Origin of the sequence: Paenibacillus sp. UNC451MF, assembly GCF_000686845.1 — a bacterium.
Lineage (GTDB): Bacteria > Bacillota > Bacilli > Paenibacillales > NBRC-103111 > Paenibacillus_S.
This window is the reverse complement of record NZ_JMLS01000019.1, coordinates 1-189,664: the sequence shown is the minus strand read 5'-3', so window position 1 is coordinate 189,664 and position 189,664 is coordinate 1. Positions and strand designations below refer to the sequence as shown.

173 protein-coding genes, 1 tRNA gene, 1 rRNA gene, 4 pseudogenes and 2 riboswitches are annotated in these 189,664 nt (G+C 47.5%); of the genes and pseudogenes, 127 read left to right on the top strand and 52 right to left on the bottom strand.

The genetic code is table 11. The features are described 5' to 3' along the window. From BP97_RS0119800 to dnaA, 10 genes are all read right to left on the bottom strand, one after another. Positions 1-172: ribosomal RNA gene (locus tag BP97_RS0119800) — 16S ribosomal RNA — on the bottom strand; the annotation flags it as partial. Positions 173-504: 332 nt separating this feature from the next. Continuing rightward, positions 505-1,563, bottom strand: coding sequence for an HD-GYP domain-containing protein (locus tag BP97_RS0119795; protein WP_028550670.1), 1,059 nt, complete (start codon positions 1,561-1,563; stop codon positions 505-507). Between the two features lie 148 nt (positions 1,564-1,711). Further along, positions 1,712-4,207, bottom strand: coding sequence for a DNA gyrase subunit A (gene gyrA / locus BP97_RS0119790; protein WP_028550669.1), 2,496 nt, complete (start codon positions 4,205-4,207; stop codon positions 1,712-1,714). Between the two features lie 73 nt (positions 4,208-4,280). Further along, a complete protein-coding gene (locus BP97_RS0119785; RefSeq protein WP_028550668.1) occupies positions 4,281-5,123 on the bottom strand; it encodes a polysaccharide deacetylase family protein in 843 nt (280 codons plus the stop codon). 25 nt (positions 5,124-5,148) lie between these two features. Continuing rightward, positions 5,149-7,056: a DNA topoisomerase (ATP-hydrolyzing) subunit B gene (gene gyrB / locus BP97_RS0119780; RefSeq protein ID WP_028550667.1), complete on the bottom strand. Its 1,908-nt coding sequence runs from the start codon at positions 7,054-7,056 to the stop codon at positions 5,149-5,151. 28 nt (positions 7,057-7,084) lie between these two features. Then, positions 7,085-7,333 carry an extracellular matrix regulator RemB gene (gene remB, locus BP97_RS0119775; RefSeq protein ID WP_028550666.1) on the bottom strand — a complete coding sequence of 83 codons (249 nt, stop codon included), beginning with the start codon at positions 7,331-7,333 and terminating at the stop codon, positions 7,085-7,087. Positions 7,334-7,365: 32 nt separating this feature from the next. Continuing rightward, positions 7,366-8,475 (bottom strand): DNA replication/repair protein RecF, encoded by a 1,110-nt coding sequence (recF, locus tag BP97_RS0119770; protein ID WP_028550665.1) that lies wholly within the window; start codon positions 8,473-8,475, stop codon positions 7,366-7,368. Positions 8,476-8,528: 53 nt separating this feature from the next. After that, positions 8,529-8,744 (bottom strand): S4 domain-containing protein YaaA, encoded by a 216-nt coding sequence (yaaA, locus tag BP97_RS0119765; protein ID WP_028550664.1) that lies wholly within the window; start codon positions 8,742-8,744, stop codon positions 8,529-8,531. A gap of 58 nt (positions 8,745-8,802) precedes the next feature. Continuing rightward, positions 8,803-9,945: a DNA polymerase III subunit beta gene (gene dnaN, locus BP97_RS0119760; protein ID WP_028550663.1), complete on the bottom strand. Its 1,143-nt coding sequence runs from the start codon at positions 9,943-9,945 to the stop codon at positions 8,803-8,805. A 281-nt stretch (positions 9,946-10,226) separates the two neighbouring features. Further along, positions 10,227-11,591, bottom strand: a complete 1,365-nt coding sequence (dnaA, locus tag BP97_RS0119755; RefSeq protein WP_028550662.1) for a chromosomal replication initiator protein DnaA — start codon at positions 11,589-11,591, stop codon at positions 10,227-10,229. Positions 11,592-12,223: 632 nt separating this feature from the next. Here dnaA and rpmH point away from each other — a divergent pair. The 12 genes from rpmH (at position 12,224) to BP97_RS0119695 (ending at position 23,411) form a co-directional block, all read left to right on the top strand. After that, positions 12,224-12,358: a 50S ribosomal protein L34 gene (gene rpmH / locus BP97_RS0119750; protein WP_028550661.1), complete on the top strand. Its 135-nt coding sequence runs from the start codon at positions 12,224-12,226 to the stop codon at positions 12,356-12,358. 180 nt (positions 12,359-12,538) lie between these two features. Further along, the gene (gene rnpA / locus BP97_RS0119745; protein ID WP_028550660.1) at positions 12,539-12,883 is read left to right on the top strand and encodes a ribonuclease P protein component; all 345 of its coding nucleotides are present in this window, start codon (positions 12,539-12,541) and stop codon (positions 12,881-12,883) included. Positions 12,884-12,960: 77 nt separating this feature from the next. After that, positions 12,961-13,698, top strand: coding sequence for a membrane protein insertase YidC (gene yidC, locus BP97_RS0119740; protein ID WP_028550659.1), 738 nt, complete (start codon positions 12,961-12,963; stop codon positions 13,696-13,698). Beyond that, entirely contained in the window at positions 13,695-14,312 is a 618-nt protein-coding gene (jag, locus tag BP97_RS0119735) for an RNA-binding cell elongation regulator Jag/EloR (RefSeq protein ID WP_028550658.1), read from the top strand. The genes yidC and jag overlap by 4 nt, the downstream gene beginning before the upstream one ends. A gap of 101 nt (positions 14,313-14,413) precedes the next feature. After that, positions 14,414-15,790 carry a tRNA uridine-5-carboxymethylaminomethyl(34) synthesis GTPase MnmE gene (gene mnmE, locus BP97_RS0119730; RefSeq protein ID WP_028550657.1) on the top strand — a complete coding sequence of 459 codons (1,377 nt, stop codon included), beginning with the start codon at positions 14,414-14,416 and terminating at the stop codon, positions 15,788-15,790. Between the two features lie 30 nt (positions 15,791-15,820). After that, positions 15,821-17,707 (top strand): tRNA uridine-5-carboxymethylaminomethyl(34) synthesis enzyme MnmG, encoded by a 1,887-nt coding sequence (gene mnmG, locus BP97_RS0119725; protein WP_028550656.1) that lies wholly within the window; start codon positions 15,821-15,823, stop codon positions 17,705-17,707. Between the two features lies 1 nt (position 17,708). Continuing rightward, positions 17,709-18,437, top strand: coding sequence for a 16S rRNA (guanine(527)-N(7))-methyltransferase RsmG (gene rsmG, locus BP97_RS0119720; protein WP_028550655.1), 729 nt, complete (start codon positions 17,709-17,711; stop codon positions 18,435-18,437). Positions 18,438-18,678: 241 nt separating this feature from the next. Next, on the top strand, positions 18,679-19,494 hold the full coding sequence (gene noc / locus BP97_RS0119715; protein WP_028550654.1) for a nucleoid occlusion protein: 816 nt from the start codon (positions 18,679-18,681) through the stop codon (positions 19,492-19,494). 500 nt (positions 19,495-19,994) lie between these two features. Beyond that, positions 19,995-20,753: a ParA family protein gene (locus BP97_RS0119710; RefSeq protein ID WP_028550653.1), complete on the top strand. Its 759-nt coding sequence runs from the start codon at positions 19,995-19,997 to the stop codon at positions 20,751-20,753. Further along, the gene (locus tag BP97_RS0119705; RefSeq protein WP_028550652.1) at positions 20,750-21,604 is read left to right on the top strand and encodes a ParB/RepB/Spo0J family partition protein; all 855 of its coding nucleotides are present in this window, start codon (positions 20,750-20,752) and stop codon (positions 21,602-21,604) included. Before BP97_RS0119710 ends, BP97_RS0119705 begins: the two co-directional genes overlap by 4 nt. A 108-nt stretch (positions 21,605-21,712) precedes the next feature. Beyond that, complete coding sequence (locus BP97_RS0119700) at positions 21,713-22,867, top strand: aminotransferase class V-fold PLP-dependent enzyme (RefSeq protein WP_028550651.1); 1,155 nt, start codon at positions 21,713-21,715, stop codon at positions 22,865-22,867. A 49-nt stretch (positions 22,868-22,916) separates the two neighbouring features. Continuing rightward, positions 22,917-23,411 (top strand): DUF4446 family protein, encoded by a 495-nt coding sequence (locus BP97_RS0119695; RefSeq protein WP_028550650.1) that lies wholly within the window; start codon positions 22,917-22,919, stop codon positions 23,409-23,411. On the opposite strand, the gene yyaC is transcribed toward BP97_RS0119695, so the two are convergent. Next, complete coding sequence (gene yyaC / locus BP97_RS0119690) at positions 23,383-24,021, bottom strand: spore protease YyaC (protein WP_028550649.1); 639 nt, start codon at positions 24,019-24,021, stop codon at positions 23,383-23,385. The two genes, BP97_RS0119695 and yyaC, sit on opposite strands and share 29 nt — an antisense overlap. A 107-nt stretch (positions 24,022-24,128) precedes the next feature. On the opposite strand from yyaC, the gene BP97_RS0119685 reads away from it, so the two are divergent. The 4 genes from BP97_RS0119685 to BP97_RS0119670 all read left to right on the top strand — a co-directional run bounded on the left by BP97_RS0119685 (position 24,129) and on the right by BP97_RS0119670 (position 25,665). Continuing rightward, positions 24,129-24,371 (top strand): putative Se/S carrier protein, encoded by a 243-nt coding sequence (locus tag BP97_RS0119685; protein WP_028550648.1) that lies wholly within the window; start codon positions 24,129-24,131, stop codon positions 24,369-24,371. A 13-nt stretch (positions 24,372-24,384) separates the two neighbouring features. After that, positions 24,385-25,305 (top strand): mechanosensitive ion channel family protein, encoded by a 921-nt coding sequence (locus tag BP97_RS0119680; protein ID WP_028550647.1) that lies wholly within the window; start codon positions 24,385-24,387, stop codon positions 25,303-25,305. Between the two features lie 3 nt (positions 25,306-25,308). Further along, positions 25,309-25,518, top strand: a complete 210-nt coding sequence (locus BP97_RS0119675) for a DUF951 domain-containing protein (protein WP_028550646.1) — start codon at positions 25,309-25,311, stop codon at positions 25,516-25,518. Positions 25,519-25,574: 56 nt separating this feature from the next. Next, positions 25,575-25,665 (top strand) — tRNA-Ser (locus BP97_RS0119670). A 474-nt stretch (positions 25,666-26,139) separates the two neighbouring features. Here BP97_RS0119670 and BP97_RS0119665 read toward each other — a convergent pair. Both BP97_RS0119665 and BP97_RS0119660 read right to left on the bottom strand, forming a co-directional pair. Next, on the bottom strand, positions 26,140-26,388 hold the full coding sequence (locus BP97_RS0119665; protein ID WP_028550645.1) for a hypothetical protein: 249 nt from the start codon (positions 26,386-26,388) through the stop codon (positions 26,140-26,142). 69 nt (positions 26,389-26,457) lie between these two features. After that, a complete protein-coding gene (locus BP97_RS0119660; RefSeq protein ID WP_028550644.1) occupies positions 26,458-26,637 on the bottom strand; it encodes a YjzC family protein in 180 nt (59 codons plus the stop codon). A 247-nt stretch (positions 26,638-26,884) separates the two neighbouring features. Here BP97_RS0119660 and rpsF point away from each other — a divergent pair, with 247 nt between their 5' ends. From rpsF to BP97_RS0119610, 11 genes and pseudogenes are all read left to right on the top strand, one after another. After that, positions 26,885-27,169, top strand: a complete 285-nt coding sequence (gene rpsF / locus BP97_RS0119655) for a 30S ribosomal protein S6 (protein WP_028550643.1) — start codon at positions 26,885-26,887, stop codon at positions 27,167-27,169. 45 nt (positions 27,170-27,214) lie between these two features. After that, positions 27,215-27,706, top strand: coding sequence for a single-stranded DNA-binding protein (gene ssb / locus BP97_RS0119650; protein WP_028550642.1), 492 nt, complete (start codon positions 27,215-27,217; stop codon positions 27,704-27,706). Between the two features lie 20 nt (positions 27,707-27,726). Further along, positions 27,727-28,014 (top strand): 30S ribosomal protein S18, encoded by a 288-nt coding sequence (rpsR, locus tag BP97_RS0119645; RefSeq protein WP_028550641.1) that lies wholly within the window; start codon positions 27,727-27,729, stop codon positions 28,012-28,014. 228 nt (positions 28,015-28,242) lie between these two features. Then, positions 28,243-28,659 (top strand): CBS domain-containing protein, encoded by a 417-nt coding sequence (locus BP97_RS0119640; RefSeq protein ID WP_028550640.1) that lies wholly within the window; start codon positions 28,243-28,245, stop codon positions 28,657-28,659. A 64-nt stretch (positions 28,660-28,723) separates the two neighbouring features. Then, positions 28,724-28,821 (top strand): annotated as a pseudogene (locus BP97_RS41730) (MazG-like family protein); the annotation flags it as partial. A gap of 53 nt (positions 28,822-28,874) precedes the next feature. Continuing rightward, entirely contained in the window at positions 28,875-29,801 is a 927-nt protein-coding gene (locus BP97_RS0119635) for a DUF2232 domain-containing protein (protein WP_051620778.1), read from the top strand. Between the two features lie 22 nt (positions 29,802-29,823). Beyond that, positions 29,824-31,785 carry a DHH family phosphoesterase gene (locus tag BP97_RS0119630; protein WP_028550638.1) on the top strand — a complete coding sequence of 654 codons (1,962 nt, stop codon included), beginning with the start codon at positions 29,824-29,826 and terminating at the stop codon, positions 31,783-31,785. After that, positions 31,782-32,228, top strand: coding sequence for a 50S ribosomal protein L9 (gene rplI / locus BP97_RS0119625; RefSeq protein WP_028550637.1), 447 nt, complete (start codon positions 31,782-31,784; stop codon positions 32,226-32,228). Before BP97_RS0119630 ends, rplI begins: the two co-directional genes overlap by 4 nt. 113 nt (positions 32,229-32,341) lie before the next feature. Beyond that, a complete protein-coding gene (gene dnaB / locus BP97_RS0119620) occupies positions 32,342-33,682 on the top strand; it encodes a replicative DNA helicase (RefSeq protein ID WP_197035498.1) in 1,341 nt (446 codons plus the stop codon). 192 nt (positions 33,683-33,874) lie between these two features. Next, positions 33,875-35,158, top strand: coding sequence for an adenylosuccinate synthase (locus BP97_RS0119615; RefSeq protein WP_028550635.1), 1,284 nt, complete (start codon positions 33,875-33,877; stop codon positions 35,156-35,158). A 167-nt stretch (positions 35,159-35,325) separates the two neighbouring features. Then, complete coding sequence (locus tag BP97_RS0119610; protein WP_028550634.1) at positions 35,326-36,081, top strand: hypothetical protein; 756 nt, start codon at positions 35,326-35,328, stop codon at positions 36,079-36,081. A gap of 84 nt (positions 36,082-36,165) precedes the next feature. Here BP97_RS0119610 and BP97_RS0119605 read toward each other — a convergent pair whose 3' ends face one another. Next, entirely contained in the window at positions 36,166-36,429 is a 264-nt protein-coding gene (locus tag BP97_RS0119605) for a hypothetical protein (RefSeq protein WP_028550633.1), read from the bottom strand. Between the two features lie 180 nt (positions 36,430-36,609). Here BP97_RS0119605 and BP97_RS0119600 point away from each other — a divergent pair, with 180 nt between their 5' ends. From BP97_RS0119600 to BP97_RS0119575, 6 genes are all read left to right on the top strand, one after another. Continuing rightward, the gene (locus BP97_RS0119600; RefSeq protein WP_028550632.1) at positions 36,610-38,169 is read left to right on the top strand and encodes a M23 family metallopeptidase; all 1,560 of its coding nucleotides are present in this window, start codon (positions 36,610-36,612) and stop codon (positions 38,167-38,169) included. A 180-nt stretch (positions 38,170-38,349) separates the two neighbouring features. Then, a complete protein-coding gene (yycF, locus tag BP97_RS0119595) occupies positions 38,350-39,066 on the top strand; it encodes a response regulator YycF (protein WP_028550631.1) in 717 nt (238 codons plus the stop codon). Positions 39,067-39,070: 4 nt separating this feature from the next. Beyond that, positions 39,071-40,900 (top strand): cell wall metabolism sensor histidine kinase WalK, encoded by a 1,830-nt coding sequence (walK, locus tag BP97_RS0119590; RefSeq protein WP_028550630.1) that lies wholly within the window; start codon positions 39,071-39,073, stop codon positions 40,898-40,900. Next, on the top strand, positions 40,897-42,174 hold the full coding sequence (locus BP97_RS0119585; protein WP_028550629.1) for a YycH family regulatory protein: 1,278 nt from the start codon (positions 40,897-40,899) through the stop codon (positions 42,172-42,174). Before walK ends, BP97_RS0119585 begins: the two co-directional genes overlap by 4 nt. Before the next feature lie 73 nt (positions 42,175-42,247). Continuing rightward, on the top strand, positions 42,248-42,985 hold the full coding sequence (gene yycI / locus BP97_RS0119580; protein ID WP_028550628.1) for a two-component system regulatory protein YycI: 738 nt from the start codon (positions 42,248-42,250) through the stop codon (positions 42,983-42,985). Positions 42,986-43,019: 34 nt separating this feature from the next. Beyond that, positions 43,020-43,823, top strand: a complete 804-nt coding sequence (locus BP97_RS0119575; RefSeq protein ID WP_028550627.1) for an MBL fold metallo-hydrolase — start codon at positions 43,020-43,022, stop codon at positions 43,821-43,823. Here BP97_RS0119575 and BP97_RS0119570 read toward each other — a convergent pair. Further along, positions 43,792-44,019 (bottom strand): hypothetical protein, encoded by a 228-nt coding sequence (locus BP97_RS0119570; protein WP_028550626.1) that lies wholly within the window; start codon positions 44,017-44,019, stop codon positions 43,792-43,794. The two genes, BP97_RS0119575 and BP97_RS0119570, sit on opposite strands and share 32 nt — an antisense overlap. Positions 44,020-44,229: 210 nt before the next feature. Between BP97_RS0119570 and BP97_RS0119565 the strand changes: the two genes are divergently transcribed. The 6 genes from BP97_RS0119565 (at position 44,230) to BP97_RS39760 (ending at position 47,791) form a co-directional block, all read left to right on the top strand. Then, the gene (locus BP97_RS0119565; protein WP_028550625.1) at positions 44,230-45,465 is read left to right on the top strand and encodes a S1C family serine protease; all 1,236 of its coding nucleotides are present in this window, start codon (positions 44,230-44,232) and stop codon (positions 45,463-45,465) included. Between the two features lie 34 nt (positions 45,466-45,499). Next, the gene (locus tag BP97_RS39410; RefSeq protein ID WP_064745721.1) at positions 45,500-45,667 is read left to right on the top strand and encodes a CxxH/CxxC protein; all 168 of its coding nucleotides are present in this window, start codon (positions 45,500-45,502) and stop codon (positions 45,665-45,667) included. A gap of 135 nt (positions 45,668-45,802) precedes the next feature. Further along, positions 45,803-46,282 carry a 23S rRNA (pseudouridine(1915)-N(3))-methyltransferase RlmH gene (rlmH, locus tag BP97_RS0119555; RefSeq protein WP_028550624.1) on the top strand — a complete coding sequence of 160 codons (480 nt, stop codon included), beginning with the start codon at positions 45,803-45,805 and terminating at the stop codon, positions 46,280-46,282. 213 nt (positions 46,283-46,495) lie between these two features. Further along, on the top strand, positions 46,496-47,341 hold the full coding sequence (locus BP97_RS0119550; RefSeq protein ID WP_028550623.1) for a hypothetical protein: 846 nt from the start codon (positions 46,496-46,498) through the stop codon (positions 47,339-47,341). A gap of 38 nt (positions 47,342-47,379) precedes the next feature. Continuing rightward, complete coding sequence (locus tag BP97_RS41725) at positions 47,380-47,559, top strand: ImmA/IrrE family metallo-endopeptidase (protein ID WP_442952380.1); 180 nt, start codon at positions 47,380-47,382, stop codon at positions 47,557-47,559. Beyond that, positions 47,534-47,791, top strand: a complete 258-nt coding sequence (locus BP97_RS39760) for an ImmA/IrrE family metallo-endopeptidase (protein WP_331281313.1) — start codon at positions 47,534-47,536, stop codon at positions 47,789-47,791. Before BP97_RS41725 ends, BP97_RS39760 begins: the two co-directional genes overlap by 26 nt. Before the next feature lie 273 nt (positions 47,792-48,064). Here BP97_RS39760 and BP97_RS0119540 read toward each other — a convergent pair whose 3' ends face one another. Further along, positions 48,065-48,670: a TetR/AcrR family transcriptional regulator gene (locus tag BP97_RS0119540; protein WP_028550622.1), complete on the bottom strand. Its 606-nt coding sequence runs from the start codon at positions 48,668-48,670 to the stop codon at positions 48,065-48,067. A gap of 194 nt (positions 48,671-48,864) precedes the next feature. Here BP97_RS0119540 and BP97_RS0119535 point away from each other — a divergent pair, with 194 nt between their 5' ends. Next, positions 48,865-49,644 carry a nuclear transport factor 2 family protein gene (locus BP97_RS0119535; RefSeq protein ID WP_028550621.1) on the top strand — a complete coding sequence of 260 codons (780 nt, stop codon included), beginning with the start codon at positions 48,865-48,867 and terminating at the stop codon, positions 49,642-49,644. A gap of 41 nt (positions 49,645-49,685) precedes the next feature. Then, complete coding sequence (locus BP97_RS0119530) at positions 49,686-50,879, top strand: YhgE/Pip domain-containing protein (protein WP_028550620.1); 1,194 nt, start codon at positions 49,686-49,688, stop codon at positions 50,877-50,879. A gap of 604 nt (positions 50,880-51,483) precedes the next feature. Here BP97_RS0119530 and BP97_RS0119525 read toward each other — a convergent pair. Further along, on the bottom strand, positions 51,484-52,656 hold the full coding sequence (locus tag BP97_RS0119525) for an MFS transporter (protein ID WP_028550619.1): 1,173 nt from the start codon (positions 52,654-52,656) through the stop codon (positions 51,484-51,486). 421 nt (positions 52,657-53,077) lie between these two features. Between BP97_RS0119525 and BP97_RS0119520 the strand changes: the two genes are divergently transcribed. The 14 genes and pseudogenes from BP97_RS0119520 to BP97_RS39755 all read left to right on the top strand — a co-directional run. Next, the gene (locus BP97_RS0119520; protein WP_028550618.1) at positions 53,078-53,668 is read left to right on the top strand and encodes a TetR/AcrR family transcriptional regulator; all 591 of its coding nucleotides are present in this window, start codon (positions 53,078-53,080) and stop codon (positions 53,666-53,668) included. Between the two features lie 82 nt (positions 53,669-53,750). Continuing rightward, positions 53,751-54,101: a hypothetical protein gene (locus BP97_RS0119515; protein ID WP_028550617.1), complete on the top strand. Its 351-nt coding sequence runs from the start codon at positions 53,751-53,753 to the stop codon at positions 54,099-54,101. Between the two features lie 377 nt (positions 54,102-54,478). Continuing rightward, entirely contained in the window at positions 54,479-54,853 is a 375-nt protein-coding gene (gene blaI / locus BP97_RS0119510; protein WP_028550616.1) for a penicillinase repressor BlaI, read from the top strand. A 63-nt stretch (positions 54,854-54,916) separates the two neighbouring features. Further along, positions 54,917-56,509 (top strand): M56 family metallopeptidase, encoded by a 1,593-nt coding sequence (locus BP97_RS0119505; protein WP_081824276.1) that lies wholly within the window; start codon positions 54,917-54,919, stop codon positions 56,507-56,509. 143 nt (positions 56,510-56,652) lie between these two features. Next, a complete protein-coding gene (locus tag BP97_RS0119500; RefSeq protein WP_028550614.1) occupies positions 56,653-57,009 on the top strand; it encodes a nucleotide excision repair endonuclease in 357 nt (118 codons plus the stop codon). Positions 57,010-57,104: 95 nt separating this feature from the next. Continuing rightward, complete coding sequence (locus BP97_RS0119495) at positions 57,105-57,842, top strand: uracil-DNA glycosylase family protein (protein WP_028550613.1); 738 nt, start codon at positions 57,105-57,107, stop codon at positions 57,840-57,842. A gap of 143 nt (positions 57,843-57,985) precedes the next feature. After that, entirely contained in the window at positions 57,986-60,370 is a 2,385-nt protein-coding gene (locus BP97_RS0119490) for a helix-turn-helix domain-containing protein (protein ID WP_028550612.1), read from the top strand. Positions 60,371-60,372: 2 nt separating this feature from the next. Beyond that, positions 60,373-61,923, top strand: coding sequence for an extracellular solute-binding protein (locus BP97_RS0119485; RefSeq protein ID WP_051620777.1), 1,551 nt, complete (start codon positions 60,373-60,375; stop codon positions 61,921-61,923). Between the two features lie 363 nt (positions 61,924-62,286). Further along, positions 62,287-66,549, top strand: a pseudogene (locus tag BP97_RS41600) (pectinesterase family protein); the annotation flags it as partial. Further along, positions 66,544-67,815 (top strand): annotated as a pseudogene (locus BP97_RS41595) (pectate lyase family protein); the annotation flags it as partial. The pseudogenes BP97_RS41600 and BP97_RS41595, both read left to right, overlap by 6 nt. 684 nt (positions 67,816-68,499) lie before the next feature. After that, positions 68,500-69,714, top strand: a complete 1,215-nt coding sequence (locus BP97_RS41590) for an S-layer homology domain-containing protein (RefSeq protein ID WP_331281312.1) — start codon at positions 68,500-68,502, stop codon at positions 69,712-69,714. 141 nt (positions 69,715-69,855) lie between these two features. Continuing rightward, complete coding sequence (locus BP97_RS0119475; protein WP_156043253.1) at positions 69,856-71,070, top strand: chromate transporter; 1,215 nt, start codon at positions 69,856-69,858, stop codon at positions 71,068-71,070. A 116-nt stretch (positions 71,071-71,186) separates the two neighbouring features. Next, positions 71,187-71,831, top strand: a complete 645-nt coding sequence (locus BP97_RS0119470; RefSeq protein ID WP_081824275.1) for a histidine phosphatase family protein — start codon at positions 71,187-71,189, stop codon at positions 71,829-71,831. Positions 71,832-71,934: 103 nt separating this feature from the next. Continuing rightward, a pseudogene (locus tag BP97_RS39755) lies at positions 71,935-72,066 on the top strand (thioredoxin reductase); the annotation flags it as partial. Positions 72,067-72,263: 197 nt separating this feature from the next. Here the strand turns inward: BP97_RS39755 and BP97_RS0119460 are convergent. From BP97_RS0119460 to BP97_RS0119440, 5 genes are all read right to left on the bottom strand, one after another. Next, positions 72,264-73,241 (bottom strand): FecCD family ABC transporter permease, encoded by a 978-nt coding sequence (locus BP97_RS0119460; RefSeq protein WP_028550608.1) that lies wholly within the window; start codon positions 73,239-73,241, stop codon positions 72,264-72,266. Continuing rightward, the gene (locus BP97_RS0119455; RefSeq protein ID WP_028550607.1) at positions 73,238-74,260 is read right to left on the bottom strand and encodes a FecCD family ABC transporter permease; all 1,023 of its coding nucleotides are present in this window, start codon (positions 74,258-74,260) and stop codon (positions 73,238-73,240) included. The genes BP97_RS0119460 and BP97_RS0119455 overlap by 4 nt, the downstream gene beginning before the upstream one ends. Positions 74,261-74,265: 5 nt before the next feature. After that, positions 74,266-75,237 carry an ABC transporter substrate-binding protein gene (locus BP97_RS0119450; RefSeq protein WP_028550606.1) on the bottom strand — a complete coding sequence of 324 codons (972 nt, stop codon included), beginning with the start codon at positions 75,235-75,237 and terminating at the stop codon, positions 74,266-74,268. A 98-nt stretch (positions 75,238-75,335) separates the two neighbouring features. Further along, positions 75,336-76,139, bottom strand: a complete 804-nt coding sequence (locus tag BP97_RS0119445) for a helix-turn-helix transcriptional regulator (RefSeq protein ID WP_028550605.1) — start codon at positions 76,137-76,139, stop codon at positions 75,336-75,338. Between the two features lie 59 nt (positions 76,140-76,198). Beyond that, on the bottom strand, positions 76,199-76,567 hold the full coding sequence (locus tag BP97_RS0119440) for a winged helix-turn-helix transcriptional regulator (protein ID WP_028550604.1): 369 nt from the start codon (positions 76,565-76,567) through the stop codon (positions 76,199-76,201). A gap of 245 nt (positions 76,568-76,812) precedes the next feature. Here BP97_RS0119440 and BP97_RS0119435 point away from each other — a divergent pair, with 245 nt between their 5' ends. Then, on the top strand, positions 76,813-77,352 hold the full coding sequence (locus BP97_RS0119435) for an NAD(P)H-dependent oxidoreductase (RefSeq protein ID WP_028550603.1): 540 nt from the start codon (positions 76,813-76,815) through the stop codon (positions 77,350-77,352). A gap of 828 nt (positions 77,353-78,180) precedes the next feature. Beyond that, the gene (gene rlmN / locus BP97_RS0119430) at positions 78,181-79,245 is read left to right on the top strand and encodes a dual-specificity RNA methyltransferase RlmN (RefSeq protein WP_028550602.1); all 1,065 of its coding nucleotides are present in this window, start codon (positions 78,181-78,183) and stop codon (positions 79,243-79,245) included. Between the two features lie 60 nt (positions 79,246-79,305). On the opposite strand, the gene BP97_RS0119425 is transcribed toward rlmN, so the two are convergent. Further along, positions 79,306-80,556 carry a purple acid phosphatase family protein gene (locus BP97_RS0119425; RefSeq protein WP_028550601.1) on the bottom strand — a complete coding sequence of 417 codons (1,251 nt, stop codon included), beginning with the start codon at positions 80,554-80,556 and terminating at the stop codon, positions 79,306-79,308. 202 nt (positions 80,557-80,758) lie between these two features. Here BP97_RS0119425 and BP97_RS0119415 point away from each other — a divergent pair, with 202 nt between their 5' ends. From BP97_RS0119415 to BP97_RS0119355, 13 genes are all read left to right on the top strand, one after another. After that, positions 80,759-81,472, top strand: coding sequence for a polyphosphate polymerase domain-containing protein (locus BP97_RS0119415; RefSeq protein ID WP_028550600.1), 714 nt, complete (start codon positions 80,759-80,761; stop codon positions 81,470-81,472). A 3-nt stretch (positions 81,473-81,475) separates the two neighbouring features. Next, positions 81,476-82,180 carry a DUF4956 domain-containing protein gene (locus BP97_RS0119410; RefSeq protein ID WP_028550599.1) on the top strand — a complete coding sequence of 235 codons (705 nt, stop codon included), beginning with the start codon at positions 81,476-81,478 and terminating at the stop codon, positions 82,178-82,180. Positions 82,181-82,198: 18 nt separating this feature from the next. Continuing rightward, positions 82,199-84,085, top strand: a complete 1,887-nt coding sequence (locus BP97_RS0119405; protein ID WP_028550598.1) for a CotH kinase family protein — start codon at positions 82,199-82,201, stop codon at positions 84,083-84,085. Positions 84,086-84,207: 122 nt separating this feature from the next. Next, a riboswitch (purine riboswitch) is annotated at positions 84,208-84,311 on the top strand. A gap of 171 nt (positions 84,312-84,482) precedes the next feature. Beyond that, positions 84,483-85,079: a xanthine phosphoribosyltransferase gene (locus BP97_RS0119400; RefSeq protein WP_028550597.1), complete on the top strand. Its 597-nt coding sequence runs from the start codon at positions 84,483-84,485 to the stop codon at positions 85,077-85,079. A 14-nt stretch (positions 85,080-85,093) separates the two neighbouring features. Continuing rightward, positions 85,094-86,389 (top strand): nucleobase:cation symporter-2 family protein, encoded by a 1,296-nt coding sequence (locus BP97_RS0119395; protein ID WP_028550596.1) that lies wholly within the window; start codon positions 85,094-85,096, stop codon positions 86,387-86,389. Between the two features lie 153 nt (positions 86,390-86,542). Next, positions 86,543-86,806: a hypothetical protein gene (locus tag BP97_RS0119390; protein WP_028550595.1), complete on the top strand. Its 264-nt coding sequence runs from the start codon at positions 86,543-86,545 to the stop codon at positions 86,804-86,806. A gap of 183 nt (positions 86,807-86,989) precedes the next feature. Next, positions 86,990-88,567 carry a copper amine oxidase N-terminal domain-containing protein gene (locus tag BP97_RS0119385; RefSeq protein ID WP_028550594.1) on the top strand — a complete coding sequence of 526 codons (1,578 nt, stop codon included), beginning with the start codon at positions 86,990-86,992 and terminating at the stop codon, positions 88,565-88,567. A gap of 130 nt (positions 88,568-88,697) precedes the next feature. Then, positions 88,698-89,141, top strand: coding sequence for a MarR family winged helix-turn-helix transcriptional regulator (locus BP97_RS0119380; RefSeq protein WP_028550593.1), 444 nt, complete (start codon positions 88,698-88,700; stop codon positions 89,139-89,141). A gap of 108 nt (positions 89,142-89,249) precedes the next feature. After that, entirely contained in the window at positions 89,250-89,651 is a 402-nt protein-coding gene (locus BP97_RS0119375; RefSeq protein WP_028550592.1) for a DoxX family protein, read from the top strand. Positions 89,652-89,682: 31 nt separating this feature from the next. Then, a complete protein-coding gene (locus BP97_RS0119370) occupies positions 89,683-90,309 on the top strand; it encodes a nitroreductase family protein (protein ID WP_028550591.1) in 627 nt (208 codons plus the stop codon). A 45-nt stretch (positions 90,310-90,354) separates the two neighbouring features. Continuing rightward, a complete protein-coding gene (locus tag BP97_RS0119365) occupies positions 90,355-91,299 on the top strand; it encodes a ring-cleaving dioxygenase (RefSeq protein ID WP_028550590.1) in 945 nt (314 codons plus the stop codon). Then, positions 91,299-91,907, top strand: a complete 609-nt coding sequence (locus BP97_RS0119360; RefSeq protein ID WP_028550589.1) for an alpha/beta hydrolase — start codon at positions 91,299-91,301, stop codon at positions 91,905-91,907. Before BP97_RS0119365 ends, BP97_RS0119360 begins: the two co-directional genes overlap by 1 nt. 39 nt (positions 91,908-91,946) lie before the next feature. Next, positions 91,947-92,558, top strand: a complete 612-nt coding sequence (locus BP97_RS0119355) for a flavin reductase family protein (RefSeq protein ID WP_028550588.1) — start codon at positions 91,947-91,949, stop codon at positions 92,556-92,558. Between the two features lie 99 nt (positions 92,559-92,657). Here BP97_RS0119355 and BP97_RS0119350 read toward each other — a convergent pair whose 3' ends face one another. The 3 genes from BP97_RS0119350 to BP97_RS0119340 all read right to left on the bottom strand — a co-directional run bounded on the left by BP97_RS0119350 (position 92,658) and on the right by BP97_RS0119340 (position 95,251). Then, positions 92,658-93,689: an LLM class flavin-dependent oxidoreductase gene (locus BP97_RS0119350; protein ID WP_028550587.1), complete on the bottom strand. Its 1,032-nt coding sequence runs from the start codon at positions 93,687-93,689 to the stop codon at positions 92,658-92,660. 110 nt (positions 93,690-93,799) lie between these two features. Continuing rightward, entirely contained in the window at positions 93,800-94,519 is a 720-nt protein-coding gene (locus BP97_RS0119345) for a 3-ketoacyl-ACP reductase (protein ID WP_028550586.1), read from the bottom strand. A gap of 285 nt (positions 94,520-94,804) precedes the next feature. Beyond that, positions 94,805-95,251: a hypothetical protein gene (locus BP97_RS0119340; RefSeq protein WP_028550585.1), complete on the bottom strand. Its 447-nt coding sequence runs from the start codon at positions 95,249-95,251 to the stop codon at positions 94,805-94,807. A 218-nt stretch (positions 95,252-95,469) separates the two neighbouring features. Here BP97_RS0119340 and BP97_RS0119335 point away from each other — a divergent pair, with 218 nt between their 5' ends. From BP97_RS0119335 to BP97_RS0119310, 6 genes are all read left to right on the top strand, one after another. Next, positions 95,470-95,841, top strand: a complete 372-nt coding sequence (locus BP97_RS0119335) for a GntR family transcriptional regulator (RefSeq protein WP_051620775.1) — start codon at positions 95,470-95,472, stop codon at positions 95,839-95,841. Further along, positions 95,838-96,539, top strand: a complete 702-nt coding sequence (locus BP97_RS0119330) for an ABC transporter ATP-binding protein (RefSeq protein WP_028550583.1) — start codon at positions 95,838-95,840, stop codon at positions 96,537-96,539. Before BP97_RS0119335 ends, BP97_RS0119330 begins: the two co-directional genes overlap by 4 nt. Further along, positions 96,526-97,197 (top strand): hypothetical protein, encoded by a 672-nt coding sequence (locus BP97_RS0119325; RefSeq protein WP_028550582.1) that lies wholly within the window; start codon positions 96,526-96,528, stop codon positions 97,195-97,197. Before BP97_RS0119330 ends, BP97_RS0119325 begins: the two co-directional genes overlap by 14 nt. Then, positions 97,194-97,772, top strand: a complete 579-nt coding sequence (locus BP97_RS0119320) for a class I SAM-dependent methyltransferase (RefSeq protein WP_028550581.1) — start codon at positions 97,194-97,196, stop codon at positions 97,770-97,772. Before BP97_RS0119325 ends, BP97_RS0119320 begins: the two co-directional genes overlap by 4 nt. Positions 97,773-98,002: 230 nt before the next feature. Beyond that, positions 98,003-99,073, top strand: coding sequence for a YeeE/YedE family protein (locus BP97_RS0119315; RefSeq protein ID WP_028550580.1), 1,071 nt, complete (start codon positions 98,003-98,005; stop codon positions 99,071-99,073). Positions 99,074-99,085: 12 nt separating this feature from the next. Next, on the top strand, positions 99,086-99,310 hold the full coding sequence (locus BP97_RS0119310) for a sulfurtransferase TusA family protein (RefSeq protein ID WP_028550579.1): 225 nt from the start codon (positions 99,086-99,088) through the stop codon (positions 99,308-99,310). Positions 99,311-99,415: 105 nt separating this feature from the next. Here BP97_RS0119310 and BP97_RS36870 read toward each other — a convergent pair whose 3' ends face one another. Further along, on the bottom strand, positions 99,416-101,116 hold the full coding sequence (locus BP97_RS36870; protein WP_028550578.1) for a hypothetical protein: 1,701 nt from the start codon (positions 101,114-101,116) through the stop codon (positions 99,416-99,418). A gap of 316 nt (positions 101,117-101,432) precedes the next feature. Here BP97_RS36870 and BP97_RS0119300 point away from each other — a divergent pair, with 316 nt between their 5' ends. Together BP97_RS0119300 and BP97_RS0119295 are read left to right on the top strand one after the other, a co-directional pair. Then, positions 101,433-102,083, top strand: coding sequence for a DsbA family oxidoreductase (locus BP97_RS0119300; RefSeq protein WP_028550577.1), 651 nt, complete (start codon positions 101,433-101,435; stop codon positions 102,081-102,083). A 40-nt stretch (positions 102,084-102,123) separates the two neighbouring features. Beyond that, positions 102,124-102,762 (top strand): NAD(P)-dependent oxidoreductase, encoded by a 639-nt coding sequence (locus BP97_RS0119295; RefSeq protein ID WP_028550576.1) that lies wholly within the window; start codon positions 102,124-102,126, stop codon positions 102,760-102,762. 58 nt (positions 102,763-102,820) lie between these two features. Here BP97_RS0119295 and BP97_RS0119290 read toward each other — a convergent pair whose 3' ends face one another. Further along, positions 102,821-103,642 carry a class I SAM-dependent methyltransferase gene (locus BP97_RS0119290; RefSeq protein WP_028550575.1) on the bottom strand — a complete coding sequence of 274 codons (822 nt, stop codon included), beginning with the start codon at positions 103,640-103,642 and terminating at the stop codon, positions 102,821-102,823. A gap of 206 nt (positions 103,643-103,848) precedes the next feature. Between BP97_RS0119290 and BP97_RS38975 the strand changes: the two genes are divergently transcribed. The 18 genes from BP97_RS38975 (at position 103,849) to add (ending at position 128,225) form a co-directional block, all read left to right on the top strand. Further along, a complete protein-coding gene (locus tag BP97_RS38975; RefSeq protein ID WP_051620773.1) occupies positions 103,849-104,424 on the top strand; it encodes a TetR/AcrR family transcriptional regulator in 576 nt (191 codons plus the stop codon). Between the two features lie 15 nt (positions 104,425-104,439). Then, on the top strand, positions 104,440-107,127 hold the full coding sequence (locus tag BP97_RS0119280; RefSeq protein ID WP_028550574.1) for a phosphoenolpyruvate synthase: 2,688 nt from the start codon (positions 104,440-104,442) through the stop codon (positions 107,125-107,127). A 305-nt stretch (positions 107,128-107,432) separates the two neighbouring features. Beyond that, positions 107,433-109,304, top strand: coding sequence for a rhamnogalacturonan lyase (locus tag BP97_RS0119275; RefSeq protein WP_231506342.1), 1,872 nt, complete (start codon positions 107,433-107,435; stop codon positions 109,302-109,304). 454 nt (positions 109,305-109,758) lie between these two features. Next, on the top strand, positions 109,759-111,102 hold the full coding sequence (locus BP97_RS0119265) for an ABC transporter substrate-binding protein (RefSeq protein WP_028550571.1): 1,344 nt from the start codon (positions 109,759-109,761) through the stop codon (positions 111,100-111,102). Positions 111,103-111,150: 48 nt separating this feature from the next. Next, complete coding sequence (locus tag BP97_RS0119260; protein ID WP_028550570.1) at positions 111,151-111,882, top strand: glycerophosphodiester phosphodiesterase; 732 nt, start codon at positions 111,151-111,153, stop codon at positions 111,880-111,882. Positions 111,883-112,167: 285 nt separating this feature from the next. Then, positions 112,168-112,734, top strand: a complete 567-nt coding sequence (locus BP97_RS0119255) for a nitroreductase family protein (RefSeq protein WP_028550569.1) — start codon at positions 112,168-112,170, stop codon at positions 112,732-112,734. A gap of 13 nt (positions 112,735-112,747) precedes the next feature. Then, on the top strand, positions 112,748-113,701 hold the full coding sequence (locus tag BP97_RS0119250; protein ID WP_028550568.1) for an ABC transporter permease: 954 nt from the start codon (positions 112,748-112,750) through the stop codon (positions 113,699-113,701). Beyond that, positions 113,691-114,641, top strand: coding sequence for an iron chelate uptake ABC transporter family permease subunit (locus BP97_RS0119245; RefSeq protein ID WP_028550567.1), 951 nt, complete (start codon positions 113,691-113,693; stop codon positions 114,639-114,641). The genes BP97_RS0119250 and BP97_RS0119245 overlap by 11 nt, the downstream gene beginning before the upstream one ends. Further along, complete coding sequence (locus tag BP97_RS0119240) at positions 114,638-115,396, top strand: iron ABC transporter ATP-binding protein (RefSeq protein ID WP_028550566.1); 759 nt, start codon at positions 114,638-114,640, stop codon at positions 115,394-115,396. Before BP97_RS0119245 ends, BP97_RS0119240 begins: the two co-directional genes overlap by 4 nt. Before the next feature lie 79 nt (positions 115,397-115,475). Continuing rightward, positions 115,476-116,459 carry a siderophore ABC transporter substrate-binding protein gene (locus BP97_RS0119235; protein WP_028550565.1) on the top strand — a complete coding sequence of 328 codons (984 nt, stop codon included), beginning with the start codon at positions 115,476-115,478 and terminating at the stop codon, positions 116,457-116,459. Positions 116,460-116,685: 226 nt separating this feature from the next. After that, positions 116,686-117,363 carry an N-acetylmannosamine-6-phosphate 2-epimerase gene (locus tag BP97_RS0119230; RefSeq protein ID WP_028550564.1) on the top strand — a complete coding sequence of 226 codons (678 nt, stop codon included), beginning with the start codon at positions 116,686-116,688 and terminating at the stop codon, positions 117,361-117,363. Between the two features lie 15 nt (positions 117,364-117,378). Then, positions 117,379-118,278 (top strand): ROK family protein, encoded by a 900-nt coding sequence (locus BP97_RS0119225; RefSeq protein WP_028550563.1) that lies wholly within the window; start codon positions 117,379-117,381, stop codon positions 118,276-118,278. Between the two features lie 79 nt (positions 118,279-118,357). Next, positions 118,358-119,170 carry an MBL fold metallo-hydrolase gene (locus tag BP97_RS0119220; protein ID WP_028550562.1) on the top strand — a complete coding sequence of 271 codons (813 nt, stop codon included), beginning with the start codon at positions 118,358-118,360 and terminating at the stop codon, positions 119,168-119,170. An 86-nt stretch (positions 119,171-119,256) separates the two neighbouring features. Continuing rightward, on the top strand, positions 119,257-123,306 hold the full coding sequence (locus BP97_RS0119215; RefSeq protein WP_036746187.1) for an FIMAH domain-containing protein: 4,050 nt from the start codon (positions 119,257-119,259) through the stop codon (positions 123,304-123,306). A 183-nt stretch (positions 123,307-123,489) separates the two neighbouring features. Next, a complete protein-coding gene (locus BP97_RS0119210) occupies positions 123,490-124,824 on the top strand; it encodes an extracellular solute-binding protein (RefSeq protein ID WP_028550560.1) in 1,335 nt (444 codons plus the stop codon). A 9-nt stretch (positions 124,825-124,833) separates the two neighbouring features. Continuing rightward, positions 124,834-125,664, top strand: a complete 831-nt coding sequence (locus BP97_RS0119205; protein ID WP_028550559.1) for a hypothetical protein — start codon at positions 124,834-124,836, stop codon at positions 125,662-125,664. A gap of 383 nt (positions 125,665-126,047) precedes the next feature. Further along, positions 126,048-126,971, top strand: a complete 924-nt coding sequence (locus BP97_RS0119200; RefSeq protein WP_028550558.1) for a bile acid:sodium symporter family protein — start codon at positions 126,048-126,050, stop codon at positions 126,969-126,971. Between the two features lie 204 nt (positions 126,972-127,175). Beyond that, complete coding sequence (gene add / locus BP97_RS0119195; RefSeq protein ID WP_028550557.1) at positions 127,176-128,225, top strand: adenosine deaminase; 1,050 nt, start codon at positions 127,176-127,178, stop codon at positions 128,223-128,225. Between the two features lie 37 nt (positions 128,226-128,262). On the opposite strand, the gene BP97_RS0119190 is transcribed toward add, so the two are convergent. From BP97_RS0119190 to BP97_RS0119180, 3 genes are read right to left on the bottom strand one after another with little or no spacing between them, the layout of a single operon-like run. Continuing rightward, positions 128,263-128,490 (bottom strand): twin-arginine translocase TatA/TatE family subunit, encoded by a 228-nt coding sequence (locus BP97_RS0119190; RefSeq protein WP_028550556.1) that lies wholly within the window; start codon positions 128,488-128,490, stop codon positions 128,263-128,265. Positions 128,491-128,546: 56 nt separating this feature from the next. Continuing rightward, positions 128,547-129,101: a RidA family protein gene (locus BP97_RS0119185; protein ID WP_036746201.1), complete on the bottom strand. Its 555-nt coding sequence runs from the start codon at positions 129,099-129,101 to the stop codon at positions 128,547-128,549. 21 nt (positions 129,102-129,122) lie between these two features. Next, positions 129,123-130,733 carry a flavin monoamine oxidase family protein gene (locus BP97_RS0119180; protein ID WP_028550554.1) on the bottom strand — a complete coding sequence of 537 codons (1,611 nt, stop codon included), beginning with the start codon at positions 130,731-130,733 and terminating at the stop codon, positions 129,123-129,125. A 237-nt stretch (positions 130,734-130,970) separates the two neighbouring features. Between BP97_RS0119180 and BP97_RS0119175 the strand changes: the two genes are divergently transcribed. The 5 genes from BP97_RS0119175 (at position 130,971) to BP97_RS0119155 (ending at position 135,934) form a co-directional block, all read left to right on the top strand. Further along, positions 130,971-131,201 carry a MerR family transcriptional regulator gene (locus BP97_RS0119175; protein WP_028550553.1) on the top strand — a complete coding sequence of 77 codons (231 nt, stop codon included), beginning with the start codon at positions 130,971-130,973 and terminating at the stop codon, positions 131,199-131,201. A 73-nt stretch (positions 131,202-131,274) separates the two neighbouring features. Then, the gene (gene tatC, locus BP97_RS0119170) at positions 131,275-132,027 is read left to right on the top strand and encodes a twin-arginine translocase subunit TatC (protein ID WP_028550552.1); all 753 of its coding nucleotides are present in this window, start codon (positions 131,275-131,277) and stop codon (positions 132,025-132,027) included. A gap of 38 nt (positions 132,028-132,065) precedes the next feature. Next, on the top strand, positions 132,066-132,956 hold the full coding sequence (locus BP97_RS0119165; RefSeq protein WP_028550551.1) for a LysR family transcriptional regulator: 891 nt from the start codon (positions 132,066-132,068) through the stop codon (positions 132,954-132,956). A gap of 361 nt (positions 132,957-133,317) precedes the next feature. Further along, positions 133,318-134,526: a M20 family metallopeptidase gene (locus BP97_RS0119160; RefSeq protein WP_028550550.1), complete on the top strand. Its 1,209-nt coding sequence runs from the start codon at positions 133,318-133,320 to the stop codon at positions 134,524-134,526. After that, positions 134,519-135,934 carry a YfcC family protein gene (locus tag BP97_RS0119155; RefSeq protein ID WP_028550549.1) on the top strand — a complete coding sequence of 472 codons (1,416 nt, stop codon included), beginning with the start codon at positions 134,519-134,521 and terminating at the stop codon, positions 135,932-135,934. The genes BP97_RS0119160 and BP97_RS0119155 overlap by 8 nt, the downstream gene beginning before the upstream one ends. 71 nt (positions 135,935-136,005) lie before the next feature. Here BP97_RS0119155 and BP97_RS0119150 read toward each other — a convergent pair whose 3' ends face one another. The 3 genes from BP97_RS0119150 to BP97_RS41080 form a co-directional block, all read right to left on the bottom strand. Beyond that, positions 136,006-136,614, bottom strand: a complete 609-nt coding sequence (locus BP97_RS0119150; protein WP_231506344.1) for a cell wall hydrolase — start codon at positions 136,612-136,614, stop codon at positions 136,006-136,008. A 205-nt stretch (positions 136,615-136,819) separates the two neighbouring features. Next, positions 136,820-137,257, bottom strand: coding sequence for a TipAS antibiotic-recognition domain-containing protein (locus BP97_RS41085; RefSeq protein ID WP_231506341.1), 438 nt, complete (start codon positions 137,255-137,257; stop codon positions 136,820-136,822). Positions 137,258-137,278: 21 nt separating this feature from the next. Further along, positions 137,279-137,596, bottom strand: a complete 318-nt coding sequence (locus tag BP97_RS41080; RefSeq protein WP_231506340.1) for a MerR family transcriptional regulator — start codon at positions 137,594-137,596, stop codon at positions 137,279-137,281. 280 nt (positions 137,597-137,876) lie between these two features. On the opposite strand from BP97_RS41080, the gene BP97_RS0119140 reads away from it, so the two are divergent. From BP97_RS0119140 to BP97_RS36855, 6 genes are all read left to right on the top strand, one after another. Continuing rightward, positions 137,877-139,337 (top strand): circularly permuted type 2 ATP-grasp protein, encoded by a 1,461-nt coding sequence (locus BP97_RS0119140; protein WP_028550547.1) that lies wholly within the window; start codon positions 137,877-137,879, stop codon positions 139,335-139,337. A gap of 47 nt (positions 139,338-139,384) precedes the next feature. Next, entirely contained in the window at positions 139,385-140,338 is a 954-nt protein-coding gene (locus BP97_RS0119135) for an alpha-E domain-containing protein (RefSeq protein WP_028550546.1), read from the top strand. After that, positions 140,335-141,204 (top strand): transglutaminase family protein, encoded by an 870-nt coding sequence (locus tag BP97_RS0119130; protein WP_028550545.1) that lies wholly within the window; start codon positions 140,335-140,337, stop codon positions 141,202-141,204. Before BP97_RS0119135 ends, BP97_RS0119130 begins: the two co-directional genes overlap by 4 nt. A gap of 256 nt (positions 141,205-141,460) precedes the next feature. After that, positions 141,461-143,179, top strand: a complete 1,719-nt coding sequence (locus BP97_RS0119125) for an ABC transporter ATP-binding protein (RefSeq protein ID WP_442952379.1) — start codon at positions 141,461-141,463, stop codon at positions 143,177-143,179. Continuing rightward, positions 143,176-145,050, top strand: a complete 1,875-nt coding sequence (locus BP97_RS0119120; RefSeq protein WP_028550543.1) for an ABC transporter ATP-binding protein — start codon at positions 143,176-143,178, stop codon at positions 145,048-145,050. Before BP97_RS0119125 ends, BP97_RS0119120 begins: the two co-directional genes overlap by 4 nt. Before the next feature lie 63 nt (positions 145,051-145,113). Beyond that, positions 145,114-146,697 (top strand): catalase, encoded by a 1,584-nt coding sequence (locus BP97_RS36855; protein WP_036746186.1) that lies wholly within the window; start codon positions 145,114-145,116, stop codon positions 146,695-146,697. A 148-nt stretch (positions 146,698-146,845) separates the two neighbouring features. Here BP97_RS36855 and BP97_RS0119110 read toward each other — a convergent pair whose 3' ends face one another. The 4 genes from BP97_RS0119110 to BP97_RS41585 all read right to left on the bottom strand — a co-directional run bounded on the left by BP97_RS0119110 (position 146,846) and on the right by BP97_RS41585 (position 151,230). Beyond that, positions 146,846-148,300: an aldehyde dehydrogenase gene (locus BP97_RS0119110; RefSeq protein WP_028550542.1), complete on the bottom strand. Its 1,455-nt coding sequence runs from the start codon at positions 148,298-148,300 to the stop codon at positions 146,846-146,848. A gap of 93 nt (positions 148,301-148,393) precedes the next feature. Next, positions 148,394-149,176: an AraC family transcriptional regulator gene (locus tag BP97_RS0119105; RefSeq protein ID WP_036746183.1), complete on the bottom strand. Its 783-nt coding sequence runs from the start codon at positions 149,174-149,176 to the stop codon at positions 148,394-148,396. 78 nt (positions 149,177-149,254) lie between these two features. Continuing rightward, positions 149,255-149,668 (bottom strand): gluconate 2-dehydrogenase subunit 3 family protein, encoded by a 414-nt coding sequence (locus BP97_RS0119100; RefSeq protein ID WP_028550540.1) that lies wholly within the window; start codon positions 149,666-149,668, stop codon positions 149,255-149,257. Positions 149,669-149,685: 17 nt separating this feature from the next. Then, positions 149,686-151,230, bottom strand: a complete 1,545-nt coding sequence (locus BP97_RS41585) for a GMC family oxidoreductase (RefSeq protein ID WP_051620771.1) — start codon at positions 151,228-151,230, stop codon at positions 149,686-149,688. 116 nt (positions 151,231-151,346) lie between these two features. Here BP97_RS41585 and BP97_RS0119090 point away from each other — a divergent pair, with 116 nt between their 5' ends. Then, the gene (locus BP97_RS0119090; RefSeq protein ID WP_028550538.1) at positions 151,347-152,180 is read left to right on the top strand and encodes a helix-turn-helix domain-containing protein; all 834 of its coding nucleotides are present in this window, start codon (positions 151,347-151,349) and stop codon (positions 152,178-152,180) included. A gap of 275 nt (positions 152,181-152,455) precedes the next feature. On the opposite strand, the gene BP97_RS0119085 is transcribed toward BP97_RS0119090, so the two are convergent. Further along, positions 152,456-153,133, bottom strand: a complete 678-nt coding sequence (locus BP97_RS0119085) for an LrgB family protein (RefSeq protein ID WP_036746182.1) — start codon at positions 153,131-153,133, stop codon at positions 152,456-152,458. Continuing rightward, positions 153,130-153,501, bottom strand: coding sequence for a CidA/LrgA family protein (locus tag BP97_RS0119080; protein ID WP_028550536.1), 372 nt, complete (start codon positions 153,499-153,501; stop codon positions 153,130-153,132). Before BP97_RS0119080 ends, BP97_RS0119085 begins: the two co-directional genes overlap by 4 nt. Before the next feature lie 108 nt (positions 153,502-153,609). Between BP97_RS0119080 and cidR the strand changes: the two genes are divergently transcribed. Beyond that, a complete protein-coding gene (cidR, locus tag BP97_RS0119075; RefSeq protein ID WP_028550535.1) occupies positions 153,610-154,503 on the top strand; it encodes a cidABC operon transcriptional activator CidR in 894 nt (297 codons plus the stop codon). Positions 154,504-154,577: 74 nt separating this feature from the next. Here the strand turns inward: cidR and BP97_RS40725 are convergent, their stop codons facing one another. After that, entirely contained in the window at positions 154,578-154,742 is a 165-nt protein-coding gene (locus BP97_RS40725; protein ID WP_197035495.1) for a hypothetical protein, read from the bottom strand. Positions 154,743-154,921: 179 nt separating this feature from the next. Next, the gene (locus BP97_RS38970) at positions 154,922-155,569 is read right to left on the bottom strand and encodes a copper amine oxidase N-terminal domain-containing protein (protein WP_028550534.1); all 648 of its coding nucleotides are present in this window, start codon (positions 155,567-155,569) and stop codon (positions 154,922-154,924) included. A gap of 223 nt (positions 155,570-155,792) precedes the next feature. Between BP97_RS38970 and BP97_RS0119060 the strand changes: the two genes are divergently transcribed. The 7 genes from BP97_RS0119060 (at position 155,793) to BP97_RS36830 (ending at position 165,550) form a co-directional block, all read left to right on the top strand. Continuing rightward, the gene (locus tag BP97_RS0119060; protein ID WP_028550533.1) at positions 155,793-157,361 is read left to right on the top strand and encodes an AraC family transcriptional regulator; all 1,569 of its coding nucleotides are present in this window, start codon (positions 155,793-155,795) and stop codon (positions 157,359-157,361) included. A gap of 372 nt (positions 157,362-157,733) precedes the next feature. Then, the gene (locus BP97_RS36845; RefSeq protein WP_051620769.1) at positions 157,734-158,870 is read left to right on the top strand and encodes an MGDG synthase family glycosyltransferase; all 1,137 of its coding nucleotides are present in this window, start codon (positions 157,734-157,736) and stop codon (positions 158,868-158,870) included. Positions 158,871-158,936: 66 nt separating this feature from the next. Then, positions 158,937-160,124: an MFS transporter gene (locus BP97_RS36840; protein WP_231506337.1), complete on the top strand. Its 1,188-nt coding sequence runs from the start codon at positions 158,937-158,939 to the stop codon at positions 160,122-160,124. A 14-nt stretch (positions 160,125-160,138) separates the two neighbouring features. Further along, complete coding sequence (locus BP97_RS36835) at positions 160,139-161,431, top strand: polysaccharide deacetylase family protein (RefSeq protein ID WP_051620765.1); 1,293 nt, start codon at positions 160,139-160,141, stop codon at positions 161,429-161,431. Between the two features lie 57 nt (positions 161,432-161,488). After that, a complete protein-coding gene (gene pdaA, locus BP97_RS0119040) occupies positions 161,489-162,286 on the top strand; it encodes a delta-lactam-biosynthetic de-N-acetylase (RefSeq protein ID WP_081824267.1) in 798 nt (265 codons plus the stop codon). 517 nt (positions 162,287-162,803) lie between these two features. Beyond that, on the top strand, positions 162,804-164,273 hold the full coding sequence (locus BP97_RS0119035) for an S-layer homology domain-containing protein (RefSeq protein WP_051620764.1): 1,470 nt from the start codon (positions 162,804-162,806) through the stop codon (positions 164,271-164,273). 113 nt (positions 164,274-164,386) lie between these two features. Then, positions 164,387-165,550 carry a YncE family protein gene (locus BP97_RS36830; RefSeq protein WP_036746181.1) on the top strand — a complete coding sequence of 388 codons (1,164 nt, stop codon included), beginning with the start codon at positions 164,387-164,389 and terminating at the stop codon, positions 165,548-165,550. Between the two features lie 200 nt (positions 165,551-165,750). Here BP97_RS36830 and aroA read toward each other — a convergent pair whose 3' ends face one another. Then, complete coding sequence (aroA, locus tag BP97_RS0119025) at positions 165,751-167,106, bottom strand: 3-phosphoshikimate 1-carboxyvinyltransferase (protein WP_036746180.1); 1,356 nt, start codon at positions 167,104-167,106, stop codon at positions 165,751-165,753. A gap of 108 nt (positions 167,107-167,214) precedes the next feature. Between aroA and BP97_RS0119020 the strand changes: the two genes are divergently transcribed. Then, positions 167,215-168,120 carry a LysR family transcriptional regulator gene (locus BP97_RS0119020; RefSeq protein ID WP_028550529.1) on the top strand — a complete coding sequence of 302 codons (906 nt, stop codon included), beginning with the start codon at positions 167,215-167,217 and terminating at the stop codon, positions 168,118-168,120. A gap of 59 nt (positions 168,121-168,179) precedes the next feature. On the opposite strand, the gene BP97_RS0119015 is transcribed toward BP97_RS0119020, so the two are convergent. After that, positions 168,180-168,881: a response regulator transcription factor gene (locus tag BP97_RS0119015; RefSeq protein WP_036746195.1), complete on the bottom strand. Its 702-nt coding sequence runs from the start codon at positions 168,879-168,881 to the stop codon at positions 168,180-168,182. Further along, the gene (locus BP97_RS0119010; RefSeq protein ID WP_028550527.1) at positions 168,868-171,510 is read right to left on the bottom strand and encodes a sensor histidine kinase; all 2,643 of its coding nucleotides are present in this window, start codon (positions 171,508-171,510) and stop codon (positions 168,868-168,870) included. The genes BP97_RS0119015 and BP97_RS0119010 overlap by 14 nt, the downstream gene beginning before the upstream one ends. A gap of 220 nt (positions 171,511-171,730) precedes the next feature. Here BP97_RS0119010 and BP97_RS0119005 point away from each other — a divergent pair, with 220 nt between their 5' ends. The 6 genes from BP97_RS0119005 to BP97_RS40720 all read left to right on the top strand — a co-directional run bounded on the left by BP97_RS0119005 (position 171,731) and on the right by BP97_RS40720 (position 176,978). Next, positions 171,731-172,993: a Glu/Leu/Phe/Val family dehydrogenase gene (locus BP97_RS0119005; RefSeq protein WP_028550526.1), complete on the top strand. Its 1,263-nt coding sequence runs from the start codon at positions 171,731-171,733 to the stop codon at positions 172,991-172,993. A 393-nt stretch (positions 172,994-173,386) separates the two neighbouring features. Beyond that, positions 173,387-174,217, top strand: a complete 831-nt coding sequence (locus tag BP97_RS0119000) for an electron transfer flavoprotein subunit beta/FixA family protein (RefSeq protein ID WP_028550525.1) — start codon at positions 173,387-173,389, stop codon at positions 174,215-174,217. Next, positions 174,214-175,248, top strand: a complete 1,035-nt coding sequence (locus tag BP97_RS0118995; protein ID WP_028550524.1) for an electron transfer flavoprotein subunit alpha/FixB family protein — start codon at positions 174,214-174,216, stop codon at positions 175,246-175,248. Before BP97_RS0119000 ends, BP97_RS0118995 begins: the two co-directional genes overlap by 4 nt. Continuing rightward, entirely contained in the window at positions 175,232-176,527 is a 1,296-nt protein-coding gene (locus tag BP97_RS0118990) for an FAD-dependent oxidoreductase (RefSeq protein WP_028550523.1), read from the top strand. Before BP97_RS0118995 ends, BP97_RS0118990 begins: the two co-directional genes overlap by 17 nt. Continuing rightward, positions 176,527-176,823 (top strand): ferredoxin family protein, encoded by a 297-nt coding sequence (locus BP97_RS0118985; RefSeq protein WP_442952377.1) that lies wholly within the window; start codon positions 176,527-176,529, stop codon positions 176,821-176,823. Before BP97_RS0118990 ends, BP97_RS0118985 begins: the two co-directional genes overlap by 1 nt. 5 nt (positions 176,824-176,828) lie before the next feature. After that, complete coding sequence (locus BP97_RS40720) at positions 176,829-176,978, top strand: hypothetical protein (protein WP_197035494.1); 150 nt, start codon at positions 176,829-176,831, stop codon at positions 176,976-176,978. Positions 176,979-177,080: 102 nt separating this feature from the next. Here BP97_RS40720 and BP97_RS36825 read toward each other — a convergent pair whose 3' ends face one another. From BP97_RS36825 to BP97_RS0118965, 3 genes are read right to left on the bottom strand one after another with little or no spacing between them, the layout of a single operon-like run. Further along, positions 177,081-177,584, bottom strand: a complete 504-nt coding sequence (locus tag BP97_RS36825; protein WP_064745719.1) for a GNAT family N-acetyltransferase — start codon at positions 177,582-177,584, stop codon at positions 177,081-177,083. Positions 177,585-177,597: 13 nt separating this feature from the next. Continuing rightward, the gene (locus tag BP97_RS0118970) at positions 177,598-178,044 is read right to left on the bottom strand and encodes an aminoacyl-tRNA deacylase (RefSeq protein WP_028550521.1); all 447 of its coding nucleotides are present in this window, start codon (positions 178,042-178,044) and stop codon (positions 177,598-177,600) included. Positions 178,045-178,072: 28 nt separating this feature from the next. Further along, positions 178,073-178,267, bottom strand: a complete 195-nt coding sequence (locus BP97_RS0118965) for a DUF6199 family natural product biosynthesis protein (protein ID WP_028550520.1) — start codon at positions 178,265-178,267, stop codon at positions 178,073-178,075. Positions 178,268-178,686: 419 nt separating this feature from the next. Further along, positions 178,687-178,786: riboswitch (purine riboswitch) on the top strand. Between the two features lie 180 nt (positions 178,787-178,966). Between BP97_RS0118965 and BP97_RS0118960 the strand changes: the two genes are divergently transcribed. The 4 genes from BP97_RS0118960 to BP97_RS0118945 all read left to right on the top strand — a co-directional run bounded on the left by BP97_RS0118960 (position 178,967) and on the right by BP97_RS0118945 (position 183,561). After that, positions 178,967-180,406, top strand: coding sequence for an NAD(P)/FAD-dependent oxidoreductase (locus BP97_RS0118960; RefSeq protein ID WP_028550519.1), 1,440 nt, complete (start codon positions 178,967-178,969; stop codon positions 180,404-180,406). A 260-nt stretch (positions 180,407-180,666) separates the two neighbouring features. After that, positions 180,667-181,722: a hypothetical protein gene (locus BP97_RS0118955; protein ID WP_156043250.1), complete on the top strand. Its 1,056-nt coding sequence runs from the start codon at positions 180,667-180,669 to the stop codon at positions 181,720-181,722. Next, the gene (locus BP97_RS0118950) at positions 181,715-182,470 is read left to right on the top strand and encodes a glycosyltransferase family 2 protein (RefSeq protein WP_028550517.1); all 756 of its coding nucleotides are present in this window, start codon (positions 181,715-181,717) and stop codon (positions 182,468-182,470) included. Before BP97_RS0118955 ends, BP97_RS0118950 begins: the two co-directional genes overlap by 8 nt. Then, positions 182,446-183,561: a glycosyltransferase family 4 protein gene (locus BP97_RS0118945; RefSeq protein ID WP_028550516.1), complete on the top strand. Its 1,116-nt coding sequence runs from the start codon at positions 182,446-182,448 to the stop codon at positions 183,559-183,561. Before BP97_RS0118950 ends, BP97_RS0118945 begins: the two co-directional genes overlap by 25 nt. 7 nt (positions 183,562-183,568) lie before the next feature. On the opposite strand, the gene BP97_RS38965 is transcribed toward BP97_RS0118945, so the two are convergent. The 4 genes from BP97_RS38965 to BP97_RS40715 form a co-directional block, all read right to left on the bottom strand. Then, entirely contained in the window at positions 183,569-185,482 is a 1,914-nt protein-coding gene (locus BP97_RS38965; RefSeq protein WP_051620759.1) for a tetratricopeptide repeat-containing glycosyltransferase family 2 protein, read from the bottom strand. An 8-nt stretch (positions 185,483-185,490) separates the two neighbouring features. Further along, positions 185,491-187,062: a glycosyltransferase gene (locus BP97_RS36815; protein ID WP_081824263.1), complete on the bottom strand. Its 1,572-nt coding sequence runs from the start codon at positions 187,060-187,062 to the stop codon at positions 185,491-185,493. After that, positions 187,019-189,040 carry a glycosyltransferase family 2 protein gene (locus tag BP97_RS0118930; protein WP_028550515.1) on the bottom strand — a complete coding sequence of 674 codons (2,022 nt, stop codon included), beginning with the start codon at positions 189,038-189,040 and terminating at the stop codon, positions 187,019-187,021. Before BP97_RS0118930 ends, BP97_RS36815 begins: the two co-directional genes overlap by 44 nt. Positions 189,041-189,118: 78 nt before the next feature. Beyond that, the coding region (locus BP97_RS40715; RefSeq protein WP_028550514.1) for a DUF6385 domain-containing protein at positions 189,119-189,664 on the bottom strand (546 nt) is incomplete at its 5' end.

The following is a 189,664-nucleotide window of genomic DNA, read 5'->3' as shown; positions in this document are numbered from 1 at the left end:
GAACCAGCTATCCGGTCTTAGCTATCGTTTCCGATAGTTATCCCAGTCTTACAGGCAGGTTGCCTACGTGTTACTCACCCGTCCGCCGCTATCCCCGAAGGGACCGCTCGACTTGCATGTATTAGGCACGCCGCCAGCGTTCGTCCTGAGCCAGGATCAAACTCTCCATTAAAGTGATCACCGAAGCGATCGTATAATAGAGCTTGTCTTAAGCTCAAAATTCAATGCTAGCGAGAATTTTCATTCTCTTTAAAACATTCACTCGTTGTTCAGTTTTCAAAGGACAATTCCTCGACAAAACCTTATTACTTCCGTAATGTTCGCTTTGTCATTTTGTGTCGTCTTGTTTAGCGGCGACTTTTATAATATAACACATTCGCCTACTCAATTGCAAGTGTTTTTTTATTTTGTTTTAAAAACTTTCAAATAAAAAACCTTCGCCTTAAGCAGCGAAGATTAATTTATCATATATGTATATAGAGAGTCAAGTCTATATTGCTTATTTTATTTTTGAATAACATCTTGGATATATAGACTGCGTTCCATCGACAAATTAATAATCTGACCATTAATATTGATCCACGGTCTCGTTGGATGGGTCCTATCAGTAAAAACAATTTCTCCGATTCGGTTATCGTTCAATTTGACTAAGACACCATTGTGAAACTCCGTTACTTTTTGAATAAATACTTGGACAAGGGCAGGTTCCAATTTTCCGAACGATTCATTGAAAAGCTGATCAAGTACCAAATAACGTGACACAGCTTTTTTATGGTACCTTGCTGATGTCATTGCATGGTAAATATCTGCAATAGCAACAATTTTAGAGTACTGATGGATCTTATCCCCTTTATTGCCCGTTGGATAGCCTGAGCCGTCTTCTCGTTCATGATGCTGCAGCGCGCACAGTTTGACGCCCTCGTTGATGGCTGTCACATTCTTCAGAAGATTATAGCCTATGACAGTGTGCTGCTTCATTTCCTCGATTTCATCAACTGTCAGCTTGTTAGGCTTAGACAAAATGGCCTGATCGACCTTAGCATTTCCTATATCGTGAAGAAGACCTCCCAGAGCGACAGGCATAAGATCTTTTTGAGGTAACCCGCTCCACTTGGCTAAACAATAGGAGGTTAAGCTAACCATAATGCTATTATGATAAATAAAGTCCTGAAGTTGGAACACTTTAGGTTCAAATGTCAAAATTCTGTACTGATCGATATGTTGAATCAGAGCCTCCAACTGAGTTCTAATTTCTAGTATAGGAGGATTTTGCCCACCAACAGAGGTGAATACTTTTCTAAGCAAAGCAAGCATCTTATCGTATTCCACATAAAAAGGATGTACGGTTCGGACTGGCTCTTCGCTTGGAGTCTCCTTTACATTCTCTTGCTCATTGGTTTTGGATTCTATCGAGATGCTAGGAATGAGGAACGCTCTTAGTATCTCAATATCTTTATCAGTAACTACTCTACCTTTATAGAATAATACGCTTCCGCGCTTGGTTTGCACGTTGTCTAATATTTTTTCTCCGGGTTTTAGCTGGGATACAGGAACCGTCGCCATTGGATCGTCCTCACCTTACTTTCTATCGTATCAATCTTATTTTAAACGAAAAAGAATGGGGATGTAACCCCCCATTCTTTTTCAAATGCCAAAAATTTCAATGTTTTTTGTCGAAACAATACGTTTGGTTATTCAAGCAAAGAAAGGATTATTCCTCTCCTTCACCTGCATCATTCGTTTCCGCAACGTTTTCTTCGCCTTCTTGATCTTCAGCCGACTCTTCACTTTTCTCTACACGAGCAACCGTTGATACTTCGTCCTCGTCACGGATGTTAATCAACTTAACCCCTTGAGTATAGCGACCCATCATCGATATGCCGGACATGCTTGTTCGAATGATCGTTCCAAGCGCCGTAATAATCATCAGATCCTCATCGTCTTGAACGATTTTGAGGCCTACGACAGGGCCATTCTTCGGCGTAACGTTAAGCGTTTTGATCCCTTTACCTCCACGCGACTGCAGACGGTATTCCGATACCGGCGTACGTTTACCGAAGCCCTTGGAAGTTACGATCAAGACACTGTTATCTTCTTTGACAACGTCCATATCAATAACCGCATCATCATCGCCAATGTTAATCCCTTTTACCCCGGTAGCCGAACGTCCCATGGAACGCACTTCGTTTTCAGGGAAATGAATGGATATCCCTTGTTTGGTCCCCATAATGATCGTTTGGTTACCATCTGTCAGCTTAACACCGATCAAATCGTCATCCTCACGAAGCGTAATAGCAATCAAACCGCCTTTGCGGATGTTGCTGTAGTCGTTCAACGGGGTCTTTTTCACCAAACCATTTTTGGTTGCAAAGAACAAGTACTGTTCGGACTCAAAGCCCTCAACCGGTATAACCGCGTTGATGGTTTCCCCTTGCTCGATCTGAAGCAGGTTAATGATTGGTGTTCCTCGAGCTGTACGACTGAGATCAGGGATCTCGTAAGCCTTCAGCTTGTATACTTTACCTTTGTTAGTGAAGAACATCAGGAAATGATGCGTATTCGTCACGAACAGATGTTCTACGAAGTCTTTATCTTTCGTATCCATACCTATGACGCCTTTACCACCCCGTTTTTGACTGCGATAAGTGGATACAGGCAATCTCTTAATATAGCCAGTATGGGAAATGGTGATGATAACTTCTTCACGTGGAATAAGATCCTCATCCTCGATGCTTTCTTCACCTATTGTAATCTCGGACCGGCGATCATCGCCGAATTTCTCCTTGATTTCGTTAAGCTCCTCGCTGATGATGGCCAGAACCAACTGTTCATCTGCCAAAATCGCTTTGTATTCCGCGATTTTAGCCAGCAGCTCTGCATACTCCTCTTCGATCTTCTCACGTTCTAAGCCCGTCAAACGTTGTAGACGCATGTCCAGAATAGCTTGAGCTTGATCGTAGCTTAGTTCAAATTGAGTCATTAAACCATCACGAGCTTCTTCTGTCGTCCGCGAAGAACGGATGAGGGCAATAACTCGATCTAGGTGGTCAAGGGCAATTCGTAAACCTTCAAGAATATGGGCTCTAGCTTCTGCTTTGCGCAATTCATACTCTGTACGGCGGCGAATAACGACCTTTTGATGCTCCAGGTAATGGTAAAGCATTTCCTTCAGGTTCATAACCTTCGGCTCGCCGTTAACCAATGCCAGCATGATAATACCGAAATTGGATTGCAAAGCCGTATGCTTGTAAAGGTTGTTCAATACGACGTTAGGATTCACATCACGACGCAGCTCGATAACTATCCGCATACCATTGCGGTCGGACTCATCTCGTAAATCAGTAATGCCTTCGATTTTTTTCTCGCGTACCAGCTCAGCAATTTTTTCAATCAACCGCGCTTTAATAACCTGGTATGGCAGCTCATGAACAATAATGCGCGCCTTGTTATTATTTTCTTCTATCGTTGCTCTAGCTCTCATCGTAACGGAGCCTCGGCCAGTATTGTAAGCTTGACGTATGCCTTCGCGACCTAAGATAAAGCCAGCGGTAGGGAAATCCGGACCTTTGATCGATTGCATCAACTCCATTGGAGTGACGTCGGGATTCTCTATCATTTGTTGAATTCCATCGATAACTTCTCTTAAGTTATGAGGAGGGATATTCGTTGCCATCCCTACGGCAATACCCGAACTACCGTTTACCAATAAGTTAGGAAAACGAGCAGGGAGGACTACTGGTTCCTGTTCCTCTCCATCATAGTTGGGAGCAAAATCGACCGTTTCTTTGTTAATATCACGCAAAAGCTCCATTGCGATCTTGGACAACCGAGCCTCGGTGTAACGCATAGCCGCAGCAAAATCGCCATCAATGGAACCAAAGTTACCGTGACCATCTACGAGCATGTAACGGAGTGAGAAATCTTGTGCCATCCGCACCATCGTCTCATAAACTGGAGCATCACCATGGGGGTGATACTTACCAATAACTTCACCGACGATTCTCGCCGATTTCTTATGGGGTTTGTCCGAATACATTCCTAGCTCAGACATGGCGAACAAAATACGGCGATGTACCGGCTTAAGCCCGTCCCTAACGTCTGGCAGGGCACGGCTTACGATAATGCTCATTGCGTAATCCAAAAAGGATGTGCGCATCTCCGAGCTGATATCGATTTCTTTAACTTGTGAGCGCTGTTCGTCGGACATTGTTTACCTCCTGCAAGTTTGCCTTGGCAAAGCCACTTTGTAACCCTAAAAAATTACGCTGTGGCCACTGCCATTAAAGACCGTGTAATCTTTGTATAATTAAATTATTCAATGAGTTCGCTTTAACAAAAGGACTGCCTGCATTGATCCGCGGAATTTGCATCGGATCGGTATCACGTGATGTGACCCCGCTAACGGTAGTATAAGCGTACTGTATTCCCGATCTGTTCAATAATTCAGCTGATTTGGCATCGTATATCCCAAACGGATAGGCGAAGGAGTCAATCGGCCGGTTGTACAATTCTCCAAGCCTTTTGCGGCATAGCTGTGTATCATCTATGATTCGCTGCTCGAACTGCCGTTCTGTTTCTACTACACCTTGATCATTAGGCAGCTTAGTCGTGAATAATGCGCCGCCATTTGGTGCTCGGTCATGCAAGCTGTCCGTATGGCATTGAACGTCTATCCCCGCCATTTCTTGCGTCATTTGTCGGATTTGATCTTTCGATAGGGACGGTAGAAGACTCCTCAACGGCTGATCAATATCCTTCGTAATGACAAAATTAACGGCGGGAATGTTCAATTCCTTCAAAACAGGGTAAGCACGAGTATAAAAGCTCTGATAGCCGTCATCAAAAGTGACTAGAACAGCATTAGGAGGGACGGGCCCTCCTGCCAAATAGGCTTTAAATTGTGACAAGCTAATAAATTGATACCCTCGTTGCAGCATATCTGTCAGCTGCTCTCGGAATAATTCCGTCTTGATCGTTACGTCCCCAACAATTTGATCATCTATATGATGATACGCGATTACGGATACCCGATCTTTATATACAATCAGCGGGGCTTGCTGGAATATGCCTGGAGTAAGCCACAGCAAAACGACTACCAGCAGCCATAATCCGGCTCTCTGCATCCAACTCAAAGCTCCTTCAGACTTGCTAAATATCAAGGTTCTTAACGAACTTGGCATGCTGATGAATAAAGTCTCTGCGCGGCTCGACATTCTCGCCCATCAGTGCGTCGAAAATGGAATCTGCATCAATCGCATCTTGAATGTTTACTTGCAATAGGGTACGGCTATCCGGATCCATCGTAGTCTCCCACAATTGAACCGGGTCCATTTCACCAAGACCTTTGTAGCGCTGCACGTTTACTTTGACGCCTTCACCAAATTCCTGCATGATGGCATCCTTCTGCTTGTCATTATAGGCATAACGCACCGTCTTACCGCGTTCCAGCTTGTACAGCGGCGGCTGGGCAATATAAATATAGCCAGCTTCGACAACCTTGCGCATGTAACGGTAAAAGAACGTAAGAAGCAGAGTACGAATATGTGCTCCGTCAACATCCGCATCCGTCATAATAATCACCTTATGGTAACGAGCCTTAGCAATATCGAAATCTTCCCCAATTCCCGTACCAAGTGCAGTAATAATCGCGCGAATTTCCAAACTGGACAAAATTTTATCCAATCTGGCTTTTTCCACGTTCAAAATTTTCCCCCGTATAGGCAGGATCGCTTGGAAGTGACGGTCACGTCCCTGTTTGGCGGAACCGCCAGCAGAGTCACCCTCAACAATATATACTTCACTGATCGAGGCGTCTTTGGAGGAGCAGTCAGCCAGCTTACCCGGCAAGGAACTAACCTCGAGGGCGCTTTTGCGCCGCGTCAATTCCCGTGCTTTACGGGCAGCTTCCCGTGCTCTAGCAGCTTGAACGCCCTTTTCAACTATTTTCTTAGCCACTGCTGGATTTTCGTCCAAAAATTCCATCAGCTTTTCAGAGAACAATGACTCAACAATGCCTCGGACTTCGCTGTTACCGAGCTTTGTCTTCGTTTGTCCCTCGAACTGTGGCTCTGGAATTTTAACGGAAATAATCGCAATCAAGCCTTCACGAACATCATCCCCGGATAAGTTGGAATCACTGTCCTTAATTGCGTTATATTTACGGGCGTAATCGTTCAAAATCCGTGTAAGAGCACTCTTAAAGCCGGATTCATGCGTACCGCCCTCATGGGTATTGATATTATTAGCGAACGAATAGATGTTCTCGGTATAGCTGTCATTGTACTGAAGCGCAATTTCAACCTGGATAAAATCTTTCGAACCTTCCGTATAAATCGGAGGATGCAACGCTTCACGATTCCGGTTCAAATACTCGACAAAGGAGATAATTCCGCCTTCGTACATGAAGGTATGCGTGACATCCGTGCGTTCGTCGGTCAAGCAAATTTCAATACCTTTATTCAGAAACGCCAGCTCTCTTATACGAGCTTGCAGCGTATCATAATCAAATTCCGTCGTTTCTTTAAAAATTTCCTCATCCGGCCAAAAGGTAATGATAGTTCCGGTTTCTTCCGAATCTCCCACCACTTGCAGGTCATACTGAGCGGCTCCACGTTGATACTCCTGTTGGTGAATTTTGCCCTCACGTTTGACTTGAACAACCAGTTTTTTGGAAAGAGCATTTACTACAGACACACCGACCCCGTGAAGACCGCCGGACACCTTATAGCCTTCGCCGCCGAATTTCCCCCCGGCATGAAGCACTGTAAGGACGACTTCAAGTGTCGATTTTTTCAATTTGGTGTTTTCACCGACTGGAATGCCTCGACCATTGTCAATGACCGTAACACTGTTATCCTTATGCACGATCACTTCAATTTTGGTACAAAAACCGGCCAAAGCTTCGTCAATACTGTTATCGACGACTTCCCACACAAGGTGATGAAGGCCTTTGCCACTGGTTGAACCGATATACATCCCCGGACGTTTCCGAACGGCTTCAAGACCTTCCAGTACCTGTATCTGACTTTCATCGTACGTGTTTTGATTCACAGACATGTTGACACCCACTTTTCCAAGGTAATATCTAGTTTGTTAAAAGATGATGCGCCCGTTTCTTCAAAGTCATGGAGGAGATGGGAGAGTAGTATACCTTCGATTGCGTCACCACAAGTGACTTGCTTTCTTCCTCCCCGATAACCTCAACCTTCTTCTCTTTGAGTGCGTAGCTGATGAACTGCTTTGATATTTTTGAAGATTTCTCAATGGATAGATCAAATATAGCAACGAGCTCGGATGCGCGAATAATTTTTTCTCCGCCTAAATGGATGAACATTGTCGGCCATCTCCTTATAACGTGAGACTTTTCTATGTTAAGCTTCCGTTCCGTACATGAATGACAGAAGCACTTTCCAGCTTGCCAAGATCCACACTCTCGATTCCGGTCGTTGTTATGAAAGTCTGAACCTTATTTTGAAACGTCTCAATGAGCTGCGTTTGCCTAGAACGGTCAAGCTCGGATAAGACATCATCCAACAGCAGGATAGGATATTCGCCTACTTCCTCCCGAATCAGTTCAATCTCAGCCAGCTTCAAAGAGAGTGCGGTTGTTCTTTGCTGGCCTTGCGAGCCGAACGTCTGCACTTCCTTATCGTTAATATAAAACAATAAATCATCCCGATGAGGGCCTACCATAGTCACACCGCGCCGCAATTCCTGTTCTTTCACCTGTGATAACTTTATCATAAATTGGTCAAATAAAACAGTTTCATCTTCCAAAACCGCCGAATCGAACGAAGTAGAATAGGCAATTCGCACTTGTTCGTTGCCTCCGGTAATGCCCAGATGAATCTTTTCCGCCCAGGATTGCAGCTTCTTTATAAAGCTTTGACGTTTTTTAATAATTTTAACACCAAAAGTAGCCAATTGTTCATTCCAAACTTCCAGCATGCTGGCTTTGCTATCTCGGGATGTGAACAGCTGCTTTAAATAATTGTTCCGCTGCACCAATATTTTTTGATATTGTGACAAATCGTACAAATAGGCGGGATGAACCTGCCCGATCTCCATGTCCAAGAAACGGCGGCGCACCGAAGGAGAGCCTTTGACAATTTCCAGGTCCTCGGGAGCAAACATAACCACGTTCAGAGAACCTATGAAATTACTGAGCTTTTTCTGCTCTAGGCCATTGATTTTCGCTTTTTTCCCTTGCTGCGAAATGGTTAGATCCAGTTGGCATGTGCCGTACTTTTTATCTACCTCAGCGTGAAGCAGGGTATGGGGTGAATCCCATTGTATGAGTTCCTTATCCTGGTGCGTCCGATGCGATTTGGTTAAAGCCAGCACAAAAATGGACTCTAACAAATTCGTCTTCCCTTGTGCATTAGGGCCTACGATGATATTGACCATATGCCCGGTTTCAAAATAAACCTCGTCATAGTTACGGTAATGCTGTAAAGACAGCTTTTTCAATTGCAACGCATTTCCTCCTACAGGCTCATGCGCGAAAGGCATGGCCGCTTCGAAACCTCTTAGCTGCGAACCACCTGGAATTCGCCGCACCCCTCAACTCGAACCTGGTCTTGATGTACCAGTTTTTTGCCGCGGCGGTTTTCCGGCTCTCCGTTAACGTAAATCTCCGTTTCCTGAAGAAAGCTCTTGGCTTGTCCACCTGTGGATATGCAGTCAGCCAGCTTCAGAAACTGCCCTAACGTAATATAGTCCGTATGAATTTGGATCATTTTCATGTTGTTAAGTGGCTCCTTTTTCCATGCTGAGCATATCGGTCCTACAGTTCACGGAACGTTAGTTCGTAGTCCGGTAAGGCAGGATCAGCTGCAGCAAGCTTGAAGTTTCTTCCGGTCGAAAGATGATAGGCTGCATAGCACCGGTAAATCCTATACGGATTAATTCCCCGTCCATCACCTTTAAAGCATCCAGCATATATTTGGAGTTGAACGAAATTCTAAGCAGCTCACCGGTTAAGCTGGAAACCTCCAACTGCTCCGTTACTTTTCCTAGCTCGGAGGAGCTGGAAGAAATTTCGATCGTATGGTCTTCCCTCATAATGAGCTTAACAATATTCGTTTTCTCTTCCCTGGACAGCAAATAGGCCCGATCAATCGCTTCAGCAAGCTGTTGAGCATTGATGACAAGCTCAGTCTGAAAGGATTGAGGAATCAACTTAGACGTATCCGGGTACGTTCCATCCAAAATACGGGTATAGAACAAAATGGAGCTTAATTTAAAGAGCACTTGATTCTCGGCAAAAATGATATCGATCAACGTATTCTGATCAGGCAAAATTTTGGATAGTTCGTTGAGCGTTTTACCAGATATAGAAACGTTGTTCAACTGAAAATCCGCATCTACCTCGATGTTCGTCTCCCGACTTCCCAAACGATGACGGTCACAGGCGGTAAATTTGAGCTTGCGATCCGCAATCGTCCACAAGACTCCAGTCAAAATAGGAGTGGACTCATTAGTCGAAACGGCAAATGAAGTCTGTTTGATCATCGTTTTTAACAGATCACTCGGCATTTGAATGCGTCTGTTTTCTTCAATGCTTGGAAGGGTAGGGTACTCCTCCGGATCTAGACCAACCAATTGGATCTCTGAAGAACCGGAGCGAATGGTCGTTTGAAAATGGTCCTTTACCTCAATTTCAACAACTTGCGCAGGCAGCTTACGTACGATTTCCACAAAAAACTTGGAAGAAAGGACTACGCTACCCGGGCGTTCCAATTCTATAATGCTAAGTTCATTTTTCTCAATAGGTATAAAGCTTTGAATAGAAATATCCGTATCACTTGCCGTCAATGTCATGCCCGTAGCATCGGCGTCTATTTTAATCCCGGTCAAAATGGGAATCGTCGTTTTGTTAGAAATCGCTTTGGATACGTGTTGAATGGACTCGTTCAAGTGTTCTTTTAAGATTGTTAACTTCATTTTGTCACTCCTATGGTTACGAAAATGATGGAGATGCCATATACATCTATAATACCTTTTTTTTATTAGTAATAGTAGTAGGGCCTCTGGATATGTGGATATGTGGAGAAAAGTAGCAAAGCAAAAGCCTATCCACATGTGAATAGTTTGTGCATAGGCTTATAGTTATACAGATGCGAAAAGCCAACTCCAAGGACGAAAAAAGTTCGCAGGAGCTGCTCTTCATACCACAATGGATATATAGTTTTGCAAAAACAACAGGTTGGGGCGTTAAAAACCGCTTATGCCGTTATGTTTTTTACTTTCTCCATAAGATTTTGAATAATTTTAGATAACTCGTGATCGTTTTTCAGTGCTTCCGAAATTTTCTCATGGGCATGGATGACAGTCGTATGGTCCCGTCCGCCAAACGCTTCACCAATCTTAGGCAATGAAAAATCGGTCATCTCCCTAGCCAGATACATGGCGATTTGCCGTGGATATGCGACCATTTTCGTACGTTTCCTCGCCTTGAAATCCTCCATTTTAAGACCGTAAAACTCTCCGACTTTTTGTTGAATATCTTGAATCGTAATAACCTTTGGCCGGCTGCTCGGGATAATATCCTTCAGCGCTTCAGCGGCAAGGTGGGATGTAATGTCCTCGTTAATCAGCGAAGAATAGGCAACGACACGAATTAAGGCGCCCTCGAGCTCCCGGATGTTCGTATCGATTTGATTGGCTATGTAAACCATGGCCTCATTAGGTATTTCTAGGTTTTCCGCTTTTGCCTTTTTGCGCAAAATCGCAATCCGCGTTTCGAGATCCGGCGGCTGGATATCGGTTATCAAGCCCCATTCGAAGCGCGAGCGCAGACGTTCCTCCAAGGTAGGGATCTCCTTAGGCGGGCGGTCACTCGAAATAATGATTTGTTTGCGTTCTTCGTGAAGTGCATTAAACGTATGAAAAAATTCTTCCTGCGTCTGTTCTTTTCCCGCAAGAAACTGAATATCATCTATGAGCAGCACATCGATGTTGCGGTATTTATTGCGGAAGCTTTCGCCGCGGTTATCGCGGATCGCGTTAATAAATTCATTCGTAAATTTCTCAGAAGAAATATAAAGAACCTTGGCACTTGGATTATGTTCAAGCACGTAATGCCCGATAGCGTGCATCAAGTGAGTTTTTCCAAGTCCAACGCCTCCGTACAAAAACAGCGGATTATAAGCCTTTGCCGGCGCTTCGGCCACAGCAAGAGAAGCCGCATGAGCAAAACGATTCCCAGAACCGATGACAAAAGTGTCAAACGTGTATTTTGGGTTCATCATATGGCTGAACGTTTCTTCTGGGACAGCGGTTGGGGCTTTCACCGGGATGTTCGGATTGGAGGAGGGAGTGCCTGCAGCTTTCTCTTCTTCGGATTCGATAATGAATTTCACTTCCGTTGGCTTTCCAATGTAATCGAAAATCGTATCCTTAATCAGCTTGGTGTACCGGTTCTCCAGCCATTCTCTGGCGAAGTTGTTCGGTGCACAGATCACGACTTTGGATTCGTTGAAAATGACGGCTCTTGTGGATGTAAACCAGGTTTCGTAGCTTGGTTTACTCAGCCTTGTTTGAATAATGGAAAGGACTTGCTGCCATTGCTCGTTTGGATGGCTTTCCACAATGTATTCACTCCTTCAAAAAAATAAGCGGTGTGGCATAAGCCATACGGGTGTAGAAAAAAAGCGGGTTGTGTCGCAAAATATCCACAGCATCCAGAGAGTGCGGGAAAATATTATACAGAGGGGTTGTAAATTGTTCACAAAGATATCCACAGGCTGTTGATAAAATAGTTGATAACCGTTCTATATCCACAGGATAAGCATAACCATAATATCAAAATATGTTCGGTTTATCAATGAATTGTTTCCGTTTATCCACATCTTCTATAGCTTGTGTGTAACTTTTATCAACAACACAAGATATTGTTTATAAAATGTTATTAGTTCGACAAAACCTGCGCATAAGCGCTCTTTTTTTATGCACAGGCTATTTTTTTGCGGCGAAATTTAGAGAAATAGCGTTGTGGATATATTTTTTTGACGAAAAGTTGACGGCAGCTTTCAACTCGATTGTCGATAATGAGATAAGAAAGATATCCACATCGAATTGCGCAGAGGGTATGGAAGGGGATTACCTATAATGGGGATGCCAAAAGTTTGCAAGGGCGGTAAGTTGACTTTTTGATGATAAAGTGTTTTAATGTTGTAAGGTATTTTTGGGAATGGATTTTCCTCAAGGAGGTGCTAGAATAATGAGACCGACATACAAACCGAACGTTAGAAAGCATAAGAAAGTACACGGCTTCCGTAAGAGAATGAGTACGAAGAATGGTCGTAAAGTACTCGCTGCTCGTCGTTTAAAAGGAAGAAAAGTATTGAGCGCATAATACAAAAGGCCACTGTTAGGTGGTCTTTTTTGTTTTTATAGGAATTAAGCCAGTTACGGAAGGTCCATTTGCTCGGTATTGTAACCGTACTTATAAGAGTGATGTTATAAAATGACCGGATTTGGCGCAGGATAGTATTGTTTTGGCGTTTCTGATCGGGGCGAAGATGGAGAGTTCATAGTGGAAAAGAAAAATCGGTTGACGAAAAGAGAATATTTCGACAAGGTGTATCGCGGCGGCAAATCGATGGCGAATCATCAGTTTGTACTATATTATTATCCACGGCCGCAGCTGGAGTCGTTTCGCTTAGGGATTTCGGTCAGCAAGAAGCTTGGTAATGCCGTCGTCCGCAACCGGATCCGCCGAGTCGTTAAGGAAATTGTCCGATTGAACAAGCAGCGTTTTGCATGCGGTTACGATTTTATTTTGATCGCCCGCAAACCTGTTGTGGGATTATCTTATCAAGAAACGGAAAAGAGTATCCTCCACGTCTTTAAAAGGGCCTCGCTTTTAACGCGAAAATAACCCAAATTCATTTCTTTTTTATTAAGAGATATGATATAGTTTATTATTGGAAAAGATAAATCTAGGAGGATATTATTTTGACTCGTCGACTTGCTATCTATTTGCCGCTTTCATTCCTGTTTCTTCTGCTTGCAGGGTGTACTCCGGCGACAACTCCAATCGACCCTAATAACGGCGTTTGGGACAAGTATTTTGTCGGACCCTTGGCACAAGTATTGGACTGGTTTGCGACAGTGCTTTGGGGACAATACGGTTTGTCCATTTTGGTCGTAACGGTTATTATCCGATTAATTATATTACCGCTTACGCTGAAGCAATATAAGAGCTCGAAGCGGATGCAAGAATTACAGCCTGAAATGAAAAAGATCAAAGAAAAATACAAGGATGATGCCAAGAAGCAACAGGAAGAAACGATGAAGCTGTTTCAATCCAATGGCGTCAACCCACTGGCAGGCTGCTTGCCTTTGATCGTTCAGATGCCGATTTTGATCGCTTTGTATAATGCTATCATGCGTAATCACCATATTAATGAACATTCGTTCTTATGGATGCAGCTCGGAGCGAAAGATCCGTTTTATATTTTACCGCTATGTGCCGCATTGACCACTTACCTGCAACAAAAAATGATGAAGACTCAGATGAACCCGCAAATGCAGAGTTTGATGTTCATCTTCCCAGTTATGATTTTCGTTATGGCGATGAACTTCGCTTCCGCACTTCCACTTTACTGGATTTACAGTAACATCTTCACGATCATTCAGTCATACTTTATTTATGGTGGATCATCTCAAAATAAGGTGGGCCCTTCAAAATGAAAAAAATAGTGGTTACGGGTAAATCGATTGAGGAAGCCGTTAGAAATGGCCTTCAGCAATGGAATACCACGGAGGATCGGGTCAAAATACAGGTGTTGGAGCAGCCCTCAAAAGGGCTGTTCGGCATAATTGGCACTAGAGATGCGAAAGTTGAGCTGGAGCTGATTCCCGATGCTGTTGAAGAAGCCATTCATTTTTTACAAGAAGTTTTCCAAACGATGAGCGTACAAGTACGCATTGAACAAAAGTCTACGAGAGACGGCTTGGAGTTCCATTTATACGGATCCGAACTCGGCATGCTGATTGGCAGACGAGGGCAAACCTTGGATGCTCTTCAATACCTGGTCAACATTGTAGCCAATCGCTACTCCACTTCGCATATGCGAATAGTGTTGGATGCAGAGCAGTTCCGTGAACGACGGAAAAAAACGCTCGAGGATTTGGCAGCCAGGCTGGCGGATAAAGTCATTCGTTCGAAAAAAGAAGTAGTGCTTGAGCCCATGTCTCCACAAGAGAGAAAAGTGATTCATGCGAAGCTGCAGGATCATGCTAAGGTTCGCACGTTCAGCAGAGGCGAGGAGCCGAATCGAAGAGTCGTTATTGTTACTAGATAAACCATTGCTGCAATGATGTCATTGTTATGACTCATTGCTTTTTTTCAATAGAAGATCCATTTTGGTAATAGACACGAAAAGATAAGAGGTTGAATACAGCTATGATTCAGGATACTATTGCGGCTATTTCCACTCCGCTAGGAGAAGGCGGAATAGCCATCATACGGGTTAGCGGAGAAGGAGCAGTTGCTGCGGCAGATCGTGTATTTTTCGGAAAAAGCAAGCTTTCCGAAGTGGCTACGCATACGGTTCATTACGGCTTTATTAAAGATCCGGCAACGATGGAGCGAATCGATGAAGTGCTCGTTACCGTTATGCGGGCGCCGCGTTCTTTTACAACGGAAGATGTTGTGGAAATTAGTTGTCACGGTGGATTCATTTCCGTGAAAAAAGTACTCGACCTGCTGTTGGAGCATGACGTTCGATTAGCAGAACCAGGTGAGTTCACTAAGCGTGCTTTTCTTAATGGACGAATTGATCTATCCCAAGCTGAAGCGGTTATCGATTTGATCCGGGCCAAGTCGGACCGGGCGTATAGTGTGGCGATGAAGCAATCGGAGGGAAGTCTCTCCAAAAGAATTAAGGCGCTTCGTCACGATCTCGTTGAATTGATGGCTCACATTGAAGTCAATATCGATTATCCGGAACATGATGTTGAAGAGATGACGAATGCTTTTATAAAAGAGAAGTGTTCGAATGCGATGGTCCAAATCGATGATCTGCTCAATACGGCGCAGCAAGGGAAGATTTTAAGAGAAGGTATTGTGACGGCAATTGTCGGAAAACCGAATGTAGGCAAATCGTCGTTACTGAATACATTGGCGCAGGATAATCGGGCGATTGTTACCGATATCCCAGGTACGACGCGGGATGTCATCGAGGAATATGTCAATGTGAACGGAATTCCCCTCAAGCTGCTAGATACAGCAGGTATTCGGGAAACGTCGGATATTGTCGAGCAGATCGGTGTGGAGAAATCGCGCAGCGCACTGGCAGATGCTGATTTGATCCTTCTTGTGTTCAACGGTGCCGAGTCTCTTCAAGTGGATGAGTTCGCTCTAATTGAGCAGCTGAAGGAGAAGCAGACGATTATTATCGTGAATAAGCTGGATTTGGCACAGAGGATTGAACTGGATGTGCTGACACAGCATTTTCCGCCGGAGCGGGTTGTGAAGATGTCACTGCTAGAGCAGCAGGGCATTACGGATTTGGAAAAAGCTATCGCTAGTATTTTCTTTAGCGGTCAGGTAGAATCAAGTGACCTGACTTATGTGAGCAATGTGCGACACATTTCTTTGCTGAAAAAGGCAAAAGGTTCTTTAGATGAAGCATTTAGCGCTACAGAGGCGTTCGTTCCTATAGATATGGTTCAAATCGATATTCGCAATGCCTGGGAGCATCTAGGCGAGATTATAGGTGATTCCGTTGGAGATTCATTGATAGATCAAATTTTCTCTCAATTTTGTTTGGGTAAATAATAGGTTGTTAGCGAGGAGGTATTGTATATTATGAGTTATGTAGCTGGTGAATATGATGTTATTGTAGTCGGTGCCGGACATGCAGGCTGCGAAGCAGCTCTTGCAGCAGCGCGTATGGGCTGTGAAACGCTGATGATTACAATCAATTTGGATATGGTTGCTTTTATGCCGTGCAACCCTTCGATCGGTGGACCTGCTAAAGGGCATGTGGTGCGTGAGATTGACGCGTTGGGCGGAGAAATGGGCCGGAATATCGATAAAACCTACATCCAAATGCGGATGCTGAATACAGGTAAGGGTCCAGCGGTGCATGCTCTTCGTGCACAAGCGGATAAATTTTTGTACCAGCATATGATGAAGCAAACGATGGAGAATGAGAAAAAGCTGACACTTCGCCAAGGCTTGGTAGAAGAGCTGATCGTGGAAGATGGAGTATGCAAAGGGGTTATCACCAAAACCGGAGCCCGTTATATGGGGAAAGCGGTTGTTATTACGACAGGAACTTATCTGCGCGGCAAAATTATTATGGGTGAGCTGATGTACGAAAGTGGACCTAACAATCAGCAGCCGGCTGTTAAGTTATCTCAATCATTGAAAGATCACGGGCTGGAGCTCGTTCGTTTCAAAACAGGAACGCCACCGCGGGTTCATAAGGATACCATCGATTTCAGCAAAACCGTCATTCAACCCGGTGATGAGAAGCCTAAGTTTTTCTCGTTCGAGACGACGGAGGAAGTGCCGAATCAGCTTCCTTGCTGGCTCACATATACTTCGGAAGATACACATCAAATTATTAATGATAACCTTCACCGTGCGCCTATGTTTTCCGGTGCAATTGAAGGAACAGGGCCGCGTTATTGCCCATCGATTGAAGATAAAATTGTTCGGTTTAGCGATAAGCCGAAGCATCAGATCTTCCTAGAGCCTGAAGGGCGCCATACGTCAGAGTACTATGTCCAAGGATTATCTACCAGTATGCCTGAGGATGTACAGTTAAGTATTCTTCGTTCCATTCCAGGCTTGGAAAAAGTCGAAATGATGCGTACCGGTTATGCGATTGAATACGATGCCGTTATTCCAACACAATTGAAACCATCGCTAGAGACGAAAGTAGTATCCGGATTGTTTACAGCTGGTCAAATTAATGGAACATCCGGTTACGAGGAAGCTGCTGGCCAAGGCGTGATGGCGGGAATTAACGCTGCACGCAAAGTCCAAGGACAAGAAGCTGTTGTATTGGATCGTTCCGAAGGATACATTGGCGTGTTGATCGACGATTTGGTTACCAAAGGAACGAACGAACCTTATCGCTTGTTAACTTCGCGTGCCGAATACCGTTTGCTACTGAGACATGACAATGCGGACCAACGCTTGACCCCGATCGGACACGATATCGGATTAATTAGCGAGGAACGTTATCAACGATTCCAACTCAAGCAGCAGCTTATTGCTGAAGAGATGGAGCGGTTGAAAACGACGAAGGTTAAGCCGGTCGAAGCTCAAGCAATGCTTAATTCGCTTGGTAGTGCTGAGTTGGTGAACTCCGTGGATCTGCTTACATTGCTTCGCCGTCCGGAAGTGACGTATGCTCATATTCATTCGATCTCTCCTTCTCCAATTGAGCTTTCAGAGGAAGTGATGGAGCAAGTTGAGATTCAAGTGAAGTATACGGGCTATATCGAGAAACAGCTGGCTCAAGTAGATCGGTTGAAAAAGATGGAGAAAAAGAAAATTCCAGATGATATTGTTTATGAGGATATTCACGGAATTGCAACGGAAGCAAAACAAAAACTTGCAAAAATCCGCCCTATTTCCATAGGTCAAGCATCTCGTATAGCGGGGGTAACACCTGCTGATATTTCGATTTTGCTAGTGCATTTGGAACATTACAATAAAGTGGTAGCTGCCAGAGGTTAATATGGATCCTATACAAACACAGTTTCATAAATGGCTCGAGGAAAAAGAGGTTCATCTAACTGAGTATCAGATTTCTCAGTTTGAAATCTACTATAAGGTATTGGTAGAGTGGAATGAGAAGATGAACCTAACGGGCATTACGGAAAGAGAGCAAGTTTATATTAAGCATTTTTATGACTCGCTCTCCGTTTCCTTTTTTATCGATATGAAGGGAAAACGCAACATAGCTGATATTGGCTCCGGGGCTGGTTTCCCAAGTATTCCTTTGAAGATTGCTTTTCCTCATTTAGAGGTCACAATCGTTGATTCGTTGAATAAGCGGATTCAGTTTTTAAACCATCTCACATCAGAATTGAAACTAGCTGGAGTTAAATGCATTCATGGTAGAGCAGAGGATATAGCTCGTCAGAAAGAGCACCGCGATCTATACGATATGGTTACGGCTCGGGCTGTTGCTAGGCTAGCGGTATTAAATGAGTTTTGTTTACCGTTCACGAAGGTCCACGGCAATTTCATTGCAATGAAGGGCAGCGAAGTTGGGGAGGAACTGGAGGAAGCGGCGTTTAGCCTAAAGGAACTGAAAGGCAAGTATATACATACGCATCGATTGGATTTACCAGATCAAGAGACTTCAAAAAGACATCTGATTGTGATTGAAAAAACAGCAGCAACGCAGGCAAAGTATCCGAGGAAAGCGGGCACGCCCTTAAAAACACCTCTTGTACGTTAAATATCTCCAGTATAAATTTGGCATGCGTGTTTCACGTGGAACATAGTAAAGTGATAAACAGATATTAAGTCTACGGCTTATAGTTGACCTCTTACAGAGGTTTTCTTTTTTTGTTCACTAATTTCATACAGTTGGACATCCATTCTTGCAGGAAATTTCATATTTTTGGAGAATTATATCATTATAGCAACTATTTAATGTATCGGTCCATATTTATGGCAAAAGATCGGGTGGTAAATTAATGAAAGAACAGATCTCAAAATTGTTTGGATTTACGGAAAAAACTTCGACAGATGAAGTTAAAAATATTCCTGTGCGCGATATTGTTCCGAGTCCGTATCAGCCTAGAACGATTTTTGATGATGAACGAATTGATGAACTGTGTCAAACCATTAAAACTCATGGCATCATACAGCCGATCGTTGTACGGATTAGGGATAATATATATGAATTAATTGCCGGAGAGAGAAGATGGAGAGCGGTTAAGAAGCTGGGTATGGAAACGATACCTGCAATTATTCGCGATTTCAATGACTCTCAAGCAGCGTCTATCGCGCTGATTGAAAATTTGCAGCGTGAGGGTTTGACTGCAATAGAGGAAGCCTTGGCGTATCAGCAATTGATTGATATTCATTCGCTTACTCAAGAAAGTCTTGCTCAACGTCTTGGTAAAAGCCAGTCTACAATTGCTAATAAAATCAGATTGTTGAATTTGAGCGAGCCTGTGAAGTTAGCGCTAATGGAGAGAAAAATTACAGAACGGCACGCACGTGCTCTGCTTTCTCTCGATCAGGAAGAGCTCCAGATTAAAGTTCTGGAAGATATTCTAACTAAAGAGCTGAATGTTAAGCAGACGGAAGCGAGAATTCAACTGCTGAAAGAAGCGGTAAAGCTGAAGAAATCAAAGCGCATATCCTTTTCAAAGGATGTTCGTTTAGCATTGAATACGATCCGTCAATCCGTTGATATGGTTACATCTTCAGGACTGCAGATCAATACGACAGAGCAAGATTACGAGGATCACTATGAAATCGTAATCAAGATACCAAAACGGTAAAAAATATAGTATGATAGAAAAGTAGACAGTTTTATATGTAGTTTAGATAAAAAGCTCCGTTACGGGGCTTTTGTTTCCATCCAATAATGGGTATTATGCGCATGAACCGCAAAAAACTCAACAGCCTACGAATACTTTAATGAAAAGCTTCTTTTCAAACGATAGGCCGTCTTTCGTTATGGTTTTAAGAGATTCAGACAGTCGTATGTGTCAGAGTGAATTGCATGGATAACGATCATTTGCTGAAAAGACGTCGCCAGACGTTTTTTTTCAACGGTACCTTTTTGTGCTGTGAAGCATAACTCTAAACGGGTTATTTGCAATAGCTCAACAAAGGTAGCTTACATCAATCAAATGAAAGACTTAGCTCGAAGAGGCTGGCCTAATCGTTATTCTTTGTTGCTCAGAACTTAGCCTATTGTCCCGATGATCTGAAGCGTTTGTTGAGTATAATGACCTGGTTATACTCGTACTTAGTATTTTATTGAGGTGAAATGATTTTGTCTAAGATTATTGCAATAACGAATCAAAAGGGCGGTGTCGGAAAAACGACAACATCCGTGAATTTGGGAGCATCATTAGCAGCCTTAGGTAAAAAAGTACTTCTAGTAGATATTGATCCCCAGGGGAATACAACAAGCGGTATCGGGATTAATAAGGCGGACGTTGTGTATTGCATTTATGATGTCATTATTAATGATATTCATCCCAAAGAAGCGATGGTGGATACGGCAATTCCCAATTTAAAGATTATTCCTGCCACTATTCAACTAGCAGGTGCCGAGATCGAGCTTGTTCCAACGATTTCCCGTGAGGTACGTCTGAAAAAATCACTGCATTTGGTAAAGCATTTATTCGATTACATTTTAATCGATTGCCCTCCATCTCTAGGTATTTTAACGGTCAATTCTTTGACGGCTTCCGATTCGGTCATCATTCCTATTCAATGCGAGTATTACGCTCTGGAAGGCTTGAGTCAACTGCTGAATACAGTTCGATTAGTCCAGAAGCATCTGAATACGACCCTACAAATCGAGGGCGTTTTATTGACGATGTTTGACGCTAGAACAAATCTTGGAATGCAAGTTATTGAAGAAGTGAAAAAGTATTTCCAACAAAAAGTATATCAAACTATCATTCCGCGAAATGTTAGATTGAGTGAGGCACCTAGCCATGGTCAATCGATTATAACCTATGATCCGCGATCAAAGGGAGCCGAAGTCTACATGGAGCTCGCAAAGGAAGTGATCGCACTTTGAGTAAACGTTTAGGAAAAGGACTGGATGCACTGCTGCCTGCATTAAGCATTAATGATGATGATAAGGTTGTAGAAATTCCGCTTCCACAGCTGCGTGCGAATCCATATCAGCCTAGAAGAACATTTAATGATGAGTCTATTAATGAACTAGCTGCATCGATTAAAGAACATGGCGTCATTCAACCGATTATCGTAAGGACTGTATTGAAAGGCTATGAAATTATTGCTGGTGAACGACGTTACCGTGCATCGCAGGTTTGTGGACTAGCGACGATTCCAGCTGTCGTTAAGAAGTTTACGGACCAGCAGGTTATGGAAATCGCGTTAATTGAAAACGTTCAGCGGGAAGACTTGAATGCAATGGAAATTGCCGTAGCCTATCAGGCGCTTATTGACCAGTTTTCTTTGACGCAAGAAGAGCTTTCAGCGAAAGTAGGCAAGAGTAGATCTCATATTGCTAACTTTCTTCGTTTGATTCATTTACCGGAGGAAGTAAAACAGCATGTTTCACGTGGAACATTAACAATGGGCCATGCTAAAGCGATTGTTGGTCTAAAGGACGCCAAGCTGATCAAAGCTTTGGCTGAACAAGCGATCAAAGAGCAGTGGAGTGTTCGCGAGCTGGAAGAAGAAGTGAAGCGAATTGAAGAGAAGAACAATACTAAAAAGCCTACAGCGAAATCCAAACGGAAAGATCCGTATATCAATCAGCTGGAAGAAAGCTTGCGAGAGGTTTATCGGACAACTGTAAAAATTAAGCATAACAACAACAAAGGGAAAATTGAACTTCTATATTTTTCCAAGGATGATTTAGATCGTATTTTGGATCTGCTTCAAGGCAAGATTTCCTGATCAACAATGGATGTTGAATAAATGGACCGTAGCATACCCTGTTAGTGCCCTTGGATATAGGGCAAACTAGGTATGCTACTTTTTGTGAAGGAAGGGAAGGTGGATTTTGTGGAAGTAGCTTATTTTGATCATGCAGCGTCATCCTGGCCCAAACCTCCTGAGGTGTTGGAGGCCATGCAGCAATGTATGCTGCATTATGCTGCGAACCCGGGGCGAGGCAGTCACCAGATGGCGGTCAAGGCAAGTCGGACCCTATTTGAAACAAGAAAAAATCTAGCCAAGCTGTTCGCGGTTAAAAATCCTAACGACATTTCTTTTGCACAAAATACAACAATGGCTTTGAACCAGGCAATCAAAGGGTTTGTGAAGGATGGAGATCATGTTGTATGCACTTCAGTAGAGCATAATTCGGTTCGTAGACCGTTGGAGTTTTTAAAACGCACAAAAAATGTTACGATTACTTATGTATTGACCAATGAGAAGGGCGAATTGAATATCGATGATGTAGCCTCGGCTATCACTGATAAAACAACGCTTCTTGTATGCAGTCATAGCTCTAACCTGCTAGGAAGCATTCTTCCCGTGGAGCAAATAGGGCAGCTGTGTAAACAGAACAATATCGTGTTCTTAGTAGATGCTGCGCAATCAGCCGGAACTTTGCACATTGATGTGGAACAAATGGGCATCCATATGCTCGCATTCCCGGGGCATAAGGGGTTATTAGGACCGCAAGGAACGGGAGGCTTATATATTCATCCGGACCTTGATTTGGAGCCGCTCATTCATGGGGGGACGGGAAGCCAATCCGAGGCGATTGACCAACCTGCAGTAAGGCCGGACCGTTATGAGTCAGGTACGCAAAATACGCCAGGCATTGCTGGACTGAATGAAGGCGTGAAATTCGTGCTTAAGGAAACGGTGGAGAAAATACATAAAAAAGAGTGGGATCTGACGCAATACATAATGTCTTCCCTGATGGGAATTGATGGCGTGAAGGTGTTGGGACCTGATTTGGGGCAAAATAAAACCGGCATAATTCCTTTCACTGTTCATGAAGCCGATTCATCTGAAGTTGCTTTCATTCTTGATCATTCATTTCAAATTGCTGTCCGGTCCGGCTTCCATTGCTCACCGCTAGCGCATGAAAGTGCAGGTACACTGGAACGTGGGGCTGTTAGAGCCAGTGTAGGCTATTTTACGACAAACGAAGAAGCGGATAGGCTGATTCAAGCCGTTAAAGAAATAGCGACACATCTGAAATGATCTGTTGAGAGAAATAGACAGCATGTATATTACACAGGGGGATAGGAGTATGGGGGAACTGCTTGATTTGCTTGACATGAGGGTAATGGTCATCATTATGACTGCCGTCATTGTGATTTTTTTAATTATGGTTATTGTGTTGTGGAGCAAGCTAAACAAGCTTCGCAAAACCTATATGAGCATGATGAATGGGGACAGCAGTTTAAATGTGGAGCAAGCGTTCATAGATTTGCAAAATCGGACGCAAGAGCTGCACGACCAAACGAAACAATCCCAGCAGCAAATTGCCGGGATTGCGCAGCAGATGAGAAAAATGAAATCCAATTTAGGTGTATACCGCTATAATGCTTTTGCTCAAAACGGGAGTGATTTAAGCTTTTCAGTCGCATTGCTCGATGAAGATTTGGATGGAGTCGTCATAACGGGAATCCATAACCGGGAAGAAACCTATGTGTATGCAAAGCCTGTAAACCAAGGCCAATCCCAATATGTTCTATCACCGGAGGAAAAGGAAGCTATCCATCGAGTCGGGCAAAAGAAGTAGAAGCGGTAAGGCGAGTTAAGTTGCTAATAGCGACATCGAACGATTTGGCAATAACCTCAGACATACTCATAACAATGCTTAATCGGGTATTTTGCAGGACGAAATATTCCATAAATCCGCCAACATTTACGATACCCGTTATATGCATGTTCCCAACGGGAGGCAAATCTTTATTGACGCCTGCACCTGGCTTAACCGGTCCGTTACCTACTTGAATGCAGCCAACGCTTGTAAGCTGGCCAAGACATGCATCAATAGCAATAATGTATGGATTGTTAAAGTGATCTTGGATAGATGAGAGCGTGTCCTTCAGGTTCATGGCATGTACCGGCTGGTCCAATGTTCCGTAAAGATGAATTCCGCTTAGATGATATTTTTTAAGCTGAGTCCCAACAAGAGGACCTAATGAATCTCCTGTCGAGCGATCGGTTCCAACGCAAATAATAATGATAGGCTGATGGGATGGGATTTGACCTAAAATAGAAAGTAGCTTATCAGACAGAAGCTCGATAATATTGCTTTCCGTATGCTGCACCTTAAACGTCTCGACGATTTCGGTTTTCTCAGGTTCTAAAGCATTGACCTTGTCTCTATGAAAAGGCAGTTTCATATAATAACCCTCCATTTACTAGGAGTATATAAACATTTTTACTAGTATACGGAAAGAGATTGCGAATTATACGTAACCCTGGAAATAAAATAGAGGAGGCTTAAGCCTTGCTGTTAATGGCGTTCGATTCAACCCAGCAGGCTCTGCGTGCGGAAATGCTGCTGGAATATGCCGACATTGAAAACGATATGTGTCCTACACCTAAGCAGATTACGGCAGGCTGTGCGCTGTCGCTTGAATTTCCCAAGGAATCGTTCGAAGAAGTGAAGCGTATTGTTAAAGAGGAACGTGTGGAGATTCGCGGCATCTATTCCAAAATAGGCGATCAGTATGTTAACATGGAATTATAAGGTGGTGTAAAGCATGGATCAGTGGCTTCATCTGTTCCTTGCTGACGAGAAGGCAGGAGCTGTCATGACAACCTGGGAGCAATTTCAGGAGCAGATAATTGGATACATCTCGAATCCTGCAGTTTGGACTAATTTCTTATTTACAACAATAAAAATTGTGCTGATCTACGTTATTGGACGAGTCATTATTAAGGTCGCCAATAAGGCATTGGAGCACATGCTGGTTGAACGTGAAAAAAGTCCTTTGAAATTTGACGCTAGAAGGACGCGGACGATCGGCAAGCTTATGGGCAACATTATTAAATACGCCGTTAATTTTACGATGGTGCTCATGATACTGAATCAATTTGGCATACGACTCGAGCCGCTGCTGGCGGGAGCTGGAGTGGTTGGCTTAGCGGTAGGCTTTGGAGCGCAAAGCTTGGTTAAGGATGTCATCACTGGATTTTTCATTATATTCGAAGATCAATTCGCTGTAGGAGACGTTATTCAGACAGGGAACTTCAAGGGAACGGTCGAGGAAATCGGCATGAGGGTCACTCGCATTAAAAGCTGGACGGGCGAAGTACATATTATTCCGAACGGAACGATTACTCAGGTTACGAATTTCTCAGTAAATAACTCCATTGCTGTTGTCGATGTATCTATTGCATATGAGGAAGATACGGACAAAGCGATAGAGATCATGAGGCAAACCGTCAATAAAAACTACGAAACGAATGTCAATATGGTTAAAGAACCGGAAGTTTTAGGCGTCCAAGCGTTGGTCGGAGCCAATGTGACGCTGCGCGTGACGGTTGAATGCAAGCCGAATATGCAATTTGCTGTAGCTAGAGAGCTTTATGCAGATATTAAAAAAGCATTTGATACCCGGGGCATTGAAATTCCATACCCTAGGGTTGTCAATTATCATAAGAATGAAAAGGGGGAGTGAGCCATGGAACGCAAGCAGTATGAATTGGGCGATATCGTTGAAATGAAAAAGCCTCACCCCTGTGGCGTTAACGAAATGGAAATAATCCGGCTTGGCATGGATATCCGAATTAAGTGTGTAGGCTGTAAGCACAGCGTACTAGTGCCTAGAGCCAAATTCGAAAGCAAGCTGAAAAAAGTACTGCGTTCGAACCCGAATTTTAAAGTAGAATAAAGGCTTGCCATACTGGTATTTGTTGTGGTAGAATAACACTTGTCCCTTTTTAATGCGGAAAGGTACCCAAGAGGCCCAAGGGGGCTGACTCGAAATCAGCTAGGCGGCGCAAGCCGTGCGTGGGTTCGAATCCCACTCTTTCCGCCACATAGTACACAAGCGACAACGACTCTGTAAAGAGTCGTTTTTTTGTTGCTTTTACTCCCTTGGAATCACTCGCCGTACAGCGCTGCTCTTCCCATAAGAACGTTTGGCATTAGAGCTTTCCAGCTGTTTGAAACTGGCTTGTCATATTAATCTGTTCGCCAGTTAGTTTGGCAGGAAGCCATTCATAAGGAATGGATCATGAACCATAGCACGGATTCAAAGATTCAACAGGATATCGTCTGATAGCGAAGATAATGAGCATGGATTGGGATGGAAGGAAGCTGTTCGGAAGGATAATAGATAATAGAAGGATATGAGAATACAGTTGTGGATAAATGTAAGTAAGGGCTTGAAGGGATAATGTGAATAAAAACAGGAAATACAGTGGATAAGTCTGAAGAAAGAGTTATTCACATGTGGATGAAAAATGAAAAACCTCCTTTGCATAAGAATGTGCATAAGGAGGCTTCCAGACTAGTAGTGGCTTTTTCTACGAACGGAGTAGAGATCGACGAAATATCCGATCACCGCCCACGATAAAATAGTTAGTGAATAGAGCAGCACAGGGTTCACATTGGTGGTACCTGCTATAGGATAAAACCAGGCAGGAACACTTAGGCAGTAAAATAAAATGTAAATGGGCTCCGAGTCATGACCGAAGTAATGCACCAGACTAAGTGCGGCACCGATGGCAGCGAAAAGCAGGGTAACAGTATATTTCATGGATAGAGCTCCTTTAATGAATTTTGACCCCCTCTGAACATTGAACGAACCAATTCAGAGGGAGGAGGGCTAATACTTACGTTTCCATTTACGGTTATGGTTGCTTGTTTCCGGGAACGTGTCTCCTTTTTTTAACGTGATGATTTTGGGATTGTTAATGCCCATATGAAAGGCGTTTTCCCCAATCTCCAAATAATCGCCGTCATTGGGAGCAGTATCTCCAGGACTGAATTGGCTCCATTCGCCCATAGCTGGTCAGTCACCTCCTGTGCGAAGTGTAATGCTAGGTTTTCCAAGAAAGCCACATTGCATGAGCTTAAAATTTTACCAAGCCGATAAATCGCATTAGATGAAGGGATACGATGAAAAACGAAAATAAACTTGTCATTGATCGGTGATTTTGCTATAGTATTATGGTGCGAGTTTTGATAGTAATTGAAATTCTCGCTCCTTGCTCCTCATCAGAGGGGCCGTTAGTCCAAAAGGAGGTGAAAACATGCGCAAATATGAAGTAATGTACATCATTCGTCCGGACATCGAGCAAGAAGCTGTTCAATCTGCGGTTGAGAAGTTCCAAAACATCATCAACAACGGTGGCGAAGTTACGAAACACGATGTAATGGGCAAACGCCGTCTTGCGTATGAGATCAACAAGTTCCGTGATGGTCACTACGTGTTAGTTCATTTCAATGCTAACAACGAAGTAATTGCTGAGCTTGACCGTGTGATGAAGATTTCTGATGAAGTCATTCGTTACCTGATCACTAAAGACGTAGCGTAAGACAAGGCATCCGTGCCGTAATTGACATGCTGGGAGGGTTTTAGGTTGCTAAATCGTGTGATTCTGATCGGAAGGCTGACTCGTGACCCCGAATTGCGCTATACCCCGTCAGGCGTTGCTGTAACGACATTTACGCTGGCTGTGGATCGTCCTTTTACGAACCAGCAACGTGAGCGTGAAGCGGACTTTATCAGTATTGTGACATGGCGTCAGCTTGCTGAAACATGTGCCAATTACTTGCGTAAAGGCCGACTAGCAGCAGTGGAAGGCCGACTTCAAGTGCGTAACTACGATAATAACGAAGGCCGCCGCGTATACGTGACGGAAGTTATTGCCGATAACGTTCGTTTCTTGGAATCTTCCAACAGTGGTGCAAATCGTGAAGAAGGTATGGGTGGCGGCGGAGGCTACAATCAAGGTCAAGGCCAAGGGCAGAGCCAAAGTCAACAGCGCTACGGCGGACCACGTGATAATCAAGATCCGTTCCAGGATGATGGAAAACCGATTGATATTTCTGATGATGATTTGCCATTCTAACGTAGAAAGGACTGAATTCGATGAGTTTCCAAAGAAGAGACAACGGTGGCGAAGAGCGCGGCGAGCGTAAATTCGGCGGTCGTGGTGGAAAAAAAGGCGGCAAACGCCGTAAAGTGTGTTACTTTACAGTAAACAAAATTAAACACATTGACTATAAAGACATCGAAACGCTGAAGAAGTTTATCAGCGAGCGCGGTAAAATTCTTCCGCGTCGTGTCACTGGTACTTCCGCTAAGTATCAACGTATGCTGACGATTGCGATCAAACGCTCCCGTCAAGTAGCGTTGCTTCCATACACAACGGAGTAGGCAATATTTCGAAGAAGACAGTTGGGAAACCAACTGTCTTTTTTGCTATTTATACAAGCTCTGACTGATGCAACCGTTAGGTTATAAGGGTAAAAGATGAAGGCAATCCATTCTTTTGGTAAAATAAGAGGGGATATCCAGATGATCGTTGTATATCTTCCTTCTGAATCATAGTGTATGATAAAGAGGATCGCACCAAGGAAGTTTAGATTGGAAAGGGTGGCTTGGGTGAACATCGCTTTTTTTCTACTGCCGAAAGATGACGTCATTTATTTATCCCCTAATTCTACGATGCGTCAGGCATTGGAACGAATGGAATACCACCGCTATTCAGCGGTTCCGCTGGTTGATGAGGGCGGAAAATATGTTGGTAACATTACAGAGGGTGATTTGCTGTGGAAGCTGAAGCATTCACCGGAGATCGGTTTTGAAAATACACACAAAGTCCAACTCAAGGACGTCCCGCAGCATATGAACATTAAACCGGTTCGGATTGACCAGCAAATGCAGGATTTGATAACTCTTGCAACCAACCAAAACTACGTCCCCGTCATAGATGACAATGAGGTATTTATCGGCATCATACGTAGAAGAGAGATTATCGATTATTGCTTCAAACTATGGCAGGCCGAACAAAAGGTATAGAATTGTGGTATAATTAACTAAAGTGCCATGTTAATTGAGAGGCGGTTGTCTGGTAGCCTTCTGCTGTATTCTCGGAAGACGTTTGGGTACTCATTGCGCAGTTTAGACGAAGCGGTTTTGGAGAAAATGAAGAAGCATAGGCAAGATGGACATCAGTTGTAGGAACGGCTTGGCGATATATCCGCTTTGGAAGAACATTTGCGTAAGAGGTGAAGGTGTTGGGGAAAGGTTCCGTACGAATGCTCGGCTGGAGCGCTGCGACGATCTTATTGCTCCTTTCGGTGATTACACCGCTTAGTATCATTACATTTTGTTTATTGATGATCCCCGTGATCGTACAGTTCGTTAAGCTGGATACGAAGCGGTTTCTGCTGCATTACGGCGTGAGCCTCGCCATTGTGTATGTGTTGACCTCCTTGGTTCTAGGAGGATGGGCAGGTATTCTTTTGGTATCTATGTCGCTGTTCTTTTTACCTCCCGTTATTCAAATGGGGAATTTGTATAAAAAGAGGGCGCCTGCGCGCACCGTGTTGACCGTAGGTACCGTGACCTTGCTGGCAGAGTTTCTCTTAAGCCTGGTCGTCAGCTACATGTTCGGACTTAATTTGATTGATAAAATCAAGCAATTTATGCAGGAAAGCATCAATACGCTGCCAGAGCAGCTTAAAGGTATGATCGCGTTGGATCAAGATGTGTTGATCCAATTGATGAGCCAAATGCTGCCACTCTATATGATCGGCATTTCATTAGTGCTTGTTGTGATTGCGCATTGGCTGTCCAGAAAAATATTGAACCGTTCCGGCGAGGGCATTCCGGCCTTTAAACCGATGCGGGAGTGGATGCTGCCGCGTTCTTTTGTCTGGTACTATATGATTGCCTTGTTTATGGAGTTTTTTGTTAAGGACACGAACTCGATTTTTTTCACTATATTGATTAATTTGCTTCCCTTGCTGACGGCAGCTTTTGCAATTCAAGCTCTAGCGTTTTTGTTTTTCGTGGCTCATACGAATCGCTGGAATCGGACTTTGCCTATAGCCGGCATTGTGCTGCTGCTTTTTTTTCCGCCAGCTTATTTTATTTTCAGCATGCTCGGGGTTTTTGACGTAGCGTTTCCGATCCGTGAACGTATGACGCGAAAATAATGATGGATTAGGGGCGAGTGGAATGCCAAAGTTCCTGTTAAAGCGATGGCACGGCTTGCATATCGTATGGATTTTTGCTCTTTTGATCGTATTGATTTTTACTTTGATGATTTACCAATGGGTGATCGGTGTGATCGCCTTGTTTCTATGTGGTATATTGGCTTACTATACTTTGCAGGCTGAACAGGCTTTTCGCAAAGATTTCAACCATTATGTAACCACGCTGTCCCACCGGATTAAAAAGGCGGGCAATGAGGTAGTTCACGAGCTTCCTATAGGGATTCTGCTCTATAACGAAGAGAAGATCGTGGAATGGCATAATCCGTTCGTAGCGAAGATGGTTAATAAAGAGACTTTGATCGGTGAATCGGTCAATGAATTGTTTCCTGCTTTAAAGACACGTAAGGATAAGGATCTGAAGCTGGAAATAACGGTCGGTAAGTGCATCTACCTGGTGCAGGTCAAGCCGGATGAAAGACTGCTTTATTTCACCGATATAACCAATTACAAGACGTTGTCCGCCAGATACGAGGAAGAGCGGCTTGCTATAGGGATTGTCATGATGGACAATCTGGACGAAGCGACGCAGGGAATGGACGATCAGACGCGAAGTATTATGATGGCAAGAGTCACTGGTGAAATTACGGAATGGGCGCAAAAGAACAATGTTCATCTCCGTCGTACTGCATCGGACCGCTATTTGATTCTAATGAATCAAAAGGGATTAAAATCGTTGGAGCAATCCCGGTTTGAAATATTGGACGAGGTTCGGGATTTAACGATCGAGAACAAGCTGCCTTTAACGCTTAGCATAGGGATCGCCTCCGGAATAGATTCGCTTACAGAGCTTGGACAGCTGGCTCAGACGAGCTTAGACATGGCATTGGGGCGTGGTGGCGATCAGGTGGCCGTTAAGGTAGGGGAGAGGTTGTCCTTCTACGGAGGGCGCTCCAATGCTATTGAGAAGCGTACTCGCGTAAGAGCCCGAGTCATTTCTCACGCGCTGCGGGATTTGATCAAGGAATGCGATAAGGTCATTATCATGGGCCATCGTTATCCGGATATGGATGCCATTGGCGCGGCGATAGGGGTGCTTAAGGCCGTTCATGTAAGCAACAAAGAAGGCTACATCGTACTAGAAGGCGTTAATCCATCGATTCAAAAGCTTATGGATACGATCTATGAGGATGAAAAGCTGAACCGTTGGTTTATTACACCAGAGCAGGCGATGCAAATTACGAATGGCCGTACATTGGCCGTCGTCGTAGATACGCATAAGGCATCTATGGTTGCGGAGCCAAAGCTTTTGCAGCAGACACAGCGCAAGTTCGTCGTCGATCATCACCGCCGCGGAGAGGAGTTCATCCAGGATGCGACACTGGTGTATATGGAGCCTTACGCATCATCGACATGCGAATTAGTGACGGAGCTGCTCCAGTACTTTAATGATCGGTTGACGATGGGCGTACTGGAAGCAACTGCACTCCTCGCAGGGATTGTCGTAGATACGAAGAGCTTCAGTCTTCGCACGGGTGCCAGGACGTTCGAGGCAGCTTCTTTCTTAAGACGGAATGGAGCGGATTCTTCTCTGATCCAGCGGCTGCTTAAGGAAGATTTGGACGCCTTTATTCAGCGTTCTGAGGTTATTAAGAATGCGGTCATCCTGTATGACCACATCGCCTTGGCGGTGACGGAGCCAAATCGCAAATATTCTCAGTTGCTCATTGCGCAAGCAGCTGATACATTGTTAACTATGACGGGTGTAATGGCTTCTTTTGTCATAAGTGAACGTCCGGACGGATTAATTGGTATCAGTGCGAGATCTCTTGGACAAATGAACGTTCAGGTTGTCATGGAACGAATGGGTGGTGGTGGTCATTTGACTAACGCGGCGACCCAATTAGAAAGCACCATCGGTGAAGCGAAAGAAAGATTAAAACAAATTTTAAGTGACATAGAAGCAGAGGAGGGGCTTTTCGAATGAAAGTGATATTGCTGAAGGACGTAAAAGGCCAAGGAAAAAAAGGGGAAGTTAAAAACGTATCCGAAGGGTATGCCAATAACTTTTTGTTTCCGCAGCAGTTAGCTGCACCTGCAAACGACTCATCCATGAAAGTATTGGAGACTCAGAAAAAAGCAGAGCAGCGCAAGAAGGATCAGGAGAAAGCCGACGCTGTCGAGCTTGGTAAAAAGCTGGAGTCCCTGACAGTAGAGCTAAAAGCCAAATCCGGTAAGGACGGCCGTTTGTTCGGAGCTATTACAAGCAAGCAAGTAGCCGAAGAGATGGAAAAGCAGCACAAAATCAAGCTGGACAAGCGTAAAATCATTATGGAAGAGCCTATCCGTACTTTGGGTGTAACCGAGGTAGCCGTGAAGCTTCATCCGGAAGTCACTTCGAAGCTGAAGGTTCATGCAGCGGAAGAATAAGTCGTTAATCAGTCAATTAGTTGGATAGAAGCGCTGACCCCTTGTGGTTCAGCGCTTGTGAGGTAAGTTTTCCCCAAGGAAATGTTTAGGAGGAGACGAACTTGAACGAAGGTATGTTTATGGATCGAATCCCTCCGCAAAATTTGGAAGCCGAGCAGGCCGTGCTCGGCGCTATTTTGCTTGACAGTGATTCGTTAGTCACCGCGATGGAACGTATTACGAACGATGACTTCTATCGTACATCGCATCAACGCATCTTTGAGTCCATGATCGAGCTGGCGGAGGGGAATGAGCCGATAGACTTGATCACGCTCACCGCGCTGCTGCAAAACAAACAGCAGCTCGAGGAGATTGGCGGAATCAAGTATTTGTCGGAGCTCGCGAATGCAGTACCGACGGCAGCGAACATAGATTACTATGCGCAGATCGTAGAAGAGAAGTCGATGCTGCGGCGGTTGATTCGCGCCGCGACGAACATCGTAACCGAAGGCTATGCAGCCACGGACGACGTGGGCGACCTGCTAAGCGATGCGGAGAAGCGGATTCTAGAGATTTCGCAGCGCCGCTCCAGTACAGGCTTCATCGCGATACGAGATGTCCTGATGGAAGTGTTTGATAAGGTCGAATTCCTTTATAACAATAAAGGGGGAACGACCGGGGTCAAATCCGGCTTCCAGGACTTGGACAAAATGACGTCCGGCTTTCAACGGTCGGACTTAATTATTGTAGCGGCCCGTCCTTCCGTAGGTAAGACGGCGTTTGCTTTGAATATCGCGCAAAACGTAGGTGTGCGCGAGAAGGAGACCGTCGCTATCTTCAGTCTGGAGATGGGGGCGGCCCAGCTTGTACAGCGTATGATTTGTGCAGAGGCAAATGTGGATGCCGGGCGGATGCGGACAGGTTTCCTCGAGTCGGACGACTGGGAAAAACTGACGATGGCGATTGGCGCCTTGTCGGAAGCCAATATTTATATCGACGATTCCCCGTCAGTTACGGTTGCCGATATTCGAGCCAAGTGCCGCCGGCTGAAGCAGGAGAAGGGGCTCGGCATGATCCTCATAGACTATCTCCAGCTTATTCATGGCCGGGGTAAAGGCGATAACCGTCAGCAGGAAGTATCGGAAATTTCACGTACGCTTAAGCAAATTGCCCGTGAGCTTGACGTTCCTGTTATTGCCTTGTCGCAGCTGAGCCGGGGCGTAGAGCAGCGTCAGGATAAGCGTCCGATGATGTCTGACTTGCGGGAATCCGGTTCAATTGAGCAAGATGCCGATATCGTCGCTTTCTTGTATCGTGACGATTACTATGATAAAGAATCCGAGAAGAAAAATATTATCGAGATTATTATCGCCAAACAGCGGAATGGTCCGGTCGGAACGGTAGAGTTAGCCTTCTTGAAAAACTTCAATAAGTTCGTCGGATTGGATCGAACCCATCAGGAGTCAGCCAGCTAATGGTTCTATGTTGCACGGGGAACATCCTGGTTGTATATGTATGAATGATTTCCGAACAATGCTACAGGCCCCTGTAGCATTGTTCGTTTTTTATTGACTTTGCCATAGCAGACTGATAAAATATTCATGGTGCTTAAGGCCTTTTGGCCAATTATAGGTGAAGGTGAAACTCACCTGATGGGGGTTATGTGCATGTCTACGGTAGTGGTTGTAGGAACCCAATGGGGCGATGAAGGAAAAGGGAAGATTACCGATTTCCTTGCTGAATCTGCTGAAGTGGTAGCACGTTACCAAGGCGGTAACAATGCTGGCCATACGATTTTAATTGATGAAAAGAAATATAAATTGACGATGATTCCATCGGGCATTTTCTACAATGATAAAGTATGCGTTATTGGCAACGGCATGGTTATTAATCCAGGCGCTTTGCTCGAAGAAATCGCATATATTCACGAGAATGGCTTTACGACCGATAATCTGAAAATCAGTGATCGTGCGCATGTTATCATGCCGTATCATTTGCTGTTGGACGGATTGGAAGAAGAGCGTAAAGGCGATAATAAAATCGGAACAACACGCAAAGGGATTGGTCCTTGCTACATGGATAAAGCGGCAAGAAACGGTATCCGTATTGCCGATCTGATGGATGCTAAAGAATTTGAACGCAAAGTACGTCATCTTGTTGCCGAGAAGAATGTATTGATTCAACAAGTATACAATGGCGAAGGCTTGGATGCTGATGCTATTATCACCGAATATCTTGGTTATGCTGAACGTATTCGCCATTATGTTACCGATACTTCCGTTGTATTGAACGATCTGATCGATGACGGGAAAAAAGTGCTGTTCGAAGGCGCTCAAGGCGTTATGTTGGATATCGACCAAGGAACGTATCCGTACGTTACATCGTCGAACCCTTCTGCGGGCGGCGTTTGTATCGGTTCTGGCGTAGGTCCGACTAAGATTCAGCAAATCATCGGTGTAGCTAAGTCCTATACCACTCGTGTCGGCGATGGTCCTTTCCCTACGGAGCTGCATAATGAGACAGGGAACTGGATTCGTGAAAAAGGCCACGAGTATGGTACGGTTACAGGCAGACCGCGTCGTGTAGGCTGGTTTGACAGTGTTGTTGTACGCCATGCCCGCCGCGTGAGCGGGATTACAGGATTGTCCCTGAACTCACTGGACGTTCTGGCAGGCCTGGAAACGGTAAAAATCTGTACCGCTTATAAATACCGCGGTGAAGTGATCGAGCATTATCCTGCAAGCTTGAATATGCTCGCTGAATGTGAAGCTGTATATGAAGAGCTTCCAGGCTGGAGCGAAGATATTACAGGTGTTCGCAAGCTGGAGGATTTGCCGGCTAATGCAAGACGCTATGTAGAGCGCGTATCTGAGCTGACTGGTATTCCGATCGCAATCTTCTCTGTAGGTCGTAACCGTGAGCAAACGAATCTGGTAAGACCTATCTACTAATAAATGATTTGACCCAATAGAATCTCGTAAGCCTTGAAAGTAAGGCCTGCGAGGTTCTTTTTTATGCTGCGTAAAAGTAAAGATTCTCCATCCAGATGGATGTTTTTCCCTAATGTCGTCAATACTGATTGAGAGAGAAGCATACCAGACTGACGGGAGAAGTGGACATGAAAGGGTTACAATGGTTGATAAGATTGGTTTTGAGTGCTTTGATTACATCTGCGGTTTGTATCGCCTCGACCTTTTGGGCTGTAAGCACTTATGCGGATATGTTGTTGGAGCAGTACAATTTAAAATCGGCTGTAAGCGCAGCACCCAATTGGTCGCAGTTCGTCGGACAAATGAGTAAGCAGATGACGGGATTCCTCGGTCAAAGTACGGTCGCGCCCTCTCAACGTAAAGTGGCCTCTACTACTCCGCAAAGTGGAACTCCGGCGGATGTTCCTACAGCAGGGTCAATTGACTCAAGTACGTCGACAAGCCCCATTATTCCTAACAGTACAGGAACGACGGAGCAAACAGACGGGAATTCCTCTGGCAACTCCTCTTCCACGACAAACGGAAGCGGGACAACGACCAAAAAACCACCAGAAGATGCGATTGCCGTATTCGGTCATCAGAGCAGCCAAACCCAAAACGATAAATCGAACAGTGGAGTATCCGGAGTAGAGGACAATAAAAAGATCGTTGTGTCGGGTGAGGAATTTACCAAGAAGAAAGAGCAGTTATCCAATGACGAGAAAAACAAAATATTTAATATGCTTGTCACACGTGTACCTCAAAATGAAATGCAGACCATCTCTTCATTAATGGAAGATGGGATTACGGCCGGTGAATTGAAGCAAATCGAGAAGATCCTGCAGCAATATTTGAAGCCGGATGAATATGCGCAGCTTCTTGCTATGATTAAAGTAGACAATTAACCTAGCATATAGATCCTGCTTGAGTATAAAAGCAGAAAAAGCCCTGGCACAATCGTGCTGGGGCTTCCTTGTGTTGTCTATCCTTTACTGCTGTCCTCCAAATTGGGCTAACGTATCCACCGCTTGCCGATATCGGGACGATTCGACGACAACCTGCAGGATGTAGCTATGCTCGTTTCCTTGATATTCCTCCATCATGCTGGAGTGGAGAAGGGATGGTGCCACTAATGAAGTCGCTGAATTATCATCCGTATGCAATTGAATATCAATAGCTCCTTGCTCACGCAGTGCCGCTGCTGCTTGATTCATATCCGAGCTATTTTTGAAAAATGCCGTAATGTTTTCCATAGTTTTACTTCACACCCCTGCCACGAAACTGCGGAATTGGCTCCCAGACCCGTGAATATTGTTGAAAAAAGAAGAGCAATTGTGGTAAATTGATAAAAGGAGTCATCTTATATGGTTAGTGTCCCTATTTTAGGTGTTTTTATGTATTTTTCGTAGAAAACGGCTTAAAAGGAGTAGAACATGACAGTTTTCAAGGGAATGAGTTGGATCAAAGAGAAGTTGGACAAGTCCAAACAGAAGCTCTCTTCCATTCAATTGAGCAACTTGACTGCCAAGACGAGGGTCGAGCCGACAGTGGAAGAGCAAAAGGAACCATCTGAACATAAAGCTAAGAATAATCCTTTTTTACATAAATGGACGCTGGTAAAAGCTGTATCTGTATTGGGCGTAGTTTCCGCAGTGGTTTGGGGCGGCAATGTTTTTGTGCATGCAGGATTGAAAAACGTATACCACGTGTCTATTGATGGGCAAGATGTCGGAACCGTCGAAAATACGACAGAGGTAGAAGAAATTAAGCAAGCGAAGGCGCAGGAGTTGACGAATAATTCGTTTGTTCGCATGAAGGTTAAGGAGCCCGAGGTCACATTCCAGGTTGAAAAGGCTTTCATGCCAGACACAAATGATCAAAAGGTGTTGGAAAAGGTAGCCGAATCGGTTACTGCCTATCCGGTTGGAACCGAGATTGTTGTCGATGGAAATCCGATGGGTGTTCTGAAGGATGAACAGACAGCAGATCAGCTGTTGGAGGATATCAAGAATACGGCGTTGGAAAAGAAGAAGGACTCAGGGAAAGTTAAAGTGCTCTCGGCTTCTCCTTCCGTGCCTGCATCTGAAGTAGAATTGCAAAAGGTAGAGTTCGTACAAAAGGTAGAGCTGAAAGAAATCAAGATACAACCGCAGGATGTTATGAGTCCTGAAGAGCTTAAGAAGAAGCTTGAGACCGGTGATGTGCAACCGACCAAGTATACGGTGGAAAAGGGCGATTGCGTGTCTTGCATAGCTAAGAAGCTCGATATTCCGAAGCAGGTTATCTATCAGAATAATCCTACCATCAGCGATGATATGATTAAAGTTGGACAGCAGCTAGACTTGACCGTACTGCAGCCGAAGCTTGCCGTACGTACGGTAGAGAAATTCGCCGAGTCCCAAGAGATTCAGTATGACACGGAGTATCAGACGGACGACAGTATGCGTGAGGGAACTACACAAGTTATTAAACAAGGCAAGAACGGAATGAAACAGGTCATGATCCAGGTTACGAAAGTAAACGGATTGATGACAGATGAGACGGTGCTGAGCGAGCAAGTCGTTCAAGAACCGATCAAAGCCGTTGTCCGTAAAGGAACAAAAGTTATTAAAGGCGAGGGAACAGGGAAGTTCGCTTGGCCGGTCGTATCTTCAACCATTACAAGTACGTTCGGAACACGTTGGGGTGTATTCCACAAAGGAATTGACTTAACTTCTCCTAATAAAAACATTATGTCATCGGATAACGGTAAAGTTATCTTTGCCGGAGTAAAAAGCGGATACGGGAATTGCATCATTATTGACCATATGAACGGATATAAGACGCTGTATGGACATTTAAGCCAAATCTATACGAGTGTCGGTAAAATCGTCGAGAAGGGCGAAAAAATCGGTTATATGGGCAGTACTGGCGACTCCACTGGAGTACATTTGCACTTTGAAGTTCAGCAAAGCGATTCACCGCAAAATCCTTTGAAATATTTGAATCGATAAGCACTCATTTAGATTTATTAAAGAGAGATTATATATAGAAAAAGGGGCATGGAAAAAGCAGGGAAACCTGCTTGACCATGTCTCTTTTTGTTTCAAGGTGTGGTAAGATAGGGATACGGTTTATTTGGGTAAAGCAAGGAATTAAGGTTAAAGTTTGCTCATAGGCGGTGATCGAAAAGGATGGCGAAAATACTCGTTGTCGATGATGAACAACCGATTGCGGATATATTGAAGTTTAACTTGGAGAAGGAAGGGCACGAGGTCATTTGTGCTTATGACGGTGGGACAGCGGTTGAGCTTGCGTTCAAGGAAGAGCCCGATTTAATATTGCTCGATCTCATGCTTCCTGTGAAGGATGGAATGGATGTGTGCCGTGAAGTGCGTGTGCGGCTTAATACACCCATCATTATGCTGACGGCCAAAGATAATGAAATCGATAAAGTGCTTGGTTTGGAGCTTGGGGCTGACGATTATGTGACCAAGCCCTTTGGAACCAGGGAGCTGCTGGCGCGCGTGAAAGCGCATTTGCGGCGGCAAACGAAGGCACAGAATGCCCCTCAGGCAGAAGCAGAACCACGGCAAGGCATGCGGATTCAGGGCTTATTTATTGATACCGATATGTATGTCGTGTACAAGGACGACGTCGCTCTGGATCTTACGCATCGGGAGTTCGAGCTGGTTCAGTATTTGGCCAAAAACAGCGGTAAGGTAATGACCCGGGAGCACTTGCTGCAGGCGGTCTGGGGCTTCGAATATTATGGCGATGTCAGAACGGTTGATGTGACGATTCGTCGGCTCAGGGAAAAAATCGAGGATGATCCGAGTCGCCCTGAGTATATACTGACCCGCAGAGGGCTGGGCTATATGATGCGCAACCCGAAAAGCGGAGGCTTCTGATCCCATGAAAGGAATTCGCTTCTTTCAATCGATTCAAGCGAAGATCATCATCATTTATGTGCTGTTGATCCTGATTGCAATGCAGCTGATCGGGGTTTACTTTGTCCGGACGCTCGAGAGTTACTTTAAGAACGATTTCATTGAATCACATAATATTCAAGCGGCATTGCTGACCCAATGGGTGGAAAAGTACTTAAATGAAGAGACCCGGCAAGGGGATATGAAGAAAACGTACGCTGAAATGAACGATGTGGTGAACAAGCTGTTCGCTAACAGTGGGTCAGAGATTCAGGTCATCGATCAGAATGGGTTTGTTCTGACTACTTCGATGGCAACGCATCAGGCTATTATCGGACAGAAGAACACACAGCCTGAGGTGAGCCGGGCGCTGCAGGGGATTAAGGATAATCAGCGGATGTTCACGGATTTTGACGGGGTCCGTAAAATGATTATCACGAAGCCAGTTGCATCTGGAGTTAAAGTCAACGGAGCGGTCTATATCATTGCTTCGATGGAAGAGCTGTACAATACGATCAATCGAATTAATCAATTTCTTATTACGGGGACAATTATTGCGCTAGGTTTAACGGCTGCCCTTGGTATCATGCTTTCCGCTACGATTACGAGTCCGATTAAGGCGATCACTCGACAAGCTACAGCTGTGGCCGAGGGACGCTTTAATGATAAGGTCCCTGTATTGGGGAAGGACGAGATCGGTCAGCTCGGACAAACATTCAACTATATGATGGAGCGGTTAAAGGATGCCTTGTCGTTGAATGAAGAGGAGAAGGAGAAGCTCGCATCCATTCTGACGAATATGAATGATGGGCTTATCGCAACGGATGATGACGGAAGAGTTATGGTTATCAACCGGAGAGCTAAGCAAATTCTTCAATTGAACGAGGATACGACATTGGGACGGCCGCTCCCTGAAGTGTTGGGCATTACCAAGGAGACGATGAAAGAGCTTCAAACCACCGAGGATTCGACGATGATGATGCAGTTTTATCACGAAGTCGAGGAGGAGCATTTGTCCGTCCGGGTGAGTTTTACAACCGTGTACAGCAAGGAAAAGGGCTCTGCAAGCACCATCGCGATGTTGCAGGACGTTACAGATCAAGAGAAGCTGGAGGAATCCAGGCGGGAATTCGTAGCTAATGTATCTCACGAGCTCAGGACCCCGTTAACAACGATTAAGAGCTACCTGGAGGCATTGGAGGATGGTGCCCTAGAAGAGCCTAAGCTGGCAGGGAAATTCGTCAGTGTGACGCGCAATGAAACCGAACGAATGATCCGGCTCGTAACAGATTTATTGCAGCTGTCTCGCCTCGATTCGAAGCAAGCTATTATAAGCCGTGAAATTACGGATGTAGCAGAGATGCTGGAAGAAGTGGTAGACCGCTTCTCGTTCCAATTAGATCATAGAGGCATCAAAATTGACATGGATGTAGAGTCTTCTGTAGATGAGATTATGCTGGACAGGGATCGTATTGATCAAGTGCTCGACAATCTGGTTTCCAATGCGATTAAGTATACGCCGGATGGCGGTCATATCTCGATTCGTGCTCATCGTCCCGATCCAAAGCTGTTAGAAATCAATGTTCAGGATAACGGTATTGGGATTCCTAAGAAGGATTTGAACCGTATTTTTGAACGGTTTTACAGGGTCGACAAGGCAAGATCACGCAGTATGGGAGGCACGGGACTTGGCTTATCGATTGCCCGGGAAATAGTAAGGGCGCACGGAGGAGCGATTTTGCTGGAGTCCGATTTGGAGCAAGGAACGAAGGTCACCTTCACGATTCCTTATACGTTGGAGGAGGCTGCGATATGATCGATAAGCTGAAAACATGGCTGTTGGTGCTGCTGGTCGGACTTAGCTTGGTGCAGACGTACTACCTTTCCTACAGTTCTCCTAAGTTCGATCCACTCGTTCAGCAGGACTACGTTAAGACCGATCCTATTGGAACGCAGGCAAAATTAGAAGATCTGTTGTTTGCAGATCAAGTGATCCTTCATATGGGCAATCAGGTGCATACAGTGCTGTACCCGAATACGGCTGCTTACAATCAGGTGCTGGATAGTGTGAAGCAGAGGACGCTTTCAGGATTTCGTAAAACAACCGTATCTGCCTTAAACATGAATCTGGATGAGGTTCGTGGCAAACAACAGGGGATTGAACTGACATTTCGCGATGGAGTTCCGATAAATATTTTACAACGCATTATGCAGCTAAAAGGCGACTTGCCACCGGACAACGATATCATTACGCGGATTTGGATTATCGCCAGGGAAGCAAAGGACGAGGTTCGTACGATATTATTCACGGATACGGCCAGTACGGTATATGAGGTGCAGAAGGCGGACATTTCCGCTAAGGATATCGAGCGGCTAATGGTGGTGGAAGGCACGGTACCGTACAAAGTCGACGGTGATTACTATTTGCCGACCAAGCCGGTTGCGTTCCCTAGTTATAAATTCTCGTACACGCAATTTACAGGCGATCAGCTGAAACGAACGTTCTTCGTAGATCCAGCCATTACAAGAAACTTGTCGGAATGGGATGGGACGGAAATATATACGGACGCCAAACGGGGATTGCAGCTGAAAAACGATCAGCATTGGCTTATTTACTCGGACCCAGTTGCACCTGCCGACAGCAAGATCGATGTGCAGGAAAACTTAATTTCAGCTGTGCAGTTTGTCAATCAGCATGGCGGCTGGAATGGCCAGTATGGGGTGCAAAAGGTACCGCAGCGGCTGCTTCCGGTGAATCAAGCCTTTATATTCCGACAGTATTACGGTTCACTTCCGATCATAAATCAGCGCAGTGAAAATATCGGATTTATTAAGATGGTGCTGCAAAAGGGCATCGTTTCAAGCTATGAGCGCTCGACAATCATACCGGATTCGCAAGGGGTTACGAGTAAGGAAGTACCGCTAAGCTATGGCGAAGTGCTCGATGCCAAGCTGAACCAATACCCGAAGAAAAACGCGGTGATCTCCGTATTTCCGGGATATCGCCCGATCGTAGGGGAACAGAAGATGGAATTAGTGCCGGCATGGACCGTAGAGCTGCGGGACGGCACTTATGAGTTTTTGGAGTAAAGGCCGATTATACCATTAGATCCAAAATAGTAATGAATCGAGCATTGCTGAGTAAGCTTTAAGGAGGGAACCCATGGACTGGAGTCGAGCCAAAACTATATTAATTCTATCGTTTTTTCTGCTGAATTTGGTGCTCGGCTACCAGTTATGGACGACCCGTTCCGATCTTCTGGAGTTCGACCCGAGTACGGCAAGCGCGACAGAAGAGATCCAACGGCTGATGAAGAGCAAAAATATTCAGATTACCGCAGAGATGCCTAAAGAAGTACCGCGGATGAAGGAAATTGTTGTTCAGTACGATGAAAAGCTGACGATGGAAAAATCGGTTCCTTTGGAGACACCGTTTAAATACAGTCCGTTGTTAAGTAAGGGGACGTCAAGGGATACCGCTGCACGGGCCGTGATACCGAATATGGATAAATATTTATATGACCCGGTGCTTAGCACTAACGGTACCTACGTATTTCATGAGCTGTATGGGGCGTATCCGATGTTCGAGGTTAAGCTGGAGCTCACCGAGCAAAACGGGATGATCGTAGCCTATCGCCAAGAGTATGCGGACGTTAAGCCGGAGGGAGAGCAAAAGGATCAGAAGGTTATTTCCCCTTACACAGTACTGGGCAGTCTGATCGAAAATTATTTCCCGAGCGGCACGGTCGTCAGCAGCATCAAGCTTGGGTATCATGGACAGACGTTTAATTCTCAAACGATGTTTTTGGTGCCATACTGGCGGGTTGTCGGCAATGGAGATATCTATTACGTTCATGCGTTGAACGGGGCGGTCGATCCGCCGCAAAAAAACAAAAAGTAGCTTTGGCAAGTTGTCAGGATGGGAGTTTAGAGGCATGGGGATGCGCTTTACAGTATTGTCCAGCGGTTCTACAGGGAATGCGCTGGTTGTTGCGACGGACGAAGGCAAAGTATTAATCGATGCGGGCCTAAGCGCCAAGAAGATAGATCAGCTGCTGAAGGAGAAAGATATGGCCGCCTCGGAGCTGGATGCGATTCTGGTGACACATGAACATGCGGACCATATTAAAGGGTTGGGTGCCGTAGCACGGAAATACGATTTGCCGGTATATGCCAATGAAAAAACATGGGAAGAGCTGAACAAGCATATCGGGGAAATTGCTGAGGATAAGCGTTGTGTGATGGAGACCGGTGAAGTGCGCAATTTCGGGTCGCTTCAGGTAGAATCCTATGGAATCTCTCATGACGCGGCGGAGCCAGTAGGGTACTGTTTCTACCATGAGGACCAAAAGCTGAGCTTGGCAACCGATTTAGGATATATGAGCTCCAAGGTAAAAGAGAAGATTCAGGACAGCGACGTGCTGATCCTTGAATCTAATCATGATATCGAGATGCTGCGAATGGGGAGATACCCCTGGAATATTAAAAGGCGTATCTTAAGCGATTTGGGGCATTTATCCAATGAAGCCGCCGGAACAGGCCTCGTCGATATCATGACTTCCAGAACGAAGCGGGTCTATTTGGCTCACTTGAGCCGGGATCATAACATGATGGATTTGGCCAGGCTAACGGTGAATAATGTAGTAGAAGAGCGACTCGCTCCCGATGACCACCGCGCCCGGCTGATGGATACATATTATGATCGCGCTACGGAGTGGGATCGCTTGGATGAGGAGTAAGCTCTGGTTCCGGAGTGAAGGCGGCGTCTAACTGAGCGGACATCGCTGCAATGTCTTGTGCGGTAATAATTCCTTTTTCAACAAGGACCTCGATAAGGGCGCTGACCAGCAAAGAGTTCTGGTAGTGAGCGTTCTTCAAGTCGGCTACCTTAGCAATCAAATCTACTTGTTCTAAATGGTTGGAAATACGATTCATAGGGTTCGGCATCCTTTCCGTATAACGAGTTTTGGGGGCTCCCCTTGAAGCAACAGAGTTTACTGCCGGGAGTGCTTCTCTTGGATTACTACCGGGTTCATACTCTTATTCTAGTCTTACGATGGGTAAAACATTCCTTTTTTTTCGTAAAAGTTTGAAAGATTACTAGAATGGTGGCTCTGCATGAGGCAGAGAAGGGAGCGGGTAGTGATGAGTCTGTTCGATGATGATTTTTATTCCACCAAGGTTTCGCGATGGAATGGGTGGACACCTCCAGGAAAGCCAACCGGAAGCCGGTTAAAAGGGCTCAAAGCTCCCTGGCTGCTGCCTGCGTTTGGTGGAGCGGCTGTAACACTGGCACTGGTGCTCTTATTCGGAGCAGGGGGCCAGTCTGCCGATCAGGCACTGCCTGCTGCTGCTTCTGCAGAAGCCGGTAAGGCGGGCGCTCCGGTAGGTGCTGCAGATGAGCAGCAGTTATCCAGCGATTCCGTTGTTCGCGCCGCGGCCAAGGTTAGCCCGACTGTCATAAGTGTTGTTGCCTTTAACAAGGAAGGCGATAAAGGAGTCACTCCGGGAGCTGTAGGACTCGGTTCCGGCATTCTTTTTCAAAAGGCGGGAGACAAAGTCCGTATCGTGACCAACAATCACGTAGTGGAGGGCTTCAGTCAGCTAGAGGTTGTGACATCCACCGGCGAACGGAAAAAAGCAACGATCCTCGGCCGTGACCAGATGACCGATTTAGCGGTGCTGGAGATGGACGGGAGCGGAATTAAGCAGGTTGCGGAGTTCGGGGATTCCGATGCATTGAAGGCCGGTGAGACGGCTATTGCGGTAGGCAATCCACTGGGTCTGGGCTACGCGCCAACGGTGACGAAGGGAATTATCAGTTGGCCCAAACGGACGATACCCGTTTCCCTGGGGCAGCAAGGAGATTATGATTGGGAAATGGATGTCATCCAGACCGATGCGGCCATTAATCAGGGAAATAGCGGCGGAGCCTTAGTGAATTTGGAAGGCAAGGTCGTCGGCATCAATACCTTAAAGGTAGCGGACACAGGAGTCGAAGGACTCGGCTTCGCAATTCCTATTAATTCGGTTAAGCCGATCGTGGATACGTTAATTAAGGATCATAAGATTAAAAGGCCATATATTGGTGTTGTGACGCAAAATTTGCAATCTTTTAAAGGGACGGAAGTATTAAAGCTGCCTGCGAATGTGAAAACTGGTATTATCATTATTGAAGCGACCGGACCGGCGAAGGATGCCGGCTTAAAAACCAATGATGTTATCGTCGAACTGGACGGTAAGCCGGTAGACAGTACGCTTGCGCTGAGGAAGTACATTTACAGCCAGAAGAAAATTGGCGACAAAATTAGCATTACCTATTACCGTGCCGGTAAAAAAGCAACGGCTACGGTAACAATGGCAGAGCTGACGGACCGGTAATAAGGGAGTATACAGAGCAGAATGGGGTCTTATTATGTATGTAGTGTGTAAAGATCATTTGGAGCTGGCTATCGATCAATTCGTCGATGAATATGAGGATGCTCCAGACATTGTTGACTTGGAAGAAACGCGCTTCCCGGCATGGGAGCCGCCCGCGCATTGTGAACGCTGCATGGAGCGTGCAAGATTCTTGGTCGTATAGCGGCAGGATAAACAAGCATGTTGGAGGAGGCCCTACGTTCGGATGTAGACGGGGCCTTCTTTTTATTTTAGAGAAGTTCTTGATGGATCCAAGAGATCCACAAAAGCATAAAGAGAGAAAAGGATGTTGTCGGTTATGCAAATACAGATTGTTGCTGTAGGTAAGCTGAAGGAATCGTACTTGGTACAGGGGATTGCGGAGTATGTCAAACGCCTTGGACCCTATGCCAAAGTGCAGATCAGTGAGGTGCCTGACGAGAAGGCACCGGAGAACATGAGCGCCGCAGAGGAGGCGCTCGTACGTCAACGCGAGGGCGAACGCATCCTCGCGCAGATCAAGAGCGACGCCTACGTCGTGGCGCTCGCTCTTGACGGCAAGCCGCTATCGAGCGATGAGCTCGCGCGGCATGTGGAGGGCTTGGCCACGTACGGGCGCAGCCACGTGGCCTTCGTCATCGGGGGCTCGCTAGGGCTAGCCCCCGCGGTGCTGGCACGCGCCGAACTGAAGCTGTCGTTCGGCCGCATGACCTTGCCGCATCAGCTGATGCGGCTGGTGCTGGTGGAGCAGATTTATAGGGCGTTTAAGATTATGCGGGGGGAACCATACCATAAATGACGGCGAAAAAAATTGTTGTAGAAAGTTCGGTTCGTCATATATTTGCCCTGCTCCCAAGTAACTAGTTCACGATACTTAAAAAGACATCGCTTTGGGCTTAGGAAAATAATTGTAACCATAAGAAGATAACGTGTTTGTTTCTTCTAAGTTTTGAGGTAGTGGGGTGTTCTGAATCCAAGATGTTATGAAAATCAAAATAAAGGATGTGGTGTAGTGGAAGAAATCAAATCAGCAAAGGGACTATGGAAGACATGTTATAAGATGGAGATATCGGCTGCGTTAACTCTAAATGAAGTTCTTAAAGTATTCGAAGAACCGATAGAAAAATTGTATGAATGCGGTATAGGGGTTGCGATGTTAAAGAACAACGCCCAAGAAGGTAGTAATAGCACGAAAATTGGAGGGATATTTCTTAAAAGGTGTCTAACTGATTTAAGGGCCATTTGGAGCTTATTACAGACAGGTTACACATCGCAAGCAGGATGCGTTGCTGCGGCGGCGTTTGAAAATGCCTTAATAGTTGAAGCGATATCCAACAATGATGAGCGGGCAAGTCTTATCATGAATAATAAATCAGGTGATTCTCCTTGGTCGGTTGTTAATTTATGCAAGTTTCATGCCGATCAAGCAAAAGAAGAAGCTCAGGTTCTTGAAAATGAGTTTTCTGAACAGGAATATGAGATGACTTGGGTACAATTGTATGGCGCATATAGATGGTTGTGTAAAATTAAACATCCAACAATGCCATCTGCAATACATGATACTGGAGCATCAACGCATCGTGAAGGGGAATATGTCATAATGGCAGTACCTGATATTAGAGAGGAAGATACTCCAAATAAATATGTAATACTAACAATTGTGATAAGTAGAATAAGATCGGCAATTCGTAATTTTGCTTTTGGTGCTCAGATTGATTTTGAAGATGATGGAGTTAAATCTTGGTTGCAGAGATTTAATTCCATCATTACAGACACCCTTACAGCAAACAATAATATACATATGGAATTTCCTTTCGTTGTAGCAGACGAGAAATTAAGGAATAGATTCAAAAATTAAGGGGATGTAAATTATTTTGTGTAAATGAATTTTAACGAATCAAAGTAACTCAGAAAGGCTTTACATGGAGTGGCGGGCATGATAGGCTAAACTGCCTTGGCGATACGAGTCTATTAGGTGAAGATAAAAAATCAGCTGCAAGAAGGCATTTTGATGCAGCGCACGAATTAGGGCATTTATTAATGCATTTGAATTCACAATCAAGAGAACTTATCTAAAGAAGAATTTAAAATTAGGGGACAACAGGCTAACCATTTCGCCTCTGCGTTTTTACTTCCTGAAGAGGCATTCGCATCAATGGTGTCAAGCGATACTACACTGGATGGATACAAAGAGCTTAAGAAGTATTGGCGGGTCTCCATTGCCGCTATGATTCATCGTGCAAAAGACTTAGGGTTGATTTCACTCAGTCGGTACACCTCTCTTCAGAAACAGATTTCGATGCGATAATTCAATCGGGCATGGATGCTTTTGAACTGGTGCAGAAACAGATACGTTTAAATCCCAAGGATGTTGAGACTCTCTGTGAACTTAGCCCTGGTGTATTGTCAATTCAGAACAATGACTCTGTTATAAAGTTGAGAAATATAGGTGGGAGATCATTCGTGTAATTGAATTACAGCGTCTACGTTCTATATTAAAGCAACGAAAGGAGCATGCCGCGGCAGCTCCTTTCGTTTCGCTTGCGACGCAACTCCCTCTTTTCAATGTTGCTATGCAGTTTCATTCCCCGACGGCGATGCCGGCAGCTTTCAAGTGCCCGTAGGCAACGATCCTGCTAAATTGAGATGCAGCTTCACCCGCAGGAAGAGGAAGATCGTTCTTAATCCACCACATGACAATCCCCATGAAAGACGATACGAGGTATTCAAGCAGTAATTCCTTGGATAGCGCTAAAGGGGAATTTCCCTGAGCAAGAATCCAGCCTTCATTCAGTTTATCTTTAATGATATTCTCCATTTTCGCCCGAAACTGGTAGATTCTATTCTCTTCAATTAACATGGCATAGTAAAAGGTGGTGTTCCGCGAAATATGCTCCAGTACAGTTTGCATGACTGTCTCAAGTGTAGAAATATGGAAAGGACTCATATTGAATGGACATAGTACGACTGCATTCTTTAGTTCGCTCAACAACTCATCCATACATGTGTCCAATAAATCGGGTTTATTTTGGTGATGAAGATAAAATGTGTTTCGATTGATCATTGCCCGATCTGCAATATCCTGGATCGTTATCGCTTCATATCCTTTTTCCTCAATAAGCTCATAAAACGCCATTCGAATCGATTGTCTAGTGCGCAGTACTCTTAGATCCGTTTTTCCATTCATGATTTTCGTTCCTCCCCAAATTAATTTAGACCGTTAAGCGACAAAGTTCTATGAATTGTATCTTATCCTGCAAAAACAAAAATATTAAATATTGAGCGTTGTATTCGTCTCTATTATAATGAGCGAAAGATAAATAAACAACATTATGTTCATTATTTATCTAATGACTATAAATTCTAAGGAGGATATTTACAATGACATTCAACCATCAAAATGAGCTTGTCCTTAAAGCAACCGCTGTGCTGGAAAGTTTAGAGAGCGGCAACCCCGAAGCGATTACGGCTTACGTTCATCCGGACAAATACATTCAGCACAACCGGGCCTTACTTGATGGTCGTGAAGCCATGCTTGGTGCACTTGATCATTTGAAGAAAGTTGGTACAAAGGTAAGCATTAAGCGTACTTTAGTCGACGGAGATTATGTGGCTCTTCATTCCGTATATGATTTTCACGGCCCTAAAATCGCCTTTGATATTTTCCGTTTTGAGAATGGATTCATCGTCGAGCATTGGGACAATTTGCAAGAAATGGCGGACAAGACGCCAAGTAATCATACGATGATCGACGGACCGGTCACGATTAAGGATATCTACAAGACGGATGCCAACAAAGTATTGGTCAAAAGCTATGTGGAGAACATTTTGCTTGGGATGAAGCCTGAGCTGCTTGCCTCTTACTTTGATGGCGATAACTACATTCAGCATAGTCCGCATATTGCAGACGGGCTTTCCGGTCTTCATGCTGCTTTGCAGGCGCTGAAGGAGAAAAATATTGAATTTCAATATACTCATGTTCATCAGGTAATCGGACAAGGCGATTTTGTGCTTACGGCGAGTGAAGGTTCCTTCGATGGCCAGCCTACCGCTTTCTACGATTTGTTCCGCGTGGAGAATGGAAAGATCGCCGAACATTGGGACGTCATCGAGGCCATACTGCCGGCAGAAAAAAGAAAGAATTCGAACAGTAGATTTTGAGGTTGGTGTAGCTGAATCGCAAGAAAGACAGAGGAAAACGTATGGGCTTATTTAAAAACAGATTGATTGTGGCATTACCCCTTATCGTTATTGCAGTCATCTTCATCTTTAGCCTTGCCATGATTCCTAGCATCAATCCTGTTTCCCATCACTTACCAATTGCCATTGTGAATGAGGATCAAGGCTTGACGGCTTCAAACGTAAATATGGCCGATACGGTTGTGTCTAACATTCAGTCGGTAACCTCTGCGAATTCGGATGGAGAGCCGGCGATGAAATGGATCGAAGTTGGCAGCGAAGAAGAAGTAAAAGCAGGACTCGATAACCAGGAATATTATGCAGCATTGGTGATTCCCGAGGATTTTAGCGAGAAGCAAGCATCGCTGATGACACCGGATCCGTCTTCATCCCGGGTGCGGATTTATATCAACCAAGGCATGAATGCATCGGCACCTAGTATGGCTGAACAAATGCTAGATCAAGCGATTAGAGGCATGAATGAGGAGATGCGTGCCGAACTGTTAGCGATTTTCGATCAGCAAGGCGCTGCGATTACGACGAAACAAGCCGCCGCGTTCGCTTCGCCTATCGTTAGCGAAGTCATCCATGCGAATGCAATCGGTACGCATAGTGCGAACGGGAATTCACCGGTTTTGATGTTCCAACCTTTGTGGATGGCCAGTCTAATCGCAAATGTAATATTCTTGCTTGTAAAAAACAAATCAAATTCCGCGAATCGCAATGAACGGCTTCGGGCGAATATCGTCCAAGTCTTTTGGGGAGCGGTTATTGCTTTGATAGCTGGATTTAGCTTCACTTGGTTCGCCGAGAGCTGGGGCTTACACATTTCTCATTTCATGGATACGGCTTTATTTTTGGCCATTGCTTATTTAGCGTTTTTCCTCATGATAGCTGCTGTTTTCTCTTGGATTGGGTTAAAAGGCATGGTTATTTTTGTACTGTTCCTATTTTTCGGTGCGCCACTCCTTAGTTTCGCTCCTGAGTTGTTGTCTCCGTTTTACCGTGATTGGATACTGTCATGGTTGCCGATGCGCTTCTTGGTTGATGGGCTGCGTGAGTTGTTCTTCTTTAGGCAAGGGCTGAGCATGAACCATTCGACGATCGTCTTAATCTGGATCGGCGCCTGCGGCCTCTTGGTCTTACTTGCATCTGCCTTTAAACATTCCCGTCAACCGGAACAGAAACAAGAGGTTGAAATTGCGCATAACCTCTAATAAAATCATCTCTTTGGGCAACCATTAGGGTGCCTTTGCATATCTGCCTCCATTTTCGCACTATAGATGATATGGAGAGCCGTACCACAAATAGTGGTAAAGCAGAAATCGAATTAAAGGTTGAGGCTGCGATGCTAAATTTGCAAAAGGGAGCGTAAATAATAGGTATTCCACAAATGATGCCATTGTTGTTTTGAGAATGCAGAAATGTTTGCGCCGCGGGAATCGGGTTGTCGCTTATAATGGCATACAGAATGGGGTAATACCACCGTAGCTGACACCACCCGCAAACGCATGGATAAAAACGAGAACTCTCCATGTCTGGAGAGTTCTCGTTTTATAAGGCAGTAATAAATGTTAAAATTGTAGCCTCCGATACAAATCCGTTTCTTCCGTAAAAGACAATGACATCATAGGAAGACCAAATCAATCCATAAGCGACACTGCACTTCCTTTGCTTAAAAAGAATTTTCTTTTCTACGCTCTTCAGTTTATTAGTGAATCAAACTTGAACGAGATCCAACAATTGAGGTGCAGTTCGTTTGCGGTTTGCTCAACTTAGTGATCAGAGTCCTTTATCAAATATTCAATGTTTACTATACCCTTAATTCGCTGACTGCACCGCCGAATACCGTGATGACATGCTGGACAATACAAACGCGGTAATGATGGCGATGAGTACGCCGAGTATCCCGAACCAAGTAATGGATGCAAGAGAAACATGGTTAACGATCAACCCGCCGATTCCTGCGCCGAATGCCATGGCAAGCTGCATCATGGAACTGTTCAAGCTCAGCATGACGCCCGAGGATTCAGGAACGAGTGTAACCAGGTTGAATTGCTGTGCCGGAGCAGATGACCAGGCGGCAAAAGACCAGAGGATCAAAATGGCGAATACGACAATGACCGACTGTCCGACGAAGGATAGCAAAATCAACGAAATGACGTGAAGTACCATCCCTGAAACGAGCGTGAATAGAATGCCACGTTTATCTGCGCTGTAGCCGCCGACTTTCGACCCTATCAAGCTAGCAATGCCGAACATGAGCAGGGCTGTGCTAATCAATGATTCATTTAAATGAGTCACCTCTAGCAGAAATGGGGAGATGTAGGTATAAGCGAGAGAATATCCTCCTAACCAGAAAAAAGTAATCGCCAATGCAACCAAAACCTGAGGTTTTTTTAACAAAGCTAATTGCTTGATTAAACGAACAGGCTTGTCGCCCTCAATACGTGGAAAAACTGCAGCAATGACAAACATGGCCATGCCCCCGACAATTGCGATGGCCAGAAATACAGCTTTCCAGCCAAAAGACGAGGCTATCATTCTGCCGAGCGGGACTCCGATGATGAGCGATGCGGTTAAGCCCATGGTGACGTTGGCGATGGCGCTGGCCTGCTTGCCTGGCGGAGCGATTTTGGCGGCGATGCTGAGTGCGTTAACAGTAACCACCCCGGCGCCTAATGCCGTAATGATTCTCGCCGCAATGAAGAAACCAAAGCCGGACAATATAAATGTCAGCAGATTTGCAGCAATAAAGAAGCCCAGCGAATAAAGGAGGAGCTTACGACGGTCCATTTTAGCCGTTAACGCCATTAGAATAGGCGTGCCGACCGCATAGGCCAGAGAATAGACCGTAATGAGCTGGCCTGCTGCCGCAACGCTTGTTCCTAATGCCTCTGCGATCCGGTCCAAAATCCCGGAGATGACATAATTAGATGTTCCTACCAAAAAAGTGATCAAGACTAGAACGTAAACTTTCCAGGTGCTCTTCATAATTCACACTCCTGATGTGTTTTAAAAAAAATTATATTTTAGTCGATAACGAGAAACTGCCACGCCTTTATGTTAGCGGCTGAAGGAGGTAGCGCGGGGCTGCCGAAATGTTTTGGTCAATTCCTTCCGAGAAATCTTAATCTCGGGAACATCGCTACTAACCGACAGACGTTCTCGAATAATAACAAAAAAAGTCGGTGCTCCCTCGTTTGAGACTGTTATGAAACCGACATGGTGTTCTCCCCCTTTTGTAAAAAATGGCGTTTAGTATTATTCAATACAACATTAGTCGTTTGAACAACACTTGTTGTATTTTTTATGTTATAATAACAATCGATTGGTACGCAATCATCAATATCCATGAACCGTTGTATTAACAACACCCTTTCTATAATGTCGTTTTACTGGGGAGATTTTAACTATGACAATAAAAAAAAGTGAAGCTGATCCTCGTGTGATACGTACACGGAGACTCCTTCAAGACGCTTTTGCTTCATTAATTCAAGAAAAAGACTTTGAATTGATAACCGTTAGGGATATTGCAGAGCGGGCTACTGTTAACAGGGCGACTTTTTATGCGCACTTTGTAGATAAGTTCGAAATTCTTGAGGTCAGACTAATGGAATCATTTATGACAATCATGAATCCTAGAATAAACGGTCATGAAGTGTTAAATGAAGAAACAATCAAAAGTATTTTTCTGGGGATATGCGAATTTCACAAGAGTCTAAACACAATATGCAAAAGAAGAAGTACATCACTTGTACCTGTATTCGAAATTCAAATAAAGGAAAAAATTCAAACGATCCTTCTTTCCTTTATAGACAAAGACAAGATGCTATCGAATTCAAACGAGCAATTTTTAATAAATACAGCATCTATCATGTTAAGTTGGGGGATGTATGGGGCGGCTTACACTTGGAACAAAGAGGGGTGTCTAATAAGTGCGGAATCATTCGTTAAACAGTCCTTGCCCTTAGTGATGAAAGGAGCCAAAGAACTGCTGGGATAGGTTCTTTCGCTATTGCTCTGCCCTTGAACGGTTAGCCGAGAACGAGTTTGCATCAGGGGAGAGGTACACAGGTGATTTGCTTTTGTCTAGAAGTATTGAAACCATACGCTTACTGGAAGAAGCACTAGGAATAGCTGAGCACGGCGGGGTTGATCCCACCGCAGCGGTCAATATGCTTACGAGCACACTGTTTACCGCCCCCAGCTATCAAAGCTATGGCAAAATGATTGCCGAAAATTCAGCATCTATATCGCAAGCAAAATTCCGCAGAAAGATGTCGGCCTCTTGCTGTCGGCGTCGCAAAATGCACAAGTTCCAGCCCCGCTTTCCAGTCTGCTGCTTGATATGCTGGAGAACGGAGATCGGAGCAGAACATAAGGCTAAAGTACACTTTAAGGAAAACGGGATTTTAATACAATCGCTTGTTGCGTAACGTCGACGCATTGCTGGCCAGCACCGGTATTAATTGAATGAGTCTGCCAAAGTGAGTAGGCACAGCGAAGTCTGGCGGCCTCAGGGCCGCCATTGTTTTCGCCGTTAGCCCCGTTAAGCTGAACCATACCATAAATGACGGCGAAAAATAGAGTGCTGAGGAGGATATGAGACTGTAGTAGTGGAGAATGACTGCTCATTTACTTGGATAAATACAAATTGCATAAAAGTGCATAAAAGGCCAAGCCGCTGGTCCCTGTGATTAATGTGGAGAGCGGCTTTTTTGTGATGTAAATATGAATTTGACAATCCAAGATTACACATGTAATATCAATATTGTATTACATGTGTAATCAATTAATATCAGGAGGTAGAAGGATGAATAATATTCCCCAAATTTCGGACGCGGAATGGGAAGTCATGAAAGTCCTCTGGTCTAAGTCACCTAGTTCAGCGAATGAGGTGATTGAGGCGTTGGAAGATCAAACAGATTGGAAACCGAAAACAATAAGAACACTTTTAAACAGATTAGTGCAAAAACAAGCCATTTCCTATTCGCAGGAAGGCAAGGTATATGCCTATTTCCCTTTAGTTTCCGAAGACGAATGTGTAAGGTCGGAAACGGCATCCTTCCTGAAGAGAATTTATGGAGGAGCATTTAAGCCTCTGCTGGTGAACTTTTTAAAAGAGGAAAAGCTATCTCCAGAAGAGATAAAAGAATTGAAAAATATTCTTGATGACAAGTCGAAATGAAAGATTTGCGATATTGTTTTACACTGGCCATTATCTCACAGACTCGTGTAAGGAAAGGGTAGGGTGAATGTGAATCAATTAATAGAACACCTTGTGAGTCTCTTCTATTGGGTTTGCTCCGTCTCTACCATGGCGAGTGTTTTGGTATTGCTCATTCTGGTAATGAAGCTGGTGCTAAGGAATCGTTTGAAACCAAGATGGCATTACTTAATGTGGCTTTTGGTGATTTTACGCTTAATTCTGCCATGGGGGCCGGAGAGTGAACTCAGTATTTATAACTGGATCGGTTATACCAATTCGATTCATTCCGCTCCGCAACTGAATCACGAGGCTATTCCTACAGGAGTTGCTGTATCGGAAAGTGCTGCTCACTTCATTTACCGAAATTTATTTATTTTATGGCTGGTTGGCGTATGCGTATTGGGAACCTATACAATCTGGGTTAACAGGAAATTTGCCCAAAAGATAAAGAGAGGGACAGTTGCGATAACGGACGCAAGAGTGTTGGAGATTTTTGCTGAATGTAAAGCAAGAATGTCAGTCAATAAACCCATCGTTCTTGTTGAATCCCGGCATTTGGCGACTCCGACCCTTTTTGGTCTTGTGAAGCCCCAGTTGATCATGCCCCAACAGATTTCAAGCAGCTTGAATAACGATCAATTGAGGCATGTGTTCTTACATGAACTGGCGCACAGCAAGCGCAATGACATAGGAGTGAATTGGTTCATGCATGTTTTGTTGATTATTCATTGGTTTAATCCGGTTCTTTGGTATGCTTATCGCCGAATGCGGGAGGATCAGGAGATCGCAAGTGACGCGCTGGCGCTTAGCTGCCTCGCTGCTGACCAGCGTCAAGATTATGGATACACACTTATAAAATTGTTAGAAAGCTTCTCGCAGCCTGTCCGAGTTATAGGAAACGTAAATCTTACAGGAAGCAGAACACAATTGCAAAGGAGAATCAAAATGATCAAACAATATAAATCAAACTCATACCGTTGGTCGTTTCTTGGCATAGCGACTATCGTCTTCATAAGCGGCTGTACATTAACGAGCCCTAAGGTTAGTTCAACATCGACACAATGGGCTAGTTCAACCGTCTCCGAAGGGAAAGCACCGGCAGGGTCCACATCCGAAGAACAGCAGTCAACGGCCACGGATGAGGCGTCGAAGCAGGCGGCTTTAGGAGAACAGCAATCGACAGTATCGGATGACACATCGAAACAGGAGGCTTCGTCTGGAGCACAGCCGACACAGTCGGATGACATGCTTAAACAATCGACTTCCGTAGAGCCACAACCGATGGCCTCGAATGATAAGCCCAAACAGGCACAGAGCGAGGGGGCGGGGGTTGCAGGTACGAAGGGTACGTCAAGACAGTCGGAGGCCGCAAGACCATTACCGGCGGCTTCAAGTGATAAACCTAGACTGGTACCGACCGAAGGGGCACAAGAATCAGGTACGAATAGTACTTCAAGACAGCCAGAAGCCGTAAGCCCACTACCGACAGCATCGAATGATACGCCAAGACCAGCACCTTCCGTAAGGGCGGGAGCAAAAGGCAGTGAAGATACACCAAGAGTGGTGCCTTCTGCAGAGGCTCCGGCAACGGAAGCGGCACCGAGACCGCTGCCTTCCGCAAGAGTCAGCAATTAGGTTTCTCAACTGGATATACTCACGGTATACCGAAAGTAAATGGAACTTATATTCCGCTGGTTAATCCCAATATAGAACATGGTTTTAGCTCAAGTTATATGATAAGATTTACTTCTAAATAGAAGAAAGAAGTGAACTATACCTTGATAAATATAACTATTCCAGCAACGGATGTTTCCATTGACAAACAGATTAACCCCGAGTTAAGCAACATTTACGGATTTACGGATTTTCACCTGATTTCTAGAGAAAAAGGCGGCATTTTTATGTTTTATAATGCCAAGGATGAGCTGCTGTTTGTTGGAAAGGCCAGAAAATTAAGACCAAGAATTAAGAAACATTTTGAAGATACGGTGTCCCCAATGAAAGACCATAGAAACGAAGTAACTAAAATTGATGTTTGTATTGTTGAGGACGCTGTCGATAGAGAGATTTACGAGACCTATATCATCAATAAATTAAAAGCAAAATACAATGTAGATAAAGTGTTGTACAAATAAATGAAGTAGAACAAGCAATAAATGTAGTCACACAAAGACTATGCTTATTGCTTTTTTTTCATAGCCTGATAATAGCGTGTAGAGAAGAGGGTCGTATGTACATTTCCAATCATTTCAAAAAGTATAAACAAGCGATACTTCGGCTCCCCAAAGATACAGTATTAACCAAAGAAGTGCTGCTGGTAGACGATTTTTTAATGGAGCGCAGCGGGCAACTAGAAATGTACTACGCGCCGCACAATGAGTACAGCAATCCTTCAGCCAAGGTGGTCATAGTCGGGTTAACACCTGGTTGGAACCAAATGAGAATAGCCATGCAAGAGGCCAGATTCGGCTTGGAAGAAGGAATTTCAGATGAGGAAGTATGCAGAAAAGCGAAAGAAGCTGCAAGATTCGCGGGGACAATGAGGAACGAGCTAATCCGAATGCTGGATGCTCTGGAGCTTCATCGGTATTTGACTATACTGTCCTGCGGAGCATTGTTCCATGAGCAGCAAAGGCTGCTTCATTCTACTTCTTTGCTGCGATATCCGGTTTTCGTTAGTAAGAATAATTATAGCGGCACACACCCCAACCTACTATCCAGCGAATTCCTTTTGAAGACTGCGTTATCTTTTATGCTGGAAGAGCTCAAACCTATGAAACAAGCACTCATTATTCCGTTAGGAAAAAGAGTGGAAGATGTTCTTCAGCTTCTCGTAAGGGAAGGTAGACTGGATGCGGAGCAATGCTTATGGGGGTTCCCGCATCCATCAGGAGCCAACGGGCATAGGCACAAGCAATTCGCCTACCACCAGGAAGCTATGCGAAATAGGATAAAGGCGCTTTTCTAGCGTCTGCCGCGCAGAGGGCTATAGCCTGAGATCGATCCTCTTTTTTATCTTCTTGACGGTTCGGGCTTATGTTACAATGTTATAAATGAGAGCCAGAATGCGCTTCCACCGGTTGAACAGGACAAAGGGTGAATACACAATAGATGAAAAAGCAGCCGAACCGTTATTATGTGAGATGGGTAATATTATGTTTTATTATCACCACGCTGCCCGTTGTGCTGCTTGGTTTATTTTCCTATGCGAAGTCTTCCGGTGTCGTGCTGGAGAAAATGAAGAAAGAAACAGCGCTCAGTCTTCAGCAGACGCAGATGAATGTGGAGCATTCCTTAAAGGTAGTCGATCAAGCCACAACTCATTTTCTGGGCTCCAAAATCATTCAAACTGCACTCAATGAACCTTTAAATCCGGATCAGTTCCAGCTGTATACCCAGGTGAAAACGGAGCTCAGCAGTCTGCAGCGCCTCGATACTGGGATAGATGATATTCAAATATGGAGTACAGCCGGCAATTGGCTCATTAAAAACGACGGTCTGTACAGGCTGGATGCCTGGATAAAAGGAAACGCTTCAGCCATGCCTGACCCGGAGGCGCCTTCCGTATGGGAGATCAGCGGATCCAAAGCGCCATCTGGATCAAAGGATGCCGTCATCCCTGCTATCCAACCAAGCAGTCCTCAGAATGAAAGCGCTATCCAGCTAGCTGCAGTAAATAGCTGCCAAATAAATGTTAATTTGCTGAAAAAGCTTCCGCTTACTGCTTATCGGAGTACAGGAACCGCAATGATTCAAATTCCCGCTTGCAGCATTAGCCAGCTGATTTCCGTCAATGCGGACCACGAAGCTGTGCTTTTGTTTGATCAAGATGGACGTTTAATTGTACATAAAGGGGTGACTCTGGACGGTCTGGACGAATCGCTGCAGCAATCTGTGAAGCAGCTACCCGAGGAGCGCACAGGGCAGTATAACCTGAACATAGACAGTCAATCCCTCATGGTCACGTACCGTAAATCGGACTATAACAGCTGGACGTATGTGTCTGTTGTTACGTTGGATCAATTAACCCGTTCATCGCGAGAGATCGGTTGGTTCACCTTGTACATTTGCATTGGATTGTTATTGTTGTCCATTATTGCAATCTTGCTGTGGACGAAGCGGCTGTACCGACCGATTGCCCAAATATATAAAGAAGTTTTGTCCCAGATAGGTAGGGCAGCCTCCACGAAACCTTTAGATGAAATTCAAATGATTGGGGAACAGGTTCATTCATTGTTCGATACGAAAAGACGGCTGGAAAGCAGGCTGGAAGGACAAACCGAGCTTCTGCGTACTTTTTTGATGGTCAAGCTCTTCCTGTTCGGTATGAGGGAAGGGGAAATTGTCGAACGGATGGAAAGCCTCGGCATGCGCCAGGATTTCTCACGCTTCTGTGTGCTGGCCCTGCAGATCGGCAGTCTGGAGAATACCCGGTTTACGGAAAAGGATATCGATTTGCTGCTGTTTGCCGTGAATAATATGGTCGGGGAGCTCATAGCTGCTGATCGAAGACTGCATCCCATCGTGCTTGGCAGAACGCAAACGACAGTCCTGACCAGCGGAGCGGATTCCGAGGAGTTATTTTTATCTGAAGTATACGCAGCTGCCAGGCTTGTTCAGCAAACAGCGGCCGAGGTGCTGGACTTGAGGGTGAATATCGGTATCAGTGTTCCGTATCAGCGTCTGCCGGATATTCCCCGGGCCTACGAAGAAGCGGTTGAGGCGGCCAAAAGGCATGCTTTCTTCGGAGATGAAGGGATCGGTTACTTCGGTGACCTGGGCGAAAACCATATTTTGCACTATTCCTACCCGTTTGCACTCCAATCAGAGCTGTTCGATTCGATCAAACTGGTGGATAGGGAGCGGGTCAGACCGCTGCTTAGCGAGCTGCTGCACGAAATAGAACAAAACAATTCCAATCCCTATGATATGCAGTTTAATGCCGTACGTCTGCTGATGAATACGCTGGGTCTTGCCAATGGAGTCACAGGGCAGGCGATCCCGATGCAGCGGCAGCAGGCGCTGTTCGACGAATTGTATCAGTTGAGCTTACCAGAGTCTGGTGAGACATGGTTCATGGACCAAATCATCGACCCCATCATGACAGGGATTGAGGGACACACCGAAGTGAGACATCTTGCTTTGTCAAAGCAAATGGTACAGATGATTCATGAGGAGTTCGATACCGATATTACGATCGATACATGTGCAGATCGTCTGCATTATAATTCAAGCTATTTGGCGACCATTTTCCGAAAAAGCATGGAATTATCCTTCAGCGCCTATCTGGCTCAGCACCGCCATCAGATTGCTATCAAATGGCTCTTGGAAACGGATATGCCCATAAAAGACATCGCTGAGCGGCTGCGATACAATAATTCTCAAAACTTCATACGGTCTTTCCGTAAAACAGAAGGCCACAGTCCGGGCAAATTCCGTGAATTAGGGCGGCAGGATGACGGTAATTCGAATGGTTCAGCATCCATGGAGGGATAGTCATGCGGAACAATTGGAGCATCAGAGGATACATTTCTAATGTTAGTATGGCTCTGCTCCTTACCGTTTTAACGGTAGGCTGCTCACTGCAGCCTTCATTGAAGAACGAGGGAAAGCAGGAAGCCGTTAAGACAACGGCATCCCCAGAAATAAGCTTTATGCTTGTCTTGAATCAAGACGATCCGCCTAAGGATACGCTCCTTCATAAGCTGGAGTCCAAGACGAACACGAGGCTTACTATTGCATGGGTACCGGATACGATTTACTCGGACAAGATGGTGGCTGCCATAGCCGCAGGCACACTGCCTAAGGTGCTGCAAGTCAAGGCGGTCGATGTGAAGCAGCCTTCGATTGTTAACGGAATACGATCCGGCTTATTCTGGGAAATTGGGCCTTATCTGAAGGACTATCCGTTAATCAGCAAGTTTATGAACCCGACTATTATGAATAATGCATCTTATTTCGGAAAATCGTACGGAATTTATTGGGAGCGCCCGCAATCAAGACAGGGGATTCAATTCCGCAAGGATTGGATGAATCGGCTGGGCCTGCAAGAACCTAGGAGTATTGAGGATCTCTACGAGGTGCTTAAAGCTTTTACTTATGGGGACCCGGACGGAAACGGCAAGCAGGATACGTACGGCTTAATCGATCGCAATGATCTTGTATACGGTGCCTTCAAAAATATTGCTGCTTACTTAGGCGCTCCAAACAGCTGGGGGCTTGTGGACGGGAAGCTAACCCCTGACTTCATGACGCCGGAGTATAATGCTGCGATGAAGTTTATGAAGAGGCTGTATGAAGAAAGGCTGATCAACCCTGACTTTACTGTGACCAGCAAGGTACAGCAGGAGGATCGCTTCATCCGGGGAGAAGCCGGGATGATGATTAGCAATGTGCTGGCTTCTTCCGTGCAGTACCGTATTCAAAAGGTAAATAAGGATGCCGATGTAGATATCGTAAACCGTATTAATGGGCCAAGAGGGGAACGGATATGGGGAGGAAGCGGGTTTGGCGGGCTGTTCTTATTCCCCAAATCGAGTATTAAAAATGAGGCCGAGCTCCGCGACGTTCTTGCTTTTTTTAACAATCTGTTATCCGAAGACATCAACAACCTGCTTACCTACGGCATAGAGGACCGTCATTATAAATTGAACGACGATCAGCTGACGATCAAAATCTTCCCTGATACGCAAAACTTGCGGGAACAGGAGGTAGAGCCTTACGCCAATGCGCTGCGAACGTTCGACATTAGGTACTTGCAGCTTGAAGAAACAAGCGACATGCAGAACAAGATCCAGAGCATGATTGAAGACAATGCCAAGATGGCGATCAATGATCCGACAACCTCTTTATTTTCACAGACACAGGCGGAAAAAGGAGCGGAACTTCAAACGATCATCACGGATGCCACCTATCAGTTTATTTTGGGAAAAAGAGATGAACGGGGATTCGCGACAGAAGTCGAAAGATGGCGTAAAAGCGGTGGCGATAGGATTATTGACGAACTAAATAGCGAATATGCTGAAATTAAACAAATGAATGTTAAATAAGTACGATAGCTCCTTGGAGGTGATGAGCCTCTGAGGGGCTATTTTTCATGCTTCGATAAGGAATCATCCACCATATGGACCATTTAAATCTGTCTCCTAGATTGCCTCTATATCTGGTTGAAAACAGCATATGGCTGTAACGCCGGTTCACCTGGATAATCATCTACCTTCAGACAAGATGATTATAGTCGGGAAATATTCCGGGATGCATAATGGGGGAGCAGCGGGCAAGGTTGTTTGCTTCGTAGAAAGGAGCATGGATAGGTGCAGCTTTGTCGCGTTGTTCAGACCGTGTAAAGGAGTGGGAAATCTCAAGGTGCATTTGCAGTAAGACCAATAGAGTTAAGGAGGTTCATAGACAACATGAAAAAAGGCAATATGGTCAAATCATTACGCATCATGCTGTGCTTTTTACTGCTCGCATCGTATATCCCGATCCTTGGTATACCTGATGCGGAGGCAGCTGCGCTTCCTACGGGCTGGAGCAGCTTAAGCTATAACGGTTCCACGGGGACAACCTCATATGACAAAACGACGGGTAAGCTTACGGTGACTAGCAGTTCATCGAATGGCATTACGAATCAGAACTCAACAGCGGAGCAGTTTCAATATGCTTATACTCCTGTAAGCGGAGACTTCACCCTAATATCTAGACTGACCAATTATCCGTATGTCAGCGGAGCCCAGGCGGGCGTATTGGTTCGCAGCACTCTGGATCAAGGCAGCTCCTTTGTTTATAGCTACCATTATGGTACGGGGAGCAAATTCCAGCCATATGTTACTACTAAATCTGCTGCTGGAAGCGGTTCGGCAAGTAATTCAGGATATAAGGTTTCAGGTGCGGATGTAACCTATGATACGCCTCCAAGCTACATGCGTGTCCGCAAGCAATGGAATGGGGGCACAAGTAAAGCGGATGTGTATTTTGATATCGGCACCTCTGACGGAACTACGATTACATGGACCAATATAAATGGAAAAAATATTACGGATGTAACATCCAATCAAACCATGTATGTCGGCTATGCTGTGGGTAAAGCGGCTAGTGCATCGTTCGATAGTATAACGCTGCTCAATTCCTATAACAGTGCCACAACCACAGCGGTATCTAGTTTGACCACGACGCTGCCGGTATCCTTGGAAGTTCCAGCACTTAGCGGTACGGCTGGTGATGCTAAGGTTACTCTCAACTGGGACGCAGTAACGGACGCCGTTTATTACAATGTAGGACGCAGTACAGCTAGCGGCGGGCCGTATACCAAATTAAACAGCGGTCCGGTAAACGGATTAAGCTATACGGATAGTGCAGTAACGAATGGACAGACGTATAAATATGTCGTCACAGCTGCCAATTCGGTATCCTCAAGTGTATATTCCAACGAGGTATCCGTTACACCGACAGTAACGACTGCACCTGCAGTACCTGGTGCGCCAACGAATGCTTCTGCTTCGGCAGGAAATAAGCAAATGACGCTTACCTGGAATAGCGTATCCGGAGCGACGTCTTATAACGTCAAGCAGAGCGCGACAGCTGGAGGACCTTACACTCTTGTAACTAACGTTGTCAACGATACTAGCTTCATTCACACGGGATTAACGAACGGTTCCACTTATTACTATGTGATTAGTGCCGTGAATGCGGTCGGTGAAGGTGCAAATTCCGGTGAAGTATCGGGTAAACCTGGTGTATTTTTCATCAATGATAATTTTGAAGCCAGCGCACTGGGTGATACACCAGAAGGTTATGTTTCCATTGCTAATGCTGGGGATGAAACGATCAACAATGTGACCGTCATCAACAACAATCATTTGACGAATAAATATTATTCGCCATCCGAGGTTGCCCCAGCCAATAACAAGTCGGCGACGATAACAGGCAACTCGACCAATGTGATGTGGATCAACGATAATGCCAATTCGGGTCGAAGAGGCGGCTTCACGAATGCTTTTACACCGGTCTCCGGCAAAAACGGTCTGACGGCAGAGTTGAGCTTTATGCAGCCCAAGGTCATCGGTGATTCCTATCCTTTGGAGCTGATCGATAGCTCGGGTAAAACGGTGCTTTCTTTTAGCGTGACAAATTTGAACGTATTTGAAACGGTCAATCCTAGTAATACTGTGAACTGGTACCAACTGAAGTTTGTTGCCGATACAGGAACGAATTCTGCAGATGTATATTTCAATGGAGTCTACAGAGGCAACTTCAAGTTTAGTACGCAGGACACGAACATCGCCAAAATTCAGGCAAGAACAGCAGGCTCCTCCACAGGAAGCATGTACGTGGATAACGTGAAGGTTTACCAACAAGGCGCGGTAACTCCGCAAAATCTAACCTCGGCAGGAGCCGACCAGACGGTCGTGCTGAACTGGAATGCAGCTAGCGGGGTGGATTCCTATAACGTCTATCGGAGTGCGGCAGCCGGAGGTCCCTATACTCGTGTAGCGAACGAAGTAAAGTCGCCTACGTACACGGATACGGGTCTTGCAAATAAGGAAAAATATTACTATATCGTGACGGGTGTCAATGCGAATGGGGAGAGCGACAGGTCAAATGAGGTTGTCGGTTCTCCAGACAATGTTAAACCACCCGCTACTGCACCTGCATTCGGGCAAATCGATATTCGGGACAGTCAAATTACTTTGAACTGGAGCTCAGTCCAGGGCATTGATGGGGACAGAAAACCGGTGGCTTCCACTTACACGCTTCTCAGAAGCACCCATCCGGAAGGTCCGTTTGTAACTGTGGTGCAGAAGCTTGCCGATACCACCTATCTGGATAAAAATTTAACGAATGGTACGCAATACTATTACCAGGTTACGGCAGCAAATATGGGCGGCTCGAGTCCAAGCTCCGCGCTTCTTAAGGTCACTCCTGCGGCACCGTTAGAAACGCCGACCCTGTTAAGCGCCGTGCCCGCAAATAATAAGGTGGGTCTAAGCTGGACTTCGGTTACGGACGCAACGTATTACAGTGTTAAGAGAAGCACAGTTAACGGTGGACCTTATACAACGGTAGAATCCGATGTGAGGGGAGTTAGCTTTACAGATGAGAAAGTAACTAACGACACAACCTACTACTATGTCGTTGTTGCAAGCCGTGTGGTGGACAAACAGCTAGCTCAGGAAAGTATGATCTCCAACCAGCTGAAGGTTACGCCTTATGCAGCTGTGGCTGGTGCCCCTGCTGCACCGACAGGCTTCAAAGCGGTTGCTGCTGAAGGCAGTGACAGTCTTACGTGGGATAAAGTAGACGGAGTAACCGGTTATACCGTGAAAAGAGCAACTACGAGTGGCGGACCTTATACGACCCTTACTTCAATAAATCAAACCTCGTATGAAGATAAGAGCGTAACCAACGGAACGACGTACTACTATGTTATATCTGCTTCCAATGCTAACGGGGCAGGCCCAATAACGGATGAAATTGCCGTTCTGCCAGCAAAAGTGCTTACCGTGGACCAGGCTGCCACAGCGGCTAGCACTGGGTTTGGTACAACGCTTTTCAATACGGTTCAAAGCGCTGTAAATGCCATTCCGACATCAAATACGGAAAGAACCGTGATTTACATCAAGGCAGGAACCTATACTGAGAAGCTTACCGTGGATAGACCTTACGTAAGCCTTGTTGGGGACGGCATAGACAAAACTATTATTGTCTATGGTGATTATGCGGGTACATCTGCAACGACAGGGAAGCCGGGTCACACGGGCAACACCTTCTTAAGTCAAACCGTGAAGGTTACGGGAGACAACTTTACCGCTGCCCAATTGACCATTGAGAACAGTTCCGGCCCGCGTTCAGCAGTTGCTCAAGCGGTGGCATTATCTCTGTATAGCGACAAAGCGTCATTCGAATCGGTTAAATTGAAAGGCTATCAGGATACACTGTATAACGGTTTAAATGGGAGCAACAAAGGACGCCATTACTTCCACAACAGTATCATCCAGGGCGATGTGGACTTCATATTCGGGGAAGCCCCAGCCGTTGTTATGGATAATGTGAAAATGGTCCTCGTCAGCAACTCTGGCGGTGGTGGACATATCACAGCAGGCGCACAAAAAAATGTCACAGACAAAGGCTATGTATTCTTTAACTCCCAAATCGTAGACGATACCTCTGCATCCGGTACTTATGATTTAGGACGGGGATGGAAGGATTATGCGAGAGTCAGCTTTATCAATACGTTGATCGACTCCAAGAAGTTCCTTAACGAGGGCTGGGTGGCCTCTTGCGCGGGAAGCTGCATCACTAACTATTTCTCGGAGTATAACAGCTATGGCATTGGATCGAACCCATCGGCCCGAAAAATTTCGACGCAGCTGACAGGACAGGAAGCTAGCTTGACGATCCCGCAAATTTTTACGGATTGGGATCCTTCCATCCTGGTTATGATGCCAAATGTTAATTACATGCCGACGGTGTCCGTCACCTCGTCTAATTTTGACAAAAACATCACTAATCAAGCGGACATTCATGCAGCGCTGCAGTTGAATGGGGAGGTTTTGAAGAGCATCACGAACGGCACTACGGCTCTTACCGAGTCAGATTACACCGTTAAAGGCAATGTGGTTACGATTAATAAGGCTTATCTTGCAGGGCTTCAAGAAGGAACTACGACGCTGAGCTTCAACTTTGGCACGATCTCAGTTCCTATTACCATCAATATTATCAACACGGATGCCTCTGATATTGGAAAACAGGTATTGGCTGTCAATGATGGCTGGGGCTCCTTCACCACAGGAACGACCGGAGGTTCCAAGGCATCTGCAGCAAATATTTTCACGGTAACCAAACGCAGTGAGCTCATTAAAGCCCTTGGCGGAAATAACAGCTCGAATGTATCGAATTCCACACCGAAAATTATCTACGTTAAGGGAACTATCGACATGAATGTGGATGATAACGATAATCCGGTAGGAATGGATTACTACAAAGATCCGGCTTATGACCTGCAAGCTTATTTGGCTGCTTATGATCCTGCGGTTTGGGGAGTGCGTGTACCATCTGGACCACTAGAGACGGCGCGCGCGGTTTCAGAAGCAAATCAAGGAAGCAAAATCAAAATTAACGTGGGTGCGAATACGACGATTGTAGGCTTGCCAGGCTCCAACGCCAAGATTCTCGGCGGCAATCTGATGATTCAAAACGTAGACAACGTCATTGTCCGCAATATTGACTTCCAAAACGCGTTCGATTATTTCCCGCAATGGGATCCGACGGATGGAAGCACAGGCAACTGGAACTCTGCTTTTGACAACATTACAGTGAAAAACGCTCAGCATGTGTGGATTGACCATAATACGTTCAGTGACGGAGACAATCGTGACGATTACAACGTCAAATATTTTGGACGCCAATATCAGCAGCACGACGGCTCACTGGATATTACGAACGCTTCCGATTTGATCACGGTTTCTTATAACTACTTCCATGATCATGATAAAACGACTCTTGTCGGGGGAAGCGATAGCGCTACAGAGGACCGCGGCAAGGAGAGAATCACGTTCCACCATAATTATTATCAAAATGTGACGCAGCGCGCACCTCGTGTTCGCTTTGGTCAAGTTCATATTTATAACAACTACTATGAAGGAACGCTAAATAATGAGAACTATCCATTCCTATACACTATTGGCGTAGGGTTTGAGTCACACATTGTTACGCAGAACAACTATTTTGTGCAAGATGAAGGAACAACTGCGGCGTCTTTGATTCAAGTATCCCCAGGCGGTACCGAATTTACGGATACAGGCTCGGTACTGAACGGAACCGCCGTGAATATCGCGGCAAGCAAAGGTGGTTTGAGCCCGGCTAACTGGACCCCGACGCTGTTCACTTCAGTGGATGTTACAGCGGATGTGCCTAGTATCGTCAAATCACAAGCAGGTGCAGAAAATACGCTGCCAAGAGAAGAGGCACCGGCCGCACCGGCAAGCCTGACTGCAACAGCGGGCGACGCCCAAGTGAATTTGCAATGGAGCAGCGTATCAGGAGCAGAATCCTACAATGTGAAACGCAGCACAACGAAGGGCGGCACGTATATAACGATAGCAGCGAGCGTGACAAGTACAGGTTACACAGATAAAGATCTAACGAACGGAACGACATACTATTACATAGTTAGCGCAGCAAATGCAGTTGGAGAAGGCGTGAATTCTGTGGAAGTAAGCGCAACCCCGACAGCGCCGGTCACTCCAGTACAACCACCTGCAGCGCCGAGCGGTTTGATCGCTACAGCTGCAATCAGTCAGGTCGGTCTGCAGTGGAGCAGCGTAACAGATGCAGCCTCCTACAATGTGAAACGCAGCACGACGAAGGGCGGCACGTACACGACTATAGCTACTAACGTGACAGATACAGCCTTTACAGATACTGGATTAACGAATTTCATCACCTATTACTATGTAGTCACTGCTGTTAAACAGGGAGGGGAAAGCTCTAATTCCTCGGAAGTGAGCGCGACTCCTTACTACAGCCGTAATGGTTCGAGTGGTGGTGGCGGTTCAGCAGCTACGACACCAACTGGAACCGTAGAAACGGCGAAGGACGGTACCAAAGTTATCAACTTGCAGTCGATGAGTGAGAAGACAGCAGACGGTAAGACAACGGCAAAGGCTGTCCTGGAAGGCACAGCATTGACCCAAGCGTTGGATATGCTCAAAGCTTCGGGTGGAGCCGCAGAGCAGCGGATCTCCATTGAAGTGAAGGGAAATAACGAGCCTATCGGTAAACTGGAGATTCCATCTCCATCCGTTGCCGACCTTCTCTCCCAAGCACCGAACACGATCATTTCCCTGAAATATGGCGGGGCTTCATATGATCTGCCTTTGAAAGAAATCGATGTTGCGGCTCTTGCAAACAGGGTTGGCACAGCCTCCAAAGATGTCAAAATTATTATTTCGATTGAGAAAGTAAGCGGAACGACATTATCCTCCATCGAAGCGAAGGCGAAACAGCAAGGCTTGAATCCCTTAGTTCCAGCGGTAGACTTTACTGTAACGGCTGAGGCTGGCGGCGGTAAGCAAGTCCAAATTAACGACTTTGGAACTCTTTACGTCACTCGCACGTTGGATCTGGCCAAGGAGCCTGATCCGAAGAAAACGACAGCCGTATTGTTCAATCCGGTAACAGGTACGTTCAGCTTCGTACCGGCGACGTTCTCTACAACGGGTGGAGTTTCCAAGGCTACGGTAAGACGTCCAGGCAACAGCATCTATACGGTTGTAGAGTATTTCAAATCGTTCGAAGACCTAAAAGGTCATTGGTCACAGGCCGATGTCGAATTGCTCGCCTCCAAGCTGGTTGTAAACGGAATAACAGACAGCAGCTTTGCACCGCAGCACGAGATTACGCGCGCAGAATTCGCGACACTTCTCGTACGCGCTCTAGGCTTGACGGAGATGACTTTGACAAAATTCAGCGATGTCAAGGCAAACGACTGGTTCGCCGGAGCGATCGGCGCGGCAAGCCAGGCAGGCTTGGTAGATGGCTTCGAGAATGGAACCTTCCAGCCAGCTGCCAACATTACTCGTGAGCAAATGGCTGTCATGATGACACGAGCCATGAGCGTTGCAGGGAAGAAAGCAGACGGCAGCTTACTAGGCTTGTCCAAGTTCTCTGATGCAGCATCTGTTAGTGGTTGGGCTAAGGATGCAGTGGCTCAAGCCGTGAACGCCGGCATTATCAACGGTGTGACTAACGACACATTCGTGCCTAATGCCAAGGCGAGCCGTGCCGAAGCCGCCGTTATGTTGAAACGGTTGCTGCAATATGAGCAGCTGATGAACTAAAATCAAGAAGAGACTTCCCTTAAGTCTATTGACGGAGGGGAAGCCTTTTTTTTGTAAAATTAACAAAAACAACATAAGAGCACATGGTATAATTAACATATAACGAATAATAACGTGATAGGAAAAGGAGAACGCGGACTTATGGATCCTAGTCGGCAGCGTATATCAACGGGCAGGCAGGAAGGGAGGATTGCTGCGCTTCTCGAAGTGCTGAGTGTATCTGCAAAGCTGGGACTCACCTCCTTTGGGGGGCCGATAGCGCATCTCGGTTATTTTCATAATGAATATGTAAATCGAAGAAAATGGATAGATGAGCGGAGTTATGCCGATCTAGTTGCACTTTGTCAGTTTCTCCCGGGTCCAGCGAGTAGTCAGGTTGGTATTGGGATCGGCATAGTAAGAGCCGGATTACTTGGGGGATTTGTTGCGTGGTTAGGTTTCACACTGCCATCTGTCATTGCACTAGTAGCGTTTGCTTTTTTGCTTAAAGGCTTTAATCTAGCGAATGCAGGATGGATTCATGGACTAAAAATCGTAGCAGTCGCGATTGTAGCTCACGCTGTTCTGGGGATGGGGCAAAAGCTTACTCCAGACAAGGAAAGGGCTACCATAGCGGTAATTGCAGCAGTGGTTACATTAGCTTGGCAAACGGCATACAGTCAAATACTTATCCTTCTTGGAGCGGGCATTGTCGGACTATGGCTTTATCGAAGGAAATCGGATGCTAGAGTATCGGATCTTCATGTTACAGTAAGTCGAACTTTTGCTTTGATCTGCCTGAGTTTATTTTTCGTTCTTCTTTTTGTGCTTCCTTTTGCCAGGCAGTGGGGAGAAGTCGAATGGATCGCTATGTTCGATAGCTTCTATCGTTCAGGGTCGTTAGTGTTTGGCGGAGGTCATGTCGTTCTTCCGCTCCTGGAGCAGGAAGTAGTTCCTATGGGGTGGGTTAGTGAGCCAGATTTCTTGGCGGGATATGGAGCGGCCCAGGCGGTACCAGGACCGTTGTTCACATTCGCTGCCTATCTCGGGGCAATGGCAGGGAGCATACCAGGAGTGGTCGTTGCTACAGTCGCTATTTTCCTTCCGGCATTTCTTCTTGTTGTCGGTGCAGTACCTTTTTGGAATGGGCTGAGAAGCAGTCCTAAAGTCCAAGGAGCGTTGGCTGGCATCAATGCAGCTGTGGTGGGCTTATTGTTAGCCGCTCTGTACGATCCTTTGTGGACTACAGCGATCCTGAAACCGATGGATTTTGCTTTGGTGGTTATTTTATTTATCATGCTGGTCTTCTGGAGGCTTCCACCATGGGCAGTTGTGCTTTCTGGTGCTGCAGGTGGAATACTGCTAAGCCTTATATAGTAAATTCATATTACCGGATAACGGACGTATAGGCGTTCATTATCCGTTTTTAATTTTTACTATAATGAGCAAACTACCTTTAGGTTACATCTATTCTTAGTGAAAGGTAGTGAGAAATGAAAAGGATATTTTGCAAAGGTCTGCTCACTCTCCTTCTGCTTTTTCCCTTACTAATGGGTGGGCCTATAGAAGATGCCGTGAAAGCAGCACCTATAAGTCCAACGTTGCTCGACTCCCTTCGTCAAGGCGGGTATATTTTGTATGTCAGGCACGGAGAAGCGACGACAGGAGAAGATCAACCGGATCTTGTTTTCAACGATTGCTCAACCCAAAGAAATTTATCTAGGGTTGGGGAACGTCAAGCCGCCGATTTTGGGAGAACGATTCGATATTTACAAATTCCTGTGCAAATTCCGATACTGGCAAGTCCGTTTTGCCGAACAAAGGAGACGGCGCAGCTTGCTTTTGGGCAGGGCTATGTTCAAGTTGATCCATTCTGGATCAACATCTACAACCTGGGCGGTCATCTGAGCCCAGAAGAACAGAATCGTATATTAAATGCGCTGACTAAGGTGTTAGAGAAGGAACCTCCGGTTGGAGCCAATCAAGTCATTGTTTCACACAGCTTCCCTCAAGGCGTTGGTTTGGGAGATATTCCTAACTTGAGTACAGTTATTATAAAACCAAAAGGACCTGGCAAAGGTTATGAGGTTGTAGGTAGAGTGGATTTAGCAGAGCTTATGAACATAAGGATTCCATAAGGGGACACCCTTATCCATTCATGATAACATAACAAAAACCAGCCTAGCACTTTGGTGTTAAAGACTGGTTTTTTTGCCATGTAAGAAGTTACCTTTTCAATAGGATGCGGCCAATGCAGTGAACAAGGCCAAGCAATTCATTCCGCCTGATGCGAGCAAAATAGCCATGGTGTCGTCGCATAACGAGGTGTTTAAAACTCGCAATCGGGATCTAGTGAAGCGTATGATGGAGTAAGAGGATTAAGGCTAGCGCTTCTTCTTCGCCAAAGATAATGAGGCTGGTCTTGAGGCTCTACATAGCGTTAGTTAAGCAACAAGAGTCTAGCACGGAGACCACAATGTCTCCCTATCGGAAAAAAACAATCGGACAAAGCCGGAGGGCTTGAACCGATTGTTTCTTATTACCTACTGTTCAGTTAGAAACTCTTCCACTTAACGCCTGATTCTCTCTCTGCGCAGCAAGTAGATGAAATAAGGAGCGCCGATGATGGCGGTCATAATGCCCACAGGCACTTCTCGTGGAATGATAATGACGCGTCCTAGGCAATCGCCCAAAAGCATCAGGTCTGCTCCTATGACCGCCGCCAATGGCAGGAGCCATTGATTGAGGCTTCCGACAAGGCTGCGTGCCATATGCGGAGCTAGAAGACCGATGAAGCCGATGGCGCCCACCGCTGATACCGAAATACCGGATAAGGCTACCGCCAATAAAAACAGCCAGAAGCGTTCACGAATAATTTGCAGTCCAAGAGAGACGCTGATCTCGTCGCCTAGCTGGAACACATTTAACTTTTTAAAGCTTCCATAAGCAAAAGCAAGCAGCACTGCCATTGCGGGCAGTAGGTACTGCACCTGACTCCATCCGCGGCCCCACAAACTGCCGGACATCCACAGCAGCGCCATGTTCACATTAGTGGGGTTCGTCACGATCAAGTATTGTATCCCCGCTTGAAAAACGGCGCCTATCGCAACGCCGACAAGCGCTAGCGATGCCGGAGTCAAGGTGAGCCTTTTACTTAAAGCCAGCAAGATAAGGAATGCGGCTACAGCCCCAACAAAAGCTGCGAGAGGCAGCACATAGATGGGGGATTTGGGAAACAGGAAAATAACAGCGGCCGCTGTGAAGCCAGCTCCCTTTGTAATCCCTATGACATCAGGACTGGCCAATGGATTGCGAACCAGGCTTTGCAGAATACCCCCTGCAACAGCTAACCCGAATCCCGCTAAAATAGCTACGATGACCCGGGGCAGCCGTAGTTCATGAACGATAAAATACGATGAGCTGGCATTATTAAATAGGCTGCTGGCTACATCGGATATTGGAATGGAGACGGCCCCTACACTAATAGAAATGACACTTAAAAGGAGCATTACCAGGCAAGCCAAGAGGAGAATAAGGGTGTTTTTCACTTTGTATTTCCCCCTTGCCGTCGTGACAAATAAATAAAGAATGGTGCTCCGATGGCGGACGTCACGATACCTACCGGCGATTCGAACGGAAAAGCAATGAAACGGCTGAGCAGATCGGCATATACGAGCATCAAACCGCCAAGTAATCCTGTAAGCGGTACGAGAACGTTCAGATTAGGGCCAACCAGTGCACGGGCTATATGGGGGACAATGAGGCATACGAAGCCGATCGGGCCGCAAACGGCAACGGCAGAGCCCGCAAATAGGATGACTAGCAGCATCCCTATTGCTCTAACAAGAGCGACCCGTTGACCTAATCCAGACGCGATGTCGTCGTCCAGTGGCAGTAGTCGGAAGGAAGGCACCATGAAGCCGAGCAATAAAAGGCCGCCGATCAAGAAGGGGAGCAGCGTCGTCACTTCGTTCCATCCTGCACGGTTCACAGAGCCGACAAGCCAGAATATCATGCTCTCTGTCGAATACTGGTTCAATATCATGGCGCCTTCAGTGAGCGAAGACAGCAGGAAATGAACGGTAATGCCTGCAAGCGCCATACGGACATACTGCTTGTGTCCGATCCCCGCTAAAGACCACACGAGGAAAGCCCCTGTGAGGGCTCCTATGAAGGCAAGCGCCATTGATGCCATAAGTCCTAATCCCGCAGACAGCACTAATCCAAGAACAACCGCCAAAGAAGCTCCTGCATTAATACCGAATATATGCGGAGATGCGAGAGGGTTCTTGGTTGTAAGCTGAGTCAGCAGACCGGCAATAGCGAGTTGAATACCCACCATGCAGGCAGTTAAAGTGCGCGGCAGACGCAGGGTTTGGATGTACAGGTGAAGCTTATCATGTCCCTGATAGGCTAGAGCTTCAAATAAAGTGCCCCAGGACAATTGCGCTTGACCCCATTTGAGGCTGAAGAGCATGCCGCCGACTAGTAAGAGAGAGCAAATACAAAAAAGGAAGAGCAGAAACCGTGAGCGGTTCTGCTTCTCCATTCGAATTGAGGTATCCATTGCGGTTACTCTCCCAGCTGTTTCAAAATATCTTCGGCAATTTTCTCTGATCCGAGCATGCCGCGGGATAAGGACCAATCCCGGCGTTCAACCGTATACACTTTGTTTTTGGCTACCGCATCAATTTTTTTCCACAATGGATTGGTTTCCCACTGGTTTACGATAGTTACTTTATCTGTAGGCATAAGGAATAATGCTTGCGGGTTTGTTTCTACCAGCTGCTCCAATGTTAACTGAGGATAAGCGGTATCGCTTTTTAAAGGGTCGTTAAAGCCCAACATTTTCAACATCGAACCAGAGTAAGAGTGGTCGGAATGGCCGAAGAAACCGGTCGGATTGACCACAGCAGGAAGAATGCTCAAATTGGCGTTCTTGATTTTCTTTTTGGCTGCGTCCATCTTGGCTTGGTGCTCTTCAAGACGTTTCTTTCCTTCAGCTTCTTTACCGACGGCTTTAGCGGTAATCATGTAATTCTTCAGCATTTGGTCGTAATCCGCTTGGAAATCGTTCAGTACAAGAATCGGTGCAATAGCTTTCAGCTGTGGCAATGCGTTCTTATGCTTGTTGATATCAACGATAATAAGATCAGGCTTGAGAGAGCTTATCAGTTCAATGTTCGGCTCATAACGGGAGCCAACGGAGGTATAAGACTTTAACTGACTTTTCACGGCATCCATGAACAAATCCTTGCTGCCATCATCGGCAATCCCTACAGGTTGAACACCCAGCGTCACGAGCATGTCTGTGAAGCTGAAGTCCATAGTAACGATTCGTTCCGGTTTCTTAGGAAGCGTGACAGTTCCTTGTGCATCTTCTACTGTAATTTTGCTGTCGCTTGGGGCTGTTGTAGGAGAGCCGCCTTGGTTGGGCTGACTTCCCTGGCTGGAGTTACTGGTTGTTTGCCCGCAAGCGGCAAGGCTTATGGCAAGTACCAACAATAAAGTAAAGGTAAGGATACGGCTAAATCGATGTTGCATGAAGGTTCCTCCTGATAATAATAATTATTCTCAATTGATTTTAGCCGCATATTCATGGTTAGACCATATCTAATTTGAAGATTGAACATGTTATATTTTTAGATTTTATCCAGGCCTTTAAGAAATTCCGTAGGGGAACTACCGGTTTCTTGCTTAAAGGTCCGACTGAAATGAAAATAATCCGTGAAGCCGACAAGCTGGGCGACCTCTTTGGCAGGCAGATGCGTTTGCTGAAACATTTGTTTTGCTTTTTGAATCCGGAGTTGGCGTAAATAGTGGCTCATGGTCGTTCCCGTGAGGTTTTTGAATAGAACGGTATAATGCCCGACACTCATTCCGGCGCGTTCTGCGAGCATAGGCAGCGTGAGCTTCAGCATATAGTGTTCATTCATATAGGAAAGAGACTCCTCCATGCTGGCCGCGGAAGACTTGTCCTCTTGTGTCCATTGCGTCTCATATAAATAAATGAACAAGATCCGTTCGAGAATAAGACGCTTGCGGACCTGCTCCACGAGATGCTGCTCATTAGTAGGGGAGTCGATATCCTCGGTCCTCCGAATGAGCTCGTCCAGCATGTATTTAATTTTTACTTCACTATAGGTACGGAGCGGACCATGTAAGGTCCAAGGACTATTCTCAGGGAATATACGGTATGAGATGATGACATATTCTGCGGATTTGGTCTTCGGAACTTGAATTGTAAAAGGACTGTGTTCGGGGTGGCAGGCGAAGCCTTGAGCAACCATGACAGGCTCTTGATTGCTCCCTGAGATCAAGAGATGTCCGTTCAGAACGACAAGAATCATATGGCGGTCAGGAGGGTTAACGATGGTTTGGGCCGTAGTGAAGGACTCCACTTGTTCAAATACAGGAATCATGGATACGAGCTGTTGAAAACTCATGGCGGTTAGTCCCTTCTCTTCATGTCTTAGCTAGTTTCTATAAGAACACCCCGATGGGGTCAATCAGATGCATTGCGGATTTTTTCATGCTCATTCTTCATAAACTCTATATGCTTAAATCCCCACCCGCACATATCGGTCAAAACCGAACTTAACGTTCTTCCATGGTCGGATAAAAAGTATTCGACTTTGGGCGGAATCTCTTGATACACCCGACGTACAATGAGTCCATCCCGTTCCATCTCTCGAAGCTGATTGGTGAGCATTCCTTGGGTGACCTTGGGAAGCAGACGTCTTAATTCACCGAAGCGCTTCGTGCCTTCATACAGCAAAATAAACAAAATGAGCGGCTTCCATTTTCCTCCGATAACCTGCAGAGTGGCCAATATCCCCTGTGTCGTATTCGAATCGCGAATTTCCTCCCGCATCTTCCCAACCCCCGACCGATTTATTTTCTTAGCTATTACTTTATCAAAGTATCGGGAATTAAAACAGTACGATGCTTTAGCATACTTAGTACGGTATTGTGTACTATCTCTCGTTACCAGGCCGCGTCTATGGTACGGTCCAGAGGACTTAGTATGAAAGAAAAGCGTACTTTGCAAAAATGAAATTGTACTCAATAATGGGGATGTAAATCTTGATACTAGAAAGACGAGAAAGGATGATCGTCATGAAAATCATGGTTATCATAGCACATCCCCATATGAATTCGTCCCGGGCCAATCGAGCTATGGCACTTGAGTTGAAGCAATACGCTGACGTTTATTGTCGTGACCTTTATCAAGAGTATCCTGATTGGAATATCGATGTGGAAAGGGAACAGCAATTGCTGCTTCAATACGACCGGATTGTGCTGCAATTCCCTTTTTATTGGTATAGCTGTCCGCCGCTCTTAAAAAAATGGTTTGATGATGTATTAACGTTCGGATGGGCTTACGGCCCTGACGGAGACAAACTGCAGGGTAAAGAATTTATAGTTGCGACTACAACCGGCGGCTCAGAGAAGGCTTACCGTTCGGGTGGAGATAACTGGTTTACGATTAGTGAGTTAATAAGGCCCATACAAAGAACAATCACGAAATGTAACGGAACCTTCCTCCCGGCATTTGTTACTTATAACGTATCTCAAGGTTCGGATGCGTATATTACACAAGAAGCTAAAAGGTATGCGGAACATATTCATACTTCCATGAGTGTGCTCGCCCACTAATACTTCGTGATGTATATGTCTGAATGGACCGAACGTGATTCAGTAACTAAAGGCTATCCTTTAACAGTTGAATGGTAACTGTGAGGATAGTCTTATTTTCGTTGGAGATTGTTACTCGGGTGAAAGCTTTGTCAGTGGTACACCGCTGATTGTGGGTGAGGGGAAAGTCCAATGTTCCTCGTGAAACACAATCGTTAATTGAAGGGATTGTTTATCTTGTTACGAGTGATGAAAGTTTCAGCATGAAGTACGGCGGAGGAAGAGCGCTTTAAGTCGAGTACTGGCAAGGTAGGACTATGTACAAAATGCAAGACGCCAGTTCTTTCAATAGGGAAAGGACCGGCATCTTTTTTGACGTGATAGGATTTATAAAAAATTCGGTGGGAGCAATCTGAAGAAAATCTTATTCTTCTTCATCCCATTTACGCGAGTAGGCTTTCTTGGTAATCCAAAAGGTTAAGCCTAAAATGATAACCAAGCAAACAACCGACCAAAAGATGATGACACCCATTGTTAACACGATCCTTTGTCATATAGTTAATGCCGAACCATTCAACATCTGTAATAATGTGTAGTCTGCCCATATTCAGGTTGAACTAAGTGGGGCTGGATACTGATTTTAATGGACGCTTGTACCCAACCCTATTGTATCATGATGTCTCCTCTGGCAGAATGTTGGAATATGGCGATATTATAAAACAATAGGAGAGGTCTTCGCAGCTTAGACATATTTGGATAAGAAATAACTGCCCGTTACCCCTTGTTTTAGTAAACTAATTTTGGGACAATAATAGGACTGAATTTATAGATTTGAAAAGAGGATATTATATGAATAAAGAATCCATTTATGGATTGACGCTAGACCAGCTGATAGCATGGCTGAATGAGCATGGGCATAAAAAATTCCGCGCAACGCAGGTGTGGGATTGGCTCTATAGAAAGCGGGTAACGGACTTCTCCGACATGACCGATGTTCGTCCGGAGTGTATTCAATTATTGAAAGATCATTTTGTTATTTCGACGTTGAATGAGCACCTGAGACAGGAATCGGCAGATGGAACCATTAAGTTCTTGTTCAAGCTTCAGGATGGTAATTTGATCGAAACGGTACTCATGAGACATAAATTCGGCTTATCGGTGTGCGTTACAACGCAGGTCGGCTGTAACATCGGGTGCAGCTTCTGCGCGAGCGGTTTGTTAGCCAAGAGCCGCGATTTGTCCGGCGGAGAAATTGTGGAGCAAATCATGAAGGTTCAACTGCATCTCGACCAAGCGCAAAATAATGAAAAAGTGAGTCATATCGTAGTGATGGGGATCGGCGAGCCATTCGATAATTTCACTAACTTGTCGAACTTCATCAATGTCGTCAAGGACCATAAAGGTCTGGCTATTGGAGCGAGACACATTACCGTATCGACCAGCGGCCTCGCCAATAAGATTATTGAATTCACCGATTCGGACCTGCAGGTGAATCTGGCCATCTCGCTGCATGCGCCCAATGACGAGCTTCGTACACGGATTATGAAAATTAACCGCGCCATTCCGATAAACAAATTAATGGAGGCGATTGATTATTACTTGGATAAAACCAAACGGAGAATTACGTTGGAATATATATTGCTCAAGGACGTTAATGACGGCAAGGAGCATGCCCTTGAGCTGGCGGAGTTGGTCGGTCATCGACGTCAGCTAGCTAACGTGAACTTGATTCCTTATAATCCCGTCGATGAGCACAGCCAGTATCAGCGGAGCGAGCAGGAATCCATTACAGCTTTCTATGACACTCTGAAAAAGCAAGGGATCAGCTGCAGCGTGAGGCTGGAGCACGGCACTGATATCGATGCTGCTTGCGGACAACTAAGAAGCAAGCAGATCAAGCAATCAATCGGGTAAAAAGACTTCAAGCACACCTATCCAAGGTGTGCTTTGTTGTTGTTGCCACTATTAATGGATTTAGTGCTGGATGACGAACTCATCCCATTTCTTGCCCTCCACATCATAGGCTTGGTAAGTTAAAGAATTGCCATTGATCGTTATCCCCGCAAACATCGGCTTCTCATTTTGAAAATGGACCTTATGGTAGAACTGATCCTTCTTCTTCTCATTGAATTTCGCCCCGGATGCATTGGTCACGACGTATACCGTTCCTTCATGGTTTACAACCGGGCCATCCCCGCTGCCGGCTACTTTGCCGTTGCGAAGAGGATAGGACCTTGAATATTCGTGATTATGCCCTTGCAGCACGAGGTCTACTTTGTACTCGTCAAAGAGAGCAGTCCATTTCTCGATCTTCGTGTATGAATTTCCGCCATAAGCTCCTCTATGCACAGCCACGATCTTCCATGGTTTATCACTATGAGCGAGGTCATCCCGCAGCCATTTGCTTTGCTCGTTGATATTCGACTCCGTATTTAATACGACAATATGGGCATTGCCATAGTCGTACGAATAGTTTGTTCCCGGGACAGAGCCTTCCGCTCCATTAACCGGCAGATTAAAGTGGGCGACGTAGCGGTCTGCATTTTTGTCCATTTCATCATGATTCCCGGTAACCGGCATGAAGGGGATCTGCTTCAACCAGCTCTTCGTTTTCCCGAAGAAGTGATCCCAACCCGTTTCATCCTCGGGGTCCTCCGTCAAATCACCATTATGCACAATAAACCTTGCTTCCGGAAACATCTGGAATGCTTTGTCCACCGTACGGCCCCATATTTCAAAATCCTTCTCGGTCACACCTTGCGAATCGGTAACGTTAATGAAGGAGAAGGCGCTTGTTCCCTCCGCCTCTGTCACGAATGAGGAGGGCTCACTCCATCCCGTCTCCTTGCCGCTGCCGACTCTATATGAATAAACGGTTCCTGGCTCTAAACCTGTAATCTCGACTTTGTGAACCCCTTGGGTATGCTTCTTGTCTGTCTTAATTGTCGTTGTGCTTCCTGTGAGCGTCTGAACGCCACTTCCGCTATAATCGTTGACTCCACTGCCTTTTATCCATTGAATAACGGCAGCTTCATCAGGACTTTTGGTATACCAGGTGAACGCGCGGCTCGTCTTGGGATCTCCCTTGATCGTGGTAACCAACGATTTGGGTGTACTGGAGGCTCCGCCGACCCCTTCTTGCTTCTGCGATTCTAGCCATAGGGCGGCTCCAACTACAACAATGGCCAAAGCTATCAGCCATAGGGCGCTTTGATATCGGACCATTATCGACAGCTCCTTCCTTGTCGTTTTGTTAAGCCAGTGTAAACCAATTGTAAAGGGATTGTAAACTTTCAGTTGTCACTCAGGGGGCGCTAAGCGTGAGTTCAGTTAAGGACGATACAATACTTTTTGTAACGAGGAAACAACATGAAGGACAGATGAATTCAGACATAGATCGGTGGCTTCATACAGAAAGAGGTGTGACATGAACAAGAGCTTGAAGTATCGCCATGAACTTAAATTTTTCATCAATCAGCATCAGTTTTATATTATTCGCCAGAGACTCAAAAGCTTGATGGGCCAAGACAAAAACGTCGGTCCTTCAGGAGAATATCATATTCGAAGCTTGTATTTCGATGATATGAACAACAAAGCGCTTCACGAGAAGCTGGGCGGCATTCGAGATCGGGTCAAGTACCGCATCCGCATATATAACGTTCAGGATAACGTCATTCATTTTGAGAAAAAAATCAAGTTCAATGACTACATTGCGAAAGTCAAAGAGCCGCTTACTCGAGATATGTACGATCAGATCGTTGCCGGGCAATTCGAAGTATTGAATAATCCGGATAAGCCGCTGTTGCTTGAATTGTATCACGAGATGAAGCACAATCTGCTCCGACCCAAGGTCATAGTGGATTATGTCCGGGAACCGTACGTATGCCATAACGGAAACGTCCGGATTACCTTTGACAAGGAATTAAGAACCGGCCTTCATTCAATGGATATATTCAACAAGCAATTGAATCCGGTCCGGGCAATCGATGAGAATCTGATCATTCTTGAGGTGAAGTACGATGAGTACATTCCTGACTATATCAAGATTGCGCTGCAGCTCGAAGGGCTGAACAGACAGTCGGCATCCAAATATGTGATTTGCAGAAAATTTTTGAAATATAATTCTTGGGAGGATTATTGATCTATGGATACTAACACTACTGCGGCTACGGCCACGAATTTCACGGATATATTAAAAAAGTCAGTCGTCAACAACTTTGTCTCAGACATTAATATCTCGAAAATATTGCTATCTCTGGCAGTTGCCTTTTTTATCGGCTTCTTTATTTACTTACTGTATAAACGGGTTTTCAGTGGCGTCTTGTATTCCAAAAGCTTCAACATTTCGCTCATCGGCATGTCTATGGTTACGGCTATGGTCATTATCGCAGTTAACTCGAATCTGGTGTTATCACTCGGTATGGTTGGCGCCCTGTCTATCGTTCGTTTCAGAACGCCGATCAAAGATCCTACCGATCTGATCTTCTTGTTCTGGGCTGCTGCAGCGGGGATCGTTTCCGGAGCTGGTTTCTACACGCTAGCTATTATTGGTTCCGTCATTATCGGTTTGGTAATGTTCTTCTTTATTAAAAAGTCTTCCTTTGAAACACCTTATCTACTTGTCATCAATTGCGAGGGAGATTCCGCTGAAAAAGAAGTTCACACTATGGTAAGCAAGTTAGTTAAAAGATATAACGTCAAGCAAAAAACAGTTACTCATGGCAATATCGAAACGACATTGGAAATTCGTCTTCGCGATAACGAAGGTACCTTCGTTAACCAGATTAATGAGCTTCAAGGCGTGAAAAATGCCGTGCTTATCAGCTACAGCGGGGATTATGTATCTTAAGAATGGAGGGTGTTCAGAATGAAAGCGAAAGCGATAACGCTTCTTCTATGCATCTGCCTGATCTTAGGATTGACCGGATGTGGGGTGACAAATAGCGGCAGCAAGGCAAATGTTGGAAGAACTGCTAGTACTGGAAGCACAGTGGCTGCTGCCGCTAACTCAGAGAAGGAAAAGAGCATAGATGAGAACGTATTTCCTAAGGATAAAGTCATTGATGTGAAAATCACGCTGGACCCGAATGATTTTCAGGATATGCTGGACAATGCCAGTGCGGAGGAATTCAAAACCGCATCCGTTGATTATAACGGAAAGCATATAGACAATGTTGCCGTCAGGACCAAGGGCAACCTAAGCCTGCGGAGCGTGGTCAATTCGGATTCCGACCGGTACAGCTTCAAAATTGCGTTTGATGAATACATTTCCAGCCAAAATCTAGAAGGGATCACCAAAATCAATCTGAACAACAACTACAGTGATCCGACCTATATGCGTGAGTTTTTATCTTATGAGCTCGCGGAGCAGATGGGTTTGCCAACACCTAAATACTCCTATGTTAACTTGTATGTGAACAACGAGCTTAAAGGGCTCTACCTGGCGATAGAACAAATCGGAGATTCGTATCTGGAACGTAATTTCGGGAATACCAACGGGGCCTTGTACAAGGCTAACGGCGGTAACGGCAGCGAATTAAACTGGCAGGAGAAGATCAGCGCCTACACAGGCCTTGACTTGAAATCAGGCTCTACTAAAGGAGAAGAGCTCCTCGCCATGGTCAATGAGCTGAATAACGGAACCGATTATGAAAAGGTATTGGATGTCGAAGAGGCTCTGAAGTTTATCGCTCTCAATATGGCTACCGCCAATATGGACAGTTACTTGGGAGGCAATAAACATAATTATTATTTATATGAGAACAAAGGAATATTCTCCGTACTTCCATGGGATTACAATATGGCCTTCGGAGGTCTCGGGGGATCGGGAATTCTCATGGATGAGCCTACACAAGGGACTTTGTCAGAGCGGCCCCTGATTGATAAGCTGCTCAAGGTCGACAAGTATAAGGAGCAATATCACCAGATAGTTAAAGAGATGGTTGAGGGCTATTTATCGGAAGCGAAGCTAGGGGCTCGTGTCCAAGAGCTGAACGATATGATTTCCTCGTATGTGGAAAAAGACCCGACAGCCTTCTATACCTATGACCAGTATCAGCAAGGTATTACCCAGCTCAAGTCCTTCAATTCACAAATGGTTACGAGCCTTGCGAAGCAGCTGGACGGCACAAGTCCTTCCGCAGGCGATGGTTCCGGAAGCGGAGGCGGTATGGGCGGAGGTATGCCAGGCGGTGGAATGCCGGGTGGCGGCATGGGACAATTGGGGGGAGGCAATAATAACGGGAAAAAAGGCCAACAGGTCCAGGCCCAAGCGGTGGCAGCCAATGGTCAAGTACAGAACGGCCAAGCGGGTCAGCAGGCGCAAAATGGCCAAGCGGGTCAGCAGGCGCGGAACGGCCAAGGAGGCCAGCAGGCGCAGAACGGCCAAGCGGGTCAGCAGGCGCAGAACGGCCAAGCGGGTCAGCAGGCGCAGAACGGCCAAGCGGGTCAGCAGGCGCAGAACGGCCAAGCGGGTCAGCAGGCGCAGAACGGCCAAGCGGGCCAGCAGGCGCAGAACGGCCAAGCGGGTCAGCAGATGCAGAACGGTCAAGGAGGCCAGATGGGCCGCCAGGGTGGACCAGGTGGTGGTCAAGGAGGCGGTTTTGGAGGCCCAGGAGGTGGCGGCCCCGGTGGGCCAGGCGGTCAGCAGCAGCCGCAGGGCAGCGTAAGTGAAGCTGTTACAGCAGGTGTAGCCTTTGTAGTGCTGCTCGTGGCTTGCTGCATAGTCGTGATGTATAAACGCAAACGCTTATAGAAATAGAAAGTCTGGGAGTTACTGGCTCCCAGGCTTTTTTGCTGTGCAAGGCACCCGCGAATCTTGTCGTTTTATGAGAAATTTCCTCTTGAAACGATAGGTCGTAGCGTGTACTATATACAAAGTAAAACTTCATATGAACTCGTATAATTATGGGAATATGGCCCATTAGTTTCTACCGGACGACCGTATGAATCGACCGACTATGAGTGAAAAGCGCATCTAGGGTTCCGTTACTTTTCTTCTATTGGAAAAGAAAGGCTGGTCCGAGCGATGCGGGCACCTCGCGTGCTACACCACAAGGGACAAAAACCCAGAAGGACAGGCTTCACTTGAGAAGAGAAGAGCTCAAGGAACCTGTCCTTTTTTTAATTGTTGAAAAGGGGCGAGACACACTATGAAATTACTTCAAGAACGCATACGTCAAGAGGGATTGATCCTGTCCGATACTGTACTAAAGGTGGACTCGTTTTTGAATCACCAGGTGGATACTCAGCTCGCGCTGGAGATCGGCCGGGAGTTCGCGCGAATTTTCGGAGACAAGCCCATTACCAAAGTACTCACTATCGAGGCTAGCGGTATTCAATTTGCCATGGCTGCAGGTATTGCACTGGGTGTTCCGTTCGTTTACGCCAAGAAGAAGAAAGCTGTCACTCTTGCAGAAAACGTATATTCGGCACCGGTACATTCGTTTACCCGGCAAGAAACGTATCAAGTCAGCGTTTCCCAGAAATACTTGAATTCAAACGATAAAGTGTTGATCGTGGATGATTTCCTAGCTACAGGCGCGGCGTTGGTTGGGCTTGTTGATATTGTAAAGGAATCGGGCGCTGAGTTGGTGGGCGTTGGATGCGTCATTGAAAAGAGCTTTCAGGAAGGCCGCGGTTTGCTTGAAGCAAGAGGCTTGGAGGTTCACTCTTTGGCTCGGATTGCATCGATGTCGCCAGGCGTGGTGAATTTTGTGGAGGATAATCATTTAATCCAAAAGGTCTAGGGGAGAAAAGAAGAATGTTAAGTAAACAAAAGGTTGTGACCTTGGGCTTCCAGCACGTCCTGGCCATGTACGCCGGGGCCGTTGTCGTGCCGCTGATCGTGGGGGGAGCGCTCAAGCTGACTCCTGCCCAAATGGCTTATTTGATCGCAGCCGATTTATTTACGTGCGGACTCGCTACGATTTTGCAAGTTATGGGAACCCGGTTCTTCGGCAGTCGATTGCCTGTCGTATTGGGATGTACCTTTACGGCGGTTGGCCCGATCATTGCTATTGCCTCAACCTCGAATTTGGCGACAACGTACGGGGCCATTATCATATCCGGCTTGTTCGTCGTTCTGGCCGCACCGTTGTACGGCAAAATGCTGAAGTTTTTCCCTACCATCGTGACCGGCTCGGTCGTTACCATCATCGGACTATCTTTGATTCCGGTCGCAATGAACAATGTAGCAGGCGGTCAGGGTGCACCGGATTTCGGACAGCCTAGCAACTTGCTGCTAGCTCTTGTTACGCTGCTCGTTATTCTTGTTGTGAATCGTTTGGCTACTGGATTTCTTCGTGCCATCTCCGTGCTAATCGGCTTGTTAGTCGGAACGGTCATCGGGTATTTCATGGGTATAGTCCATTTCTCATCGGTTGCGGAAGCATCCTGGTTCAGCATCGCACAGCCTTTTTACTTTGGCATTCCTCAAATTAGCATCACCGCTATCATTACGATGATCATAGTCAATATCGTCAGTATGGTGGAGTCTACAGGCGTTTATTTTGCTGTAGGGAAAGCAACCGATCAAAAGGTCGAGCAAAAGCAGATCGTCAACGGACTGCGTTCCGAAGGCTTGGCTATCATGCTGGGTGGTATTTTCAACGCGTTCCCTTATACAGCCTTCTCCCAAAATGTTGGCCTGATCTCTTTGACTCGTGTGAAAACGAGAGATGTTATTTTCGCCGCGGGCGGTATTATGGTAGTGCTAGGCCTGCTTCCTAAGCTTGCTGCTTTGACGACGGTTATTCCGAATGCCGTGCTTGGCGGAGCTATGGTAGTCATGTTCGGCTCGGTTGCTGCTTCGGGGATTTCGATCTTGTCCGAGGTGGATTTGCGCAAAGAGCGCAACTTGCTGATTGCGGCTTGCAGTATCGCTATCGGCTTGGGTTCGGCTACGCTTCCCCAAATGTTCGACCAGCTGCCTGACTTTGCCAAAATGCTGCTGCAAAACGGGATTGTATCCGGCTCATTGACCGCTATTATTTTGAACTTATGTTTGTCCAATTCAAAAGACGACGCTTCGTCCGCAAAGGACACCAAAGCAGCGTAATACCATATCTCCATTTGGAGCCTCTATTGGTCGAAGGAAGCTTGACTTTCTTGATCGAATGGAGGCTTTTTTCTGCAATTGCAGCATCTCCTTAGGTCGTCAATAGATTTTGTGTTACAATGGCACTAAAGAGACCATAAGGGGATGACTACTATGAGCGATGCGATTAACGAGCAAGAGCTTATCCAGTTTATCGTTGGCAAAACGAAAGTGGATGCCGAGAGCATTAAGCTGGTTTTAAAGCATGAACAGACTTTTATTAATAACGCAAAGGAAGATGATATCGATAGCGATGAGATCGTCGATTATGTGATGAGCCGCAAGGATGTCAAATTGGACGAGCTGACAGTCGAAACGATTTTGGAGCTAGAGATGGATTATTTAATGGAAAAAGGCATTGTTACCTACATCGATTAATCGATGCCTATATAGAGAGGCTCATGTCCCGTTGGGGCGTGAGTCTTTTTTTTGTGTCGAGCAGCTGTCCGAAAAGTATTTAACATTCGCCCTCCATTGGTCGATATAACGAGTAGGAGTTTCGACACCTGCTGTAAATGATTGTAAAATAAATGGAAGATAAAGTAGGAGGGATAGCTGGGGATGAAAAAACGATACGCCATGCTATCGGCTTGTTTGCTCTGGGGCGCGCTGTCGCTTCCTTATTCCGTGAATGCCGCGGCGGAACGGCCGATACGTGTATATTTGGACAATAAGCTGATCAAGTTTGAAGTGCAGCCGATCCTGGAAAATGGGACGACGCTGGTTCCTTTCCGGGCTATATTTGAAAAGCTGGGCCTCGCTGTGAGCTGGGACGCGGATACGGAGACAGTCACAGGTACCAAGGATGGTTTGACAATAGAGTTAGCGATTGATGACACGGACGCCTATGTCAATGACCAGCTTAATGAGCTGGAGCTTGCGCCGCGCTTAGTGGAGGGCAATACGCTCGTTCCACTCCGATTCGTTAGTGAAGCCTCAGGCAAAGATGTGAAATGGGTTCAAAATACATCCACGATTCATCTAACAACGCCAAAAGGTACAGCTTCTACCGGAAACACAGGTTCAGGAGGGACCTCAAATCCGTCAAAGCCAACAGACACAACGACGGACAGCTCCAAGCCAGTTAAAGGGGAGTATGTCTATCCAAACGGAGACAAATATACGGGGATGCTGTTGGATGGATATCCAGAGGGGAAAGGGAAGCTTGTGAATTCGATCGGCAAGCCGCTGTTCGATGGAACTATGGCTGATGGTGTTCCTAAGGACGGACGCGCCAAAACTTATTACGACAACGGTCAGCTGGAGACGGATGCCGCTATGAAGGATGGCGTGTTCAGCGGGGCGGGTAAGCAGTATTCTGCCGGAGGAAGCCTGATGTTTGACGGAAACTTCGGGGACGGAGAGCGCTATAATGGAACGCTCTATTATGAAAATGGAGATAAATATACAGGTCCATTTGATAACGGACAGCCGAATGGTAAAGGTAAGCTGGTTTACAAAAACGGCGATGTCTATGAAGGTGATTTTGTTGACGGCAACCGTGACGGCAAAGGAACCTATACCACCTCCAAAGGCGAGAAAATCGTCGGTGATTTTAGAAACAATACCATGGATGGGATGATTTCCTACTACGATAAAAAGGGCAATCTGCTGTCTGTAAGCGAGTATTCCAACGATGTCCTGGTGCGTAAAGTCGATATGGGCAACGAGACGACTACGCTTCCTAATACGAATCCATCTTCGCAGTCGGATCCGCTAAGGATTGAGAATGATCGTCACGAAACCGCGTTGAACGAGATTAAGGAACGCTACAATCAGAATCGGAAGCAGCTGGAGGAGAAGCTTGCACAAGTTCGTAAGGACAGTCCTGGCGCCTATTCTAGCCAAACCTCCTATGATAAAGCACTAGAGGAAGCGAAAACGAAGCATAAGGATCTTTTGGACAAAATCAACTCGTTATCCAGCGATACTTCCAAAACAGCGGAAACGGCAAGGGGCGAACTGGAAAAGCAGCTCACCGATGCTCAGACGCTGATTGACCAAATATTTAAAAAAGGGGCGGCCCAGCAGCAGATTGAGTCATTGAAAGGGCAGCTGACCGAGCTGAGAGACGACTACAGCGCAGAGTTGAAAAAAGAAAACGATCGCCATTCCTATGCGATTAAACAGCTGAAATAGGAGAGCAAAGCCTGTGTTAATTACAGGCTTTTTTATTTTAAAAAAAATGATAATCCGGCTGTTGACAAATAGATCAAAATAAAGTATCTTAAATTTAAGATATTTAGCAGCGACATTGGAGGTGAGCGAAATGGCGAATAACCGAGAAGATTCTTTGGACCTGTATATTGCACTATCCAGAGCTAGCCAATGGGTGAATGCACACGCAGATCGTGATATTCGGCGAAACGGTTTAAATCGAACGGAATTCGGGGTTCTGGAATTGTTATACCACAAAGGCGCACAGCCTATACAGCAAATTGGTGGTAAAGTGTTGATGAGCAGCGGCAATATTACGTATGTGGTTGATAAGCTGGAGAAGAAGCAGTTCGTACAGCGGAAAGCCTCGACAGAGGATCGACGTCTTATTTACGCAGAGATTACGGATAAAGGAAAGCAGTTCATAGATGATGTATTTCCTCAACATGCCGAGGTCATAGGTAAAGCGGTAGAGGGACTCACGCCAGAAGAAAAGCGAGTAGCCAGCCAATTGCTCAAAAAGCTAGGCAAACACGCACAGGACCATTACAAGTAGTTATGTTCAGAAACGCTGCATATAACTGCTTACATTTTTATCATATATCTTAAATTTAAGATTCTTTAAATCAATTAACTTAAAAACAATATAATGGAGGAATTTCAAATGAGTATTGCATTAGGGTTGTTAATCGTACGATTGGTTGTAGGCTTGACCTTTATGGGTCATGGAGCACAGAAGCTGTTTGGATGGTTCGGAGGCTACGGGCCGAAAGGAACCGGTGGCTGGATGGAATCGGTTGGAATTAAGCCAGGCGTACAGATGGCGGTTTTATCCGGTTTGATGGAGCTTATAGGAGGATTGTTGTTCGCTGCCGGTCTATTTACCACTGTAGGGGCTGCGCTGATTGTTATCACAATGCTGGGCGCTATTGTTAAGGTTCATGGTAAAAACGGGTATTGGGCTACTGGTAACGGGTATGAATACAACCTGATGTTAATTGCCGTAGCTGTAGGGGTGGCTTTGATAGGTGCCGGTTCGTATTCTTTGGATGCATTGATGAACTAATTCACAAAAAAGATGGATGGAGAGACTTGCCATGAACGATTTCACTACTCTACTGAAGGCGCGCAGATCGGCTAATAACTTTATTCCCGGTGTGGAAATACTGGATAAAGAGCTGGAGGAGCTATTCCAGCTTGTGAAGTTCGCTCCGTCCGCCTTTAATTTGCAGCATACCCACTATGTGGTCGTCAAAGATCCGGAGCTCAAAGACAAAGTATACGAGGCTGCCAATAAACAATATAAGGTTAAAACCGCATCAGCTGCGATTGTGGTTCTTGGCAATAAGGATGCCTACAAGGATGTAGCTTCTATTAACGAAGGCTTACTTCAGTTAGGGGTCATGAGCAAGCAGGAATATGATATGACCGTTGAATCTGTTCTTGGTTTTTATGAGAAACGAGGTGAAGCGTTCAAGCATGAGGAGGCAGTTCGCAATGCAAGCTTGTCTGCTATGCTGCTTATGCTGATCGCCAAGGATAAGGGCTGGGATACATGTCCGATGATTGGGTTTGACCCGGAGGCGCTCCGCAAAGAGCTGCATATTCCCGACAACTATGTTCCAGCAATGCTAATTACGATAGGAAAAGAAGCCGTCACAAGTCAAAGGCCGCGCGGCTACCGCAAGCCGACAGGCGAGTTTGTAAGCTATAACCTGTTTTGATTCTAATGAACCTTATATTTATTTATAAAAAGGAGAGATATTAAAATGACTAAAACAGCAGGAATTCATCATATTACAGCTTTTGTACGCAATGCACAGGAAACCGTTGACTTTTATTCTGGAGTGCTTGGTTTAAGACTTGTCAAAAAAACGATCAACTTCGATGCTCCGGAAGTATATCACTTATATTTCGGAGACCAAATCGGAAGCCCGGGTACCATTATTACTTTCTTCCCGTGGGCAGGATCACGTAAAGGCCGCATCGGCGGGGGACAGGTAGGGATCACTTCTTATGTCGTTCCTGTGGGCTCGTTGGATTTTTGGGAGGCCCGCTTGAAAAAATTAGGGGTTTCCGTAATGAAATCGGATCGATTCGGTGAGCATTACCTTCAATTCTCAGACAAAGATGGGCTGCGTCTTGAAATTGTGGAGAGAGAAGAAGGCACTCCAAGTCAATGGTCATTCGGGGGAGTTCCAGCGGATAAGGCGATTAAAGGATTCGGAGGTGCGGTTCTGTTCAGTACGGCCCCTGTTCAAACGGGCAATTTACTGGAACAAGTGATGGGTCTTCAAAAGATCGGTCAGGAGGGCTCCTATGCGCGCTACAAAGCTACAGGAGACTTGGGTAATGTTATTGATGTGAACGTAACTCCAATGCCTTATGGGGCAGGCGGAGCCGGAACGGTACACCATATTGCATGGCGGGCCAAAGATCATGAAGAGCATGAGCTGTGGAGAAAACATGTTGAGAGCAGCGGATTCCGTCCTACTCCGATTATTGACCGTCAATATTTCAATGCCATCTATTTCCGCGAGGAAGGCGGTATTTTGTTCGAGATCGCAACAGATCCTCCAGGCTTTGCACGCGACGAGAAACCGGAGGAACTGGGTGATAAGCTGATGCTTCCTGAATGGTTCGAGGCCAATCGTCCTCAGATCGAAGCCAATTTGGATCCTATCGAGGTACGTGTATTGGAGGGGGATAAATAATGAAACATGTATTTATAAAAGGAATGGATAGCGAGGCGCCGGTTATCGTTCTATTCCATGGCACAGGAGGTACGGAGCGCGATTTGCTTCCGTTAGCTCGGGAAATTTCACCGGGTTCCCCGGTACTGAGTCTTCGAGGCAACGTACTGGAAAATGGGATGCCGCGTTTCTTCCGGCGATTGGCTGAAGGCGTGTTCGATGAAGAGGACTTGATCTTTCGTACGAAGGAAGTGAATGATTTTCTAGACCAGGCTGCTGTAGAGCATGGGCTGGACCGCCACAACTTCGTAGCGATAGGTTACTCTAACGGTGCTAACATCGCGGGCAGTCTCTTATTCCATTATCCCGATGCATTAAGGGGAGCTATTCTTCACCATCCGATGGTTCCGCGGCGTGGAATTGGACTTCCTGACTTAACCGATGTACCGGTATTTATTGGAGCTGGAATGAACGATCCGATTTGTTCCCCGGAGGAAACCGAAGAGCTGTCGACGCTGCTAAAAGAAGCAGGGGCATCGGTTACGATCCATTGGGAGCGTGCCGGGCACCAGTTAACCCGTACCGAAGTGGATGCTGCAGCAGATTGGTATCATGAAACCTTTGAATGAGCTTAATGTAGAAAGCTTTGAAGAAAACGAGGTGCTTCAGTGATTACAATGGATCCAAAGGACATTAGTGAACGGGAGAGCTACAAGCTGCTCATAGGGAGCGTTATTCCAAGGCCCATGGCACTTGTAACGACGATATCCGCCCAAGGGGTAGTGAATGCCGCTCCATTCAGCTACTTTAATATCGTCACTGCCGATCCGCCAATGGTATCGGTCTCGGTGCAAAGAAAACAGGGGCGAATGAAAGATACGGCTCGAAATGCAGTAGATGCAGGCGCATTTGTCGTTCATATATCGGACGAAACGTATATCCGAGAGATTAATCAGACCGCTGCCGCGCTGCCTCCAGATGAGAGTGAGGTAGCCCTCGCAGGGCTCTCCACGGTTAAGAGCGAGAAGATTTCGGTGCCAGGTATCGCCGAAGCACGTATCCGAATGGAATGTGTTCTTGAGCAGGCGATTGCTCTCGGTGGGACGCACGATGCACCTGCCGCCGATCTATTAATCGGCAAGGTTGTATGCTTTCATCTCGATGAAGCGGTTTATGATCGTGGTCATATTGATCCAAAAGCGCTTCGGCCGGTTAGCCGGCTTGCTGGCGCCAGCTACTCGAAGTTGGGAGAACAGTTCGTACTGGACCGACCGGAATAATGAAGTGGTAGGCGTAGGTAAAAACAAAGAAGGAGCTGCCCGGGGCATGCTCCTTTTTGTGCTGATATTTAAACGATTGTAGGTCTCCACAAAATCTGTTTACAAGCTTCCCTTAACATCCTCAGCTATAATCTGATAAGAGCGGAGGCGTGCTTGATGGTCGTAGATTTGTCCGGTAATGATGAACTCATCAGCCTGCGTCTGCTGCAGGAAGTACTCCAGCTTGTCCCGGACGGTATCTTTATTTCCAGCAATCGAATAGCTTAGCTGTTTTCGGACAATCGCTTTTTCCTGTTCCGTCCAGAGAGAGTCCATGCTATCTACTGGAGGCTTTAATTGGCCTGTTCTGCCGCGAATAATATTCAGGAACTGCTGCTCGTGAGACGTTGCCAATTTACGCGCTTCCTCGTCGGTATCCGCCGCAACGATGTTAACGCCGACCATCACATAAGGCTCATCCAATACTTCTGAAGGACGGAAGCTGCTGCGGTATAGCTGTAAGGCGGCAAGCAAGTAATCAGGTGCAAAGTGACTTGCAAATGCAAACGGCAGTCCAAGATGCCCTGCGAGCTGGGCGCTGAAGCCGCTGGAGCCCAGAAGCCAGATCGGAATATCCAAGCCTTCTCCTGGAACGGCTCTCACGCCCATAGGACGAGAGTCGATAGCCGTAGGATTCAAATAAGCGCGCAGCTCGGCCAGCTGCTCGGGGAAATCATTGTTGTCGCTGCCGAGGCCGCGGCGCAAAGCACGCATGGCGGGCTGGTCGGAGCCCGGCGCTCTGCCAAGCCCAAGATCGATACGGCCCGGATACATGGATTCCAGCGTTCCGAACTGTTCTGCAATCATTAGGGGAGCATGGTTCGGTAACATAATGCCGCCCGAGCCGACGCGGATCTTTGTGGTACCTGCGGCTACGTAGCCAATGACGAGAGATGTCGCCGAACTTGCGATTCCTGGCATATTATGATGCTCTGCAAGCCAGTAGCGATTGTAACCCCATTGTTCCGCATGCTGCGCCAGATCCAGCGTATTATGGAAGGAATCAGCGGGTGTATTGCCCTCTCTTACCGGGGCTAGATCAAGAATAGATAACGGAATGTCCTGTATTCGTTTCGTTGCTGTTTCGTTCATTAGAATCACCCTCCTAGAATCGTTTACGAGATACGTATGACTTTCAACTGGTGACTTCATTAACAAGGAACCCCAGCATCTTGGTTCAAGGTAGGGGTCCCGGCATACCTTTATTGGGGATTCGTCGTCCAAATCCCCGCGGTTTTAATAAATACCCGCTGCGGCAGCTGTAACGTAGCGAGGATGAGCTCGGCTACATCCTCAGGCTGCATCATGCGGTCCTCGTCTCCTATTTTGAGCCCTGCATTGAGAGCCAAATCGGTGTTAACCGTACTTGGCGTCAGGGCGGTTACGCGAATATTGGATTTGCGCACTTCTTGCAGCAATGACTCGGTTAATCCGAGTACGGCGAATTTGGAGGCGCAGTAAGCAGATCCTGTAGCGAATCCACGTTCTCCAGCGGTGGAGGCGATATTAATAATAGTCCCGTTCTGCCGCTCCAGCATAGTCGGCAGAGCGGCACGGGTTACATAGTAGGTCCCCATTAGATTGGTCTGGATGATGCGTTCCCACTGCTCGGACTCCATGTCAAGCAAGGTGCCGAATTGCGCTATGCCGGCATTATTGATCAATATATCGATAGAACCAAGTTGAGTGATCAGATTTCCGATAGCTTGATCCACTTCCGTTTTATTCGTAATGTCAACCGCAGCAACATAAGCACGGATTCCATAGGTGCTGCTGAGCGAAGATTGAAGGGCTTCTAGTTCAGCCCGATTTCTCGCCACCAATCCAAGGTGAACACCTTCCTTAGCTAGAGCTAAGGCTGCTGCTTTACCTATTCCCTTGCCTGCGCCGGTAATAATGGCTGTTTTGTTGCGTAACTCCATTGCAATCTCTCCCACTCATCTATTTTTTGAAGAAATCAGGTATTGTTAACATGTTTCCCTATGGTACCTTTAGCATGAGAGCCAATAATTTGCATAATAGCTACTCATAATAATTATTATATATTATATACACTTATACAAGTACCCACCTTTTTGTTAGATAGTATACTAAGTATACTATTGGTCTACAATGCCGCATCTTCACTAGCTGTGAATGACAAAAAGACCGTGAAAACACACGGTCAGGTGTAGAAAATCATCATATTAACTAAAATTCTAGGCACTTTAAATTTTTAGACTTACCACTAGCATAATACCTAAAGTCATAACAATAACGGCGCTCATCGATATCAAGTAGCCTTTTAAAGGTGGTTGTTGAGTGGTCCCCGCCGCGGCACCCAGTCGTTTTCTAACCTTACTGCCCAAGATGCCGGTCAAAATAAGTGCGAGCAGAATGATCGTACCTCCGCCTTTTTCCATAACCTGCAACCAGAACGGCTTCTCCGTTCCCATACCCATTTGCACGATCATAAAAACGCCGCTGATTAACACCAGCACAGCTCCCGGATGAGCAAACATGCTGAAGGTTCGGATAATTCGTTTTGCTAAAGTGCTGGCTTCCGGAGACCCGAGTTCGGTTTTGAGCATTCCGAGCATAATGACAATGGCTAATAGTGCGCCTAACCAAGCAATTAAACCTGCAAAATGAGCAAACAGCATAAAATTAAACATAAGGTAATCCCCCCATTATTGTTATTTTCAAGCACTTATAGAGATTGTGCCTCGCAAGCGTTCTTCTTACTGACAACACAAATATTAGGCCGCGAATATGAACGTGCGATGAACGGGAGGTTACAAGATAAATACCGGATTGACAATAAACAATCTTGCTGTTACTGTATTAATTAATTAATACAGTAACACTGTTTTTACATCTACGGAGGCTGGCTATGATGGAATTCAATCAAAAAGAACCAATTTATACTCAAATTATAGAAGACATCAAAATTAAGTTCATCAATGGCACCTATCAACTTGGTCAAGAGATTCCCTCAAGACGAGAGCTTGCGAAGAGACTCGGGGTCAATCCCAACACGATTCAAAGAGCTTACCGAGAAATGGAGGATATGAAATTGATTATGACTGCTAGGGGGCAAGGGAGCTTCATGACGACCGACGCCCAGATACTAGAATCACTTCGCGAGGAGGCGTTGGATGCCGCGGTATCTCAAAGCATCGAAATGCTTCGCTCTTTTGGGAAGTCGGATGAAGAAATATTGGATACAATGAAAAAATATTTGGGAAGGGGAGCAGCTCGATGATTAAGGTGGAGCATGCTGTCAAGATGTTCGGAAATAAAAAGGCGTTGAACGATATATCCTTTACAGTAGGGGAAGGCCGAATTGTTGGATTGCTTGGGACGAACGGAGCGGGCAAATCTACAGCCCTTAAAGCAATAGCCGGGCTTACGCGATTGGATCGCGGCCAAATCACGATAGATGGAAAATCTCCCTGCTTGGATACGAGAGGTAAGTTGACCTACCTACCCGATGTAGATGTATGGTATCCGTGGATGACTCTATCCGATGCGATGCAATACATGAAGGATATGTACTGGGACTGGGACGATGATAAGGCTCGTCACTTATTGGATTTCTTTGAATTAACACCGGATTTACCGATTCGGCAGGCGTCCAAAGGGATTCTGGCCAAGATGAAGCTGCTGCTGGCGTTAAGCCGGCAAGCGAAATATTTGCTTATGGATGAACCCTTCTCCGGGATCGATCCTTTCGCAAGAAAGCAGATCGCTCAAGCGATTGTAGAGGATTTTTTGGAGGAAGGGCAGACCATTCTCATTACGACCCACGAGCTTTCCGAGGTTGAGGTTATGCTGGATGAGGTTCTATTTATACACGATGGCAAGCTTCTGCTTAGCGGCCACGTGGAGACGTTAAAACAGGAAAGAAGCCAGTCGTTAATGGAAATTCTGAAAGAGGTGTATGATCATGCACGCGTTTAGAAGACTATTATTAACCGACCTGCGTAATAGGAGAAATACATTGCTGGTTGCTCTCGGGGCAACGGTTCTCCTCAATGCAGTAGTTATTGTCTTGATGATTCAAATGTTTCTTACTGAAGGGTTAGATATCGTCACGCTTCTGGACATAACCGTGTTTTCCGTCATGCTGCTCATTCCGTTTCTGCGCTGTTTTTCTTCCTGGAGAGATGAGTGGAGGCAGCACGGCATATATCATTTGTTGTCTCTTCCTATCCCTAGAACCTATCTGCTCCTGTCCAAATATATTTCGATAGTGTGGGAAGTGCTCCTTATAACGGCGATTATGATTATCGGCCTATGGGTGCAATATGGGGTTAGTGGCGGAAAGCTGTTTAGAGCAGAGCCTTTGATTACTTTCGAATGGGCAAAGGTTGGATTTGTGGCTGAGTGGTTTCTCTTACTAACGAATGGGGTATTTCTAAGCTTCATGAGCGCTCTTGTAGGAAAATGGTGCGGTAAATGGTCTCATTTGGCTGCCTTTATAAGCTTTGTTGTAGGTGCGCTCATATGGGGCATAGCCTATATAAATCTTCCTTCCATGTACACTTTGATCGTCTTGGCGCTGCTGTTCTTCGGGATGAGCGTATATTTGCTAGAAAAGAAAGTAGGGGTCGAATGAAAAAGCCGTCTTTTCTCGGAGAGTTCCTCGTAAACTCGGGGCAAGTGGGCAGCGTGATTCCGAGCTCGGGGTTTTTAATCCGCAAAATGCTGCCGGTAACTTTGCCTTGGCATAAAATGAATCAGATCGCTGAACTCGGCCCTGGTACTGGTGTGTTTACTGAGTATATTCAGCGACATAGAAATGCTTCAAGCCAATTGGTTTTGTTTGAACAAAACGAAGCGTTCCGAAGCGATCTGGCGAGACGATATCCAGAGTTGACCCTAATGGATGATGCGCTTAGGTTGGGTGAAATTGTAAAGGAAACCGGCAAACCGTTCGACCTGATCGTTTCGGGGCTGCCCTTTGCGAACTTTTCTTACGAGCTGAAGGAACAGCTGTTTGATGCGATACAGGATGCTTTAGCGGAAAAAGGAACTTTTGTCGCATTTCAATATACTTTGCTGCTAAAGGAGCATTTTCGGATGCGTTTCCCAAGGATGGATACAGGATACACTTGGATGAATATTCCTCCGGCATGGGTGTTTAAGTGTAAAAAGAGAAGTTCCAGAACACTAGCTGCGGACACAATATGACGCAGACCCAATAAGGTCTAAAATGTTCCACATGAAACAATTCCTTTCTTCTTAGCGTTAAAAGTTCTTTTTAGCATAGGGGTTAGTGGGCTATAGAGCTATCTAAAGCCTTGTTGAAAATATAGGATAACAAGGAAATATTGTTCATTGACTCTCGTTCTTGATGTGCTAAAATAAATCATATCGATTTAGTCGGATATAGGAACGAGAGGAGAATGATTGTGGGACAAATGATATTAACCGGTCTATTGTGCGGGGCGCTGCTGGGCTTTATTATGCAGCGGGGACGGTTTTGCTTGACCGGCGGTTTCCGGGATATGTACTTGACCAAGGACAACCGGATGTTCTACGCGCTGCTGATTGCGATAACCATTCAAAGTGTCGGCGTGTTTGCATTGATTCAAATGGGACTCATTCAGTTTAAAGCAGGAACGTTCCCTTGGATGGCAACGATTATCGGTTCATTCGTATTCGGGATCGGTATCGTACTGGCAGGAGGATGTGCAACAGGAACCTGGTATAGAGCAGGGGAAGGCTTGATCGGCAGCTGGATCAGCTTGTTCGGCTACATGGTTACCAGCGCAGTGATGAAAACTGGCGTATTGGTTCCGGTAAATGACAGCTTTAAGGTATTCGCAGCACCGACCAACTCCATTCCAGCAACATTCGGCATGAGTGTGTGGCCATTTATCGCTTTATTGACCCTGGTCACGATATTCCTTGTAGTGAAACAATTACGCAAGCCTAAAGTTTTCATTCCTTCGATGAAGGCTAAAAGAACCGGGCTTAACCATTTGCTGTTCGAGAAGCGTTGGCATCCGTTTTTTACGGCTGTTCTCGTTGGACTTGTTGCTCTTATTGCATGGCCTTTAAGCGAAGCGACAGGCAGAATGTCGGGGCTAGGCATTACGACTCCGACGGCAAATATTTTGCAGTACCTGATTACAGGCGATAGCAAAAAATATTTGAACTGGGGCGTTTTCTTGGTACTCGGTATTTTCGTTGGTTCGTTCATCGCGGCCAAAGCAAGCCGGGAGTTCCGTTTCCGGGCTCCGGATGCCAAAGTGGCTGTACGCAGTATGGTTGGCGGCGTGCTGATGGGCTTCGGGGCAAGCCTGGCTGGAGGCTGCTCTATTGGTAACGGTCTTGTCATGACCGCTATGATGACTTGGCAGGGTTGGATTTCCTTGTTGTTTATGATTCTCGGAACATGGACGGCATCGTACTTTATCTTCGTTCGTCCTCGCACGAAATCGAGCAAGCAGCCAGCGTCAGCAAACCTTAAAACAACAACAGCCTAGGAGGATGATCCGATGAAACATAAACTAGAAGTACTCGGCATGGTGTGTCCGTTTCCGTTAATTGAAGCTAAGGAAGCTATCCAGTCATTGAATAGTGGAGACGAGCTGGTGATCGATTTTGATTGTACTCAAGCGACAGAAAGTATCCCCCGTTGGGCAGCTGAAGAAGGCCACACGATTACGGAGTATGAACAAATCGATGACGCTTCATGGACGATTACCGTTAAGAAGAAATAAGATTATCTCATACCAAAAAGGCATCCCGTCGTTAAGACGAGGTGCCTTTTTAATTTCCTGAGCACCGACTAGGGTTATTTTTCCCTGGGTGCCGTTCTTATCCGATCAAGTATTTTGCAAAGCCGGAATATCGGGATTCGATTTAATTCCAGAGCCGTAATCCCAAGCGATTTTAGCAAGGCATCCACACCAAACGATGTTCAGCAGCGAAGTGACGAACAAGGTAGCGTTATAAGCCCCACTGCCATGAGACGAGTGGTAAAAGATATCGTAGGTGTTCACAAATATCGTCAAGCTGAACCCGACGGATAGCCACAGCAGCCGTCTGTCTTGTAGATAGGCGAACGCTAAGAGAGCTAGGGCCGCGGCAGGGAATAAATATCTCTCGTGCATGCTCGTAGAGAGGGTAAACACACCCGCGATTTGAATCAGCGCTGCTGCCGCTGCAAAACGGACATTCCCGCCCTTGGCGTACATCCACCAGGAGAACAAAGTCACGGCGACAATGAAGGCCATTCCCCAGGTATGGTAATCGAACAGGAGCAGGGTGACGGTGTCCTTAGTATAGTTAGCTCCGAGAAGCGCGAACAAATTATAAGCATTGACCGAAGCGTAAGGATATTCGTTGACGGTGCCTGTATACAGCTTCAATAGCCATGTGGGCTCTTGGCCGAGTGAGAACGGGATGACCACAATCAGTGTGGTTACTATCGCCGAGCCTGCTGCAATGAGCCAAGGCTTCAATTGCCTCATTCGGATCAGCTCGAAGAACAGGACGGGCAGGTAAATGATCCCTTGCGGTTTCATCAGTACGGCTGCAGTCAAGAGTACAGTGACCCAGCCTATCTTTTTGCTGAAAAGGAGCATGAGCGCTCCAACTACGAACAACGTGAAGAAGGAATCCACCTGTCCCCAAAAGGTAGAATTGATAAAAATAGCCGGGTTCCCGATATAGAGACCGGCAATCAGCAGGCTGACTTCAAACGAGATGAACTTGCGTGCGGCCCGGTAAAGCAGATAAGCGGTTGCCGCATCCGCAGCCATCGACGGCAGCTTGAGCAATAGCGAATAGTAAGGGCTCAAGGCAGGATTAGCAGCAAGCTTGCCGGTTACGTACAAAATATATACATAGAACGGCGGATAGTCGCTCGAGCCGTTCAAGTAAAAGCCCGTCAAATTGTTGGAGGCGAAGGTGGCCCAGTTCATGAACAGGTTCAAATCCGTATGTCCGGGAATCCACGGTGCTGCGGCGATCCGCAGGAACAGTCCCGTCCCTAATATGGACCCTATCCATACTCGCTGATCGCTCTTTTGGATCTGCAGCGTTCCCCGGTTTCTTCGATTCAGATACAGAGCAGCAGCTGCTGCGCCGAAGAATAGAACGGCGTAGGCAGCAAGCGGGACTGCGTATTTAGAGGCAGTACCCGAACCACCCGTCGTAGCGCCGCCGAATCTTCCGCCGCCTTGTCCAGGCATGCCGCGTCCGTTGGCGCTATTTCCATGATTGCCTTGAGAGCCGTCTATTGAACCTGCATTTGCAGTAGGGGGCTGCTGCCGCTCGGTCGTACTCCTCGGGCTATCAGAGGAAGGGGAGGACGATCCCCCTTCACGCACGCCTTCCTTACCGGGAGAGAAGCTTCCTCTTTGCTGTCCGAAGCCTCCCTGCGGCGTATCTTGCTGCCATGCTGCGCTGCCTGCTGTCGAAGTGCTGCCGTAACTCCATAAGGAATAGGCACACAATCCAATAGATAAAAGAAGGGCTAGGAGCAGGGCTGAACTCATTTTATGATTTTTCAAAAGGGACATTTGGTGATTCCCTCCTTGGTCGCTTTCTAGATTCTAGTTAAAGCCTATTATGGCTAGGCAAACTGAAACACAGCTTAAGGCCAGCTGATGGTTAGCTTAATGTTGCGTGCGGGGTTAAATAAACAGGGTTGACAAGGAACATGAATTGTAACTATAATAGTTACAGGTGATGGCCGCTGAGGTTAACTAGCGATAGAGGAGTGACTGCAGTAGGCTGCATTTTTTTAAATTAACATGTAACTAACTTGGTTACAAAATAGAATATCAGGCTTACAAAGCCTTTGTATAATCTGTGAAAGGAGATGAATACTACGTTATGACTTTAAGGATTCAAGCCTATTCCGATTTTATATGCCCATTTTGTTTTTTGGCCAAAGCACCTCTTGAAGAGGCGATACGAGATAAGGACGTAGAGATCGAATGGATGCCGTTTGAATTACGTCCTAATCCTGCACCTCCTATCGACCCATGGCAGGACCCGTCGAAGCTGAAGGGCTGGGAATCTTACATTACCCCGACTGCGCAAAAGTGGGGAATAGACATGAAGCTTCCTCGCGTATCGCCGCATCCTTATACCGGATTAGCCTTTGAAGGCTTCCATTATGCAAGCGAGCAGGGCAAGGGTAATGAATATATTAACAAGGTTTTTCGTGCATTTTTCCAAGATGAGCAGGATATTGGCAGTACGGAGGTACTTACTAAGCTTGCGGCCGAAATAGGGTTGGATGAAGCAGAGTTTCGAGAGGCTTTGGCAACAAGGCGATATAAGCAAGCTCAAGAGTTAGCCCTTCAGCATGCCTATGATGAGGCTGGCATAACGGCAGTACCTACCTTCATTATTGGAGATGAGCGTCTTCAGGGAGCCGTAGGAAAAGAAGTTATTGAACAGGTGATTGAGCGGCAGCTTGCACAGGGGAAATCCGGTGCAACCGATGGGTTGAGCTGCAAGCTGGATGAATCTTGCTAATCACTTTTTATGAACAATACACATTTGGGAGGAATTATAAATGAAAATCGCAGTTATCGGAGCAACGGGAAAAGCAGGCAGTCTGATCGTGAAGGAAGCGGCAAGCCGAGGTCATCAAGTAACGGCTATCGTAAGAAACGCTTCTAAAGTACAAGATAAAGGGATCTCTGTATTGGAAAAAGACGTATTCAAGCTTACTTCAGAGGACCTCAAAGCGTTTGACGCTGTAGTGAATGCGTTTGGAGCGCCTGCAGGGCAAGAGCATTTGCATGTGGAAGCGGGAAAAGTGTTGATCGAAGCACTCAAAGGTGCGCCGGAAACAAGATTGATCGTGGTAGGCGGAGCAGGAAGCCTGTTCGTTGATGAGCAAAAAACGGTGCGCTTGGTTAATACGCCAGAGTTCCCTAAAGAGTACTTTGCAACCGCGTCGAATCAAGGTAAAAACCTTGAAGACCTGCAGCAATCGACGGGTATCAAGTGGACGTTCCTCAGTCCTTCTGCTTTTTTTAACCCTGAAGGAAGAAGAACAGGAGCGTATCAAAAAGGGAAAGACAACCTGCTCGTGAACTCCCAAGGAAACAGCCATGTCAGCTATGCGGATTACGCTATTGCCTTGGTGGATGAAATTGAAAAGCCTCAGCATATTAATGAACGCTTTACTGTAGTCGGCGAAGCTTAATATAAAAGGAAAGCATCAAAGACTGTGAATGTCTTTGATGCTTTTTGTATTTATAGCTCTATTTCACACCAAGACGCATCCGGTAGCTGAACATGACCTCTAGTGTCCTTCCTTGGAAATACTCCTCTACATCCGCTTTGAACGCGGCGATATCGGCATCCAAGTCCGGCACGCCCAGCTTGAACACGGTCTGCAGCCCGCCCTGACTAAGAGTCAGCCCGATATAACGCTCGGCATTGCATATCTCCGTGTTGTGAAAGACGATTTCCTTCGTAAACCGAAACTTGCCGCTTTTGCGGATACGATGCAAATGCTTATCTTTGCTCCATCTGTGTGCTTGCTCCGGTTCTTGTACGAGACGTGCAATCGTGTCATCCGCTTTCTGAATCAGATTGTTGTATTTTTCCTCGATGGTCCATGTAAGAGTAGGCGGCCAATCGCAATCATAGGCAGCGAACACACCGCCAGGAATTAATACGCGGGATATCTCATTCAATGTGCTTACAGGCTCCATCCAGTGAAAGGATTGGGAGCAGGTAATAATATCGACGGATTCAGAGTCCATACTCAACTCATTAGAGTATCCCTTCATGAAGGTGATATGGCTCGCATCCTTCAAGGCAGAGGCTTTCTCTACCGCTTTACCTCTCATGTCGTCATTGGGCTCGACCCCTATGACACGCTGGGCATGGTCCTTCCAAATAAAAGAGGACAGCCCCGTTCCGCAGCCGATATCAGCAACGAGCGACGGCTTCTTACCTAGGTAGGTTGTAACAATCTCAATCACTTTGAGAGGTGCCTCGGGGCGATTACTATCGTAGCAATCTTCAAAGCCCGAGAACCGATCCACATTACTTTTCAAATTACCTTCCGGAATCACAGGGTACCCTCCGTCCATTCGTCTACTTGAAGTTATTATCGATCAGTGCAAATGCATAGGATGTGCCTATATTGTACCAAGTTCAGTAAAAAAGGTTCAAGTGCGGAGCCTGTTCTCCGTTGACGGGAATAGCGTAGAATTATACAATGGAAACCAAGGGAGTGTATTGTGGTTTCCTTGGTTTCTGCAATTTGGAGGTCAGAGTAATGGATGAATTGATTCGCGTACGCATCTTGCAAACGGCGGCAGAGCTGTTCAAAGCGAAGGGCTACCGCAATGCGACCTTAAGCGAGCTCGCTTCGCAGCTAGGTATGAGCAAGAAAACTTTATATATGTACTTCACTGGCAAGGAGCAAATTGCTGAAGCGGTTATGGAGCTTACGCTGAGTGCAATCGAAGGCAAGGTTGCAGCGGCCAAACAGGGGAAAGGCACCCCTTTGGAGGTATTCCGCGCCGTCTTTACAAGCATTAAGCGGGAGATCCTGCAGTTGAATCCTTTATTCCTGGAGGATGTGCAGAAGTTTGCTCCCGGATTATGGGGACGAATTGAGCTGTTTCGGTCCCGTCAGTTGTCTTTTATGGAAGGCCTGCTTGTGCAGGCACAGCAGGAAGGCTTGATCCGCGACCTGAATCCGAAGCTGGCTTCCGTCATGTTAATGGATAGCATTCAGCGGTATGTGCGGCCGGATTTTGCAGCTAAGCACGGGGTTGCGATGATGGATGTCGCAGACACATTATTCACGTTGTTATTCGAAGGGATCCGAACCAACGACAAGGAATAAGGAGCGTGTGTGAGGATGGACGGATACGTGTTGGGCTTTCAACAGATCGATAAGTCCAGTTTACCGCTTGTAGGAGGCAAGGGAGCCAACCTGGGGGAGATGACTCGCGCTGGCTTTGCCGTTCCGCCTGGTTTTTGCGTGACTACGGAGGCTTACAAGGCATTTATAGAGCAGAACGACCGGATGGAGGATTACTTCGAGAGGCTGGAAAAGGTGAAAGCCGACCAATTGGAGGAAATTACAGCGCTTGGAAACGATATTCGCGACTACTTGGTCACTGTGGCGATCCCCGATGAAATTAAGGCCAGCGTTCTCGAGCACTGGCGTCAATCAGGTGCAAACAGGGCGTATGCCGTTCGTTCCAGCGCGACTGCGGAGGATTTGCCATCGGCTTCATTTGCGGGGCAGCAGGACACCTATTTGAATGTGCAGGGAAAGGAGCAGCTGCTTCAAGCGGTCCGCAAATGCTGGGCCTCTTTGTTCACTGCTAGGGCGATATCGTATCGTGCTAAGAACGGCTTTGATCACCGATCGGTGCTGCTGTCCGTTGTTGTGCAGCAGATGATATTCCCCGAAGTGTCGGGCATTATGTTCACTGCCGACCCGATCAGCGGCCATAGAGGGACAATTTCTATAGATGCCAGCTTCGGGCTGGGAGAAGCTCTCGTTTCCGGGATCGTTTCGGCTGATCTGTATCAAGTTAGATCTGGCGAGATTAGTTCGAAGAAGATCGCGAAGAAGAAAGTAGCCGTCTTCTCCTTACCAGAAGGAGGGACGGAGACTCGCGATCTGCCGATTGAGAAGCAGGAGAAGCAGGCGCTGAGCGACAAGGAAATTTATGAGCTTGCATCGCTGGGGGAGCAGATTAAGAATCATTACGGCAGCGATCAGGATATCGAGTGGTGCTATGCCGAAGGCAAACTCTATATTGTACAGAGCCGACCGATTACGTCGCTCTATCCACTTCCTCATGTGCCTGTGGGACCAGGCGAATCCCCTCATATTCTCGTTTCCTTCGGCCATCAGCAAATGATGACCGATGCGATGAAGCCGATGGGGATGTCGGTATTACGTACAATGGTGCCCTTCGGCAAGCCATCGCTTCGGGCCGAGAGCCAATTGGCTTATACGGCAGGGGGAAGAATATTTCTCGACATTACGAAGCTGTTCAACTTGAAGCCTGCACGGCAGTTATTCCCCAAGCTGCTGAGCGGAATCGATGAGCTGATGGCGAGCGGCGTAGCCGAGTATGTGCAAAGAGAATCCTTCGTGCGCGGCTTGGCGCGTGAGCCGGGGCTTAAGCTGCATATTCTGAAATTTGCCGGACCTGTCGCCGGCAGAGCCGCCCGTAATCTCCTGTTTGCTTCTCCTCCTCAAGCGGCGCAAGAAGTGAAGGAGTGGACCGAAGCCTACGTATTGCAGGGAGAGGCCCAAATGGCAGGCGTAACCGGTGAGGAGCGAGTCCTTCGAGCCCAGGAGCTGGCGGGATCGATACTGCGCACCCTGTTCCCACGCGTGATGCCATTCCCGTTATCCGGCATCATTTCTTCGAGATTGATTAAGACACTAGCCGAGAGATGGCTCGGGGATACAGAAGCAATCAACGTGCTGAATAAATCACTGCCCGGCAACGTAACCAGCGAGCTCGGGCTGATGATAGGTGATTTGGCGGACACCGCGAGACGGTATCCGGAGGTTGCTGAGATCATTCGGCAAGGTGACGCCGATCACTTCCAGAGTCGGCTGCAGAAGGCTGAGGGCGGAGAGGAATTCATGCGGCAATGGGACCGCTTTATGCAGCTGTACGGCATGCGCTGTCCAGGCGAGATCGATCTTACGCGCCGGAGATGGCGTGATGATCCGGGAGCGCTGCTGCCGGCGGTAGAGAACCATATGCGCACGATGCAGCCGGGCGAGCATAGAGAGCGGTTTGCGCAGGGCGCGGAGGAAGCTGAGGCAGCAGCCCGAGAGCTCGTGAGCCGTGTACGGGCTCTGCCGTTCGGATGGTTCAAAGCCAAGCTGTTGTCCCGCTTGATTCAAGTGTTTCGTCATATGATGGGTGTACGAGAGCATCCGAAATACGTGATGATTCGCTTGTTCGGCTTCATTCGTCAAGCGCTGTTAGAAGAAGCGAGGTCCTTGGTCGCGCAAGGCATGCTTCAGATGGAGGAGGATATCTTCTATCTGACACTGGATGAGATGCTCCAGCTGACCCGAGGTGGGGCCGCAGCCCACCTGCAGGAGCAGATTGAAGAGAGGAAGCGCGACTATGCGCGCTTCCAAGCTCTTACCCCTCCGCGGCTCATGACGAGTGAGGGCGAGATCATTACGGGCAGCCGCCAACGGAAGGACGCGCCGGAAGGCGCTCTACTCGGCACTCCGGTCTCGGCCGGTGTGGTGGAGGGCATCGCCCGCGTCGTGATGCGTCCGGACGAAGCCAAGCTGAACAAGGGCGAGATCATGATCGCCCCGTTCACCGACCCGGGCTGGACGCCGCTGTTTCATTCTGCCATCGGCCTCGTGATGGAGGTCGGCGGGCTTATGACTCACGGTGCCGTAGTAGCCCGCGAGTATGGAATTCCAGCCGTCGTCGGTATCGAAGGAGCGACCAGCCGGATCAAGGATGGCGATACGATTCGCCTGGATGGGAGCCGCGGCTATGTGCTTATTTTAGAGCCGAACGAGGATAGCCGCAAAGAATAGGCCAGATGCATGCGTGAAGACGTCTTTATAGCGACACATCGACATAGGAGCGATGGAAGTCAGCTTGGGGCGTCTTTTTTGCTGTGCGGAGCTGTTCATATAGGTTGAACAGTTTTCACTGTTTTTTTATTCATTCAGTCAACGAGTGAAAGAAAGTGCAATACTTCAATAAGATTCTTATCCGTTTGCAAAAAAGTGCAATTGATTGCAAAGCACGTAGGGCGTATGAATAAAGTAAGCCATTCTACCAGCAAGCATGCCACTCATATAGAATGATGAACTCTACGACTCAAGGAGATGATGAAATGTCCAGCAATGTGTCAGCTTCAAGCGGGCAACCCAATACCCTTCTGCCAAGGCAGATGGAGGATATAGGCCGCGGTTTAGTGGCCATTAAAGTAGAGAAGGGAGTCTATGTCGGCTGGCGCCTCCTCGGAACCGAGCCGGCGAATATCGCCTACAATTTATACCGGGACGGGGAGAAAGTGAATGCCGAACCGATAGGTTCGAGTACTAACTATGTGGACGAGCAGGGGAGCCTCGATTCCAGCTATACCGTTCGTGTCGTAATAGAGGGAGTAGAGCTGGCCGGTTCCGAATCGCAGCCGACCCCCGTATGGAGCAAGGACTACATGTCCATCCCTCTGCGCAAGCCTGAAGGCGGGACAACTCCTGATGGAATCGAGTATACCTACAGCGCCAACGATGCCAGTGTGGGCGATTTGGATGGAGACGGTGAATACGAGATTATTCTCAAATGGGACCCTTCCAACTCACATGATAACGCTCATGGTGGGTACACAGGCAATGTTTATTTGGATGCTTATAAAATGGACGGCCGATTCCTATGGCGGATTGATCTGGGCCGCAACATTCGAGCGGGGGCTCATTACACCCAGTTTCTAGTCTATGATTTCGACGGAGACGGCAAGGCGGAAATCGCCTGTAAGACGGCGGATGGAACGGTGGACGGTCAAGGTAACGTCATCGGAGACGCTAACGCCGACTATCGTAACAAACGCGGCTTTATTATCGAGGGGCCTGAGTTTCTTACCGTTTTTGACGGGGGGACAGGAAAGGCGCTGGCAACAACCGACTACGATCCGCCCCGCGGCGACGTATCCGCTTGGGGTGATTCTGTTGGCAATCGCGTAGACCGTTTTCTTGCCTGCGTGGCTTATCTGGACGGTGTAAGACCGAGTCTGGTTATGTGCCGCGGCTACTATACGAGAACGGTGCTGGCCGCATTCAACTGGCGTGACGGCGAGTTGACGAAGGTATGGACATTCGACAGCAATAATGAGGGCTACGCTAGTTATGCAGGGCAAGGAAACCATAGTGTCGCTGTAGCGGATGTTGATGGTGACGGCAAGGACGAGATCGTCTATGGCTCCTGTGTTATCGATCATGACGGGTCGGGGCTCTATGTAACCGGCTTGGGACATGGGGATGCGATGCACGTGGGCAGCCTCAATCCGAACCGACCGGGTTTGGAGGTGTACCAGGTGCACGAGAATCCTTCGGACAACGGCATTGAAGTTCACGATGCCAAGACTGGCGAGATTTTGTGGGGCTTGCCCTCGACCTCTGACATCGGCCGCGGCTTGGCTGCCGATATTGATCCTCGCTATGACGGAGCGGAAGTGTGGTCATCGGATCATTGGAAAACGGGCGGTTTCGGACTATACAGTATCACAGGCGAAAAAATAACGAATACGACGCCGCAATCGTTTAATTTTGCCATTTGGTGGGATGGTGACTTGCTGCGGGAGCTGCTCGATCATGAATACGACCGCTCTACAGGAATAGGTGAAGGCCGCATTTACAAGTGGGATTATGAGAATGAACGTTTGATAACGATCATGACGCCGGAAGGTACTCGTTCAAATAACGGGACCAAGGGCAACCCTTGCCTGCAGGCCGATCTGTTCGGCGACTGGAGGGAGGAAGTCATTTGGCGGTCCGCAGACAGCACAGAGCTTAGAATTTACTCGACAACCGAGGTTACGGAGCATCGCATTCATACACTCATGCATGATCCGGTATACCGGCTGAGCGTCGCTTGGCAGAACGTCTGCTATAATCAGCCTCCCCATCCGGGTTTCTATTTGGGTCACGGAATGGAGCTGCCGCCGGCTCCGGCTATTTATGTAACAAAGAATAATCAAGCTAAATAAGCGTGATGCAAGTCGGGGGCGGAAGGGCTCCTGGCTTGTTTTTTACTTTCCTTTATGGTGGAGGACTCTCCATCCTCAAAAAGCAATTGTCAGCTTCGAAGGGATGTAGTATACTTTCCGAGAAAGCGCTTTCCCTACATTTAGAGGATATGAAATTCAGCTGCTGCGGATGGCGAGTGGATTTCATGGGCTGGGGGTGTTTCGAGGATCTTCCGATCCTTTTCCACGTTGTAATCCGACCTGTCTACTCGTTTCAGATTATTCTTCACGGTAAACTTCACTACAGCTCACCCCAACACGAACCTACTCAAAATGTTAATCTCCACATGAACATAAGACTGCTTTGATACGAACGCGAGCCATGATCGAAATCTCATCTTAAGAGAGCACATGAGCAATGATTCAATGTGAACGTATTCATCTGCAAAGGAAATTCATCTTATGGAGGGATATCATGAAAAAGAGATGGGGCGTATGGCTGTTGGCCATATCCTTCGTGCTGCTATCGATGTCAGCCTGTACCAATGACCAAGCCGGACAAGGAACGACCAGAGAGAAGGAACCTGCGAACAAAGAAGAACCCAAAGCTACCCCAGCCCCTCAACCCGTAACGCTAACCATAACCAACCACAAAAGCGTAGGGTTCACGGAGAAGGATTTTCAGACGTATTTCGTCGAGCCGGTAAAGAAGAAATACCCGCATATAACATTGGAATACATAAAGCCGGAGAAAGGCTCTGAGCTCGAGGATCTCATTGCAGCAGGGAAGACGCCGGATCTTATATTTGCCAGTAACGGATATTTTGCTCTGTTGAAATCGTTGGATCTTATGCAGGACTTGAACGAATACGTCAAAAAATACAAAGTCGATCTATCTATCTACGACCAGTCCATTATGGACAAGATTAAATCGGTCGGAGATAAAGGCGAGCTGTATTCAATTCCTTTTTCATTAAATTATGGGATGATGCTCTACAATAAAGATATTTTTGATAAATTCGGCATTCCTTACCCTACAGATTTAATGAGCTTTGAAGAGATTCTCCCCTTGGCTCGCAAGATAAACCGTACCGAGGATGGAATCCAATATATCGGTTTTGAACCCAACTATTCAGATACGATAGTAGGACAGTTAGGAGTTCTCGCCATAGGGAGTAATGACACGCCAAATTTCGAATCGCCTGAGTATAAAAGAGTGTTCAGCTTCTTAAAGCAGGTGTACGATATTCCGGGTCAAATTGGCCCGAACGGCAAATTCAATTGGGGGAGGAACGGCTTGATCAAGGATAGGAATGTGGCGATGTTTTTGGAATGGATTAATGATGCGGCAGCTCCGCTGGAGGAAGCGGCTAAAGCCGGATTTACGAATTGGGATATTGCCGGGCTGCCTAACTTCCAAGATCACCTTGGCCAGGGCCGGACCGTCGACTCCCATATGACGTTCATTTCCAAAACGAGCAAGCATAAAGAAGAGGCATTCCAGGTGCTGCTCGAGTCGGTCTCCAAAGAAACGCAAATGTTGGTTAGTGCTAACGCACGCATCAGCTCTATACCGGACAAAGCCATTCAAGCCAACTATGCGAAAAATATGCCAAGCTATAACGGCAAGAAGGTGCAAAATATTTTTTTAACGAAAATGACCCCTTCTCCCAAATCGTCGACCTACGGTTCGAAGGCATCCAGTATCGTCCGGGACGAGCAAAAGAATATGGCTCTCGGGAATAAAGATGTGAATACCGCTTTAAAGGATGCTCAGGAAAGAGCGGTCAAGAACGTCGAAGAGGAGAAAATGAAGTAAGCTCGCAGAGCATGAAGATAACCATCTTAACGAACGGAGGGGACTAGGATGACCCAACGACCATTTCCAAGGATCGGTGCGCATACCGGCTGCGACAACACGCCATATAACACCGTGGAATCATTCAGGGAAGGCATTCGGCTTGGAGCGGATATCGTCGAAGTGGATATAAGAATAACACGGGAAGGCACTCTTGTTTTATTGCATGACGATTCCTCCTATCTTCATGAGTATACCTACGAGCAGCTGAACCAACAGTCTGTCCGCTCCCGAATCAGTCCTTTGTATGAGCGGCTCGAGATCGTAAAGCTAACGGACATCCTGGATATTGCCAAGGAACATTCGATCAAGCTGAATCTGGATATTAAAACGTCTGCTGCCATTGAGCCGGTTGTTGAGCTGATACAAAGACGTCATTGTGTAGAGCAGGTGTTTATAACAGGATGCAGCGAGAATATAACCAGCCGTCATAAGGACATAAAGGTCGTTCTCAACACTCCCACAAAACTCACAGAGGAAGAGAAATCGAACTATGCATTGTATATCGATAAGGTGTGCAGAGATGGCGAAGAAGGGCATTACTACGGACTGAACATGCATCATGAGACATGCAGGCCCGAGCTGGTAGAGGCAGCCCACAAGAGGGGGCTCGCGGTTTGGGTTTATACCGTGAACGACCCTGACAGGATGCGAAGGTGTATACAATCCGGAGTCGATGCTATTACTACAAAGGAAGTCGCTATATTGTCCGAGCTAAGAAGGCGTAGTCTACTTCCATAAGCTGTAGCGGAATAACAATTTAATGTGTACTCCGAAAGGGAGTAAGACAAGGGAGCCGGGAGGGCTCTCTTTTTTATGCTCTATTCCAGCTACTTCAAAATGCAACGTTAATTGAACAGCGCTCAACTGGATATTTTATGAACGCAAACGAAAAGTCCAACCCGAAAAACGAAAAGTCCATTCCAGTGGCAAGTAATTCATGTAAAATGTATCTGAGTGATAATGATTATCAATTTCGCTAAATTGGATTTATATAGAAGGAACTTAAATAGGGAGGTTACATTTATGGAATTGGCTCAATTGATTCGAGATCGGCGTTCCGTTCATCAATTCGAAGATCGTCCTGTCTCTATTGATTTAGTGAAGGAGCTGCTGGATACAGCGGTGTGGGTTCCTAATCACAAAATGACGCAGCCGTGGCGCTTCGTTATCGTACAAGGCGAAGGTCGTGAAAGACTCGCTAATATCGCTCGCACCGGGGCTGAGAAGAGGGAGAAGGATCCTGAGAAAAGCCAAGAGCTCGGACAAAAATTTTATAACCGCTTCATGTCGGTACCGATGTTTGTAGCCGTGGTGATGACTGAGAACACGCATCCGGTCGTATGGGAAGAGGATTACGCATCGACCAGTTGTATCATTCACAATTTTAGCCTACTCGCGTGGGAGCAGGGGCTAGGACTTGTTTGGGAAACTTATCCGCTGCTGCACTCTCCTGAATTCCGGGAAGCGCTTGGAGTAAAGCCCGGCGAGAAGCTTATCGGAAGCCTTCATCTTGGATACCCGGCTAAAGTGCCGACTGCCCAATCGAGAATACCGGCAGCAGAGCTTCTGACCATTATTGACCGGGCATAGGTGAGACATTCGTATGAAACTTAGATATTTGGTCATTCTGCTTATTGTTTTATCTATAGCTTCAGTCTTCATTGGAGTCAAAGATATTAAGCCTTGGGATCTGTTCAATCTGAACGATGACCAGCTGCAAGTACTGTTCATCAGCCGCTTTCCCCGTTTGATCAGCATTATTATCGCTGGGGTCAGCATGGGCGTCGTTGGCTTGATCATGCAGCAGCTTAGCCGTAACAAATTTGTATCGCCAACGACTGGTGGAACGGATGATTCAGCAAGGCTCGGGATACTCGTTTCCTTGCTGCTGTTCACCTCTGCGACGCCGATGCAGAAAATGCTCGTAGCTTTCGTATTCGCACTGCTTGGAACGTTCGTATTTATGAAAATACTCGATAAGGTGAAATACAAAGACGCTATTTTCATCCCGTTGGTCGGTTTGATGTTCGGGAATATTATTACGTCCTTTTCTACCTTTTTTGCGTACAAGTATGATCTCATTCAAAATATTTCTTCTTGGCTGCAAGGAAATTTCGCTCTGACGATGAAAGGCCGCTACGAGCTGCTGTATATCAGCATCCCGGTTGTTATTATCGCTTATCTGTACGCCAACAAATTTACGATTGCAGGAATGGGAGAAGAATTCTCTATCAATTTGGGGCTGAATTATAAACGCGTAGTCAATCTGGGTCTGGTTATTGTTGCTCTCGTATCCTCCGTCGTAATGCTTACGGTTGGGACTATCCCTTTCCTGGGACTGATCATTCCCAATATCGTGACGCTGTATCACGGCGATAATCTGAAGAAAAATCTACCCCATACCGCCATACTGGGGGCCGTATTCGTTATGTTCTGCGATATTTTGGGGCGGGTTATCATTTACCCGTTCGAAATTCCAATCGGCTTGATGGTCGGGGTGTTGGGAAGCGCTATTTTTCTTTATTTACTGTTGAGGAGAAAGGCATATGACTTATAGGGCAAAGCTCGGTTCTTTATCCATATTCGCAATACTGCTGATTGCTATTTTTTTGTTTATCGATGTCGGTGATAACTGGGGGTACGTTCTGCCGAGAAGGGGCTGGAAAATCGCAGCCATGGTACTTACCGGAGGCTGTATAGCTTTTTCAACCGTCATTTTCCAAACCATAACGAACAACCGGATCTTAACGCCCAACATTATCGGCTTGGATTCGATGTATATGCTTTCCCAAACCGCTGTAGTGTACCTATTTGGCTCTACAACGAAGCTGCTTGTCGATAATAATGTGAACTTTGCCATGACGTTGGCTGTGATGATGCTGTTTGCAGGCCTGCTGTACAAGATGATGTTCAAGAGGGAAGGGAGTCACCTGTACTTCCTGCTGCTCATTGGAATTATTCTGGGCACTCTGCTCGGCAGTCTAACGACCTTCATGCAGGTACTGATTGATCCAAACGAATTTCTCGTACTGCAGGGCAAAATGTTCGCGAGCTACAACAAGGTGCAGGGGAAATTAACGGTTATATGCAGTGTGGTTATCGTCTTAGCTGCAGTCTACTATTCCCGATTAGCGAAGTACATGGATGTACTCTCTCTTGGTAAGGATCAGGCAATCAGCTTGGGCGTTGATTATCACTACGTCGTCAAAAGGCTGCTGATCGTCATTGCCGCTCTCATTTCGGTAGCGACTGCACTGGTAGGTCCTATTACGTTTCTCGGGCTTCTCGTCGCCAACGTAACGTATCAGTTTATGAAGACATACCGGCATGCGTTGTTGATCCCGGCTTCCATCCTTATCAGCATAGTGGCATTAGTCGGCGGTCAGCTCATTGTGGAGAGAGTGTTTACATTCAACACGACGTTAAGCGTCATCATTAACCTTATCGGTGGCGTGTACTTTCTATATCTTCTGCTAAGGGAGAGCAAATCCAAATGATTGAAGTAAGGCAAGTTTCCAAGCGATACGGCGACAAGCATGTCGTTGAGAACGTATCGATCCAAATCAGTAAGGGCAAGATCACATCATTCATTGGGCCTAACGGGGCAGGCAAGAGCACGCTTTTATCTATGATCAGCCGACTTACTGCCAAGGATGCAGGGGAGATATTGATTGAGGGCAAGGACATTAGCCAATGCAAAAGTGCTGATCTCGCCAAGCAGATTTCGATTCTCAAGCAGTCGAATCAGATTAACGTCCGGCTTACGGTTCGTGAATTGGTTTCCTTCGGGCGGTTTCCGTACTCTCAAGGCAAGCTGACCAAGGAAGACTGGAAGTATGTCGATGAGGCTATCGCTTATATGGAGCTTGAAGACATGCAGCACAAATATTTGGATCAGCTGAGCGGAGGACAAAACCAAAGGGCTTATATCGCCATGGTTATCGCCCAGAATACCGAATACGTACTGCTCGACGAACCGTTGAACAATCTCGATATGCGGCATTCCGTTCAAATTATGAAGGTGCTGCGCCGATTGGTTGACGAGCTGGGCAAGACGGTTATCATTGTCATTCACGACATTAATTTCGCCTCCTGTTATTCCGACTACATCGTTGCTCTTAAGGACGGCAAGGTCATCAGGGAAGGCGCAACGGATCAAATCATTGAGCCGTCGGTGCTGAAGGCGGTCTACGATATGGACATCGAGATTGAGAACATTAGAGGAAACAAGATTTGCGTTTACTTTCGTTGATGGAAATTATTTGGCGACGGGTTCCCCGGCTGCCGGTTATAAATAATTTGTTTTTTATTAAATAAAAGAGGTGGTTCATATGAAGAAAAGTTTACCCATGTTGTTCATCGTCCTTTGTTTGGCTGTATTCATGGCAGCCTGCGGCACTAGCGGTTCGAATTCCTCCAACGGAGCGGCTCCTGCGTCGGGCGGAACTCCGGCAGCAACACCAGCGGGCGCAGAAGAATTAACCTTCAAGCATCAATTGGGTGAAACCAAAGTGAAGAAAAACCCTAAGAAAGTTATCGCATTTGACTACGGCGCATTGGATACTCTGGATAAGCTTGGTATTGAAGTGACAGGTGTTGCCCAAAAGAACCTGCCTCCTTACTTGGCTAAATACAAAGACAGCAAATACCAAAACATCGGAACACTGCAAGAGCCGGATTATGAAAAAATCAGCTCCATCAAACCGGATTTGATTCTGATCTCCGGAAGACAGCAAGCAGCTTATCCTGAGCTTAGCAAACTGGCTCCTACATTGTACGTTGGTGTAGACAACTCGAAATTCTTGGAGTCTTTCAAAACGAACATGAAAATGTTCGGACAAATCTTTGGTAAAGAATCCGTTGTAGACGCAGAAGTTGCGAAGATTGAACAAACGATTAAAGATGTGAAAACGCAAGTAGCAGCAAGCAACAAGAACGCGTTGATCATTTTGGCTAACGATGGAACGATCAGCGCTTACGGACCAGGCTCCCGTTTTGGTCTTATCCATGACGTACTAGGCATTCCTGCTGTTGAGAAGAACCTGGAGGTTTCCACTCATGGCCAAAGCATTTCCTTCGAATTTATCGCTGAGAAAAATCCGGAGTATTTGTTCGTCGTAGACCGCGGCGCGGCTGTAGACGGTGCGGCAAAAACCGGTGCAAAAGCGTTGGTAGAAAACGAGCTTGTTAAGAAGACAAATGCATTCAAAAACAACCACATCGTATACCTTGATCAAAACTACTGGTACCTCTCCGGCGGCGGCTTGGAGTCGGTTGCTGCGATGGTAAATGAAGTAGCTAAAGGATACAAATAAGAATAGATTTGAAATTTCAAACAGAATTGCTAAGTGGCCTGTCCCTTTTGTGGCAGGCTTTTTCGCATTCAATCAAAGATTACGGTTAGAAGCGTGGTTCTTAGAGGGGATTATTGTAAAAATAGTTATTGAATAATATCTCCACTAATAATATAATTAATGGAGAAAATAACCACCAAATTAAAAATAACAGGAGAAATTGTTTCCCGAAGTAAGGAGCCGCAAAATGAAATCTATAATCCCCTTGAAAGGACTTGTTGTCTCATGCCAGGCGTTGGAGGATGAGCCGCTGCATGGTTCAAGCTACATGGTTGCGATGGCCAAAGCCGCACACATGGGCGGGGCTGTCGGGATTCGCTCCAATGGAGCTCAAGATATTAGAGCGATTAAGCAGGCTCTTGATTTGCCTGTCATCGGTTTAAACAAAAAGCTAGTACAGGGATATGACGTCTACATTACACCAACTGTTGAAGATGCAGTGGAAGTGCACCGCGCCGGAGCCGATATCGTTGCGATGGATGGGACAGGGCGGGCAAGACCTGACGGTCGGACATTGGAGGAGACGATCCGTGAGCTGCACGCACAAGGAATTCTTGTTATGGCGGATATCTCCACACTAGAGGAAGGAGTCTATGCGGCAAGCCTAGGCGCGGACTATATCTCGACGACGTTGTCAGGCTACACTCCTTACAGCAGACAGGAGCCTGGACCGGATTTACCGCTCATAACGCAGCTTAAGCAGCGGGTATCGGTTCCAGTCGCGGCGGAGGGGCGGATCGGCAGCCCGCAGGAAGCGGCAGCTGCCATTGACGCCGGAGCCGACTTTGTCGTCGTAGGCGGGGCCATTACGCGGCCGCAATGCATTACGGCGAGCTTCGTTAACGAAATCAAAAGCTCAAGATAAGGGGGAGCCAACCAAGTGGACGTCATTGGTATGGATATTGGCGGTACGAACATAAAAGCAGGTATTGCTGACAGCAAAGGGCAATTGTTCGGCGAGGTCAGCGTACCCACCCCAGTAAAGGAAGGCAAGGAAGCGATTATTGCTTGCATGAAGAAGCTTATAGAAGAGCTCCGAGTCCTTCGTCCTGAGATGATTAGTGCAATAGGGATAGGCTCTGCCGGCCGCATCGATACGTCAGCGGGGCGAGTGGTTTATGCCACAGACAACTTGCCGGGTTGGATGGGGACTAATCTGAGGGAAGTCATTGAGGAGGCCTGCTCACTACCTGTGTTCATAGACAATGACGTGAATGCGGCCGCATGGGGAGAGGGCTGGTTGGGTGCTGCCCAAGGAAGCTCTCATTATGTCTTGGTCACCTTAGGGACTGGGGTTGGAGGTGCACTTGTCCACAACGGACAATTAATTAACGGACCGCGGGGCGGAGCCGGTGAAGTCGGCCACCTCATTTTGTATCCTCGGGGGACGCCCTGCAATTGCGGGCAGGCAGGCTGCTTGGAGCAGTATGTTTCCGGCACCGCCTTGAACCGGCTCGCTCGAACTGTTAACAGCGATTGGAACAGCTACGATCTGATGAAGCAGGTAGCGGCGGCCGATCCGCGGGCCATTGAGCTTATCGACCGTTTTGCCGAAGAGCTTGCAACCGGGCTTATTTCTATACAGAACATATATGATCCGGAACGGATCATTATTGGTGGTGGGCTTATGGAGACTCACCCGCTATGGTGGGATCGGCTGGCATCGTATGCGGTCAGCGGCACATTGGTGAACATGCACATCGTACCGGCACAATTAGGGAACCGGGCGGGTATTCTCGGCGCAGCCCGGCTTGCCTTAGACCATGTGACCGTGTCGTAAGCAATGGATTTGGATAGTGAACTTTCCGCATCAGCGGTGAATGAAACAAATGATATCCAACGTTGGAGGAGGATTTGCTATGAAGCTTCATTTTCTGGGTACGGCGGCTGCAGAAGGGTGGCCGGGACTATTTTGCCGTTGTGAGCATTGCAATAAAGCGAAACAGCTAGGGGGTAAAAACATCCGCACTCGTTCATCGGTGCTCATCGACGATACATTCAAGGTCGATTTTCCGCCGGATTCTTACTATCATATGCTGCGAGACAACATCGATATGGCTGCGGTCGAGCATTTGTTCATCACTCATACGCATACCGATCATCTGCATGCGGCAGATTTGGAGAAACGCAGCCCGGTATGTGCGGCCGGCATCGATAAGCCTTTACATATCTACGGTCACGATCTTGCGCTGCAAAGCTGCCTGCGTGAACTCGATTTGAAAACCAATCGGTATGAGCTCCATTTGATCCATCCTTTCCGCACGGTTCAGGTAGATGAGGAAACTCGCGTAACACCCCTGCTGGCCGATCATGACAAGCGGCAGACTTGCCTGCTCTATTTTATTGAGAAGAGGGGTAAGGCGCTGCTGTACGGCAACGATTCGGGGTGGTTTCCGCAGGAAACCTGGGATTGGCTGGAAGGCAAAAGCTTCGACGCAGCTATACTGGATTGCACGAAAGGACCGTTGACCGGCCGTCGGAATCATATGAATATCGAAGCGATATTGGAGATTAACATCATCTTCCAAGACAAACAAATGCTGCGTGATCAGGGGCGCATTATCGCGACTCATTTTTCCCACAATTGCGGGATGCTTCATGAGGATTTGGAACGGGAGTTCAACCCCCACGGCATTCTGGTAGCTTTTGACGGTATGATCCATCATTTATAAATGTGATACAACACAACAAAGACCTGCCTCCATATAATACAGCGTTCATTCATGATCTTATATCCAGAGGGAAGCGGAGGATAACAATGAGAAGCATAATGTCACTGGTTATTATCATTAGTTTGGTTATATCCCCCCTTACGATCGTTCCCGCTAATGCGGAGGCAACTCAGGAATCGGCTTCGGGCAGCAGAATGCCGCCTATACTCATAACCGAGATTGTCCCAGACACCACTAACGTAGGAAGCTCTGACGGATACGAGTTTGTGGAATTGTACAACCCGCTGGATCGGGCTATCAGCCTCAAAGATTATAACGTCGTTCTCCGGTATCCAAGCGGTTCGCAAAGTGATGTCACCTGGACGCCGGAGCCTAGAAACATCTCCATCACACCGGGAGGCACATTGGTTGTATGGCTAGGCAATCAAGCGACTGTAAGCAAGACGGCGGCCGATTTCAACGCTAACTTCGGCTCCAGCTTAGTTGAGAACGTGAACCTTGTAAAGGTAATGACGAGTGGGTTGATCAACGAAAGGATGCGCACCCTAGTAGTCACCTCCAATACCGGAGAAGACATCGTGAAAGCTTCCTACAATGATGGCTCTTTCGATGTGGCATCGAATAAAGGCATCTTTTATCGATATCCCGAACAGGGTTCTAACGAAATGATCAAGCTTGGAGCCCGGACGAACCCGGCCACACCAGGCACTGTGGCTTCAGCCCAAGTTCCCTCCTCATTACTCCACCTAGATGATTCAACACCACCTGTGATCATGAACAGGACCCAGATTACAGAGGCGCAGCCTTCCGACCCTATTCAACTGGTAGCCGAAGCAAGCGACTATATAGGGATACGAACTATGACGATGTATTACAAAAGCGCGGAGCAAGCCTCTTACACCCAAGTCAACTTGACCCGAGATAAGAACGATGGTTTATTCCGATATACGGTTCCACTTCTTACAACCCTAAGCAGCGAATCTCTACAGTATTATTTTACTGCCTCCGACGGGATGAATGAGACCACGAGCGATACTTATGTCATTCCCGTCATCAACCGGATCGATTCGAAGCCCAGGTTAAATGTCGAGGAGGGTTCCATCCTATCCGGACAAAGCAGCATTAAAGCAACGATGAACAGTGTTTCGCCGAATCAGCTATCATTGTATGTTGACGGCACCGTGGTCCATAATACATACCTCTCGATGGAGAAGCCGAGCTACTTTGTCTTTGAAGTGGAGGGCATCGACCCAACGTTCAAGAATGCAGTGACGATAGGAACAGAAGTCATTCAACTGCTGGATTATGCAATTTCTACATATACAACCGTAGTGGTACCTATTCCACCCAAAAAGCTGATGGATGGCAGCAATACGATCACATTCCGAGCCGGCTCCAAGAAATCTCCGTTTCTTACGACACCGGCGGAGAACCTCGATGATTTCAATTTGCGGAATGTCAGACTTGTGACCTCCACCGGTACGGTGATAAGAGATCCGCAATACAGCAATCCTTCCCTTGTGTTTGATATGGGGGATGGCGGGAGATACTTGCCGGCTGTAGACTTTACATTTGCTCTTACTCCGGGTCTGATGAGTTCCCTTACTTACCAGTGGGACACAGCCATCATCCCGGACGGAGTTCATCAAGTGAAAGCGACTTACACCGGTTCTCCTCATGAGGAGGCTGTGGCATCTGTCCTCATCGATAACACGAAGCCGGTCATTACATCCTCTATTGAGGAAGGCAGAGAGTACAGGGGCAGCTTCAGCATTGACGCTAATGCGTCCGATAGCGGCTCGGGTATAAAGTCGGTGACGGTTACGCTGGATGATCGTGTCATTACGGTTCCCTATGCGGCATCATCGGCTGCTTTGACTGCCGGTCCTCATGCTTTGCATATCCAGGCAGCTGACAAAGCAGGTAATGTGAGCGAGAAATCGATCTATTTCTCCAAGGCCGAGCCTTTGGAGGGAACGATTCAGCTACTTTCACCTGTGGATGGAGCTGAGAGTGTCACTGTACCTTCCAAGCTGGCTGTAACTGTTGCCAGTTCGGTCTACGAGTCACTGAATATGGATTTCTTCAAAGGCAGCAAGTTCACGGCTGCGAACAGAACGAACGTCAAAGCCTACAAGCAAGCTTATGCGACAGAGCCGCCGAAGCTTAGGGTGCCAGAGGGGGAGCAAGAACTGCTGGCCGATGAGATTGCACCTATTGCCGGGAAGGACGGACAATATCTCGTACAAGATTCGATAACAGGGTTCCCTTATGTACGCTTTGAAGTCCAACTGGATGGAAGCGGCGCGATAGACAAGAATGATCAAGTTGAGATTCAGTGGAAGGGCAAGTCATTGGCCGGACGAAAAGTCACAATGTATGCGTGGAACTACAGCTCATCGCAATGGCAGCCTGTTGACTCGTTCATTCCTCTAGGTGAGGAGGATTTCATTTTGAAAGGGGCGGTTAGCGAAGAATATGTCCGGAATCTTAAGCTGAATGTGCTTATTCAGGATCAAATTCCTCCTAGAGATTCGTACGATTACACGATGGTGTGGCTGTCGGACACCCAATTTTATACCGAGCTGTGGCCTGACTATTACGAATCTCAGATTCAATGGATCAAGGACAACAAGGATGCATTGAACATCCAATATGTGTTCCATACGGGAGATGTCGTTAACGAGATGAACCAGCCCTTCGAATGGGAGAGGGCTGACCAGTATATGAAGGTACTGGAGCAGTCGGGCATTCCGTACGGAGTCCTGGCAGGAAATCATGATGTGGAGAACATCGACCAAGGGACTATCGATTACAGCAAGTTCAGCCGCTATTTCGGCGAGCAGCGCTTCCTTGACCAATCGCAATATGGGGAGTCCTATCAGGACAACCGAGGCCATTACGATCTTATTTCGGCTGGCGGTAAAGACTTTTTATTCCTTTACATGGGGTGGGACATCGGTGAGAAGGAGTTCAGCTGGATGAATAAGGTACTGGCCGACCATCCGAATCGTACGACTTTCATAGCTGTCCATGATTATCTGAATCCGAACGGCACCCGTTCCAGCGTGGGTGAACAGATGTTTCAACGGGTCGTTGTTCCTAACAAAAGCGTCGTTGCCGTACTAAGCGGCCACTATACGGGCAGCTCCGTCAAAATCGACCCATTGGACGATAACGGGGATGGAACACCGGACCGCGCTGTAGTTCAAATGCTTAATGACTATCAGGCACTGCGTGAAGGCGGCTCCGGTTATATGAAGCTGCTGCACTTCGATTCGGAACGCGACCAAATCACTATCCAATCGTACTCTCCTGCTAAAGATGACTACAATTATTACGATACGCCTGAAACCGGATGGACCGAAGAGCTCACTATGAATTTGGATTTAGCGCCTCAGGAGAAGCGGGTTGCGACGGATTACTTTGAAGTGAAGGTTTATTCAGACGACCGGATTGAATCTGTCAGCGGAGTACCCATCGGCCAAACGGCTGAAGTGACATGGCAGGACTTAAGCTTAGGCAATACGCAGCAATGGTATGTTCGCGCGCAAGATTCATACGGTGATGAGCTGCGGTCTGATATGTGGAGCTTCCGTTCGGCAAACCTAGCCTCCCCGAGTCATCTCAGGGCAAGTGAAGTGACCGGCACTTCCGCCAAGCTTCAATGGGACCCGGTAATTGCAAAGGATGGGGGGACAGTCAGCTATGAGGTTTACCGTGACAACAGTCGAATGAACACAGTTACGGGTTCGGTGTATGAAGTGGCAGGACTTACGCCGGGAACGAAGTATGAATTTTATGTCGTAGCGGCAGATCAACATGGCAACCGGTCACAGCCGAGCGTTAAGTTGACTATAACAACTGAAGTGAACCTATCCATGCTCCAGCAGCTACTTCAACGATTCATCGATTCGGGTGAGCTCAAGGGACCTTTAGCGAAGCAAGCAGCTGAGAGGATGCAGCAAATCCAGCATCATTACGACAAAGGCTCCAAAGATCAAGCGGTGAGGTTTTTGCAAATGCTGCTTCAGAAGTTGAATCTTCCAGCGCTGCAAACGCATATAACGGCTCATGCCAAGGCGGAGCTTCTGGCGGCGGGGAATGAGCTGCTTCAAGCATGGAATCGTCAGTGAATCCATTTACAAACTCTTAATCTGATAGATATTCAAAGATAAATCCTTTTTTATTACAATATAAGGAGAATAATTCCTTCGATATTGAAAGAGGCGGTGTATTGTTCCTCTTAAACAGGAGTGATATGCTGCTGGATTCACACCGTTTGGGCGTTGAATATGATTATAGTGAGGAGAATGGCAATGGTTCAGTGGAGGGGTATCAAGCGAGGAGCAGGGATCCATCGTCGTTGGTCGCAAAGCTTATGTCTTTTGTCCTTAGGTGCTCTCTTAATGGCGGGCTGCAGCAAATCGGCGCAACCGGGAGCAGAGGTTAAGGTGGAGGAAAAGCATGATCCGGCTACCATTACGGTCGGTGTCATTGCAACCGGTTATTTGTCCGAGGATGAATTCAACAAGTTTCTGGTTGAGCCAGTCAAAAAGAAATATCCATGGATAACCGTACAAAGGGTCATCTATACAACGAAAAACATGAATGAATTCGTCGTCGGGGGCAACGTACCGGATATTATTATCACAAATAACGTTAATGGAATGCCGAACCTGGCGTCATTGGATTTATTGGATTCAATGGATGCGTTGATCAAGAAGCATGCTCTGGATCTGACGAAAATCGAGGATGGGGCTGTTGATGCGGTCAAAATGGCTTCGCAGCGTCAAGACATTGTGGCGCTTCCTTACACCAGAAACTTTGCGGCCCTCTACTATAATAAAGATATCTTCGATAAGTTTGCGGTGCCGTATCCGAAAGACGGCATGACCTGGGAGCAGGCCACTGAGCTAGCCAAGCAAGTTACCCGCATGGTGGACGGGGTGCAATACCGCGGGCTGGAGCCCAACGTGTCCGAGCGGCTAGGCGCCCAGTTGTCGTTGACCCTTGTCGACAGACAAACGAACCGTACGGTGGTTAACACCGATCCTTGGAAAAAGGTCTTCACCCAAATGGCTTCCATTTATGGTATTCCAGGTAACGGGACTATTACGGTCAAAGCCAAGGGCGACGACCTGTTCGCTAAAAACCGTACCTTGGCTATGCTGGCGGAAGGCAATATTTTAGGTACACACCTGAATGACAAGGCGGATTTCAACTGGGATCTTGCGTCGATCCCCGTCTGGCCGGAAGCACCAACAGCCGGAACGAGCGCTGATGAGCACTTGATGGTTTTGGCGAAGACGAGCAAGCAAAAAGACGATGCATTCCGCGTTATTTCTACAGTTCTATCTGAAGAGGTGCAGACGGACATGTCTAAAAACGGCAGAACGAGCATCCTGAAAGATCCGGCCATTCAAAAGGTATATGGCGAGAACCTGCCTTTCCTGAAAGGGAAAAACATTCAGGCGATCTTCAAGACGCAGCTCGCAAAGCCGTATGAAGCTACCATGCATGATCCTTTGGTTATGTCCGGATTGGCAACGGAGCTTAGCAACGTCGTGACAAAAGGCAAAGACATCAATTCCGCCCTAAGAGATGCAGAAGAAGCCATTAATAAAAAAATACAAGAAGCACTTGTCAAATAAGAGGCTGCTATGAAAATAATGGAAGAGAATATCGCTGCTAAAACAGGGGACTTAGCCACGTGTGAGGACGCGTACTGCATCACGGAGCACTATGCTTGCGTAATAGACGGGGCGACGGATGTTTCGGGCAAACGGTACAACGGGCAGACATCCGGTCGCTTGATCTCGCAGGTTATTGCGAGAACGATTCCGCAGTTACCTCCGGAGGCTGACCTTGTGGAGATTATCCGGATTATCAATAACACACTGGTCACCCACTACAAAGAACAGGGGATGTACGAATCGATCATCGAGAATCCGTTCTGCTGTCCTACAGCCGCGATGATTTTGTACAGTAAGCACTGGCAAAAAGTTTGGATGATTGGTGATTGCCAATGCATGATCGATGGCAAAGCCTATACGAATCCGAAGAGGGTTGACGATATTATCGCCAATACGAGGTCGTTATTTCTGGAGGCGGAAATCCGGAAAGGAAAGACCATCGAGCAATTATTGGAGGAAGACACAGGATTTGAAGCCGTGCGGCCGTTTATCCAGGCTCAATATTACATGCAAAATGTCCAAGAAAAGACACAGTACGGCTATATCGCGATGACGGGCTTCGAGTTTCATCTCGATCAAGTTAAAACCATTTACATGAATCCAGATGCTGCTTGTCTAGTTCTTACATCAGACGGCTATCCCGTTTTGAAGCCAACGCTTCGAGAATCGGAAGACGCCCTAGCTGCGATACTTACCAACGATCCGCTTTGTTTTCGGGAATATAAGCTGGCCAAAGGATTAGTCCAAGGAAACGTCTCCTTTGATGACCGAACCTATGTAAGGATACTGTTACATTAGATGATGGGTTAAAAAAGCAAGAGAACCGTCGCGTTCTCTTGCTTTTTTGTCTTGTAGGCCCACAGGTCATGGATTGGCTCATCGTGTCGATCCAGCAGGATATGAATTCAAGGCGACTGCATTTTTGGCCCCTTATATGGATTAACGATAATGGAGTACAATTGCTTCCTTAAAGTGAGAAAAGGCTAAAGTTTGTTTATGTCCTTTGCTGGGAGATATATTCTGCCCGTTTTTCTAAATGGAATATTTGAGGAAGCGTCCCATGCCCTTGCGATGATTGCCATCGGAGGGCTTTTTTGACTAAGAAAGAAGAAAAAAGCGAATTCTGATTATATCGTATCCAAGATCGTCAGTGGTAAGAAATAGTCAGAGGAGTGAACACAATGAACGCGATAGAAAAAATCAGCAAATTTGTCGGCGGCACGTTTTCGATATGGGTTATTTTGTTTGCTTGTTTAGGCTTTTTCATTCCTCAGGCTTTTGTAGGGATGAAGGGGGATATTTCGCTACTGCTCGGGATCGTCATGTTCGGAATGGGACTAACGCTATCTTCTGCGGACTTCCGGGAAGTATTCCGCCGTCCCGGTGAAGTGGCTATCGGGGTCGTTGGACACTATTTGATTATGCCCTTGCTGGCTTTCGTGCTTGCCTATGTGCTTCGTCTTCCCCCTGATATTGCCGTAGGCGTGATTCTGGTTGGATGCTGCCCGAGTGGAACGGCGTCGAATGTGATGACCTTCTTGGCAAAGGGGGATGTGGCTCTTGGCGTATCTATCGCTTCTGTCTCTACCCTTATAGCACCATTGGCCACACCGGCGATCATCTCGTTATTGGCGAACAAATGGATGGACATTAACGCTAAATCGCTGTTTGTCGACATTATTCAGGTTGTCATTGTGCCCATCGTGCTGGGGCTTATTGTGAAGGCTTTATTCCGAAGAGCGGCAGATGCCAGTGTTAAAGCACTTCCTCTTGTCTCTACTATCGCTATTGTTCTTATTGTGGCAATCGTGGTAGCCGTTAATAAGGCCAAAATATTAGAAACTGGACCGATTATTTTTGTTGTAGTCATATTGCACAATCTGCTTGGATTCGGATTAGGCTACGGCTTTGCAAGGTTGTTCGGAATGAATCTTGCCAAGCGCAAAGCGGTAACCTTAGAGACCGGTATGCAAAACTCGGGGCTAGGTGCTGCTTTGGCTGCTGCACATTTCAACCCGATTGCTGCCGTACCGAGCGCGATATTCAGCGTCTGGCATAATATTTCGGGCTCGGTTCTGGCCACTTGGTTTTCCAAAAGGGAATAATCCCCGCTTGCCGCAAGGGCTTGCTCGTAGAAGAAATCGAGCAAGTCCTAATTTGCGTTGCTTTAATGTCAAATAATATAACACAAAATAATCAAAACAGCATAATTTGAGTAATATATATTGACATACAAATCACATTAGATTAAAGTTAATCAAAATTAAGCAATGAGGATAATACTTTCTGATGGAGAGGAGTGGCTGGATATGGCAATTAGAGGGGTTGAGGTGCTGTTGCGACAGCTGCCAAAGGTGGATCTTCATGTGCATTTGGACGGAAGTGTAAGGGCGCAGACGATTGCGGATTTGGCTAGGGATCAAGGAGTGGAGCTTCCGATAAGCGAAGGGGAGGATTTGCTTCCCTATATTCAAGTGAGTGAAGAATGCGGGAGTTTGAGGGAGTATTTGAGTAAATTTGACTTTGTGGTACCGTTTCTTCAATCGGAGGAAGCTTTGGAGAGGGTTGCGTATGAAATTGTACAGCATTCAGCCGAGCATAACTGCCGGTATGTAGAGGTGAGATTTGCTCCGCAGCTTCATCGCAGGAAAGGGTTGACGGCAGAGGCGGCTATTCGCTCCGTGATTGATGGTCTGCGTCGTGGGGAGAAAGAGTACGGGGTCAGGGCGAAGGTGATTGCTATTTGCATGAGAAACCATTCCAGTGAAGAAAATTTGGAAGTGGTGGAGGCGGCAGGGCGGTTTATCGGTAAGGGGGTTGCTGCGATAGATTTGGCGGGGGATGAGGCGGGATACCCACCGCAATTATTTCGCGATGTGTTCGCCGCCTCCCGGGCGAGAGGAATTCCTGTAACGATCCATGCTGGGGAAGCTGGTGGTGCTGATAATGTGTACGAAGCTGTAACTCATCTTGGTGCTGTGCGTATCGGTCATGGGGTCAGACTTAAAGAGAATCCAGCGATTTTTGATATGATAAGGAAGCGTCAGGTTCCTCTGGAAATGTGTCCTGTGAGCAACATTCAGACCAAAGCGGTATCCGGCTGGGATGCCTATCCGATTCGAGAATATTTCGATAGCGGGGTTATGGTTACGATTAATACGGATAATCCCAGTGTGTCAGGAACGAATATAACGAAGGAATACGAGATGATTGTCGATAAATTCGGCTTCAGCTTGGAGGAGATCGCAGCGTTGATCATGAATGGGGTTGAAGCCTCTTTCTTGGAAGATGAAGAAAAGCTGGCTTTGAGGCAGGAGTTTCGGTTGCAGCTTAAAGAGCTGGGTATCGATCTGAAGTGATAAAAAGGAAGCCACCCTCGCGGGTGGCTCTTAAGTGTTAAGCGTGGCTTCTTTCGGCAGCTTCCTTTTGCTCTTTTAGCGGCACGACTTTAGAATCTTCTCCGCCCTCCTTGTGTTCCGAAACAAGCTCGCGTGCGGATGATTTGAACTCGTGAAGTGTACGGCCTACCGCTCTGCCAAGCTCCGGAAGCTTGGAAGGACCGAATAAGATTAAGATAACCACCAAAATCATCATGAGACCTGGAAAGCCGATATTTTGAAGCATACACGCTCAACTCCTTAATTATAATAGGTTTTATAATAAATTGCGGTTCTGGCTGATTAGTTTTGATTATGTTTGTTCGGATATACCGCCACAGCTTCAACCTCGATTAACCAATCTTCGCTGACCAATCCGGCTACACCAACGGTGGAGCGGGCTGTCTTGACCGGGTTGGACTCATTATTGAAATACTCTGCATATGCCTCGTTCCAGCCTTTGAAATCGAACTTGTTCTCTTTGTTTGGATCTGCTACGAGATAGGCACGCAGATAGATGACATCATTCATCGTCAATCCTTTTTCCTTCAATTGGTTCTCGATGTTCTTGAGGACGCCCTTCGCTTGAGTCTTAGTATCCCCGTAACGTTCATATACGGTAGTGCCATCCTTGTTCAACACAGGTGGTGTTGTTCCGCTGGTGTACAAATAGGAGGAGCCTCCGGGTACCGAAACGCCTCCCGAAATGGTCGAGGAAGGGTTGCCGTAAAACTCCACTTCGTGAACCGGCTCTGCTGCGTATTTATTCGGTGTTTGCGATTCGTCAGCATAAGCGCTTGCTCCGATGACTGAGGATAGTACGCCAACAGCGAGGATGGTTTTTAATTTTTTATACATATCGTTCGACCGTCCCTTCATCTATTCTTTCATGACACGTTCGTGAATTTCGGTAACGACTTTTCGTGCGGATTCGATGCCGCCGGCCATCCATGCCGGGATGTAGCTGATGTGCTCGCCTGCCAGATAAATTCTGCCATCTGGTTTGCACAAAGTCGGGTAGATCGTCTTCCGCTCATCTGCAGAATAGCTGCCCCATCCGCCTAGATTGTACTTGATGTTTTTCCAATGAACGGAGAATGAAGCTTCGAATTCCTTGTGGAACTGAGGGTGGATTTTGGCTCCCTGACTCAACGCGTAGCTTTCGCGTTCGGCGAGAGGCAATTTGCCGAGCTTGTCGGCGTTGGTCCCTGTTACGTAGTAGCCGAGTAGAACCCCTTTTTTGCCAAAATAGTTGGTTGGCGGATAATACATCTGTGTGATATCCATGTTAGTTAAGGAGCTGCCACCGTAGATTTGTTCGTCTTCCTCCCAAAAGCGGCGCTTGAACTGAAGTCCGATTTTACCTGCGGATGCATAGTTGACTTTGGAGATCGCGTCGGACATTTCCGGTGAGAAGTCGGCCGGGATGCTTTTGAGTACGGATAATGGAATAGTACAAATGCAGTAATCACCGGTAATGGTTTTGGTGGCGCCTGTTTCCAGGTTCGTATAGACGATGCGAACGCCGCTTGCGTCCTGCCGGATCTCTTTGACCTCTGAATGGAATTCGATGCGGTCGCCCACGCGCTTCTCGAAGGCTTTGGCGATCTGATCCATTCCGCCTACCGGGTGGAACATCATCATTTGTTGGTCATACGAATATTCGTTGCTAAAAAAGTTGCCGAAGCCGGAGCTGATGATCGATTTCATATCGAATGGGTCTTTGCGTACGCCGGCATCCAGTTTGCCGCCCGGCTCTTCGATGTAGCCACCGCGCTCGGAGCCTTTGTAGAATAGGTCGGCATTCAAATCGCCCTCGCGCTTCAAGTAATCCACCAGCTTGGTTTTTTCCTCTGGAGTAAGTGGGAGATCCAGTGCGTTCTGGTTAACGGCTTTGGCCAGCATTTCGGATACATAGCCCTTCACATCCGCCTTTGCTTCCCGTTTCCTTATTTTGCGCCCCGACAATTCGCCTACGTTCTCGTTATAGTAGTAGCCATGCTCGTTAACGTTGTTGAAAGGCTCAATGGCTACACCGAATTTGCGGCAATATTCCATTGTTACGTGGAATTGAGGGATGCGCATAGGGCCTGCGTTCAAGTACATGGCTTCACCAGAGTCGAATCGTGCCACTTGCTTGATGCCGCCGATTTCCGTCACGGTCGTTCCTCTTCTTACGGACCAGATCCGTCCTCCGGCTCGGGCTCTCGCCTCCAATATCGTGCAATCGTACCCTGCCTGCCCAAGCTCGTAGGCCGCAGTCATGCCTGCGATACCTCCTCCGAGAATGATGATCTTTTTGCCGTTGCGATGAGTGGAAGACAGGTCACCTTGATTCGGAGGGGTGAATTCGGCTGCTTTTAATGTCTCGGGCGAGAGTAACCCTAGCGTTCCCATGACGCTAAATACGGCTGCGGACCCGCCGATTTTGCCGACTGTCGTTAAAAACTGTCTTCGAGTTATTTCTTTAGTTGGTTCCTTTGTCTCCATTCTCCTCGACTCCTTTGTGTTAAAGTGGATCAACCTCACAACGAGATCGTACCAAAAATTATTTTATTTGACTTAAAAATTGTTAGGTTTTCTTACATTGTTTTTTTGTTTTCCAAAAATCGTTGCTTTTTTTGAACTGTTTTTGTTAGAATCATCTCAAGAAATGGGGGAAATGGTTCATTTATCTTTTCATCAGCCTTTATATATAACATATATTTAACATTGGAGGTAGTGAAGATGGAAGAAAAAGTGATGAACATCGGAATTGTCAAAGAACTAACCGGCTTATCGGAAAGGCAAATTAGGTACTATGAGGAACGTAAACTCATCTTTCCTGCGAGAACGAGAGGAGGGGCCCGACGATATTCATTCGATGATGTAAAAAGGCTTCGGGAGATTCATGAGAAGCTGAAGGATGGATTTCATACCTTTGAGTTAAAAACGATGCGTCCATTTAAGAGCGTATAGACGGGTGGGACGAAGTGATGTCGCTTCGAACGGAAGGGTTAATACTATAATGAGAAGGTTGGTGGCAAAGCCTATGGAGGATAGAACGATGACGTTGACGGATCATATAGCTGAGCTGCGCAAACGTATCTTGCTAGTACTGCTTATGGTTGTCGTGACAATGGCGGCGGGACTGTTTATTGCCCCTCGAATTTTGGTATATTTAAAAAGTGTGCCGCCTGCCTCCGGAATAGCTTGGAATGTGTTTTCGCCGTGGGATGGAATTCGGATCTATATGAGTATCGCATTGGCCTTCTCTTTAGCGGTTACATTGCCCTTTGCGCTTTATCAGCTGTGGAAGTTCGTTAATGTCGGACTCAAAACCAATGAGCAGGACGCGGCGTTGAAATATATCCCTTTTACGATTATTTGCTTTATTATAGGGTTCAGCTTTGCTTACTTTGTTGTGTTTCCGATGAGCTTCACGTTTACGACAGGGATTGCAAAAAGTTTGCAGTTTACTGAAACGTACGGAATTTCCCAGTACTTCGGTTTTATGTTTAACATTGTGCTTCCTTTGGCGGTTGCGTTTGAGCTGCCGGTTGTCGTGATGTTTTTGACCAAAATTGGAATACTGAATCCAAAACGATTGCATACGATGCGGAGGTACGCATACCTGGTGTTGGTTATCGTCGCCAGTCTGATTTCGCCTCCTGAAATCTTGTCGCATCTAATGGTAGCAATCCCGTTAATTGGCCTTTATGAGATCAGTGTGTGGCTGTCCGGGGTCGTCTACCGCAAACAGCTTCGGCTTCGTGATGCAGGAGCGCTGGAACCGACGGCATAACCATTGGACTGAGATAGCCTGGTGAAAGGGGTGGATTCATGAACGAGAAGGACTATTTGATGCTTCAGTATGTGGCAGAGGAGCAAAGCTTGACCAAAGCGGCGGAGCGTCTATATATCACCCAGCCGGCGTTGACCTATCGCCTTCATCAGATGGAGCGGGAAATGGGCGTGCCCATCATCGTCAAGAATGCCAAGGGAACGAGGCTGACTCCCGAGGGTGAATATTTGGCGGAATATGCGAGAAAGATGCTTGATGATCTGAATAAGATGAAAGAATATATCGTGAACATGCGAAATGAGGTTAAAGGTAACCTTCGTATCGGTGTTTCCAGTTATTTTGGGTTATATAAGCTGCCACCGCTGCTGAAGAGGTTCCGGGATATGTACCCGGAGGTGCAGCTCATTGTCACCTGCGGACTAAGCACCGAAATTTTGGATCTGCTTGCGCAAGAAGAGGTTCATGTAGGTGTTATTCGCGGTGACTACCCTTGGTTTGAAGGGAAACAGCTGCTGCATGACGAGCATATTTGTCTGGTATCGCAAGAGGAGCTTCCGTGGGAAGATCTGCCGAGTCTTCCCCAGATCTGCTATAAACAGCCGAGAATTCAGACGAGCAGCTACTCACCGCTGCCGTTCAGCGAAACGATCAACGCTTGGTGGAGAGAGAGGTTTCATGTGCCTCCGCTCGTTACGATGCAGGTGGACAGCTATGAGACCTGCAAGGAGATGGTCAAAAATGGACTTGGTTATTCCATTATTCCTGGAATTTTCGTTGCGGAGGAGGATCGGCTGCATAAAGTCGAGCTGTACCGGAAGAACGGGGAGCCGATGAAGCGCAATACTTGGATGGTTTATAAGCAATCCGTCCTGCAGATGGCCACAGTTGATCGATTCGTCTCGTTTATGAAGGAACAACATACGCAATAAAGCGCAGCGCTCTAACACGAGTGCTGCGCTTTTCTTTTTAGCTAGGCCTCGTTGCATATTTATGCTACAGCTTGCTAGTCTTTTTGTATCAGACTCTGAAAAATACGAGACGATACAATTATTTCCAACAGCCTTTAAGAAGGAGCTGGGAATAAAGTGGATAGTCGAAAATGCAAGGCGGACGCGGTCTTGGTGGTTTGCCTCATAAAAAAATTTTAAGTAAACTGCAAAAAACTATTCATTTTACTTATTGATTTAACCGCTTTACAATAATTCAAATAAGTTGCATAAATATTCGGTTGCCCAGGTACCCGAATCATCATAATAACAACATCATGGGATAGGGTAGGTGGAAGTGACAATGAACGACAATAAATTAGATGCAGCCAAGGTAACCATTCAACAGGCGGTAGACTCACGGGACGAACAGCTGCGAGGCTTGGCGGCGCTTATTCATGCTAACCCGGAGCTGAGCTTTCATGAGCATAAGGCTCAACAATGGTTGATGGCCCCTCTTGAGGAAGCAGGCTTTGCGGTAGAGAAAGGCATTGCAGGACTGGAAACGTCGTTTCGCGCGACGTGGGAAGGAACGGAAGGTGGCCCGACCCTGGCGCTGCTTGCGGAATACGATGCGCTCCCTGCGATCGGACATGCTTGCGGGCATAATCTGATCGGGACCGCAGCGGTTGGGGCAGCGCTTGCGCTGAAGGATGCTTACCCTGAATTGCCGGGGAAAATCGTTGTACTCGGGACTCCGGCGGAAGAGGAGGGCGGCGGTAAAATCATCATGTGCAACGAGGGCGTGTTTGACGACATCGATGCGGTCATGATGGTCCACCCGCAAAGCAAGACGATGGTGCTGCGCGGAGCGCTTGCTTGCGTCGATGCGACATTCACTTTTCACGGCAGGCAGGCACACGCGGCCTCCGCTCCAGAGAAGGGGATCAGCGCGTTGGATGCGATGATTAACGCTTTTGTCGCGATCAATTCGATTCGCCAGTTCGTGAAGGAGGATGTGCGCATCCACGGGATCATCACGAAGGGTGGCGATGCGCCGAATGTCGTGCCTGAGCTGTGTGAGGCGGTGTTTATCCTTAGAGCGGCTACGGTTGTGGAGCTGGAGACGGTGAGGGAGAAGGTATACAACGCGGTACGCCATGCGGCCGAAGGGGTAGGGGCGACTGTTGATATTGCCGAAGGACTCATCTACGCCGAAAGGAACAATAATAAGGCGATGGCGGCATTATTCCGCAGCAACCTGGAGCAGATGGGCATTGAGGTGTGCGATCCGCCGAAGAAGGGCGGCATCGGTTCGTCAGATATCGGCAATGTAGGCCAGGTAACGGCTACCATTCACCCGTATATCCGAATTGGGGATGCGACGACGCATACGCCGGAGTTTTGTCAGCTTGCCGGCTCGGAGGCAGGCATGATCGAGATGAATCAGGCGGCGAAAGCTATGGCGATGACGGTCTACGACCTATGTACGGATAAGGAATCAATTCGGGCTGTTCGCAATGAGTTTGAACAATGGAAACAACAAAGCAGTGGGGGACAAGTTCATGGATAACGCATTAGCGGGCAAGCGGAAATGGCTGAAAATGCCGCATACCTATGTTATTTTAATTATCTTGGTCTTTGTGGCCGCCGTATTGACTTATGCTATTCCTGCAGGCAAATTCGAGCGTGTAAAGGATAAGGTAACTGGGAAGTCGCTTCTGGTGACCGGTTCTTATCATCATGTAGATGCTAGTCCGGTTAGTCTCATCGATATTCCCAAATCTATCGTACATGGACTCATAGATTCCGCTGATGTCGTATTTTTCATCTTTATTATCGGCGGAGCATTCCAGATCATTTCATCGACGGGAACGATTGAAGCGATCACGGGCAGGGTAGCCCGAACGTTCGCGAACAAAGGTGTCTGGGTTATACCTGTATTTTTATCCTTATTCTCAGTAGGCGGCTTTACGATGGGGATGTCAACGGAGGTTATGGTATTCGTACCGATCGGTATAGCGATTGCGAGAGCGCTTGGGTACGATGCACTGACGGGGACGGCCATGATTTCGCTGGGAGCTTCCTGCGGCTTTACGGCGGGTATCCTCAATCCGTTCAACGTTGGCTTGGCGCAGGCCATTGCTCAAATCCCAATGTTCTCGGGGATGTGGCTCAGAATTATTTTGCTTGTATGTCTCATTACGATCACCAGCATTTATTTGATGCGTTATGCTAGGAAGGTTAAGAAAGATCCTACCCAAGGGCTTGTTTACGAGCTGGAAAAAGAAGCGGATGGCACCGCGACCAAGCTGGATTTTTCCCACCTGCCTAACATGCAGTTGAAGCATTATCTCACGATTGTAACGGTCATCGCAGGTTTCGGGCTTTTGATCTGGGGCGTCTCCAAAAAAGGCTGGTGGATGGAAGAGCTGGCTGCCTTGTTCCTGACGATGGGTGTCTTGTCCGGGTTGTTCTCGGGCTACGGGCCGAGCCAGATTGCGAAGGAGTTTGTAAAAGGAGCCAGTGCAATCACGTATGGTGCGTTTATCATCGGTTTGGCGAGAGGTATTATGGTTGTGCTCGACCATGGGAATGTCATCGATACGATTGTGAACAGTCTGTCTATTCTCGTCGGCGAGCTGCCGAGCTCCGTTCAAGTGTTGGGTATGTATGTGTTCCAAAACGTGATGAACGTCTTCATTACATCGGGGACAGGGATGGCTGTCACTACGATGCCGATCATGGTTCCGCTGTCCGATTTGCTTGGGGTAACGAGACAGACGTCCGTGCTGGCTTTCCAGCTTGGAGACGGATTTACGAATATGATCCTGCCTACCTCTTCTGCATTGATGGGAAGCCTGGCGGTATCTGGGATTGCATATCAGAAGTGGGTTCGGTTTTTCTGGCCTCTTATGGCGACATGGCTTGTTGTTGGGGCGGTTTTCGTTATTGTAGCCAATATCATTCATTACTCTTAAAAAGTAAAAAAGGTTGTTCCGAGGTCATTCTCAGACCTGTGGAACAACCTTTTTTGTGGGAAAATAGTCGTTTATTTTGCGAAAATATGATTTCCAATTTGAACGGTTTGCGGTCTTGTCCAAATCCACGAGCTTGTCGCTGTTTTCGGGTTAAAGTAATACAAAGAATCGTTAGTAGGATCCCAGCCGCGTACGGCGTCTTGGGCTGCCATATAAGCGGTGCTGTCAGGCGTTAGGCTGTACTGACCGTCGGCTACTGCTGTAAAGGCGCCTTTTTGGAATACGACGTCTTCAATAGTATCTCCATACTTGCCGGATTGGATACGGTTCATAACAACCGCTCCTACAGCAACCTGACCTTCATATGATTCACCGCGGGCTTCGCTGTAGATGACTTTGGCCAATATATCGAGCTCTTCACGATTCAAGGAATGTTTCTTTAATGCGGACCAAGTCAAATCGCCTGTAGTTCCATCAGGATTCAAGCCATAGTTGCTTTGAAATCCTTTTACCGCAAGTGCGGTATTGGAACCATAAAGGCCATCTAAGGGCAATTGGTAGAATCCGGCTAGCTTCAACCGGAATTGCAAATCCCAAACGTCTCCATTGGCACTTCCTTGCTTTAATAATGGAGCTGCCTGGGCAGCATATGGGTTAATTCCTACTATATTCATCAACATTGCAAACCCGAATAGGAAGGTGAATATTTTCCAATTTCTCAGTTTCATACTGCATCTCCCCTTTCGGATACTGATTATAGGGGCAGTATGAACGTCGATTCAACCAGTATTTATTGGTATTTACTAAAAAATGCTTAAAGGACGCGGGTTTATCCCACTTATCTAGTGGGTATTCCAAACGCTTGCTGATGTGAAAAACAGCGTTTCAGCCTTTTGCAGAAGCTAATTTTATTATCCACAAAATGGTATTATTAGCTCTCCAGTTTATCGCAATAAACGTGCATGGCTTATCGATGTTCGCGGTAAAACGCTCATCCTCAACATATAAATCTCCCAGACCGTGAAAAATTTCCGGTGTGCAATCATAGAAGTGGCTAGTAATCCATGCCCTGAGTTCGGCAACTCCTTCCTGTACCTGTGGATCCTCCGGTCCTTTATCCATAGTGGCTACGATTTTGGAGTAAATTCGACTGGATTGCTCCATAATGTCAGCCCAATCTTGTGGTGAGTAGCTATTGGTTTTTCGTTCGACGTTATCCATGATGGATTTTCCGTATTTCTGCCGCGCTTCCTTCGCGTATTTGCGTTTATGTTCTTCTATCGGGGTCATATCAAAGGGTTCGAATCGTTCTTTGGCACTCATTTCTAATTCTCCTTCCATAGCTTAAATGGTTTTGTTAACTGTAGCGATGATGCTGTCCAGTCTCCGCTTCTTCTCAATTAAAAGCTCCTGATGTGCCTTTAGGGCTTGCTTCCGGTCAAACTCGGGATGGTCCATTATGTCTTTAATCTCTTTAAGCGAAAAGCCGATCTCACGAAAAAATAAGATTTGCTGCAGTCGCTCCAATTCATGGTCCGTATAGGTGCGGTACCCTGCTTGATTAACGGAATCGGGAACGAGAAGCCCAATCTCATCATAATGATGAAGCGTTCGGACGCTCACCCCTGCTAAATCGGCAACCTCTTTTATTTTGTAGGCCATAACATCACCTCCAATTTCATCATAGGGTATCACGCTGCGTTAGAGTCAACAGGGGATAGGATTGATTTTATAAAAGGTTGAAATGATGTAACGGGAAATAAATTTTATAAATAAAAACGCTTACCTCGCTTAAACTAATGTTAAGTATATTGACACTAAAAATAAAAAACCATATGATTATATACATATTCTTCTAAAATATTCGGATTATAAGCACAAAAACATAGAATATGCGTTATATAAACTAACATATAAACTTATAATAGGAGGGGATGTCCGTATGTCCGGTATCAATCGAACTCAAGACGCACCATATCCATTGGATTTATTTTACGACGAGATGTTCGGAGGAGATCCTAAGGTTCGTACGCATTATGCCCAGGTGCATCATCGCTTCGCGCATATGAGCGTAGAGGAGCTGGCAGTTAAGCAGACTGCGGTCGGACGGCGGATGATGGAGGAAGGCATCACCTTTACACTATACAAACTGGAGCAGATTCAGCCCTTGGAGAGAACGATTCCGTTCGATCTCATTCCCCGGATCATCCCTCAAGCGGAGTGGAGTATGCTGGAGGCGGGGTTGATTCAAAGGGTTAAGGCACTTAATCGCTTTGTGCATGACATATATCACGATCAAAATATTGTCCGAGATGGAATTGTACCTCGTAGGATGGTGGTCGCCAATTGTTATTTTCGACCGGAAATGATGCGGCTTCAGGTTCCTTATAACACGTATATTACAACCTCGGGGATTGACCTGATCCGGGATGCCTCTGGACAATATTACGTGCTGGAGGATAACCTGCGCTCACCTTCGGGCTTCTCCTACTTATTTAAAAGCCGCTCCATTATGAATGAGCTGTTTCCTGAGCTGTCTTTCTCTTGCTCCATTCGAGACGTGGAGCTTAGCCTGAACCGATTCTTGAGCACACTGCGAAGCTTAGCCCCCACGGGCAAATCCGATCCGGTCATTGCTCTATTGACGCCTGGAGAATTCAACTCTGCCTACTATGAGCATGCTTTCCTGGCGCAGCAAATGGGGATTCACTTGGTAGAAGGCCGGGATCTCATTGCCATGGATCATAAAATTTACATCCGGGGCATGAAGGGAATGCAGCAGGTGGATGTTTTGTACCGGCGCATCGATGATGACTATTTAGACCCGCTAGCTTTTCAGCCTGATTCGATGCTCGGGGTAGCTGGTATTATGAATGCTTACCGGGCGGGGAATTTGGCTATTGCCAATGCACCGGGAACAGGGGTTGCCGATGACAAGGCCATCTATATCTATGTGCCGGACATGATCCGGTATTACTTAAATGAAGAGCCGATTTTGGCCAATGTGCCAACCTATTTATTATCCCGTCCAGAGGAAAGAGAATACGTGCTGGAGCATTTATCCGAAATGGTAGTCAAGGAAACGTCGCTGTCCGGGGGCTATGGCATGCTCATAGGGCCGAGCGCTGCGGAAGAGGAGATAGCCGCTTTTGCCGAATGCATCCGCAAGGAGCCTTCCCGTTATATTGCCCAGCCGACGGTACAGCTCTCTCGCGCGCCTGTCATTCAGGGCGGCGGCATGACGCCGCGGCATATTGATCTTAGAGCCTTTGTACTGATGGGAGCGAATGAGCAGGTTCATGTGATTCCGGGAGGATTGACCCGAGTGGCGATGAAGGAGGGCTCCCTTGTAGTCAATTCTTCACAAGGAGGGGGCTGCAAGGATACCTGGGTATTGGCTTGATAAAGCCGTTAATGCAACATTCCAAACGATGAGGGGAGATGGGCTCCATGCTTAATCGCAATGCGGAAGCTTTATTCTGGGTCGGTCGGTATATGGAGAGAGCGGAGAATCACGCCAGGTTGATTGATGTCCATTATCATATTCAGCATGATGGAGATTTCGATAATGAAGGGAACAAGTGGGAACGGCTTATTCATGCATTAGGTGCACGAAGCGATTATATGCAGCAGTTCGATGCCTTCACGGAAAAGGATGTATTGTCGTTCATTACACTGGACAGAGGTTATGCCAATTCATTATTCTCATGCGTGAGCCAAGCGCGTGGAAATCTCCGGACATTGAGGGAGAAGCTGCCTAGCGAGCTCTGGGATATGCTGAACGCATTTTACTTGTGGCTCGGAGAGAAGCAGGTGGATGATATTTTGAACGACTCTCCGCATACATTTTATAAGCAAATCAAGGACCGCGCGGCAATGTTCTATGGTGCCCAGCAATCTGTTATGCTCAGGGAAAATGAGTGGCATTTCATGGAGAGCGGCAGGTATTTGGAACGGGCAGAGAACACGGTGCGTATTCTTCAATCGGTGATAGGAGCCATCCGCGTGGAGCAGGCACCCCCGTATCCGTACTTGCTTGCCGTATTGAAATCAGTGAGCGGATATCAAGCCTTCCGCAAATACTATGCAGACGCAGTTTCGATCGCGCATATTATGGAATTTCTTATTGGTAGCGCCGAATTCCCTCGGTCGGTCCATTTCGCCTTTTCCCATCTGGAGCTCCATCTGGAAGGGATAGATAGGTCGGAAGCTAACCTAAACGGCCCCGGGGAAAGGGCCATTCGCCAGGCAGGTAAAATTAAGGCGGATTTGGCCTGCCTCGAGCGCGATGATATGAGGCTCTCGGTAGTGCAGCCATTACTGGATAGCTTAATGCATTCATGCACCAGAATTGGAGGAACGATGGCAGCAGCCTTTTTTCACCTGGAGGAGGCAACCGCATGAAGCTCGAGATCCATCATGTCACTCGTTATCGATACGAGGAGCCGGTGTCGGACAGTGTCAATGAGCTGCGTCTGACACCCCGGACGAATTACCGTCAATCCTGCTACCATCATGAGGTAAACATCGAGCCTTCGACTTCCTTGTTCACCTATGAAGATTATTTCGGTAACCGGGTGCATGCATTCTCCGTCAATCCGTCACACCGAGAGCTCGTGATTAAGACAAAGGCCACTGTTGTGACTACCGACCGAAATCAGAACGAGTTAGAAGCATCGGCACATTCGCTGGAAGAAGAGCTCCTTCTATTGAAAAGCGACAAGCTGCAGGACCGCTACATTGAATTTTTGCTCCCGACCGCTTATACGCAGGTTACGGAGGAGGTCCATAGCTACGTCAGCAAATACCCGTTCGGAGAAAAGGGACTGTTGGCATGGACGAGAAAGCTATCCGAAGGCATTCATAATGACTTTACGTATGACCCGGCGGCTACTGACGTGAATACGACGGTCAGCGAAACGCTCCAGCTTCGCAGGGGCGTCTGCCAAGACTATGCGCATCTGATGATTGCGGCATGCCGATGCCTTGGGCTTCCGGCAAGGTATGTCAGCGGCTACCATTTTGTTGGTGATTTACAAGGAGGCAGTGCTGATTTTGAGCAGGCTTCCCATGCATGGGTGGAGGTTCATATACCGGGAACCGGATGGCTTGGATTCGACCCGACGAACAATACGGAGGTCGACTGGCGTTATGTGAAGCTTGGACATGGACGCGATTACCAAGACATTGTTCCTGTAAAGGGTGTGTATCGAGGCTCGGGAAGGCAATCGCTTGAAGTGAAGGTGGATGTGCGGCTGCTCGACGCCTAAACCTACCTTGGTAGGTAGTTAAAATGAATAGGTAAGTAGTGCCTGAGAGAGGATATTCTTTCTCGGGCTTTTTTGAATTGTTAGGAATTTAGGAACCCGAGAGTGTTGAGTCCCCCCACGAAATATATCGGTTGGGTTAACACTTGAGAGGGTAATTGAATAACAATGACTTGTCGTTGAGCAAAATAGGGAGAAGAGGATTATTATGGGCCATTCGCTGAACGGTCATTAAACGAGGTGATAGTTAGTGATCCGCATGTTTACCTTTCTCCGGCCTTTTCGGTGGCCTATTGCTGCTGTATTGGCTCTTATATTTCTACAGTCCTTGTCGGATCTGTATCTCCCAACTTTGATGGCGGATATCGTCGACAAGGGAATCGTGGAAGGAGACATTCCTTACATATTTCGTATCGGGGCTTTCATGCTGCTGGTTGCGGCTGCAGGCGCAGTTTGTTCCGTAGCCGCAAGCTTCCTTTCGGCCAAGACGGCAGCAGGCTTCGGTCTACGCGTGCGAGACCGGGTGTTCGCGCATGTAGAGAATTTCTCGCTGCAGGAGTTCGATAGGATTGGAACGGCTTCGCTTATTACAAGGACGACCAATGATATTACTCAGGTCCAACAGGTTCTGACCATGATGCTCCGAATGATGATCAGTGCCCCCATGATGTGTATCGGTGGCATCATTATGGCAGTGAACAAGGATGCGAAGCTATCGCTTGTCCTTGTCGTTGTCATTCCGGTGCTTGCGGCAGCTATCGCCATTATAGCGAGTCGAGGCATGCCCTTGTTCAAAGCGATGCAAATCAAGCTGGACCGACTCAATCTGGTGCTGCGAGAGGGACTCACCGGCATTCGGGTCATTCGATCCTTCAATCGGATTGGGCATGAGCAGCAGCGATTCCAGGAAGCGAATCGGGATTTGACATCTACGGCAACCAAGGTAAACCGAATAATGGCGGCGATGATGCCCATTATGATGCTGGTCATGAACTTCTCTTCCATGGCCATTATCTGGTTCGGCAGCATTCGTATTAGCAGCGGTCATATGCAGGTAGGAGATTTGATGGCCTTCTTGCAGTACGCGATGCAAATTATGTTCTCGCTCATCATGATGTCGATGATGTTCGTCATGATCCCGCGCGCCTCGGTATCGGCTGTCCGCATTAACGAAGTGCTGGACATGACACCGACAATGAGCGATCCAACAGAAGGGGAGCTCACGGGTGCAAGAAAAGGATACATCGAATTCGACCAGGTATCGTTCAGCTATCCGGGTGCCGAACAGCCAGCTATCTCAAATATTTCATTCAGCGCAAGTCCGGGGGAGATTACGGCTATTATCGGCGGAACCGGCTCTGGTAAATCGACGTTGATCAGTCTCATCCCCCGATTTTACGATGTGAGCAGTGGTAGTATCCGCGTAGATGGAGTCGATGTGCGCGATATGACGCAGAGGGATCTGCGTGAGAAGATCGGCTTGGTTCCCCAGAAGGCGGTACTATTCTCAGGAACGATAGCTGACAACATTCGTTACGGCAATGATGAGGCAACCGACGAGGAAATGCGGCATGCCGCATCTATCGCGCAAGCGACGGAGTTTATTTCCGCTATGCCTGATGGCTTTGATTCCGTTATTGCTCAGGGAGGCACGAACGTATCGGGAGGACAGAAGCAGCGCTTGTCTATTGCGAGAGCTTTAGTTAGAAAGCCCGAAATTTATGTGTTCGACGACAGCTTCTCTGCACTGGATTTCAAAACCGATGCTAAGCTTCGGGCGGCGCTCAAAACAGAGACCGGCGAGGCAACGGTCATCATCGTGGCTCAAAGGGTTAGCACCGTCATGGATGCTGACCGGATCATCGTATTGGATGACGGGGGCATTGCAGGCATAGGAAATCACAAGGAGCTGATGGCCTCCAGTGAGGTCTATCGGGAGATCGTAGCATCTCAGCTCTCGGAGGAGGAACTATCATGAGCGGTCCGCGCAGAGGGCAAGGAGGCGGCCCGGGAGGAGGACCCGGGGGTCCTCGAATGGGGATGCCAGTACAAAAAGCCAAAGACTTCAAAGGGACATTAAAGCGATTGAGTGGCTTTTTAAAGCCTCACCGCTTTTCGCTCCTCACGGTATTGCTGGCTGCCGTACTCAGTACGGTGTTCGGCATTGTCAGCCCGAAAATTATGGGTAAGGCAACGACGAAAATATTCGAAGGCATCATGCTTAAGCTCAAGGGAGTGCCAGGGGCTGAGGTGGACTTTGGTTACATATGGGATATTTTGCTTTTGCTAGCGGTTCTGTATGTCCTGAGCGCACTCTTCAGCTACCTGCAGCAGTATATTATGGCCGGCGTTGCGCAGAGAACCGTTTACGATCTGCGCCAACGGGTGAATGACAAGCTGTCCCGGCTGCCGTTATCGTTCTACGATTCTCGTGCTCATGGGGAAATATTGAGCCGTGTCGTCAATGACGTAGACAACATAAGCACCACGCTGCAGCAAAGCTTGACCCAACTGATTACCTCGGTCGTTACCCTTGTCGGGGTCATCATTATGATGCTTACAATAAGCGGCTGGATGACCTTAATCGTATTTCTTACGCTTCCGCTCAGCTTTCTGGTGACCAAAGCGGTAGCGTCGCGTTCGCAGGCTTTTTTCGTCGGGCAGCAAAAGGCGCTCGGAGAGCTTAATGGCCATGTTGAGGAGATGTACACAGGCCATCGGATTATTAAGGCGTTCGGGCACGAAGAGAAGTCGATCGGCAAGTTTAGCGAAATTAATAACAAGCTGTACCAATCGGGCTGGAAGGCCCAGTTTATATCCGGCATCATCATGCCTCTGATGAGCTTCATCAGTAATATCGGTTATGTGCTGGTGAGTGTCGTCGGCGGGATTCTCGTTACGAGAAAGGCGATTGAGATCGGTGATATTCAGGCGTTTATCCAGTATACCCGGCAGTTTTCACAGCCGATTACCCAATTGGCAAATATCGCGAATATTATTCAGTCTACGATCGCTTCGGCTGAGCGCGTATTCGAACTGCTGGATGAGCAGGAAGAGGTCCCTGAAGCGAAGCAGCCCCATCACCTGGAGCGTCCCAAGGGAGAAGTGCATTTTCGCGACGTTTCCTTTGGCTATAAAGAGGGCGCCGTATTGATCGACCATATGAATATTGATGTTAAGCCAGGCCAGACGGTTGCTATAGTCGGACCGACCGGAGCAGGCAAAACGACGCTTATCAATTTGCTAATGCGCTTTTACGAGCTGGGTGGCGGACGAATTACAGTTGACGGAGTTGATATTACAGAGCTGAAGCGCGGCCATTTGCGCAGCCTATTCGGCATGGTGCTTCAAGATACGTGGCTATTCAACGGTACGATTCGCGATAACATTGGCTATGGTCGCGAAGGAGCCACGGAAGATGAGATCATTCAGGCGGCAAAGGCAGCGCATGCCGATCATTTTATACGTACACTGCCGGACGGCTACGACACCGTCTTGAATGAGGAGGCGTCAAACATTTCCCAAGGGCAAAAGCAGCTTCTGACGATTGCCCGTGCTATATTGGCCGACCCGGCGATTCTTATTCTCGATGAAGCGACGAGCAGCGTCGATACACGAACCGAGGTTTATATTCAAAGGGCAATGAACGATCTGATGAAAGGAAGAACCAGCTTCGTCATTGCTCACAGGCTGTCGACCATTCGTGATGCGGATATGATTCTTGTGATGGATAAAGGGACTGTGATCGAGAAGGGAACCCATGAAGAGCTGCTGGCTCAGGGCGGCTTCTATGCCGACTTATATCTCAGCCAGTTCACGGGGAGAGGCACTCAGAAGGATATCGGATAAAGCTGAAATGAAAAAGCACTATACACTGGGATTATTTAACATACGGAAAAAGGAGTGTTAAGAATGGATAACCATACCCATACAGGTGATTCGGAGCAGTCTCCGATGCTGACGACAAGGCAGGGCCATCCGGTAGCCGACAACCAAAACATTCGAACCGTAGGCAGTCGCGGTCCAAGTACACTGGAGAATTACCATTATCTCGAAAAGGTCACTCATTTTGACCGGGAACGTATCCCTGAGCGTGTCGTCCATGCTCGTGGAGCGGGGGCTCACGGTATTTTTGAAGCATATGGCAAGGTTGGAGACGAGCCGATTTCCAAATATACCCGGGCAAAGCTGTTCCAGGAGGCAGGCAAGCAGACGCCGGTGTTTGTAAGGTTCTCGACGGTTATACACGGCGGTCATTCTCCCGAAACGCTACGGGACCCGCGCGGCTTTGCCGTAAAATTTTATACCGAGGACGGTAACTGGGATTTGGTCGGGAACAATCTCAAAATTTTCTTTATCCGCGACCCGTTAAAGTTCCCTGATATGGTTCATGCTTTTAAGCCCGACCCGATCACCAATGTTCAGGATATGGAGCGGTTTTTCGACTTCGTGTCCATGAGTCCGGAAGCCACTCATATGATCACTTTCTTGTTCTCTCCTTGGGGGATTCCCGCTAATTACCGGCAGATGCAGGGCTCCGGCGTCAATACGTATAAATGGGTGAACGAGGCGGGCGAAGCGGTTCTGGTGAAGTACCACTGGGAGCCGTTAAAGCAGGGTATCAAAAATTTGCTGCAAAAAGAAGCGAACGAGATTCAAGCGATCAATTTCAACCATGCTACCCTTGATCTCTACCAAGCCATTGATCAGGGGGATTTCCCGGAATGGGAGCTATGCGTGCAGATTATGTCTGATGGAGAGCATCCCGAATTAAGCTTTGATCCGCTCGATCCGACGAAGCTGTGGCCAACCGACCAATTTCCGTTTCTACGAGTCGGTAAAATGACGCTGCACCGCAATCCAAGCGATTATTTCACGGAAGTGGAGCAGGTAGCGTTCGGAACCGGGGTTTTGGTAGACGGTCTGGATTTCTCGGATGACAAGCTGCTGCAGGGGCGCACCTTCTCTTATTCGGATACGCAGCGTTATCGGGTAGGGACGAATTACTTGCAGCTTCCGATTAATGCTCCGAAAACCTATGTTGCGACCAATCAAAGCGGGGGGCAAATGCAAATACGTCCGGACCGTGCTCCGGGACAGAACCCGCATGTCAATTACGAGCCCTCCTCACTTGGAGGGCTGCAGGAAGCGCCGAAGCATGCGAATGAGCATGAGCCTTACTATGATGCAAAGCTGGTTCGTCAAGCTATCCCTCGAACGAATAACTTCGGACAGGCAGGCGATACATATCGTGCCTTTGAGGAATGGGAGCGGGAGGAGTTAATCTCGAATCTGGTTGATGCGTTTATGGTATGCAGCTCCGAAATTCGTGAGCGGATGATCCAGAACTTGACGGAGGCTGATGCCGATTACGGCAGACGTGTAGCCGAAGGATTGGCCAAGGCAGATCAGCAGCGTATAGAGAGCGGGCAGGTTGATCCTTCACAGGCCGTACGCAAAGCCAAGCAAGAAGGTCATGAAGCGGGGCCATATTAAAAATAGAGGCGGCAGGCTGTATGAGCCTGCCGCCTTTGTTTTTGTGAGAAACGGTTGCTGTAGGGAAAGTGGAAAAGCAGCATTAGTCTGCTGGTAGTCCCAGCTCCATGAGCAACTGCCTTACGGATTTTTTAGGGGGAAGCAATTTTTAATATTTGATGCAAATGGTAGATACTTCGCTGTAAAAGTCGAGGCTGAACATTCCGCCTTGCCGGCCGATACCGCTTTGCTTCTCACCGCCATATGGCGTTCTAGGGTCCCGCAGGAACCAGGTGTTGACCCAGGTCAACCCGGCTTCGATCTGATGAGCTACCCGGAAAGCACGGCTGCTGTCCTTCGTCCAGACGGAGGCACTCAGCCCGTAATGGGTATCGTTGGCCAGTGCAATCACTTCTTCTTCGGTATCAAAAGGCTGTACCGTTACGACCGGTCCGAATATTTCCTCATTAACGACACGGCAGCCGGCATCGACTCCGGTAATAATAGTAGGCTCCACGTAGAAACCCTTGTCATGTCCATCGGCCCGTTTGCCGCCTGTTTCGATGACACAACCATCTTCACGGGCTGATTGAATATAATCGAGCACTCGCTCGTAGTGCTGCTCACTGATGAGGGCGCCGATATTCGTGTTCGGTTGGAGCGGGTCTCCGACGACCTGCTGACGAGTACGCTCGATAAACTTTTCCAAGAACGCATCGTAAATCGGGCGCTGTACATAGATGCGAGAACCGCACAGGCATACAGCTCCCTGGTTAATAAAGCTGCTGCGAAGCGAGGTCTCCACCACTTCGTCCAGATCGCAATCGGCGAAAACGATGTTCGGATTTTTGCCACCCAGCTCGAACGACAGCCGTTTGAGGCTGGCTGATCCGGCCTTCATAATGCTCTTTCCGGTGCTCGTTTCTCCGGTGAAGGCAATCGCCCGTACATCAGGATGCTCGGAGATGGCTTCTCCTACGGTGCGTCCGGCACCGTTGACGATGTTCACAACGCCATCCGGCAGGCCGGCTTCCTTGCATATTTCTCCGAGCAGCGTGGCGGTCATTGGCGTCCATCGGGCTGGCTTTAACACCACAGTGTTACCCATGGCGAGGCATGGGGCGAGCTTGGCGCTGAGCAGCAGAAGCGGCAGGTTCCACGGATTAATCATGCCGACGACACCGAGCGGACGGCGGACGACGAAGTTCATCGCCCCTGCTTCGCTGGGGTAAGCTTCCGTTCCCATTGTCGAGATGAAATTGGCGTAGAAGTGATAGCTTCCTGCGGCACGCGGAATGTCCACGTTCGTCGACAGCCACAGCGGCTTTCCGGTATCGAGCGTTTCAAGCATGGCAAGCTCGTCTTTGCGCTCTAGAATCAAATCTCCGATCCGGCGCAGAATGGCGGCGCGCTCGCTAAGCTTGGAATGCTTCCAGCCGCCGTCGAAAGCCCGTTTTGCCGCCTCAACGGCGAGGTCAACCTCGGTTTTGCCTCCTTCTGCAACACGGCCGATGACTTCCTCCGTTGCTGGATTGATGTTATCGAAGGTTTTAGGCTCTTGGGAATGAACGTAACGACCGTCAATGAAGTGCAAGCAATCCATACCTTTAACCATAGTTTCCATTAGAAAACTCCTCCTTGGGGGTGTTGGGGTTATATTCCGTTCCTATTGTCGGGCGTGCCCGCTTGTCCTCTAGGCTTGCTTGTAAACCGAGCGTTACCGGTGCAGCTTACGGTAGTTGTTGGGGGTCATTCGGATGCTGCTCTTAAACGTTCTATAGAAGGTAGATAGCGTTTCAAAGCCGATTTCAAAGCATATGGCCGCAATGTCCTTGTCGGTTTCGGCAAGCATTTTTTGGGCTAGACGCATTCGAACCTCGGTTAAGTATTGAAGGGGAGTCATCTGATAAAACTCCTTGAATATTGTGTTCAAATGCCGAGTGCTGACACCCAGCTTGGCGGATATATCCTCCGAGCTGACTATTTCAAAATAATGCGTATCGATAAAATGGCGCAGCTTCTCCGCGCGCAGACTGTTCCTAACAGCCGCCTCGGAGGCAGGCTGATAACGGACGAGCAGCAGCAGCAGCTCCGACAAATACATCGTATTGGCTAGCTTGTTCAGCAGCGATTCCCGTGTTTGTTCAAACAGCATTTTACGTGTCAGCTGCCTCAGCTCCTTGTCTCCAAAGCCGTTAAGCCGTACGAGCTTGGAACGGTCGAATCTGGAGCGGAGCAGCGCTTCGCGGACGTCTTCATCCAGTATGGCTTCGTCAAACTCGATCACAAGTACCGTCATATTGGTGGCTGATAGGATGGAATGATTCGTTCGCGGAACGATGAGAACGCCCTGGTCTTGTTCGAAATCCAAGCTCCGTCCGTCGAGCATAATCTTTCCTTTCCCGTCAAGCACATACAGGATTTGGTGGATGTCATGATAATGCTCCTGCATGATTTCCCCGTCGCTATGCCGCATTTCATACAAGTGGATTCCAAGCATGAACAAGTCAGCTCCTTAAGTCTAGGCACTCCCGTACAAGAACAGAACAATAAGAATGACAAGACCACAATAATTCACTTATTTGCTGCGCTGCTGCGGCTGATCAAAATCAGGGTAGCCCCCAGTGTGAGCTGAAGCGCCCGGAAACCCGATCCGCTCCCAGACGCCTGGCGCGTTTAGATAAAGGCTGATTACATCGCTTCTAAGCTGCTTGTAAAATCCGGGCATGTAAGCCTTCAATGCCATCATCACGTCGTAGACCTGCTCTTGGTCAAGCTGCATTAGCGGCTTGCCGAACTGTTCTTGCGACGCATCCGCGGCCGCTTCGATGCCGAGCACATACAGCTTGGCATGAACGCCGCGCTCGATTCTGTCGGCTAGCACCTGACCGGCATTCGCTACCGCTGCGCCTTGATCCGTATCGTCGGCTGGTATCACGCCGTTGGCGAGCACTGCGAGCAATCCCGCGTGCTCTGAAGCATTTATCGTCATGGGCACCATCTCCTTCGTTATAGTTGTCCTTGCCGTGCATGGTCGGCGATATAGTCTACCGCTCGGCTTGCAATCGCCATGGCCGTCAGTGTCGGATTAAGCCCGCTGCCGGTGACGAACACGCTCGTATCGCAGATGAACAGGTTAGGAATATCGTGTGTTTGGCAAAATTCGTTGACCACTGAGGAATCGGGATCGTTACCCATGCGGCATGTACCCATGGCGTGAGCTCCATAGTTCAAGCCGACGCGCACTTTGCGGGCGCCGGATGCCTCCATCAGCTCCACAGCTTTGTCACGAGCGGCACCGGCCAGTCGGATGTCGTTATCCAGCCATTCGATGGACACTCTCGCTGCCGGAAGTCCGCGATGATCCTTCACTTCGGGGTCCAGCGCCACGGTGTTATGCTCGCTTGGAAGCCCTTCGGCATGAGCCCACCAGGCGGCGGTATAAGGATAATCCTTCAGAAATTGCTTCAATTCGGCCCCTACGAAATCGCCGCTCAATGTGGCGTATGTGACAGGCGTCATCATATAAGACAAGAGGACGAAGCCGCGGGCATAGTCGTTGCGGGGATCCGGCTTGTAATAATCCTGCACCATCACTTGCCCCATCTGAATCCCTTTGTAGGCGTTGATCGGCTCGTCAAACGTTCCGAAGACCTGCCACGTCGGATGACTAAGCATGTATTTGCCGACGACCCCGCTGGAGTTCGCGAGCCCGTCTGGAAAGGTCGGACATGCGGACAAGAGCAGCAGCCGGGGGGTCTCGACCGCATGAGCCGCGAGTACGACAAGCCTTGCGCGCAACTCATGCTCCTGACCATCAGCGTCCAAATAGAGGACGCCGGTGACGCATCCGGCGGTATCGTCGTAGAGAACGCGATGCACGAATGCCTCGCTGATGACCTTTACGCCGGCAGCTTCCGCTTTCGCCAAGTACGTGCCTTGGCTCGTCGCCTTGGCGTCCGTCGGACAGCCTGCGGCACACCAGCCGCAGTAAGTACAGGCTGGCCGTCCGTCGTACTCGACGGAGTTAATGGCAATGGGCGGCGCGAACGGCTGCGCTCCCGACTTTTGCGCGCCACGGGCCAGCACTTGTGCGTGCCAGCTGAAACGATGAGGAGGCATAGGAAGGGAATACGATTCGGGCGCAAACGGTCCACATTCGCCGGCGACGCCGAAGTCTCGTTCCACCTTGGCATAGTAAGGTGCAAGATCCTCATAGCTGATAGGCCAATCTGTTCCGACGCCTTCCAGGCTGTGGGTACGGAAATCCTCGGGATGGAATCGAGGCATCACGCCGAGCCAGGTGAGCGTTCCTCCGCCTACACCGACACCGGTCTTGGGCACGACCTGATGCTTGCCCGCATAGACCCGCGGCTCCGTCCACTGGATTTTGGCATGGTTGGCTTCGGCGTTAGCGAAATCCACGTTTGGCTCATACCGCTTGCCGGCTTCGATTACGGTTACGGAGAAGCCTTGGTCCGACAGCTCTTTGGCTACTAGGCCGCCGCTAGCTCCGGAACCGACTACGATGACATCAACGGGCTGTTTCGACATCTTGATAAACCCCTTTCTTGACTCGTTCATTCACGGCTAACACTTGTGAACGCTTAAGCGGAGAGCATATAATGAAGGGACAAGCAATACATTTCAATTTTGGGAGCCTATTCCATATGAGCTTGCAAAAGATTGAGTTACCTGTTGAGGGAATCCTGATGTATGAATTTCAACATGTGGATGGCGAGGTGATGAAGCCACACCATCATCAAGTTCATCAGATTTTGTACGCATTAGAAGGTGAGGGCAAAATTACGTTGAACGGAAGGGTAGAAGAATACAGCCAAGGCCGTGTGGCGGTTATCGTTCCGAATTCGGAGCATGCTATCGTTTCCGATTCGAAGCTGACAGTGCTTGTGCTGGCTTTTAATGAGGTTATATTTGATGCGGTGGTGCGCAAAGAGCTGCTGGCTGCTTTCTTCAGCCAATCCCAGCTATGTAAACCGAATCCGTTTATCGGCAGCGAGCTTAGGCTTTTGCTTCGCAAAATGCTGTTCGAGCAGACCAGCAGCAGTCAGCTCGGCTTGCTTGCCATGAAAATCATTTTGTCGGAGCTTATGATTGTTCTCGCCCGGTCCCAGCACATGCTGCAAGTATCGGATGCGAATAGCTTAAGGGCGGAGAAGATCCGCCATTATATCGATAACCATTATTTTGAGATCGTCAGCGCTACTGATATAGCTGCCAAGCAGGGGATCAGCCTGCGGTACATCAACAATATTTTTAAAGAGCAATACAACATGACTCCCATGCAGTATTTAACCGATACTCGGATTGGTCTGGCGAAGCAAATGCTTGCCGAAACGGAAAAGGATATCGCCTCCATTTGCTTTGAATTGGGATTTGAAACCGTTTCCACGTTTTATCGCATTTTCAAGGATGCCGTTCAAATGCCACCGAATAAATACAGGATATTACACAAAATGCAGGAGCGAAGCCGGGAAGAGTAGGAGATGGAAAGCGCTGAAAGCCTCCCAGAGTTGGCTTAGCTTGCTGTTACAGACAGATAAGGCACATTGCAAACGCCTACATTTTGTGCTAAAGAACGAGCCGGCTTTACTTAAACGCCGGAGTATCGTTCTTTTTTCACAGGAGTGGCGGTCTGTCCGAGCGACATTTACCGCGGTGATGGGCCCGCAATTGAGGATTACAAGGCCATCATAATTCACGCGGAAGCGGTTGTCTTAGCAAACAAGGAAATGCTTTCTTAATATCGGAACTATTATTAAAATACGGCAGCCAAAATCCATGGCGTTACAAATAAGGTGATGACGGCGGCTAAAATCATCGAAATGCTCGATACCGTGCCGGAGATACTGCTGAACTCGAACGCTTTGGATGTGCCGGCGCCATGGGAGCTTGTACCGAGAAGCACACCCCGGGCTATATCGTTGCGGATACGGCACGTGCGTATCACATACGGTCCGATCACGGAACCGAATATACCCGTCATCATCACGGCAACGGCTGTAATAGTCGGTATACCGCCAATCGTTTGCGAGACGCTCATAGCAATAGGCGTTGTGACCGAGTGCGGGAGCAGACTGTATAGGAGCTGATCGTTAAGATGCATTACCTCGGCTAACCATACGGAAGATGCAACGGCCGCACAAGAGCCTGCCAGCACGCTGACCAAAATTTCGGTAGCGTGTTTTTTAATTAACGGAAAATGCTTGGACAGCGGTATCGCAAAGGCGATAGTGGCAGGTTGAAGCATATCAGATAGCCAATGCGCCCCGGTGTTGTACGACTCGAATGTTGTCCCGGTGGATACCAACAACAGGATGAGCGCCACAGGTGTAAGAATAATCGGAGACAATACGAATAAAGGTTTATACCGGTATAGCCGTTTGGCTACAATATATAGCAAGACGGTGCCGATCAAGCTGACGGCTCCAATCATGATTGCGCACGCTCCTTACGTTTGGCGATGCTTTGCGCTACGATTCCGCTGCACACCATGACAATGATGGTGCCTAATCCAACGACCAGCACGATCTGGAATCCGTCGCTAACCAGCAATTTAGGGTATGCTACAATGCCGACGGCTGGGGAAATAAAGAACAGCAGCAGCTCAGCAATTAGCCAGCTGGAGCCTGCTTCCAACCATTCGCGGCGCAGCACCTTGGTCTGCAGCAGCAGGAAGACGACGATCATCCCCAGAATGCTGCCTGGAACAGGGATATGAAGCCATGCAACGAGCTTGTTCATAATAATGGAAATGATAATCAGAGTAAGTACTTGAACTATAATTTTAAAAGTGTTTTTCATGGCTGCTAGCCCCTCTCCAATGAAAAGTGTACAGCAGCTTCTTTCATAGGTAAAATACATATACAGAATGTTTTTCATTCCATTTATCTATGGATGGAGGAGAGCCCGTTGGATATGCGGCACCTGCAATATTTTCTCGAGGTCGCGCATTGGAAAAGCTTCACGAAAGCCGCGCAGGCGCTTTATATTACTCAGCCTACGATCAGCAAGATGATTAAAAATCTGGAGGAAGAGCTCGGCGTTATTCTGTTTGACCGGATCGGCAAACGAATCGAGCTGACAGATGCAGGCGCCGTGCTGTTGACGCAGGCCCAACACATCGTGAAGTCATTTGATGATATGACCTCACATCTCGACGAGCTGATGAAGGTGAAACGGGGCCGTATCCGTATCGGATTACCTCCGATGGTAGGGTCTAATTTTTTCCCAAGGGTCATTGGAAAGTTTCGTGAAGAGTATCCGGGGATTACGCTTCAGTTGTTTGAAGACGGGTCCAAGAAAGTGGAATCGGAGGTCGGGGCAGGGGAGCTGGATATCGGGGTTATTTTGCTGCCTACCAATGACGAACTGTTCGAGTCGTTCTCTTTCGTTAAGCAGCGGCTCATGCTCGTCGTTCACCCTTCTCATCCGTTAGCAGAAAGCAAGGAAGCCTCTCTTATTGATTTGAAAGACGATTCATTCCTGTTGTTTCACGAGGATTTTGCTCTGCACGATCGGATCATCGAGGAATGTGAAAGACTCGGCTTCATTCCTGATGTCGTTTATAAGAGCTCTCAGTGGGATTTCATCAGCGAAATGGTGGCGGCCAATCTGGGCATTGCCTTGCTGCCGGAAGCTATCTGCCGCGAGCTGGACAGTAAACGCCTGAGGACCATTCCGTTAACAAATCCGATGATTCCTTGGCATTTGGCCATGATTTGGCGCAAGGACAGCTACTTGTCGTTTGCTGCCCGGGAATGGATTGCTTTTACGCAAAACATGCTTCAGCATCCGGTTCAATAATAGAAGAAACCTACAAATAAGACCGTTCCATTTGCCCGTATATTGGGGAAGGAACGGTCCTTTTCAAGGGGGAGTCAACGCCCTCTTCTTCTTTTTTTGTAAATTTGCACATTCACGGCATTGCTTGCGAGCACATTTCCGGATTCCGCCCTTGCCTCCGCAGATTGAGATATATTGATAACAATATATTGATTTTTGCCGATTCGCTTCCTGTACGTTTTCACGTGTGTCCGGAGCATGATTCTACCCCCTTATCCCGTTGTCTTATTACGTTATGCACAGGATTTTCATGCTGCAGCGGCTAATTAGCTGGGCAATCAGCCTTTTGTAAGCAGCTTAAGGGAAGGCAGGATAGGTGTAAGCATGAGAAAAAGACTGCAGCAGACCCTTCGTCCGCTGCAGCCTCTATTCCGCACCATTACTGTTTGGTAATTTTAATAACTCCAGTTTCGTCCATTTGCATTTTATGCTTCAAAATATCTGTGAAAAACGAGACAGGAACGAAGGTCGTATCGTTTTTCAGCTCAGGGGCAGCACCCAGCTCGCGTGGAGCCATTTTGCCGAATGCGTAATTGTCTTTACCGATCTGCACTCCGCTCCAAACAGCGCCTTGCGTCACGTCCGAGCTGTATTTCTCCTGATTCCATTCTACATTGTATCCAAGCGCCTCGCTGACTGCTCTTAGCGGTACCATCAGTTGATCGCCATTAGTATAAGCTACATCGCTGCCCACTCCGATCGATTTTCCGTCAACGACAAGCACATAATGAAGGCCTCCGAACGAATCTTGCGGTTTTTGCTCATGGGTAGACTCGACAACTGGCGGAACGTCCCGTGTTTGGCCGATCACATTGCCATTGGCATCATGAACGTCACTAAAGGGAAGCACGTTGTCAGCACCAAGTTGAATGCTGGTTGTTTGTGCAATGACATTGCCGTTAGCATCCTTAACAGGAATCGGCGTATAGTTCACATCTTCTGTTGCGGCGAATGCTGAGGCTCCCGACAATGTTACACTCAGTGCTACGGAAGCAGTAATAATAACCTTTTTCATATCTGTTTTCATCTCTCTAGTCAAGCTCCTCTATGCTGCTTTAGTATATTGGAATGATCAATCCTTTGTAGGAAAAACATGTCGACATCTCCATAGACGGAGCATGTTTCAAAAATGTTGCAAGGAAATAATTGGAATCTTCTTTTGAACAATTTCCGGCAACAAATTATTTGACAATGAGAATCATTTTCACATACACTTTAAGGAGGAATATGATCTCAAGGACGTGAACACTATGCTGCAAAGGCACGATTCCATGCGTCATCTTCGCCTGGAGTATATCGCTGCGGAGGAATTTAAGCTTCCTATTCAGCAGCACAAGGAAATAACCACCTTGGAGGAGCATGCCTTCGTCTACGTATTGCAAGAAAAAGTAAAAATTAACCTACAAGCCAAAAATGTACACCGGACGGGGACGGGATTGTGCGGAGAGCTGTTTTTGATCCCTCCGAACTCCCGGTGTATGATCGAAAATAGTAATAGCGCTTCCGCGCATCTTATTCTGATCCGGTTCCAATGTACGAATAAGCCTACGGTATGCTCATTTGGATTCGAGCAGCCCCAACCGTTATTGGATGATGTTCAGCTGTACTGCTTCCGTACACCGCAAATTCGAAGCTGGATTCAGGATTTCTTGAGCGATTGCGGAAGCTCGGAACCGGCTTTGTATTACCAGCTGCAATCTCACTTGTACGCCATGGCGGCGGCACTCATGATGTATGTGCAAAAACCGCGCGAGATGGAAAAGGATTTGGTTGCTTATGTTGAGCAGACCCGCCAATATATGCTGCGGAAATATCAGGATGCGATGGACATGGAGGATATCGCCCGTCTGTCGGGAGCGAGTCCAAGCCGATTTTATCAAGCGTTCCGCAGGCAAACCGGGCTAAGTCCTCATAAATTCATTTCGAAAATACGGCTTGACGCTTCTCTATTGCTGTTAGCCAATACGGAGTCGTCAGTCATTGATGTCGCTCACTCTGTCGGTTATCCGGACGAATATTACTTCAGCCGACTATTTAAGAAGCATATGAGCATTACTCCGACGGAATATGTTGCGCGTACCAAGAAGAGGATCGCATGCTTGTCGCCGGTCCTCCGTGGAGATTTGGCTGTATTAGGGATAACGCCTCAATTATGTTTGGAAAGAGGCTGGATGGATGAGCCGGATAAAGCTTTGAGGCAAATCGAATCCAGCGAACCGGAGCTGATTATAACACCGCCTGTTACGGATGAAATCTACCAAGCATTGGCTGAGATAGCTCCGGTCGTTATGATTGAGTGGAAGAAGTATCCTTGGAAGGAACGGCTGATGGACATTAGTCAGCTGTTTGATCTGTCGAGTGTCGCGGAGCGGTGGCTCGCCTATTTCGATATGAAGGTGGATAATGCCAGGTTTCATATCCAGCAGCACTTGGGAGAAGAACCGGTCTTGCTGGTTCATGCGGCCAACGAGCATCGGTTTCGTATCTTCGGCATGCAAATGAAGAAAATGAAGGATTTGTTCTACGACGACCTTCAGGTTATGCCACCGGATCCTGCGCATCATATCGGTGCACTGGATGTTACTTCGCTTACCGATGTTGCTGCACTCGATTGCGATAATGTTCTTTTCTTGGTGGGATCTGCCAAATCCGAAGCTTTTTGTGATCAATTGGCTGAAAATTGGAAAGAGCTGAAGCGGAGCCGCCGCAGCAAGCGCTGCTTTTTCATACGGCACGACGATCCTTTGCTGTACAATGCTTCCGCACACGAAGGGCTGGTTGACCAAACCGTACAGTATTTGATGAATTCCGGTTCTTAATTATCAGAAGATATTTCCTTCCTTTGAAGGGGAGTACTGCTTTTGCATCGTCTAAAAAGCAAATGGGTGAATGCCCGCTCAAAGCGTGATACAATGAGTTTGCTGTCCTGAATTGTCCTGCTGATGGACGGTTATGGAACAGCAAGCTTTTTTTATTGGTATAAAAACTTCAAAAAAGGGCTTTGCGGCTTGTAGGAGGGAATTTATACTTGAAGGGCTGCCGTTTAAGCATGCGGAGCAATTGTTTCACGTACATATAACTGGGGGAAATAGATATGAATAGTTGGCAGAGTGGTTTATTTTCTTATGGGAAATAACTATGATGGAAGTAAGACATACGGTAGTTCGATTGGTTCTAGGGAGGAGGCTACCATGAATCATAGACCAAAGGTTCTGATCCTGACGGCAAGTTACGGTGACGGACATATACAGGCTGCGCGGGCGCTGAAGCAATCCTTTCTTACTCAAGGTATGGAACAGGTTCTTATTGTCGATCTCATGAAAGAAGCGCACCCGCTTTTAAATACAATTACAACCACTTTATATTTGAAAAGCACCCAGACATCAAAATTCGGTCTTGATTATTATGGTTGGAGTTACTACATGACCCGGGAGACGAAGCCAGACCTTGCTTGGAACCGGTATTTCAATATTATAGGTAAAAAGAAGCTGAAGGAAATCATCGAAAAGGAGCGTCCGGATGCGGTCATTAATACATTTCCGTTCGGTGCGACACCGGAGCTCTGTAGCAGCATGGGAATACCGTGCTTTACGGTTATAACTGATTTCGCCCTGCATTCTCGTTGGATCCATCCGGAAATGGACAAATATTATGTGGCTGCGGAAGAGCTGAAAAAACAGATGATATCCTTTGGTCTATCCAATCGACAGGTGGAGGTTAGCGGCATTCCGATCCGAAGAGACTTTATCGAGCATGATCCTTCCAGTCCGAATGCATTTGAATCCATAATTGATCAAGGGAAGCATACGATCCTTATCCTGGCGGGTTCCTATGGCGTGCTTGGCAATGTGGATGAGATGATCCGCTCGCTGCTGTCCATTGGTGATTGTCAGGTAGCGGTCGTTTGCGGCAGAAACCGCAAGCTCGAGCAAAAGCTGCTTATGCAATATACCGGTAACGATGATGTGCATATTTTTGGATTCTTGGACAATATACATCAATTGATGGCCATTTCGTCCTGTATCGTCTCCAAGGCGGGGGGACTTACGCTATCTGAATCGCTTGCCTTACAAGTTCCGATCTTTATATTCAAGCCTTTTGCCGGACAGGAGAAAGAAAATGCCGTCTTTTTATCAGGCAAAGGTGTGGCGTCGATTTCCCATAATTTAGAAGAACTTACTGGGCAGGTAAGCCAATTTTTCTCGGAAGAGTACCGCTCCGCGGACATTAAACGCAAGATGAAGCTGCTGCAGCCCAAATGCGCAGCGGACTTTATTGCCCAAGACGTTGTGCATACGATTGACCGCAAGGTAACTGTAGGCTCGTAAATATTTCGCATGGTTCGGGGGATAACTAACACATAGGTTTCTATGGGGGAGAAGGTGGAACAATCGGTGACAACCTCTTCTAAACAATCCTTTGCTTCGCATATGCTATTGTATGGTATTATTCTATTTCTTGTTGAATTTGTTCGCGGAGCATTTCTCGTTTCATTCTTGCCGACGTACGCGGTTTATGCACTCGGCTTCACTGTAACGACGGTCGGATGGGCTGTATCGGTTCATTATGTTACGGATACGCTCATCAAATGCTTTGCCGGATATTTACTGGATCGATTTCCTCTTCGGCTAATCGTACCGGCCGGGCTCGCTATTTCGTTGGGCGGGCTGTGGCTGCTTTATATCGTTCAATCTATTTGGTTGCTCATTGGCGCGTCAGCTTTGTTTGGTATCGGGTTGTCGCCGATATGGCTTGTCTGCCTAAGCAAAGTTAGACCTGAGCATCGCGCAGAGCACATGGGCGTGCTGTATACATGCTGGCTTGCCGGTCTTGGCTCGGGCCCGATCATCCTTAATTTTATTATGGACGCAAGCTACTCCATCTCCTTCTGGTGCATGATCATATTATGGGGAATTAGCTTGCTCTTGTCCTTCTTTATATCTAACAGAAAATCATCGACTCCGACACAAATTCCGCTTCGCAATCAAATCTCCATGCTATGGGAGAAGCTGCTCACTATGAAGACGCTGCTTCCCGGCATGACTTTACAAACAACGGCAGCAGGGATGCTTGTACCTGTATTGCCTGGGTTTGCTTCCAAAATTCTCGGCTTCAATTATTCTCAATACTCCTATTTACTTATTGCAGGCGGTGCCTTTACCGTCATCGCTTTAATTCCTATGGGCAAGCTATCAGATCGTCTAGGTAAGAAATGGTTCTTGATTGGAGGGTTCGCTGCCTTTGCGGTTATTTTATTTGCCCTTCCATTCACCTCACACTTGTGGATTTCGCTTCTGCTGGCCGCCTTATTAGGCATATCCTATGCGGCGGTGCTTCCGGCCTGGAATGCGCTTCTAGCGCAATATGTCCCTAAAGATAATCAAGGGATGGGGTGGGGCCTATTCTCCAGCGTAGAAGGGATCGGGGTCGTTATCGGACCGGTTCTTGGAGGGTGGATCGCCGACACGTTTAATGAAAGCTTCACTATCATGGTCAGTGCGGTACTATTAGGAGCAATCGCCTTATACTATTTCGTGGCTCCGCCGGAAGGTTCGGGACTGCAGACCGCGCTTAAGAAGTAGGAGGATGAGTTCATATGGAGCATATTGTCTGGATCGTTATCCTTGTGCTTGGTGTGTATACGATAATCCCCACACTTCTTGTCCGTCTGTTCGGATTAGGTGTGTACCGGGAGGGCAAAGGGAGCCAAACTATATTCCTGACATTCGACGATGGCCCTGACCCGGAATATACACCGCGGCTGCTCGATTTGCTAAAGCAATATGACATAAAGGCAACGTTCTTTGTTCTCGGCTCGAAGGCAGAGAAGTACCCGGAACTCATTGTAAGAATGCATGAGGAAGGACATCTTGTCGGTGTGCATAACTATTCGCACTGGGCTAATGCACTGATGACGCCTCGCAGAGTCCGTCTTCAGCTCCATCATGCAGTCGAGGCTATCGGACGCATTACAGGGGAGAGACCGATCTATTATCGTCCCCCGTGGGGAGTTATCAATTTGTTTGACTTTTGGCTGCTGAAGCAGTTCCGAATGGTGTTGTGGTCGATCATTGTAGGCGACTGGAGAAGTCGCGGGGGGAAGGTCAAAATTAAGCACCGGCTTGTTTCCCGGTTCAAAGACGGAGCGGTCATCGTCCTTCATGACAGCGGCCAGACGATCGGTGCGAATCCGGATGCACCTGAATATATGCTGCAAGCGCTGCATGAATTCGTAGCGGAAATGCAACAAAAACAGTACACATTCCACAGAGTGGATCAAATAGGGTGGTCGAATGAGTCGACAGAGAGGCTTAGCTGGCATAAGCGGCTTCCGCTATCGTTATGGTTAAAATGGGAGAGCTTATACCATGTATTCTTTGCGCTTGAGCCGGTTGATCCGGACAACCAGCTGCTTTATTACCGGGTATGTACGTATCACGGGAAAAGCATCGCGCTTCCGGACGGAGAGGAAATACGCAAGGGGGATCGGGTAGTAGAGCTCCATTTCAACAACGAGATGATGTTCCATATTGCAATGGATACCCGTTCTATGGTGCAGCTTGCCGTGCAGCTGATCCGTGCGGTCCAACAGCTGATGCCTAAAATGACGGAGCGGATATTAAACGACACCCTGACTCAGGATATAAAAGGGATCTATGGTATTACAATGATTAACAGAGGACCTAAACAGCTAGGCTTTACGGTAACGGATTTGCCGCGAGGGTTGTTTTTCGTGGTCACCAAGCTATATTTACGCATGCTGCTGCTTGTGGTTCATCCTGAGGGGAAAAAGCGGCTGGAAATCAAAAAGGAGCTGTTGACCCCGAAAATTCTTGCCATATCTACCAAAGAGCTGCAAAAGCGATATTCCGTTTCGCCCGGTACATAACCGAGCCCCGTTAGGGCATATTATCCCTGATCTTACATTATAGAATTAAGGGGTGACATGCTTTTGAAACGTGTGGCAATACTAGCCGTTGCGCTGCTGCTGTGTACCGTGATGGCTCCGTTCTCACTGCACGCTGCCAATGCAATATACGGGGGGGACCCCTTCCATTTCGGATTTAAGAAGAGCAGGAATCAGCAGCTGGCATCTATTAATGAAGAGGGCTTCAAGGGCATCATACAGAAGAATGAGGCCATCTTCCTGGGAGATGTGACGAAGAAAGAGCTTTACTTAACATTCGATAACGGCTATGAGAATGGTTATACCGGTCGTATATTGGATGTTCTCAAAGAACAAAAGGTACCGGCGATTTTCTTTGTTACGGGGCATTTTGTGAGGGAGCAGCCTGAGCTGGTGAAGCGGATGGTCGATGAAGGCCATCTGGTTGGCAATCATTCGTGGAGCCACCCTGATATGAGTCAAATCTCTAACCAACGCTTGAAGGAAGAGCTAGAGAAGGTGCAGGTGGAGGTCAGCAATTTGACGAGCCAAAAGGAAATGCACTATCTGCGGCCTCCGAGAGGTATTTTTAACGACCGGATTCTTGCAGCCAGTAAAAGCCTCGGATATACGAGCGTCTTCTGGTCCGTTGCCTATCGCGATTGGGATCCCAAGGCGCAAAAAGGGTGGAAGTACGCTTACGACAACGTGATGAGTCAGCTTCATCCCGGTGCCGTCATCCTGCTTCATTCGGTATCCAGCGATAACACCGAGGCACTCAGCCGTATCCTCACTGCCGCCAAGGAGCAGGGCTATGAGTTTAAAAGCTTGGATCAAATGCAGACGAAGACTTATTAAGCAGCTTGTCCTCTATAGCGCTGTGTACTTTAAAGAGCCTTCCTAACGGGGGTGAGTTTGTCGAGAAACCGAAGAAAATGCAGATGTGTTTGTGGTACTCCGGTGGGGTACCCCCTTCCGGCCACTGTTGTTATCGGGAAATTTTTATTTTAATCGCGTTACAGTGGGGATTTCCCGATAACAAAGGCGGACGCTTTCGCTCCTCCAGGGGATACCCCACCTCCCGCCTTCATCCAGCTGCTGTATAATTGTTTTTTTTCGACATTCAGCCCCTAATTGGGGCTCTTTGTTTGTTTTAATGGAATTATTATCCATAAAATCTGAGGTGGTTTTCGTGTTTCTTTGTTGTTTCACACGGACAACCGAAATCTTCCATATCCATTTGCCAAGAGGATTGTTATGTTTTTTTAATGTTTTGCCCGGATTTTTTATTCGATTGTAACGGTCTACGAAGTAATCTATTCCTAGGGTTACACAACAAGCAGCACCCACAATGAAATCCAAGGGAGAGATTATGATGATAAAACGCAAAAAGTTCGCAGCATGGGTTATAACAACGGCTGTAGGCTTGTCCGCAATTGTTCCTCAAGTATCCGCAGCAGTCAATTTTACCGATAACGGGGCTGCAACGTCTTACAAGACGGCTGTAGAAGAATTGGCGAAGCAAAACATCATCTCAGGCTATGGAGATCAGGAATTCAAACCAAATCAGAATGTAACGCGCGCCGAGCTTGCCAAAATGGTTGCTCTAGCGCTTCATGTAGAACTGAACACAACGGGTAAACCGGCTTTGTCCGATGTAACTAGCAGCGATTGGTACCAATCCTATGCTGGAGCTCTTGTCAGCATCGGCGCTATGAAGAGTGAAGATGGCAAGTTTCAACCTAATAAACCGGTCACTCACGAGCAATTAATTGAAGTAGCGGCCGCTGTGTTGAAGGTTGACGCTGCGCAATTGAAAGCCCAGTTCGGCAGCGCATTTGTTAGCGGTAAGTTCGCGACTCGCGGAGAAGCAGCTTTGCTTGTATACGCAGCACAGCAAATCGCACCGGTTCAAATTACTAGCATTACGCCGCTGAATGCCATTACATTGCAAGTAACATTCTCAGCACCGCTTCCTAAAGAGAATACGGACGTAGATAAAGCTAAAGCGAACATTACGTTCGACAACGGACTGCAACTATTGAACATCCCTCAGTTGAAATCTGGAGCAACACAAACATACATCGTTCCTGTAACTCCGCAAAAAGAAGGAACGACATACACAATGGACTACCAAGGTAAAACATCGATGACGTTTACAGCAAATACCGAGAAGCTTGAGCTTCGCTCCGCCCAGCAAATCTCGGCTGATACATTCGAAGTGGAATCCAGCCTCGAGGATGGTGTTGCCGACTACGGTTATGTGGTTGCAGCATACAGCTCCAGTCGTAAGGGTGCTTTTATAGTGGACGAGAATAACGTATACAACGGCAAGCAATATAACATTCTTTCTTCGATGAGAGACAAGCAGGTGTACATTACACCTGAGGGCGGAGAAACGATGACGGCCAATTACGTTCTATTCACCCAGGCTACGGATGGAAGACAAGCTCCGAAGTTTCGTCTACCCAACGGCCAAACGTTCAAGCCGGGCGTGAAATACACCGTTACCTCTGACTGGGCTGATATCGCTAGTGCTACATTCACGGCCAAGGAAATTGCTCCGCTTGCTATCCAATCGGCAAAGCAAGTTAGCGAGACATCTATTGAGGTTACACTTACCGAGGACCCTAAGGATGAGTTGTTCGCAGTGCGCAGCGTTACATTGACTCCAGTAGGAGGCGGCGCTCCTCTGACCGCACAGTACAAACTGACCAGCCGTAAAGGTGCGACAGGCACATTCGATTTGCAAAATGGTGCTAAGCTGGCGGCAGGAACGTCCTATACGGTAGCGTCTGTAGATAACTGGGCTACAGCTGCAGGAGTTACTGTAACAACGAAATAATAAACCTTTGGTTAATTATTTGGTTAATTATAAGGTGGGAACGAAAGGAGGGTGGTCCTGTGCAAGGCAGGCCGCTCTCTTTTGTATATCGAAATCAAGAGAGGTGAAACTTTTTGCGACAACAACGAAACAAAAGAGGACTACTTGCTGTCATTGCGGCTCTGTGGATGACGCTCGCGTTGGCTAGTTGTTCTGTTCAGCAGGAGGGCGGAGCGTCTGCACCCGTTATGTCTCCGTCTCCAGCACCAACTACGCCCGTCGATAAAGAAGCAGCGACGATCGAACCGGAGTACAGCCTGTTGATCACGCATTCCAAAAGCGATTATATTTCGTTTACGGATCCGGATAAGGGGGTAACGGATAAGGTAGTAGCAGGGGCTTTCCCATTCGGTATCGCTTTGGCTGAAGCGGACAACCGCGCGTATGTTTCCACGGCGGAGGGCATAGCGGTTATCAATACTCAGCAGCATAAACGGGAGGCGCTTGTCCCGTATCAATCCGCTATTCAAGAGGTTAAATTTGGAGAGTACCGCCCTGGCGGGATGGGAATCGCTGTGTCACCGGATGGCCGCTACGTGTATGTCGGTGTTTATTTGGCGGGTAAAGCCAGTCAACTGGAGATTATGGATACGGAGAAGCTAGCTATGACCGGCAGTGTTCCAGTAGGGATCAGACCGTTTGATGTGGTCGTTAGCCATGACGGTAGTGAGATATACAGCATCGACCACGACTCCTACTCCGTTACGATAGTGGACCCGCAAAAGCTTACGGCGCGTAAAGTGAACGTAGCCCCGTTCGGTAAGGGAGGAGGGGGCTTCGAGAAGCCCCATTACGCTATCGTTCAGGAGGACGGACATCTGTTGCTCCCTTATCAAGGACGTGGTCTTGTCGTTCTAGACCCGGTTACCGGCAAGTTTGAAACGAAGCCTTTGACCGGCAATACTCATCAGGAAGGCGTGAGTCTGACTGCAGATGGCAACAAGATGCTTATCGTGGGCAATGGAGCTGCCGGAAGTGCTACCGGAAACCCTAATTTGACGGTATTGGACCTAGGGACGTTGGAGGAAAAGATTATTCCTCTAAATCGTACTCACCAAATGGTGGCGAACAGCCCGGATGGAAGATTGGCATACCTTACAGGGGGAGTCACCTTTGCCGATACCGGGTGGGATGGGATTACGGTGTTAGATTTGGCTGAAGGAACGACACGTGAGCTGCCTTTGCCTGATTATCCGTTGGACATCGCCATTTTGGAGAAAACGCAGAAAGCCTCTTAACACATGGATGGGCATACCTCACCTAGTGGCGAATGCCCATCCAGCCGAATTTCCCAAGAACCAAGGCGGACGCTCTCGCTCCTCCGAGGCATACCCCACCTATCGATATAGCAAATTTCTCGAGAAACGGGTTCTCGACAAACTTAGGAGCTGCTTGAGCAGCTCCTTTTTCCGTAGAGGTTTATTTTACTGTGCTAGGTTTATGAAAGGGTTACATTCAAGCCAAGAGCGCTCAGCCGATCCCAATAGTCGGGGCATGTTTTGGAAACGCAGCCCGGGTCGGCTATCCGGATGCCGTCCGCTTTGACGGCGATCAACGAAAGCGCCATCGCTACGCGATGATCGTCATAGGTATCGAGCAGAGCCGGCTTGGGCTCACCTGGATAAACCGTCAGACCATCCGGGTGCTCTTCCACCCGAATCCCTAGCTTGCCGAGCTCGGTGCAGATCGCAGCAATCCGGTCGCATTCGTGATGGCGGATATGAGCGGCGTCTGTGAGCGTAATGGGACCGTCTGCGAACGGAGCGAGTGCGGCAATCGTCAAGGTTTGATCGGACCAGCGCTTCATGCTGGCGGTGAAGCCGCCCTTAAGCTGCCGAGTTCCGGTAACTTCAATGAAATCGGCCCCGCGGACAACAGTACAACCCATTCGTTCGAGGACATCCAGAATCTCAATATCCGGCTGCCGGGTTTGATCATTAATGCCTTGGATTCGGACACGCCCATTTGTCTGTGCTGCCATCGACCAGAAGTAGCCGCAGGTAGAAACATCAGGCTCCAGAGCCAATGATTGAGCCTGGTACTTGTCGGGCTGAACGGAGATCGATTGGCTGTCAGGCGCCGGTTGGGTCTCAACGCCGAATGTCCTCATCATGTCGAGCGTCATCTCGACATAATCACGCTGCACGACGGTGCCTTCGATATGCACGGTCAATGCATTGTGAGCATACGGGGCTGCCAGCAGCAGCCCGCTGATGAACTGGCTGGATACGGATCCGGGCACGCTCACGCTGCTGCCCTGCAGGCCCTTCGCATGCAGGGTTAATGGCAGTCGTCCTTGCGCCGCTTCGTAATGAATATCAGCACCAAGAGCGGATAAGGCATCGAGCAGCGGGGCCAGCGGTCTTTCGCTCAGCCGGGGGCTGCCCTGAAGCTTCCATGAGCCGCTGCCTGCCGCAAGCGCACCGGGCAAGAAGCGGGCTATCGTACCTGCCGCCCCGAAATACAAGTCTCCCTCTCGATTCGGCCAAGCTCCGCCCGAGCCGTGGATGATGGCCGTTTCACCTTCGACATCGATCTGGACGCCAAGCTGTCGTAGACATTGAATGCACCAGTACGAATCGTCGCTCTTTAAGATACCTTCCAGCCGGGAAGTTCCTTCCGCCAACGCGGCGATGATGAGCGCGCGATTGGTCAAGCTTTTGCTTCCTGGAATCGTTAGGTCTCCTGTTATGGCTTTGCCATTAGGATTGATGCGAACCTCCTGCTTCTCATTGTAGCGGGACCAGGGGGAGCGTGATTCCCGTCCATGCGGTTGGTCGATTGTATGCTCCATTGCACACACCCTCTCTCATTGATTGCTTTGCTTAATCTGATTATAATGAGGAAAATGGAATAGATGAAATCGTCATTTTATCATTATGACATAGAGAGGTTTTATATCATGATAAACTTAGAGTGGTACCGTATTTTTTATCATACGGCCAAAGCAGGCAACCTCACCAAAGCGGCGCAAGAGCTGTATATTACACAGCCTTCTGTCAGCTATGCGATCAAGCAGATGGAGGAAGCATTCGGGGTCAAGCTGTTTCATCGGCAGTCCAAAGGGGTGAAGCTGACGGTAGAAGGTCAGGCACTTCTTGATTACGTGGAGCCGTCCTTCTCGCTGCTGGATGCCGGAGAAAGCAAGCTGAACAATCTCAAGAGGCTTACAGGAGGGGAGCTTCGCGTCGGGGCGAGTGACTCCTTGTTTAAGCATATGCTGCTTCCACATTTGGACTCTTTTCATGCCGAGTATCCGGACATTCGTATCCGCTTATCGCACGGTAAAACGCCGGATATTGTGCATCGCCTTAAAGAAGGACAAATCGACTTCGGTATTGTGCATATGCCAATCGTTGACCCTCAAATCGAGGTGACGGCTTTCTCGGTCATTCAAGATTGCTTCGTAGCGGGAGGGACTTATAAGGAGCTAGGGGGCTCATCCATAACTGCGGAGAAGCTGGGAGCTCTGCCGCTGCTGCTTTTGTCGCAGGGAAGCAGTACGCGCCGATTCGTCGAGCAGTGGTTTGCAGCGCAGGGGATTACGGTAGAGGCGGATATTGAGCTCGGCAGTATCGATTTGCTCGTTGAGTGCGCTCGCCGCGGCTTCGGAGTTGCCTTTGTGACACGCTCGTTCGTACAAGAGGAGCTAGAAACAGGAAGCTTGATCGAGCTCAAGCCGTTCGAGCCAATCATGCCCCGGTCGGTGGGCATCGCCATCCGCCGAGATATGCCTTTGTCCCTTGCGGCTTCACAGTTTCTTACGACGTTAAAGAACGCTTTTCCAGCATGGAACGATTCTCGATAAGACTTAGACACAAATAAGGGCTCCCTGTCGCTGAGGAACAGAGAGCCCTTTATTTAGTCTTATTCGGCGGGTTTGGCCATATAACCAACCCCTGGGTAAGTAACGATTAGCCCGAGCTTCTCGTCAGCCTGCTTCAGTTTTTGGCGAATACGCGCTATAGCTACCCTTAAGTACTCCACATCATCGCGATATTCATTTCCCCAGATATCGCCAAGCAGCTGCTCATGGGTCATCACTTTCCCTGCATTTTGAATCAGCAGAACGAACAAATTGTACTCCGTTTCGGTAAATTTGATCTCCGTATCCGCGAGCCATGTCCGCCTCTGGGCTAAGTTCAGCGTTACGGAACCTAATCGAATTTCACTGGAAGCGGTCGTATGCGCAGCCGTACGGCCGTCGATTCTTCGAAGGACCGCATTGACCCGCGCGAACAGCTCGTCTAGTGAAAAGGGTTTGGTCAAATAATCGTCTGCACCGAGATTCAAGCCGCGCACCTTGTCAGTCGAATCACTTCGGGCCGTCAGGATAATGACAGGCACGTTAGAGAAGCTGCGCAGTCGTTCCAGAACCTCAAAGCCATCCATCCCGGGCATCATAATGTCAAGCAGAAGCAAGTCCGGATCAAAGCTATCTATCGTTTCCAGGGCCTCGGGTCCACTCGAGCAGGCAGCGGTCTCGTGACCTAATGATTTCAGATTGGCGGCGATGAACCGGATAATTTTGGGCTCGTCGTCCACGATGAGAATTTTATGCTTCTTCATGCTCATCCCCATTCTTCCATTCGTATTTGGGTACGGATAGGGTAAAGGTGCTTCCTACACCCGGTGTGCTTTCCACATGAATCTGTCCGCCATGGGCATCGATGATGCCTTTGCTTATGGCAAGTCCGAGACCGGTTCCCCCTGTATGACGGCTGGAGGATACATCGGCCCGGTAAAAACGGTCAAAGATGTTGTCCATATGCTCCGGCTCAATGCCGATGCCGTTATCTTGAACGAGGATGTGAACCAACCTGTCATCAGATTCCGCGAAGATGCGAATAATGGGCTGACGATGGTTGTAGCGGATTGCGTTGGTGAACAGATTCACCAGCACCTGCTCAAGCCGCAGTCTATCTGCACGAAGCAGCGGCAATTCATCGTTGATCTCCAGCTCAAAGCTTGCGTGTCCTGCTCCAGCGTGTTGGGGCATTCGCTGGATGGCGCTTTGCACGACGGATTGGACGCGAACGGGCTGCAGATTGACTCGCAGAGCGCCTGCTTCAATCTTGGAAATGTCCAGCCACTCATCGATCAGATCTTGAATGCGTCCGATATCCTCGCGTATCCCCTCCAACAGCTCCTGCTTAAAATCCTCATCCCACGAAGCGTCAGGTCGAAGCAATGTTTCGACACCGCCTCGAATGCTTGTAATGGGCGTTTTAAATTCATGTGAAGCAAGAGAGATCAGGTCGTTCTTGAGTGCGTCGACTTCATGCTCTTTCGTAATGTCACGCCACACGTAGCCCCGCCCGAAGCTATGCTCGTCACCAAGTACCTGAAAAGTGGCAACCGAGATGAAACGTTCCTTGCCGTTAGCCCCCACGGCTTTGAATTTGGCATTGAGTCGCTCTTTGCCGATGAACAGGCTCCATTCTTCGTCATGTTCCGGGAGCAGGGCTGTTACCGCGCTGAATAACTCTTCCTCTGACATTGCCAGCAGCGCTTGGGGCTGTAGGCCGAACATTTCCGTCATACGGCGGTTGAAATAGACGACCCTTTGACTTGTGTCGATAAGGACTATCGCGTCGGACATGCTCTCCAGGACAGCGTTTAAGGTTGCATGCTCATGACGGATGCTGCTTAGCAGCATATCATTTTGAACCAGAATGGCAATGGTACCGGCAAATGTATGGAGAAATTTGCGATCGTTATCGTTCAAAACGGCTTCGCTGCCGCCCTGCACCACAAATTCGCCAAGTGCCAGATTACCTGCTTGAATTGGAATGGTTGCTACGCTGCAGTCCGAGCTTCCGGCATCGGCAGGAATAATCGTTCCTTCATCCCAGCCCTTAAAACGGCCGAGAGTAGAGGAGCCTGTATGCGGGAAGAGGCGCAGCCGAACTTCTTGATGGATCAGACCGCGAAGATGAGCCATGCTGTCCTCGATGATGTCGCTCGCATTCCTTCGCGTGGAGACCGGAGTGAGCAGTGTATTGACGATCTCCAGCTCCTGATTTTTGCGCAGCAAGCTGTGAGTCCGCTCAGAAACGCGACGCTCCAGATCGGCGTTCAGCTCAATGAGAGCCCGCTGGTTTTCCTTGATTTGCTCGGCCATTCGGAAGAAATGATCAGCCAGCATATGAAGCTCATAAGGGACTCCACCGGAGGCGATGGAGCGGTCAGGTGATACATTAATCCCATCCGCGAGCCGCTGTGTGTACCCGACCAGGGCATGGATCGTATTGTTCAGCCGTTTGGCCAGCAGTGTACCTACGATGACGGTCAGCAGTAGCGTGATGATAAGCAGCAGGAACGTCGTCTGGAGCGAATCGTTGAACGCTGCATTTACAGCCTTATATGATCTGGCTACCATCACGGTCCAGCCTAGGTCAGGAATCGTCTTATAGCTTACAAGCTCTTCTTGACGGTTAACGCCGGAGCGGTATTTTCCTTGACCTTGCTCCTGAGCCTTTGCATCCTGTACAGCAGGTTCGCCGGATAAATCGGCCAATGAATCTGTAATTTCTCCGTTAGGGTAGTATAGGGCACGTCCCGTAGCATCCAGAACGACCGGGTAGGCGTCGGTCCCGTAGTCATATTTGGTGACCAGCTGTGCCATGGCCTTCATATCCAGCACACCGACGATCATTCCGTCCCACTGCTTTTGATCGTTATAGACGGGAGCTGCGATTGCTATGGCAGGTTTGTTCGCACCTTCGGGTCCACGGAACAGCGGAGTGATGGCCGTCGTTTCTTTTGCTTTTACCTGGGTGAAATAATCGCGCTCTTTAACGTTGGCTCCAAACAGTGTCTGCTGCTGCTGCGCGGCTCCTGAATCGGGATATAATGCACTCACCGTACCTTCGCGACTCACGACAAAAAGGCTTGAGAAGCTGGGCAAGTTCGTTTTGACGGACTGCAGCTTGAGCGTCATGCTTTCACGGGTACGAAATGGAGGACTGGAGGCGCTGATGGTCGCCGCTAACGTCTCTACAGCGTTGCGATGGTAGTACGTGTACGTTTGTACAGCATCGGCTAGGCGGTAGGTGGTCTGCATCTGCGTTTTATTGTAATCGTTCGTAATGTTTTTGATTTGCTGCACTTGAATAGTGCCGAGGACAAGGATGGGAATGAGGGCCACGATGGCAAACGTGATTGTTAAATGAAGCCGCATCGATAGTCTTTTCACGGGTTCCTCCAAAAAAATTTCTTGGGTTATTTCTACCCTTTTATTGTAGCATAAATGCAGGAATTTCAAGAGACGAGCTCGTGTTACTAAAAGTGACAAAATAAACACGAATTTCGGAAATATGCTCGCATCAATTGTCAAATTAACAAAAAAAATATAAACTTATGTTAGTTAGGAAAAAAAGGAACTAAAAACAACATTCCAGGAGGTACATTGTTCAATGCTTGAGACTACAGTAACTGAAGAAAATCTTAACCCTTTTAAGATCGCCCAACGCCAAATTGAAAAGGCGGCTTCTTTGCTGCAACTGCCCGAGGAAGTCGTAGAAATTTTGAAGCAGCCGAAAAGAGTGTTATCCGTTACATTCCCTGTAAAAATGGATAATGGCAAAGTAAAAGTGTTCGAAGGCTACCGTTCCCAGCACAATGATGCAGTGGGTCCAACCAAAGGCGGCATCCGTTTCCACCCTGACGTAACACTGGATGAGGTTAAAGCATTGTCCATGTGGATGAGTTTCAAATGCGGCGTTGTAGGCTTGCCATACGGTGGAGGCAAGGGCGGCGTTATTTGTGATCCTCGCGAAATGAGTAAAGGCGAGCTGGAGCGCGTTAGCCGTGCTTTCATGGAAGCTATTCATGAGATCGTAGGACCTGAAAAAGACATTCCAGCGCCGGACGTATACACTACGCCACAAATCATGGGTTGGATGATGGATACGTACAGCCGTTTGAGAGGCCATAACTCCCCAGGCGTTATTACAGGTAAACCGCTTATTATCGGTGGTTCCAAAGGTAGAAACGAAGCTACAGCACGTGGCTGCGTATTTGCGATTCAAGATGCTCTTCATGATATGGGTAAAGAGACTGAAGGCGCTACTGTGGCTATTCAAGGCTTTGGTAACGCAGGCAGAATTGCCGCTCGTTTATTGGCTGAACTCGGCTGCAACATTGTAGCTGTCAGCGATTCCCGCGGTGCGATTTATGATGCGGAAGGCTTGGATCTGGCGAAAGTAGAACGTTTGAAAGACCACTCTAACATTTTGGAGTATGGTGATTCCCACATCATTCCTGCAACTCAACTGCTTGAGCTGGATGTAGATATTTTGGTGCCTGCAGCGTTGGAGAACGTAATTACTTCCCATAATGCAGCTCAAATTAAAGCGAGCATTGTAGCTGAAGCGGCTAATGGTCCTACAACACCAGAAGCGGATGCTATCTTGTTCGAAAAAGGCGTAAAGGTTATTCCTGACATCCTGGCTAACGCTGGCGGTGTGACAGTTTCTTACTTCGAATGGGTACAAAACCTGATGAACTACTACTGGAGCGAAGAAGAAGTTAACGGTAAGCTGAAAGTGGCTATGTCCGATGCTTACCGTGCGGTACAATCTTTGGCTACTCGTTATAAAACCGATCTTCGTACAGCAGCTTACATGATCTCCTTGGAGCGTATCTCCAAAGCTATGGAAGCTCGCGGTTGGGTTTAATCAATACAATTTGCAATTATCTTTTAAATAATATTTCGAGGCACCCCGTTTTGGGGTGTCTTTTATTTTGTTGAGAAACCTGATCTTCGGGGAATTTGCTATATAAGTAGGTGGAGTATGCCTCGGAGGAGTTTACGTCCGCCTTTGAAACTCGTGAATATACCGCTAGATTCTAATTACATTCACGGGTTTCAACAGCGGCCGGAGGGGCATACCCCATCGGAGTATCGTAGCAATATTTCGAGTTTCACAGGTTTCTCAGCAGACACGAGGTACCCCGAACCGGGGTGCCTTTTTCCGTCCTGAGGGTCAAACTAGGCATGTTATCCGGATCTGCCCTATATACTAAAGTATTCAGACAATAACGGATCATAGTAAAGAGGTGCTGCGAACATGCTTCATATTGTCGCCTGTATCAAACAGGTACCGGATACGAAGATCATCAAGATGAACCCGAAGACGAACACGATGGATCGGGCCAGTGCCCCGGCGATTTTGAATCCGTATGATGCGCACGCGGTAGAAGAGGCGGTTCGCCTCAAGCAAAGGTACGGAGGGACGGTTTCCGTTCTGACGATGGGCCCTCCCCCTGCGGTGAAGGCCATCAAACGATGCATTGAAATTGGAGCGGACGAGGGGTATCTTATCACGGACCGTGCGTTCGCCGGGGCGGATACGCTGGCAACCAGCTACTCGCTCACCAAGGCGTTAGAGAAAATTGCTAAGACAGACCCGATTGACCTCGTGATTTGCGGCAAAATGACCATTGACGGAGATACCGGGCAGGTAGGGCCGGGCATTGCCCGAAGACTGGACATCCCGCCCCTTACCTCAGTGAACAAAGTCGTTGAAGTCAGCAAGGAGCAGGGCCACATTATCATTCACCGGAAGCTTGAGGACGGCTATGAGGTTATTCAATCGACACTGCCCTGTCTGTTGTCCGTAGAGAAGGACATTAATGAAGTTCCTTATTCGCCTTTGCCGAACGTTATTAAGGCGGCGCGATATCAGCCCCATATATGGTCTGTGAACGACCTGGAGGAAGTCGACCGTACTCAATTAGGCCTGAAAGGCTCTCCGACTATCGTTTCTTCGGTATGGGCGCCACAAAAGCCTCAAGGGGGCGAAATACTTCAAGGAACTTCGAATGAACAGGTGGAACGGCTGCTCGGCGTATTACTGGAGCGAAAAGAATTGTTTCAGGCTGGGGGTGGAGCCTTGTGAGCTTCGAAGATTACCGCGGTATCTGGGTGTTTATAGAGGAAAAGGATGGAGCGATTGCGCCGGTTTCGCTGGAACTGCTGGGTGCAGGTAGACGTTTGGCCGAAAAACGGGGTACGGAGCTGGCAGGTATTCTGATCGGAGACAACGTAAAGCAGCTTGCTATAACGGCTTTTGAATTCGGGGCCGATACGATGTACGTATACGATGCGCCGATCTTCAAGCATTACCGGACGGAGACGTTTATGAAGGCGCTGCTCGCTTGTACGCAAAAATATAAGCCGGAAATTATTTTGTACGGAGCTACTTCCACGGGCAAAGACCTCGCGAGCGCGGTCGCAACCGACCTGCCGACAGGGCTGACGGCAGATACGACCATTCTGGATGTGGAGGAGGATACAGGCTTGCTGCTCGCCAGCCGGCCTGCTTTCGGAGGCAATATTATGGCGACGATTCTTTGCAAGAAGTACCGCCCTCAGATGGCCACGGTGCGTCCGAAAGTCATGAAAGCGTTGCCTAGAGAAGCGGGGCGTACCGGTAAGCTGATAGAGGAAGCGATTGCCCTTAAGGAAGAGGACGTACGTACCAAGGTACTGGAGATCGTCAGAGAGACGACTCACAAGGTACGGATCGACGAAGCTGACATCATCGTGGCAGGGGGCAAGGGGCTGGGCAGCCCGAATGGTTTCCAGCTCATTCACCAGCTCGCCGATACGTTGGGAGCTGCCGTAGGCGCCAGCAGGGATGTCGTAGAGGCGGGATGGATCGAGCATCATCATCAGGTGGGGCAGACAGGCGTAACCGTAACACCCAAAATTTATTTTGCCATCGGGATATCGGGAGCGATCCAACATATTGTCGGTATGCAGAACTCCGGCTTAATTATTGCGATCAATAAAGATCCGTCCGCTGCAATATTCCAATCATGTCACTATGGTATCGTAGGCGACGCGTTCGAGATCGTTCCGCTCTTGATCGAGCAGTTCACAAAGGCACTGGGCAGAAAGGAAGACGGCTATGTCCGAAAAGTTTGAATGTATTGTCGTCGGGGCCGGGCCTGCGGGAATTGCCTGCGCATATGAGCTCGCCAAGGCTGGAGTTGATGTGCTGCTGCTGGAGCGGGGCGAATACCCCGGCTCCAAAAACGTAATGGGCGGCGTCCTATACCGCAAAATGATGGAGGACGTCATCCCGGAATTTTATAAAGAAGCGCCGCTCGAGCGCCCTATCGTGGAACAGCGCTTTATGATGCTGGATAAGGAATCCGCCGTTACGTTTGGCTACAAAGGGATGGAGTGGGGGCGCGAGCCTTACAACAATTTTACCGTGCTGCGGGCCAAATTCGACCAATGGTTTGCACAAAAGGCAGTCGAGCAGGGCGCATTGCTTATTAACGAGACGGTAGCTCTGGAATGCATCATGGAGGATGGGCGAGTCGTAGGCGTTCGCACGGACCGTCCGGATGGAGATTTATACGCGGATGTCGTTGTGCTGGCGGATGGAGTCAACTCGCTGCTTGCCAAGTCGCTCGGGTTCCATAAGGAATTCAAGCCCGATGAAGTCGCGTTAGCGACTATGGAGATCATCAAGCTGGACCGCAAAATCATTGAGGACCGTTTCAACCTGGAGGAAGGTCAGGGCTGCACGATTGAGCTGTTCGGCGACGCGACGAAGGGGATTTTGGGCACCGGTTTCCTGTATACGAATAAAGATACGCTCAGCATAGGCGTCGGCACACTCCTGTCCGGGCTTATCAAGCATAAAATAAAACCATATGAACTGCTGGAATACGTCAAGCAGCATCCTATGATACGGCCGTACCTGCAGGGGGGCGAGTCACAGGAATATTTGGCTCATCTCATTCCGGAGGGCGGTTATTATTCGATGCCGAAGGTGGTCGGTAATGGAGTCCTTGTGGTAGGGGATGCGGCGCAGCTCGTGAATGCGATTCACCGGGAAGGCTCGAACATGGCGATGACGTCCGGGCGCTTGGCTGCGGAGACGATAGTGATGGCCAAACAAGCGGGCAATTTCTCTGAAGAGATGCTGGATCACTACCGGCAGCGGCTGATGGAGAGCTTCGTCGGCGAGGATTTGAAAAAGTATAAAGACTCCACACACCATTTCGATAAATTCCCGCAATATTTCGATCAGTATATCCCGATGATGAACCGTGCAGCGAGCCAAATGTTCACGGTCGACGGCACCTCGAAGCGGGAGAAGCAAAAGAAAATATGGCGTGACATCGGCACGGTCAAGCAAAAGCTGAAAATAGCGCGGGATATGTACCGGGCATGGAAGGTGATAAAGTAATGAGCGATCAGGCGAAAGGCCAGTCCATCGAAGAAAAGCAGTATCTTCTGCGCTTTAACGCGGATACCAAATCTCATCTTACCGTCTTGGATGCGGATACCTGTCTGACGAAATGCCCCGATAAAATTTGCACGATCTTTTGTCCGGCGGAAGTGTACAAATGGGAGGATATCCGAATGCATGTCGGCTATGAAGGCTGTCATGAGTGCGGCAGCTGCCGCATCGGCTGTCCTCATCAAAATATTAAATGGGAATACCCGAAAGGTGGTCACGGAATCGTTTTTAGACTGGGGTGATCCTTATGTTTGAGGTTGGAGATCGGGTCGTGTTTAAGCTGGATGGAACCCGTGGCATTATTATGGAGGCCGAGCAGGGCTTTTATCACATCATATGGGAGGATCATTTCAGCAGCTGGGAGAAGGAGGAGACTCTCGAGAAGGTGAAGGATTAATTGTCGCCAAGAGCTACAGGATCAAGGGCCATTCCAACGGTAGATGACTACTGGTGGGAGGCCCTTTGCTATTGGATAGTACGCAGCCACCCATTCGGGCACTTAACAGGACTTGGTTGTTAATAACGCTTTGGTCATTACGACGCTGTCGCCTTCAAGTCGGTTCTGTTCGTACCCCTTTGATTGATAAAAGCCGACCGCGTCCTCCCAATGAGCCAACGTTTTAAGTATAATGCTAGAGTAGCTCTTATGCATGGCGAATTTTTCCAAAGCTTCTATAATTCGGCTCGCATATCCGTGCCTGCGATAAGTCTTCTTAACCGACATGCGTACGATTCTCCCGGTATGATCATCATAGGGGATTAATGCTCCGCAGCAGACCGCTTCATTGCCAACGGTTCCGACCAAAAAGACATGCCCTTGATTCGTATAATGGTCAATGATGTTGTGAAGGTCAGGATTTAGAGTGGTATCTAGGAACCCAAAATGCTCGGCTAAACCATCAAGCACGAATTGCCTAACTTGAGCTTGATTCTGTTCGGAAATCGGTTCGATTTTTAATACGGATGAAGTTTCCATGACGTTCTCCTTCTCTGTACTACTCATATCCATTCACTCTTCAGCGATCATAGGCTATGACATGGTTCAATTTTTCTATGTCTTGGGGTCCTATTCTTAAAGTGCTTGTAGCCGCTCCGGTACCTCCGTAGACATAAGGATAACGATGAAGGCGTCTGTCGATGATGGTGGGTAAGCCGTGTCCTATTAAAGGGACGCTTCCTACCGAGTATCCCGTTGCTTCTTCTACCTCTCGTGGCTTCGCTAGTTTTAGTTCCTCACATTGCAATAGTTCCTTGATTACGTCAAAATCAATCTTCCCATAATCCCCGGAAATAATAAAAGCGTACATTGTCGTCCCGGACTTCAGTATCAATGTCGGTGCTGTCTGCCCGATCTCAATTCCAAAAAATGCGGCTCCGTCTTGGGCGGAACGAATAGGCTCTTTATGGTCAATAATTTCATAGCTGATCTGATGCTCTTCAAGAAGACAGATTAATTCGTCCATAGTCGTTTGCTCCTGTTCTTGTTCATTTTTACAAGTTTAAAGCAATGATTCCCGCAATACCAGCAAGAGAGAGCATAATCCCGCCAAAACGCGTCGATACGATATACATACCCGAAGGTTCTGTTGCATCATTAGATTTCCAACTCTCGGCTATGTGCCAAATGATAGAAGGCTTACTTATCATTAGTACACCCAGCAGTATAAGAATGACCGATATAACCATCGAGGCAAGCTCCTTCCATCAAAATAAATCACTAACATCACTTCGTATTGCCAATAGATTTATAATTTCAATGCCGTGTGTTGATTCAGGCCAAAGTAATCGGTTATACGTGAGCGGAACAAGCGTGATGGAGTTTATTTTAATCATGGCATAGCTCGTTCTTGTATCACGTGTGACATGAGCTACGTCATAAAGTATTCGTGAAGCAAGTCGTTATTTCCTTTTTAATGGAAAAAATAAATACAAATCTAGGATCTTCCTTTATTTATGATCATTAATTAATGTTCGGATTTTACTCTATATAAGATGGTGATATTTAATAAATTAACTGGACTTTAGCACTAAATACGAATAAATAGTTGAATATCTCTTGACATCTGTAGTGATTTGATTTACCATTCGTAGTGGCAATAGAATATGACATAGATTGAGTAACTGTTCGTATATCTTCGGCGATACGGGTCGAAGGTCTCTACAAGGAACCGATAATTCCTGACTACGAGTGGGCGGGCTTTCCGCATCCATTCGAGGGTCGGGATTTTTTTATGCGCACCTGAGCAAACGGATCCCACGATGATTGCGGATTTTTCTCCAAAAGGAGCAGAAGTTGGCCTAAGGCTTGCTTCGCTTTTTGTTTGGGAATGAGGTATGCCCGTAAGGGGTGGCATAATTTTTCTTAACTGCGGAGGGACAAAGAGGATGAGCAAAAGTTACGACGTCATTATTGTTGGAGCCGGACCAGCGGGGATTTTTGCCGCATATGAATTGTTATCGAAAGCATCACATTTGAAGGTGCTGTTAATTGATAAAGGCCATGATATCGACAGCCGTCGCTGTCCGATTCTGGAGGAGAAAATAAAGCTATGCCCGCCAGCGGCAGGTAAAAAGGAGTTCGCGGGCTGTCTGCCTGCCTGTTCTATCACCGCAGGCTTTGGCGGAGCGGGAGCCTACAGTGACGGCAAATTTAACATTACGACGGAATTCGGCGGATGGCTGACAGAATATTTGGCGCCATCGCAGGTGCTGGATCTGATCAAATACGTAGATGGAATCAATCTGGAGCATGGTGCCCCTGATACGATTACGGATCCGATGACAGAGGTTGTTCGCTCCATCGAACAGCGCGGCTATGCGGCGGGCTTGAAACTGCTGCGTGCGCAGGTACGCCATTTGGGTACGGAGAAAAACTTGCAGATCCTCCAATCGATCAATCAGTACCTGAAGCAGCACATCGATATGCTGTATAAGACGGAAGTGGCTGATATTTTGACAGTGAAGGATAATGGAGCCTACCGGGTGGTCGGAGTAGCCTTGAAAAACGGTGAGGAAATGGAAGCGGATTACGTCGTCGTCGCACCGGGAAGGGATGGATCGGCATGGTTGACTGACATTCTGAAAAAACGTCGGATCAAAATGTTCAACAACCAGGTTGATGTCGGGGTTCGCGTAGAAACGTCGGATGTCGTTATGCGTGAGATTAACGAGCATTTGTACGAAGGGAAGTTCATTTACAATACATCGGTAGGAACTCGTGTCCGCACCTTCTGCAGCAATCCGTCAGGGCATGTGGTGGTTGAGAACCATAGTGGTGTAATGGCGGCTAACGGTCACGCATACAAGGACCCGGCGCTGGGGTCTGCCAATACGAACTTTGCGCTGCTGGTATCTCATCGATTTACCGATCCGTTCGACAAGCCTAATGAATATGCAAGAGAAATATGTCAGCGGGCCAACGATTTGTCCAATGGAGGCGTCATTGTTCAGAAGTATGGAGACATCATCCGCGGACGCCGCTCTACAGAAGCACGCATTAAGGAGGGTTTCCTTGAGCCGACGCTTAAAGAAGCGGTTCCAGGCGACTTGGGACTCGTACTGCCTTATAATACGATGAAAAGCTTGATCGAAATGGTTGAGGCGCTGGATAAAGTGACTCCAGGGATTGCCTCCGAGCATACGTTGTTTTACGGTGTTGAAGCCAAATTTTATTCGGCCAGACCGAAGCTGAACATGTACCTGGAGAGCGAGATTGCAGGCTTGTACTGCGGAGGAGACGGTGCCGGAGTTACAAGGGGACTGGCTCAAGCAGGGGCTGCTGGCGTATGGATTGCCCGTTCAATCGTGGAGCGGAAGGTAAAATAACAATAGAATGAATGAGCTAAGAGTCGGAAACCTGCGATGGCGGGGATTCGGCTCTTTTTTCATCGTTTCACTGTATCTAGGTGACTGACCCAAGCAAAATGGCCCGATGTTCAATATGATGGAACGAGTGGATTTTCAGAGGGGGGATTGGCCTGAAATACGTAATTTACAGCCATAACGGCTGGGCGTCATTCCCATTTAAACCTTACATTGAACAATTGCCTGAGCGTGAACAGACGCTTTTCTTCGGCAGCATCAGCATGGAGGAAAGGGAGAAGTATGATTTACAGCCGATTACGATCGACGAGCTCTCTTGCTTGGAGAAGGATCAATACATTGCAGTGGTTGCTTCTCCATTCATGCTGCAGTATGCATATACCATTGTACCTCGCAAAATCATTGCCTTACTGAAACGAAACGTGGAAGAGGAAAGCTCGGGCTTCTGGAATAAGTTCAATGCCCTTCTTGCCTCACAATCTGATCTAATCGGGAGCAGCTCTGAAAAGATTTATTTGGAACAATGCTTTCGTAACGACAATGTGTTCTATTTGCCTAATGATGCCCGGGAGACGCAGCTATGGTCGGAAGCCGTGCGGGCTCTTGACCGTGGAGAGCCGATTACGCCTTGGAAGCACCGGCAGTGGGAGTCCCGAGCAGCCTACTATAATGGATTGTACGAACAATGGGGAGATCATGAAACGGTGTGTTATTTACTCGCATCGTATCTCTATTTATTGAAGCGCGCTTCCGCAAAGATATTTTTGGCTGCATCGTTCGAGCAAATGATGATGAAGGACCATGCGGATTGTCTTCGCACCCATTACCGCTTTTTTTCCGCTATGGAGGCACAAGCCGGCAAGTCCGATCAAGCGATTCGGATTTATGCCGTTACGGCTTTTACGGAGGACGAGAAGCGCAGCGTGCAATTATTAAACGAGCTGCTTGAAAAAGGAAGACATGACTTAATTCAAGCGGAAATTTATCGGCTAAACGAGGACTATTGTTCAGCAATTCAATCGCTGCAAGCTTTCGGTTCTCGGGATGCCGACAGGTTCGCCTTGTCCAACTATCTTCTGGCTTTTCGGTGGGAAGAGGCGCTGCGCTTGCTAGAGCGAACCGGAGTTCCCGCAGGTGAGCGGCATTTGGCTGAAATGCTACGAGGTACGATGCATCTGATTCGAGGCAGACGTCATCAAGCGATCCAATCCTTTCTACGCGGCTCAATAAGCGATTGGAGGGCGTTGAACAGTATGGTCGAAGTGGAGCAATGGGATCAAGCGACGCAGAGCGTCTTGGTGGGATGGCAAGATGAATAGGGAACCGATTCGTAAAACAACGGACAACCGGTTAACGGCGATCATGCAGGTGCGGAATGAAGCGAATCGGTATTTGGAAACGGTGCTTGAAGATTTGAGCGAATTTGTGGACGACATCGTGATCGTCGACGATGCCAGCACAGATGATACGGTGAAGCTATGCAGAGCGTTCCCCAAAGTGACCAAGCTGATTGAGCTCGATCAATCGAAATTTCACATGGAATGGGAGCTTCGTTCCATACTATGGGATGCGGCCTGTTCCACGAAGCCTGACTGGCTGCTGGCGGTCGATGCGGACGAATTGTACGAGGAGAAGGCAAAAATATGGATGCGGACGATCATTGATCAGGATCAATATGATTGGGTAGGGTTCCGGTTTTTCGACTTCTGGGGCGGAACAACACACTATCGTGATGACCCGCATTGGCAAATTCATCGGCGGCATACTCGAACTCTTGTGCGATATATTCCCGAATATCATTATTTTTTTCCTAAAATGGATCATCATGTGCCGCGGCTGCCTCTTACTTATGCGGCTTTGCCTGGATTTTTAACGGAGCTTAGGGTCAAGCATTATGGATGGGCCGTCTCTTATGAGGAGTTGAAACGCAAGTATTTGCGTTACATGGAACGCGATCCCGAAGGGCAATGGGGAGATATGGAACAGTATCAGTCGATATTGGACCCGAATCCGAATTTGGTGGAGTGGAAGGAGGAGGAAGCATGGCTCGGGAAATCGGTATTTTAACGCATAGCTTTGCAGATGCCTACAACGGCAAGACGGACAAAATATATGGCGGTGGCTTGGAAAGGTATTTATATGATTTATCATGCATAATCCGAGAGCTTGGCCATCAGCCAGTCGTTCATCAGCTATCCGCAAGCGGCTCGTTTCACCAAGAGGTGGAGGGTATTCATATTATCGGCTACGATTCCAGAGAAAAAGGGCTCGTCGATACGTTTAACCTAATGAGCTCCGAGACCGAGGGCAAACTGATCTATGCCAGCTTTATATGGCAGCCCATTCGATATAAGCCCGGAAGCCTCGGCATATGTCATGGGATTAACTGGGACAACCCGATGTACCCCCAGGAGCATAAGACGGAGATCGCACAACACATTCAAGCTGCTCTTCGGCAATTGAAGCGGATCATATCCGTTGACTCTCATTTTCTAACCTATTGTCGGGCAGTCTGCTCCTTCTCTGACCCTGAGCAGATCGTTTTGCTCCCCAATGCCGTTGACACGAAAGAGTACACGCCTGCGGACACCATAGGCCGCCCTCCTGAGACCCTGCATATTATATATCCAAGACGGATAAGCATCGAGAGAGGTATCGTGCCGATGATGCTTGCAGCGGACAGGCTGCTTGACGTCTATCCGCATGTGACCATAGAGTTTGCGGGGGAAGTGATCGATGACAGCATTATGACGAAATCGTTTCGGTTATGGCTCGATAGCCATCCCCATAGGGAAAGGATTCGGCATCAAGCCTACGCGTTTCATCAAATGGCCGAAGCGTATCGTCATGCAGATATTGCAGTGATACCGACGATTTTCTCAGAAGGAACCTCCTATTCGTGCCTGGAGGCATTGAGCTGCGGCTTACCTGTGGTTAGCGGGAATGTTGGAGGCCTGAACGATCTGATTATTGACGGGTATAACGGCATGCTGGTTCCCCCTACCGAAGATCGGATATTCGAGGCGGTCAGCGCACTAGTCGAGAGCAAGGAGCTGCGCCTAACACTCGGCTCTAACGCTTGGGCCACGGCTCAAGCTTTTGATAAGTCGATATGGGGAGCAAAGTGGTCGAAGATATTGAGCGAATTCATCTCTTGATGATTCACTAAAAAGAGAAGGCCCTGAAATAAACCCGAAAGTCAGACTCTTCAATGGAGAGGCCTCCGTAATAGGAGGCTTTGGACAACTGATAGCAGGCGGCTCCGATATAAGCCGCAGATCGGTCTGGTGCACTGCAACGTCGGGCAGGCAAGTCAAGAATAGTGCCGCAGGATTGAGCCATTAGGGTGAAAACAAAGGTTTCCGCTGAATCCAGTCGATTCGTCGGTGCTTCGAGGCAGCGGTTTTCATAGATGCGGCACCATTCTTTTTTGATGTTTGCGGGGGCTTTCAATAAGCCGCAAAAGAGGGAGGGCGGAATGGCGCCCATATGAATAGTAGGGCTGCTGGCGTGCTGATACAGAAGAAGCGCTGCCTCCCACGCTCCGACCTGCACGAGCATTTGAAGCACACCCAGCCCATCGGAGAAGTTGGATGCAGCTTGTTGTTCAGTCTCCATGACTTGCTGAATGGTATAGAGTGAGTCCTGACAGAACTGCTCTGCCATATACCGGGCGTAGGCGATATCCTGCCTTTTCCATGCGGATGCCCATAAGTATCGGATCAGCATGGGATCGTCGGGAGCTGTGCGCAGCATGTCATGCAGCTTGAAGCAGGCGGATTCATCTTTATCCTTCTGGAAGAGATGCATGATATCGAGCAGTGGAGGAAGTAGGTTGCGAGCACAAGACGATTCATATAGTACATATTGAATGATTTCTGTCGATCGAGCATTCAAGGCAGAAGGAATGAGAAGAGACAGAAGCTCCGCGTTCCATGCCTCGGGATAGCGCTGCAGCAGCCCAATCAAGTGGAGAGGCCGATCCTCAAGCAAAAGAAGCGGAATAAGCTCGCTCCATGCCGGGAGATAGTCCGAACGGAAAGATAGGGCTCGCTCATAATGCTGCAATGCCTCTTGATAATGAAACAGCCGCTCGCAAATGCGCGCAGCGGAGTAATGGGTTCTGTAAGTTCCGCATCCGGAGGTCGTCGTGTAGGAGGCGGAGACATCACCACAGCGCAGTGCCATATTCACCGCATCCAAGGCAGCTGCAGGTTTGCCTTGACGCAGAAGCACACTAGCCTTGAGATCATGCAGGTCGCTGAAATCGGCATATTGGCTTAACCCCGCTTCAATAACTTGACCCGCTTGCTCGTCCTGACCGAGCATGAAAAGAGAATAGGAGGCTTTGATATACAGGTCTGAACCATAGCCTTGATTTGGACGCACCTCTTTCAGTAAAGGGAGCAGGATAGATGCAGCTTGTTCATATTGCTGGGCTTGAAAATGCTCCGTCCCCAGCGCATAACGAAGCAGGAGATCTTCGGGGGTCTTTGTTAAAGCTTTCTGAAGGATGGACAGGTTGCGGTTGGATTTGTTTTTGCTCACTAGCTCGACCTGCAAATAGCCGTAGTGGGCGATAGTCAGGCTGGAAAAAGCGATAGGCGACCCAGGTAGCTCAAGTATGCTCCGGGCCGTGTCCTCGTGAATGGTTCCTTGAAAACGAATACGGGGGTCGTTGCGGAACAAGCGGCAGACGCTGTCCGTCATATACTCCCGGCTGCTCCGATCACCGACATAGCTTACCAACTGAACGTAATAGCCGAAGACTTCGGAATCTGTGAGCAAGGAAATCATTTCCGGGATGTTCCAGCTCACAGCCTCTTCATCAGCGTCAAGAATGAGAATCCAGGGAGAGGTAGCATGCTCCAGAACGGTATTGCGGGCTAAGGCAAAGTCATCCTCCCAAACGACGGGAACGATCCGGGCCCCGAATTGTCTGGCGATATCTATACTCTCATCCTCTGAGCCCGTATCACCCACGATGATTTCTCTGACGAGGCTGCGGACAGAGGTTAGGCAGCGTTCCAAATGCTTTGCTTCATTTTTTACGATCATGCATAGGGTTAAGTCCAGCATACAGGTAATCAGCCCTCCTCGAGCTCGATCTTGGGAAACGGTAGATCCCGCCTGACTTGAAGATATATGACACATCGTGGGAGGGATTCGGTGAGACAGCTCAACTGGCTGTCAGCTAATGACATCAGCGTTTTGCTCTTACGATACGCCTCACCTACGGAAACCTCCTGGGCTGCTGAGGAAGTAGTTAACCAAGTCCGCAGCAGCTGTAATGCTTCTCCCTTACTTCCGTGAAGATACGCATTCTTGATTCGTTCCGCGGTTGTATCCTCAACTGAGGAGGGAAGGCTCATATGGGGGGGAAGATTTGGCTCGGAAGTGCTGCCCCCATCCTGGGACAAGGATGCCAGTAACGCCATCGCCGCTTGCTTACAGTCCTCTCCTAGCAAAGCTTTGACAGCAACGGTGATGGCCTCAGGGGAGCTTGGGCGCACGGGCCCCAGAAGCAGCATCTGCAGTTCATTCTCCCGATTAGCCAGTCTCATGGTTCGGATCAGCTTCAATAATGGAGCGGTCCATGCAGGATTATGGCGTAGTGCTTCACCGTACCAATGAATCGCACCTTGCGCCTCATCAAGCTCTTCACAAATTTGTCCCAAAGTAAAAGCGGATAAGAACGTTCCAGCTCCTGCATCCGTATGGTAATGGGCGGGAGGGCTGCCCTTCTGCAAGGCAAGCAGCAGTGACTCCTTGGCTTCTGGCTTCCTGCCTGACGCATACAGTACAGTCCCCTTCACGTGGTATAAGTCACTGTAGTCTGGGAACTGCGAAATGCCGCGGTCGCAGGCCTCGATAGCTTCCTCATACTCTCTAAGCTCCAATCGGCAGCGGCTCTCGTATTTGTAGATTAAGTGATAGTAGCTCGTGTCGGGTCCGCTTAAGGACAGCGATTGTTGAAGATGGACTAGAGCCGAGCGCCAATCCTGCATGCGCATGTATTCTACAGCGACATTATAATGGTGAAATGGATCGTTGGGATTATCGCTTAGTGCCTGCTCAAGCAGCTTCAGATTTCTGCGTATCTTGTCCTTGCTTGTGACAACGGTTCCTGCATAGCCATAGTGATGAATTTTGACCGTGGTCAAATGAAAGGCGGCCTGAGGTCTACGCTCTATAATGGAAACAGCGATTTGCTCATGTACGGAGCCGCGAAACCGATATTCCGGACGGTTGCGGAACATACGCACAATCGGGTTGACGGTCGCTGTTGGAGAGCTGAGTGTCTCACCGGAATGGTTGTGAACTTGAAGGAAGAACGCTTCGAATTCGAGATGTCCTGCGCAGATCTTTAACTGCTCTGTATCCTCCGCGGCCAATTCTTCATCTGCATCGAGAAATAAGATCCAGGTGCCTCTGGCTTTATTGAGTCCCGCATTCCGTGCAGTCGCAAAGTTCCCGTTCCAAGGAACGGAAATTACTTTGGCACCGAAGCTCTTGGCAATAGGAACTGTATCGTCGGTGGAACCGGTATCTACAATGATGATTTCATCCGTCACACCTTGAACGCTCTTGAGACAGCGAGGAAGGGAGGGGGCTTCATTCCTTACTATCATGCATAAAGAGATTGCGGGTCGCTTCATGTCGAACGCTCCTTTGGTATCCGGTCCATTCGGTATGCCATCCGGTTCGATTCAGCAGCTTAATGCTCCTGTCGATCTTGATCAAATCATCTGCAAACAGCTGTTGATCCTCTGAGCTCGAAGCGGCTCTTCGCAAGTTGTCCGCAGCCAGCTGAAGATAAGAAAGGGAAGCAGCGGTTCTCGTTCTTGGAGCATCCGGCAGTGTGGATAGTGATCCCTCGAACATTTCAGCCGCCTGCAGGTAATGCCCTTTGTCATATAAAATTTCGCCAATCATGAACATGCCTTCCTCATCCAACCTCTGCTCATGCAGCAAAGCGATAAGCAGTTCAGCAGCCTTGTTCGTTCGTCCTAAACGATAAAGCTCTTTGGCATATACGAGCTCACACTCATCGGATAAAGCTGACAGAAGCTCTGCTGCCTTCAAGCATTGAAGGGAAACGGCCTGGCGGATTAGCTTAAAGGCAAGCTCGGATAAAAGTTGGATTTCCTCGTCGTTATCACTTCGTTCATCTTCTAGGAGATAGCGATCAAGCCGACAGAGTGTTTCGTGCAGTTGTACAGGCACGTCTGGTAGGGCCGTCTCCCGCAGACGGCCGTGAAGCTGCCACTGGCATATGCTGCGAAGCTGGACTGTTTGTTCCTGATCCGAAGCGGAGGTGGCTGCACTCAACCATTGTTTTGCTTCCGCGAATCGGCCTAATTGAATGAGTGACAGAGTGCAGCGAAGGCGCAGGGAGGAATCTTCAAGTGCGGTTACAGGGATAGAAGCTATGCATTCTTGAAAAGCCCCAATACGGTATAAGGCATCGGCAAAAGCAGCGTAATCGGAAGAGGATTGAGGCTGAACGAGTGTAAGTAACAAGGAGGCAATTTCTGCGTTAGATACGTCAAGCTGCTGGAAGGCATCGGCTATGCCCATAAGCGAGGGATGATAAGTGCGATGCGCTTGAAGTGCTTGATAGAACGATTGTGCCGAAGCCTCGTATCTACCTAGACGGGCTGCATTCTCTCCTATTTTGTGAAGGGAGCGGTAGCTGCTTATCCCTGCCTCTGTCACATAGTGGTCATTGTGATGAGATACAGCGTTGTGGAAAGCTTCTAGTGCTGCCTCGAAGTGGCCTTGGATTTCTAATGCCTGGCCTAATAAAAAATACAGCTCCGCATAATCCGGATACGTTCGCAGCTCTTTACGAAGCATCATTTCCGCGTGAATCGATGATTGCTGCTCAATCAAAATTTTAATTAAATCCCGAACCAAAGTAGGGCGGAACGACGCTGAATCGGGAGTATGAACGAGAGCCCTGCTCATATAGGCTTTGGCTTCCTCCAGTCGTCCGCCCTGACAGCAGGTAATCCCCATATGATACAAATAAAACGGATTCAGGGGCTGCTCGGCCAACTCTTTTTTCAACAGAGCCTCATTTCTCTCCATTTTATTTCTGCTGCTCATTCGCTGAGGCAAATACCCGTAGTGTCGAAGAAGGAGGGAGGAATCCTGAATGGATGCAGCTCCGTACTTCTCAACGATAGACTGTCCGATATCTTCATGGATCGCCCCACGAAAGGCGAAGCCTCTCCCACTTCGGAATATTCTTACTGCTCTATGAAAAAGCCGATCCTCCAGGGACGGACCAAGCACATTCTCAATCAGGACCGAGTATGCTTCTGCATTCGAATTCTGTAGAAGTGTCCTTATAGCTTCCACACCGTCTATGAGACACTCGTCTGCGTCCACATAAATAATCCAGTCGGTGGCTGCATATCGAAGGGCTTCGTTTCGAGGAGCGGAGAATGAATGGTCCCATTTCTCATAAATGACTTTAGCTCCATATGCTTTGGCTATTTCATCGGAGCCGTCATCGGACCCTGTATCTACAACGATGATTTCATCCGCATCTTTTACGCTCTCTAGACATTGGGGAAGAAGCTCCGATTCATTTTTGATGATGATATGGACTCCGATCCTAGTATCCATCCTTCGGCCTCCTGAAGAAAGAGTACATGGAAGCCCATGTACTCTTTGGGATAACACAGTATATTTTTGTTCGGCGGGTTATGTTCCTTGTGCGTTGAAATAGACATTGATGGTAGAAGGGCTGCCAGCATTCGTAGAGCGATAGGACAGGCGGGTATATTTTAAGAAACGGGCGGCTACTACGACATCTGTAGCACCTGCTGCAATGGGGTTATCTCCTGTCGTATCGACATAATAGTTCGTGCCGTCCGCACTAATTTCCAGCTGTGTATCCACTGGATTAGCGCCGCTGTTAAAGATGAAGAAAGAATAAACTCCCAGTACGCCTGTTGTAATAGCCGGCAATGGCGTATAAGTGTTGCCTGTCGTAATGGCGAGAGTCGATTGTTCGACGAAGCTTTTTTGCGAGATCGAGGTAACACTACTCAAGGTACCGGCAGTGATAGTAGTACCGAGCACGCTAGTAATGGTACCGTTCAGAATGTTGGTGATGGTCCCTGCGGAAGTCAGGGTACCGGCAGTAATAGTGGTGCCGAGCACGCTAGTAATGGTACCGTTCAGAATGTTGGTGATGGTCCCAGCGGAAGTCAGGGTACCGGCAGTAATAGTAGTGCCGAGCACGCT

What these genes read in the sequence shown, in the direction of transcription:
- BP97_RS0118965 (WP_028550520.1), bottom strand. Translation starts at nt 178,267, where the DNA reads ATGGTTATATCGGTCATTCTTATACTGCTGGGTGTACTAATGATAAGT.
- BP97_RS0119150 (WP_231506344.1), bottom strand. Translation starts at nt 136,614, where the DNA reads ATGTTGATGAATATAGTAGGAATTAACCCATATGCTGCCCAGGCAGCT.
- BP97_RS41590 (WP_331281312.1), top strand. Translation starts at nt 68,500, where the DNA reads ATGAGTGAGAAGACAGCAGACGGTAAGACAACGGCAAAGGCTGTCCTG.
- BP97_RS0119180 (WP_028550554.1), bottom strand. Translation starts at nt 130,733, where the DNA reads ATGGAGACAAAGGAACCAACTAAAGAAATAACTCGAAGACAGTTTTTA.
- BP97_RS41085 (WP_231506341.1), bottom strand. Translation starts at nt 137,257, where the DNA reads ATGAGTGCCAAAGAACGATTCGAACCCTTTGATATGACCCCGATAGAA.
- BP97_RS0118960 (WP_028550519.1), top strand. Translation starts at nt 178,967, where the DNA reads ATGAGCAAAAGTTACGACGTCATTATTGTTGGAGCCGGACCAGCGGGG.
- BP97_RS0118970 (WP_028550521.1), bottom strand. Translation starts at nt 178,044, where the DNA reads ATGGACGAATTAATCTGTCTTCTTGAAGAGCATCAGATCAGCTATGAA.
- BP97_RS0119220 (WP_028550562.1), top strand. Translation starts at nt 118,358, where the DNA reads ATGAAGCTTCATTTTCTGGGTACGGCGGCTGCAGAAGGGTGGCCGGGA.
- BP97_RS0119785 (WP_028550668.1), bottom strand. Translation starts at nt 5,123, where the DNA reads ATGCAGAGAGCCGGATTATGGCTGCTGGTAGTCGTTTTGCTGTGGCTT.
- BP97_RS39410 (WP_064745721.1), top strand. Translation starts at nt 45,500, where the DNA reads ATGTATGTAGTGTGTAAAGATCATTTGGAGCTGGCTATCGATCAATTC.
- BP97_RS0119240 (WP_028550566.1), top strand. Translation starts at nt 114,638, where the DNA reads ATGATTGAAGTAAGGCAAGTTTCCAAGCGATACGGCGACAAGCATGTC.
- BP97_RS41080 (WP_231506340.1), bottom strand. Translation starts at nt 137,596, where the DNA reads ATGGCCTACAAAATAAAAGAGGTTGCCGATTTAGCAGGGGTGAGCGTC.
- noc (WP_028550654.1), top strand. Translation starts at nt 18,679, where the DNA reads ATGAAAGAACAGATCTCAAAATTGTTTGGATTTACGGAAAAAACTTCG.
- rpmH (WP_028550661.1), top strand. Translation starts at nt 12,224, where the DNA reads ATGAGACCGACATACAAACCGAACGTTAGAAAGCATAAGAAAGTACAC.
- tatC (WP_028550552.1), top strand. Translation starts at nt 131,275, where the DNA reads ATGGAGGATAGAACGATGACGTTGACGGATCATATAGCTGAGCTGCGC.
- BP97_RS0119320 (WP_028550581.1), top strand. Translation starts at nt 97,194, where the DNA reads ATGAAAAAGCCGTCTTTTCTCGGAGAGTTCCTCGTAAACTCGGGGCAA.
- BP97_RS0119585 (WP_028550629.1), top strand. Translation starts at nt 40,897, where the DNA reads ATGATCGATAAGCTGAAAACATGGCTGTTGGTGCTGCTGGTCGGACTT.
- BP97_RS0119005 (WP_028550526.1), top strand. Translation starts at nt 171,731, where the DNA reads ATGCTTGAGACTACAGTAACTGAAGAAAATCTTAACCCTTTTAAGATC.
- BP97_RS38975 (WP_051620773.1), top strand. Translation starts at nt 103,849, where the DNA reads ATGGATGAATTGATTCGCGTACGCATCTTGCAAACGGCGGCAGAGCTG.
- pdaA (WP_081824267.1), top strand. Translation starts at nt 161,489, where the DNA reads ATGCTTTTGAAACGTGTGGCAATACTAGCCGTTGCGCTGCTGCTGTGT.
- BP97_RS0119605 (WP_028550633.1), bottom strand. Translation starts at nt 36,429, where the DNA reads ATGGAAAACATTACGGCATTTTTCAAAAATAGCTCGGATATGAATCAA.
- BP97_RS0119245 (WP_028550567.1), top strand. Translation starts at nt 113,691, where the DNA reads ATGACTTATAGGGCAAAGCTCGGTTCTTTATCCATATTCGCAATACTG.
- BP97_RS0119610 (WP_028550634.1), top strand. Translation starts at nt 35,326, where the DNA reads ATGAAAGGGTTACAATGGTTGATAAGATTGGTTTTGAGTGCTTTGATT.
- BP97_RS0119060 (WP_028550533.1), top strand. Translation starts at nt 155,793, where the DNA reads ATGCTGCAAAGGCACGATTCCATGCGTCATCTTCGCCTGGAGTATATC.
- BP97_RS0119275 (WP_231506342.1), top strand. Translation starts at nt 107,433, where the DNA reads ATGTCCAGCAATGTGTCAGCTTCAAGCGGGCAACCCAATACCCTTCTG.
- BP97_RS0119120 (WP_028550543.1), top strand. Translation starts at nt 143,176, where the DNA reads ATGAGCGGTCCGCGCAGAGGGCAAGGAGGCGGCCCGGGAGGAGGACCC.
- BP97_RS0119130 (WP_028550545.1), top strand. Translation starts at nt 140,335, where the DNA reads ATGAAGCTCGAGATCCATCATGTCACTCGTTATCGATACGAGGAGCCG.
- rplI (WP_028550637.1), top strand. Translation starts at nt 31,782, where the DNA reads ATGAAAGTGATATTGCTGAAGGACGTAAAAGGCCAAGGAAAAAAAGGG.
- BP97_RS0119520 (WP_028550618.1), top strand. Translation starts at nt 53,078, where the DNA reads ATGACAATAAAAAAAAGTGAAGCTGATCCTCGTGTGATACGTACACGG.
- BP97_RS0119385 (WP_028550594.1), top strand. Translation starts at nt 86,990, where the DNA reads ATGAAAAAACGATACGCCATGCTATCGGCTTGTTTGCTCTGGGGCGCG.
- BP97_RS0119630 (WP_028550638.1), top strand. Translation starts at nt 29,824, where the DNA reads ATGCCAAAGTTCCTGTTAAAGCGATGGCACGGCTTGCATATCGTATGG.
- rpsR (WP_028550641.1), top strand. Translation starts at nt 27,727, where the DNA reads ATGAGTTTCCAAAGAAGAGACAACGGTGGCGAAGAGCGCGGCGAGCGT.
- walK (WP_028550630.1), top strand. Translation starts at nt 39,071, where the DNA reads ATGAAAGGAATTCGCTTCTTTCAATCGATTCAAGCGAAGATCATCATC.
- BP97_RS0119440 (WP_028550604.1), bottom strand. Translation starts at nt 76,567, where the DNA reads ATGCGGGAGGAAATTCGCGATTCGAATACGACACAGGGGATATTGGCC.
- BP97_RS0119435 (WP_028550603.1), top strand. Translation starts at nt 76,813, where the DNA reads ATGAAAATCATGGTTATCATAGCACATCCCCATATGAATTCGTCCCGG.
- BP97_RS40725 (WP_197035495.1), bottom strand. Translation starts at nt 154,742, where the DNA reads ATGCTCCGGACACACGTGAAAACGTACAGGAAGCGAATCGGCAAAAAT.
- BP97_RS0119485 (WP_051620777.1), top strand. Translation starts at nt 60,373, where the DNA reads ATGCGGAACAATTGGAGCATCAGAGGATACATTTCTAATGTTAGTATG.
- BP97_RS0118955 (WP_156043250.1), top strand. Translation starts at nt 180,667, where the DNA reads ATGGAGGAAAGGGAGAAGTATGATTTACAGCCGATTACGATCGACGAG.
- BP97_RS0119300 (WP_028550577.1), top strand. Translation starts at nt 101,433, where the DNA reads ATGACTTTAAGGATTCAAGCCTATTCCGATTTTATATGCCCATTTTGT.
- BP97_RS0119340 (WP_028550585.1), bottom strand. Translation starts at nt 95,251, where the DNA reads ATGTTTAATTTTATGCTGTTTGCTCATTTTGCAGGTTTAATTGCTTGG.
- BP97_RS0119135 (WP_028550546.1), top strand. Translation starts at nt 139,385, where the DNA reads ATGCTTAATCGCAATGCGGAAGCTTTATTCTGGGTCGGTCGGTATATG.
- BP97_RS0119680 (WP_028550647.1), top strand. Translation starts at nt 24,385, where the DNA reads ATGGATCAGTGGCTTCATCTGTTCCTTGCTGACGAGAAGGCAGGAGCT.
- rlmH (WP_028550624.1), top strand. Translation starts at nt 45,803, where the DNA reads ATGCAAATACAGATTGTTGCTGTAGGTAAGCTGAAGGAATCGTACTTG.
- BP97_RS0119125 (WP_442952379.1), top strand. Translation starts at nt 141,461, where the DNA reads ATGTTTACCTTTCTCCGGCCTTTTCGGTGGCCTATTGCTGCTGTATTG.
- BP97_RS0119380 (WP_028550593.1), top strand. Translation starts at nt 88,698, where the DNA reads ATGGCGAATAACCGAGAAGATTCTTTGGACCTGTATATTGCACTATCC.
- BP97_RS0119325 (WP_028550582.1), top strand. Translation starts at nt 96,526, where the DNA reads ATGCACGCGTTTAGAAGACTATTATTAACCGACCTGCGTAATAGGAGA.
- BP97_RS0119370 (WP_028550591.1), top strand. Translation starts at nt 89,683, where the DNA reads ATGAACGATTTCACTACTCTACTGAAGGCGCGCAGATCGGCTAATAAC.
- gyrA (WP_028550669.1), bottom strand. Translation starts at nt 4,207, where the DNA reads ATGTCCGACGAACAGCGCTCACAAGTTAAAGAAATCGATATCAGCTCG.
- BP97_RS0119035 (WP_051620764.1), top strand. Translation starts at nt 162,804, where the DNA reads ATGATAAAACGCAAAAAGTTCGCAGCATGGGTTATAACAACGGCTGTA.
- BP97_RS0119230 (WP_028550564.1), top strand. Translation starts at nt 116,686, where the DNA reads ATGAAATCTATAATCCCCTTGAAAGGACTTGTTGTCTCATGCCAGGCG.
- mnmE (WP_028550657.1), top strand. Translation starts at nt 14,414, where the DNA reads ATGATTCAGGATACTATTGCGGCTATTTCCACTCCGCTAGGAGAAGGC.
- rsmG (WP_028550655.1), top strand. Translation starts at nt 17,709, where the DNA reads ATGGATCCTATACAAACACAGTTTCATAAATGGCTCGAGGAAAAAGAG.
- mnmG (WP_028550656.1), top strand. Translation starts at nt 15,821, where the DNA reads ATGAGTTATGTAGCTGGTGAATATGATGTTATTGTAGTCGGTGCCGGA.
- BP97_RS38965 (WP_051620759.1), bottom strand. Translation starts at nt 185,482, where the DNA reads ATGCTGGACTTAACCCTATGCATGATCGTAAAAAATGAAGCAAAGCAT.
- BP97_RS36815 (WP_081824263.1), bottom strand. Translation starts at nt 187,062, where the DNA reads ATGAAGCGACCCGCAATCTCTTTATGCATGATAGTAAGGAATGAAGCC.
- BP97_RS0119350 (WP_028550587.1), bottom strand. Translation starts at nt 93,689, where the DNA reads ATGAACGAAACAGCAACGAAACGAATACAGGACATTCCGTTATCTATT.
- BP97_RS0119255 (WP_028550569.1), top strand. Translation starts at nt 112,168, where the DNA reads ATGGAATTGGCTCAATTGATTCGAGATCGGCGTTCCGTTCATCAATTC.
- BP97_RS0119175 (WP_028550553.1), top strand. Translation starts at nt 130,971, where the DNA reads ATGGAAGAAAAAGTGATGAACATCGGAATTGTCAAAGAACTAACCGGC.
- BP97_RS0119450 (WP_028550606.1), bottom strand. Translation starts at nt 75,237, where the DNA reads ATGCAACATCGATTTAGCCGTATCCTTACCTTTACTTTATTGTTGGTA.
- BP97_RS36825 (WP_064745719.1), bottom strand. Translation starts at nt 177,584, where the DNA reads ATGAGTAGTACAGAGAAGGAGAACGTCATGGAAACTTCATCCGTATTA.
- BP97_RS0119235 (WP_028550565.1), top strand. Translation starts at nt 115,476, where the DNA reads ATGAAGAAAAGTTTACCCATGTTGTTCATCGTCCTTTGTTTGGCTGTA.
- yyaC (WP_028550649.1), bottom strand. Translation starts at nt 24,021, where the DNA reads ATGAAACTGCCTTTTCATAGAGACAAGGTCAATGCTTTAGAACCTGAG.
- BP97_RS0119160 (WP_028550550.1), top strand. Translation starts at nt 133,318, where the DNA reads ATGAACGACAATAAATTAGATGCAGCCAAGGTAACCATTCAACAGGCG.
- BP97_RS0119415 (WP_028550600.1), top strand. Translation starts at nt 80,759, where the DNA reads ATGAACAAGAGCTTGAAGTATCGCCATGAACTTAAATTTTTCATCAAT.
- BP97_RS0119165 (WP_028550551.1), top strand. Translation starts at nt 132,066, where the DNA reads ATGAACGAGAAGGACTATTTGATGCTTCAGTATGTGGCAGAGGAGCAA.
- BP97_RS0119540 (WP_028550622.1), bottom strand. Translation starts at nt 48,670, where the DNA reads ATGAATGGAAAAACGGATCTAAGAGTACTGCGCACTAGACAATCGATT.
- BP97_RS0119280 (WP_028550574.1), top strand. Translation starts at nt 104,440, where the DNA reads ATGGACGGATACGTGTTGGGCTTTCAACAGATCGATAAGTCCAGTTTA.
- BP97_RS0119575 (WP_028550627.1), top strand. Translation starts at nt 43,020, where the DNA reads ATGGGGATGCGCTTTACAGTATTGTCCAGCGGTTCTACAGGGAATGCG.
- yaaA (WP_028550664.1), bottom strand. Translation starts at nt 8,744, where the DNA reads ATGAAAATGATCCAAATTCATACGGACTATATTACGTTAGGGCAGTTT.
- BP97_RS0119200 (WP_028550558.1), top strand. Translation starts at nt 126,048, where the DNA reads ATGAACGCGATAGAAAAAATCAGCAAATTTGTCGGCGGCACGTTTTCG.
- BP97_RS0119530 (WP_028550620.1), top strand. Translation starts at nt 49,686, where the DNA reads ATGGGCTTATTTAAAAACAGATTGATTGTGGCATTACCCCTTATCGTT.
- dnaN (WP_028550663.1), bottom strand. Translation starts at nt 9,945, where the DNA reads ATGAAGTTAACAATCTTAAAAGAACACTTGAACGAGTCCATTCAACAC.
- BP97_RS0119190 (WP_028550556.1), bottom strand. Translation starts at nt 128,490, where the DNA reads ATGCTTCAAAATATCGGCTTTCCAGGTCTCATGATGATTTTGGTGGTT.
- BP97_RS0119675 (WP_028550646.1), top strand. Translation starts at nt 25,309, where the DNA reads ATGGAACGCAAGCAGTATGAATTGGGCGATATCGTTGAAATGAAAAAG.
- BP97_RS0119535 (WP_028550621.1), top strand. Translation starts at nt 48,865, where the DNA reads ATGACATTCAACCATCAAAATGAGCTTGTCCTTAAAGCAACCGCTGTG.
- BP97_RS0119425 (WP_028550601.1), bottom strand. Translation starts at nt 80,556, where the DNA reads ATGGTCCGATATCAAAGCGCCCTATGGCTGATAGCTTTGGCCATTGTT.
- BP97_RS0119375 (WP_028550592.1), top strand. Translation starts at nt 89,250, where the DNA reads ATGAGTATTGCATTAGGGTTGTTAATCGTACGATTGGTTGTAGGCTTG.
- BP97_RS40720 (WP_197035494.1), top strand. Translation starts at nt 176,829, where the DNA reads ATGTTTGAGGTTGGAGATCGGGTCGTGTTTAAGCTGGATGGAACCCGT.
- BP97_RS36845 (WP_051620769.1), top strand. Translation starts at nt 157,734, where the DNA reads ATGAATCATAGACCAAAGGTTCTGATCCTGACGGCAAGTTACGGTGAC.
- BP97_RS0119020 (WP_028550529.1), top strand. Translation starts at nt 167,215, where the DNA reads ATGATAAACTTAGAGTGGTACCGTATTTTTTATCATACGGCCAAAGCA.
- blaI (WP_028550616.1), top strand. Translation starts at nt 54,479, where the DNA reads ATGAATAATATTCCCCAAATTTCGGACGCGGAATGGGAAGTCATGAAA.
- gyrB (WP_028550667.1), bottom strand. Translation starts at nt 7,056, where the DNA reads ATGTCTGTGAATCAAAACACGTACGATGAAAGTCAGATACAGGTACTG.
- BP97_RS0119600 (WP_028550632.1), top strand. Translation starts at nt 36,610, where the DNA reads ATGACAGTTTTCAAGGGAATGAGTTGGATCAAAGAGAAGTTGGACAAG.
- BP97_RS41585 (WP_051620771.1), bottom strand. Translation starts at nt 151,230, where the DNA reads ATGTCGAAACAGCCCGTTGATGTCATCGTAGTCGGTTCCGGAGCTAGC.
- BP97_RS0119525 (WP_028550619.1), bottom strand. Translation starts at nt 52,656, where the DNA reads ATGAAGAGCACCTGGAAAGTTTACGTTCTAGTCTTGATCACTTTTTTG.
- add (WP_028550557.1), top strand. Translation starts at nt 127,176, where the DNA reads ATGGCAATTAGAGGGGTTGAGGTGCTGTTGCGACAGCTGCCAAAGGTG.
- remB (WP_028550666.1), bottom strand. Translation starts at nt 7,333, where the DNA reads ATGTTCATCCATTTAGGCGGAGAAAAAATTATTCGCGCATCCGAGCTC.
- BP97_RS0119660 (WP_028550644.1), bottom strand. Translation starts at nt 26,637, where the DNA reads ATGGGCGAATGGAGCCAATTCAGTCCTGGAGATACTGCTCCCAATGAC.
- BP97_RS0119470 (WP_081824275.1), top strand. Translation starts at nt 71,187, where the DNA reads ATGAAAAGGATATTTTGCAAAGGTCTGCTCACTCTCCTTCTGCTTTTT.
- BP97_RS0119085 (WP_036746182.1), bottom strand. Translation starts at nt 153,133, where the DNA reads ATGATTGGAGCCGTCAGCTTGATCGGCACCGTCTTGCTATATATTGTA.
- BP97_RS36855 (WP_036746186.1), top strand. Translation starts at nt 145,114, where the DNA reads ATGGATAACCATACCCATACAGGTGATTCGGAGCAGTCTCCGATGCTG.
- BP97_RS0119475 (WP_156043253.1), top strand. Translation starts at nt 69,856, where the DNA reads ATGGATCCTAGTCGGCAGCGTATATCAACGGGCAGGCAGGAAGGGAGG.
- BP97_RS0119490 (WP_028550612.1), top strand. Translation starts at nt 57,986, where the DNA reads ATGAAAAAGCAGCCGAACCGTTATTATGTGAGATGGGTAATATTATGT.
- BP97_RS0119390 (WP_028550595.1), top strand. Translation starts at nt 86,543, where the DNA reads ATGAGCGATGCGATTAACGAGCAAGAGCTTATCCAGTTTATCGTTGGC.
- dnaB (WP_197035498.1), top strand. Translation starts at nt 32,342, where the DNA reads ATGTTTATGGATCGAATCCCTCCGCAAAATTTGGAAGCCGAGCAGGCC.
- BP97_RS0119000 (WP_028550525.1), top strand. Translation starts at nt 173,387, where the DNA reads ATGCTTCATATTGTCGCCTGTATCAAACAGGTACCGGATACGAAGATC.
- yycF (WP_028550631.1), top strand. Translation starts at nt 38,350, where the DNA reads ATGGCGAAAATACTCGTTGTCGATGATGAACAACCGATTGCGGATATA.
- BP97_RS0118950 (WP_028550517.1), top strand. Translation starts at nt 181,715, where the DNA reads ATGAATAGGGAACCGATTCGTAAAACAACGGACAACCGGTTAACGGCG.
- jag (WP_028550658.1), top strand. Translation starts at nt 13,695, where the DNA reads ATGAAAAAAATAGTGGTTACGGGTAAATCGATTGAGGAAGCCGTTAGA.
- BP97_RS0119335 (WP_051620775.1), top strand. Translation starts at nt 95,470, where the DNA reads ATGATGGAATTCAATCAAAAAGAACCAATTTATACTCAAATTATAGAA.
- BP97_RS0118985 (WP_442952377.1), top strand. Translation starts at nt 176,527, where the DNA reads ATGAGCGATCAGGCGAAAGGCCAGTCCATCGAAGAAAAGCAGTATCTT.
- BP97_RS0119565 (WP_028550625.1), top strand. Translation starts at nt 44,230, where the DNA reads ATGAGTCTGTTCGATGATGATTTTTATTCCACCAAGGTTTCGCGATGG.
- BP97_RS0118945 (WP_028550516.1), top strand. Translation starts at nt 182,446, where the DNA reads ATGGCTCGGGAAATCGGTATTTTAACGCATAGCTTTGCAGATGCCTAC.
- BP97_RS0119210 (WP_028550560.1), top strand. Translation starts at nt 123,490, where the DNA reads ATGGTTCAGTGGAGGGGTATCAAGCGAGGAGCAGGGATCCATCGTCGT.
- BP97_RS36835 (WP_051620765.1), top strand. Translation starts at nt 160,139, where the DNA reads ATGGAGCATATTGTCTGGATCGTTATCCTTGTGCTTGGTGTGTATACG.
- BP97_RS0119345 (WP_028550586.1), bottom strand. Translation starts at nt 94,519, where the DNA reads ATGGAGTTACGCAACAAAACAGCCATTATTACCGGCGCAGGCAAGGGA.
- BP97_RS0119315 (WP_028550580.1), top strand. Translation starts at nt 98,003, where the DNA reads ATGATATTAACCGGTCTATTGTGCGGGGCGCTGCTGGGCTTTATTATG.
- BP97_RS0119110 (WP_028550542.1), bottom strand. Translation starts at nt 148,300, where the DNA reads ATGGAAACTATGGTTAAAGGTATGGATTGCTTGCACTTCATTGACGGT.
- BP97_RS0119360 (WP_028550589.1), top strand. Translation starts at nt 91,299, where the DNA reads ATGAAACATGTATTTATAAAAGGAATGGATAGCGAGGCGCCGGTTATC.
- BP97_RS0119795 (WP_028550670.1), bottom strand. Translation starts at nt 1,563, where the DNA reads ATGGCGACGGTTCCTGTATCCCAGCTAAAACCCGGAGAAAAAATATTA.
- BP97_RS0119445 (WP_028550605.1), bottom strand. Translation starts at nt 76,139, where the DNA reads ATGAGTTTTCAACAGCTCGTATCCATGATTCCTGTATTTGAACAAGTG.
- BP97_RS0119570 (WP_028550626.1), bottom strand. Translation starts at nt 44,019, where the DNA reads ATGAATCGTATTTCCAACCATTTAGAACAAGTAGATTTGATTGCTAAG.
- BP97_RS0119080 (WP_028550536.1), bottom strand. Translation starts at nt 153,501, where the DNA reads ATGAAAAACACTTTTAAAATTATAGTTCAAGTACTTACTCTGATTATC.
- BP97_RS0119205 (WP_028550559.1), top strand. Translation starts at nt 124,834, where the DNA reads ATGAAAATAATGGAAGAGAATATCGCTGCTAAAACAGGGGACTTAGCC.
- BP97_RS0119495 (WP_028550613.1), top strand. Translation starts at nt 57,105, where the DNA reads ATGTACATTTCCAATCATTTCAAAAAGTATAAACAAGCGATACTTCGG.
- BP97_RS0119105 (WP_036746183.1), bottom strand. Translation starts at nt 149,176, where the DNA reads ATGCTTGGAATCCACTTGTATGAAATGCGGCATAGCGACGGGGAAATC.
- BP97_RS0119665 (WP_028550645.1), bottom strand. Translation starts at nt 26,388, where the DNA reads ATGAAATATACTGTTACCCTGCTTTTCGCTGCCATCGGTGCCGCACTT.
- BP97_RS0119140 (WP_028550547.1), top strand. Translation starts at nt 137,877, where the DNA reads ATGTCCGGTATCAATCGAACTCAAGACGCACCATATCCATTGGATTTA.
- BP97_RS0119455 (WP_028550607.1), bottom strand. Translation starts at nt 74,260, where the DNA reads ATGGATACCTCAATTCGAATGGAGAAGCAGAACCGCTCACGGTTTCTG.
- BP97_RS0119100 (WP_028550540.1), bottom strand. Translation starts at nt 149,668, where the DNA reads ATGACGATAAATGCTTCAGAGCACGCGGGATTGCTCGCAGTGCTCGCC.
- BP97_RS0119155 (WP_028550549.1), top strand. Translation starts at nt 134,519, where the DNA reads ATGGATAACGCATTAGCGGGCAAGCGGAAATGGCTGAAAATGCCGCAT.
- BP97_RS0118930 (WP_028550515.1), bottom strand. Translation starts at nt 189,040, where the DNA reads ATGGATACTAGGATCGGAGTCCATATCATCATCAAAAATGAATCGGAG.
- BP97_RS0119395 (WP_028550596.1), top strand. Translation starts at nt 85,094, where the DNA reads ATGTTAAGTAAACAAAAGGTTGTGACCTTGGGCTTCCAGCACGTCCTG.
- BP97_RS0119265 (WP_028550571.1), top strand. Translation starts at nt 109,759, where the DNA reads ATGAAAAAGAGATGGGGCGTATGGCTGTTGGCCATATCCTTCGTGCTG.
- BP97_RS0119015 (WP_036746195.1), bottom strand. Translation starts at nt 168,881, where the DNA reads ATGAAGAAGCATAAAATTCTCATCGTGGACGACGAGCCCAAAATTATC.
- rpsF (WP_028550643.1), top strand. Translation starts at nt 26,885, where the DNA reads ATGCGCAAATATGAAGTAATGTACATCATTCGTCCGGACATCGAGCAA.
- BP97_RS0119295 (WP_028550576.1), top strand. Translation starts at nt 102,124, where the DNA reads ATGAAAATCGCAGTTATCGGAGCAACGGGAAAAGCAGGCAGTCTGATC.
- BP97_RS0119215 (WP_036746187.1), top strand. Translation starts at nt 119,257, where the DNA reads ATGAGAAGCATAATGTCACTGGTTATTATCATTAGTTTGGTTATATCC.
- BP97_RS0119090 (WP_028550538.1), top strand. Translation starts at nt 151,347, where the DNA reads ATGAGCTTGCAAAAGATTGAGTTACCTGTTGAGGGAATCCTGATGTAT.
- BP97_RS0119310 (WP_028550579.1), top strand. Translation starts at nt 99,086, where the DNA reads ATGAAACATAAACTAGAAGTACTCGGCATGGTGTGTCCGTTTCCGTTA.
- BP97_RS0119695 (WP_028550650.1), top strand. Translation starts at nt 22,917, where the DNA reads ATGGGGGAACTGCTTGATTTGCTTGACATGAGGGTAATGGTCATCATT.
- BP97_RS0119405 (WP_028550598.1), top strand. Translation starts at nt 82,199, where the DNA reads ATGAAAGCGAAAGCGATAACGCTTCTTCTATGCATCTGCCTGATCTTA.
- BP97_RS0119410 (WP_028550599.1), top strand. Translation starts at nt 81,476, where the DNA reads ATGGATACTAACACTACTGCGGCTACGGCCACGAATTTCACGGATATA.
- aroA (WP_036746180.1), bottom strand. Translation starts at nt 167,106, where the DNA reads ATGGAGCATACAATCGACCAACCGCATGGACGGGAATCACGCTCCCCC.
- BP97_RS0119365 (WP_028550590.1), top strand. Translation starts at nt 90,355, where the DNA reads ATGACTAAAACAGCAGGAATTCATCATATTACAGCTTTTGTACGCAAT.
- BP97_RS0119250 (WP_028550568.1), top strand. Translation starts at nt 112,748, where the DNA reads ATGAAACTTAGATATTTGGTCATTCTGCTTATTGTTTTATCTATAGCT.
- BP97_RS0119260 (WP_028550570.1), top strand. Translation starts at nt 111,151, where the DNA reads ATGACCCAACGACCATTTCCAAGGATCGGTGCGCATACCGGCTGCGAC.
- BP97_RS38970 (WP_028550534.1), bottom strand. Translation starts at nt 155,569, where the DNA reads ATGAAAACAGATATGAAAAAGGTTATTATTACTGCTTCCGTAGCACTG.
- BP97_RS0119330 (WP_028550583.1), top strand. Translation starts at nt 95,838, where the DNA reads ATGATTAAGGTGGAGCATGCTGTCAAGATGTTCGGAAATAAAAAGGCG.
- BP97_RS0119400 (WP_028550597.1), top strand. Translation starts at nt 84,483, where the DNA reads ATGAAATTACTTCAAGAACGCATACGTCAAGAGGGATTGATCCTGTCC.
- rlmN (WP_028550602.1), top strand. Translation starts at nt 78,181, where the DNA reads ATGAATAAAGAATCCATTTATGGATTGACGCTAGACCAGCTGATAGCA.
- BP97_RS36870 (WP_028550578.1), bottom strand. Translation starts at nt 101,116, where the DNA reads ATGTCCCTTTTGAAAAATCATAAAATGAGTTCAGCCCTGCTCCTAGCC.
- BP97_RS0119185 (WP_036746201.1), bottom strand. Translation starts at nt 129,101, where the DNA reads ATGTATAAAAAATTAAAAACCATCCTCGCTGTTGGCGTACTATCCTCA.
- yycI (WP_028550628.1), top strand. Translation starts at nt 42,248, where the DNA reads ATGGACTGGAGTCGAGCCAAAACTATATTAATTCTATCGTTTTTTCTG.
- BP97_RS0118990 (WP_028550523.1), top strand. Translation starts at nt 175,232, where the DNA reads ATGTCCGAAAAGTTTGAATGTATTGTCGTCGGGGCCGGGCCTGCGGGA.
- BP97_RS0119615 (WP_028550635.1), top strand. Translation starts at nt 33,875, where the DNA reads ATGTCTACGGTAGTGGTTGTAGGAACCCAATGGGGCGATGAAGGAAAA.